The following is a 223658-nucleotide window of genomic DNA, read 5'->3' on the forward strand; positions in this document are numbered from 1 at the left end:
ATCGCACACCGTGCAGATCGGTACTCGCGGGGGTGTTCCGAGGAAGTGCGGACATTGGTGCCTCCTTACGCGCCGGCCGCTGTCGCGGCGATGTAGTCCAACGAGTCCTCGGGCGAAAGGGCATGGTGCAGGAGAGCGTTGAAGGCCTCGGTGTAGGCCTCTAGGTCTTCTTTCCGTTCGAGGTGGAGGCTACTCGTCAAGTGGTCGAGAACAACCACGTCGAGATCAGAAGTGCTCGGAAATGAGAAGATTACGAAAGGGCCGGTGACACCGATGTGCGCCCCGGCGGAGAACGGAAGTACCTGGAGTTGGACATGGGGCAGTCGCGCGGCCTCCACCAGCCGGGTCAGCTGCCGGGTCATGACCCCCGGTCCGCCCACCTCCCGGCGCAGCACCGCTTCGTCGAGGACCGCGTTCAGCTCCAGCGGCGGATCGGCCCGCAGCACGTCCTGCCGGGCCAGCCGGACCTCCACCAGCGTGTCCAGCCGCTCCTCCGGCAGCCCGTCCACCGCGGCCCGCGTGACCGCGTGGGCGTACTCCGGTGTCTGGAGCAGCCCGGGCACGACGGTGGTCTCCAGCGTCCGCATCGCGCTCGCCTGCGACTCCAGGCTGATGAAGTCCCGGTACGTCGGCGGCAGTACCCCGCGATACGCGTGCCACCAGTGGTGCCGGCCGCTCGCGTCCTCGGAGCCCGCCAGCACCACCAGCAGCTCCCGCAGTTCCCGGTCGTGGACCCCGTAGGCGTCCAGCAGTAACCGCACGTCGGCCGGTTTCGCCCCGCTCGTCCCGGTCTCGATCCGGCTGACCTTCGACTGGTGCCAGCCCACCAGCCGGGCCGCCTCGCCGCTGGTGATCCCCGCCGACGTGCGCAGGGCGCGCAGCTCCGCGCCCAGCTTGCGGCGGCGCACCACCGGACCGTGCTGCATGGGCACTCCTTTACTCCCCATGAGCCACCCGAATACGGTCTGCCGTCGCAGAGTTCACCGCTTCGAGCGACAGATATATGCATATCTTGGTGGATCGCCGCCCTTCACCGGGCGGTGATGGCAGTCTGGCGGCGAAGCACCAGTCCGGGACCGTACTCGAACCATCCGCTCCGTGTCCGGCTGCGGTCCCGTGGGAAAGGGACGACGTCGCCATGGCAGACCATCTGGAAGCATCCGTCACTCTGCCGAGCGATCCCGCCTCGGTGGCCGCCGCGCGCACCTATGTGGTGGGCACCCTGGCGGAGTGGGGTCTGCCTGCGGACGCGGAGGTGTCCGAGACCATCCGGCTCATCGTCTCCGAGCTGGCCACCAACGCGGTCCAGCACACGTTCGGGCAGTCACCGACCTTCACGGTGGACCTCGCGCTCGACCGCGACGAACGGCTGAGCATCGGCGTCACCGACAGCCACCCGCGCTTCCCCAAGCGGCTGCCCGCCGCCGTGCAGCAGGACAACGGCCGGGGCATGGTGATCATCAGATGGCTGACGGCGGAGTGCGGCGGCAGGCTGAGAGTGCGGCCCACGAGGGAGGGCGGCAAGACCGTCTCCATCGAACTGCCCTGGACGACACCGGGCCCGGTGTCGCCCGCCGAGCCGGTCACGGTCGTGGGCCGTCCCCGGGGCGAGGCCGTGGGGCGGCAGGATCCTCAGCGGTGAGGCGCGGACGGTACCCGGCGCGCGACGGACGGCGCCCGCCGGGCCGTGCGGCCCCGCGCCGCCCTGTCCCGAGTCGGGACGGCCGGGCCGGCAGCCGGGCGCCGTTCGGCGGCGCGGCGTTCACCGGCCACGTGGGTCCGCCGGACCAGGCGGGGGAGCAGCCACCACAGGCCGAGACAGGCCAGCAGGGTCGCCGCACCGGCGGCCGTACCGCCGGCCCGGCCGGTGGTCACGTCGACCACGAGCATCACCGAGCCGGTGAACGCGAACACCAGCACGCCCATGCCGACCGTGGCGAGCCGCGAGGACACCCGCACTATGCGTGCCTTGGCGCCCCGCTGGAAGAGCGAGCGGTGCAGCGCGGCCGGGGCCGTGAACAGCATCGCGGCGAGCACCGCGCACAGCAGCGTGGTGACGTAGACGGTGCGCTGGACCGAGTCGAGCTCCGGGAAGCGCGAGGTGAAGGCCAGGGACAGCAGGAACGCGAAGAGGATCTGCACCCCGGTCTGGGTGACGCGCAGTTCCTGGAGCAGTTCGACGAAGTTGCGGTCGGCGCGCTCCAGCGGTGTCTCGTTGCGCGCGGTGCAGCGGCGGTGGTCGGCCATGCCCTGACGGGTAACCGCCCAGGGCCCTGTCACGCACCGCGGCACGCACCCGGGACGGTGACGGCGCGTCAGGACGCCGCCACCGCCCCGGGCGGCTCACTTCACCCGGCCGTACCAGACGTTGCTGGTCCAGATCTTCTGCAGCCGCACCACGTCCCCGGTCTTCGGTGCGTGCCAGATCTTGCCCTTCCCGGCGTAGATGCCGACGTGGTACACGCTCCGGCCCGAGTGGAAGAACACGAGGTCTCCGGCCCTGCGGCTCTTGGCGGAGATGTGCCGGGTCTTGTTGTACTGCTGCGCGGCGGTCCGCGGCAGCTTCTTGCCGGCCTTCTTGAACGAGTACAGCGTCAGTCCCGAGCAGTCGAACTTGCGGGGTCCGACTGCTCCCCAGGCGTAGGGGGAGCCCTTCTTGGACGCCGCGATGTGGAGGGCCTTCGTCGCGTGGCTGGCCGCGGCGGCCTCGGAGGCGACGCCGGGAACCACGATGGAGCCGCCCACGGCGGCGATGGTCAGGGCCGAGGCCGTACCGGCACGGGCCATCAGCGACGGGACACGATTGAGCGCAGTCATGCGCAACCCTTCGTCAGCCGCCTGTGAAGGATGACCTGTCGGATTCGGGCTGGCGAAGTTGCCCGGCCGCACGGATGCGGCTTCACCCCAAGGGCTGCTCGGCCCGGTGCCTCCCTCTCGGGGGCGACCGTTCCGGCGACCCGTCGTGCTCGGGTCCTCCACTCCTGCCGATCCACTCCTGTCGACCGGTCGTCCGGGCGGCGGCAGGACTCGGCGTCCGCCCGGACCGCCCCGCCGCTGCGGCGGGGGCTTGTCGTCAGTCATGGATCTTGTCTCATCGAAGTCGGAAAATCCCAACGGAACCGGGCTGTTGTGTGGTTACTCACCACTCACCCGTTCGGGTGGACATGTCGGTGTTCGATCCCCTGTCGCATGCCGTGCCGACCCCGGGACCAGCGGCGGAATGACAGATTCCGCCGTTCGGGCGCGCGCCCTGCGCAAGCCCGACGGGCCGGAAATCAGAAGTGTTCCTACGCCGAAAGGTGGTACGCCGTTCGGCGGGTCAGGCCTCCGGGCAGCCCTGTGGGGCCGTGGTGGCGTCCAGTTGTGCGCAGGCATGCGGAAGGCCGCCGGCGGGACCGGTAATCGGCCGGTCAAACCGGTAATCAGTCGGTCAAGACCCTGTGACGTGGCAGAAACACTGTAGCCCTACTCTGCACCCCGATCCACCTGCGGTTTTACGAGTTCCGGCGAGTGCTTTCGGGCCCATTGCTGTGTGTTACATCTAGAGCCGTCGCGGTGGACGCGGCAGTCGGACCGTTCGGTCCCGGCGTGACGTTCTGTGAGGTGGTACGTGCAACTGACACCGCACGAGCAGGAAAGACTGCTCATCCATGTGGCCGCGGACGTGGCCGAGAAGCGCCGCGCACGAGGCGTGAAGCTCAACCACCCCGAGGTCGTCGCGCTGATCACCTCGCACATCCTCGAAGGTGCCCGCGACGGCCGTACGGTCAGTGAGCTCATGGCGTCGGGCCGCAAGCTGATCCAGCGTCACGAGGTCATGGAGGGCATTCCCGAGATGATCCACGACGTGCAGGTCGAGGCGACCTTCCCCGACGGCACCAAACTCGTCACCGTCCACGAACCGATCATCTGACGGGAACCGCAGCCATGATTCCCGGAGAGATCCTCTTCGCCGACGAGCCGGTCGCCTTCAACGAAGGCCGCCCGAGCGTCCGTCTGACCGTGCTCAACACCGCCGACCGGCCCGTCCAGGTCGGCTCCCACTACCACTTCGCCGAGGCCAACCCCGGTCTCGACTTCGACCGCGCCGCGGCGCACGGCAGGCGGCTGAACATCGCCGCCGGCACCGCCGTCCGGTTCGAGCCCGGCATCCCGGTCGACGTGGAACTGATCCCCCTCGCGGGCGCTCGCGTCGTCGTGGGTCTGCGCGGCGCGACCGGAGGTGCCCTCGATGCCTGAACTGTCCCGCGCCGCCTACGCCGACCTGTTCGGCCCGACCACCGGCGACCGCATCCGCCTTGCCGACACCGACCTCTTCGTCGAGATCGAGGAGGACCGCTCCGGCGGACCCGGCCGCTCAGGCGACGAGTCGGTCTTCGGCGGCGGCAAGGTGCTGCGCGAGTCGATGGGCCAGTCGCGCGCCACCCGCGCCGAGGGCGCCCCCGACACCGTGATCACCGGCGCCGTGATCATCGACCACTGGGGCATCGTCAAGGCCGACATCGGCATCCGCGACGGCCGCATCACCGGCATCGGCAAGTCCGGCAACCCGGACACCATGGACGGCGTCCACCCCGAGCTCGTCATCGGGCCCGAGACGGAGGTCATCGCGGGCAACGGCAAGATCGTCACCGCCGGCGGCATCGACACCCACGTCCACTTCATCGCGCCGGGCATCGTCGACGAGGCCCTCGCCTCCGGCATCACCACCCTCATCGGAGGCGGCACCGGCCCGGCCGAGGGCAGCAAGGCGACCACGGTCACCCCCGGTTCGTGGCACCTCGCGCGGATGTACGCGGCCCTGGAGTCGAGCCCCGTCAACATCGGCTTCCTCGGCAAGGGCAGCACCATGTCCAAGGAGTCGATGCGCGACCAACTGCGCGCCGGCATCCTCGGTTTCAAGATCCACGAGGACTGGGGCGCGACCCCCGCCGTGATCTCCGCCTGCCTGGACGTGTGCGAGGAGTCCGGTGTCCAGCTCGCCGTCCACACGGACACCCTGAACGAGGCCGGATTCGTCGGCGACACCTTCGACGCGGTCGCGGGGCGCACCCTGCACGCCTTCCACGTCGAGGGAGCCGGCGGCGGCCACGCACCCGACATGATCACCGCGGTGTCGCTGCCGAACATGCTGCCGGCGTCCACCAACCCGACCCGGCCGCACACCGTCAACACCGTCGAGGAACACCTCGACATGCTGATGGTCTGCCACCACCTCAACCCCGCGGTCCCCGAGGACCTGGCCTTCGCCGAGTCCCGCATCCGGCCGAGCACCATCGCGGCCGAGGACGTCCTGCACGACATGGGAGCCATCTCCATCATGTCGTCGGACTCCCAGGCCATGGGCCGCATCGGCGAGGTGATCCTGCGGACCTGGCAGACCGCGCACGTGATGAAGCGGCGCCGCGGCTTCCTGCCCGGCGACACCCGCGCCGACAACCGGCGCGCCCGTCGCTATGTCGCCAAATACACCATCAACCCGGCCGTCGCCCAGGGCATCGAGCACGAGGTCGGCTCCGTCGAGTCCGGCAAGCTCGCCGACCTGGTCGTCTGGGAGCCCGGCTTCTTCGGCGTGAAGCCGCAGGTCGTGCTCAAGGGCGGACAGATCGCCTACGCGCAGATGGGCGACGCCAACGCCTCCATCCCCACCCCTCAGCCCGTCCTGCCGCGGCCGATGTACGGCGCCCTCGGCCGGGCGCCCGCCATGAACTCGCTGAACTTCGTGGCCGAGGCGGCGATCGCGGACGGACTGCCGGAACGCCTGGGTCTCGGGAAGGAGTTCGTACCCATCCGCTCGACCCGCGGCCGCACCAAGGCCGACATGCGCGAGAACGACGCCCTGCCACGCGTCGAGGTCGCCGCCGACTCCTTCGCGGTGACCATCGACGGCGAACTCGTCGAACCCGCGCCCGCCACGGAACTGCCGCTCGCACAGCGGTACTTCCTGTTCTGAGCGCCGTCGTGAGCCGCGCAGCACTGCTCGTCCTGTCGGACGGCCGCTTCCCCGCCGGAGGGCACGCCCACTCCGGCGGGGCGGAGGCCGCCGTCAAGGCCGGACGCATCACCGACGCCGCGAGCCTGGAGGAGTTCTGCCGGGGGCGGCTGCACACGAGCGGAGCCGTGACGGCGTCGCTCGCGGCAGCCGGGGCACTCGGGGTCGACCCCGAGGAGCTCGACCGGGCCGCGGACGCCCGCACGCCCTCACCCGCGCTCAGGGCGGTGGCACGCAGACTCGGCCGGCAGCTCATGCGGGCCGCCCGCGCGACCTGGCCGGACCCCGGACTCGAGGCGCTGGCCGGGCGCTTCCCCAAGGGCGCCCATCAGCCCGTCGTCCTCGGGCTCGCCGCCCGCGCGGCCGGGCTCGAAGCCCTCGACGCGGCGTACTGCTCCGCCTACGAGGGGGTGAGCGGACCGGCGACCGCGGTCGTGCGGCTGCTCGGCCTGGACCCGTTCGACGCCACCGCCGTCCTCGCGCGGCTGGCGCCCGAGGTGGACCGTGTGGCCCAGGACGCCGTGGAGGCGGCGCGGCGGGCCGTGAGCGAGGGGGTGGACGTGCTGCCGGCGCGGTCCGCGCCGTTGCTCGAGATCGGGGCGGAGGCACATGCCGCTTGGGCTGTGCGGTTGTTCGCCTCGTAGAGGGTTCGCCCCGCCGCCCCTTCCCTTCCCCGACCCCCAGTTCTCAGGAGTCACCCATGCACCTCGACCATCACCACGACGGGCCCGCCGCCGTGTCCGCCGATGCACGACGGCCCGACGGGAGCCGCCGCGCGCTGCGTATCGGGCTGGGCGGGCCCGTCGGGTCCGGGAAGACCGCGACCGTCGCCGCGCTCTGCCGCGCGCTGCGCGAGGAACTGTCCCTCGCCGTCGTCACCAACGACATCTACACGCGCGAGGACGCCGAGTTCCTGCTCCGCGAGGCCGTGCTGCCGCCGGAGCGGATCAGCGCCGTCGAGACCGGCGCCTGCCCGCACACCGCGATCCGGGACGACATCTCCGCCAACCTCGAGGCCGTCGAGGACCTGGAGGACGAGGTGGGACCGCTCGACCTGGTCCTCGTGGAGTCCGGCGGCGACAACCTCACCGCCACTTTCTCCCGGGGCCTCGTCGACGCCCAGATCTTCGTCATCGACGTGGCGGGCGGCGACGACATCCCGCGCAAGGGCGGCCCCGGTGTCTCCACCGCCGACCTGCTCATCGTCAACAAGACCGACCTCGCCCCCTACGTCGGCTCCGACCTCGCGCGGATGGCCGCCGACGCCAAGGCGCAGCGCGGCGAACTGCCGGTCGTCCTCCAGTCGCTCAGGAGTGAGGCAGGCGTGGGGGAGGTCGCCGACTGGGTGCGTGCCCGGCTCGCCGCGTGGACGGCATGACGGCGCCGGGCGGCGTTCGGGCGCGGGCGCGGATCCTGGCCCGCGGCGACGGACGCGGCGGCACCAGCCTGCCCGTACTGGAGGGTGAGGGCCCGCTCGCGGTCCGGCGGACCCGGGGAAGCGGCGCCGAGGCACGGGTGCTGCTGGTCGGCGCGATGAGCGGGCCGCTCGGCGGCGACCACTTCACAGTGACCGCCGAGGCGGCGCGGGGCGCCCGGCTGCGGGTCGGCTCCGCCGCCGCCACCCTCGCACTGCCGGGCCAGGACAAGGCGGGGGCCCGCTACGACGTCCGGCTCGGCGTCGCCGACGACGCCGAACTGCACTGGCTGCCCGAACAGTTGATCTCCGCGAACGGCAGCGACCTGCACGTGACCACCCACGCCGACCTCGCGCCCACGGCCCGGCTCGTGCTGCGCGAGGAACAGGTGCTCGGGCGGTCCGGCGAGGAACCGGGGCGGCTCACCAGCCGTCTTGCCGTACGGATCGCGGGCCGCACCGTCCTCGACCAGGAACTGTCCTGCGGACCCGGCGCCCCGGGAGGCTGGGACGGCCCCGCCGGGCTGGCCGGTCACCGGGCCGTCGGCCAAGCCGTCGTCGTGCGGCCGTCGTTCGCGACCCGGCCGCCGGCCGCCCACATGGTCGGGGAGGGCGCGGCCGTCATGCCGCTCGCCGGGCCGGCCGTGCTGGTGACCGCGGTGGCACCGGACGCGCTGCGGCTGCGGCGGCTGCTGGACGAGACGCTGGCCTCCCTGGACTGAGCCGCTCCGCCGCTCGGACACACCTCTCCGTTTATCGGATTGGCAAAGAAGTAGGGCCACCCCTGTTCCCAGGGAACGCACAGCCGCGAGGATCCCCGTACGTGTCGACATCATGTACGGGGAGGGCCACTTGAGGAAGACCAGGCTGCACCGGAGAGCCGCGGCGATCGGCTCGGCCGGAGCACTCGTCACCGCCACGCTGATAGCCGGCGCCGTCACGGCACCGGTGGCCAACGCCAGTCCGGCCACCGGCCGGGGGCACGGGCAGGGCTGGGACCGCGAAGCGCGCGGCGCCGCCATCGCCGCGGCCCGCGCCGCGCAGGCCGGCATCGACTGGCAGGACTGCCCCGCCGACTGGAACCTGCCGAAGCCGATCCAGTGCGGCTACGTCACCGTCCCGGTCGACTACGCCAAGCCGTACGGCAAGCAGATCAAGCTCGCCGTCGACCGCATCGGCAACACCGGTACGGCGTCCGAGCGCCAGGGCGCGCTCATCTACAACCCGGGCGGCCCCGGCGGTTCCGGCCTGCGCTTCCCGGCCCGCGTCACCAGCAAGAACGCGGTGTGGGCCAACACCGCCAAGGCCTACGACTTCGTGGGCTTCGACCCGCGCGGCGTCGGCAGGTCCGCGGCCATCTCCTGCGTCGACCCGCAGGAGTTCGTCAAGGCACCCAAGATGGACCCGGTGCCGCGCTCCGAGGCCGACAAGCGCGCCCAGCGCAAGCTCGCCGCCGAGTACGCCGAGGGCTGCTTCGAGCGCAGCGGCGCCATGCTGCCGCACATGACCACGCCGAACACCGCGCGCGACCTGGACGTCATCCGCGCCGCCCTCGGCGAGAAGAAGCTCAACTACCTCGGCGTCTCCTACGGCACCTACCTGGGCGCGGTCTACGGCACCCTCTTCCCGGACCACGTGCGCCGGATGGTCGTCGACAGCGTCGTCAACCCGTCCCGCGACAAGATCTGGTACGAGGCCAACCTGGACCAGGACGTCGCCTTCGAAGGCCGCTGGAAGGACTGGCAGGACTGGGTCGCGAAGAACGATGCGACCTACCACCTCGGGGACACCCGCGCAGAGGTCCAGGAGCAGTGGCTCAAGCTGCGCGCCACCGCCGAGAAGGCGCCTCTCGGTGGCGTCGTCGGCCCGGCCGAGCTGATCTCCTTCTTCCAGAGCGCCCCGTACTACGACTCCGCGTGGGCCCCCACGGCGGCGGTCTTCAGCAAGTACGCCGCCGGTGACACCCAGGCACTCGTCGACGCCGCCGCCCCGGACCTGTCCGACACCGTGGGCAACGCGTCCTCGGAGAACGGCAACGCCGTGTACACGGCGGTCGAGTGCGCGGACGCCAAGTGGCCCACCGACTGGCGGACCTGGGACCGGGACAACACCCGGCTGCACCGCGACCACCCGTTCATGACCTGGGCCAACGCGTGGATGAACCTGCCGTGCGCCACCTGGCCGGTCAAGCAGCAGACCCCGCTGAACGTGAAGACCGGCAAGGGGCTCCCGCCCGTGCTGATCGTCCAGTCCGAGCGTGACGCGGCCACCCCGTACGAGGGCGCCGTCGAACTGCACCAGCGGTTCAAGGGCTCCCGCCTGATCACCGAGCGGGACGCCGGCTCCCACGGCGTCACCGGTCTGGTCAACCCGTGCATCAACGACCGGGTGGACGCCTACCTGCTCACCGGCAAGCTGGACGCCCGGGACGTGACCTGCGCCCCGCACGCCACGCCCAAGCCGTAATCACCGCAGGGAAAGCCGAGGGGGCGGCCGGTTACCGGCCGCCCCCTCTTCCCGTCCTCCGGCGGCGTCGTCAGACCGGCCGGGCCGCCAGCCAGGTGTCCTCCGCCGCGTAGTCGAAGAGTTCGCCGTAGTTCTGCGCCATCTTCGGGAAGGCCTCCCGCCAGTCCCGCCCGGCGAGACGCTCCTCGAGCCAGGCCACCGTGTCCGGCAGGGTCTCGGCGTACCGGACCACCGGCCGGTAGTCCAGCTGCCGCTGAGCCGCCGTCATGTCGCACACGACCGGGAAGGGCACGGACCACGGCGTGTCGCCCAGGCCCTCCACCGGCGGCGGCCCGTCCACCAGGACGTCCTCGGCCCGCACACCCATCACCGCGTCGATCTCCGCCGCGATCTCCGCCACCGTCGGCGCGTCCGGATCGACGGCGTTGAGCACGCGCGTTCCCGGCCGCGGGGCGGCCAGCCGGATCAGCTCGGCGATGTTGTGCACGCTCGCCGGATGGAAACGGCTCGCACCGCCGTACGCGAGCACGCGCCGTCGCCTGCCGTCCAGGTTGCGCTTGACGAAGTACAGCTCGCGCGGGGTCCGGCAGTGCGGCCCGTGGATCGCTCCCGCGCGCAGCAGCGTGACCGGCAACCGGTCCCCGGCGGCGAGGAGTTCGTTCTCCAGGGCCGCCTTGCGGGTGCTGTAGGACGTGTCGCCCGGCCGGACCGTGCGCTGCTCCTCGGTGACCGGTACCGGGTACTCGGGGAAGCCGTCGGGCTGGTCCTGCGTGTCGAAGTTCCGGCCCTTCGCGTCCTCGTAGACCGACACGCTGGAGATCACCACCGCCGAGCCGACGCGCCCGGCGAGCGAGACCAGTTGCCGGGCGTGTTCGGCGCCGTAGGCCACCATGTCCACCAGGACGTCACAGCCGTCGCCGACCGCCGCGGACAGCGCCGCGTCGTCCTCCCGGTCCGCGCGCACCACCCGTACGTCCCCGGGCCAGTCCGCGTCGCGGCCGCCGCCGCGCGAGACTGCCGTCACCTCCCAGCCGTCGCGGGCCAGCGACCCCACGGCCGCCCGTCCGATCTGTCCCGTCGCTCCGATCACCACAGCTCGTGTCATACGGAGACCGTAGGCGCACCCCTCCCGCCGGGCCACGCCCTTCTGCCGAGGGCAGACACCGAGGGCCTAGCGATGCGGCAGCCGGGGGAACCTCCGGCCCCTCGCCGCCCTCTCCGCCTCCTCGGCCTTGACGTCGGCCGCGTACCGGTCGACGTACTCCTGCTCGGACAGCGACAGGATCGCGTACATGATCTCGTCGGTCACGGCGCGCAGCACGGCCTTCTCCCGCTCCATGCCCGCATAGCGGGAGAAGTCCAGCGGTTCGCCGAAACGGATCACCACGGGGTGCACCTTCGGGATCTTCCGGCCGGGCGGCTGGGCCTCGAAGGTGCCGATCATCGCGCACGGCACGACCGGCACCCCGGCCCTGAGCGCCATCACCGCGACGCCGACCTTGCCCTTGTACAGCCGGCCGTCGTGCGAGCGCGTGCCCTCCGGGTAGATGCCCAGCAACTCACCCCGGCCCAGCACGCCCAGCCCTTCGCGGATCGCGGCCTGCCCCGCCTCCTTGCCGGAGCGGTCCACCGGGATCTGTCCCGCACTGCGGAAGAAGAACGCGGTCAGCCTGCCCTTGAGGCCCGGGCCGGTGAAGTACTCGGCCTTGGCGAGGAAGGTGATACGGCGCCGCAGTACGGCGGGCATCAGGAAATGGTCGGAGAACGACAGGTGGTTCCCGGCGACGATGGCCGCGCCCGAGTCCGGCACATGGTCCAGCCCCTCGATCCGGGGGCGGAAGACCAGCCTCAGCAGCGGGCCGAGCAGTACGTACTTGAGCACGTAGTAGAACATGGTTCGCCCTCTCACCGGGATTGATGCTGTCCCCATGCTGAGTCACCTGACGGGTCATCACCAGCCGCAACGGGCTTTGTCCTGTGTGTGGAAAAAGTTCGCTCAGTACGTGCGTAAGTTCTTCCGCGCCCGGTAAAACGCTGCTACGTTCCTCCCCGAAAGCCCGGCGAGCCGGCCCCTGGGGGACAGGCGCCCGGCGCCCAGCCGCAGGCGAGGGAGGGGAGGGGTTCGTGAGACGGATGACTGCTCGGCCCGAGAACGCGCAGCAGGCACTGCTTCTCCGTTCACTGCGTGACGGCGGCCCCGCCTCCCGCGCCCGCCTGGGCGACCTGGTGGACCTGTCCCGCTCGAAGCTGGCCGTCGAGGTGGACCGGCTGCTGGAGACGGGCCTCGTCGCCGCGGACGGACTCGCCCCCTCACGAGGGGGGGCGGCGTTCGCACGGCATCCGGCTCGCGCCGGCCCTGCGGTTCCTCGGTGTCGACATCGGTGCCACGTCGATCGACGTCGCCGTGACCAACGCGGAGTTGGAGGTCCTGGGCCATCTGAACCATCCGATGGACGTCCGGAAGGGGCCGGTGGCGGTCTTCGAGCAGGTGCTGTCCATGGCCGGCCGGCTGAAGGCCTCCGGTGTCGTGGACGGCTTCGACGGCGCCGGGATCGGGGTCCCGGGCCCGGTCCGCTTCCCGGAGGGCGTGCCGGTCGCGCCGCCGATCATGCCGGGCTGGGACGGCTTCCCGGTGCGGGAGGCGCTCGGTCAGGAACTCGGCTGTCCGGTCATGGTCGACAACGACGTGAACCTGATGGCGGTGGGGGAGCAGCACGCGGGGGTGGCGCGATCCGTGGGCGACTTCCTGTGCATCAAGATCGGCACCGGCATCGGCTGCGGGATCGTGGCCGGTGGCGGGGTCTACCGGGGGACGACGGGCAGTGCCGGCGACATCGGCCACATCCAGGTGGAACCGGCAGGCCGTGCGTGTTCGTGCGGCAACCGGGGCTGCCTGGAGGCGCACTTCAGCGGCGCCGCCCTGGCCGGTGACGCGGAGGAGGCCGCGCGCACGGGCCGGTCGGCACAGCTCGCCGCCCGGCTCGAGAGCGCCGGGCGTCTGACGGCCGTGGACGTGTCGGCTGCCGCGGCGGCGGGCGACACGGTGGCGCTGGAGCTGATCAGGGAGGGCGGAAGGCGGCTGGGCCAGGTCGTCGCCGGGCTTGTCAGCTTCTTCAATCCGGCGCTGGTGGTGCTCGGCGGTGGTGTGACCGGGCTCGGGCACACCTTGCTGGCCAGTGTCCGGACCCAGGTGTACCGGCAGTCGTTGCCGCTCGCCACGGGCGACCTGCCCATTGTGCTGGGCGAGTTGGGGCCGGTCGCCGGCACCGTCGGCGCCGCCCGGCTCATCAGCGACCACGTCTTCTCACCGGCCTGACCGCCGCCGGGCCCCGGCATCGCGGACCGCGACGCCAGACCCCGCTCCACCCGAACGCCCCGGCACCCAGCACGCCAGGGGCTCTCCGCAGAGCCGCCCACGTACCCGATCCAGCCTGTCCTGCCCTGCCCGCTCACGGCCCACATCCGCCGAGGGGATCCTCATGGCACCACAACCACCGTTGCTCACCATGTCCGGCATCACCAAGTCGTTCCCGGGCGTCCGCGCCCTGGACGGTGTGGACCTCGACGTCCAGGCCGGCGAAGTCCACTGCCTCCTCGGCCAGAACGGCGCCGGCAAGTCCACTCTGATCAAAGTGCTCGCCGGGGCCCACCAGCCCGACGGCGGTGAGATCACCTGGCGCGGCGAGCCCGTGACGCTCGGGTCGCCGATCGCCGCCATGCGTCTGGGCATCGCCACCATCTACCAGGAACTCGACCTGATCGAGGGGCTGTCCGTCGCGGAGAACGTCTTCCTCGGGCACGAACCCACCGCCGCCGGGTTCGTCGTACGCGGCTCCGCCGCCCGTACGGCCACCGCGGACCTGCTGAAACGGCTCGGGCACCCGGAGATCGATCCGGCCCGGCTGGTCGGCGACCTGTCCGCGGCGCAGCAGCAGATCGTCTCGATGGCCCGCGCGCTCTCCCACGAGGTGCGACTGATCGTGATGGACGAGCCGTCGGCGGCACTGGACCCCGACGAGGTCGACAACCTCTTCAGGATCGTGGGCGCTCTGACGGCCGACGGGGTCGCCGTCGTCTACATCTCCCACCGCCTGGAGGAGATCCGGCGCATCGGCGACCGGGTCACGGTCCTCAAGGACGGCCGGGCCGTGGCCGGCGGCCTGCCCGCGGAATCGACACCGACCCATGAGGTCGTGTCCCTGATGACCGGGCGGAACGTCCCGTACGTCTTCCCCGAGCGCGCCCGGGCGGGGTTCGCCGCCGGGAGGCAGCCGGTGCTGACCGTCGAAGGGCTGACCCGGCGGGGCGAGTTCGCACCCGTCGATCTGGAGCTGCGGCCCGGCGAGATCGTCGGCCTGGCCGGGCTCGTCGGGTCCGGACGCAGCGAGATCCTGGAGACGATCTACGGAGCCCGCAAGGCCGACGCGGGCCGCGTCCTCGTCGACGGCACCCCGCTGCGCCCCGGCAGCGTCCGCGCCGCCGTCCGCGCCGGCATCGGCCTCGCGCCCGAGGAGCGCAAGGCGCAGGGCCTGTTGATGCTGGAGTCCGTCAGCAGCAACGTCTCCGTCTCCACCCTCCCCCGGTTCGCCCGCGCCGGCTGGCTCGACCGGCGGGCCGAGCGCGCCGCCACACATCAGGCGGTCCGGGAGCTGTCCCTGCGGCCCGACAATCCCGACGCCGCGATCAGGACGCTGTCCGGCGGCAACCAGCAGAAGGCGGTGCTCGCCCGCTGGCTGCTGCGCGGATGCAAGGTGCTGCTGCTGGACGAGCCGACCCGGGGCGTCGACATCGGCGCCCGGGCGGAGCTCTACGCGGTGATCCGCCGGCTGGCCGACGAGGGCCTGGCCGTCCTTCTCGTCTCCAGCGAGGTGCCCGAAGTCCTGGGCCTCGCCGACCGGGTGCTGGTGCTCCGGGAAGGCAGCGTCGTGCACACCGCGGACGCCCGGGAGCTCGACGAGCACCGTGTACTCGACCTCGTAATGGAAGGGAGCCCGACGCCATGACGCAACCGGCCTCTACGGCACAGCAGGACGCGCCCACGTCCGTCACCGAACCCGCCACCGGCAAGGGCGGTTCCGGCCGGCCGCTCGGTCTGCGGTGGGACGTGCGCAGTCTGTCGTTGCTCGGTGTCCTCGCCGTGCTCGTCGTGGTCGGCGGGATCACCGCGCCGGACGAGTTCCTGGCCACGAGCAATCTGCAACTCGTCCTCACCCAGGCGTCCGTGATCGGTGTCGTCACCGTCGGCATGACGTTCGTCATCACCAGCGGCGGGATCGACCTGTCGGTCGGCGCGATCGTGGCGCTCGCCTCGGTGTGGGCGACGACCGTGGCCACGCAGGAGTTCGGCTTCGCGGGCATCCTCTTCACCGCCGTGATCGTCGGTGTGGGCTGCGGTCTCGTGAACGGCCTGCTGATCGCCTACGGCAGGATGGTGCCGTTCATCGCGACCCTCGCCATGCTCGCCTCCGCCCGTGGCCTGGCCCTGCAGATCACCGACGGCAGCACCCAGGTCGTGACCGTCGAGTCGGTGCTCGACCTCGGTGTCCGGGACGCCTACGTCCTCGGCATCCCGCCGCTGGTCCTGGTCTTCGCCGCGGTCACCGTCATCGGCTGGCTGCTGCTCAACCGCACCACGTTCGGCCGCCGCACCGTCGCGGTGGGCGGCAACGCGGAAGCGGCGCGGCTCGCCGGCATCGACGTCCGCCGCCAGCGCCTCTACCTCTACCTGCTGTCCGGCCTGTGCTGCGGTGTCGCCGCGTTCATGCTGATCGTGCTGGCCGGCTCGGGACAGAACACCAACGGCAACCTCTACGAGCTGGACGCCATCGCCGCGGCGATCATCGGCGGCAGCCTGCTCAGCGGCGGCCGCGGCACCATCGTCGGATCCGTCCTCGGTGTCCTGGTCTTCACCACGATCACCAACATCTTCGCCCTGAACAACCTGGAGACCGCTGTCCAGCAGATCGCGAAGGGCGCCATCATCGTCGCCGCCGTCCTGGTCCAGCGCCGCTCCCTGCGCGGCGGCGACGCCTGACGCCGCGCCGCACACCGCCGGACGGCGGGACCTGACCCCGCCGTCCGGCAACCGCCTGCTCCCCCTTTCGCACATCGCACCATCGAAGGGCCGGTCCGACATGTCGAGAATCCCCGCCACCAGCCGCAGAGGGCTGCTGTTCGGCACCGCTGCCGTCTCGGCCGGCGCGCTGCTGACGGCCTGTACCAGCAACGAGCCCAAGAACCAGCAACAGGACACGAACAACGCCCCGGTCGCGGACGACAAGCCGGGCAAGGCCGTCACCATCGGCTACGCCGGCCCCCAGGCCGACCACGGCTGGCTCAACGCCATCAACCAGAACGCCAAGTCGCGTGCGGAGAAGTACGCGGACGTCACCCTGGAGATCACCGAGGGTTCCAACGACACGGCCGCCCAGATCGGCCAGGTCCAGACCCTGATCAACAAGAAGGTCGACGTTCTGGTGATCCTGCCGGCCGACGGCAAGGCGCTCACCCAGGTCGGCCTGGAGGCCATGAAGGCGGGCATCCCCGTCATCAACCTGGACCGCGTCTTCGCCTCCCAGCAGGCCTACCGCTGCTGGATCGGCGGCGACAACTACGGCATGGGCCTGAACGCCGGCCACTACATCGGCGAACGGCTCAAGGACAAGCCGGACGCCAAGGTCGTCGAACTCGCCGGGCTCGACAACCTGGAGCTGACCCAGCAGCGCACCAAGGGCTTCGACGACGCCCTGAAGACCTACCCCAACATCCGGAAGGTGGCGCGTCAGGCGGCCGACTTCACGGTCGAGTCGGGCCAGGCCAAGACGGCACAACTCCTCCAGGCGCAGTCGCGGTTCGACGCCCTGTGGAACCACGACGACGACCAGGGCGTGGGTGCGCTGCGCGCCATCGAGCAGGCCGGCCGGGATGACTTCCTGATGGTAGGCGGAGCCGGTGCCAAGTCCGCGATGGAGGCCATCAAGGCCGGCGGCTCCGTCCTCGAGGCGACCGTCCTGTACCCGCCGACGATGGCCGCGTCCGCCATCGACCTCGCCCGCGCGCTCGGTCAGGGCAAGGGCGTCGGCGGCATGGCCGAGTTCGAGATCCCGTCGTCGCTGACCCTGTACTCGGCCGTGGTCACCAAGGACAACGTCGACCAGTACCTGCCGACCGGCTTCGTGTGACCGGTCCGGGGCGGCCGTGCCCCACCAGCACACCGATGAGTCAGTGACACTCCGACGAGGAGGAATCCGTATGGAACACAGGGACAGTCGGACCGCACCGCCGGTGCTCGGCGTGGGCATGATCGGCTACGCGTTCATGGGCGCCGCGCACTCACAGGGGTGGCGCACCGCGGGGCGCGCGTTCGACCTGCCGCTGCGGCCGGTCCTCGCCGCGATCGCCGGCCGCGACGCGCACGCCGTGCGGGCGGCGGCCGACAAGCACGGCTGGGCCGCGGCCGAGACCGACTGGCGTGCCCTCCTGGCCCGCGACGACGTGCAACTCGTCGACATCTGCACACCGGGCGACAGCCATGCGGAGATCGCGATCGCGGCACTGGACGCGGGCAAGCACGTGCTGTGCGAGAAGCCGCTGGCCAACTCGGTCGCCGAGGCGGAGGCCATGGTCAGGGCCGCCGAAGCGGCCCGGGCCCGCGGGCAGGTGGCGATGGTGGGCTTCAACTACCGGCGCGTACCGGCCCTCTCCCACGCGCGCCGGCTCATCGCCGACGGCAGGCTCGGCACGCTGCGCCACGTACGGGTCACCTACCTCCAGGACTGGCTGGTCGACCCCGACTTCCCGCTGACGTGGCGGCTGGAGCGCGAGCACGCCGGGTCGGGGGCGCTCGGCGACCTCGGCGCGCACATCGTGGACCTCGCCCAGTACCTGGCGGGGGAGCACCTGGTCGGGGTCTCCGCCCAGACGGAGACCTTCGTCAAGCAACGCCCGCGCCTCGACACGGCGTCCGCCGGCCCGGCGGCTTCCGGCGGCGTCCGGCGCGGGGCGGTCACGGTCGACGACGCGGCCGTCTTCACCGGCCGGCTCTCCTCGGGGGCACTCGCCACGTTCGAGGCGAGCCGGATGGCGTCGGGGCGCAAGAACGCCCTGCGGCTGGAGATCAACGGGGAGTTCGGTTCGCTCGCCTTCGACCTGGAGCGGCTCAACGAGCTGTCCTTCCACGACCACCGGGAGCCGGCCGCCACGGCGGGGTTCCGCCGGATCCTCGTCACGGAGGCCGAGCACCCGTACCTGGAGGGCTGGTGGCCGCCGGGCCACACGCTCGGCTACGAGCACACCTTCACCCACCAGGCCCGCGACCTGGTCGAGGCCATCGCGTCCGGCTCCGCACCGATGCCGTCGTTCGCCGACGGACTCCAGGTGCAGCGGGTGCTGGCCGCGGTGGAGGAGAGCGCGCGGAAGAACGCCGTCTACACCCCTGTCGAGGCGGTCCGGGCCGAAGTCCGGTAGAGCCGGCGGAAACCGGAGCCGAACCGCCCTGGGCCGCGCGAGCGTCCGCCTCTGAGCCGACGGCGGGTGCGTCCCGGCGCCGGGCGGGCCCGGGGCGTGCCCGGAAATCGCCGAAGTGCGGGACGGCCCGCCCGACTTGATCCTGCCGGAACCCAAGCAGCCTTTCCCCGAGAAAGTTCAGTCTTTGTCCTTGACGAGTGGAAAGTAAGCGCTCTAGCGTCCAACCGACTCACTCCGCACGGGTTTTCACCTGTTTCACCTGCAGCGGCCGGCCGGGGCACAAGCCCTCCGGGCTCTCAGCGGCCGCCGACCAGTTCAAAAGGAGTTCTGAGTGCGCAACAGACGGATCGTCACCCTGATGGGGGCAGCGGTACTGGCCGGGACCGCCGGGCTCCTGACCGTCCCCACCGTCCAAGCCGCCCCGTCGGACCCGGCGCCGCCGGCCGCGTCGGCCTTCCAGAAGGTCACCCTCAACGACCGTCCGGGCGAGCCCATGGCCCTCGCCGTCCTGCCCGACCGACGGGTGCTGCACACCGCGCGGACGGGCGAGGTGCGGATCAACGACCCGAAGAGCGGTGTGAACTTCCTCGCCGCGGACATGAAGAAGAGCCCCGCCGGGCTCTACCAGCACGACGAAGAGGGCGTGCAGGGCATCGCGATCGACCCCGACTTCAGCAAGAACAAGTGGGTCTACCTCTACTACTCGCCCCGCCTGAACACCCCCATGGACGACCCGGCCACGCCCGGCGTGAACGAGGGCGACGCGCCGGAGTTCGGCACGGCCGCGGACTTCGCCAAGTACAAGGGCGTCACGCGGCTGTCGCGGTTCAAGCTCGAGGGCAACAAGCTGAACTTCGCCTCCGAGCAGAAGATCCTCGACGTCCCGGCCGACCGCGGCATCTGCTGTCACGTCGGCGGCAAGATCGACTTCGACGGCAAGGGCAACCTGTTCCTGTCGACCGGCGACGACTCCAACCCGTTCGCCTCGGACGGCTACGCCCCGCTCGACGACCGCCCCGACCGCAACCCGGTCTACGACGCGCGGCGCACCGCGGGCAACACCAACGACCTGCGCGGCAAGGTCCTGCGCATCAAGGTCAAGAAGGACGGCGGATACACGATCCCGGGCGGCAACCTCTTCAGGCCCGGCACGCCGAAGACCCGTCCCGAGATCTACGCCATGGGTCTGCGCAACCCGTTCCGGTTCGCGGTGGACGACAAGTCCGGCGAGGTCTACGTCGGCGACTACTCACCCGACGCCAACACGGCGAAGCCCGACCGCGGCCCCGCCGGTCACGGCCGCTGGATGGTCATCGACCGCCCCGCCAACTACGGCTGGCCGTTCTGCGTGACCCAGGACATGCCGTACCAGGACTACGACTTCGCCACCAAGAAGTCGAGCGGCGCGTTCGACTGCGCCAAGCCGGTCAACGACTCCCGCAACAACACCGGCCGCAGTGTGCTGCCGCCGGTCACGGACGCGGAGATCGTCTACGGCTACGGAGCCTCCGAGGAGTTCCCGGAGCTGGGCACGGGCGGCATCGCCCCCATGGGCGGCCCGGCGTACCGCTACGACAAGCGGAACACGGCCGAGAACCGCTGGCCCGCGTACTTCGACGGCAAGCCGCTCTTCTACGAGTGGACGCGTGACCAGATGCTCGCCCTCACCGTCGGCAAGCGGAACGAGGTCACCAAGATCGAGAACGCGCTTCCCTCGATCACGACGGACGGCCCGATCGACGCCGAGTTCGGCCCGGACGGCGCGCTGTACGTCCTCGAGTACGGCACCGGGTACTTCGCGGAGCTGCCCGAGGCCCAGCTGTCCCGCATCGACTTCACGCGGGGCAACCGCACCCCGGAGCCCAAGGCCGCCGCGGACGTGCTCAACGGGACCAGCCCGCTGACGGTCCGGTTCTCCAGCGCCGGCACCAAGGACGCCGACGGTGACGCCCTCAGCTACGCCTGGGACTTCGACGCCGACGGCACCGTGGACTCCAGGGAGGCCAACCCGACGCACACGTTCACCGAGAACGCCGTCTTCGACGTCACGCTGAAGGTCACCGACAGCACCGGCCGCTCGGCCGCCGCCTCGGTCCCGGTCGTCGTCGGCAACAAGGCGCCGGTCGTCTCCCTCACGACCGACCCCGCCCCGCACGGCGGCACGGCGTTCCACTGGGGTGACACGGTCACCTGGAAGGTCACCGTCACCGACGACCAGCCGGTGGACTGCTCGAAGGTGAGCGTCTCGTTCATCCTGGGCCACGACACGCACGGCCACCCGCTCTCCTCGAGCACCGGCTGCTCCGGATCGTTCGAGACGTTCGTGGACGGCGGCCACGCCGGCGCGGACAACCTGAAGGCGGTCTTCAACGCCTCCTACACGGACACTCCCCCCGACGGGCTTCCGGCCCTCTCGGGCAGCGCCGAGGTCGCGCTGACGCCGGCCGACTGACCGGCGGCGGAGACACGGAGAACGGGGCGCCACCCCTGAGGGTGGCGCCCCGTCGAGTTCGCCGGTCGCTCAGAACTTCGGCGTCGGCGCCTGCGCCTCCACCAGCTCCGCCGCCTCCTCCTCGGTCTGCACCGAGGGCGGGGATCCGGCGAGCGGCTGCTGGGCCGTCTCCTTCATGCAGGCCACCGCCACGACACCGACCAGGGCCGCGGCCATCGAGTAGTAGGCGGGCATCATGTCGGAGCCGGTGACGCTGATCAGCGCGGTGATGACCAGCGGCGTGGTGCCGCCGAACAGCGACGTCGACAGGTTGTAGCCGACCGAGAGGGACCCGTACCGGACGTTGGTGGGGAACATCGCCGGGAGCGCCGCGGACATCGTGCCGAGCAGACAGACCAGGGACAGGCCGAGCAGCAGCATGCCGCCCGAGACGGCGAGCAGACTGCCGTTCCGCACCAGTACGAAAGCCGGGGCGGACAGGACGAAGAACCCGACCATGCCGGTCATCAGCACGGGCTTGCGGCCGAAGCGGTCGGAGAGCCGGCCCACCTGGTTGATGATCAGCATCAGCAGCACCATCGTTGCCACCAGGATCAGCAGACCGTGGCTCTCGCTGTAGTCCAGCTCGTCCGACAGGTACGTCGGCATGTACGACAGCAGCATGTAGTCCGTGATGTTGTACGCGCCGACCAGCGCGATGCACAGCACCAGCGCGCGCCAGTGCGTGCGGAAGATCTTGGCGAGGTCGCCCCGGGCGGTGGTCTCCACCGCGTTCGCCGCCTCGGAGACGTGGACCTGGGAGTCCTCCAGCTTGAGGAACGCGGGCGTGTCGTCCAGCTTCAGCCGCAGATAGATACCGACGATGCCGAGGGGAGCGGCCAGCAGGAAGGGGATGCGCCAGCCCCAGGCGTCCATGGTGTCGCTGCCGAGCCACGCGGTGAGCGCGGTGACGAGACCGGCGGCGCCGGTGTACCCGGCGAGGGTGCCCAGCTCCAGGAAGCTGCCGAAGAAGCCGCGCCGCTTGTCGGGCGCGTACTCGGCGATGAAGGTGGACGCGCCGCCGTACTCGCCGCCGGTGGAGAAGCCCTGCAGCAGGCGGAAGAGGATCAGCAGGAGCGGGGACCAGAAGCCGATCGCGTCGTAGCTGGGGATGAGCCCGATGGCGGCGGTGCCGATCGCCATGAGGATCATCGTCAGCGCGAGCACCTTCTTGCGGCCGATCTTGTCACCCATCGGGCCGAAGACCATGCCGCCGAGCGGGCGCACCAGGAACGCCACGGCGAAGGTGGCGAACGAGGACAGCAACTGCGCGGTGTCGCTCCCGGACGGGAAGAACACGCGGCCGATGGTGCCGGCGAGATAGGCGTAGATGCCGAAGTCGAACCACTCCATGGCGTTGCCCAGAGAGGCCGCCTTCACGGCCCGCTTGACCGCGGCCTCGTCCGTGACGGTGATGTCCGACCGCCGGAGCCGGGGGTTCTGCCGACGTCTGATGGCCCGGAACAGCGCCGGATGGCGGCGGATCGCCGCGGCGTCGGGCTCTGGGCCGTTCTCGTTGGGGGACGTGACGGCCTCCCTTTCCACGCGCAGACACTCCGGTGGAGCACTGCTCGGTCGTACGTTTCTCGGGTCGTACCGTTCCCCCGATCATGCTGGTTATGGGCGTGACGTCAGTCATGTGGTTGCGCCGATGAGGTGAGCGGCCGCACTGAGTACCCTGCGCACATGCGGATCTCCGTCTCCTCCGACATGGACGAACCCGTGGCCGGCCTCCTCGTGGAGGAGCTGCGCGGACGCGGTCACGAGGTGCTGACGCACGGTGCGCTGCGCCCCGGGGAGGACCCCCGGTGGGCGGTGTGCTCGGAGCGGGCGGCGCACGACGTCGCCGCCGGCGCGGCCGACCAGGCGGTCGTGTGCTGCTGGACCGGCACGGGCGCCTCGATCGCGGCGAACAAGGTCCCCGGCGTACGGGCGGCCCTGTGCACCGACGCGTACACGGCCGACGGGGCACGCCGCTGGAACGACGCCAACGTGCTCGCCCTCAGCCTGCGGCTCACCTCCCCGCCGCTGCTGCGGGAGATCCTCGACGCCTGGTTCGCGGCCGGACCCAGCGAGGACGCCGAGGACCGCGGCAACGTCACCCACGTCGAGCGGCTCGACCGGGGCCGAGCCGCTCCCTGACGCGGACGCTCAGGAGGTCAGGACCTTCTCCAGCGTCCCGAGCGCACCCCGCAGCTCCTCGCCGGTCACCGTCAGCGGCGGCGCCAGGCGGATCGTGGAGCCGTGGGTGTCCTTGACCAGGATGCCCTCGCGCATCAGCCGCTCACTGACCTCGCGGCCGGTGCCGAGCGCCGGGTCCACGTCGACCCCCGCCCACAGCCCCCGCGCCCGGAAACCGACGACGCCCTTGCCGACCAGCGCCTCCAGGCCCTCGCGGAGCACCGCGCCCAGCTCGGCCGCCCGGCGCTGGAACTCGCCGGTCTCCAGCAGCTCCACCACCGCCGTGCCGACCGCGGCGGCCAGCGGGTTGCCGCCGAAGGTCGAACCGTGCTCACCCGGGTGCAGCACACCGAGGACGTCCCGGCGGCCGACCACCGCCGACACCGGCACGATGCCGCCGCCCAGCGCCTTGCCCAGCAGCACCACGTCCGGGACGACCGACTCGTGCTCGACGGCCAGGGTGTGCCCGGTACGGCCCAGGCCCGACTGGATCTCGTCCGCGACGAACAGGCAGCCCGCCCGCCGGGTCAGCTCCCGCACCCCCGCCAGATAGCCGTCGTCGGGGATGTTGACACCGGCCTCGCCCTGGATCGGCTCGATCAGCACGGCCGCCGTCGTCTCGTCGACCGCCGCCTCCAGGGCCGCCAGGTCGTTGTACGGCACGATCCGGAAGCCGGGGGTGAAGGGGCCGAAGCCCGAGCGGGCCGTCTCGTCCGTCGAGAAGCTCACGATCGTCGTCGTACGGCCGTGGAAGTTGTCCGCGGCGACCACGATCGTCGCCCGGTCCGCCGGGACGCCCTTCACGTCGTACGCCCACTTGCGGGCCACCTTGATGCCGCTCTCCACCGCCTCCGCGCCGGTGTTCATCGGCAGCACCATGTCCGTGCCGGTCAGCGCGGCCAGCCGCTCGGCGAACCCCGCGAGCCGGTCGTTGTGGAAGGCCCGCGAGGTCAGCGTCAGCCGGTCCAGCTGGCGGTGCGCGGCGTCGATCAGGGCCGGGTGGCGGTGACCGAAGTTGAGCGCCGAGTAGCCGGCCAGCATGTCCAGATAGCGGCGGCCCTCCACGTCCTCGACCCAGGCGCCCTCCGCGCGGGCCACGACCACGGGCAGCGGATGGTAGTTGTGGGCGAGGACGGGCTCCTCCGCGCGGATGAGCTCCTCGGAGCCACGGCTGCGGGCGGGTGCGGTCATGAGCGGATCTCCCGGATCTCCTGGGTGCAGCACTTGATGCCGCCACCGGCCTTGTGGAACTCGGACAGGTCGACGGGGACGGGGACGTAACCGAGGCCCGCGAGCCGGTCGGCGAGTTCCCGCGCCGCCGGCGAGATGAACACGTGCCGCCCGTCGGACACGGAGTTGAGCCCGAACGCCATGGCGTCCTCACGGGTGGCGAGCACCGCGTCCGGGTAGAGCCGCTCCAGCACCTCACGGCTGCCGGGGGAGAACGCCCCGGGGTAGTAGACGATGTTGCCGTCACTCCCGTCGTGCCCGTCGTCGAGGACGAACAGGGCCGTGTCCAGATGGTAGAAGTACGGGTCCACCAGCGTCAGCGACACCACCGGCCGCCCGAAGTACTCCTGCACCTCGCGATGCGCCTCGGGCGTGGTGCGGAAACCGGTGCCGGCCAGGATCCAGCGGCCCACCGGCACGAGGTCGCCCTCGCCCTCGCAGATTGCCTCGGGCAGGTGCACGTCGAAGCCCGCGCCCTTGAACCAGGTCTCGTAGGGGACGGACTCGGGGCGGCGTTCCGGCGCGTGGAACAGCGAGCCGAACACCCGGCCCGCCACGACGAGGGCCGCGTTGGCGGCGAACACCATGTCGGGCAGTCCGGGGACCGGCGTGACGGTGTCCACGGTGTGCCCGTGGAGGCGGTAGGTGTCGATCAGCGCGCGCCACTGGGTCAGCGCACGGCCCGTGTGGACGGGCTCCCCGGAACACATCCACGGGTTGATCGCGTACTGCACGGCGAAGTGTCTGGGTTCGCAGACGAGGAAGCGCCGCCGGCGCGGCACACGGGAGTCGGACACAGAGGGGTTCCTCCGCTTCCTAACTGATGGTGACTGCGGGATGACACCACGGTAGGAAGCGACCCGGACGGACGACAAGCGACGAGAGCTGCGTGTCGGCGCACGATCGCTGCGTCCTCGGCCAGGTCAGCGCACGTCTGCTGCGCCCTCCGGCGCCGGATGGTTCGCCCCGGCCTCCGGACTGTCCGGCAGCAGGTGCGACAGCACCATCACACTGATCGTCTTCCGGATGAACGGCTCCGCCCGGATCCGCTCCAGCACCTCCTCGAAGTGCTCCACGTCCCGCGCCCGCACGTGCAGCAGCGCGTCCGCCCCTCCGGTCACCGTCATCGCCGCCGTGATCTCCGGGTAGCCCCGCACGACCTCCGCCAGCCGCCTCGGCGGCGCCGCCCCCTCGCAGTACACCTCCACGTACGCCTCGGTGCGCCAGCCCAGCGCGGACGGCCGCACCGTCGCCGTGAACCCGGTGATCACGCCGGTCTCGCGCAGCCGGTCCACCCGGCGCTTGACCGCCGTCGCGGACAGCCCGATCCCCGTGCCGATCTCCGCGAAGGACGTCCTGGCGTTCGCCATCAGGGCGGTGACGATCTTCCGGTCGAGCTCGTCGAAGGGCGAGGGCCTGCTGTTCATGCCCGCACTGTAGCCAGCCATGTCCAGGCGTCCGGATTCCACCTACACTCCACGTTCATGCTGCGCGCCCTCGCCGTCGACGACGAACGCCCCTCGCTGGAGGAACTGCTCTACCTGCTCGACGCCGATCCGCGGATCGGCAGCGTGGAGGGCGCCGGCGACGCCACCGAGGCGCTGCGCCGCATCAACCGCGCCCTGGAGTCCGGACCGCACGGCCCCGAGGCCATCGACGTCGTCTTCCTCGACATCCAGATGCCCGGCCTCGACGGACTGGACCTCGCCCGGCTGCTCACCGGATTCGCCCGGCCGCCGCTGGTCGTGTTCGTCACCGCGCACGAGGACTTCGCCGTCCAGGCCTTCGACCTCAAGGCCGTCGACTACGTCCTCAAACCCGTCCGCACGGAACGGCTGGCCGAGGCGGTCCGCCGCGTCGTCGAACAGCGCGGCACCGCCGGAGCCGCCCCCCGCATCCCCGTGCACGAACCGGACCCCGGCCACATCCCCGTCGAACTCGGCGGCGTCACCCGTTTCGTGGCCGTCGACGACATCACCCACGTCGAGGCCCAGGGCGACTACGCCCGCCTGCACACCGACAAGGGCAGCCACCTCGTCCGCATCCCCCTGTCCACCCTGGAGGAGCGCTGGCGCGCCCGCGGCTTCGTCCGCATCCACCGCCGCCACCTGGTCGCCCTGCGCCACATCGGCGAACTCCGCCTGGACGCCGGTACCGTCAGCGTCCTGGTCGGCGCCGAGGAACTCCAGGTCAGCCGGCGCCACGCCCGCGAACTGCGGGACCTGCTCATGCGGAGGCCGTGAGCGTGCCCCAGGACCCCGCCGAACGCCGCGTCACCGTCACCGGCCCGCCCAGACGCACCCCTGGGGCCTCCGGCTACTACCGCCCGCGCACCGAGATCGACGAGCAGACCACCCTCGGCCACACCTACGTCCGCTCCCTGATGCGCAGCCAGCTGCGCGCCGGACTCACCGCCTTCGCCGTGCTCGGGCTGCTCGTCGGCCCGCTGCCGCTGCTGTTCGCGGTGATGCCCGACGCCCGCCGCCTCGAATGGGCCGTCCTCGGCTTCGGCCTGTACGCCCCGCTCGTCCTCCTCGCCCGCTGGTACGTCCGCCGCGCCGAGCGCAACGAACGCGACTTCGTCCGCCTCGTCGAGGACCGATGAACCCGAACTACGCGATACCCGCCGTCGCCCTCGTCGCCGTCGCCACCGTGCTGGTCGGCGCGTTCGGCCTGCGCGTCTCCCGCACCACCTCCGACTTCTACGTCGCCTCCCGCACCGTCGGCCCCCGCCTCAACGCCGCCGCCATCAGCGGCGAGTACCTCTCCGCCGCGTCCTTCCTCGGCATCGCCGGCCTGGTCCTCGTCCAGGGCTCCGACATGCTCTGGTACCCGGTCGGCTACACCGCCGGCTACCTGGTCCTGCTGCTCTTCGTCGCCGCCCCGCTGCGTCGTTCCGGCGCCTACACCCTGCCCGACTTCGCCGAGGCCCGGCTCGCCTCCCAGGCGGTACGGCGGCTGGCGGGCGGCTTCGTCGTCGGCGTCGGCTGGCTGTACCTGCTGCCCCAGCTGCAGGGCGCCGGGCTGACGCTGACCGTGCTGACCGGCGCGCCCGACTGGCTCGGCGGAGTGATCGTCGCGGTCGTCGTCGTCGCCATCGTCGCCGCCGGCGGCATGCGCAGCATCACCTTCGTGCAGGCCTTCCAGTACTGGCTGAAGCTCACCGCCCTGCTCGTCCCGGCGCTCTTCCTGGTCCTGGCCTGGCAGGGCGACGGCGCGCCCGGCCGCGCCTTCGAGGAACCGGCCACCTTCCGCGAGCAGCGGTCCGTCAGGGTCGGCGACGCCCTCACCCTCAAACTCGACCGGCCGCTCACCGTCACCGTCGACGGCACCGTCGACGGCCGCGCCCTCGACGGCACCCGGGTCCGACTTCCCACCGGCACCCATCACATCGGGTCCGGCACCCGCCTCACCTTCACCGAGGGCACCCCGGTCCCCGCCGCCGGACGCGGGGCCGACGACGCCCTGTCGCCCTCGCGGGCCGAGAGCCGCACCGAACGCCCGCTGTACGCCACCTACGGGCTGATCCTCGCCACCTTCCTCGGCACCATGGGCCTGCCGCACGTCGTGGTGCGCTTCTACACCAGCCCGACCGGCGTCGCCGCCCGCCGCACCACCGTCGCCGTCCTCGGCCTGATCGGCGCCTTCTACCTGCTGCCACCCGTCTACGGCGCCCTCGGCCGCCTCTACGCCCCGGAGCTGACCCTCACCGGCGACGCCGACGCCGCCGTCCTGCTGCTGCCGGACCGGGTGATCGGGGGAGTGGGCGGCGACCTGCTCGGCGCCCTGGTCGCGGGCGGCGCCTTCGCCGCGTTCCTGTCCACGGCGTCCGGGCTGACCATGGCCGTCGCGGGCGTCCTCACGCAGGACGTGCTGCCGTCCCGTGCCGTACCGCACTTCCGGCTCGGCACCCTGCTTGCCATGGCCGTGCCGCTGGCGGCGAGCGCCCTGGTCGGCGGGCTGCCCGTGGCCGACGCCGTCGGTCTCGCCTTCGCCGTGTCGGCCTCCTCCTTCTGCCCGCTGCTCGTCCTCGGCATCTGGTGGCGGCGGCTGACCCCGCCCGGCGCGGCGGCGGGGATGCTGGTGGGCGGCGGCTCCGCCCTGCTCGCCGTCGCCGCGACCATGGGCGGCTTCCCGGGCGGCGGCGGCGCGCTGCACGCGCTGCTCGCCTGGCCCGCCCTGTGGTCGGTGCCGCTGGGCTTCCTCACCATGGTCCTGGTCTCCCTGGCCACCCCGGGCCGGGTACCGGCCGGGACCGCGGCGATACTGGCCCGCTTCCACCTGCCGGAGGAGCTCGGCACCGAGGAGCTGCGCACCGAGGAACGGCGCGCGGACGACCTGCGCAAGGAGGTGACGCCGTGAGCGGATTCCTGGCGGGCCTGGTCGTCGCCGTGCTGCCCCTGCTGGCCGCGGGCTTCTGGCTGGGGCGGCGCACGGCCCGGCCGCAGAACCTCGGCGGGCTCGGCACCCCGGTCGAGCACGCCACCTTCCAGACCCTGCACACCGCCTCCCTCGCCACCCCGCCGCTGCGCGCCGGCCTGACCGAGGAGACCGCCCGCAAGTCGGCCCGCAAGCTGCGCTCCCTGCTGGGCACCGACGCGCTGTGCCTGGCGGACCACAAGGAGGTCCTGGTCTGGGACGGCGTGGGCGCCCACCACCGCGCCGAGATCATGGAGCGCCTCGCCGGACCGCTGGAGACCGGCCGCGGCGAGGCCTTCCCCCTCACCTGCGACACCCCCGACTGCGCGGTGCGCTGGGCGGTCGTCGCCCCGCTCACCGTCGACGACCGGGTGCACGGCGCCCTCGTCGCCTGCGCGCCCCGCGAGTCCGCCGTCCTGGTCCGAGCGGCCGGGGAGGTGGCCCGCTGGGTGTCGGTCCAGCTGGAGCTGGCCGACCTCGACCAGTCCCGCACCCGGCTCATCGAGGCCGAGATCAAGGCGCTGCGGGCCCAGATCTCGCCGCACTTCATCTTCAACTCGCTCGCGGTGATCGCGTCCTTCGTGCGCACCGATCCCGAGCGCGCCCGCGAGCTGCTGCTGGAGTTCGCCGACTTCACCCGTTACTCGTTCCGCCGGCACGGCGACTTCACCACGCTCGCCGACGAACTGCACGCCATCGACCACTACCTGGCGCTCGTGCGGGCCCGCTTCGGCGACCGCCTCTCCGTCACCCTCCAGGTCGCCCCCGAGGTGCTGCCGGTCGCCCTGCCCTTCCTCTGCCTGCAGCCGCTCGTCGAGAACGCCGTCAAGCACGGCCTGGAAGGCAAGTCGGACAAGTGCCACATCCAGATCACCGCGCAGGACGCGGGCGCGGAGGCCCTGGTCGTCATCGAGGACGACGGCGCGGGAATGGACCCCGACCTGCTGCGTCGCATCCTCGCGCGCGAGATCAGCCCGTCGGGCGGCATCGGCCTGTCCAACGTCGACGACCGGCTCCGCCAGGTCTACGGCGACGACCACGGCCTCGTCATCGAGACCGCCGTCGGCGCCGGCATGAAGATCACCGCCCGGCTGCCCAAGTACCAGCCGGGCGTCCACTCGGCCGGACGGCTCGGCCGCGAATGAGGCCGGCCGGCGCGGCTCAGGTGCTGCGCGTGGCGACCATGGCGACCGTGATCAGGCCGAGGACGACCCAGCCGAACCACAGCCAGCCGTTGCTGCCGAGCGCCACCGTGTAGGCCGTCACCGCGACCAGGCCTCCGATGGTGAGCGCACCCATGGTCTTCGTGGAACTGTCCGTGGAACCGGGCATCGCGACACCCTCCTCATGGTCCGTTGCCCTCCATGGTGCCCCCGTTCTGCCGTCGCACGGTGCAGACGGCGAGATGTGCACCGTTTTTCGGGGCGCGCGGCGAGATCCGGGAGCCCGCCTCGTACAGGGAGGGGTCGAATCCGTAGTCACGCGACGGCACGTCCCGCGCACACGCCGCATCCGCGGCGGCGGACGCCTCGGCGAGCGGGACGCCGGCGGCCGTCCGGGTGAAACCGAGCACCTGCTCGTCGTACGGACCCGCGCAGGACACCAGCCGTACCTCCCGCACGGAACGCACGTCCAGACAGTCCCGCCGCTGCATGGTCGCGGTGTCGGCGAACACCGACCCCGGCTCGCGGTGCCGGCCCAGCGGCCCGTACACCGGCCCGTCCACGCCCAGCACCAGGCAGGCGGTGCGCCGCCCGGCGGCCTCGAAACCGTCCCCGGTCGGCACCACCGCGACGCCGCGCACGCCGGCCAGCCGCCCCCGGATCTCCTGCGTCCGCTGCTCGCACCGCGCCGGCCCCAGCTCCCGGGCCTCTTCTGGGGACGACGCGGGTACGAACGCCATCACCTGCCCGTCGGGCGCCCCGCCCCGGCAGGCCGCGTCGAGGGTGAGACGGGGCGTGCCGGAGAACCGGACCCCGCCCGGCCAGTCGGCGCGGACGCAGTCCCCGTCCTCCAGCGGCGCCACGAGCCCCACGGCGCCGCCGTACGGCGTCCCCGTCCCGTCGGCCGGGCGGTCCGCCAGGGCGTACCAGACGCCGCCGAGGGCGAGGGCCGCACCGAGGGCCCCGGCCAGGGCGGCACGCAGGGGGCGGGAGAGCGGACGCCGGCGTCTGTGGGTCGCGGGGGCCGGCGCGTCCGGCGCGGGCACGGGCGGGGCCATCGCGGTCCAGGGCGGCTGCGATGCCGGGGCGGTCCCCGGCCGGAGGTCCGCGTCGGTCTGCGGTGTGACGATCCACACCAGTTCCGCCTCCGCCTCGGCGGCGGTGACCCGCAGCGCCGGATCGCGGGCGAGGAGCCCGTCCAGCAGGGGCCGCAGCGCACCGGCCCGCACCGGTGGACGCGGTACCTCGGACTCCGGGTCGAAGGGATCACGGCCCTCGACGCCGTAGTACAGCGTGCGGCCGAGCGAGAACAGGCCGTCGTCGTCCTGCGGGCCGGCGGCGCGGTGCCCCGCCAGCAGGATCCGCCCGTACGGCACACCGGCGCGGTCGGGAGCGAGCAGGACGTCCGCCGGTGACACGCCCCGGTACGGCTCCCCGCGCGCGTGCCCGGCGGCGAGAGCGGCGAGCACGGCCAGCCCGACCCGGGCGCACTCGGCCGGAGCCAGCGGGCCGCGCCGGGCCACCAGCTGCCGCAGGTCGACCGCGCCCGCGACGTGCTCCGTGACGGCCCAGCACCGGCCTTCGTGTTCCACCGCGTCGTGCACGGTCACCGTGTACGGACGGCCCTGTGGCCCCGGCGTGACCCGGCAGCCGGCGCGGACGGCCTCGAGCACGACTTCGCGTGCCTGCTTCTGATCGTGGGCGAGCCATACCCGGCCCGGCCGGCCGTCGCCGAGCGGGCGCAGCAGCAGGTAGCGGCCGGCGATGACGCGGCCGACCTCGGACGGTGGTGGTTCCGACGACGCATGACGCGACATACCGCTCCCCCCGGGCGGTTCCCCCGACGGGCGTCATGCTACTGAACCGGGCCGCCGATCAGCTGCCGCGTGCGTTCAGTGAGGCCAGATAGGCGTTGTACGCCTCGAGTTCCTTGTCGCCGTCGCGATCGGCGGCCCGGTCGGTGCGCCGCGCCTGCCGCTGGTCCGACGCGTACCACTGGGCCACCAGGGCGAGCAGCACCAGCACGGACGGGACCTCACTGAACGCCCAGGCGATGCCGCCCGCGGCGTTCTGGTCGGAGAGCGCGTCGATGCCCAGCGACGCGGGCGGGTTCCGGAACGTGTCGACCATGGGGGTGGACGCCATCATCAGCGCGATGCCGAAGAACGCGTGGAACGGCATGCCCGCGAACAGCTCCAGCATCCGCATCAGGTAGCCCGGCCGGTGCGGCCCCGGGTCCACGCCCATGATCGGCCAGAAGAAGACCAGGCCGACGGCGAGGAAGTGCACCATCATCCCGACGTGCCCGACCTTGGAGCCCATCAGGAAGTCGAAGATCGGGGTGAAGTACAGCGCGTACAGGCTCGCGATGAACAGCGGGATGGTGAACACCGGGTGCGTGATGATCCGCATGTACCGGCTGTGCAGCAGCATCAGCAGCAGCTCGCGCGGCCCCTTGCGGCCCCGGCCCGCCGTGGGCAGCGCCCGCAGCGCCAGGGTGATCGGGGCGCCGAGCAGCAGCAGGATCGGCGAGATCATGCTGATCACCATGTGCTGCACCATGTGCACGCTGAACATGACCATGCCGTAGTCGTTCAGCTTGGTGCACATCATCAGCCCGATGCTCAGCACACCGGCGACGAAACCGACGGTCCGTCCCACCGGCCACTTGTCGCCGCGCCGCGTCAGCCGGACGACACCCCAGCCGTACAGCGCCAGGCCCACCAGGCAGGCGATCAGGAAGAAGGGGTCCGGCGACCAGCCGAGACCTCGCCCCAGCGTGAACGGCGGCAGATCCATCATCATGCCGTGCCCGCTGTGATCCATCCGCCGGCTCCTGTTTCGTGGGGGTTGAGCGCTGCTTGTCCGGACCAAGACTAGAACCGCCCCCGGCGACTTCCGTCACCGGGGGCGCTTGCGAGCCCCCGAAGGGGCGCGGGGAACTGCGCGATCGACCACCCACGACCCGCAGTCCGCGACGAACCGGCGGACCCGAGCTCTCAGCGGCACCGCAGAATCAGAGCACGCACTCCGCCTCGTCGTACCGCGCGTCCGGCACCGTCTTCAGCGTCTCCACGGCCTCGGCCAGCGACACCATCGCGATGTCCGTCCCGCGCAGGGCCGTCATCATCCCGAACTCCCCGCGGTGCACGGCCTCCACCGCGTGCCACCCGAACCGGGTCGCCAGCACCCGGTCGTACGCCGTCGGCGTCCCGCCCCGCTGGACGTGCCCGAGGATCACCGGCCGGGCCTCCTTGCCGAGCCGCTCCTCCAGCTCGACGGAGAGCTGGCGGGCGATCCCGGCGAAGCGCTCGTGGCCGTAGACGTCCTTGCCGCCCTCGTCGAAGTCCATGGTGCCCGCCTTCGGCTTGGCGCCCTCCGCGGCCACCACTATGGCGAACCGCTTGCCCGCCGAGAACCGCTCGCCGACCTTGGCGGTCAGCTCGTCGATGTCGAAGGGCCGCTCCGGGACGACGACGGCGTGGGCGCCGGCCGCCATGCCCGAGTGCAGCGCGATCCAGCCGGTGTGACGGCCCATGACCTCCACGATGAGCACCCGCTGGTGCGACTCGGCGGTGGTCTTCAGCCGGTCCAGGGCCTCGGTGGCGACGGTGACGGCCGTGTCGAAACCGAAGGTGACGTCGGTGACCGCGATGTCGTTGTCGATGGTCTTCGGCACGCCCACGATCGGCAGGCCGTTGTCGGACAGCAGCCGGGCCGCCTTCAGCGTGCCCTCGCCGCCGATCGGGATGATCGCGTCGAGTCCGAGCTCCTCGACATGGCCGCGGGCCCGCTCCACGCCGTCCCGCAGATGCTCGGGACGGACCCGGGAGGAGCCGAGGATGGTGCCGCCGCGGGCCAGGATGCCGCCGACGGCATCGAGGTCGAGCTTGAGGTAGTCGCACTCCAGGAGGCCCTTCCAGCCGTCCCGGAAGCCGATGACCTCGTCGCCGTGGTCGACGACGGCGCGGTGCACGACGGACCGGATGACGGCGTTCAGGCCGGGGCAGTCACCGCCGGACGTGAGGACACCAATGCGCATAGCCCGAGTTACCTTCTCAACGTGGCACGGGTCCGGACCGCGCTGTCCGGTTCGATTCCCCGCCACCCTAGCGGTACAGGGGGGCGGGGCCGAACCGTGCGTCCGCCTACTGGACGTACCCGCTCACCTGTGCGGATGCATCATCAGACGGGCCGTTTCGAGGGCGTCAGGCAGGCTGCTGCGCCGCCGCGATGCGCTCGTTGCGCAGCGCCTCGTACCACCGGTCGTCGGTCGGCGGCAGCGCGTTCACGTCGAGGGCCAGCTTCAGCAGCAGGTCCGCGATCAGCGGGTTGCGGGCCAGCACCGGGCCGTGCATGTACGTGCCGAAGACCGTGTCGTTGTACGCGCCCTCCGTGCCGTCGCCCGTGCCGTTGCCGTTGCCGAAGCGCACCTGGGCGAGCGGGCGGGCGGTGGGGCCGAGGTGGGTGACGCCCTGGTGGTTCTCGAAGCCGGTCAGCGGGGGCAGGCCGAGGCGCGGGTCGATGTCGCCGAGGACGTCGCCGACGCACCGGGCGCCCTCGCCGCGGGTCGAGACCACGTCGAGCAGGCCGAGGCCCGGCTCGCGCTGGCCGAGGTCGTTGATGAACTCGTGGCCGAGGATCTGGTAGCCGGCGCAGACGGAGAAGACGATCGCGCCGTTCTCCACCGCCCGGTGCAGGCCCCCGTCCCGGCGCAGCCGCTCGGCCGCGAGCCGCTGCGGACGGTCCTCGCCGCCGCCGATCAGGTAGATGTCGCCGGAGGTCGGGATCGGCTGGTCGCTGCGCACGTCGAGCCGGGCCACGTCGAGGCCGCGCTGGCGGGCCCGGCGCTCCACGACGAGGGCGTTGCCCTGGTCGCCGTACGTGCTGAGCAGGTCCGGGTAGATCCAGACGATCCGCAGTTGGTTGTCGCTCACGAAAATCCCCTGAAGTCTCGCGGTCAGTTGCCGACGCGGCGGCGCAGGTCCTGGAAGGCGGTGTAGTTCGCGATGACCTCGATCCGGCCGGGCGGGCACAGCTGCACCGCCTGGTCGAGGTTCTCGCACACCTGGAACTGCTGGTTCGCGACCTCCAGGCGCACCGCGAGGTCCAGCTTGCGGTCGCCGATCACGCAGATCGGGTGGCCGGTCAGCCGGGTGTAGTCCACGTCCCACAGCCAGGACGTGTCGGTGCCGTCGGCGCCGCGCGCGTTCACCGAGAGGATCACCGGCGTCGGCGGCGGGTCGATCAGGGAGAAGGTCTCCAGCCAGCCCGCGGGGTTCTTGGCGAGCAGCAGACGCAGGTCGCGGCCCTGGAACTGGACGACGTCGTAGCGTCCGGCGACGGCCTGCACCTGGTACATCCGCTCCAGGGCGACCTGCGGCGGCACCCCGAAGACCGCGCAGACGGCGGCCGAGGAGGCGGCGTTGGCCTTGTTGGCGCGGCCGGGCAGCTGGAGGTGGATCGGCCAGGCGGAGCCGTGCGGGTCGAGCACGTGGTCGCCGGAGAGCGCCCAGCTCGGCGTGGGACGGCGGAAGCCGCACTCGCCGCAGAACCAGTCGTCGCCCGGACGCTGCATCACACCGCCGCAGGACGGGCAGGACCAGGCGTCGTCCTTCCACATCTGCCCGGCGGCGACCCAGATCACGTTGGGGGAGGAGGAGGCGGCCCACACCACCAGCGGGTCGTCGGCGTTGGCGACGATCACGGCCTTCGAACCGGCCAGGCCCTCGCGCCAGTTCTCGGCGAGCATCCGGGTCTCGGCGGCGCGGTCGAGCTGGTCGCGGGAGAGGTTGAGCAGCGCGATGCACTTCGGGTCGGTGGCCTGGGCGACGCCGACGAGGTACTTCTCGTCGACCTCGATGACCCCGTACCGGGCCTCCGCGCCGCCCGCGAGCGCCGAGGTGATGCCGGCCGGCATGTTGGCGCCGAGCGCGTTGGACACGACCGGACCGGCCGCCTTGAGCGCCTCGGCGATGAGCCGGGTGGTGGTGGTCTTGCCGTTGGTCGCCGAGACGAGCGTCACGTCCAGGTGCTGGGCGAGCCGGTGGAGGAGGTCGGGGTCGAGTTTCAGCGCGACCCGGCCGCCGATCACCGAACCGCTGCCGCGCCCGGCGGCACGGGACGCCGCCGCGACCGCCTTGCCCGCGGTCACGGCGATCTTGGCCCGCGGCGTGAGCGGGTCCGAGTTGCCTGCCATCAGTTCTCGATCCTCCTTGCCGTACGCGCCGCGCCTGAAGCCTGGGAAGCCTGACGGCCACGTGGTGTGGACCTCAGCCTATCGAGATCCATTCGCACTCCCGAATCGCGGCACCGGCCACACGGCCCCGACGGTGGGCGCGTGCCGTCGGGGAACACAGGGACCTTACTCTGACCGTCATGCGACACGGCTCCATCCCGGGCGTCCACGGGCGCGTACGGCCCCTCAGTCTCCTCGGCGACCCCGTCCTGCACACCCCCTGCGACGAGGTGACGGACTTCGGTCCGGAACTCGCGGCACTGGTGGAGGACTTGTTCGCGACGATGTACGCCGCCCACGGCGTCGGCCTGGCCGCGAACCAGATCGGCGAGCCGGTACGCGTCTTCGTGTACGACTGCCCGGACGACGAGGACGTGCGCCATCTCGGCCACGTGGTGAACCCGCGGCTCGTCGAGACGGACGGGGTGGTGGTGCGCGGGCCGGAGGGCTGTCTGTCACTGCCCGGCCTGGAGGCGGGCACCGAGCGCCACGACCACGCGGTCGTCGAGGGCTTCACGGTGACCGGGGAGCCCGTCACCGTGCACGGGACGGGATTCTTCGCCCGGTGTCTCCAGCACGAGTGCGACCACCTGGAAGGCCGGGTCTACGCCGACCGGTTGTCGGGCCGACGCCACCGGAAGCTGATGAGACAGGTGGCGCGGGCGTCCTGGAGCCGCTGAGGGCGCGGGCCGGGAGGCCGGGCCCGGCGACCCGGATGTCAGAACCCCGGGCCGCCCACCTTGTCCTCGGCCGCGGACAGCCGGCCCCACAGCAGATCCGCCAGACTCGCCACCAACTCCGCGCGGGAGCAGGGTCGTTCGCCCAGCCACCAGTCGCCGGCGGCGTGCATCATGCCGACGATGCCGTGCCCCCAGACCCGGGCCAGCCGCTCGCTGCCGGGGCCCATGTCGAGGCGCTCCTCGATGACCTTGCCCAGCTCCTCGCCCATGCGGCGCAGCAGCGGCGCCGAGTGCTTGCCCACGTCGAAGCCCTGCTCGGTCTGGTCTCCCGCGGCGGTGCTGCCCTCCGCCGGATGCATCAGGAAGCGGTACACCTGCGGGCGCGCCTCGATGGCCGCGAGATAGGTGTCCAGCGTGGCCTCGACGCGCTTGCGCCGGTCCGCGGGGGCGTCCAGGGCGGCCCGCAGCGAGGCGAGGAGGGCGTCCGTGTGCCGCTGGGCCAGGGCGGCGTACAGGCCGCCCTTGTCCCCGAAGTGCCGGTAGAGGATCGGCTTGGTGATGCCCGCCTCGGCGGCGATGGCGTTCATCGAGGCCTGGGGACCGTCGCGCAGCACCACCCGGTCGGCGGCCTCCAGCAGCTCGCGCCGTCGGCGGTCGGCGGACCGCTGCTGATCGGTCCGCTGCGTGGTGTCCATGTGCTCTCCCCACCCGTGCTGATTCGGTGACGCCTGCGCAAACTAACACCCGGCGGGCACCGCGCATCGAACGGGAGGGCGAGGGGTCCCGGGGAGTTGACTTTTCCTACCCGCCGGTAACAGACTCCCGTTACCGCAAGTAACATGCACGTGCGTCACTGGAGGGGACATGGCCGAGTTCACCATGGAGCTCAACGACGAACAGAAGGAGGTCCGGGACTGGCTGCACGGCTTCGCCGCCGACGTCATCCGCCCCGCGGCCGCCGAATGGGACGAGCGTGAGGAGACTCCCTGGCCGGTCATCCAGGAGGCCGCCAAGGTCGGCATCTACTCCCTCGACTTCTACGCCCAGCAGTATTTCGACCCCACCGGCCTCGGCATTCCCATGGCGATGGAGGAGCTCTTCTGGGGTGACGCAGGCATCGCCCTGTCCATCGTCGGCACCGGCCTCGCCGCCGTCGGCGTCCTCGCCAACGGCACCGAGGAGCAGATCGGCACCTGGATCCCCCAGATGTACGGCGACGCCAACGACGTGAAGGTCGCCGCCTTCTGCTCCTCCGAGCCCGACGCGGGCTCCGACGTCGCCTCCATGCGCACCCGCGCCGTGTACGACGAGGCCAAGGACGAGTGGGTGCTGGACGGCACCAAGACCTGGGCGACCAACGGCGGCATCGCCAACGTCCACGTGGTCGTCGCGGTCGTCGACCCGGAGCTGGGCTCCAAGGGCCACGCCTCGTTCATCGTCCCGCCGAACACGCCGGGGCTGTCCCAGGGGCAGAAGTTCAAGAAGCACGGCATCCGCGCCTCGCACACCGCCGAGGTCGTCCTCGACCACGTGCGCGTCCCCGGCTCCTGCCTGCTCGGCGGCAAGGAGAAGCTGGACGCGCGTCTGGCCAGGGCCCGCGAGAAGGCGAAGGCGGGCGGCGAGCGCGTCAAGAACGCCGCCATGGCCACCTTCGAGGCGTCCCGCCCGGCCGTCGGCGCCATGGCCGTCGGCACCGCCCGCGCCGCGTACGAGGTCGCCCTCGACTACGCGAAGACCCGCGAGCAGTTCGGGCGGCCGATCATCGACAACCAGGGCGTCGCCTTCCAGCTCGCCGACATGCGCACGTCGATCGACGCGGCGCGGCTGCTGGTGTGGCGGGCCTCCTGGATGGCGGTCAACGGCAAGCCGTTCACGGCCGCCGAGGGCTCGATGTCCAAGCTGTTCGCGAGTGAGACGGCGAAGAAGGTGACCGCCCAGGCGGTCCAGATCCTGGGCGGCAACGGCTACACCCGGGAGTACCCGGTGGAGCGGATGCACCGGGACAGCGCGATCTACACGATCTTCGAGGGCACCAGCGAGATCCAGCGGCTGGTGATCGCGCGGACCCTGGCGGGGATGCCGATCCGCTAGCGGTGCGGGCGTCAGGAGGACTGGCCGCTGCTGTGGGCGATGCACGCCACGTCGATGCGGTCGGCCAGCTTGGCGAGTTCGATGGTGAGGGCGGCCACGGTGTCCTCGTCCAGACCCTCCTCGCCGGCCTCCACCAGCCTCAGCCATCGCCCGCCCACCGTGCGCAGCAGCTTGCTCACGTCGGCCGCGGACACCTGCAGGGTGCCGCGGTCGTCGACGATCAGAGGCAGGGTCACTTCGCGGGTCACAAAAAGGGATCGTAGCCCCGCAACCCTCACGCCCCGTGCCATACGGTGGTGATGTTGCAGAACTCGCGGATTCCGTGCCCGGACAGCTCACGCCCGTAGCCCGACCGCTTGACCCCGCCGAACGGGAAGGCCGGGTGGGAGGCCGTCATCCCGTTGACGTACACCCCGCCCGCCTCCAGGTCCCGGACGAAGCGGTCCACGTCGGCGTCGTCGCGGGTCCACACGTTGGAACTGAGCCCGAAGTCCGTGTCGTTGGCGATCAGCACGGCCTCGTCCAGGTCGGCCGCCCGGTACACCGTGGCGACCGGTCCGAAGGCCTCCTCGCGGTGGATGCGCATCTCGCGGGTGATGCCGGCCAGCACGGTCGGCGGGTAGTACCAGCCGGGACCGTCGGGGCGTTCGCCGCCACACAGCACGGTCGCGCCGCCGCGCACCGCGTCCTCGACCAGCTCCACCAGATCGGTCACGCCCTGTTCGCTGGAGAGCGGCCCGACCTCGGTCTCCTCGTCCATCGGGTCGCCGACCGTCAGCGCCTTCATGCCCTCGGTGAAGCGCTCGACGAACGCGTCGTACACGTCCGTGTGCACGATGAACCGCTTGGCGGCGATACAGGACTGCCCGGCGTTCTGCGTGCGCGCGGTCACCGCGACCTCGGCGGCCCGGTCGACGTCGGCGGACGGCATCACGACGAACGGATCGCTGCCGCCCAGCTCCAGCACCGTCTTCTTGATCATCTCCCCGGCGGTGGAGGCGACCGCGCGGCCGGCGGGCTCGCTGCCGGTGAGGGTGGCGGCCCGCACGCGCTCGTCGCGCAGGATGTCGTCCACCGCGGCGGAGCCGATCAGCAGCGTCTGGAAGCAGCCCTCGGGGAAGCCCGCGCGGTGGAACAGGTCCTCCAGGTACAGGGCGGTCTGCGGGACGTTCGAGGAGTGCTTGAGCAGGCCGACGTTGCCCGCCATCAGCGCGGGCGCCGCGAAGCGGATCACCTGCCACAGCGGGAAGTTCCACGGCATCACCGCGAGCACCGGGCCGAGCGGCCGGTAGCGCACCAGGGCGCGGGAGGCGCCGGAGTCCTTCACGTCCGCCTCGGCGGGCTCCTCGTCGGCGAGCAGCTCCGCGGCGTGATCGGCGTACCAGCGCATCGCCTTGGCGCACTTGGCCGCCTCGGCGCGGGCCTGCTTGACCGGCTTGCCCATCTCGGTGGTGATGACCTTGCCGATCTCGTCCTGGTCCGCCTCCAGAAGACCGGCCGCCCGGTGCATGAGCCGGGCCCGCTCCTCGAACGCCGTCGTCCGGTACGTGCGGAACGTGGCCTCCGCGAGCTGGAGCCGGCGCTCGATCTCCTCCTCGCCCATGGCCTCGTACGTCCTGAGCGTCTCGCCGTTCGCCGGGTTCACCGTCGCGATGGGCATGGCCGACCTCCCTGGGTGCAGACTCGTGCTTCGACCTTGGCGCGCGGCGGGGGGTGCCGCAACGCGGAGGGTCTCGTCAGTGCGAGTGCTCAGCCAGCCGGTCGAGAAACGCGGCCTGCGCCTTCACGATCACCTCGCGCGCCCGGTCCACGGTGAACCACGCCACCCGGTCCAGCTCGGGGAACTCCTCGATCCGGCCCGACCTCGGCGGCCACTCCATCCGGAAGGTGCCGGGGGCGATCGTCGCCGGGTCGAGGTCGGCCTCGACGGCCCAGGCCGTGACGACCTTCCCGCCGGACTGGCGGACCTCGCCGAGCGGTACGGCCTCGCCGTCGGGCGGCGGCAGGCCGAGCTCCTCCTCGAACTCGCGCCGGGCCGCCTCCCAGGCGGGCTCCGCCGGGTCGTACTCGCCCTTGGGGATCGTCCACGCCCCGGCGTCGCGGCGGGCGTAGAACGGGCCGCCCATGTGGCCCAGCAGCACCTCGGTGCCCCCGTCGCCGGGGCGGTGCAGCAGCAGGCCCGCGCTGCGCCTCACGGGGTCACCCCGGGGTGGGCGGCGAGGAGCGTCTCGACGGTGTCCGCGTCCTCGGGACGCTTGTCGTCGCGGTAGCGCACGACACGGGCGAAGCGGAGGGTGACGCCGGCCGGGTAGCGGGTGGAGCGCTGGAGGCCGTCGTAGGCGATCTCGACGACGAGTTCCGGGCGTACGGTCACGCCCCAGCCGTGCTCCTCGACGGCCAGTTCCCGCAGGCGCCCGGTCTGCCAGGCCAGCAGCGCGTCCGTCATGCCCTTGAAGGTCTTGCCGAGCATGGCGAACGAGCCGTCCGCGGTGCGCGCGCCCAGGTGGAGGTTGGACAGCTTGCCGGTGCGGCGGCCGTGTCCCCACTCGGCGGCCAGGACGACCAGGTCGAGGGTGTGCACGGGCTTGACCTTCAGCCAGGAAGCGCCGCGCCGGCCGGCGCTGTAGGCGGCGTCGAGTCCCTTGACCACGACACCCTCGTGGCCGCGCTCGAGCGTCCCGGCGAGGAACTCCTCGGCCGCGGGCGTGTCGTCCGGGCCCGCCACCAGGGTGCGGCGCACCCGCATCGGCTCCGGGACCAGCCGGGCCAGTGCCGCGTGCCGTTCGGTCAGCGGCAGGTCGAGCAGGTCGCGGCCGTCGACGGACAGCACGTCGAAGAACACGGCGGAGACGGGTACGGCCCGCGCGGCCGTGGTCACGTCGGTACGGGAGCCGATGCGTCCGGCGGTCTCCTGGAACGAGCGGGGGCGCCCGTCCGCGTCGAGGGAGATCGCCTCGCCGTCCAGGATGAACCGCTCCCCGGGCAGCGCGAGGGCGGCAGCGGTGACCTCCGGGAGCCGGCCGGTGATGTCGTCCAGGGTGCGGGTGTAGACCCGTACGGTGCCGCCGTCGCGGTGCACCTGCACGCGGATGCCGTCCAGCTTCTCCTCGACGGCACAGCCGCCCAGCTTGGCGACCGCCTCGGCGACCGAGGACGCGCTGTGCGCCAGCATCGGCAGCACCGGGCGGCCGACGGTGAGCCGGAACCGGGCCAGGGCGTCGGGACCGTCGGCGAGCAGGGCCTCGGCCACGGCCTGCAGCGAGCCCGCCAGCATCACCGCCCGCCGTACGTCCGCCGCCGGCGCGCCGGTCGCCAGGGCCAGCCCCTCCACGGCGACGGCGTCCAGGGCGCCCTGCCGCACCTCGCCGGTGAGCAGTCCCAGCAGGAAGCGCTGCTCGTCCTCGGTGGCCGCGCCCATCAGCTCGCCGACCAGCCGCGAACGCTCGGCCTGCGAGCCGGCCCCGGAGACCGCGGCGAGTTCGGTGAGCCGGGTGTCCACCTCGCGCACGGTGAGGCTCGGCTCGGCGGCCGGCGCGACACGCTCGCCGAGCACCTTCCAGCCGACGCCGATCCGGCCCTGGGGGAGGCGTCCCGCGAGATACGGGATGACGATCGGTACGTCCTCCGCCTCCGCCTCCCGGAACAGCTCCGCGAGCAGGGCGGTCTTCCGGGACCGCGCCGACGTGGCCGCGACCTCCCGTGACACCTGGGCCAGCCGGGCAAGCAGCATGCAGCCATGGTGCACCGGGAGGGCCGGGCCTACACCCGCACGGGCGCCGGCCTTCCCGGCCGCCACCCCGCCCGACCGCTCCGGACGGCAGGGCTGCCGCCGGAGCGCGGAGGCCGTGGCCGGGATCCGCTCCGCCCCGGGCCCCGGATTCCGGGACCGGCAGCCCGGGCTTGGCGTGCGGTGCGCCGGCTGTTCAAGGCGCCGGGCGACGGGGTTCCACGGAGCCGGCCTCGGGGCACCGCAGCCCCGTCCGCCCGGCCCGGCCCGACCGCGCGCCGGGCGCCCCTACCTGCCCGTCGGCGAGGGCGACGAGGTCCCTACCCGCCGACGCGGGCGTCGAGGTCCGACATGATCAGGTCGCCGACGATCGCGGCGGCGGCGCGGTAGCCGCCGCTCGCCGCGTGGACGACCTGCTCGGCGAAGCCCAGCGCGTTGCCCGCGGTCCACACGCCCGGCACCGTGGTCCGGCCCGTCGGGTCGACCACGGGGTAGGCGCCGAACGGGGTCTCCTGGAGCTCCGCGCCCAGCCGCTCCATCAGCCCGGTCTGCGGCACGGCGCGCGGGGCGACGAAGAGCACCGAGCGGTCGTGGACGGAGCCTTCCCCGGAGGGGGCGCCGCCGGCCAGCCGGACGCCGGTGAGCCGGTCGTCCTCGACGCGCAGTCCCGCGACCTCGCCGGGCACCACCTTCACCCCGGCCGCGGAGAGCCTGCGCAGGTCGTCGTCGGACAGCTCCTCCTCGGCGACCGTGTGCAGGAACAGCGTCACGTCGTCCGACCACCCGGACACCATCAGCGCCTGATGCACGCTGAGCGGGCTGGTGGCGAGGACGCCGAAGCGTTCGTCGCGGACCTCCCAGCCGTGGCAGAACGGGCAGTGCAGCACGTCCCGCCCGAAGCGCTCGGCGACCCCGGGGACGTCCGGCAGCTCGTCCCTCAGCCCGGTGGTGACGATCAGCCGGCGGGCGCGCACCGTCCGCCCGCCCGCCAGCTCCACGGCGAAGTCCTCGCCCCGGGTCACGTCCACCGCGCGGTCCCGGACGAGCTCGACGCCGTAGCGCGCGATCTCCTCCCGGCCGAGCGCCAGGAACTCGGCGGGCGACATGCCGTCCCGGGTCAGATACCCCTGCATGTGGTCCGAGGGCGCGTTGCGCGGCTCACCGGCGTCGACGACCAGGGTGCGCCGCCGCGCCCGGCCGAGGACGAGCGCGGCGGACAGCCCGGCCGCGCCGCCGCCGACGACGATCACGTCGTACTTCCCGGACAGGTCCTGCTTCTCGGTCATGGTGACCACCTCCTGGTGAGAAGGTCGCCCGGAGACCACCGGATCGACAAACGTATTTGCCGTTCCTGCAAGAATGGGCTCATGACTGCAGACGACGTACTCGCGGGAGTCGGACCGCGGCTGAGGCAGATCCGCAAGGAGCGCGAGGTCACCCTCGCCGCCCTGTCCGAGTCGACCGGCATCTCGGTCAGCACCCTGTCGCGGCTGGAGTCGGGCCTGCGCAAGCCGAGCCTCGAACTGCTGCTGCCGATCGCCCAGGCCCATCAGGTGGCGCTGGACGAGCTGGTCGGCGCCCCGCCCGTCGGCGACCCCCGGGTGCGCGCCCGGCCCATCGTGCGCCACGGCCGCACCCACTGGCCCCTCACCCGCCAGCCGGGCGGCCTCCAGGCGTTCAAGGTGCTGGAGCCGCAGCGGAAGGAGGAGCCGGACCCGCGCACCCACGAGGGGTACGAGTGGCTCTACGTCCTCTCCGGCCGGCTCCGCCTGGTGCTCGGCGAGCACGACGTGGTGCTCGGCGCGGGGGAGGCGGCCGAGTTCGACACCCGGGTGCCGCACTGGTTCGGCTCGACGGGGGAGGGGCCGGTCGAGTTCCTCAGCCTGTTCGGCCCGCAGGGGGAGCGGATGCACGTACGCGCCCGGCCCGCCCGGCCGTGACGGACGACCTGCCGCCACCTGTTCCCTGATCGGCAAGCGACCGCTTAGTATGCGGGGGGAACCCGGACCGACTGTCGCGTGGAGGCCCCGCATGCAGGCATGGCAGGTGCACGAGAACGGCGAGCCGAGCGAGGTGATGCGCCTCGGCGAGGTGCCGCCCCCGACGCCCGGCGACGGCCAGGTCCTGCTGAAGGTCCGGGCCGCGAACATCAACTTCCCGGACGCGCTGCTGTGCCGGGGCCAGTACCAGGTCAGGCCGCCCCTGCCGTTCACCCCCGGCGTGGAGGTCTGCGGCGAGACCGAGGACGGGCGCCGCGTGATCGCCAACCCGGCGCTGCCCCACGGGGGCTTCGCCGAGTACGCCGTCGCCGACGCCCGCGCCCTGCTGCCCGCGCCGGACGCCCTCGACGACGCCGAGGCCGCCGCCCTGCACATCGGCTACCAGACGGGCTGGTTCGGCCTGCACCGCCGGGCCCGGCTGGAGGCCGGCGAGACCCTGCTCGTCCACGCCGCCGCCGGAGGGGTCGGCAGCGCGGCCGTCCAGCTCGGCAAGGCCGCCGGCGCCAGGGTCATCGGTGTCGTCGGCGGCGCCGAGAAGGCCGCCGTCGCCCGCGAGCTGGGCTGCGACGTGGTGATCGACCGGCGGAGCGAGGACGTCGTCGCCGCCGTGAAGGAGGCCACCGGCGGCCGGGGCGCCGACGTGATCTACGACCCGGTCGGCGGCGAGGCCTACACCCAGTCCGCCAAGACCGTCGCCTTCGAGGGCCGGATCGTCGTCGTCGGCTTCGCGAGCGGCACCATCCCCAGCCCCGCGCTGAACCACGCCCTGGTGAAGAACTACGCCGTCCTCGGCCTGCACTGGGGCCTGTACAACACCAAGAACCCCGAGCTGGTCCGGCACTGCCACGAGCAGCTCACCGAACTGGCCGCGCGGGGCACCGTCAAGCCGCTGGTGAGCGAGCGGGTGCCGCTCGACGGCGCGGCGGACGCCGTGCAGCGGGTGGCCGATGGGAAGACGACCGGCCGGGTGGCCGTCGTCCTGGAGAAGGGAGCCACCGCATGACCGACGCCGACGAACTGCGCCGACGCACACAGGAGTTGCTGGCCGCCCATCCGCCGGCCGGCACCGACCGCCTCGACTTCCTCCGGGCCCGCTTCGACGCCGGGCTCGCCTGGGTGCACTACCCCGAGGGCCTCGGCGGGCTCGGCGCCCCCCGTTCCCTCCAGGCCGTGGTCGACGCCGAGCTGGCGGCCGCGGGCGCCCCCGACAACGACCCGCGGCGCATCGGCATCGGCCTCGGCATGGCCGCGCCGACGATCCTCCACTACGGCACCGAGGAGCAGAAGCGCCGACTGCTGCGCCCGCTGTGGACGGGCGAGGAGGTCTGGTGCCAGCTCTTCAGCGAGCCCGGCGCCGGATCCGACCTCGCCGCCCTCGGCACCCGTGCCGTCCGCGAGGGCGACGGGTGGGTCGTCAACGGGCAGAAGGTGTGGACCTCCAGCGCGCACCTCGCCCGCTGGGCCATCCTCATCGCCCGCACCGACCCGGACGTGCCCAAGCACCGGGGCATCACCTACTTCCTCTGCGACATGACCGACCCCGGCGTGGAGGTCCGGCCGCTGCGCCAGATCACCGGCGAGGCCGAGTTCAACGAGGTCTTCCTCACCGACGTCCGCATCCCCGACGCCATGCGCCTCGGCGAGATCGGCGACGGCTGGCGGGTCGCGCAGACCACGCTGAACAACGAACGCGTCGCCATCGGCGGTACCCCGATCCCCCGCGAGGGCGGGATGATCGGCAAGATCGCCGAGACCTGGCGGGAACGCCCCGGCCTGCGCACCCACGACCTGCACCAGCGGCTGCTCGGCCTGTGGGTCGAGGCCGAGGTCGCCCGGCTCACCGGCGTACGGCTGCGCCAGCAGCTTTCGGCCGGCCAGCCCGGCCCCGAGGGCGCCGGCATGAAGCTGAACTTCGCCCGCCTCAACCAGGAGATCAGCGGCCTCGAGGTCGAACTCCTCGGTGAGGAGGGCCTGCTGTACGACGACTGGACCATGCGCCGCCCCGAGCTGGTGGACTTCACCGGCCGCGACGCCGGGTACCGCTACCTGCGCTCCAAGGGCAACAGCATCGAGGGCGGGACCAGCGAGGTCCTGCTGAACATCGTCGCCGAGCGCGTCCTCGGCCTGCCCGCCGAACCGCGCACCGACAAGGACGTCGCCTGGAAGGACCTGGCCCGATGAGCGCACAGCCCGATCTGCTGTACTCGGAGGAGGAAGAGGCGCTGCGCGCCGCCGTCCGGGACCTGCTCACCGACCACTGCGACCCGGCGGGCGTCATCGCGCGCACCGAGTCCGACGCGCCCCACGACCGTGCACTGTGGAAGGCGCTGGCCGAGGGCATGGGTCTCGCCGGGCTCCTGGTGCCCGAGGCACAGGGCGGCCAGGGCGCCACCCACCGGGAGGCCGCCGTCGTCCTGGAGGAGCTGGGCCGGTCCGTCGCGCCCGTGCCCTACCTGACGAGTGCCGTCGTCGCCACCGAGGCCCTGCTGGCCTGCGGCGCCGAGGACCTGCTCGGCGAACTGGCCTCCGGGCGCCGGATCGGCGCCCTCGCCGTCGGCCTGCACACCGCGCCGGGCGCCGCCTTCGCGACCGTACGGGTCGAGGACGGCACGCTGCGCGGGGAGCTGACCGGCATCGCGGACGCCGCCGTGGCCGACGTCCTGCTCGTCCCGGCGGACGACGGCGCCCTGTACGCGGTGGACGCCGACGCGGCGAGCGTCACCCCGCGCGCGTCCCTGGACCTGACCCGGCCGGTGGCGACGGTCACCCTCGACGGGGCGCCGGGACGCCGGCTCGGCGACGCGGAGCCCGCCGTACGGCGCGCCCTGCGGGCCGGGGCCGGACTGCTGGCGTCCGAGCAACTGGGCCTCGCCGACTGGCTGCTGACCGAGACCGTCCGCTACCTCAAGGAACGCAAGCAGTTCAACCGCCAGGTCGGCGGCTTCCAGGCGCTCAAGCACCGGCTCGCCCGGCTGTGGCTGGAGGTCGCGGGCCTGCGCGCCGCCGCCCGCAACGCGGCCGACGCGCTGGCGACCGGCGAGGACGCCGACGTGGCCGTCGCCGTGGCCCAGGCGTACGCGTCCCAGGTCGCGGTCCACGTCGCCGAGGAGGCGCTGCAACTGCACGGCGGCCTCGGGATGACCTGGGAGCACCCGGTCCACCTCTATCTGAAGCGGGCCAAGGCCGACTCGATCGCCCACGGCACGGCGGGCGCCCACCGGGAGGCGCTGGCCGAACTGGCCGACCTGCGCGCCCCCTGACGGCCCGTCCGGCAGGACCGATGCCCGTCCCCTGGGGGGCGGGCATTTCCTGTGCGCGCCTCACCCGCGAAGTGAACGACCGGCGGCCGTCCGGCCAACTCACCGCACGCCCCTGCTCCTTGAGCGCCCCGGGACCCCATACTCACAGGCGTCCCGTACGGCACCTCCAGGGAGGCAGAGCATGGCCCGCACCACCCGACGCAGAGCCCTCACCACCCTCGGCGCCGCCCTCGCGGGCGCGGTCGCCCTGCCCGCCGGCACCGCGCTGGCGGGCGAAGGCAAGCACGGTCCCCGCCCGTTGTGGCGTGCGCACGCCCACAACGACTACGAGCACCCCCGCCCCCTCCTCGACGCCCTCGACCACCGCTTCGGCAGCGTCGAGGCCGACATCTACCTCGTGGGTGACCAGCTCCTCGTCGCGCACGACCCCGAGGACCTCGACCCGGAGCGCACCCTGGAATCCCTCTACCTCGACCCGCTCGCCGCCCGCGTCCGCGCCCACCACGGCCGGGTCTACCGGGGCGAGCGACGCTCCCTGCAACTCCTCGTCGACATCAAGACCGAGGGAGCGGCGACGTACCTGGAACTCGACCGTCATCTGCGCCGCTACAAGCACCTCTTCACCACCTGGGCCCACGGCCGGGTCCGCCCCGGCGCGGTCACCGTGGTGGTCTCCGGCGACCGCGCCGCCCGCGCTCCCATGGCCGCCCAGAGCACGCGCCGCGCCTTCTACGACGGCCGCCTCACCGACCTCGGTACCTCCGCCCCGGCCTCCTTCGTGCCGCTGATCAGCGACAACTGGACGCTCAACTTCACCTGGCGGGGCGTCGGCGTCTTCCCCGAGGCCGAGCGGAGCAAGCTGCGGGACATCGTGGGCGCCGCACACGGACGCGGGCAGCGGGTGCGCTTCTGGGCCACCCCCGACCTGCCGGGCGCCGCCCGGGACGCGGTGTGGGGCGAGCTGCTCGCCGCGGGCGTCGACCACCTCAACACCGATGACCTCCCGGGGCTCGAGGCGTTCCTCGACGCCCGCCGCGGCGCGTAGGCACCGCCGGAACATCACACGTTCGGCGGACAGGTCAACCGCTCGGAGAAACCCTCCGCTACGCCACACTTGCGGCCGAACGCCGCGAAGTGGACGTGGCGGAGGAGGTTGACGATGGCCATTTCCATCTCTGTGGTGTTGCTGCTGACGATCCTGGCGGTGCTCTTCCTGCGCAACGGAGGACTGAAGATCTCGCACGCGCTGGTCTGCCTGCTGCTCGGCTTCTACCTGGCCGGCACGAGCATCGCGCCGACCATCAACAGCGGTCTCATGGCCACGGCGGACATCGTCGGCAGCCTCAGACCGTGACGGAGGGCCGCGGCGGCGCCCGGGGGGACGAGGGCTACGCGTCCAGGACGCGGGAACGGATGAGGAAACGCACCCCCTCGGGCGCCTCCAGCGAGAAGCCGCTGCCCCGTCCCTCGACGACGTCGACGATCAGCCGGGTGTGACTCCACACCGCGAACTGGCTGCGGGACATCCAGAACGCCACCGGCTCCTCGACGCCCTCCACCACCAGCTCCGCGAGCAGGACGTCCGCGGCGCCGGTGCGGAACTCGCCGGCCGGGTAGCACATGGGCGCGCTGCCGTCGCAGCACCCGCCGGACTGGTGGAACATCAGGGGCCCGTGGGCCGCGCGCAGGTGCCGCAGCAGGGCGGCCGCCGAGGCGGTGAGCTCGACGCGTGGGATCTCCTCGTATGTGTCGCGCATGCCGTGCATGTCAGCACGGGCAAGGTTGCGAGTGCGTTGCGGAGACCCGGTGCCCGCGTCCCGGTGCCCGCGCGTAAACCTCTTTTGACATACCTATGTCGTCATACTTACCCTGGTCGGGTGACCGACTCCAGCTCCCCCCGCCGGGACATCGACCGTGTGGCCAGTGGCCTCGCGGCGTGCCTTCCCGCGCTGCACCGGGCGCTGGACCGGCAGGTCAGCGCGGAGTACCCGCACCCCAAGCCCCCCGAGGGGCAGCTCGCCCTGCTGCGCTTCGTCGCGCAGCACGAGGGCGCCACGGTGCGTGAGGCCGCCGAGGCGCTGCTGATGAAGCCGAACAACGTGAGCGCCCTCGTCTCCCAGCTCACCGAGCGGGGCGACCTCGAGCGCAGGCAGGACAGCGCCGACAAGCGGGTCGCCCACCTCTACCTGACGGCCACGGCCCGTGAGCGGGTGGCCGAGGTGCGGAGCCTGGAGACCGCGTTCATCCGCCACGCCCTGACCTCCCTCACCGAGGGCGAACGGGGTGCGCTCGGCTCCGCCGTGAGCGCCCTCGAGGCGCTGACCCGACACCTGCACCCCGCCGCCCGCTGACCGGGCGGGGCCCAGGCGTTCCCGCCGGCCGCCGGCAACCGTCGTGCCCGCGGCCGGCCCGCCGTCGTCCCGCGGACCGCCCCGCCCTTCTCCGCATCACCCCGAACCTGGAAGAGAAGGCCCACCCATGCCGTCCACGTCCGTGGATCACCCCCTCATGCCCGCGGCCGGGACCGCCCCGCCGGCGACCGGCCGCCGGCTGCGGTCCAACCCCTGGCTGACCCTCCTGGCGGTCGCGTTCGGACTGTTCATGGTCCAGCTCGACGGCTCCGTCGTCGCCATCGCCAACCCGGAGATCGGCAGCGACCTGCACGCGTCGACCGCCCAGTTGCAGTGGGTCACCAACTCCTACCTGCTCGCGCTCGCCGCCACCCTCATCCTGGGCGGCAAGCTCGGCGACCGCTTCGGCCGGCGCACCTACTACCTCGCGGGCGTCGCCGGCTTCACCCTCGCCTCGGTCGCCATCGGCCTGTCCGGATCCATCGAGGGCGTGGTCGCCTTCCGCGCCCTGCAGGGCGTCTTCGGCGGACTGCTGATGCCCAACACCCTCGGACTGCTCCGCAGCGTGTTCCCGCCGAAGAAGTTCGGCATGGCCGTGGGCATCTGGGCCATGGTCTCCGCCGTCGCGACGGCCCTCGGACCCATCGTCGGCGGCCTCCTCGTGGAGCACGTCGACTGGGAGTCCGTCTTTTACATCAACGCCCCCATCGGCATCGTCGCCATCGCCTTCGGCCTCCTCGTCCTCCCGCAGAGCCGCAACACCGCCGGACGGGAACGCTTCGACATCCCCGGCCTCGTCCTGCTCGCCCTCGGACTGCTCGCCGTGGTCTTCGGCGTCGTCAAGGGCGAGACCTGGGGCTGGACGTCCGCGGGCACGCTCGGCTCCGTCGCCGCCGGGCTCGTCCTGCTGATCGTGTTCGGCTGGTACGAGACCCGGGTCGAGCACCCGCTGCTGCCGATGCGCCTGTTCCGCAGCCGCGCGCTGACGACCGGCGCGGTCATCACCGCGCTGAACTTCTTCGTCATGCTCGGCGTGATCTTCTTCGTCATGCTGTACCTGCAGAACGTGCGCGGGTTCACGCCGGTCGAGGCGGGCGTGCGGACGCTGCCGCTCAGCCTGGCCTCGCTGGTCGCCTCGCCCCTGGGCGCGGCCCTCACCCAGCGCTTCGGGGCCCGGCTGACCATGCCGCTGGGCATGCTGTTCCAGGCCGCCTCCTGCTTCGGCATGCTCACCTGGCAGACCGACTCCTCCTACGCCACGATGTGGCCGCCGTTCATCGCGCTCGGCCTCGGCGTCGGCATGGTGATGGCCGCCTCCTCCGACGCCATCGTCGGCAACGCTCCCGTCCGGGACGGCGGTGTGGCCGGGGGTCTGCAGGCCACGACCCTGCAGATCGGCGGCGCGCTCGGTACGTCCGTGCTGGTCTCCCTGATCAGCGGCAAGGTCGGCGCCACCCTCACCGGGGAGCTGACCGGCGCGGGCGTGCCCCCGGCCATGGCCCACGGGCTGCTCGAGGCCAAGGACGCGGTGGCGATGGGTGTGGCACCGGTCTCCGGCGACATGCCGGCCGGGCTGCGGGCCGCCGTGGTGGAGGGCAGCGGACAGGCGTTCATGAACGGCGTCCACGCGGCCGTGGTCGTCACCGGCATCCTCTGCGTGCTCGGTGCGGCCGTCGCCGCCGTCGGCATCCGGCGCACCGCGGAGCAGCCCGCGGACCACTGAACCCCGCGCGGCGGTGCCCCCTCCGGCTCGGGGCACCGCCGCCGGCGTCTCACATCTCCCCGGCCGCCGAGCGGGGGAGCACCGTGACGCGGTGAAAGTTGCACCCCGACGGCGGGTCCGCGGCGGGCCGGGACTGGTGGGCCTTCAAGGCGATGCTCACCAGGCTCAGCAGCAGGTCGACGTCCGCGTCGCAGTCCAGGTGCACGGTCACCCAGCGGGAGCCGGGGACGAGGTGTATCGCGCTGGAGCCGCCCAGGTCGTACTGGAAACGCTGGATGGCCCGGTGGGTCAGGTGGAGGTCCACGTCCCGGTCCGAGTGGAAGTGGACGATCTCGTCATGGGCGGAGCGCAGTGCCCGCCCGGTTCCGCAACTGGCCGGGCCCTTGGTGAGGTCGGGCCAGGCGTGCAGCCGCTCAAAGGCGCGCTGTGCCAGAGTCATGTCCCCATCGTCGTCGGATCACCGCGCCGCAACCAGGGGTTGAGCGATTCGTAACCGGCGCGTGAGGTCGGCGGGCGCGCCGGGAGTCCAGGGCGGGCGCCGCGCACGGTCGCGCGGCACCCGCCTCCGCCGTACTACGGCGCCACGCAGCCGATCGTCCCCGCCGGGAAGTTGTTGCCCGTGGAGGTGGCGGTGAAGCCGAAGGACACGCTGCCGTCCGGCGGGACGACGCGGTTGTGGTCCACGTTGCGGACCGTGACCGTGCCGTCGCCACCGCTCGACACCGAGCCGTTCCACACACCGCCCAGCGTGGTCCCCGGTCCGGGCCGCCACTGCACGGCCCAGCCGTTGAGCGGCTCCGTCCCGTGGTTCATCACCTCGACGGAACCCTGGAAGCCGCCGTTCCAGGAGTTCTGCACGGAGTAGACGGCCATGCAGTCACCGGAGTGCGTGGGCGGCGGCGTGGTCGGGGTCGGCGTGGGGGTCGGCGTGCTGCCCGAGCCGCGGATGCCGGTGACCTCGCCGTTGCCGCCGTCGAAGACGACGTCGGAGCAGGAGAAGAAGTTCTCCTGACTGTCCGAACGCACCCACTGGATGAAGATCAGCGCATCGCCCGAGCGGCCGGAGGGCAACGCCAGATCCCAGGAGTAGTGGCCTCCGGAGGTGCCGGGCGAGCCCTGCTGGGGCGGGTTGGTCACCGTCTGGATCAGCTGGAGGTCGTCCCAGCCCAGCTCGGACGTGGGCGACCACCCCGGCTCGGTCAGATAGACCCGGAAGTCACCCGGATGGGCCGCCCAGTTGCTGTACTGCACCTTCATCGTCGCGCCCGACGTCAGGTGCGTGCGGGGCCAGTCCGCGCGGGCGGCGTTGTAGGCGGAGAAGTCGTACGGGGAACGGTCGCCGGCACTGCACAGCGTGCCGTCCGGCACGTAGCCGGCGCCGCGCCCGCCCGCTTTGCTGTCGAGCACGGCGAACCAGTTGTACAGCGCCGTCGCCCCGCTGCGGTCGAGGGCGTCCTGGCACGCCGGGTTGGTCGGGTCCAGGGCGCCGGTGCCGGTCAGGGCGTCCAGTTGGCACAGGTAGGTGCGGGAGCCGGGCATCATCGCCACGCCGTGCGCCTCGGCCCGGCCCTCTCCGAAGAGGACGGTCACGCCGAGGGCGCCGAGCAGGGTGGCCAGGACCGCCGCGAGGGACACGTATCTGCTGCGTCGAGCCATGGGGGGTCTCCTGTTTCGTTTGTTGATGATCCGTGCATGACAACCAGGAGGTGTGTGCCGTGCGGTGGAGCCCCCGCCCGGCCGGGGGAGGAAATCGACCGGACGGGCGGGGGAGCGGGGGGAAGCGGAGGAACGAGGCTGCGCGGCCGGGGTGCGTGCTACGCGGTCGCGCAGGCGGTGCCGTTGAGGCTGAAGGCGTCCGGCGCGGAGAACGAGCCGCCGTAGGTCCCCTGGAAGCCGAACGTCAGTCTGCCGCCGGGCGCGATCCGGGCGTTGTGGTCCAGGCCGGTCGCCGTGACGGCGCCCGTGGACGGGGTCAGGGAGGCGTTCCAGGAGTTCGTGACGCGTTGTCCGGAGGGCAGCGCGAAGGCGAGCTGCCAGCCGTCGACGGGGGAGGCGGCGGTGTTGGTGACGGTGACGTTCGCGGTGAAGCCGCCCGGCCAGACGTTCGTGGCGTACGCGACCTCGCACGCCGCCGGGTCGCCAGGGTCGCCGGGCCCGTCGGGGTCACCCTCCGTGTCGACCGCCGACGAGAAGCTGGTCACCGCCAGGCCCGCGCCGCCCTGCCAGGGCTCGAAGCCCGCCTGGACGCTCGTCAGGTACCAGTCGTTCCCGGCGAGTCCGCGGGAGACCGCCTGCCGGGCGAAGTCCATGACGTCGAAGCTCCAGCTGCCGATCGCCGACGGGGCGACGAAGGACAGGACGTCGTTGGAGCCGTTGTTGCCCGACCAGACCTCCCAGGAGCGGCCCGCCACGGTGGCCGTGCCCACCCGGGAGCCGACCGGCTGGACCGGACCCGTGTGATGGAACCAGACCATGATCTCGGTCCGGTTCACTCCGTCGGTCCGGGGTGTCGGGTCGAGCCAGATGTCGTAGGCGGCGTCGTAGACCGCGTTGTCCACATAGCCGAATGACACGCTGGTGGGCGCCTCGGCGATGTCGCTCAGCCGGGCCGGCAGGCGCGTGCCCGGCGCACAGGCGGTGTAGTGGCAGCCGTCGAAGACGGACGGGTACGACTTCGGGGCGCCGTTGGTGGGTGCGGAGCCGTCGGCCCGGTCGACGCGGAAGCCCGAGTCGGTGACGGTGATGCACTGCGTCGCGCTGGTGCCCCATCGGTTGTTCTGGACGATGTAGCGGCCCTGGATCGTCGTCGTGCCGAACGCCTCGCAGATCGCGGTGTCCGCCTGGGCCGGCGCCGCCGCGGTGACGAGTGATGCCGCGACGGCGAAAGCCGCGAGCAGCGCACCCAACAAGCCCCGTAAGGGGCGGACTCGGTGCCGTGACGGTCGCATGGGGGCCTCTCCGGGGGGTGCGGGGGAAGGGGGGAGCCGGTGCGGGAGCGCTCCCAACTCCCCACTGGTGGGAGCGCTCCCACTTACCGGTGTGGTGAGGACTGTAGAAGTCACCCATGTCCCTGACAAGACTGTGCGCACCGGTGTTGTCGAACGAATCTCGAAAGGCCAGGTCAGGCCGTGCCACGCCGGCCGGGGTCCACCCCCCACGCGGCGGCGCACAGCGCGCGGTCGAGTTCCTCCGTGTAGACCGCGGCGGCGAGCCAGGCGCGGGCGAAGCGGCCGGTGTCCGCCGGGAGGAGCCGGCCGAACGGGTCCCGGGCGCGGTCCGCGGCGGCGGCGTGCAGCTCGTCGAGGAGATCGCCCGCGGTGACCAGGCCGTGCCGGCGCAGGCGCGGGCCGTCGGCGTCCCGGCCGCCGGGGAACGCCAGCACCCGGCGCCCACCGGAGGCGGCCTGGTGGACCCGGCGGCGCAGCAGATGCACCGGGGCCTCGTCTGTGTCGGGCGCGGACGCGGCGGCCGGCGGGGCGTGCGCCGGCACATCCGCGCGGCGGAGCCGGTCCAGGCCCAGGTCGACCCGGGCGTCGGGGTCGGTGGGGTGGCTGACGGCCAGGAGCAGTGCGCGGGGGAACGGGGCCGGCGTGAGACGGGCGACGACCCGCAGGCGGGACCCCCGGGCGGACGCCAGGAGGCGGAGGTTGTCGCGGTGGGGCAGCGCGGGATCGTCATGGGCGGCGGCCAGACGCACCGTCAGTCCGGCGCAGTCGGCGGTCAGGCACTCGCCCGCCGCCTCGCGTACCGTGCCGGTGAGCGTGACGTCGAGGAACAGCAGGTCCTGGTCGGTCGTCAAGGCACGGGAGACCTGCTCGGCCACCGGAACCGCCCACAGGCGGTCGAGCGGCTCGGCGTGCCACCCGGCACCGGACGCGCGGACCGCCCGGACGCCCGCCCCCGCGCCCAGGCGGCCCGTCGGGGAGACGGTCGCGCCGGACACCACGAGGCCGGCGCGCGACAGTTCACGGTGGGTCAGGGTCGTGTCGCCGATGCGTACGCCGCGCTCGGCGGCGCCCGTGGCCCGGCCCGCGCCGCCCGGCGCGACGTCGGAGACGGTGTGGAGTCTGCCCGTGGCGTCGGCGGTCCAGGTGACGGCGCCCGCGTATCCGGTCGCCGTGAGCACGGGCTCGGAGAACAGCCCGTACAGGCGCAGCGAACCGTTCGGGGCGTACGGCTGCCGCACGCTGCCGCGCAGCGCGGAGAGTTCCCGCCGCCCGGCACAGGGGAGGCGGTGGGCGAGCCGCAGGACGTCGCGGAGCGCGGCGGCGAGGTCGGCGAGGCGGTAGGCGGCGTCGGCGCCCCGGGCGGCCCGCAACGCCGTGACGACGGAGACCGCGCGGCCCGCCGCCCGGGGCAGCCCCGCGAGCCGCGCCGTGTGCGCCGCGCGCAGCATCTCCGCCTGGACCACGGCACCGGCGCCGTCCGTACCGGCCTCCAGCACCGCGGCGGCGGCCTCCCACAGGTCCGCCGCGGCGGCGCGCTGCTCGGGGGTGGCCGTGTCCGGGGCCGGGGCGGGTGCCGACGGAGGGTTGGTGTCCGAGGGGGCTGCAGGGTCGCCGTCCGGCCGCTGCGGTGGGCTGGTGACCGTGGGCGGTACCGAGGTTGCTGCCGGTGGCTGCGCCGGGGCGGTGGCCGGTGGGCCTGTCGGGGCGGTGGCTGGTGGTGGGGTCCGGTCCGTGGTCGGTGGGTCGGTCGGGTCTGCGGCCGGTGGACGGGTCGGGTCCGTGGCCGGTGGTTCCGGCGCGTCGGCGGCCGGTGGCTGGGCCGGGTCGGCGATCGGTGCGGCCGAGGCCGCGGCGGCGCGGTGCAGGCAGTCGGGCGCGAGCAGGCAACCGCAGCGGATCGCGTCCGCGCTGCTCACCACGCCGCCGGGGGCGTGCAGTTCGAGGTCGGTGTCGTCGTCCACGGCGATGCGCACCACGTCGCCCTCGCGCACCGCCGGCCGTCCCGCCACCTTGGTGACGCCCGCGTCCAGCCGCTTGCGCAGTCGCGGGGTCAGCGCCGCTACGAGCTGGGCGGTCACCGCCGGGTCGACCGGCGGGAGGTGCGGGTTCATGCGATCTTCTCCCCTACCCAGCGGGCGAGTTCGAGCGGACTGAGGGCGGCGACCGGCATGCCCGCCGCGACGAGTTGGCCCGCGACGCCGGTGGAGTACCGGGGCCGCCCCGCGTCGTCGAGGCTCGCGCAGCCCAGGACGTGGCAACCGGCCCCGACCAGGGCACGGACTTCGGCGAGCAGGCCGCCCACCGGATAGCCCTCCTCGAAGTCGCTGACGACCACGACGAGGGTGCGGGACGGCACGGTGACGAGCTCGCGGGCGTGCCGCAGGCCCGCCGCGATGTGGGTGCCGCCGCCCACGCTGACCTCGAGCAGCAGGGACAGCGGGTCGTCGACGTGGTCCGTGAGATCGATGACCTTCGTGGAGAACGCCAGGAAGTGTGTGGACAGGGTGGGCACCCCCGCCAGCACCGAAGCCGTCAGAGCGGACCAGACCGTGGACGCCTCCATGGACCCCGACACGTCGGTCACCAGGATCAGCCGCCAGTCGGCGGCGCGCCGGGCACGGGTGCGGAACACGGGGCGCTCGGGGACGACCCGGACGGTGCCGTCCGGACCGCGGCGCGCGGAGGCCAGGTTGGCCCGCAGCGTGCGGGCCAGGTCCAGGCCGCCGCCCGGCCGGCGGCTCGGGCGGGGCAGGACCGCACCGTGCAGCGCGGGACGCAGCCGGGTGGCCAGCTGCCGGGTCAGCGCGTCGACCAGACTCCGGACGAGTGGCCGGAGCGCGGCCAGGCGGGACTCGGGCAGGCCGCCCGCGTGCCGGAGCACGGTCCGCAGCAGGTCGACGGAGGGCCGCGCGCTGTCCGGGTGGAGCTCGGCGAGTACGTCCGGCCGGCCCGAGGCGGCGGCCGCCAGGACCTCCTCGCGGATGCCCGGGCCGAACAGCGCCGCCAGGTCCTGCGACCACTCCCGCGCACCGGGGTAGGGAGCCTCCCGGCCGCCGCCCCGGCCGGGACCGCTCAGGTCGCCCCGGCTGCCCTCGCCCCGTCCGCTGCCGTACAGCTCGTCCAGCGCCGTGGCCAGTGCGGCCGCCGACGGGGGCAGCCGGTCGGTCCGGCGGCCCAGCACGAGCCGCCAGCGGTCGGCGGGGGCCGGCCGGCGCTCCTCGGCGGCGACGGGCGGCGCCTCCCCGTGCGGGGCGGCGGGCCCGGGTGTGCCGGCCTCGCCGGCCGGAGGCGGAGGCAGCAGACCGAGGGCGCCGAGGGTGGCCCGGGTCGCGAGGTCCGCGCCGGTCCACCGGGCGAGGGCGACGGGATCCACGGTGCCCGTGTCGCCCAGGTGACCGACCGCCAACTGCTCCTCGACGGTCGAGAGAAGCCGGTCGCGGGCCGCCGGGCTGAGGGCGTCGAAGCCGCCGCGCAGAGCGGGCAGGCGGTCGAGGAAGTCCCGGTCGGGCAGTTCGGACACCCGGTTCAGGAGCGGCTCCAGCGCCGGGGCCGCCGACTCCAGCAACGGGCCGGCGGCGGTCAGCAGCCCGGTCAGCCGTGCGGTGAGCGCGGCCCGGGACGCGGGGTCGTTCGCCGTGTCGACCCACGCGGCGACGCGCTCGCCGAGCACCCACGGGTCCTCGTGCCCGAGAAGCACCCGGACGGCTCCGGCGGCACCGCGCATCAGGGGCGAGCCGTCCTCGGCCAGCCGGGCCAGGGCGTCGGTCAGCCGGACGCCGCCGAGGAGGTCCGCCCGGTGGGCGAGCTCCAGCAGGGCGTGGGCGTCCGCCGGGTCCTCCGCGCCGGCCAGGCCGTCCACCTGACGCACCGCCGCCGCGGTGAGCAGCTCGGCGACGGCGGCGGCCCGGGCGGTACGGTCCTCGTCGGTGCCGAGCCCGGCGAAGTGCCCCGCCCGCAGCCGGTCCAGCAGGCTCAGCCCGGTCAGGAGTTCGGACAGTGCCGCGGCACCGGACAGCACCTCGGCGGCCTCCGTGAGCCGTGCGTCCGTCAGCTGGGGCAGACCGCACTCAGCCGCCTGTCGCAGTCCCTCCAGCGTCTGCGCGGGCGTGGGCCCGCCCTCGTCCCGCTCCGCCCGCCACCGTTCCCGCAGCACCCCTTCGGCGGCCTGGGCGGGTGTGACACCGCGGACGCCGGCCGCGGACAGCATCGCCTCGGTCGCCGGTGTCCAGCGCACCTCCCACCGGGTGGTCAGCGCCTCGGCGCCTCCCGCGCCGACGACCTCCCGCGGCTCCGCGTACGGCACCCCGCACACCGTCAGCCGGCGCAGCAGCAGGTCGCGCCGGCGGTCGAGGTCGGAGCGCTGAGGATCGAGGCGCAGATTCCGGGCCTTCGCGCCGCCGGGCCCGTCGGTCGCGGGACCCGGCAGCCCGAGGGCCGACAGCTCCGCCTCCACCGCCGGGGCGAGACCGCTGCGCGGTGCGCCCGGGGCGGGACGGCCGGCGCGCGTCCCGACGAGCACCTGTTCCATCGCCCGCGCGACGGCCCGCCCCCTGCCGTACGGCTCACCCTGCGCGAGCACCGTCTGCACGGCCTCGACCAGCTCTCCCCGGCCCGCCGCCGGCAGCCCCCGCAGCCGTGCGAGGTCCGAGGCGAACCGGGTGATCTCACGTGCGTCGGCGGGCCCCGACGGATGCCCCAGCGCGCGCAGTCGCGCACACACCCGTACGGCCGTCCCGGTCAGCGCCTCCTCCAGAGCGGCCGGATCGCCCGCCGCACCCAGGACCAGGTGCTGCCACTCCGGGTCCCGGATGCCGGCGGGATAGCCCGACCGCTCGTCCAGGAGCGCGTAGGTGTACGGGATGAGCGAGGTCGTCCACACCGGGCGCCCGGTCCCGGTCCCGGCGGCGTCCGCGTCGGCCTCCCCTTCCCCCTCCCCGGCGGGGAACGCCAGCGCCGGGGCGTGGAAGGCGCCGACGACCACAGCGGCCCGCTCGCCGTGCGCGGTGGCGGCGGCCAGCCGGTCCCGCATCCACCGTTCGCGGCGCAGGTCCAGCTCGGGCACGCCGCCCGAGGCCGCCGCCTCCTCGCGCAGCGCCCATCCGGTCAGCAGCGCGGCGCGCCGCAGTGCCTCGGGTTCCGAGCCGGGAGCCGTCGCCTCCACGAGACGGTCCCAGAGGTCCTCGCCGGGGCGGCCGGTCAGCCGGGCCCGCAGGGCGCGGGTGAGACCGCGCCGGCCGGACTCCGGCGAGGGGCCCCTGTCACCGCTCCACGCCCGGTCGGCCAGCGGCAGGTCGCAGGCGACGACCGGGACCCCGTGCCGGGCCGCCCAGCGCACGGCGGCGAGTTCGGGGGAGAAGTCGGCGAAGGGATAGAACGCCGGGCCCCCGCCCCCCTCGGTGGGCGCCGCGGCCAGCGCGACCGGCGCCCGGGTCTCCTCGTGGCCGAGCCAGGGCAGCCACTCCTGCATCTCCGCGGGGAGCTCGACCAGCAGGACGTCCGGAGCGGCCGCGTCCAGCAGCGCGGGCACGGCCGCGGCCAGGGACGGCGCGTGATGCCGTACGCCGATGAGATACGGCGCCGCAGGATCCGTGAGCGCGTCGGCCGCCTCGCCGGGCGACAGGGACGGTGCGGGGCAGGAGAGCGGGGAGAGGGACACGGCTGTCAGGCCTCCAGGACCGTGCGCAGGTCCCACAGGGTGCGCCAGGTGGCCGAACCCTGCTCCGCGCGGCGCCGCACCGGACCGTCCCAGTAGCCCCGCAGCCGGGCCGCGTCGGCGGGATCGTCCTTGCGCACGACGCCGAGGAGGTGCCCGGGCAGCAGCCCCAGCACGTCGCGGTCGCCGGGGAAGTAGGCCGCGGCCAGTCCGAGCGCACCCGCGACGGACACGGCTTCCGCGGTGCTCATCACGGTGGACGGCCGCTCGACCTCCCAGCCCTCCGCCGACCGTCCCTCGCGCAGGTCACGGAACGCGGTGACCAGCGCCTCCAGTACGGCGTCGTCGACCCGGAAGGGTGCCCCCGCCCGTTCCACCGAGGCCCGTGCCTGGCTGCGGACCAGCGCCGTCTCCGCGTCGAGGTCGGGGATGGGGCCGACCGTCTCGAAGTTGAAGCGGCGCTTGAGCGCGGCGGACATCTCGGAGACGCCCTTGTCGCGCAGATTGGCGGTGGCGATGAGGTTGAACCCCGGTGCCGCGTGTGCCAGGGCGTCGTCGGTGCCCGCCAGCTCGGGCACGGCGATGCGCCGCTCGGACAGCAGGGAGACCAGGGAGTCCTGCACCTCCGGCAGACAGCGGGTGACCTCCTCCACCCGGGCGATGCCGCCGCGGCGCATCGCGGTCAGGACGGGTGAGGGCACGAGCGCCTGCCGGCTGGGTCCCTGGGCCAGCAGCAGCGAGTAGTTCCAGCCGTACTTCAGCTGGTCCTCGGTCGTGCCCGCCGTGCCCTGCACGACCAGGCCGCTGGTGCCGCACACGGCGGCGGACAGCAGCTCGGACAGCATGGACTTGGCGGTGCCCGGCTCGCCCACCAGCAGCAGGCCGCGCTCCCCGGCGAGGGTCACGACACACCGCTCGACCAGCGCCCGGTCGCCGACGAACTTGCCCTCCACCTCCAGCCGGCGCGGCACGCCCTCGGGCGCCTCGGCGTCGTCGGGCAGACGCAGCGCCCGGCCGTCGCTGCCCATGACGAAGGTGACGACGGCCCGGGGCGTGAGCCGCCAGGCGGGCGGGCGCGGGTCCGCGTCGTACGCGGCGAGGAAGGCCAGTTCGGTGGCGTACCGGTCCTCGGGCGGCACGATCTGGCGGACGGTGTCGGGGGACAGGGTGGTGGTCATCGAGGGGTCTTCCGTTGAGCTGGGGACGGTGGTCATCGGCGGCGGCCCTTGCGCGCGGGCCGGGTGACGAGTTCCTCGTAGGCGGGCGCGTCGCCGGCGCGGACCCGGGCCCACGCCCGGGCGAACAGCTCGGGCACCGGCAGCAGCGGCACGGCCCGCATCCCTCCGCGCACCGGGTAGAGACCCTCCTTCCACGTCTCCACCGGCAGTGCGGGGGCCTTGAGGTCGAGCCAGCCGCAGGGCAGGAACAGCGAGCGCCCGGCACGGGACCGCTTGGCCTCCACCACCAGGTCCGTGGCGGCGAGTTCGGCGCGGGCCTTCTTCAGACGAGCGGGCTTCCAGCCGGTCCAGCGGGCCACGTTGCGGTCCGTCGGATCGGGCAGGGCGAGCAGCTGAAGGTAGAGCGCCGCCGCGTCCTCGCCCAGGCCGTGGGTCGCGGCGACCTCGGCGACGAGGTCCGGCGCGCCGACCGCGGGGTCCTGGGCGTAGCCGACGGGGCCCTCGGGGTCCCGGCCGGCGGCGACGGCCCGGGCCGGCTCGTCGCCGAGGAGGGTCCGCAGCGCCCGCAGGCCCGTTCCGCGCGTGGGGCCCACGAGTCCTTCGAGCAGTCCGAAGACGGCGTCGTCCGGACCGGTGAGACCGGCCGGGCGGATCAGGACCATCTCCGCGTCGCCGTGCCAGGGGCGCAGCGCGAGCGCCTCCCCGACCCAGGTCGTGCCGTCCTCGTCGGCGCCGCCGGAGGCGGACAGTCCGTACGCCTTGCGCAGCTCGCCGGCGGTGTACCCGCCCTTCTCGGTCCACCCGACGTTGACGTCGAGCAGCAGCGCGGGGTCGGCGAGGCGGCGCCGCAGCGCGGCCAGGCCGTCCGGCAGTACCGCACGCAGGTGATGGCCGTGGGGCAGGGCGTAGGCCAGGGAGGTGAGGGCGGCGACCGCGCCGGTCAGGTCGTGGTTTCCGGGCAGCGCGGCGGGATCCTCCGCGACCAGCCGGCCGTCCTTGTCCGGCCGCTGCACGGTCGTACGGCAGAGCCACGCGGTGCGGGCCGGGTTGAGAACGGCCTCGGCGTACGCGGTCGGCAGCCCGTCGAGGCAGGCGGCCACGTCCTCGGGCACGCGGACCAGGGAGCCGAGGCGCTCGGCCCACACCCGGCCCGCCGCCCGGGTGTCGGGCCCGGACGTCCACAGGTCGGCCGGGTTCTCGGGCAGCAGGGCGCCGATGAGCGCCGCCCGGTCCTCATGGGTGAGCGAGTGCAGCATGCCTTTGCCCGCGTCGAACCGACGCGGCTTCAGGCCGGTCACGGCCAGCGCGTCGGCGCTGACGTCCGCCGGATGTCCCGCGAGCAGCACCGCGGCCTGGAGGGGGCCGAGGGCCCCGTGTGTCGCCTCGGCGAGCGCGGCAGGCGCCTCGGCCTGCCAGGGCGCGGCGTCCTTCTCCCGGACCAGCCGGGCGACGGCGGTGAGCTCGTCGGCCGTCAGCGCCGGGATGTACCGGGTCTCCCGCTCCAGAACGAAGTGGGCGACGGCCCCGAACCGGCCCGTCGGGTCGTGGTCGAGGGCGAGCCAGTGGACACGGTCGCGGGCGTAGTCGGTGCTCTGGCAGCCGAGCACGACGACGGTACGGCCGTCGCGGCGCATCACCTGACCGATGCGCTGCAGGTTGTCGCGCGGCTCGCTCAGCACGACCTCGCGCAGGGCGTTCCCGGGTGCGGTGAGGAGCCCTTCGGCGAGTGCCTCGAGCAGCAGCAGCAGGGCTTCGCGTTCGGCGGCGGGCAGGGCCGGAGTGGCGGCGCGGTAGGCGAGCGGACGCAGCACGGCCAGCAGCGGCGGCCAGACCAGGCCGATACCGGGGACCGTGTGCTCCTCGCCGTGCCACCCGTCGCCGAGGGCGGCGAGGCGGGCGTGGTCGGGCAGCTTCCGGCCGTCGGCGGGCTTCCCCGACAGCACGTGGTTCACCGCGCGGATCTGCCGGAGCGTGTGCCACTGGTCCCTGCCGCCGTACCCTCCCCACAGCCGGGTCAGGCCGGAGGTGGCCTCACGCAGGATCTCGTCGGTGCCGTGCTCGGGGCGGTAGTCCGCGAACATGCCCTCGAGCAGCCGGCGGTCCGGCTTCGGCTTCTCCACGATCGGTGTCGCGAACGTGGTGGCCTGGCCGGCGACCTGGAGCGTCGTCCGCACCAGGCCGGCCACGCCGGTCAGCATCGCCTGGTCGGTGAGCTCGGGCAGCGAGCGGGACACGGCCCGGCGCACGACGTCGTCGGCACTCGGCACGACGGGCCTGCCGTCGGCGTCCACCGCCGTACCGGTGCCTCCCGGGCCACCGGGGCCCTGGGCGCCGGCCGAGCCACCGGCCGTCCCGGCGGGGCCGTTCGGCGCTCCGCCGGAGCGAGCGGCCGCGGCCACCTGGGCGTCGCGTTCGGCCAGTGCCCGTGCCGCCTCCCGCAGCACCTCGGCCGCCCGCTCGTCGGTGAGGGACCGCAGTACGGCCGACGCGGCCTCGTCCCGGGGACGCAGCGCGTGCCAGAACGCGACCGGCGGCACGAACGGCGTGCCCGCGGCGAACGTCCCGCCCCGCTCGTTCGGCGTGACATGGCCGAGCTCACCGCTCGCGGTGGGGTCGTCCTGGGCGAACAGGGAGATCCGTCGGTGCGCCCGGGCCACGACCGGCTCGGCGCCGCCGGGCAGCCGCAGCGCGCCGAGCGGAACGGCGCGCGTGGCGCGCCGTGACGTGTGCAGCGTGACGGTGCGCCCGTCGGGCGTACCGGTGGTCGTGCGCAGCTCCTCGGCGTCGTCCTCGGACCGCACCCACCGGCCGACGACGGTTCCGTCGGTGCCGAACGGGCTTGTCTCCAGGCCTGGTTGCAGAGGCAGCGTCTCGCACTGGTCCTGCAGCAGCGTCGCGTCGTCCCGGATGCCGGAGCGCAGGAAGGCCGGCAGGGAGGCGCGTCCGTGGGTGCCGGTCTCCGGGTCGTACTCCAGCCACACCCGCTGCCGTCCCTGCCTGCCCTGACGCCAGAACAGCGTGCCGTCCCCGAGGACGGGCCGGCCGGCGGGCAGGACGGTGTCACCGGCGTGCAGGGTGCGACCGCCGGTGACCCGGCCGCCGGCGGGCAGCGGGACCGACGGAGCGCCGGTGCTGTCGCCGTGCCACCCGTGGACCACCTGCTCACCGGTGAGCGTGAGCACCTCGGCAGGCCGTGCCGACCAGTAGCCGTGCTGCTTGCCCTCGTGCCACCACACCACCAGCAGCTCGCCGTCGGTGTAGCGGAACTGCGGGCGCTCCCAGCGGCCCAGAGCGACCGGCAGGCGCAGCTCGTGTTCGAGCACGATGCCCTCCGGACCCACGACGAGCACCTTGCTCCCGCGGCTCAGGATCAGGCAGGGCCAGGCCTCGTTCACGATCAGCGTGTTGTCGCGGTCCTTGCGCGTCTCGGCGTCGAGCAGCCGCAGCGCCTCGTCGAGCGCGGGCCAGCCCAGCTCGTCCAGGACGCCGGCCCGCAGGGTGCGCCCGAGCAGGGGAGCCGTCGCGTACCCGGCGACCCGGGCGACGGCCTCGGGATTGACGCGCGGGGCCACGGAACGGAAGGGGCTCAGCCGGTTCAGCGCCGCACGGGCTCCGGGCAGACCCGTCGCGCCGGTGAGTTCACCGACCGCGCCGTCCAGCCACTCGCGCAGCACGTCGCCGAGCACGGGGTGTCCGGCGAGGTGTTCCAGCGCCCGGGACCCGTTGCGGTCGCCGCCCACCGAGCCGACGGCGCGCAGCAGCAGCGGACGCAGCCGCGGGTCCGCCGCGACCGCGGCCAGGTCGCGCCGTCCGGGCCGGTCGGACAGCACCCACTCGTTCAGCCGCAGATGGACCTCGGTGCCGGGGTCCGGGAGGGCCAGGGGGATGTCCTCGGCGGCGCACAGGTCGAGCAGGTCGACGTCGGCGCCCGCGTGCCGGCGGCCGGTGATCAGGTCGACCGGCCGCCCGTCGGCGCGCAGCCGTGGCGCCATCCGGGCGACGAGGTCCAGGGTGGCCGGCGAGCGGTCGCCGACCGTGCCGCCGTGCTTGCGGTGGGCGGCCCACCGGCTCAGCCAGTCGGCCGCGTCCACGCCCTCGGCGACGCCGTCCGCCTCGTCACCGCCGCCCTCCCCGGTGAGCAGCCGGTCGGCGCCGCACTCGGTCAGCAGGTCCAGCCAGAACTCGTCGGCCTTGGTCGTGCGGTCCAGCCCGGCCGGCATGATCTCCAGCAGCCGCGCCCTTACGCCCGGCCGCTGTTCGGCGAGGACGGTCAGAGTCGCCCGGTAGGCGGTCCAGAAGGAGGCGGGCGCCCGCACGGCGGCGGGCGAGGCGATCAGGTCGGCGACGAGGGCGCACTCGGCCTCGACCCGGGGCAGGCCGGCGGCCTTGATGAGGGTGCGCGCGTCCTGCGGCAGCGACGCGTACGGCGGCATGCCCGCCGCGCAGCGCTCCACGGTCAACTGCCGGAACTGGTCCCACGCGTGAGCGCCGTCGAGCCGCGCGGCGAGGTCCTTCACGTGCTGCTTGAGCGCCTTGACCGTCAGGGCCCCGGCGAAGGCGAACTCCAGGAAGACGGCCCGCTGCCGCTCCTCGTCGACGGCGAGCGCGTGCACCCGCTCGGCGTCGCGGGCCTTGCCGAAGAAGGCGGCGGCGTAAGTGGTGTTGTCGTGCTGGAGGAAGATGCGGGCGGCCTGCTCGTAGAAGGTGGGCAGGAAGTGCGGCACGGCCCGGCCGAGCCGTTCGCCGAGCTCCTCGAAGCCCTCCTTGGCGGTGCCCGGACGGGACTTGGCCTGCCGGGCGAGCCGCTCGACGTCCTTGACGAGGGCCAGGGCGTGATGCCCGTTCGCCGGGTCGTTGACCAGGGCCCACGCGGGGAAACCGAGGGTCTCCCGCCGCACCTGGCCGACCTCGGGCGTCTCCGCCTCCCGGGCCAGTCCCAGGAAGTCCAGCGCGAGGTCCTCGGCGTCGCCGAGGGTGCCCGGCACGAGGCGGACGACGCTGCGGTCGTCGAGGGCGGGGTGCGCGTAGGTGCGGACGGTGAGGGTGTCGGCGTCCTCGCGGCCGGTGCTCCCCGACGGCAGGATCGCGCCCGCTTCCAGCAGGGCGGCGGCCGTCGCGTCGTCGTACGCGCTCGCGCCGGAGCCCGGGGCGGCGGACCGGGGCCCGCCTGCGGTGTTGGTCCCGTGGGTGCCGTTCATGCCGCCCGCTCCTCGTCCTCGATGTCGCGCCCGGCGTACAGCGCCGCGGCCATGCGCATGCCTTCCGACCAGGCCACGGGACCGATCCGGCCGAGCTTCAGCACCTGCCCGCCGGCGTCGGTCCACATCAGGGGACCGGTCTCCGTCTCCTCGTAGCCCTCGTAGTCGCCGACCCAGACCCGGGCCTCGACACCGTGGCCCTCCTCGCGCACGGAGCAGACGGCGTATCCGCCGCGCACGCGGTAGCCGAGCTGGGTGACCCGGCCGTGCAGGAAACGCAGTTCCCTGAACGTGCCGCCCGCGTACTCCTCGACGGAGGTGGCCTCCGCGTCGAGGCCGGCGGGCCGGTGCCAGACCTCGCGGAAGAGCTGCTGGGCCCGCTGCTCGACGCCGAGTTCGACGGCGAACTCCCGCAGCTCCTCCAGGTCGTCGAGGAGAACCGGGTGCGGAAGGCGGACGAGTGCGGGGGCGATGCGCACGGTGTCTCCGTCGAGGTCGACGAGGCCGAGCCCGCGCTCGGGGTCGGCGTCCCGCAGGAACCCGGCGACCTCGCCGTCCGCCCCGGTGACCACGAGGTCGCGCAGGGCGGACCGCCAGGCGGGGTCGGGCCACACCCGGGTGAGGACGTCGAGGGGCACGGGCAGCGACCGCACCATCCACCGCTCCACGTCGGTCAGGCACTGGCGTTCGTGCCGCTCCAGCCACTCGGCGAGCTGCCGGAGCCCGACCACGGCCGGATCGTCCGCGAGCTTGGCGGGCACCGACTTCAGCCGTCGTCCGGCCGCGTTGCGGCACACCACCTTCCCGTCGTCCAGGGCGACCTCGTAGTCCCCGGCCGTCACCCACCCCATACGTGCCTCCCCGCACCGCTGTGATCAAGTGCTGGGAACTCTAGGACAGGCCACTGACAACGCCGTTCGCAGGTCAGTTCTCCAGGCGGACCGGCATCAGCAGCGAGAACGTGTCCGCGTCGTCGGTACGGCGGATCGCGAGGGGCGCGGTGGGAGCGCCGAACTCCAGGATCAGCCGGTCCCGGGCGCCGGCGTCGAGCGCGTGCAGCAGGAACGCGCGGTTCACGGCCACGCGGTCCGGGGCGTCGTCGCCGTCCTCGCAGACGGCCACCGTGCCGTCGTCCGCGACGCGCAGCACGCTGAGGCCGGCCGGAGCGCGGTCCTGCCCGCCGGCCTCGTCCGGGCGGACGGGACCGGTCTCCAACGCCCGCCGGAACGCCGGCACGTCGACGACGGTCCGGCGCCCGGACGGCAGTCGGACGAGGCGGCGGTAGTCGGGGAAGTCGTGCGCGAGGCACTGACCGGCCGTCTGCCGGTCCCCGCTGTCGAGCGTCACGCGGTCACCGTCCACCGTGAGCCCGACGGGTCCCCCGCAGGTCAGCAGTGCCCGCATCGCGTCGGCGAGCGGGGCGGGCACGACGGTCCGCACGCGCGGCCCGTCGTGCCCGGCGGCACCGACGCGCGCCACGGCGAGCCGGTACCGGTCGGTGGCCACGACGCGCAGCGCGCCGTCCTCCAGGTCGAACAGCACGCCGCCGAGCACCGGCAGTTCGGGGTCGGTGCCGGCCGCGAAACGGACCGCGTCCAGCGCGGCGGCCAGCTCGGGCGCGGGGACGGAAAGCCGGACGGTGCCGGCGCGGAGCGACGTCATGGGGTTCTCCCTGTGGTCGAGCAGGACGCGGAGCGTGGAGAACTCGTCGCGGGCGTCGGACAGCCCCTGTTCGAGGCGGCGCAGATGCGCCCGGAGGAGGGTCCGCACCAGGTCGGGGTCCGGGCCGGACCAGCCGGCCAGCACCAGCCGGATGTCGGCTAGCGGCATCCCGGTGCGCCGCAGCCGGGCCAGCACCCGGGCCTCCTCCACCTGTTCCGGCGCGTACCAGCGGTAGCCGGACACCGGGTCCACCCGGGCGGGGACCAGCACACCGGCACGGTCGTAGAACCGCAGGGCGCTCACGCCCAGGCCGCTGTCGCGGGCCGTCTCCCCGATACTGCGCATCTCGCTCTCCACGCCCGTGACCCTGGGCCCTCGACCAGGTCGAGGGTCAACTCCGTCCCGTCGCCCCGGGCCCCGTCGGCGTCAGCCGAGCACGAACGGCAGTCGCGCGGCGAGCCCGCCGAGCGCGGCCTCCTCCGTGCCGGTCGCCGCCCGGCGGCCGGTGCCCACCAGCAGCGCGTCCGTGTCGGTGAACGACGCCGGGAACTCGGCGCCGGCGATCTTCTCCAGTGCCGCGCGGGAGTGGGCCAGGGCCTCCGCCGGCGGCCCCGCCACGTCCGGGAGGTGCGTGACCAGGTCGAGGTGGTGCAGGGTCCACTCCAGGACGTACGCGGTGAGATAGTCACCGGCGGTGAGGACCTCGCCCTGGGTGCTCACCCGGGCGCCGCGGTCGGCGAGTTCGGCGGCCCGGCCCGCGGCGGAACCGACGTCGTCGAGGTGGAACGCGAGCAGTCGCGGGTCCTCGTACGCGGCGGCCAGCCGGACGATCAGCGCGTCGAGGGGGTCCTCACCGGTCGGCGGCCGGTCACCGAGCTTCCAGTAGGACACCGCGTCGACGGTCGGTTCGGTCCCGGCCGGGGTGACGAGCGTGATCAGGACGTCCTGCGCGTCGATGACCAGATGGCACACGAGGTCCCGCACGAGCCAGCCGGCACATCCGGACGGCTTCGCGAAGTCCTCGTCCGGGAGTCCGGCGACGGCGGCGCGCAGCGCCGTCCAGGAGCGTGAGAAGAGATCCACGCCGGCAACGTAGTGCGGTGGCCCGGGCACGGACAAGCCGCGCCCGGGCGTCTACAGGAACCGCCGGACGGGCAGGACCGCGGCTTCCCGCACCCGCTGCAGACCGGCGCGGCGCTTCCAGCGAGCCCGGTCGATGGCGACGCTGCGCTCGAGGTCGGCGTCGAAGTCCCGGTCCAGGCCGGCGGTGAACTCCTCGTCGAGCACGGCGAGCATGACCTCCTCGTCGTGGTCCATGGAGCGCCGGTTGAAGTTGGTGGAACCGATCAGCGAGGCCACCCCGTCCACCGTGATGATCTTGGCGTGCATCATGGTCGGCTGGTACTGGCGGATCGACACGCCCGCGTCGAGAAGCCGTGCGTAGTGGTACTGGCCGGCCAGTTGGCAGGCCCGCTGGTCGGTGTGCGGGCCGGGCAGGAGGATCTCCACCGTCACCCCGCGCCGTGCGGTGGCGCACAGCAGGTCGATGAAGTAGGTGTCGGGGGCGAAGTAGGCGGTGGCCAGGCGGAAACGGTGCTCGGCGGAGGTGAGCATGACCCGGATCAGGGTCTGCATGTCCTGCCAGCCGAAACTGGCCGAGCCGCGTACCACCTGGACCACGGACGTGCCGGGCTGCGTGTGCTCGGTGAACCGGTCTCGGTCGTCGTAGAGGTCGTCGTGGCATTCGGCCCAGTTCTGGGCGAACGCCGCGGCTATGCCGTCCACGGCCGGGCCCCGCACCTTGACGTGGGTGTCGCGCCACTCGTCGGGGGTGCGGGCGTCGCCGCACCACTCCTGGGCGATGCCGACCCCGCCGGTGAACGCCGTGTGCTCGTCGACCACCAGCGCCTTGCGGTGGCAGCGGTGGTTCTGCTTGAACGGCGACAGCCACAGCGGTCTGCGGAACCAGGCCACCTGCACACCGGCCGCGTCCATGCTGTCGAGCAGTTCCCGCTCGATCTCCTTGGCGCCGAACCCGTCCAGCAGCAGCCGCACCCGCACCCCGGCGCGGGCCCGCTCCGCGAGGGCGGCGGCGAAGTCGTGGGCGATGCTGCCCCGCCAGTACACGAACGTCATCATGTCAACCGTGTGCTGCGCCGACCGGATCGTCTCCAGCATGGCCGGGAAGATCTCGTCGCCGTTGCGCAGCGCGGTCAGTTCGTTCCCCTCGGTGGCAGCCACGCCGATGAGTCGCTCCAGACGGCGCCGCAGACGCTGGACGGCGGCCGGACCGGCGCCCTCCGGCCGTTCGGTCGTGGGCATGCGCCCGGGTGCTGAAGCCTGCTCCGGCATCGGTCCTCCACCTGCATCTTCCGCGGCCGTTCCTGTGCTGCCGGGGGCGCCGGAAGCTTAATCCGCACCCCCTACCTCTGGCCACCGGTCCCACGGAGAGCGGCCTCGGCTAGCCTGCGAGCGCGGGCTGCCGCGGGCGCCGGCTCGCGGGGCGGTGCCCGGCGGAGACGGAGGGGACGACATGGACTTCGCGGAGCTTCCAGAGGTGCGGTGCGACGTGCGGATCGGGGCGAGCGTGCCGCGCGTGTGGAACCTGGTGACCGACATCCACCTGCCGGCCCGGCTCAGCCCGGAGCTCCAGCGGGTGGCCTGGCTCGACGGCGCGCTGCGTCCCGCGGTCGGCGCGCGCTTCGAGGGACACAACAGTCACCGTCTGCTGGGTGAGTGGCGCACCGTCTCCCAGGTCGTGACGCTGGACGAGCACCGCGTGTTCGCCTGGGCCGTCCTGGACGAGGACGGCCGCTTCGGGAAGCCGGCCCGTGACCCCGCGCAGGCGCTGGCCTCCTGGTGCTACGAACTCGACGCCGACGGCGACGGCACCCGGCTGTGCCAGACGGCGGTCCTCGGACCGGGGCGCAGCGGCGTCACGCTCGCCGTCGAACACCGCCCGGACCGGAAGGAAGAGATCATCGCCCTCCGCCTGGAAGAGCTCCGTGCCGGGATCGAGGAGACGCTGCACGGCATCAAGGCGCTGGCGGAGCGGACCGGCTGAACAGAGTCCCGAGCAGCCGGCCCCGGCATCGCCGAGCGCTCAGTTCCGTGTCCCGCCGCCCTGCGCCACCTGGCCCGTCACATCGGTCACCTGGCTTGCCGGCGGGGCCTCGGCGTCGACCTCCGTGCCGAAGTCGGAGAACTCCATCAGCGTGCTGACCTTGACCTGTTGGGGCGATGCACTGTTCTCCGGCCGGGCGGAAGCCGGGGCCTCGAGTGCCATGTCGATCTGCTGGCGGCGGATGCGGCCCTCGTCGTCGAGCCAGATCTGCATGGGCAGCGTCGGGCCGATCTGCTTGCCGAGCCGGTCGCCGCCGGGAAGCTTCGCGACGTCGATCGAGACCTTGTAGTGAGTGGTGTCGACGCCGTCGATCTTCTCGGTGCCGACCTCGGAGACGTCCTTGTCGGTGATCGCCTTGGCATAGGCGGCGGACTGGGCGGGGTCACCGATCTGTTGCGGGTTCGCGCCCTGCTGACCTGCCACCCGCTTCAGGTCGATCTTCATCCATGGCTTGCCGCCTGCGGCCTTCTGGCCGGGTGCCTTCTGGTAGAGGACCTGGTCGATCACGCGCTGCTCGATGCTCTGGCCCTCGGCGGTGATGGTCATGGTGCTGTCGCCCTCGGCCAGGTCGAGCGCGCCCTGCCCGTCGGCGGTGACCGACTTGCCGTTCGCGTCGGCCTTCACCTTGATGGTCAATTTCGCCGTCTCGGCCTCGGCCGTCCTGTCGTAGGCGTTGCGCACGGCCGTGGTGTCCTGCTGCCGGGCTCCGGCGGAGCTGTTCGCGCTCGTCGAGGCGGTGGACCCGCCGGCCGCCGGTTCGCCCTCGTCGCCGCAACCCGTCAGGGCGACGCTCCCCATGACGACGGCTGTCGCGATCGCGCCCGCCTTCATCCCCCTGCTCCGCATGCGTGTTCCTCTCTCTGCTCACGATGGCCGACCGTCCCAGTGGTGCCGTCGGCTTTCGCCGCTAGTGCCCGGCGCGGTCGCGAACACGCCCGGGGGTGAAGGGTTGGCTCATTTTCGAGATCTCCGCACAACCGGTGCAGAAGATGCGCTTCAGGGGGTAACCGAGCCACGGAAAGGGCTGCCGAGCAGCATTGTTGCCGTTTGACAACAATGGCCGTGAGGCAACAAAGTAGCCGTGTCGGACTGCGGGGAAGGACCAGGAATGCTCCGGTGGACGGAGAGCGCTCCGTGTGCTGGTCACGATTGCCCGAGGGCGGCAGTGACTCCGGTGCCGCGAACGGTGGTTCAGGCGGTCCGGCTGCCGGAGTCCGGGACGTCGTCGTGCGTCTGTGCCGCCGCTGCGGCGCAGAACGCCTCCAGCCCCTCCAGCAGGGCGACCCGCTTGCCGGCGGGCATGTCCGCCAGCACCCTCCGCAACTCCCTCTCCCTGCGCGCGCGCAGGTCGGCGAGGAACGCGCGGCCCCGGCTGCTGAGGTGCAGCCGCACCTCGCGCCTGTCCTCGGGACTCGTCACCCGCTCGACGAATCCGGCGGCGTGCAGCCGGTCGCACAGTCGGCTGGTGGACGGTGGCGTGGAGGCCAGGGACTCGGCCAGGGTGCGCAGGTTGATGCCGTCGTGGTGCTCGAGGATATGCAGCACGCGCAGCTGGGACGCGGAGGTGGGCGCCGTGGAAGCCCGGCCCCACACGACCTCCAGCAGCTCAACGGCCGTGGTGGTCACACGAGCGACCTCGTCGGGCTCAGGGCGGCGGCGGAAGGCAGTCACGGTCACACTCTCGCAGGCACTGGGGTGCCTGCCAGCGTACTAGGCGCACGCGCTGGTCACCTATGACTCGGGGCGCCCGACGTGGCTCCGCGAGCGGAGCGCGTCCGCTATTCGGCGAAAGACAGGTGTATCTCCCATCATGAACAGATTTGTGGTCGCTGAACGCGCTCTGCGCAGAGCGGCTCCCCACGAGTTGCTCGACGCCATCCGTGCCGTACTGATCGACCAGTACGGCGCGGAGGACGTCGAGCTCTTCATGGCCGATTACGGACTGACCGTGCTTCAGCCGGTCTCCGTGCTGCCGCACACCATGGAGCCGGTGTCGGTGCACAACAGCCCGGCAGGCCGGGCCTTCGGCTCGCAGAGGCCGTACTGCGAGGAGACCCGGGACGGGCGGGCACGCCTGCATCTGCCGGTCAGCGTGCGCGGCGACCGGCTCGGCGTGCTGTCCGTCACCCTGGCCGAGGCCGACGCCGCGCGGCGGTGCGAGTCCGAACTCGCCGAGATCGCCGATGTGCTGGGGCACGAGCTGATGGTGGCGGAGCGCGACACGGACCTGTACGTGCAGGCGCGCCGCAAGGACCGGCTGACCCTGGCCGCGGAGATGCAGTGGCAGCTGCTGCCCGGCCGCTCGTGCTCCCGCCCCGAGTACGAACTGGCGGCTCAGCTGGAGCCGGCCTACGCCATCTTCGGCGACAACTTCGACTGGTCCGCCACGGCCGACCACCTGATGCTGTACGTGACCAACGGCATGGGTGAGGGCATGGAGGCGTCCATGCTGACGAACCTGGCCATCAACGCCCTGCGCAACGCCCGGCGCGCCGGCATCTCCATCGCCGATCAGGCCGCCCTGGCCGACCAGGCCGTCTACGCCCACTACCAGGGGCGCTGCTACCTGTCCGTCCTCATGTTCGACTTCGATCTGGCCGCCGGCCGGGCGAGCGTCGTGGACGCGGGCTCGCCGGAGCTGTGGCGGCTGCGGGGCGGCACCGTGGAGCGCGTCTCCTTCGACGCCCAGCTGCCGCTGGGCATGTTCGAGGAGACCGACTACGTGGTGCAGGACTTCGACGTCGAGCCCGGTGACCGGCTCGTCTTCGTCAGTGACGGCGTTCACGCCGTGGCGTCCCCCAAGGGAGAGGCGTACGGGGAAGCGGCCCTCGCCCGGGCCGTCCACTCGACCAGGTTGCTGCCCGCCGCCGAGGTGCCCCGCGCGATCCTGCGGGAGCTGACCGGTCACCGCGGCGAGGCCGTACCGGAGGACGACGCCCTGGTCGTGTGCCTGGACTGGCACGGGAGGTCGTCGGGCGACTGACGGCCGGGTGCGCCGGGTTGTGACGATCGCGTGTTGTTCGCCTCAGTCCGTCGCGCTCACGTTTGTCATCTGGCAATAATTGCCTCATGGTCCACCGTCCGGTCGGCCACGAGGCACACAGGGAGACGATGCATGTGGCGGAGCACGACACGGCCCCCCGAGTTGCGCAGGATCTGACCCGCTTTCTCGAAACGCGCCGTGAGCAGATCGCCCAGCGGTGGGCGGACGCCCCCCTGTTCCGGGCGGTCTTCACCATCTCGAGGGACGAGGCGGTCGAAGCGTGCAAGGCCGTGGTGGACGCCCTGGCAGACGTGGCCCGCACCGGGCGGCTGGAGGACGTCGGGGCTCCCGGGTTCGGTGCCGTGCGAGACCAGCTCGGCCGGATGTCCGCCTCCCGGAGCCGGGCCGGAATCGCCCCGTCGCACATCGCCGACGAGGTCGCGGGTCTGCGCGAACCGGTCGCGGCGCTGCTGCGGGCCGAGCACGAGGAGCCGGCCGGCGAGCGGGCGCACGCGTGCCTGCTTGCGCTGACGGTCCTGATGGGCACGCTCCGCCTGGTGGTCATGCAGACGACGGTGAGCGCGGGCGAGGAACTGATCGCGCGGCAGCGCGAGCAGCTGCTGGAGGTGGCCACCCCGGTCATCAAGCTGTGGGAGGGCATCGTCGCCGTGCCGCTGATCGGCACGCTGGACAGCGCCCGCAGCCAAGTCGTCATGGAGAACCTGCTGGAAGCGATCGTGGCCGAGCGGTCCCGGTACGCCATCCTCGACATCACCGGCGTACCGACCGTCGACTCGCTCGTCGCCCAGCACCTGATGAAGACGGTCGCCGCGGCCCGTCTGATGGGCGCGGAGTGCATCGTCTCCGGAATCCGGCCCGCCATCGCGCAGACCATCGTCCACCTCGGCATCGACCTCGGCTCCATCGTCACGCGAGCCGGCCTGGCCGACGCCCTGGCCTACGCGCTCGGCCGGCAGGGCATCGTCGTCTCGCCGCGCCCGGTCGCGGGAGCGAGTCCGCGGTGACCGACCTGTTCGCCGCCCACCCCGTGCCCGTGCCGGTGCTCGCACTGGGAGACGTCCTGCTGGTCACCCTCCAGGGAGAACTGCACGACGGGGCGGCCGAACAACTCCAGCACGACGTCGCCCGTCGTATCGCCTCCGGCCCGGCACCGGTGGGCGGCGTCGTGATCGACATCTCCGGCGTGGACTTCGTCGACTCCTTCCTCGGCCGCGTCCTGGCCGAGATCGCGGCGAGCGCGAGCCTGCTGGCCACCCGTACCGTGCTGGCCGGCATGCGTCCCGCCGTGGCCATCACCCTCGTCGAGCTGGGCCTCACCCTGCCCGGACTGGTGACGGCCCTGGACGTGGACGCGGCACTGACCCTGCTGGACCGAGCCCCGTCGTCGGCCCTGCCCGCTCACCCGGAAGAGGGTGCGTGATGCACGCCCCACTCGTTCCGACCACCCGTCTGCCCATCGGCTCGGACGTGGATCTGGGCTGGGTACGACAGCAGGTGCGCCAGACCGCGGCGGGCCTCGGCTTCGGCCTGGTGCAGCAGACGAAGCTGGTGACCGCGGCCAGCGAACTGGCCCGGAACACCCTGGTGCACGGCGGCGGAGGGCACGTGGAGATGACACAGCTCGAGGACGGCGCCGCTCGCGGGCTGCGGCTGTCCTTCATCGACACCGGCCCCGGCATCCGTGACGTCGAGCTGGCCATGACCGACGGCTACACCTCCGGCGGCGGCCTGGGGCTGGGCCTGAGCGGCGCCAAGCGACTCGTCCAGGAGTTCACGCTCGAAAGCCGTCCCGGCCAGGGCACCACCGTCACCCTCACCGACTGGGTCGCCGGCTTCCCCTCGGCCCGCACGGGGGCGCCATGAGCCGGGTCTGGGACATCCCGGTCCACGACAGCACACGGGTGCGGGACGTCCGCGTCGCGGCGGAAGCCGCCTGCGCCCGCATCGGGATGGACATCCGTGCCACGGCGGTCGCGGCGCTGGTGGCCACCGAGCTGGCGACCAACCTCGTCAAGCACGCCGGCGGCGGCCGCATCGTCATCCACCCGGCAGGCCCCGCCGACACCCTCGCGGCGGCCGTGCCCCGCGTACAGATCACCTCGCTCGACCACGGGCCGGGCATCGGCGACGTCCGCGTGGCCCTGCGGGACGGCTCCACGACCGTCGCGTCCTCCCTCGGTGCGGGCCTGGGCACCTGTCTGCGCATATCCGGCGACTTCGACCTCCACAGCCGGCCGGGCCGGGGCACCGTGGCGGTGGCCCGCATCGGCCCCTCGGCGACGCCCGCCGCAGCCGGTCCGCCGCCGGGCGGCTCGCGTCCGGGCGCTCGGGCCGGGGGAATCACCACCTCACTCGCCCATGCCGAGCACTCCGGAGACGCCTTCGCCTGGGCGCGTTCCGGCCCCCGGATCACGCTGATGCTCGCGAACGGGCGCGGCCACGGCGTGGACGCGGCCGAGGCGTCCACCGCCGCCGTCGAGACGCTGCACCGGACCGCGGACCTGCCGCCTGCCGAGATCCTGCGGCTCCTGCACACCGCGCTGCGGGACACCCGGGGCGCGGCCGTAGGAGTGGCGCAACTCGACGAGGACACGGCCCGCTTCTCCTTCGCCGGCGTCGGCGACCTCGGCGCCAGGATCCGCACCGACGGTGAATGGCGGCCCCTCGGTTCCCACCAGGGCGTCGTCGGAGCCCACTTCCCCGCCGAGGTGCCCCTGCGCGAGGCCGCGTGGCAGCCGGACAGCCTGCTCGTCCTGCACAGCGACGGGCTCCCGAACCGTTGGGTGCCCCCGCACGACCCCCGGCTCCTCGACCAGGACCCGGCCGTGGTGGCCGCGGTCGTCCTGCGGGACGCCGGCAGCGCCGCACGTCCCCAGCGCGACGACGCCAGTGTTGCCGTCCTCGCCCCCGGCCGCCGGCACGACTGACACGCTCCGGTCAGTGCTCGGGGGTGTCCGCGTCCGGAACGCCGCGGTTCCGTGCGGCCAGGAAGCCGGGCATGCCGCGGTGCAGGGCCTCCCGGACGGGCGCGTCCATGGCCGCGAGCACGGCGGCCAGCGCGTGTGCTCGGCGCGACGCCACCTCGTCCAGCATCTGCCGGCCGTTCCCGGTGAGGCGCAGTTGCACCTCGCGCCGTTTGCGCGGATGCAGCACACGCTCCAGCAGACCGGCCGCCTCGAGCCTGTCGCACAGCCGGCTGGCGGTCGGCAGCCCCATCTCCATGCGGTTCGCCAGAGCGGTGAGGTTGAGCCCCGGCTCCGACTCCAAAACGCGCAGGGCCCGCAACTGGTGCGGAGACAGGCGCAGGCTCGCCCCCTGAGCGGCCACGGTCCACAGGTTCGTCAAAGACTCCACGGCATCGGCGATCTCCAGCGCGAGGGCGAGGGAGGCATCGCCCGATCCGTCTGCCGAGTCGTCCCCGGAGCCACTGAGGCGAGTCACGAACGCATCACTTTCAACAATCACCTGCCGGAACCACACCGTCCTCACCCCCACGCGGTACCCGAAGAGTCACCGGGCAAGCACCGCAGGCCCCGCCGAGTGAGGGTCGGGGGCGCGCGACGGCGCCCGTCGGCTCAGCCCAGCACGCGGTAGGTCACGTGGGTGACCAGGCTCGCCGGACGCGACGTCACCTGCTCCAGGTGCAGCGGCGGGACGCCCTCGAACAGCCGCGTGCCGGCGCCGAGCGTGAGCGGCACGATGTGCAGCCGCAGCTCGTCGATGAGGCCGGCGGCGAGGTACTGGTTGACGGTGGTCGCCCCGCCGTGGACCAGCACATCTCCGTCACCGGCCGCCGCACGTGCCCGGGCCAGCGCCGACGCGATGCCGTCGGTGACGAAGTGGTACGTCGTCCCGCCGGCCATCGGCTGCGGCTCGCGCGGGTGGTGGGTGAGCACGAACACCGGCGCGTGGAACGGCGGATCGTCGCCCCACCAGCCGTTCCACCGCCGATCCCACGCACCGCGCACCGGGCCGAACATGTTGCGCCCCATGATGAACGCCCCGGCGGCGGACAACCGGTCGAGCTCGGCCCGGTTCTCGTCGGGAGTGTCGAACATCCAGGCGTGCAGCGCGGCCCCCGATCCGTCGCCGCCGTCCTCACCGAACGGCCGTTCCTCGGTCTGGTGGAGCCCGGCCGCATACCCGTCGACCGAGACCGTGATGTCGCAGATCACCCTGCCCGTGCGTGTGGTCATTGCCGTGCCCTCCGCGCTCACCGGACGAACAGATCGGTTCCCCTCCCGCATCCTCACCCCTGGCCGGGGGCCTGGGCCTCAGCGGGCCTCACCCGGCTCCTTCGTGTCGAACGCCCGGGCGACGGCGAGGCTGTCCTCGTAGACATGGTGCCGGGTGACAAGGCCGTCCTCGACCGTGAGGTGCAGCGCGAACCGGGCCCGATAGGCGTGTCCGGTGGAGCGGGCGGTCTGACGGATCTCGCCGAGGACGACCGCGTCCCGGCCGTCGACGAGAATGCGCTCGATCTCGGTCGCCGCGCGCCCGGGCACATGGTGCTCGGCGAGCTCGCGATAGTGGGCGGCGACATCGGCGCGGGTCGAACGGTGCCGGATCCACGGGGTGGCGGTCCGGCCGTGCTCGGCCTCCGGCCAGTCCAGTTTCCAGTCGCACGGTTCGGCGTACAGGGCGGCGATGCTCTCCGGATCGCCCCCGCCGATCCGGAGCAGCAACTCCTCCACGACGGTGCGGGTGGGCGCGGGCGTGGCTGTGGGCACGACTCATCACTCCGATCCGGTGTCCGCGTCCGGTCGACGCGGTCAGGTCGGCATTCTTGTCGGCGCCGACGGGAGACAGCCATTACCTCCCGGGTAAGGGTGCGGAGGGGGCGCCCGGGTCCGGGTGTGACGCGGATCGCACGGAAGACTCCGAGCGTCGCAAATCGGACAGTGATGCGGTAACCGAATATCGGACAGTCGTCGCTCACGCTTTGGAACGAGCGACCGGTATGAGCGATCGACCTTTGAAAGTGAGGGCATTTCATTGATCGACTGCGCGAACTCCAGGTTGCTCGGGCGTCTCTTAGCTCACCTCAAGCGGCCGCACCACGGAAAACGCAGGATTTAACGTCTTGTTCATGACTCAGCTGGACACGCGCTCCCCGGGCCCCGCGAAAGAAGGCGGCGCCCCTGCCGACGGCATGCGCAGCAAGGGCCTGGGCGGCAATTCCGTGGGCCTGCTGGGCAGCGCGGTCATCGGCGTCTCCACCGTGGCCCCGGTGTACTGCCTCACCTCGACGCTCGGCTCCACCGCCGGCGAGGTCGGCGTGCAGATGCCCGCCGTGTTCCTCGCCGGCTTTCTGCCGATGCTGCTGGTCGCCTTCGCCTACCGCGAGCTGAACAAGGCCATGCCCGACTGCGGCACCTCGTTCACCTGGACGGTCAAGGCATTCGGCCCGCGCGTGGGGTGGATGTGCGGCTGGGGCCTGGTCATCGCCACGATCATCGTGCTGTCGAACCTGGCCGGCGTGGCCACCTCCTACTTCTGGCTGCTCGCCGGCGAGATCACCGGCAGCGACTCGGTGGCGGCGCTCGACGGGAACAAGGCCGTCCACATCGTGACCTGTCTGGCGCTCATCGCCCTCGCCACCGTCATCAGCTATCGCGGCATGACGGCGACCAAGGGCCTGCAGTACACCCTGGTGGCGCTGCAACTGGTGGTCCTGGCGGTCTTCGTGGTCATGGCTTTCACCAAGGCCGGAGGCGCCGACTTCCCGACCTCGACCCACTTCTCCTGGTCGTGGCTGAACCCCTTCGCCGTCCAGTCGTTCGCGGCGTTCACGGCCGGCCTGTCCCTGTCGATCTTCATGTACTGGGGCTGGGACGCGTGCCTCACCGCCAATGAGGAGACCAGCGGCAGCAGCCGCACGCCGGGCCGTGCGGCGCTCGTCGCCATGGTCGTGCTCGTCGGCTCGTACCTGGCGACGGGCGTCGCGGCACAGATGATCGTGGGCTCCGGCGACCAGGGCCTCGGACTCGCGAACCCCGAGACCTCCGACAACGTCTTCGCCGCCCTCGCCGGCCCCGTCATGGGCCCCGTGCTGGGTGTCGCGCTGTTCGTCGCGGTCCTCGCGTCGGCCGCGGCCAGCCTCCAGACGACGTTCATCCCGGTGGCCCGCACGGTCCTCGCCATGGCGACGTACGAGGCGCTGCCCGCCTCATACGCCCAGGTCCACCCGCGCTACCGCACCCCGGGCCGCGCCACCGTCACCGCGGGCGTCGCGACCGGCGTCTTCTACACGGTGATGACACTGGTCAGCGAGCACGTGCTGGTCGACACGATCTACGCGCTGGGCCTGATGATCTGCTTCTACTACGCGCTGACGGCCTTCGCCTGCGCCTGGTACTTCCGTGCCGATCTCCTGAAGTCCGGACGCGATCTCGTGTTCAAGGGGGTCTTCCCCCTCCTCGGCGGAGTGCTGCTCACGGCGGTCTTCGCCAAGACGCTCGCCGACATGTGGGACCCCGCCTACGGGAGCGGATCGTCCGTGCTCGGCGTCGGCTCGGTGTTCGTGATCGGCGTGGGCCTGCTCGCCCTCGGTGTGGTGATCATGAGTGTGATGCGCCGGCGGAGCCCCGCCTTCTTCCGGGGCGAGGTGCTCACCAAGTCGACGCCCGCCCTGGTCGCCGAGGACTGAGCCGGGCCCCGCGGCTCTCGCCGTCGCTGGGGGCGAAGCCGTCCGCCACGTGGGCGTGTCGGCACGCAGGGCCTCCAGGTCCCGCACAGCCGTGGTCACGGGCACGGACTCGTCCGGCGGAGAGGTGACGCCCATCGGACGCGAGATCGAGTTGATGCACGCCGCCGGGCTGTCGCCGCTCGACGCGATCCGCACCACCACCGTCGACGCGGCACGGCTGCTGGGAGTCTCCGGCTCCGTCGGCCGGCTGGCCCCCGGCTGCGCGGGCGACGTCCTCGTCGTCGACTCCGATCCGTTGAGCGATGTCTCGGCGCTGTCCCGGCCCGTCGGCGTCGTGCGCGCCGGCCGGATCTGCTGAACCAGTCCCGCGGCACACTCCCCGCCCTTCCCGTCGCTCCCCGCTGTCAACGAGTCCACATGACGCCTCCTTCCTCCTCGCCGTCCCGGCGTGCCGTGCTCGCGACCGCGGCCACCGCGGCGGCCGGCGGTACGGTGCCCTCCGCGGACGCGGCAGCGGCCTCCGCCGATGAACGCAAGCGCCCCCGCAAGACGGTGGTCTTCCGGAACGTGCGGCCCTTCGGAGCCCTGCGACCCGTGGACCTCACGGTCGTCGACGGCCGTATCAGCGACCGACCCGCGCCCGGGGGAGCGCACGTGATCGACGGCGGCGGCCGTATCGCCCTGCCGTCCCTGGTCGACGCGCACATCCACCCGGACAAGACGTCGTGGGGCGGCTCCTGGGGGTCGCGCAGGCCCGCGGACACCATCGCGGACTACGTCGTCGCGCAGGACGTGGAGCTGTTCGCGAGCCAGAGCCGGAGCGTCGGCGAACGGGCGTACCGGCTCATGGCGCACGCCGTGACCCGGGGCACCCGCGCGATGCGCGCACACGCCGACGTCGCTCCCGCCTACGGACTGGCCGGCCTCGGACGCCTCGTCCGCCACGACGCCTGAGACGCTGCCGCGCCGGCGAGGCCGCGCAGGGCTATGTCGCGCGGAATCTTCCCGGCTCGACCTCCGTGACCCGTCCCGTGCCGATCAGCCGGTCCAGGTGCTGCACCGCGGTCCGGCGCTCGACCGGCTCCACGTGCGGGCCCTCGACATGGGGACGGTAGACCAGGCGGTGCCCGGTGATCTCCTCGACGGTCCGCGGTTCGTCGAGGAAGGCCAGGAGGGCCGCGTCACGCCTCGCCGTCACCCCGGCGAAGTCGTCGAGCCGCCTGGAGAACTCCGTGGCCCCCTCGATCACGCCCTTCTGATGAGCCGTGCCGTACCAGCGGACACCGATCTCGCGGCATCGGCGCATGGAGGACTCGAAGTCGGTGAGACTGCTGCCGACGTCTCCGTAGTACGGACCGAACGATGTCAGGTCGATGTCCGCCACGAAGAGGAAGCCGTCCGGCTCGATCAGGAAGCCGCTGTGTCCCGCCGTGTGGCCCGGGAGGTGCACGACGGTCACGGTGCGGCCGCCGAGGTCGAACACCGTGCCGTCCTCGAACCCCGTGGCATCGGGGCGATCGAGCACGTGGAAGTGGTCGCGCAGCATCGTGCGGGTGCGCTCTGCCGCGTCCGCGGGGAGGCCGTAGCCCTCGACCATGACCTCGCGTGACCGCAGCGCGGCCAGGTCCTCCTCGTGGACGTGCACGGGCACGTCGTAGTCGGCGAGACCCGCGACGTGGTCCTCGTGCGCGTGGCTCACGAGGACCACGTCCGCGGGCGGGGCCGTTCCGACGAGCGACAGCGACGGGTCGATGACCAGTGTCTCGGCGGTGCCGCGCACGAGTACGGAGTTGGCGTAGGGGTAGGCGCCCAGGTCGGCGCCCACCAGCACGGTCACCCCGCCGTAGTTCGTCTCCGTGTATCCGGTGGTGAGCAAGGTCGGCACTCCTTCGTCCGTGGGGTGGGCCCGGGGGACAGTGTGCCCCGGGAAGGCGCCCCAGGAGGCGACGGTGGTGAGACAGCCGACTCCGGTCCAGGCGTTCAACGCGACCGTCCCGTAGCGGAGTTCGGGGCGGGGCAGGCGTCATGCCTTTCTGGGATCCCTGGGAGGCGCGCATCGCCGCCGACGCTGCGGAACCCCCTCGGGCCGATCCACCTGGCCGGCGATCACCCACTCGACATGCCTTCGCTCGCCGACGCAGCGACCTCGGGCGAGAACACGGCGAAGGCGGTCCTCGCGAGCCTGAAGCCCTGTCCTCGATTCCACGCTAGCGATCTTCACCGCCTCGACCCCGGCCTGCGGCTGACCTGGCGGCCTGCTCGATCTTCGCACGGTAGGCGGCACGGGCTTCCTCGTCGACCTGCTGCTCGTTCTCGGCGCGCACTCCGGTCCGGCCGTCGAGGCCCTCGCGCAGGATGTCGGCGTGCCCGGCATGCCGGATGGACTCGCCGAGGACGTGGACCATGACGGCGAACAGGTTCGTGTTGGGACAAGTCCCCGGCCACCACGGCACGTGGCCGGGGGCGTCGAGGGGCAGCTCGTTGATCGTCGCGTCCGAATGTTCCCACGTGCGCCGGTAGAACCCGGTGATCCGATCGCGGGTCTCGTCCTCGGTCGCCCACTGATCGCTGCCGTCGGAGTCCTGCCACCGGGACAGCGATTCCGGGGAAGGGCGGTCGAAGACCTCGCCGAAGTATCTGGCCTCGACGGTGGCCACGTGTTTGACGAGGCCGAGGAGGTTGGTCCCGGTCGCCGTCAAAGGTCTGCGGGCGTCGTACTCGGACAGGCCGTCGAGTTTCCAGAGCAGCGCCTCGCGGTCCCGCCGCAGTCTCCCGTGCAGGATGTCCTTCGCGAATTCATCGACCATGCTGCATGAACCTTCCATGGGCTGTTCGTGGTCTCAAGTCCGCTGCCCGGTACACGTCGAAGACCTGGCCGCTGCCTTGTGGGAGATCGCGCTGTCCGCCGCGGCTGGAGTGTTCCACCTCGCCGGGCCGGACGCCCTGAGCCGTCACGAACTCGGTGTGCTCATCGCCCGACGCCAAGGATTCGACGGCGCGCGGCTGCCCGCCGGGCGACGAGCCGACACCTCCCTGCCCGGGGGCCTCGACATACGCCTCGACAGCCGCGCAACGCAGGAGCGGTTGCGGACCAGGCTCCGCGGGGCCCGCGAGTTCCTTCGTTGAGTGCGCGGTGCCAACCCTCGGCCGGTCGCGGGCCGCGCCGATGCGCGCAGGCTGGTGAGTTGCGATACCCGCGCAGGTCGGTCAAGCCAGTAGCGGAAGGCATAGCTCATCCCCCTGTTGGACCAGGGCGGCAAGGAAACCCCCTCCGGCATCCGCACCGGAGACCGTCCATGAGCCATGGTGGCCTGAGCACGAGGACTACCGGCAGGCCGAGATCGCGCACCGACGAGTTACCCGCGCCGCGCTGGTCTCCATGCCGGACACCCACGGACGGAAGGCCGGCCCATGCGGAAACTGATCTACGGCATGAACCTGACCCTGGACGGCTACATCGCCGCGGCCGGCGACGACATCGGCTGGAGCGGGCCGCCGAGCCACGAGCTGTTCCAGTGGTGGCTGGAGCACGAGCAGGCGAGTGGCCTGTCGCTGTACGGGCGCAAGCTGTGGGAGACGATGAGCTCCTACTGGCCGACCGGCGACCAGCAGCCCGACGCCACCCCGGCGCAGATCGAGTTCGCGCGGAACTGGCGGGACACGCCGAAGGTGGTGTTCTCCTCGACGATCGACGAGGTCGACTGGAACACCCGCCTGGTCACCGGCGACGCGATCGCCGAGATCACCCGGCTCAAGGCCGAGGACGGCGGCCCCATGAACATCGGCGGCGCAACGCTCGCCGGGGCGGCGATGCGCGCCGGGCTGATCGACGAGTACGCGATCGTCACCCATCCGGTCCTGGCGGGCGGCGGCACGCCGTTCTTCACCGCGCTGGACGGCTGGGTGAACCTGAACCTGATGGAGACGCGGACGTTTCCCGACGGCGTGGTCCTGACCCGGTACGAGACGAGGCGCTGAGCGGCAGCAGCCCACGCGCCGGGGACTGTCTCCCGGTGATGTGCCCACCGAGCCCCGGGGGAGCCATCCGGCGAAGCGCCGGATGGCTCCCGCCGTCACTCACGGGACAACCCTCAGAAGAAGCCCAGCTTCTTCGGCGAGTACGACACCAGCAGGTTCTTCGTCTGCTGGTAGTGCTCCAGCATCATCCGGTGGTTCTCCCGGCCGATCCCCGACTGCTTGTAGCCGCCGAACGCGGCGTGCGCCGGGTAGGCGTGGTAGCAGTTCGTCCAGACGCGTCCCGCCTGGATCGCCCGGCCCGCGCGGTACGCGGTGTTCATGTCGCGGGTCCACACCCCGGCGCCGAGGCCGTACAGCGTGTCGTTGGCGGTCTTGATCGCGTCGTCGAAGTCGTCGAAGGACGTGACCGACACGACCGGGCCGAAGATCTCCTCCTGGAAGATCCGCATGCGGTTGTGGCCTTCGAAGATCGTGGGCTGGACGTAGTAGCCGCCCTTCAGTTGGCCCTCGTGCTCGAAGCGTTCGCCGCCGGTGAGGACCTTGGCGCCCTCCTGCCGGCCGATGTCCAGGTAGGAGAGGATCTTCTCCAGCTGGTCGTTGGACGCCTGGGCGCCGATCATCGTGTCGGTGTCCAGCGGGTGGCCCGGTGTGATCAGCTCGGTGCGGGCGACCGCGGCCTCCATGAACTCGGCGTAGGTGCCGCGCTGGATCAGCGCCCGGGACGGGCAGGTGCACACCTCGCCCTGGTTGAGCGCGAACATCGTGAAGCCCTCGAGCGCCTTGTCGCGGAAGTCGTCGTCCCGCGCCCAGACGTCGTCGAAGAAGATGTTCGGCGACTTGCCGCCGAGTTCCAGCGTGACCGGTTTGATGTTCTCCGAGGCGTACTGCATGATCAGCCGCCCGGTGGTGGTCTCTCCGGTGAACGCCACCTTCGCCACCCGCGGGCTCGACGCGAGCGGCTTGCCCGCCTCCACCCCGAAGCCGTTGACGACGTTCACGACACCCGGCGGCAGCAGGTCCGCGACCAGGCTCAGCCAGTAGTGGATCGAGGCCGGGGTCTGCTCGGCGGGCTTCAGGACCACCGCGTTGCCGGCGGCGAGAGCGGGAGCGAGCTTCCAGGTCGCCATCAGGATCGGGAAGTTCCACGGAATGATCTGCGCGACCACGCCCAGCGGCTCGTGGAAGTGGTACGCGACGGTGTCGTCGTCGACCTCGCCGATCGAGCCCTCCTGCGCGCGGATCGCGCCCGCGAAGTAGCGGAAGTGGTCGATGGCGAGCGGGATGTCGGCCGCCAGCGTCTCGCGCACCGGCTTGCCGTTCTCCCAGCTCTCGGCGACCGCCAGGCGTTCCAGGTTCGCCTCCATGCGGTCCGCGATCTTCAGCAGAATGCCGGAACGCTCGGTCACCGACGTGCGGCCCCAGCCCGGGGCGGCCCCGTGCGCCGCGTCGAGCGCCCGCTCCACGTCCTCCTCCGTACCGCGCGCGATCTCCGTGAACGGCTGCCCGTTCACCGGGGACGGGTTCTCAAAGTACTGCCCGCGCACCGGCGGCACGTACTCGCCGCCGATGAAGTGGTCGTAGCGCGACTCGTAGGAGACGATCGCGCCCTCGGTGCCGGGCGCCGCGTAACGGGTCATCCTGGTCTGCCTCCCTCATCGTGCGCTGCCCGCCGTTGGACAGCTCTTTGGGAGGCTAGGGAGAGCGACGTTGCGGGGACGTTGCGTGAGCGGCCGCGGCCCAGGGCCGGCGCCCGGCCGCGCGCCGACATGCCGTCACCACGCGCGCGGCGCCGCCAGCTCGGACTCCAGCGCGGCGAGCCGGGACAGCACCGCGGCGGTGGGCCGGACCGCGGCCAGCGCACGCCAGACGTCCAGGTCGTCCTCACCCCACGGCGCATGCGCCCAGTCGGCCAGGAGGTCGGGGTCACGGCAGGCGATCAGCGCGGTGCGCAGGCCGTCGGCCAGCCGGCGCCGGTGCCGTGCCACCGCCGGGGCCTGGGAACCGGGCAGCAGCGGACCGGCGTACGCCGCCGCGGCCGCCGTCACGCCACCGGCCCGCAGCCGGCGCTCGACCACGGCGACGTCGGACTCGACGGGCATCGTGAGCCGGTACGGGCGGGACGCCAGCACCCCCGGACCCAGCACCCCCCGCAACCGCGCCAGTTCGGCTCGCAGGGTCACCGGAGGCACCGTCTCGTCCTCGTACAGCGCGCACAGCAGCTCGTCGCCGGTCAGACCCTCCGGATGCTGCGCCAGCAGCACCACGATCTCGCTGTGCCGGCGGCTGAGCCGGACCCTGCTGCCGCCGCGGCTCAGCAGCGCCTCGTCACGGCCCAGCGCGGTCAGTTCGGCGGTGCCGGCGGCGGGCCGCTCCGGTGTCAGCAGGGCCAGCTGGGACTCCGCGGCGCGCGCCACGGCTTGGACGAAGCCCAGGCTGTGCGGATGCGCCAGCCCGTTCCCGCCCGTGATGTCCACGGCGCCCAGTACCCGCCCGGTGCGCGGATCGTGCACCGGAGCCGCCGCGCACGTCCACGGCTGTACCCGCCGGATGAAGTGCTCGGCCGCGAATACCTGTACCGGGCGGCCCACGGCCACCGCCGTGCCCGGCGCGTTCGTCCCCACCGCGGACTCCGCCCACCGGGCACCCGGCACGAAGTTCATCCGCCCCGCCCGCCGCCGGGTGGCCGGATGGCCCTCGACCCACAGCAGCCTGCCGTGCGCGTCGCACACCGCCAGCAGATGCTCGCCGTCGGCCGCGAACGCGCCGAGCAGTTCACGGAACAGCGGCATCACCCGTGCCAGCGGGTGCTCGGCGCGGTAGGCGCCCAGGTCACCGTCCATGAGTTCCACGCTCGCGGTGCCGTCCGGGCCGACACCCGCCCGGACGGACCTCCGCCACGACTCCGCCACCACGGCGCGCACGGGCCGCGACACCGTGCCCGCCTCGGTGAACGTCTCGTGCGCGCGGCGCAGCGTCCGGGCGCGCTCGACGGGATCGGCCCCAGGTTCCAGAGCCAGCCACGAATCGGTCAACTCGGCCTCCCCGGAGAGCGATACGACGGTGACATCGTCACTCCGCGGGTGGGCGCGGACAACCACTTCGACCGGCCCGATCACCCGAACGTGGCCGTCCGCCGCCCGTCAGGCGAAGTTGACCAGTCTGATGTACCGGGTCCAGTCCCACAGCGGTCCCGGGTCCGTGTGGTCGCTGCCCGGTACCTCGTGGTGTCCGATGATGTGGGCGCGGTCCTTGGGGATGCCGTACGTGGTACAGATCGCCGCGGTGAGCCGAGCCGACTGCTGGTACAGGGCATCGGTGAAGTACTCCGGCCGGTCCACCCAGGCCTCGTGCTCGATGCCGATGCTGCGGGTGTTGTAGTCCCAGTTCCCTGCGTGCCAGGCGATGTCGGACTCGAGGACGCACTGTGCGACGTGCCCGTCGGCGGACCGGACGACGTAGTGGGCGGACACCTGTTTGTCAGGGTTGCGGAAGATGGAGAGCGTGTCGGCGTACGTCTCCTGCGTGACGTGGACGACCACGTAGTCGAGAGGATAGGTGAGGGGGCGACTCGACCGGCTGTAGTTGGCCGTGTTCGCCGGCTGCCACTCGGCTGACGGGTAGTCGACGTCGGCCAGGGGCCTCGCGGCGGCTCGCGTGCCGGACAGCAGTGCGGAGGAGACGGTGGCGAGCGCGGCGCCCTGGAGGAGCCGCCGCCTGGTCGGGGAAGGTGTTGCCCTTTCCGTTTCCACGGGGAGGACCGCCTTTCGTGGGTGGGGGGTGGTGCGCGGGTGGGGGTGCGCGGTTCCACGGCGCGGCGCCGTGTCGCACACGGTTGCCAACGGTGAGGCGACGGCTTGGTTGCGAGGAGCGGGGCCGAACGCCGAGGAGCGGGCCGAGCGTCGCGGTGCCCCTGTGTCGCGGTCACGAAGGGCTTCGCGTGAACCACCGTACGAGGCAGGCGGGTTGGGCATAAGAGTGCGTCGCGGTCCGGTGGACGACCGCGGTTTTGTGGATACGGCGCTCACTCGTTCGAGTGAGCGCCGTGGAACTCCGGGCGTAGCCGCCCGGCTCCTGGCGCACGCCGCCCCGCCCGGTCTCGGACCCGCCCCGGTCTCGGACCCGGTCGGCCTGGTCTCAGACCCGGCCGGCCACCGCGGCCGCCGGATCGTCCAGGACTCCCCGGATCACCGAGTGCGCCGCGCCGAGCAGCGGTCCCTGCGGGCCGAGCTCCGACACGGACACGGGGCAGGCCGGGCCGGCCGTCCGCCGGGCCAGCTCGTCCCGCAGGGACGGCAGCAGCCAGGGCGCGAGCCCGGCCAGGGCGCCGCCCAGCACCACGCTCTCGGGGTCCAGCAGGTTGACCGCGCCGGTCAGCGCGATACCGAGCGCGGTCCCCGCCTCGCGCAGCGCGCGTCGTACGCCCTCGTCACCCTCGGCGGCGCGCCCCGCGAGCAGCCCGACACGGTCCTCGCCCGGTTCCACACCCGCCGCGCGCAGCACCGCCTTCTCACCGGCGTACTGCTCCAGGCAGCCACGCCCCCCGCAGGCGCACTCCGGCCCGTCGGGATGCACCGGCATGTGTCCCAGCTCGCCCGCGAAGCCCCGGGTTCCGCGCAGCAGGCGCCCGTCGACGACCACGGCCGCACCGATGCCGATCTCGGCGGAGACGTGCAGGAAGTCCCGCGGGGTGCCGTCACCGAGCCACAGCTCGGCGAGCGCGCCGAAGTTGGCCTCGTTGTCCACGGTCAGCGGCACGTCGGAGGGCAGCAGCGCGCCGAGGTCGGCGTCGTGCCAGTCGAGGTTCGGGGCGTGGACGACGGTCCGCCCGTCCCGTGCCACCAGACCCGGCACGGCCACGGCCAGTCCGGCCGGCCACAGGCCGTCCGCCTCCGCCTCCGCGGTGACCGTCCGCACCAGGCCGGTGAGCTGCTCGACGACCGGCTCGAGCGAGCGGCCGCGATTGCTGCCGTACCGCACGGCCCGCGCCCGTACCCGGCCGCGCAGGTCGACCGCGCAGACCGCGAGGTGGTCGACGCCGACCTCCGCGCCGATCCCGGCCGGACCCCGCGCGCTGACGGCGAGCGCGGATCCGGGCCGGCCCACCCGCCCCGGACGTTCGGGACCCAGCTCCTCCAGCAGGCCCGACCGGATCAGCTCGTCCACGAGCGTCGACACGGCCGCGCGCGTCAGCCCGATCCGCGAGGCGACGGCCGCCCGGGACAGCGGGCCCTCGGCGCTGACGGTGTGCATCACCCGGGAGAGGTTGCGGCGGCGCATGCCCTGCTGGGTGTCCGGCAACGCACGCCCTGGGCGGGTCGGACGCGCTTCGTGCGGGGGTGCGGTCATGCCTCCGTCAGTCCTCGGTCGTCATGTGCGCTGCTCGGTCTGTGCTCGTCGGTCGTTCGGACGGTCTCGGCCGCCCCGGCCCACCGCTCGTCCGGGGACGAGCGGTGGACGCCTCGGCCGGGGACCGGCGGAGCGCCCGCGGCGGAACGGCCCCGCCTGGTGTGCGCCCGAAGGCGTCCCGCGGGGACGGCCCCTGACCGTGCCCGTCCGTGACGCCACCGCCCGCGCGAGCACGTCGTCAGCGGGTGCTCCCGTCCCGCTCCAGGAGCGGCGCCGCGTCGGAGACTACCCCGGCGATCCTGGCCAGCGTCGCCTCGTCCCGTTCCACGGCATCGAGCACCGGCCCGGCGGCCGTGTTCCAGCGCCGGGCGACCGCCGCGGGATCCTCCCCGGTGAGCAGGCCGGCCGCCTGTGCCGCGGCGCCGAGCGCCACCAGCTCCCTGGCCTCGGGGATCTGGACGGGACGCCCCGAGAGGCGACGCACGGTCTGCTGCCACGCCGTCCCGCGTGCGCCGCCGCCGATCAGCAGCAGCGGCGCGGAAGGGTCCGCGTCCGCGTCGAGGACCAGGTCGAGGGCGCCGAGCAGCGAGTGGACGGCGCCGTCGTACGCGGCCTGGAGCAGCTGTCCGGCGGTCGTGTCGTGGCGCAGCCCGTACAGCAGGCCGGAGGAGTGCGGCAGGTTGGGAGTGCGTTCGCCGTCCAGATAGGGCAGGAGCGTGACGTCCGTGCCGGGTTCGACGGCCTCCCGGTCCAGGCCCAGCAGGGCCGCCACGCGGTCGACGGCGAGCGTGCAGTTCAGGGTGCAGGCCAGTGGGAGCCAGTCGCCACGCGCGTCGGCGAAGCCCGCCACGGTGCCGGTCGGGTCGGCGGGCCTGCGCCGCGACACGGCGTACACCGTGCCGGAGGTGCCGAGGCTCATCACCGGCACGCCGGGGCGCACCCCGAGGCCGAGCGCGGCAGCCGCGTTGTCGCCGGTGCCGCCCGCGACCAGGGTGCCCTTGCTGAACGGCAGGTCGTGGCTGTCACGCACGGTGCCGGCCACCTCGCCGGGCCGGACCATGCGGGGCAGCAGCGCCGGATCGAGTCCCACGCGCGCGAGGGTCTCCTCGTCGTACGCCTCCGTCCCGGACGCCCACCAGCCGGTGCCGGACGCGTCACCGCGGTCGGTGGTCCCCTCGCCGGTGAGCCGCTCGGTGAGGTAGTCGTGGGGGAGCCGTACGGCCTTGACGGCGCGGACCGCCTCCGGCTCGTTCTCGGCCAGCCAGGCCCACTTGGTGACGGTGAAGGAGGCGCTGGGCACGCTGCCGGTGCGCTCCGCCCAGGCCTTGGCCCCGCCCAGCTCCTCGATCAGACGGCGGGCCTGCGGTGCCGAGCGCACGTCGTTCCAGAGCAGGGCCGGGCGTACCGGGTCGCCCGCGGCGTCCAGTGTGACGAGGCCGTGCTGCTGCCCGCCGATCGACACGGCGGCGGCCTCACGGGCCGCGTCGCCGCACTGGTCCAGGGCCGTGCGCAGGGCGTCCCACCACTGTCGCGGGTCGCTCTCGCGGCCGGCGCCGGAGGACACCGTGTGGGGTGCCTGGCCGCTCGCGATGACCCGGCCGGTGGCCGCGTCGACGACCAGCGCCTTGGTGGACTGGGTGGACGTGTCCACGCCGACGACAAGCGGACCCTCGGCTGCTGACATCGGGCTACTCCCTCTTCCGGGGCTCTGCGGCTCTGTGGCTCAGACCGGTCTGAGCTGGGGTTCTGCGGCGGTCCCGGGTCGCTGAGACCCGACACGATCCGTCGGGGACACCGTGTTCCCTTCCCGGGACCGCGTGTGCATACTAATTTGTAAACCGCCATGACGAAATAGCCGTCAGCGAGCAAGGAGCCGTGGAATGAACTACCAGCCCACTCCCGAGGACAAGTTCACGTTCGGTCTGTGGACGGTCGGCTGGCAGGGCCGGGACCCGTTCGGTGACGCCACCCGTCCGGCCCTGGACCCCGTCGAGTCCGTGCAGCGGCTGGCCGAGCTGGGCGCGTACGGAGTCACGTTCCACGACGACGACCTGATCCCGTTCGGCTCGAGCGACACCGAGCGGCAGGCCACGGTCAAGCGGTTCCGGCAGGCCCTGGACGCGACGGGCATGAAGGTGCCGATGGCGACGACGAACCTGTTCACGCACCCGGTGTTCAAGGACGGCGCCTTCACCGCCAACGACCGGGACGTGCGCCGTTACGCGCTGCGCAAGACGATCCGCAACATCGACCTCGCGGTGGAGCTGGGCGCGTCGGTGTACGTGGCCTGGGGCGGCCGCGAGGGTGCGGAATCCGGGGCCGCCAAGGACGTGCGCGACGCGCTCGACCGCATGAAGGAGGCCTTCGACCTGCTGGGTGAGTACGTCACCGGGCAGGGCTACGACATCAAGTTCGCGATCGAGCCGAAGCCGAACGAGCCGCGCGGTGACATCCTGCTGCCCACCGTCGGACACGCGCTGGCGTTCATCGAGCGGCTGGAGCGTCCGGAGCTGTACGGCGTGAACCCCGAGGTCGGCCACGAGCAGATGGCCGGGCTGAACTTCCCGCACGGCATCGCGCAGGCCCTGTGGGCGGGCAAGCTGTTCCACATCGACCTCAACGGCCAGTCCGGCATCAAGTACGACCAGGACCTCCGCTTCGGCGCCGGCGATCTGCGTGCCGCGTTCTGGCTCGTCGACCTGCTGGAGCGGGCCGGGTACGCGGGACCGCGGCACTTCGACTTCAAGCCGCCGCGGACCGAGGACTTCGACGGGGTGTGGGCGTCGGCCGCCGGCTGCATGCGCAACTACCTCATCCTCAAGGACCGGGCCGCCGCCTTCCGTGCCGACCCGGCCGTGCAGGAGGCCCTGGCCGCGGCCCGCCTGGACGAGCTCGCCCAGCCCACCGCCCCCGACGGGCTCAAGGGCCTCCTCGAGGACGCCACGGCCTTCGACACGTTCGACGTCGACGCCGCCGCGGCCCGGGGCATGGCCTTCGAGCAGCTCGACCAGCTCGCCATGGACCACCTCCTCGGCGCCCGCTGAGCGCTCCCGGCTCCGAGAGACCGCTCCGGCCCTGTCCCACCGCACGGGGCGAGTGCCGGAGCGGTCGCCGCCACGTCTGTGTCGTGGCCTCCCGGACGCCTCGCTCCCGGGCGCCTTCGCTCCCGGCCGTCTGCGAGGATGACGGACATGGCACAAGAGCGTGGAGTGATGGTTGCCCCGGGCTCCGGTGAGGGAGAGCCGCTTGCCGTCGTGGCGGCGGCGATCGTGCGACAGGGGCGGCTGCTGGTCGTGAGCAGGCGGGCCGCCCCCGACGTCTTCTACCTGCCCGGAGGCAAACCCGACGCGGACGAGACGCCGTTGGAGGCCCTGGTCCGCGAGCTGGACGAGGAGCTCGGCGTCGAGCCACGGCAGCCCCGCCTGCTGGCCCGGGTCGACTCTGTCGCGGTCCTGGAGCGGGTGCCGATGCGGCTGACTCTGTTCGAGGCGCACATCGACCGGCCGCCCCGGCCCGCGGCCGAGTTGGCGGACATGAGGTGGATCTCCGGACACGAGGACGACATCCGGCTCGCACCCGCGGTCACCGACCACGTCCTGCCACTGCTCCGGGAGGCCGGTTCCCTGGCTCCGTAGCGGCCGGGACAGCCCCCGGACCCGGCTCGCGGCCCGGCGGACCAGTCCCGCCGAGCCGCGCGGCGACCGTACGGACGCCGGCGCCCGACGTCCGTACGGCGGGGCGCGGTTACGGCATCACGGTTCGTCCCCGGCCGCGAGTGCCGCCGAGGCCAGGGCCGTCGCCGGGTCCTGGGCCGGACCGCTCACGGGAACCCAACGGCCCCCTTCTTCCCGGAACGGCCACCAGCGGCCGTCGCGGTCCAGGCGGAGCTGATGCGGCGAACCGACGACCGTCCAGCGGTTGTCACGCGCCAGCAGGGACGGTTTCTCGTCCGCCTCCCATGCCGAGTCCAGCGCCGCACACGCGCGTGCCAGCGCGTCGCCCCGCACCGTCCACTCCTCCTCCAGCACCGACAGCGCCGCCGCGCCCCCCAGCCGCCACGCGCGCACGGCGGCGGTCAGCGCCTCGTGGTCGCGCCCCGAGCCGTCGCCGAGACGCCCCCGAACGACCGGTCCGGGGTCGCCCGCGGCCAGGCGTACGGCGTCCTGCGCGGCCGTCGGCTCCACGCCGACCGCCTGTCGGTCGTGCCCGCCGCGCAGGGCCTCGGCGAGCAGGCGATGCGCCTGCGCCGCGGTACGGGAGGCCAGGAAGGCCAGCGCCGCCCGGTCGACGCCGGACGGGGGAGGCGTCTCCGTGTCCAGGGCGGGCGGTTCACCCGGCCCGTCCGGAAGGAGGGGCGGCGCGGGCAGCGGCGGCAGGAAGTACCCCGACGCGTATGCCTCGGCGGCGTCCACCCCTTCCGGCCGGGAAGCCGTCACCTCACCGGGCGTACGGCCGCGTGTCTGCAGGGCGGACAGCACGGCGCTCTCGCCCCGCCCGCGCATCAGCAGCAGGACCAGAGGGTCCTGGTCCAGCAGCCGCGCCACCTGGTAGCAGAGCGCCGCGGTGTGCCCGCAGTGGTCCCAGGCGCCGCAGTCGCACTCCGGTTCCAGATCGCCCAGGCCGGGCAGCAGGTCGATGCCCGCCGACGCCGCGTCCTCGACGAGATGCGGGGGCATCTCCCCGTCCAGCAGCGCCGCGACATGACCGGACCGCTCGACCGTCATGTCGACAAAGCGGTCCCACTGCTCGTCGGACAGTTCCGCCAGCAGGACGTCGGCGCGGTGCGCCGTGCGGTCCCGGTCCTTGACCACCGCCGTGATGCGACCCGGCCGCACCGAGACCGCCCCCACCGCTCCCGCGCGCGCGAGGCGCCGACCGGCCTTCACCTGCGCCCCGTCCACGGCCGCGTCCTCCAGGGCCTTCAGCCAGGCATGCCCCCACCAGGTCTGCGCGAACCCCTTGCCGTGCACGGGCGGCAGCGGGATGAACGTCCGCTCCTCGCCGCCGCTGTCGCCACCGTCGAATCCGTCGTCGCCGTCGTACCGCGTCATCGCGCACCTCCGCGCAGGTCGACCAGATCGGCCAGTTCCGCGTCCGTCAGTTCCGTGAGCGCCGCCTCGCCCGCTCCCAGCACCGAGTCGGCCAGCGCGCTCTTGCGGCTCAGCAGGGCCGCGATGCGGTCCTCGACGGTCCCCTCGGCGATCAGCCGGTGCACCTGCACCGGCCGGGTCTGGCCGATGCGGTGGGCGCGGTCGGTGGCCTGGGCCTCGACGGCCGGATTCCACCAGCGGTCGTAGTGCACGACGTGCTCCGCGCGCGTGAGGTTCAGTCCGGTGCCCGCCGCCTTCAAGGACAGCAGGAAGACGGGGACCTCACCGTCCTGGAACCGCCGTACCAGCGACTCCCGTTCGGTGACGGACGTCCCGCCGTGCAGGAACAGCGACGGCACGCCGCGGGCGGCCAGATGCTGTTCGAGGAGCCGTGCCATCTGCACGTACTGGGTGAACACCAGCACGCTCGCCTCTTCAGCGAGGATCGTGTCGAGCAGCTCGTCCAGCAGCTCCAGCTTCCCGGAGCGGCCCGCGATCCCCGGACCGCCGGAACGGTCCTCCTTGAGGTACTGCGCCGGGTGGTTGCAGATCTGCTTCAGACTCGTCAGCAGTTTCACGATCAGACCCCGCCGCGCCATGCTGTCGGCCCCGGAGATCTCCGCGAGCGCCTCGCGCACCACCGCCTCGTACAGGCCCGCCTGCTCCGCGGTCAGCGACACGGGATGGTCGGTCTCGGACTTCGGCGGCAGTTCGGGAGCGATTCCCGGGTCCGACTTGCGGCGCCGGAGCAGGAACGGACGGACGAGCCGGGCCAGCCGCTCCGCCGCGGCCGGGTCCTGGCCGCCCTCGACCACCTGCGCGTAACGCCTGCGGAAGGTGCCGAGCCGGCCCAGCAGTCCCGGAGTGGCCCAGTCCAGGATGGCCCACAGCTCCGAGAGATTGTTCTCCACGGGGGTGCCGGTGAGCGCCACGCGCGCGCGTGCGCCGATGGAACGCAGCTGCCGCGCGGTCTCCGAGTAGGGGTTCTTCACGTGCTGGGCCTCGTCCGCCACGACCATGCCCCACTCCGAGGCGGCCAGCCGTTCCGCGTCCAGACGCATGGTGCCGTAGGTGGTGAGCACGAACTCGCCGTCGGCCAGGTCCGCCAGGTCGCGCCGGGGGCCGTGGAAGCGCCGCACGGGTGTGCCGGGGGCGAACCGCTCGATCTCGCGCTGCCAGTTGCCCATCAGGGACGTCGGACAGACGACCAGCGTGGGTCCGGCGGCCGACGCGTCGGTCTGCCGGTGCAGGTGCAGGGCGATCAGCGTGATCGTCTTGCCGAGGCCCATGTCGTCGGCGAGACAGCAGCCGAGGCCCAGCGACGTCATGCGGGCCAGCCAGTTCAGGCCCCGCCGCTGGTAGTCGCGCAGCGTCGCGGCGAGGGCGGCCGGCTGGGGGACGGTGTCCTGCCCCTCGGGATCGGCGATCCGCTCCCGCAGGGCCGCCAGCCATCCGGTGGGCCGCACCTCGACGCGGCGGCCGTCGACCTCCGTCGAGCCCGTCAGGGCCGCGGCGAGTGCGTCGACGGGCGTGACCTTGTGGTCCTGCCGAGCGCGGGCCCGGCGCACCTCCTCGGGGTCGACGAGGACCCACCGGTCGCGCAGCCGGACCACGGGCCGGTTGGCCTCGGCGAGCCGGTCCAGCTCGTCGCGCGTGAGCCGCTCGTCGCCCAGGGCGAACCACCAGTCGAAGGCGAGCAGCGCGTCGGCGGACAGGAACGACGGCCCGCCGTCCCCGGCGGCGGCGCCCGGCCCCGGTTCGCCGTCGGACGGTCCGACCTCCGCGCGGGTGGTCAGGTCACGGGACAGCTCCCGCGGCCAGTGCACGTCGACGCCGGCGCCGGCGAGCGCGCGGGTGCCCGCTCCGAGGAGCTCGGTGACCTCCTCGTCGGCGAGTTCGACGGCTTCCGGTACGGCGGCCGACAGCAGCGGGGACAGCGGCGGCCAGGCCCGTGCCGCGCGGCGCAGCGCGAGCAGGGTGTCCATCCGCGCGCGCGTGCCGAACGCGTCGCCCACGGCGCCGGACCACACCTCGGCGATGTCCGCGACGCGCGCGGGGTCGCTCACGCTGTGCACCTGCGGCACGGCCCGGAACGCCGGCGACGCGTCCCCGGAGGCGGCCGGCAGGTCTCGTACCTCGACGCGCAGCGACAGTCGTACGCCCGTGTCGTGTCCCGCGGCGACGTCGGCGGCCCAGGCGCGCAGCTCGGGCAGCTTCCGCGGCTCCGCCGCCGCGTAGGCGGGGCCGCCCGTCACCAGTGTGGCGGCGGGGGAGCGGGGGAGTGTGTCGGCGACCGCGTCCAGGAAGGCGCGCACCAGCCGTTCCGGGTCCGGCAGCCGCGGCGGCTCGGCGTCGTCCACCGGCACCGCGTGCGCCTCGGGAGGCATGGCGGCGGCGAGGTGGCGGATCCGTTCGGTCTCCCGCGCGTCCAGCGGCCCCACGCGCCAGGCGTCGTGGTCGGTCTCGGACAGACCCGGCAGTAGCCGCCCCAGTGCCACCAGATGCAGGGCTTCCACGGCGGCGGCGCCCCAGAACACGGCCGCCCGGTGGCCGGACGCACGGGCACGCGCGCGCGTGAGGACCGGCAGTGCCTCCCGGACCGGCAGCAGGACGGCGGGCACGTGCGCCCGCTCCACGCCGTCGCCGTCCGGTACCACGACCGTCAGGTCCGCGACGGATGCCGACGGGACGTGCGGCGGGTCCTCACCGTCGGGTCGCCAGAAGGCGACCCTGCCGGTACGGGCCGGATCGCCGGGCACGAACACGGCGCAGCACTGGGCTAGTTCTGACGTGGGGAAGGTGGTTGCCGGGAGAGCCGTCTGCGCAGCGATGGCGTATTCCTCAAATTTGACTAGTGGGAGTTGCGGTCGCCGATTGTACATGAGTGGCGATGTCGCGGGTGTCGCTTCGCTGTGTTGTGGGTCACCATTCGAGGGGAGGCGCAGCGGGCGCCGTCTCCGCCGGCTTCTCGGGGTCGTGTCGGGGTCCGGTCTCAGGGGTCTCTCAGGGGCGAGGTACGGAACCGCGGGAGGCGCGGGCCCGTTTCCAGGACAGAGAGCGGCAGTGGCCGCGAAGGAGGCGCACCATGTCGAAGAACGCCAAGATCGCCGCGGGGGGTGTGGCGGCCGGACTCATCCTGCTCATCTGGCTGCCCTGGTGGGCCGCCCTGCTGATAGTCCTCGGAGTCCCGGCCGCCGCGTACCTGACGCTGGACCCCTCGCAGCGCCGCAGGCTGCGCCGCGTCACGCGCAAGGAGCTCGGTCGCTGAGGCGCTAACGCCGCGCCGAGGCGTCGTCGGTCAAGCCGCAGGAGTTGACCACGTCGCCGTCCGCCGGCCTGCCGACCGTGTGGTCGGCGGGCGGCGCGGTGCCCCGCTCCACCCATCCGGTCAGGGCGTCGAACGCCGACCGGAAGCAGGGCAGGATCGGACGCAGCTCCGCGGGACGGGTGTCGTGGAGCCCGTCCACGTGGGTGCCGCCCCGGACCGTGTAGTAACGGTGCAGTCGGCCTCGCCCGCTCGCGTCGATCATGCGCGCGTACACGTCGGAATCGGCGCTCTTGGGCAGCAGGGCGTCGAGGTCGCCGTGCAGCGTGATCAGCGGCTTCCCGATGCGCCCCGTCAGGGCCACCCGGGCCACGGCGCGGTGGACGGACGCGGGACGCGCGGCGTAGTCGTACGTCGCGTCGGCCGGACACGGCGCCAGGATCTCCTCCAGTGAGGACCCGGCCGACGGACCGGGGCAGGCGGGATCGTAGGCCGGGTCGAACTCCGCGCGGTAGATCTTCTGGGTCAGGCCCCAGTAGGCCTTCTCGTGGTACGGCCACAGGAACTCGGAGCCGCGTGCGAACCCCGCCGCGTACATGTCCTCGTCCCGTGCCCCACCGAGGGAGTGGGCCACCGCCGTGGGCAGGGAGGTGAGCAGGTTGGGGCCGTCCGCCGTCCACAGCGCGCCCTCCCAGTCCACGCCGCCGTCGTACAGCTCCGGATGGTTCTCCAGCTGCCAGCGGGTGAGGTAGCCGCCGTTGGAGATGCCGGTCATGTACGTGCGGCGCGGCGCGTGTCCGTAGCGCTGCGCCACCGCTCGCCTGGCGGCGCGGGTGAGCTGGGTGGTCCGCGCGTTCCACTCGGCGACCGCGTCCCCCGGCCGCGCACCGTCCCGGTAGAAGTCCACCCCGCTGTTGCCCTTGTCGGTCGCGGCGTAGGCGTACCCCTGTGCCAGGGCCCGGTCGGAGATCGCCTTGTCCGTCGCGTACTGCTTGCGCGTGCCCGGCGCGCCCGTCACGACGAGGCCGCCGTTCCAGTGGTCCGGCAGCCGGATGACGAACTGGGCGTCGTGCTGCCAGCCGTGCGTGGTGTTGAAGCGGGAGGAGTCCGGAAAGTAGCCGTCGACCTGGATCCCCGGGACCCCGGAGGGCGTGTGGGTGCCCGCGGCCGTCAGGCCGGCCTGGTCGGCCATGTCCGTGTACGCGGTGCCTGCCAGCCCGGTGGTCGTCAGGTCGGCGAGACAGGCGCTTCGCTGCAGGGCGGCGCCGGGCACCCGCACGCGCTCCTGGCGGGCGCAGTGCTCCCCGCCCTCCGTCGCACCGGCGGGGGACGGCCCGGTGAGCGCCGCCGCCGTCATCGCGGCGGCGAGCAACGGGACAGCACGGGACAGACGCATGGGAGAACCTCCAGAGGCGCGACGGGGGAGTGGAGCCCGATGGCCGCCCCATCGTGCGGGTCCACCCCGCCCTCATCCATGGGCCGGCGCCACATGGCAGGAGGGCTGCGTATGGAGGTCGAAGACAGCGGGGACGTGCCCCTCCGCGCTCAGCTGGGCCGGACGGCCATCTTGTCGAGGGCGTCCAGAAGGCCGGGCAGCTCCGGCCCCCGGCCCACCGGCAGCACCTCACCGGGTTCGTCGTCGAGCAGGACGAAGGCGATGTCGTCGGTCCTGGCCACGAGGGACCAGCCGGGGCCGTCGGCGCGCAGGGTCCGCGCGTCACCCGGCGCGAACGACGACCGGACCCGGCCGAGCGGCGGCGGCGTGTCGACGTAGGCGCGGGCTTCCGCCAGCACCCGCCGGACGCCGTCGTGTCCCGGGGCGCCGGCCGCGGCGGCGGCCCGCGTGACGGTGTCCGCAGCGTCCGCGGCGTCCACGTCCTCCGTATCCGCCCCACCCTCCTGTTCCGCACCGTCTCCCGGACCGGAGACCCCGGTGCCGTCCGCGGGCGGCACCGGGAAGTCGGCGTCGTCGATCTGCTCCCGCCACTGCGCCCACTGGAGCGCGATCTCGTCGGCCCCCAGGCGCCGCTGGGCGGGCCCCCACACCGTGGTGTCCGGCGGCGCCAGCGGGGGCCCGTCGGCCAGCTCGGGGCCCGGATCGTGCGGCGCGGGCACGCCCGGGGCCGCCACGGCGACCGCCAGGGGCCAGCCGGGCAGGGCGGTGACGACCGTACGCTCGTCCGGCGACAGGTCGTACTCCATCCCGCAGTCCCAGGAGGCCACGGCGACGGCGACCAGCGAGACGTCGTCGATGACGACGGTCCACCGGGCGCCGTCCCCGTCCTGGCCGAGCACCAGACCGTAGCCGTCGGCCAGCGGCGGGAGACCGAGCGCGGCGCACGCCTCCGGATAGTCGTCGCCCAGCACACTCGGGAACTTCGCCGGTGTCAGCAGCACCGCCGTGAGCACGTAGAGCGCATCGTCCGCGGCGGCGACGGTGTCCTCTTCCGTCCCTGCCATCCCAGCCTCCCCATCGGTTCGTCCAACGGCGCGCACCCTAGTGCGACCAGGAGGCCCTTGTCACGAGCCTCGCACCCGGCCGAGCTGCAGTTTTCCGGCTGGACGGGGGCGAATCGACCACGTTCGAGGGTCCGCGCGCGTCACACCGCCGGGAGCCCGAGCAGCGCACGGGCCACGTCCCGCGGCGACTCGCCGCGTTCCCGCGCGAGCGCGACGACCGCCCGGCACGCCAGCTCGTTCACCCCGAAGGACAGGGCCTCCGGTGACACCCAGCCCGCCGCCTCGTCGATGCCCTCCTGGTCGTCGTCCGCACACGCCGAGACGTACGCGGCGGCGGCCTCGAAGAGATTGTGCGAGCGTGTGTCCCTCTGCGCCTTCTCCTCGGTGCGCCGGGCGTCGACCCATCTGCCCCAGGCCCTGCGGGTCCTGCCGAACATGCTGACCACCCTCCCCTGTCATTGCGCTGGCCGATCGTGCATCTCCTGCTGCTCAACGTAGAGTTGAAGCCTCGACGGCAGAAGGGGACGGCCACCGTGAAGCGCTTCGAACGGCTCGAGGAGATCCGGCGGATGGACCCGTACCGGGAGGCTTCGGAGATCTATCGGCTCTCCTCCGCCTACGAGTTCCCCTGGGACTTCACCCGCGCGCTCGAACTCGCCCTCTACCGCACCTACGCCGTGCCGAGCATCGGCCGACTGCTGGCCGAGACGGCGGAGCTCACGGACCGCCCCCAGAAGCGCTACGACGACACCGTGCTGCTCCTCGACGCCGTCGTCGAGCACGGCTTCGGGAGCCAAGAGGGGCGCACGGCGATCCGCCGCATCAACCAGATGCACCGCAGCTACGACATCAGCGACGACGACATGCGGTACGTCCTGTGCACCTTCGTCGTGATGCCCAAACGCTGGATCGACGCCTACGGGTGGCGCAGGATGTCCGGCCACGAGACCGTCGCCTGCGCCGTCCACTACCGCACCCTGGGGCGGCACATGGGCATCAAGGACATCCCGGAGACCTACGAGGAGTTCGAGGCCTGCCTCGACGCCTACGAGCGGGAGCACTTCGCATGGGACGAGGGCGCTCGCCGGGTCTCCGACGCCACGCTCGATCTCATGACCTCCTGGTACCCGCGTCCTCTCGCGCCCCTCCTGCGCACCGGCACGCTCGCCCTGCTCGACGAGCCCCTCCTGCGGGCCTTCCGCTACACCCCGCCGACTCCCGCCACCCGCGCGATCGTGCGCCGCGCGGTACGGCTGCGGGGGCGCGCGGTCCGCCTCATGCCGCCGCGCCGTGTCCCGCACCACGCCCGGCAGAACTGGGAGATCAAGGGCTATCCGAACGGCTACCGGCTGGCGGACCTGGGCACCCGCCCGGTCCCCGGCGTGGCGGGCTGCCCCGTGCGCCACATCGACACGTCAGCCGTCGAGTGAGCCGATCGTCTCCCGCAGCCAGCTGAGTTCGGCACGCGAGGTGGCCCGCGCGATGGTCAGCACACCGCGACGGAAGGGATCGTCCAGCTCCTCCGCGCGCAGCGGCCGGTCGCCGTCGTAGAAGAAGCTCGCGGGTTCCTCCAGGAAGGACAGCCGGCGGCGCAGTACGGCCGCCTGGGCGGCGGTGTCGTCCAGGTGCCGGAGGAAGGCGAGCACCGTGAACCAGCGGTTCTCGTCGGTGATGTCGCGCGGCGCGGGCTCGGCGAGCCGACGGCGCAGTTCACGCCGGCCCTCCTCGGTGAGCGTCAGGACGTGACGTGGGGCGGCGACCGAGCCGGGCTGCGTGGTGCGCGCGAGCAGCCCCGCCTTCTCCAGACGTTTGATCGCGGGATAGAGCGTGCTCTCGGCGACGGGGCGCACGTGACCGGTCAGCGCGCTGATGCGCTTGCGCAGTTCGTAGCCGTGCAGTGGGGCGTCGTAGAGGAAACCGAGGATGGCGAGCTCGAGCATGCCCGCATTCTCGCGCATGTCCGCTGTACATCGGCCACTCATTACTTCGATCCATGGGTACCCCTCTCTTCATATACATCGGTCACGATGTATTGTCCTGGGTGTGCGTGGGCCGCCGTGGTCCGCCCGGCGAAGGGGAGACGGGATGAGGGAGACCGAGTTCGACGACAGGGGAAGCCGCGTCCGCTGGACGGAGACACCGGGGGCGGAACCGGCGCGGGTGTACGTGCACGGGCTCGGGGCGATGTCGGCCGTCTACCACGCGCACATCGCGTCCCGTCCCGAACTCGCGGGCCGGCGCAGCCTCTTCGTCGACCTGCCCGGCCACGGCATCAGCGACCGGCCCCAGGACTTCGGCTACACCCTCGACGACCACGCCGGCGCACTCGCCGCGGTGCTGGACGCGGCGGGTGTGAACGGCGCCGAACTGATCGCGCACAGCATGGGCGGCTCCGTAGCCATAGTCCTGGCCCACCGGCGGCCCGACCTGGTCTCCCGCCTCGTCCTCACCGAGGCCAACCTCGACGCCTCCCCGCCACCGACCGCCGGCAGCAGCGGCATCGCCGCCCACGAGGAGGACGACTTCGTGAACGGCGCCCACGCGCGCGTGCTCGAAGGCGTCGGCCCCCAGTGGGCGGCGACGATGCGACTGGCCGACCCGCGCGCCCTGCACCGCTCCGCCGTCGGTCTGCGGCGCGGCTCGGAACCCGTGATGCGCACCCTGCTCGAAGGGCTGGACGTCGACCGCGTGTACCTGCAGGGCGAACTCAGCGGTGAACTGGCGGGCTACCAGGACCTGGAGGCGGCGGGCGTGCGTGTGGTGACCGTGCCGGGCGCCGGGCACAACGTCATGTTCGACAACCCGGAGGCGTTCGCGGCGGCCGTCGCGGGACGGGCCTGAGCGGTCAGTCCTCGCGGACGGCCAGGGCGAGGAACCGGGCGTCCTCGTCGGCGTACGACGTCATGCGCCACCCGGAACCCCCCAGCAGCGGCCGGAGGTTGGGCTCGGCGCGCAGGTCGTCCGGGGTGATCCGCCGCCCCTGCCGTGCCGCGAGCGCCGCCCTGCCGATCGGGTGGAACAGCGCCAGCACACCGCCGGGGCGCACGACCCGCGCCAGCTCCGCCAGGTTGCCCGCCGGATCGGGCAGGTGGGCGATCAGCCCCGCCGCGAACACGGCGTCGAGGGAGCGCGGACGCAGCGGCAGGGCGGCCACGTCGGCCAGCAGCAACCGTCCGTCCCGGTCCCGACCGGCCCGTACGGCCGCCTCGAGCATGGCCGGGGTCAGGTCGGCGCCGACGACCACTCCCGACGGGCCCACGGCCGCCCGGAGCGCCGGCAGGGCCCGTCCGGTGCCGCAGCCCGCGTCGAGGACCCGGTCCCCCTCGCGCAGACCCAGCTCGGCTACGGCGGCCGCGTAGGCGGGGCCGTCGTCGGGGAACCGGCTGTCCCAGCCGGCGGCGCGGGCCGCGAAGAACTCCTGGACGTGTGTGTGGTCGTCGCTCATGTCGGCATGATCCCCCAACCGGCACCGAGGGTGCCGCGGCGCACACGTTCGAGCGTGACGCGATCGTTCCCCAACCTCTCTGTGTCATATCCCAACAGGTTTCGAACGCGCCCCCGTTGTGCGCCCCCGGCAGGACTAGCGTCCCGGGGCCATGGGACACCTGGACCACGCCGCCCTGGGCTGGCTGACACCCGCGCTGTCGTACGCGATGGCCTGCACCGGCGCCGCCCTCGGACTGCGCTGCACCGTGCGCGCCCTCGGCGCCACCGGGCGCTCGCGCCGCAACTGGCTCCTCACCGCGGCCACGGCGATCGGCACCGGCATCTGGACGATGCACTTCGTCGCCATGCTCGGCTTCCAGGTCGGCGGCACCGACATCCGCTACGACGTGCCGCTCACCCTCACGAGCCTGCTCGTCGCCATGCTCGTCGTCTGCGCCGGCGTCTTCGCGGTGGGGTACAGCCGCGACCGCGGACGAGCTCTCCTGCTCGGCGGCCTCACCACGGGGCTCGGCGTCGCGAGCATGCACTACCTCGGCATGGCGGCCGTACGCCTGCACGGCGACGTGAGCTACGACCCGACGCGGGTCGCCCTCTCCGTCGTGATCGCCGTCGTCGCGGCCACGGCGGCGCTGTGGGCCGCGCTCAACATCAGGTCGCCCCTCGCGGTCACCCTCGCCTCCCTGCTCATGGGAGCGGCGGTGAGCAGCATGCACTACACCGGGATGTTCGCTGTGAGCGTGCGTGTCACACCGTCCGGCGAGGCCCTGCCCGGGGCCACGGCGATGCAGTTCATCTTCCCCCTCGCCGTCGGCCTCGGGTCCTACCTGTTCCTGACCTCGGCCTTCGTCGCGCTGTCACCGACCGCGGGGGAGCGCGAGGCGTCCGCTTCGGCTCAGCAGCCCCTCCACAGCCCCGCACGGTAGCGGGGTCCCGCTCACCGGCGGCCCGGAGACGGGGCCCGCACCGAACCAGTCAGAAGCGAGGAGGCCATGCGCACACCCCGTACGACCCCCGCGACCGGCGCCGAGGCGCCACCGTCGCCGCCCGTGCGCGGCCGTCGCGCGCACGCCGGGCCACCGGCCGACGAGAGCCCGGCGGAGCCCGCGGGTCAGGCACCGGACCCGGCCCCCACGCGCCCGTGGCGCAGGCGCATACGCCCGCGCACCGTGCGCGCCAAGATCGTCTGTCTGCTGATGGTGCCCGTGGTCTCCCTCCTGGCCCTGTGGGCGTACGCCACCGTCACCACCGCCCAGGACGTCTCCCGGCTGCGCCAGGTCCAGCGGGTGGACGCCCAGGTCCGGGCCCCGGTGAGCGCCGCCGTCGCCGCGTTGCAGGCGGAGCGGACGGCGGCCGTACGCCGCGCCACCGACCCGTCGGCGGTGCCGGCCGGCGACTACGAGGAGCTGTCCGCACGCACCGACCGGGCCGTCGCGAAGCTGCGACTCGGCGAACACAGCACCGTCGCCGACAGCGGGGAACTGCCCGCCGGAGTGGCCCGGCGGCTCGAGGCGTTCGTCACCGGTGCCGAGGAACTGGGCCCGCTGCGCAGTGCCGTGCTCGAGCGCCGCGCGGACTGGGCGGAGACCTACCAGCGGTACACGACGGCCATCTCGGCGGCCTTCGGGGTGGGCGGTGCGCTGAGCGGTGTCCAGGACGCGGATCTCGGCTCCGACGCGCGCGTGCTGGTCGAGTTCGCCCGCGCGGGCGAGGCGCTCGCCCAGGAGGACGCCGTACTCGCCGGTGCCCGGCTCGCCGGCGGCCTCGACGGCGAGCGACTGCGGCTGTTCACCGGTGCCGTCGGCGCCCGCCGTGCCCTCACCGAGTCCGCCGTCGCCGATCTGCGCGGCCCGGACCGCGCCGCCTGGCTGGAACTCGCCGGCGGCACCGCCTACACGACGATGGGCGCCGCCGAGGACAGGCTGCTGGACGGCGGCGCGGACGACCGGCCGGTCGAGGCCGCGGCACCCCGCAGTGCCTGGGACACGGCCCACGCGCGGGTGCGGGACGGCATGCGGACCATCGAAGGGGACGCCGGGCGAAGAGTCGCCGACCGGGCCGACCCGTTCACCCGCGGTGTGCTCACTCCGGCAGGGGCCGCCGTCCTCTTCGGTCTTCTCGCCGTCGCCGCGTCCCTGGTCATCTCCGTCCGCATCGGCCGCGGCCTCGTGGTCGAGCTGGTGAGCCTGCGCAACAGCGCCCTGGAGATCGCCCGGCACAAACTTCCCGAGGCCATGCGCCGGCTGCGCACGGGCGAGGAGATCGACATCCGCGCCGAGGCCCCGCCGGGGGCACCCGCCGAGGACGAGGCCGGGCAGGTCGCCGAGGCCCTGGGCACCGTGCACCGCGCCGCACTGCGGGCCGCCGTCGAGCGCGCCGAACTCGCCAGCGGCATCTCCGGGGTCTTCGTCAACCTCGCCCGCCGCAGCCAGATCCTCGTCCACCGCCAGCTGAGCCTCCTCGACAGCATGGAACGCCGCTCCGACGACCCGAACGAACTGAGCGACCTGTTCCGCCTCGACCACCTCACCACCCGGATGCGCCGCCACGCCGAAAGCCTGATCATCCTCTCCGGAGCGGCCCCCGGACGCGCCTGGCGCATGCCGGTCCCGCTGACCGACGTCGTCCGTGCGGCGGTCTCCGAGGTCGAGGACTACGCGCGCGTGGAGGTACGGCGACTGCCCGAGGCGTCCGTCGTCGGCGCCGCCGTCGCCGACCTCACGCACCTCGTCGCCGAGCTCATCGAGAACGCCGCGCAGTTCTCGCCGCCCCACACGCGCGTGAGCGTCACCGGCGAGCCCGTCGGCAACGGCTACGCGCTCGAGGTGGAGGACCGCGGGCTCGGCATGGGCCAGGAGGCCCTCGCGGAGGCCAACCGCCGCATCGCCCAGTCCGAGGCACTCGACCTGTTCGACAGCGACCGGCTCGGCCTGTTCGTGGTCAGCCGGCTCGCGTCCCGGCACGGCATCAAGGTCCATCTGAGGACGTCGCCCTACGGCGGCACCACCGCTGTCGTCCTCCTGCCCACCGCCCTGCTGCACAGCGGAGCGGCGGAACGTTCCCCCGAGGACGCCCGTCCGCTCCAGGCGCAGCCACGGCTGTCTCCCGAAGCCGCACCCAAGGAAGCGGCACACGCGGAAGCCGAGACAGCGGGGAAGCCGGAGGAGCGCAGGTACGCGCGTGTGCCCGCCGACATCCCGCGCCAGGAGCCCGTGGCCGCACCGGCCGACCGGCCCCCGCTGGTGGCGCCCGTACCCGCCGCGGCGCAGACCACGACCACAAGCCGGCCCCCAGGAGCGCCTGCCTTGCGTCTGCACCCGTCCACCGGCCGCTCCTCCGACCGATCCCCCGGCCGAGCCGCGGAGTCCGACGGCCTCCCCCGCCGCGTACGCCAGGCCAGCCTCGCACCCCAACTGCGCAACGGGCGGCCGGAAGAACCCGCCCAGCCCGTCCCACCGCACGACCCCGACGAGCGTACCCCCGAGCGCGTACGCGACCGCATGGCGGCATACCGCGACGGCTGGACGCGCGGCGGTGGCAGGCAACCCGGTCGCGGAGCCCCGCCCGGCGCGACGGCCGTCCGCGACACCAGCGAAGGAGACCCCGCATGATCCAGGACCCCCGCACGACACCCGACCGGCGGACGGGCGAACTCGACTGGCTGCTGGACGACATGGTCGTGCGCGTGAGCGAAGTGCGGCACGCCGTCGTGCTGTCGAACGACGGGCTCGCCGTGGGTGCGTCGACCGGCCTCGGCCGCGAGGACGCCGAGCACCTGGCCGCCGTCTCCTCCGGTTTCCACAGCCTCGCCAAGGGCGCGGGCCGGCACTTCGGCGCCGGGGGCGTGCGCCAGACCATGGTGGAGATGGACGACGCCTTCCTGTTCGTCGCCGCCGCGGGGGACGGCTCCTGCCTGGCCGTCCTCACCGCCGTGACCGCGGACATCGGCCTGGTCGCGTACGAGATGGCACGGCTGGTCAGACGTGTCGGCGAGCACCTTTACACGCCCCCACGCGCAGCGGCCCGGCCGCCCGCCGCGGGATGACGCGGGAGGGCGGTCCGCGCAGATGACCGACGACATCACGGGCGGCGCCCCCGACCGGCCGGGCGGCCAGTGGTACGACAACGAGGCCGGACCTCTGGTCCGCCCCTACGCGATGACGGGCGGCCGCACCCACCCGGGCCCCACCGGAGTGCGGTTCGACCTGATTGCCCTCGTCACCCTGGACCCGAGCGCACCCGAAGCCGACCACACCGCGCTCGGACCCGAACACCGCGCCCTGATCGAGCTGTGCCGCACGGAGACGCAGTCGGTCGCCGAGCTCGCGGCCGACGCGGATCTGCCCGTGGGCGTCGTCCGGGTGCTCCTCGGCGACCTGGTCGAACTGGGCTCCGTGACCGTCAGCCGTCCCGTGCCGCCCGCGCAGCTTCCCGACGAACGCATCCTGCGCGAGGTGATCAACGGGTTGCGCGCCCTGTAGAGACCGCTCCGACAGAGAAGAAGAGGCCGCAGGCCATGCCGGCGAAGAACCACGACGACTCGCCCATCCGTAACGGCCGCTCGCGCACGCCGAGGCCGCCGCACACGCCCCCGGCCGTCGGCCGTCGTCCGCACACACGAGAGAAGTGATCGATGGTCTCCGAACACCCCGACGCCGCCGGCGGCGACACGACCGCGCTGGCGCTGAAGATCCTCGTCGCCGGAGGATTCGGCGTGGGCAAGACCACCCTGGTGGGCGCGGTCAGCGAGATCAGACCGCTGCGCACGGAGGAACTGCTCTCGCAGGCCGGCCAAGGAGTGGACGACACCGGCGGCATCGACCAGAAGGTCACCACGACCGTCGCCATGGACTTCGGACGCATCACCATCCGGTCCGGGCTCTCCCTCTACCTCTTCGGCACCCCGGGCCAGGACCGCTTCTGGTTCCTGTGGGACGAACTCGCCCAGGGCGCCCTCGGCGCGGTCGTCCTCGCGGACACCCGGCGCCTGGAGGACTGTTTTCCGGCGGTGGACTACTTCGAGCACCGGCACATCCCGTTCGTGGTGGCCGTCAACTGCTTCTCGGGTGCTCGCCGCCACGGCGCCGAGGACGTCCTGCGCGCTCTCGACCTCGACGCCGGGACGCCCGTGGTGCTGTGCGACGCGCGGGAACGCGACTCGGGAAAGGAGGTGCTGATCCGGCTGGTCGAGTACGCCGGGCGGGTGCACACCGCCCGGCTGCTCGACTCGGTGCGGTGACCGGCTCACCGCCCCCGGCGGCAACCGCGCTCCGGGCGCCGGCGCACCGCCCGCGGAGCGGGCTCAGCCCGCCACGGCCTTCTGCGCCACGACCTTGTCGACGGTGACGCGGACCAGAAGCTCGCCCGGGACGCCGTTGCGGGCCCCGAACTCCTCGGCGCGGTCCTCGCCCATGTACCGGGCTCCGATCCGCGCGGCCCAGTGCCTCAGTTCGCCGAGGTCGTCCACGATCCTCGCGCGGCCCTGCAGCACCACGTAGTCGAAGGGCGGCCGGTCGTCGTCCACACACAGGGCCACCCGGCCGTCCCGGACCAGATTGCGTCCCTTCACGGTGTTCTCGCCGGTGTTGAACACCACCTCGTCCCCGTCCAGCAGGAACCAGATCGGCGCCACGTGCGGACTGCCGTCCGCGCGAACGGTGGAGAGCTTCGCCGTGCGGGTGCCGTGGGAGACGAACGCCCGCCACTCGTCATCGGTCATCTTCTGTGCCATGCACCAATCCTCCTTGCCCGCGGCACGGGTGTGGGGAAGGCTGGCGGGCAGATCCCCCGCGCAGGGGGAGACGACGCATACGGGGACAACACGGGGAGACCGGATCATGGCGCAGAAGCAGGGACTCGGCTGGCTGCTGGACGACCTGACCGAGCGAGTGGAACACGTACGGCACGCGCTGGTCCTGTCCAACGACGGGCTGGTGACCGGCGCGAGCACGGGACTGCGGCGGGAGGACGCCGAGCACCTCGCCGCCGTCTCGTCCGGACTCCACAGCCTGGCCAAGGGCTCGGGCCGGCACTTCGGCGCCGGGGGAGTACGGCAGACGATGGTCGAGTTCGACGACGCGGTGCTGTTCGTCACTGCGGCGGGCTCCGGCAGCTGTCTGTGCGTGCTCAGCGGCGCGGAGTCCGACATCGGGCAGATCGCGTACGAGATGACGCTGCTCGTCAACCGGGTCGGCGAACACCTCGACGTCGACGCGCGGCAGCCGGACCGCTTTCCGTCCATAGACCTCTGACCAGGTCTTTCGGGGCTCGCATCGGAGTTGTCCACAGGCTCGTCACGGGTGGCGCGGCAGCGGCTACGGTTCTGTGTCAGGCGGCCGGGGACGGCGTCGGCCGGCACACTCCACGGGGGAGACGAGCATGTCCGGAAAGACCATCACGCACCACAGCACGGCCACCGTCGAACGGATCACCACCGCCCGGGAGGGCACGGTCGCACCGAGCCGGGCGGCACGGGAACTCGGCCTGAGAAAAGACGAGTTCGACATCGCCGTGGACCTCGGCCGCATCCGCACCGTCCCCGACGACGGGGGAGGCGGACGGCGGGTGCCCCGTGCCGAGCTCCAGCGGGTCCGCACGGACGTGGGCTTTCCCGATGCCTTGCGGGAGCGCGTCCGGACAGTGGGAACGACGGACGGCGCGGCCCTTCTGGAGGTGACGAAGGCACGGTTCACCCGCCTCGCCCGGCTGGGGCTTCTGGTGCCGACGACGTTCTCCCTCAACCGCTACCGGGCCGTGGTCTGGAGGTATCTCGCCGACGACCTGCGGGAGTTCGCGGCGGACGAGCAGAACGCGGCGCTGCTGACGGGGCGCACACCGGAAGGCCTGCGGGACCAGCTGGCGGAGGGTCTCGACCTGCGCCCCCGCAACTGGCGGGGCCGGCACCTCGCATGGCTGCTCCGGCGGACGGAGGACCCGTGGGCCCGAGCGGCCGCCGTGGCCTCGCTGCTCGACCCGGTCGACGTCTCGGAGGTCGTCACGGACCCCTACGAACGCTCGCACCTGAGCCGGTTCCGCCCGGCCCGCCCGGTCCACGGCTCACCGGGCTCCCCGGCCGCGCAGATCGCCGAAGAAATCGTGACGGCGGCCGATCCTGACGAGATCGACCTGCTCAGGGCCGACCTGGCGCGCGCGGTGCGCCACGCGCGGGTACTCCGCGCGGCACCACGCCCTGCTGCACGGGCGCAGCACCAGGGTCCGGCACCGGCGCCGGCACCGCACGAGCATCGCCGGACACCGGCGGCGCACGGACACCGGCCCGCGCGCCCCGCCCTTCGGCCGGTACCCGACCCACCCGCTCCGGCACCGGCGCGGCACCGGGCCGAGGAGCCCGGACGGATCCGCGGCCTGCTCGGCCGGCTCCGGCGCAGAGGTTCGTGACCTACAGGGACCGGAACAGGCCCTCCTGGACGACGGACACCAGCAGGCGCCCCTCCACGTCGTAGATCCGCCCACGGGCCAGTCCCCGTCCGCCGGTCGCGATAGGGGATTCCTGGTCGTACAGGAACCACTCGTCGGCGCGGAACGGCCGGTGGAACCACATGGCGTGGTCCAGCGACGCCATGTCGAAGCCCCGCGGCCCCCACAGGGGTTCCACCGGGATGCGCACGGCGTCCAGGAGGGTCATGTCGCTGGCGTACGTCAGGGCGCAGGTGTGCACGAGCGGGTCGTCGCCGAGCGGCCCGACCGCGCGCATCCACACGGCGCTGCGCGGCTCGGCGTCCGCGACCTCGTCGGCGCTCCAGCGCAGCCGGTCGACATAGCGGATGTCGAAGGGCTGACGGCGGGCCATCCGCTCCAGCTGCTCCGGCAGCGTGCCCAGGTGGGACCGGATCTCGTCGGTGAGCGTCGGCAGGGACTCCGGGTCCGGGACCTTGCGGGCCGGCGGCAACTGGTGCTCGAAACTCCCCTGTTCAGGCTTGTGGAAGGAGGCGGTGAGCGTGAAGATCGTGCGGCCCTGCTGCACGGCGGTGACCCGGCGGGTCGTGAACGACCTTCCGTCCCGGTCCCGTTCGACCTGGTACACGATCGGCACGCCCGGGCGCCCGGGACGCAGGAAGTACGCGTGCAGCGAGTGCACCGGGCGGTCGCCCTCCGTGGTGCGCCCGGCGGCGACCAGCGCCTGGCCGGCGACCTGGCCGCCGAAGACCCGCTGCAGCGACTCGTCGGGGCTGCGGCCACGGAAGATGTTGACCTCGATCTGTTCCAGGTCGAGCAGGGCGACAAGGCTCTCTGCCGGGTTCGTCATCGGTGGGTCTCTCCTGTGCTCAGAGCTGGCCGACATCGGTGACACGGACGACCGCCCGGCCCTCGGCGTCCGAGGCCGCGAGATCGACCTCGGCGCTGATGCCCCAGTCGTGGTCGTCGTTCGGGTCGTCGAAGATCTGCCGCACGCGCCACAGGCCGTTCTTCGGTTCCTCCTCGATCACCAGCAGTTTGGGGCCGCGGGCGTCGGGGCCGGTGCCGAGGTCGTCGTACTCGTCCCAGTACTTGTCCATGGCCTCGCCCCACGCGTCGGCGTCCCAGCCGGCGTCGGCGTCCATCTCGCCCAGCTCCGCCACCTGGTCCAGAGCGGCGAGCTCGACCCGGCGGAACATGGCGTTGCGGACGAGGACGCGGAAGGCGCGCGCGTTGGCGGTGACCGGCCGTACCTGGTCGGCCTTCTCCTGGGCCTCCTCGGCGGTCATCACCTCGGGGTTGGCGAGCTGCTCCCACTCGTCCAGCAGGCTGGAGTCGACCTGGCGCACCATCTCGCCGAGCCACTCGATCAGGTCCTGGAGGTCGTCGGACTTCAGGTCGTCGGGGACGGTGTGGTCGAGGGCCTTGTAGGCGCTGGCGAGGTAGCGCAGCACGATGCCCTCGGTGCGGGCCAGCTCGTAGTGGGAGACCAGCTCCGTGAAGGTCAGCGCCCGCTCGTACATGTCACGGATGACCGACTTCGGCGACAGCGGATGGTCACCGACCCACGGGTGGCTCCTGCGGTACGTGTCGTACGCGTGGAAGAGCAGCTCCTCCAGCGGCTTCGGGTACGTGATGTCCTGGAGGCGCTCCATGCGCTCCTCGTACTCGACGCCGTCCGCCTTCATCGCGGCCACGGCCTCACCGCGCGCCTTGTTCTGCTGGGCGGCGAGAATCTGCCGCGGATCGTCCAGCGTGGACTCCACGACGGACACCATGTCCAGCGCGTACGACGGCGACTCGGGGTCCAGCAGCTCGAACGCGGCCAGCGCGAACGTGGACAGCGGCTGGTTCAGCGCGAAGTCCTGCTGGAGGTCGACCGTCAGGCGGACGATGCGGCCCTCGGCGTCGGGCTGGTCGAGTTTCTCGACGATGCCGCCGTCCAGCAGCGAGCGGTAGATGGCGATCGCCCGCCGGATGTGCCGCAGTTGCTGCTTGCGCGGCTCGTGGTTGTCCTCCAGCAGGTGCCGCATCGCGGCGAAGGCGTTGCCGGGGCGGGCGATCACCGACAGCAGCATCGTGTGCGTGACCCGGAAGCGGGAGTTCAGCGGCTCCGGCTCGGAGGCGATGAGCTTCTCGAACGTGCTCTCCGACCAGGCCACGAAGCCCTCGGGGGCCTTCTTGCGGACGACCTTGCGCCGCTTCTTCGGATCGTCACCGGCCTTGGCGAGCGCCTTCTCGTTCTCGATGACGTGCTCGGGCGCCTGGGCGACGACGAAGCCCTCGGTGTCGAACCCCGCGCGTCCGGCCCGGCCGGCGATCTGGTGGAACTCGCGGGCCCGCAGCGTGCGCACCCGGGTGCCGTCGTACTTGGTCAGCGCCGTGAACAACACGGTGCGGATGGGGACGTTGACGCCCACGCCGAGCGTGTCCGTCCCGCAGATCACCTTCAGCAGTCCGGCCTGCGCGAGCTTCTCCACCAGGCGCCGGTACTTGGGCAGCATGCCGGCGTGGTGCACGCCGATGCCGTGCCGGACGTAACGGGAGAGATTGCGGCCGAACTTCGTGGTGAAGCGGAAGGCGCCGATCAGCTCGGCGATCTTTTCCTTCTCCTCACGCGTGCACATGTTGATGCTCATCAGCGCCTGCGCGCGCTCCACGGCCTGCGCCTGCGTGAAGTGCACGATGTAGACGGGCGCCTGCCGGGCCTCCAGCAGGTCGGTGAGCGTCTCGGTGAGCGGCGTGTAGCGGTACTCGTAGGACAGCGGCACCGGGCGGGTGGCCGAGCGGACCACCGCCGTGGGGCGACCGGTGCGGCGCGCGAGGTCCTTCTCGAAGAACGAGACGTCACCGAGAGTGGCCGACATCAGGACGAACTGCGCCTGCGGCAGCTCCAGCAGCGGGATCTGCCAGGCCCAGCCGCGGTCCGGCTCCGCGTAGAAGTGGAACTCGTCCATCACGACCTGGCCGATGTCCGCGTGCTTGCCGTCGCGCAGCGCGATCGAGGCCAGCACCTCGGCGGTGCAGCAGATCACGGGGGCGTCGGCGTTCACCGAGGCGTCGCCGGTGAGCATGCCGACGTTCTCGGTGCCGAACAGCTTGCACAGCTCGAAGAACTTCTCCGACACCAGCGCCTTGATCGGAGCCGTGTAGAAGGTGACCTCGTCCCGGGCCAGGGCGGCGAAGTGAGCACCCGCCGCGATCATGCTCTTGCCGGAGCCGGTGGGCGTCGACACGATCACGTTGGCGCCGGAGACCACCTCGATCAGCGCCTCCTCCTGATGGGGGTAGAGCGTGAGACCGCGCTCCTGCGCCCACGACTCGAAGGCTTCGTACAGGGCATCGGGATCGGCGGTCGGCGGGAGCTGGTCGATGAGGGTCACGCCCCCATCTTGCCTGGCCTGGGCCGCGATGGGGGAATCGGATGCCGGAACGAAGATCACGACCGCTACGCTGGGTCGCCGACGGCGCATCAGCAGGGCCGGCAACGGACCCGGACAACTGGACAGCGGCAGACGAGGAATGGGGCGGGCAACGGCGATGATGGGACCAGCACACTCACTGTCGGGCGCCGCGGCCTGGCTCGGCGTCGGGGCGGCGACCGCCGCGGCCGGACACCCGATGCCCTGGCCGGTGCTGCTCGTCGGGGCCCTGATCTGCGCCGGCGCCGCCCTCGCCCCGGACCTCGACCACAAGGCGGCCACGATCTCCCGGGCCTTCGGACCGGTCTCCCGGTGGCTGTGCGAGATCGTCGACAAGCTGTCCTACGCCGTCTACAAGGCCACGAAGAAGCGGGGCGACCCGCGCCGCTCGGGCGGACACCGCACGCTCACGCACACCTGGCTGTGGGCCGTCCTGATCGGCGGCGGCGCCTCGGCGCTGGCCGTCACGGGTGGCCGTTGGGCGGTGCTCGCGCTCCTCTTCGTGCACATGGTGCTGGCCATCGAGGGCCTGCTGTGGCGGGCGACCCGCGGCTCCAGCGCCGACGTGCTGGTCTGGCTGCTCGCCGCGACGAGCGCGTGGATCCTCGCCGGGACACTGGACAAGCCGCAGGGCGGCTCGGACTGGCTGTTCACCGCGCCCGGCCAGGAGTACCTGTGGCTGGGTCTGCCCATCGTGCTGGGTGCGCTGGTGCACGACATCGGGGACGCGCTGACCGTCTCGGGCTGCCCGATCCTGTGGCCCATACCCGTCGGCCGCAAGCGCTGGTACCCCATCGGACCGCCGAAGGCCATGCGGTTCCGGGCGGGCAGCTGGGTGGAGCTGAGGGTGCTGATGCCCGCCTTCATGGTGCTCGGCGGAGTGGGCTGCGCGGCGGCGCTCAACTTCATCTGAGGCACCCGGCCGACGCCGGCCGTACCCGGCCCGGACGGGGCACGGGCTCCTCCCCGGGCGTGCGCTCCTCGGACCTGCGCCCCCTGGTCCGGCGCCCCCGGAGCGTGCGTCTCGGCCGCTCAGCCGGCCCCGCGGGTGCCGCCCTCCGCCTCGCCGCTCCCGTAGCGCCGCTCGAAGCGGGCGACGCGCCCCTCCGAGTCCACCGTCCGGGCCTTGCCCGTGTAGAAGGGGTGGCTCTCCGAGGAGATCTCCACGTCCACCACCGGGTAGGTCTCCCCGTCGTCCCACGCGATGGTCTCCTCGCTGGTCGCGGTGGACCGGGTGAGGAAGGCGTATCCGGCGGCGCGGTCGCGGAAGACGACGGGCCGGTAGTCGGGGTGCTTGTCCTGCTGCATGGCTGCTCCTCGTACGGCGCGGATCGTCGGGGCGGCGGCGCGGGAACGCCGCGGCGGGTGGTGTCAGCCGGGCAGGGAGTCCTCGTCGACGACGTGCATCGCGGCCTCCTCGGCGGATGCCGCCGCGCCGTCGATGCCCACGTCCCTGGCGACCAGCGCCGGCTCCTCGTCCTCGTGCGCTCCCTCGTCGGGTGCCACGAGCCGGCCGGAGCGGCCCGCACCGACCTCCTCGTCCAGCAGTTCGCCGTCGGTGCCCTCGGAGTCGCCCAGGCCGTCGCCGTCGGGGGCGGCAGGGTCCGGCTGCTCCTCGGCGAGCCGCTGCTCCAGCGTCTCGCCCCGGTGGCGTTCGGCGGCCGTCACACCGGTGTGCTCGACCGCCCAGGGGCGCTCGGGCGGGGACCAGCCCCGGTCGAGGGGATCGTCGACACCGTCGTGCTCGAGGGTGTCCTCACCGTCGAGCAGCCCGGTGTCCTCCCTCTGCTCGGAACCGTCGGGCTGGTAGACGTCATCTCCCCATCCGTCGGCGCTGTTCACGGGTACCTCCAGGGGGTGAGGGCCGTCCCCTTCTCACCGTGGACCGCGGCGGGCCGCCGCTGCACGGGGCACAGGCGTCACCCGTCGCCGAACCACGCGGTTCCCGGGTTTTCCCCGAGCCGGTGCCTCCTCCCAGCCTTCCACCCCCGTTCGGGACCGCGCAACGGCACGGAGCCCGGCCGGGGCGGCTCCTTCGGTGCCTACCCGGTGCCGGGCAGTGCAGCGACGCCAGGGGCGCGGGGAACTGCGCGACGCGCCAGGGACCACCCGCAGCCGCCGCCGACCGAGCCCCGCGGCCTTCCGCACCGCCCGCCCCGCACCGCCCGCCCCGCGGGGACCGGCATGCCCCCGTCCACATGGCCGAGCGGCGAGCGGCCGTCACCCGTGCCACGACCGCCAGAGCGCCGCGTAGGCACCGTCCGCCGCGACCAGCTCGTCGTGGCTGCCCAGCTCGCTGATCCTTCCGTTCTCCACGACGGCGATGACGTCCGCGTCGTGGGCGGTGTGCAGGCGGTGCGCGATCGCGACCACCGTGCGGCCTTCCAGGACACGGGCCAGGGACCGTTCGAGGTGGCGCGCGGCCCGCGGGTCCAAGAGGGACGTCGCCTCGTCCAGCACCAGGGTGTGCGGGTCGGCCAGCACCAGCCGGGCGAGCGCGATCTGCTGGGCCTGCGCCGGCGTGAGCGCGTACCCGCCAGAGCCGACCTCGGTGTCCAGGCCCTCGTCCAGCGCACGGGCCCAGTCGTCCGCGTCGACGGCGCCCAGCGCCGCCCACAGCTCGGCGTCGGTGGCACCGGTGCGGGCGAGACGGAGGTTGTCGCGCAGGGAGCCCACGAAGACGTGATGCTCCTGGTTGACCAGCGCGACGTGCGAGCGGACCCGCTCGGCGGACATCCTGGACAGTTCCGCGCCGCCCAGGGTGATGCTGCCGTCGCGGGGTCCGTAGATGCCGGCGAGCAGCCTGCCCAGCGTCGACTTGCCCGCACCCGAGGGGCCCACCAGGGCCAGCCGCGTACCCGGGGCGACCTCCAGCGACACCTTGCGCAGGACGTCCACGCCCTCCAGATAGCCGAAGTGCACCCGGTCGGCGTGCACGTGCCGTCCCTTCGGCGCCAGCGAGGCGTCACCGGCGTCCGGCTCGATGTCCCGCACACCCACCAGCCGGGCCAGCGACACCTGGGCCACCTGGAGCTCGTCGTACCAGCGCAGGATCAGCCCGACGGGGTCGACGAGCATCTGCGCGATCAGCGCGGCCGTGGTCAGCTGGCCGACGCCGATCCACCCCTGGAGGACGAACACACCGCCGATCAGCAGGACGGAGGCGAGCACGGTCACATGGGTGACGTTGATGACCGGGAAGAGCACCGAGCGCAGCCAGAGCGTGTAGCGCTCCCAGGCCGTCCACTCCGTGATCCGGCGCTCCGACAGCTCGATGCGGCGGGCTCCGAGGCGGTGGGCCTCGACGGTGCGCCCGGCGTCCACGGTCTCCGCGAGCGCGGCGGCCACGGCGGCGTACCCGGCGGCCTCCGAGCGGTAGGCGGAGGGAGCCCGGCGGAAGTACCAGCGGCAGCCGATCACGAGCAGCGGCACCGCGAGCAGTACCACCGGGGCGAGCGGCGGCGCGGTGACCACGAGTCCGCCGAGCAGCAGCACCACCCACACCAGGCCGATGGACAGCTGGGGCACGGCCTCGCGCATGGCGTTGGCGAGGCGGTCGATGTCCGTCGTGATCCGGGAGAGCAGATCGCCGGTGCCTGCCCGCTCCAGTACGCCCGGCGGCAGTCCGACCGACCGCACGAGGAAGTCCTCGCGCAGGTCGGCCAGCATCCGCTCGCCGAGCACGGCACCGCGCAGCCGCACCTCGCGTACGAACACGGCCTGGACGACGAGCGCCAGCAGGAACAGCGTGGCGGTGAGCCCCAGGTGCAGCTCGCGTGTGTCGTCCGAGACGCGTTCCACGAGCCCGCCCAGCAGGGTGGGGCCGGCCATGGAGGCGATCACGGCGAGCGTGTTGACGGCGACGAGCAGGAGGAACGCGCGACGGTGCCGGCGCAGGAGCTCGCCCGCGTAGGCGCGTACGGTCGCGGGTGCTCCGACGGGCAGGGTGCTCGCCGTCGTGGGGGCCGCCGGGTCGTACGACGGGGGCGCCACGCCGATCATGCCGTCTCCTCGATCTCTTCCAGTCGGTGCAGTACGTCGTCTCGGTGCAGTACGTCGTCGTCCAGCGGCTCGCCGAGGGAGCCGCCGTCGAGGTCCGGCGCGTTCTCGGCCTCGTGCCCGGTGCGCCGAGCGGTGGTCTCCTCGTCGGTCTCGCGGGTGACGACGGCCCGGTACCGGGGCTCGGTGTGGAGCAGGTTCCGGTGGACGCCGACCGCCGCCACCCGGTCGTCGTGCAGGAACACGATGCGTTCCGCGCGGTCCAGCAGCAGCGGTGACGAGGTGAACACCACCGTGGTGCGCCCCGCGCGCAGGGTCCGTACGCCCTCCGCGATCCGCGCCTCGGTGTGCGAGTCCACCGCGGAGGTCGGTTCGTCCAGGACGAGCACCTCCGGGTCAGTGATCAGGGACCGGGCCAGGGCGAGCCGCTGGCGCTGGCCGCCCGAGAGGGAGCGGCCCCGCTCGGTGATGCGGGCGTCCATCGGGTCGTCGGCGCCCAGCGACCCCTGTGCGAGCGCCGCCAGCACGTCCCCGCACTGGGCCGCGGCCAGCGCGTCCTCGGCGGCGACGGCGCCGGAGGCGGGCACGTCGAGCAGTTCCCGCAGCGTCCCGGAGAGCAGCACCGGGTCCTTGTCCTGGACCAGGACGGCCGTGCGCGCGGAGTCCAGCGGCAGCTCGTCGAGCGGCACCCCGCCCAGCAGGGCCGAGGCACCCTCCTCCGAGGGGTGACCGCCGAGACGTTCCGCGAGACGGCCGGCCGCGTCGGGGTCGCCGCACACCACGGCGGTGAGCAGGCCCTTCGGGGCGAGCAGACCGGTGGACGGGTCGTACAGGTCCCCGGCCGGCACCTCGGCGGCGCGCGACCCCGCGGTGTCCGTGGCCCGCTCCAGCGCCAGTACGCGTGCGGCCCGCTTGGCCGAGGGCCGGGAGAAGGAGTACGCCATGGCGATCTCCTCGAAGTGCCGCAGCGGATAGGTGAGGATCATGACGGAGCTGTAGACGGTGACGAGTTCGCCGACGCCGATGCGGCCCTCGCGGGCCAGGTGCACGCCGTGCCAGATCACCGCGATCAGCAGCAGTCCCGGCAGCAGCACCTGGATCGCGGAGATCAGGGACCACATCCGGGCGCTGCGGACGGCCGCGTGCCGCACCTCCTGGGAGGCGCCGCGGTAGCGGTCGAGGAAGAGCTCCTCGCCACCGATGCCGCGCAGCACCCGCAGTCCCGCGACGGTGTCCGAGGCCAGTTCGGTGGCGCGTCCGGCCTTTTCGCGCTGGACGTCGGCCCGCCGGGTGGCGCGGGGGAGCAGGGGCAGCACCGCGAGGGCCAGCACGGGCAGACCCGCCGCGACGACGACCCCGAGCGACGGTTCGTAGACGACCAGGCCGACGCAGACCAGCACGATGGTCACCGCCGCCGCGGTGAACCGGGACACGGCCTCCACGAACCAGCCGATCTTCTCGACGTCGCCCGTGGAGACGGCGACGACCTCGCCGGCCGCGACGCGGCGGGTCAGTGCCGAGCCCAGCATCGCGGTCTTGCGGGCCAGCAGTTGCTGGACGCGGGCCGCGGCGGTGATCCAGTTGGTGACCGCGGAGCGGTGCAGGAAGGTGTCGCCGAGGGCGTTGCCCACGCAGCACAGCGCCATGAGACCACCGGCGGCGGCGAGTCGGGCGCCGGAGCGGTCGACGACGGCCTGGACGGCGAGGCCGACGCAGAAGGGGAGGGCGGAGACGGAGGCGAAGTGCAGCAGGCCCCAGGCCAGCGACTTGAGTTGGCCACCCAGCTGGTTCCGGAACAGCCACCACAGAAAACGGGGGCCCGAACGCGCGTCGGGCACGCCCGGGTCGGGATACGGAAGGTCTTGGATCTGCATGACGTCCCAGAGGCTCGGGTCAGGGGGTGCCGCGCGACACGGCATCAAGAGGCTGCAAACCGTGAAAGGTTCGCGTCGCGGCATGCCCAAAATCAAGCGGTTTTCCGCGATGGGGTACGAATCCGGCTGCCGGGCGCCGGCGGTCCGGCGACCGGGCCGGTGCAACGACCCGGGCGGCCGGGAACGTTCCGCGCGGCGAGTGCGACGATGGACTGATGCGAAGCGGTGGAGCACGGCGTACGACGGTCACGATGGTGGCACTCGGTTCTCTTCTGGCGGCGCTGTCAGCCTGCGGCGGCGGACCGTCCGGGCACGGTGCGCAGGACGGTGCGACCCGGCCCGCCGGCGGCGCGGCCGACACGAGCGGCGCCCCGGCCGACACCGCGCGGATCCCGGATGTCGGCGACCGGTTGCAGCAGCGCATTCCCGCCGAGTCCCGTCAGGTCGTCGCGGTGTACGGCGAGGGCAGGGACTCCGCCGTGTCCACGGTCGTGCTGTACACGAAGCAGGGGTCCGTCTGGCACCGGACGCGCAGTTGGGCGGCGCACAACGGCCGGAAGGGGTGGACGACCGACCACCGCGAGGACGACAAGCGCAGTCCCGTGGGTGTCTTCACGCTCAGCGACGCGGGCGGCGTGCTCCCCGACCCGGACCCGGCCGCCGGCGCGGGACTGCCCTACACCCGGTCCTCCGCCTTCGCGGCGCCGCGCTCGTGGGGCGAGTCGTACTGGCACGACTTCGACTACGTCATCGCCATCGACTACAACCGGGTCAAGGGCACGTCGCCGAACGACCCGACCCGTCCCGAGGGCGCGTCCAAGGGCGGTTCGATCTGGCTGCACATGGACCACGGCAGCGGCACGTCAGCCTGCGTCAGCCTCCCCAAGGCGGGGATGGAGTACCTGCTGCGGACGCTGGACCCGGACCGGCATCCGGTGGTGGTGATGGGGGACCGGGCGGAGCTGAAGGCCTGACCGGTCCGGGCGCGGCGCAGCGCCTACGCCGCACCGGACCCGTGTCCGTTCCCGGGCTCCGTGTCGGGTCCGTCGACCAGCGTGTCCAGGAGTCCGCCCAGCACGGCGCGCTGCTCGTCCGTGAGCGGGGCGAGGATCTCCTCGGCGGCCAGCCGCCGTGCGCCGTGCACCTCCCGCAGGGTCGCGCGCCCGTCGTCCGTGAGCTCGATCCGGATGACCCGGCGATTGGCCGGATCAGGGGCGCGCCGCACCTTCCCGGCCGCCTCCAGCCCGTCGACCAGTGTCGTGACCGCCCGTGGTACGACCTCCAGCCGCTCGGCCAGATCGGCCATGCGCGGCGGCGAGCCGTAGTGCGCCAGCGTGCGCAGCAGCCGGGACTGGGCCGGTGTGATGCCGAGGTCGCGCCGTTCGAGATGGCGCTTCTGGATGCGGTGCACCCTGCGGGTGAGCCGCAGCAACTGCTCGGCGAGCGGGCCGTCGGGGTCGGGGGCGGTCATGCGGGAACAATAACAGGACGACGTTCATTGTGAGTATAGGTAACAATGAGCTATGGACCGTCGTCCGTCAGGCCTCCGACCCGCGCGGTCTCTCCGGCCTTCCCTCGCGCCTCCCGTAGGAGCCCATGCATCCCGACCGTGAAACCACCTGGACGCCACCCGCCGACGCCGAGGAACAGCCCCGGCAGGTGCGCCGCATCCTGAAGCTGTTCCGTCCCTACCGGGGCCGTCTCGCGATCGTCGGACTGCTCGTCGGCGCCGCGTCGCTGGTCTCGGTCGCCACGCCCTTCCTGCTCAGGGAGATCCTCGACGTCGCGATCCCCGAAGGGCGCACCGGCCTGCTGAGCCTGCTCGCCCTCGGCATGATCCTCGGCGCCGTCCTCACCAGCGTCTTCGGCGTGCTGCAGACGCTGATCTCCACGACGGTCGGCCAGCGCGTCATGCACGACCTGCGCACCGCCGTGTACGGCCGGCTCCAGCGCATGTCCCTCGCCTTCTTCACCCGCACCCGCACCGGCGAGGTCCAGTCCCGCATCGCCAACGACATCGGCGGCATGCAGGCCACCGTCACCTCCACGGCGACCTCCCTGGTCTCCAACCTCACCAGCGTGGTCGCCACGATCGTGGCGATGGTCGTCCTGGACTGGCGCCTGACCGTCGTATCGCTGCTGCTCCTGCCGGTCTTCGTGTGGATCAGCCGCCGGGTCGGCAGGGAGCGCAGGAAGATCACCACCAGACGCCAGAAGCAGATGGCGGCGATGGCCGCCACCGTCACCGAGTCGCTCTCCGTCAGCGGCATCCTGCTGGGCCGCACCATGGGCCGCTCCGACTCGCTCACCCGCGCCTTCTCCGACGAGTCCGAGCGCCTGGTCGACCTGGAGGTGCGGTCGAACATGGCGGGCCGCTGGCGCATGGCGGTCATCACGATCGTCATGGCCGCCATGCCGGCCGTCATCTACTGGACCGCCGGCATCGCCCTCCAGCTCGGCGGTCCGGACGTCTCCCTCGGCACCATCGTCGCCTTCGTCTCGCTCCAGCAGGGACTGTTCCGCCCGGCGGTGAGCCTGCTGTCGACGGGCGTCCAGATCCAGACCTCCCTCGCCCTCTTCCAGCGCATCTTCGAGTACCTCGACCTGCCGATCGACATCACCGAACGGGACGAGCCCGTCCGCCTCGAACGGGTCAAGGGCGAGGTCCGCTTCGAGAACGTCGAGTTCCGCTACGACGGCAAGGGCGGCCCGGTCCTCGACGGCATCGACGTCACCGTCCCCGCGGGCGGCAGCCTCGCCGTCGTCGGCCCGACGGGTGCGGGCAAGTCCACGCTGGGCTACCTGGTGCCGCGGCTGTACGACGTGACGGGCGGCCGGGTCACCCTCGACGGGGTCGACGTACGGGACCTGGACTTCGACACCCTCGCCCGCTCGGTCGGCGTCGTCTCGCAGGAGACGTACCTCTTCCACGCCTCGGTCGCCGAGAACCTGCGCTTCGCCAAGCCGGACGCCACCGACGAGGAGCTGGAGGCGGCGGCGCGGGCGGCCCAGATCCACGACCACATCGCCGCCCTGCCCGACGGCTACGACACGGTCGTCGGCGAACGCGGCCACCGCTTCTCCGGCGGGGAGAAGCAGCGCCTGGCCATCGCCCGCACCATCCTGCGCGACCCGCCCGTCCTCGTCCTCGACGAGGCGACCAGCGCCCTGGACACCCGCACCGAGGCGGCCGTGCAGGACGCCATCGACGCCCTGTCGGCCAACCGCACCACCATCACCATCGCGCACCGCCTGTCCACCGTCCGGGGTGCCGACCGGATCGTGGTCCTCGACGCGGGCCGCCTGGCCGAGCAGGGCACGCACGAGGAGCTGCTGGCGCTGGACGGGCGGTACGCGGCCCTGGTGCGGCGGGACGCCCGACTGGAGCCGACAGGATGACGATATGCCGGAATTGAGGTGATAAGGAGGTTACCGTGCCCGCATGCACATGAACACTCCGCGACGGAGCACGAGGAGTCCGAGGAGCCCGAGAACCCCGAGATTCCTGAGAACGCCGAGCACACCGAGACACCCGAGGTCCCCGAGGCCCCCCCGGGGAACGGTCCGGCTGACGCGCCGGGGCCGCATCGCCCTGATCGCGGCCGGAGCCCTCGTGGCCGGAGCCGCCGTGGCGGTGCCGCTGCTGATGACGGACGACGAGGGTGAGTCCCGGCCCACGTCCCTGGTGATCCCGGAGGGCTGGCGCGCGACCCAGGTCTACGAGGCCGTCGACAAGACCCTCGACCTGCCCGTCGGCACCACCAAGAAGTCCCTGGCCAGAGCAGACCTGAAGCTGCCGAACGACGCCGAGGGCAACCCGGAGGGCTACCTCTTCCCGGCGACCTATCCGCTCGGTGAGCAGCCGACCCCGGAGAAGCTGCTGGCGGCCATGGTCGACACGGCGAAGAAGAGGTTCCACGGCGCCCCGATCGCCGCGGGCGCGCAGCGCAACGCGCTGAACGTCTACCAGGCGGTCACCATCGCGAGCATCGTCCAGGCGGAGGCCGCGACCAAGGACGACATGGGCAAGGTCGCCCGGGTGATCTTCAACCGCCTGGAGCGGGGCATGCCGCTGCAGATGGACTCCACCATCAACTACGCCCTGGGCCGCTCCACGCTCGCGACGAGCACGGGCGACACCCGGATCAACAGCCCCTACAACTCGTACCAGCGGATGGGCCTGCCGCCCACGCCCATCGACAACCCGGGCGAGGAGGCGATGCGCGCGGCGATCGACCCGACGCCTGGGGACTGGCTGTACTTCGTCACGGTCAAGCCGGGCGACACCCGTTTCACCGCCGACTACGCCGAGCACCGGCACAACGTCGACGAGTTCAACGCCAACCGGCGGAGCGCCTCGCCTCCGGCCGGTGCCGGTGCCCGGTGAGCCGGCGGGGCGTCACGCGGCGACCGGTTCCTCCTCGGCCAGCAGCCGCCTGATGTCGCGTACGGCCGCGCGTCCCGCCCGGTTGGCGCCGATGGTGCTGGCCGACGGCCCGTAACCGACGAGGTGGACCCGCGGATCGGCGACCGCGCGCGTCCCCTCGACCCGGATGCCGCCGCCCGCCTCGCGCAGCCGCAGCGGCCTCAGGTGCTCGATGGCGGCCCGGAACCCCGTGGCCCACAGGATGACGTCGGCGGCCACCTGCCGGCCGTCGCTCCACTCGGCCCCGTCGGGCGTGATCCGCTCGAACATGGGCTGCCGGTCCAGCACGCCGGACTCCAGTCCCGCCCGGATCGCGTCGTTGAGCGGCAGCCCGGTCACCGAGACCACGCTCTTCGGCGGCAGCCCCTGCCGCACCCGCTCCTCCACGAGCGCCACCGCCGCCCGGCCCGCGTCCTCGTCGAAGGGCCCCTCACGGAAGACGGGGGGCCGCCTGGTGACCCACGTGGTGGCCGCGGCGTACGGGGCGATCTCCAGCAGGTGCTGCGTGCCCGACGCGCCCCCGCCCACCACGATCACGCGCTGCCCGGCGAACTCCTCGGGCCCCGCGTACTGAGCGGTGTGCACCTGGCGGCCACGGAAGGTCTCCTGGCCCGGGTAACGCGGCCAGAAGGGGCGGTCCCAGGTGCCGGTCGCGTTGATCAGCGCCCGCGTCGACCAGGTGCCGTCCGAGGTCTCCACGAGCAGCCTCCCGCCGTTCCCCTCGCGCACCGCGCGGACGTCGACGGGGCGCCTCACCCGCAGGTCGAAGGCGCGCTCGTACGCCGCGAAGTACTCGGCGACGACCGCCGAGGACGGCCGCGCCGGATCGGCGCCGGTGAGCTCCATGCCGGGCAGGGCGTGCATGCCGTGCACCTTGCCGTACGTCAGCGACGGCCAGCGGAACTGCCAGGCGCCGCCCGGCCCGGGGGAGTGGTCGAGCACCACGAAGTCGCGCTCGGGCTCGAACCCGGTGCGCCGCAGGTGATAGGCCCCGGCCAGCCCCGCCTGACCGGCTCCGACGACGACGACCTCGACCTCGCGTGTGTTGTTCACGTTTCTACCAACGGTGTGTCCGCTCCCGATCTTCCCGGTGGCCGTGTCCACGGCCCGACGCTCCCGCCCGGCACGTGCCGCGTGCGTCAGGATGGGGGCATGCCAGATGCCTTCACCACCCGAGTCATCAACCTCGCCACCGGCTCCGCGGAGCGGGTCGCCGACATCACCGGAGACTGCGAGTCCTTCCTCCGCGAGGTGGCGGCGGGCCGCGACGGCCTCCTCAGCGTCTTCGTCCCGCACGCCACCGCGGGGATCGCGATCATCGAGACGGGCGCGGGCAGCGACGACGACCTGCTGGCCGCCCTGCACACCCTGCTCCCGGCCGACGACCGCTGGCAGCACCGCCACGGCAGCCCCGGCCACGGCCGCGACCACGTCCTGCCCGCCTTCGTCCCCCCGCACGCCACCCTGCCGGTGATCGACGGCCGCCTGGAACTCGGCACCTGGCAGTCGGTGTGCCTGGTGGACACGAACCGGGACAACCCCGAACGCCGGGTGCGTCTCAGCTTCCTGGGGTAGCCGGGAGCCGCGGGGCGGCTGGACCCGCGGAAGGGTTCGCGCGGGAGCCGGGGGTGTCTGGGGCGGTCAGCCGGTGCCCTCGATGTGCAGGGTCAGCTGCTTGAGCAGTGCGGCGAGGCGGGTGCGGTCGCGGGCCGTGAGGGCGCCGAACAACTCGTCCTCGGCCTTGCCGCGGAGCGACATCGCCCGTTTCCAGACCTCCAGGCCGGCCTCGGTCACCTCGATGTCGACGCGACGCCGGTCGTCCGTGGCCGGTGCCCGGCGGACCCAGCCGGACCGCTCCAGCGCGTCGAGCCGACCGGTCGTCCCGGCGGCGCTCACGCCGAGATCGGCGGCGAGTGCGGAGGGGGTCGTCCGGCCCGGGGTGTCCCGGATCATCAGGTGATGCAGAGTCTCGTACTCGTGGATCTGCAGCCCGGCCCCCTCGACGGCGTGGCGCGTGCTCTGCTTGAGGTGGCGTCTGATCCGGTCCAGCCGGACCGTGATCGCCTCCACTTCGTCGTCGAACTCGATGCCGATCCAATGGTCACGCCAGCGGTCGACATGGCGGTCCGCCCAGTCGTGCGGCTGGTCGGGGTGGGGTTCCTCCATACGCCCGATCCTAGCCCTGTGTTTCGGCACCTGATAATTAGTTGACGAACATTTCGGTGCCGAAATACCTTCTCCGCCGTGAAGCGACGAAGTCATCGAGTCCTGCGCCACCACGGCTTCCGGTACCTGGTGGCCGGAACCGCGGTCAACGCGCTCGGCAACGCCATCACACCGGTGGCCCTGGCGTTCGCCGTTCTCGATCTGGGGGGATCGGTCGTCCAGCTCGGCCTGGTGGAGGCCGCGTTCGCCGCGTGCCAGGTCGTCACCACGCTCGCCGGCGGCGTGCTGGGCGACCGGGTCTCGCGGCGGCTGATGATGACGGGGGCGTCGGTCGTCAGCGCCCTGGTCATGGGAGGGCTGGCCGGCGCGCTGCTTCTGGACGTCGCCACCATCCCGCTGATCGCGGTCCTGGGCGGGCTCGGCGGCGTGGTCTCGGCGCTGGGCCGCCCCTCCGCCATGGCGATGACCCGGCTGGTCGTCCCGCAGGACGAACTGGGCGACGCGGTCGCGCTGCGCACCCTGCTCCAGACCGGTGCCTCGACGGTCGGCTACGCCGTGGCGGGAGCCATGGTCGCCGCCGTGGGCTCGGGGTGGGCGATCGTGGCCGACGCCTGCACCTTCGCCTTCGCCGCGGTGGCCTTCGCCCGTCTCCGCGTCCCGCACGTGCGCACGCCCCGGGCGGCGTCGGCCGTCGCGGACCTCAAGGACGGCTTGCGGGAGGTGATGCGGCACAGCTGGCTCTGGCTGCTGATCCTCCAGGCCCTCCTTTACCACCTCTTCTACGGCGGAGCGCAGGCGGTGCTCGGTCCTGTCGTCGTGGGTCAGGGGATCGGCAGGTCGGCCTGGGGACTCGCCCTGGCCGTCCTGATGGCCGGCTTCGTGACCGGCGGCCTGCTCTGCCTCCGGATCCGGCCGCGACGGCCGCTGGCGGCCGGTGTGGTCCTGCTCGCGTTCACCGGCTTCTTCCCGCTCGCCATGGCGCTCTCCGACACGCTGTGGCCCGTCCTGCTCGGCGCCTTCCTGCACGGCCTCGGCCTGCAGATGTTCGACGTCTACTGGGAGCAGTCCATCCAGAGCCATGTGCCGGAGGACAAACTCGCCCGGGTCTACGCCTTCGACACGGTCGGCTCCTTCGTGGCCCGTCCCGTCGGCCTCGCCCTCACCGGTCCGGTCGCCACCGCCGTCGGCTTCGAGACGTGGCTGCTCGTCGTCGCCGCGGTGATCTCCGGTGTGTCGCTCATCGCGTTGGCCGCCCGAGGGGTGCGCGACCTGGAGCGGGTGAGCTGAGACCCGGTACGACGGGTCCCGGACGCGGCCGTAACGCACCGCCCCCGGGGCCTCGTCGGGACTCCGGGGGCGGTGCGGCCGGGCCGTGCCTCACGCGCGGGCGCGCCGCACCACCCCCGTCAGCAACGGCCACGCCAGCAGCAGCACGATCACCCCGTACACCGTCACCGCGAACGGCGTGTTCACCAGGCCCGTGACGCTGCCGTCGCTGATCTGCAGGGCGCGGCGCAGTTGCTGCTCGGCGTTGGGGCCGAGGATGACGCCGATCACGGCCGGCAGGATCGGCAGGCCGTAGCGCCGCATGCCGAAGCCGACCAGGCCGATGATCAGCAGGATCACCAGGTCGACGACCTCACCGCCGACGGCGTACGCGCCGACCGCCGCGAAGAACATGATCCCCGCGTACAGGTAGGGCCGCGGGATGCGCAGCAGCTTGGCCCACACCGGCGCCAGCGGCAGGTTGAGGGCGAGCAGCAGCACCATGCCGACGAAGAGGGAGGCGATCAGACCCCACACCAGCTCGGGCTCGCGCTCGAAGAGGAGCGGGCCGGGCTGGATGCCGTACTGCTGGAAGGCGGCCAGCATGACGGCGGCGACCGCCGTGGTCGGCAGGCCCAGGGTCAGCATGGACACCAGCGTGCCCGCCGCCGAGGCCGACGCCGCCGACTCCGGGCCGGCCACGCCCTCGATGGCGCCCTTGCCCCACTCGTCCTTGTGCTTGGACAGCCGCTTCTCGGTCACGTAGGAGAGGAAGGTGGGGATCTCCGCGCCGCCCGCCGGGATCGCGCCGAACGGGAAGCCGATGAACGGGCCGCGCAGCCACGACTTCCACGTCCGGCGAACGTCCCCGCGACCGAGCCAGGGCCGGCCCACCGGGATCGGCTCGGCCGCTCCGCGACGCAGATGCGCCGCCACCCACAGCGCCTCGCCGATCGCGAAGAGACCGACGGCGACGATCACCACGTCGATGCCGTCGGCGAGTTGCAGCGAGCCGAAGGTCAGCCGCTGCTGGCCCGTCATCTGGTCCAGGCCCACCAGCCCGATCGTCAGGCCGATCAGCAGCGAGGCCAGGCCTCTGATGCGCGAGGAGCCCAGCACCGAGGTCACCGCGATGAACGCCAGCACCATGATGGCGAAGTAGTCGGGCGCGCCGATGTCCACCGCCAGCTCGGCCACCGTCGGCGCCAGCACCACCAGCAGGATCGTGCCGATCATGCCGCCCGCGAAGTGGCCGATGGCGGCGGCCGCCAGCGCCTGGGCGCCGCGTCCCGCCTTGGCCATGGGGTTGCCCTCCATGGCCGCGACCACCGCGGCGCTCTCGCCGGGGGTGTTGAGGAGGATGGAGGTGGTCGAACCGCCGAACATGGCGCCGTAGTAGATGCCCGCGAACATGATGAACGCGGCCACCGGGTCCAGCCCGTACGTCACGGGCAGCAGCAGGGCCACCGCCATCGCGGGGCCGATCCCGGGCAGCACGCCGATGGCCGTGCCGAGCAGGACGCCGAGGGCGGCCCACAGGAGATTGAGCGGGGTGAGGGCCGTACCGAAGCCGTCCAGGAGGGAGTCGAGGGCGTTCATGTCACAGCACTCCCATCAGCGGACCACCGGGCAGCGGCACTCCGAGCAGCTTGTCGAAGACGACGTACGTGATCAGGGACAGCACCGCGGCGATCAGCGGATCGCGGTCGACGCGCCGGCTGCCGAGGGCGAAGGCGGCACCCCAGAACAACAGCGCGCCCGCGACGGGGAAGCCGGCCGGCTCGATCAGCACGGCCGCGCCCAGGAAGATCCCGGCCAGCAGCAGCACCGTGCGCCAGTCGGCCGGTTCGGACAGGTCGATGTCCTCGCCGCCCTCGGCCTCGCCCCGGCCGCCGCGCAGGACGTCCACGGCGAGCAGCGCGGCGATCACCAGCAGGCCCGCGCCGACGACGACGGGGACCGTCTTCGGGCCGACCGGACCCCGCTGGGTGATGTCGACGTCCATGGTCAGCGCGTCGGTCAGCACCAGCACGCCGAGTGCCAGCAGCAGTACGCACACGCCCAGTTCGGAGTGGTCGCGCAGCCACGAACGCCGCGCGGCGGCCGGTTCGGTGGGCGTCTCGGTCCGCGTCGTCACAGTCCCAGCTCCTTCAGCACCGACACCACGCGCTTGTCCTGGGCGTCCAGGAACGCGCCGAACTCCTCACCGCTCAGGAAGGCGTCGTCCCAGCCGTTCTGCTCCAGGGACTTCTTCCATTCGGGGGAGTCGTGCAGCTCCTCGACCAGGCGGGTCAGCTTGCTCCGCTCCGCGTCGGTCAGGCCGGGCGGGGCCACGATGCCGCGCCAGTTGGTGAAGTCCACCTCGTAGCCGGACTCCTTCAGCGTCGGGGCGTCCTCGAGTTCGTCCACGCGCTCGGGGCCCGTCACCGCGAGCACCCTCAGCTCGCCCGCCTTGATCTGGTCCAGGTACTCGCCGACGCCGGAGACCCCGAAACCGACCTTGTTGCCGAGGATCGAGGCGAGCAGCTCGCCACCCCCGTCGAAGGGGATGTAGTTCACCGACTTGGGGGAGATCCCGGCGGCCTGCGCCATCAGCATCGGCGCGAGGTGGTCGGGCCCGCCCGGGGACGAGCCACCACCGACGGGGATCTTGCCCGGGTCCTTCTTCCAGGCGGTGATCAGCTCGTCGATCGTCCGGTACGGGGAGTCCTTGCCGACCACGACGACGTCCTGCTCCTCGGTGAGCCGCGCGATCGGCGTGGTGTCGGCGAGCGTCTTGGGCGCGTGGTTGGAACGGGCGGCGCCCACGACGCCGAGGCCCATGGACATGGCGAGCTTGCCGTTGCCGTGCTCGCTCACCAGCCGGCTCAGACCCACGGTGCCGCCCGCGCCGGGCAGGTTGAACACCTCGATGTTGTGCGTGAGTCCGGCGTCCTCGGCGTTCTTCGCGGCCGTGCGGGCGGTGATGTCGTAGCCGCCGCCCGGCGTGTTGGGGACCATGAGGCGCAGGCCGGGAATCTGCGTGCCGGTCTCGGACTCGCTGCCCGTCGAGAGCAGCGGGGGACCGGCGAGGACGAGCACGGCGGCCCCGAGCAGAGCAAGGGGGGTGCGCAGGCGCACGAATGCCACCACCTGTCGGTTGGGTAGGTCGGTACGGGGAGCCCTGTGGGGGAGGGTGATGTGGGCCACATGGTGCCCGCGGCCCGGCGGTGTGTCTTCCTTCCGGAACCAAGGGAGGTTGTGGTCTTTGCGGTCGTGCGCGCCCCGTCAGGTTTCGCGGCACGCTCCCGAATCTCGCCGGGCGCCGGTGAGGTCCCGCGTCACCGGCGCATCGCCGGTTCATTGCGAAGACAGCACATCCCTTTCCTTCGCCGCAGGTGGGCGCCATGATGGCGACCCGGCACCCCGCCCCGACACCCCCACTCCGACACCCCCGCCCCGTCAGCCGAGATCGAGTACGCCGTGGCCCCCACCTTCCGCCGTCACACCCTCGCGGGCGAGATGCTGGTCCTCCAGCTCGCCATCGTCGTGGTCGTGCTGCTCGCGGTGGCCGCCGTCTCGCTCGCCCAGTCGAAGGCCACGTTCAACCGGGTCGAGGGCCGCCGCGTCGCCGCCCTGGCCGAACAGCTCGCCGCCACCCCACTCGTCCGCAGCCGGCTGCTGCGCCCCGTACCGCAGGAGGCCCTCGCCCCGCTGGTGAACTCCACGCGGACCCAGTCCGGGGTCACGTCGGTCACGGTGGCCGACGCCGACGGCCGCATCGTCAGCTCCACCGACCCGACCGTGGTCGGCGCCCGGCTCCCGCTCGCCGACGACGCCGTCGAGGGCCGCGGCTGGTCCGGGGCGCTGACGCTGGGCGGCAGCCGGGAACTCGTCGCACAGGTCCCGGTGCTCGGGGACACCCCGGAGACCCTCGGCCGGCACCTCGGCACGGTGATGGTCGGCGAGGCCGACCCCACGGTGTGGCAGCGGCTCGGCGGCGCCTCCTCCTACCTCCTCGCCTACCTCGGCATCGCCAGCGGCCTCGGTGTGGCCGGTTCCTGGCTGCTCGCCCGGCGCGTCAAACGGCAGACCCTCGGCCTGGAACCCCGCGAGATCGCCGGGCTCGCCGAACACCGGGAGGCGATGCTCTACGGCATCGCCGAGGGCGTGGTCGCCCTCGATCCGCAGCACCGGCTCACGCTCGTCAACGAGATGGGCCGGCGCCTGCTCGACCTGCCCGAGGACTGCGTGGGCCACAGCCTGGACGGCCTGGGCATCGACGGGCGCCTCCTGGACGTCCTGACCGGTGCCACGCCGGACGCGGTCGAACGGCACGACACGGACGGGCGTCGGGACGAGGTCGTCGTCCGCCACGGCCGGGTCCTGGTGATGAACCGCATGACCGTCACCAAGGACGGCCGCCCGCTCGGCTCGGTCACCACCCTGCGCGACCGCACCGAACTGGCCCGCCTGGAACGGGAGATCGGTGCCTTCCGCAGCACCTCCGAGCTGCTGCGCGCCCAGGCCCACGAGTTCGCCAACCAGCTGCACACCATCTCCGGGCTGATCCAGATCGGCGAGCAGGACGAGGTGGTGCGCTACATCCGGGCGCTCAACCGGCGCCGCCAGTCCCTCGACATCACCCTCAGCCGCCGGGTCCGCGACACCGCCGTCGCCGCACTGCTGACGGCGAAGTCCTCCCTGGCGGCCGAGCGCAAGGTCGCCCTGCGCGTCTCCGAGCGCACCGCCCTCGGCCGGCTCGCCCCCGAGGACGCCGCCGATGTGGCGACCGTGGTCGGCAACCTCGTCGACAACGCGGTGGACGCCGCCGCGACGCACAGCGACGAAGCCGCCTGGGTCGAGGTGGAGCTGAGGCAGGACGCCACCGGCGTGGAGATCGTGGTCCGCGACTCGGGGCCCGGCGTGGCGCCCGCACTGGCCCGCGAGGTCTTCTCCCACGGCTTCACCACCAAGGCCGCCCGGCAGGGCGAACGCGGCATCGGCCTGGCGCTGACCCGGCTGGTCTGCGAACGTCACGGCGGCGAGATCTCGGTGACCAACACCTGTGAAGGGGCCGTGTTCACGGCACGCATGACGGTCAGCCACCTCACCGACGCGGTGGCGGAAGGAGCAGCACCATGAAGGGGACGAGCGGCACCGGCGGCGCGAGGGCCACGACCGGCGCGAGGGCCGCCACCGACGCGATCGGCGTGCTCGTCGTCGACGACGACTTCATGGTGGCCCGGGTCCACCGCGCCTACGTCGAACGCGTCGAGCCCTTCCAGGTTGTCGGAGTCGCCGGTACCGGCGAACAGGCCCTCGCCGCCGCCGGCGAACTCCGCCCCGATCTGGTCCTGCTCGATCTGTACCTGCCCGACCTCTTCGGCCTGGACGTCATCCCCCGGCTGCGCGCCGCCGGCCACGACTGCGACGTCATGGTCATCAGCGCCGCCCGGGAGGCGGACGCCGTGCGCGGCGCCGTACGCCACGGAGTCGTCGACTACCTGCTCAAGCCGTTCGACTTCGAGGACCTGCGGGTCCGGCTGGAGCGTTACGCCGTGCAGCGCGGCCGGCTGCTCGGCACTGTCGTGCGCAGCCAGGCCGACGTCGACCGCGTACTGGCCGGGGCGGCGGCGCCGGTCGCCGCGGTCCCGGCGCTGCCCAAGGGGATGAGCGTGGAGACGGCCGAGCTGGTCGAACGGACCCTCCGCGACGCCGAGGGCACGCTGTCCGCCAGCGAGTGCGCGGCGCTGACCGGCGTCTCCCGGGTGAGCGCCCGCCGCTATTTGGAGTACTTCCACACCGTGGGCACCGCGGAGGTCTCCCTGCGCTACGGCGTGGCGGGCCGTCCCGAACGCCGCTACCGCTTCCGGGGCGCGGTCACCGGCCTGGCGCTCCCGCCCGCAGGCCGTCCATGACGAAGTCCAGGAACCGGGTGGCCCGCGGCTGCCAGTCCTCGCCGGGGGCGATCAGCCACAGACCGCCGATGACGAGGAAGAAGTCGTCCGCGGTGATCCCTGGCCGGATGGTGCCGGCCTCCTCGTTGGCGCGCAGGAGGAGCCCGGCCGCGTCCATGACCGGGGTGGGGTGCGGTTTCTCCGGGCTGCCGGGCGCGCTGGTGACCAGCCGGATCGCGTCCGCGAGGCCGGCCTTCGTCATGGCGAACCCGGCGAGGCGGTCCATCCACTCGCGCAGGGCCCGATCGGGCGCGCGGGTGGCCAGCAGCTGGGGCGCGGCATCGGCCACCTGCTGCATCTCGTAGCGGTAGACCTCCAGGACGAGGGCCTCGCGGCTCGGGAAGTTGCGGTAGAAGGTGCCCTGCCCGACGCCCGCCTTCTTGGCGATGACGCTCAACGGCGCGTCCGCGCAGCGCGTCAGTTCCTCCGTGGCCACGTGCAGGATCCGCTCGCGGTTGCGCTGGGCGTCCGAGCGCAGGGGGGCGTCCGGATTGTCCCTCTTCGCCTGCGACACCCGTGCTCCTTCCGGGTCCGTGGCCGAATCCCGTTCTTGCTAAGCGGACAGCTGTCCGTTACGTTTTCGGTGAGCGGACAGTTGTCCGGTTCTCCGCCCACTGTAGCGGCGGATGCCGGCCGGCGGGACCGGCCGGTGACCTCCGCCCCTCGGTGAACCCACGCCTACAGCCCGTTTTCCCTGTCACCAGACACCAAAGAAGGCTGACCATGGCCCCAGCGCCCTCGTCGACGTCCAGTGCCATCACCCTGAACATCAACGGCGAGAAGCACCAGCTGACCGTCGACCACCGCACCACCCTGCTCGACGCCCTGCGCGAGCGCCTCGACCTGACCGGTACCAAGAAGGGCTGCGACCAGGGGCAGTGCGGCGCCTGCACCGTCCTGGTCGACGGACGTCGCGCCGTCTCCTGCCTCAACCTCGCCGTCGCGGCCGAGGGGCGCGAGATCACCACCATCGAAGGCATGGCCGAGGGCGACCGGCTGCATCCGGTGCAGCAGGCCTTCCTCGACCTCGACGGCTACCAGTGCGGCTACTGCACGCCGGGCCAGATCTGCTCGGCCGTCGCCGTCATCGAGGAGCACGCCGCCGGGTGGCCGAGCGCCGTCACCGACGACGTGCGGCCCGAGGCCGGACCGCCACCTCTGACGCCCGACGAGATCCGTGAGCGGATGAGCGGCAACCTGTGCCGCTGCGGCGCCTACGTCTCGATCGTCCAGGCCGTCGCCCGCGCCGCCGAGGTCCACGGGACGACCGGGGCGGACAACGCCGAGGAGGCCGCCGTATGAGGGAGTTCGGCTACCAGCGCGCCGACAACGTCTCCGGAGCCGTGGCGCTGCTCGCCGCCGACCCGGACGCCCGTTTCCTCGGCGGCGGCACCAACCTCGTCGACCTGATGAAGACCGGCGTCGAACGGCCCGCCCTGCTCGTCGACGTCCGCGAACTCCCCCTGGACGGCATCGAACCGACCGCTGACGGCGGCCTGCGCATCGGCGCGACCGTCACCAACAGCGACCTCGCCGCGCACCCCGAAGTCCGCCGCCGCTACCCGGCGTTGACCCAGGCCGTCCTGGCCGGTGCCTCCGGGCAGCTGCGCAACATGGCCACCGTCGGCGGGAACCTGCTCCAGCGCACCCGCTGCGGCTACTTCACCGACGTCAGCAAGCCGTGCAACAAGCGCGTCCCCGGCAGCGGTTGCCCCGCGATCACCGGCGAGCACCACAACCACGCCGTGCTGGGCGCCTCCGACCACTGCGTGGCCGTGCACCCCTCCGACATGGGCGTCGCCCTCACCGCCTTCGACGCCGTCGTCACGTACGAAACGGCCGACGGACCGGGAGAGCTGCCGCTCGCCGACTTCTACCTCCCCGTCGGCGACACCCCGCACCGGGAGACCGCCCTGCCGCCCGGCGCGCTGATCACCGGCGTCACCCTGCCGCCCGCCCCCGGCGCCCGCTCCCGCTACCGCAAGGTCCGCGAACGCGCCTCGTACGCCTTCGCGATCGGGTCCGTCGCCGCCGCGCTCGACATCGAGGACGGCGTCGTCCGCGAGGCACGGCTGGCCCTCGGCGCCGTCGCCTCCCGCCCCTGGCGGGCCCGCGCGGCCGAGGCCGTGCTGACCGGAGCACCCGCCGACGGCGACACCTTCGCCGCCGCCGCGGACGCCGAACTGGCAGCGGCGAGGCCCCTGCCCGACAACGCGTACAAGGTGACCCTCATGCGCAACCTCGTGATCGCCGTGCTCACCGAACTCGCCGAGGAGGCCACCCGATGACCACCGCCACGACCGGCCGTACGCCGGTGCAGGGCGCCGTCGGCACCGCGCACACCCGCGTGGAGGGCCGCGACAAGGTCACCGGAGCGGCCCGCTACGCCGGTGAGATCCCCTTCGCCGACCTCGCCCACGGCTGGCTGGTGCTGTCCACCGTCACGCGTGGCCGCATCCGCTCCCTCGACACGGACGCCGTCCTCGCGATGCCGGGCGTGCTGGCCGTCCTGCACCACGGCAACGCCCCGCGCCTCGACACCGAGTACGTCGGCATGCTGGGCGTCCCGGACCCGACCGCCGCCGTCTTCCAGCACGACCGGGTGCCGCACGCCGGATGGCCCGTCGCCCTCGTCGTCGCCGAGACGCCCGAGCAGGCCCGGGAGGCCGCCGAGGCCCTCGCCGTGACGTACGACGAGGAGCCGCACGACACCGTCCTGCGCGCCGACCACCCCGACGCCCACCCCGTGGGCGGGCACATGCCCGCGGAGACGGAGAAGGGCGACCTGGACGCCGCCCTCGCCGCGTCCGCCGTCGTCGTGGACGCCGAGTACACCACCCCCGAAGAGCACCACAGCATGATGGAGCCGCACGCGGCGACCGCGCTCTGGGACGGCGGACGGCTCGAGGTCGTCGACTCCAACCAGGGCACCACCTGGGTGCAGAGCGAACTCGCGAAGATGTTCTCCCTGGACGAGTCCGCGGTGCGGGTGCGTTCGGAGCACATCGGCGGCGGCTTCGGCAGCAAGGGCCTGCGCGCCCACCAGGTGTCCGCCGTGATGGCCGCGACCGTCCTCCAGCGGCCGGTGCGCGTCGTCATGACCCGGCGTCAGATGTTCTCGCTGGCCGGGTACCGCAGCCCCACCGCCCAGCGCGTCAGGCTCGGCGCCGACGCCGACGGCCGGCTCCGCGCGCTGGAGCACCGCTCGCTGAACCAGACGTCCACGGTGTACGAGTTCGTCGAGCCCGGCGCCGGCGTGGCCCGGGTGATGTACGACGCCGAGGCCCACCGCACCGTCAACCACGTCGCACGCCTCGACGTGCCGTCCCCGACCTACATGCGGGCGCCGGGCGAGGCACCGGGGTCGTTCGCGATCGAGTCGGCGCTCGACGAACTCGCCGAGCGCTGCGGCGTCGACCCGATCGAGCTGCGCCTGCGCAACGAGCCCGAGGTGGGCCCGGTCTCCGGGCACCCGTTCAGCAGCCGCAACCTCGCCGCCTGCTTCCGCGAGGGCGCCCGCAGGTTCGGCTGGGCCGACCGCGACCCGCGCCCCGGCGTACGCCGTGACGGACGCTGGCTGCTGGGCACCGGCACGGCCGCCGCCTCCTTCCCCGCCGGCGCCGGGCCCTCCACGGCCCTGGTGACCGCGGAGGCCGACGGCACCTTCACGGTGCGGATCGCCGCCGCCGACATCGGCACCGGCGCCCGTACCGCCCTCACCCTGATCGCCGCCGACGCGCTGGACGTCACGCCGGACAGGGTCCGCGTCCGCATCGGGGACAGCGACTTCGGACCGGCGATGATCGCCGGCGGCTCCATGGGCACCCGCTCCTGGGCCTGGGCGATCACGGCCGCCGCCGCGGAGCTGCGCGAGCGGCTCGCCCTCGGCACCGACGTCCCGCCCGAGGGCATCACCGTGCGCTCCGACACCACCGCCGCCCTCGGTGCCCTCGCGCAGAAGGAACGGCACTCCTTCGGGGCGCAGTTCGCCGAGGTCGCCGTGGACACCACCACCGGCGAGGTGCGGGTGCGCCGCATGCTCGGCATCTTCGCCGCGGGCCGGATCGTCAACCCGCTCACCGCCCGCAACCAGCTCGTCGGCGGCATGGTCTGGGGCATCTCCATGGCCCTGCACGAGGAAGCGGTCCGGGACCGGATAACCGGCGGCCTCTACGGCCCCGACCTCGCCGGCTATCACGTCGCCACGCACGCCGACGTCCCGGACATCGAGGCGGACTGGGTGGACGACCCCGACCCCGACGACCCGGTCGGCATCAAGGGCGTCGGCGAGATCGGTATCGTGGGCGCCGCCGCGGCCGTCGCCAACGCCGTCCGGCACGCGACGGGCGTCCGCCACCGCCACCTGCCGATCCGGCCCGACCGCGTGCTGGCGGGAGCGGCGCCCGCGGACGGGGGAGCGGCGGATGCTTGACATCGCCGGTGAGCTGCACCGCTGGATCGAGGAGGGCCGGGAGTTCGCCGTCGCCACCGTCGTCTCCGTCGGCGGCAGCGCACCGCGCGGACCCGGCGCCGCCCTCGCCGTCGACAGCGAGGGCACGGCGCTCGGCTCGGTCTCCGGCGGCTGCGTGGAAGGCGCGGTGTACGACCTGTGCACCGCTGCCCTGCGCGACGGCGAGACGGTGCGCGAACGCTTCGGCTACAGCGACGAGGACGCCTTCGCGGTCGGGCTGACCTGCGGCGGGGTCATCGACGTGCTGATCACCCCGGTCGGTGCCGACTCACCCTCGCGGGCGGTGTTCCGGGCGGCGCTGTCGGCCGCCGTCCGGGACGAGCCGGCCGCCCTCGCCCGGGTCGTCCGGGGCCCGGCCGGGCTCCTCGGGCGGGCGCTGCTCGTCCGCGCCGACGGCTCCTACGAGGGCGGACTCGGCGGCCACCCCGAGCTGGACCGCACCGCGGTGACCGAGACCCGGGCGCTGCTGGACGCGGGGCGCACCGGCACCGTCGGCCTGTCGGAGGACGGTTCGCACTGCCCCGGCGGGCTCACGCTGCTCGTCGAGTCACGGGTGCCGCCGCCCCGCATGATCGTCTTCGGCGCGGTCGACTTCGCCGCGGCACTGGTGCGCGCCGGCAAGTTCCTCGGCCACCACGTGACCGTGTGCGACGCCCGGCCCGTCTTCGCGACGCGGGCCCGCTTCCCCGAGGCCGACGAGGTCGTCGTCGACTGGCCGCACCGCTATCTGCGGGGCACGCCGACCGACGGGCGCACGGTGCTGTGCGTCCTCACCCACGACGCCAAGTTCGACGTACCGCTGCTGACCGAGGCCCTGCGGATGCCGGTCGCGTACGTCGGCGCGATGGGCTCGCGGCGCACCCACGAGGACCGGGAGCGGCGCCTGCGCGAAGCCGGTCTGGGCGAGCACGAGCTGGCCCGGCTGCGGTCGCCCATCGGCCTGGACCTCGGCGCCCGCACCCCCGAGGAGACGGCCCTGTCCATCGCGGCGGAGATCGTCGCCGCCCGGCGCGGCGGCACCGGCCTGCCGCTGACCGGCGGGGCGGCGCCGATCCACCGGGACCTGTCCGGGGCCGCCGCCTGACGGCTCGGGGCGGGAACGCGAAGGGCTCGGGGCAGGGTCGGCACGCCGGCCGGGCGGACCAGGACTCCAGCATCGTCGCGTGCCGACGAGCGCGGAGGACACCGCGCCGTCGTGCCGGCGCGGTGCCCACGGCCACCCGATCCGGGCCCAGGGGAACCGGCGCCGCGCCGCGCTCACCGTCGGCGATCACGGCGTACTCGCGCGGCACCCACGGGGGAGAGGACGCATCGGGCTCCTGCGCGGACGGGGCCGACACCGTGCTCCATGGCGCTACGACCATCCCGGCGACGATGGCCGGAACGATGCCGCCCCCGACCCGTCGCGCCGAGCCCAGCCCACCCCGTGCGCGGCCAGCGGACCCACCGTGAGGCCCGCCGTGCGGCAGTCGGCGACGAGGTCCGGGAGGGCCCCGAGGGCAGCCCGCCAGCTGCCCGGGGCGGACGCGTGGTCGGTGTCATGCAGGAGGATCGTGCCGCCCGGGCGCAGGTCCGCCGCCACGGTGGCCCGCACGGAGGCGGGCGTGGCGTCGTGCCGCCAGTCCTTGCCCCACGCCGTCCACAGCACCGGGCGCAGTCCGGCCCGCCGGGCGGCGGCCCAGCGGCCGGAGGTGAGGATGCCGTAGGGCGGCCGGTACCAGCGCGGTGCGCGGCCGGTGACCTCGGCCACCGAGGTGACGGCCCGCAGCAGCTCGCGCGCGTCCCGCGCCGGCGACGGCAGCCAGGGCCGGTCGTGCGACCAGCCGTGGACGGCGAGTTCGTGACCTCGCCGGACCAGCTCACGGGCCGTCGCGGGATGCCGTACGACGTTCTCGCCCAGCACGAAGAACGTCGCCCGCACGCCGAGCACGTCCAGCGCCTCGAGGAAGCGGGGCGTGGACGCCGGGTCGGGGCCGTCGTCGAAGGTGAGGGCGACGTGGTCGGGACGGCCCTGTCCGGCCAGCGCGGGGAACCAGCGGCGGCGCAGATCCGGCAGCCAGGTCGCGGCCGGGCCGATGTGGGCCAGCGCGGCCGTCACCGGCACGACGACCGCCGGCGCGACGGCGTACGCCACCCGCCCGGCCCCGGTCCTGTGCCGCATCCGCCTCACTCCTGTCGCCGGACGTCACGTTCATGGTGTGCCGGAAGTACCGGCGGTCACGATTTCTGCTGCTCCTGTCGCCGCCGCCCTCCCCCCGGCCCGTCGCGCGCCGCCGGTGCGGTGTCCCAGGCGCCGTGCACCGACGGCGCCCGGGCCAGTCCCACACTGCCGAGACCGATCAGCGCCACCCCGATCAGCTCGGGCAGCACCCGCACCCCGAGGGCGATCTCCTCCGCGAACAGGCCCCAGCCGAGGCCGACGCTGGTCAGCGCGTCCCCGAGGGTGAGCGCGGGCTGCGACGCGGCGAGGGTCCCCGCCCGCAGCGCGCTCTGCAGAAGCAGGAAACTGACGACGCCGACGACTCCCGTGGCGTACAAGGGCCACTGCGTCAGCACGGCGCCCGCCCCCTGCGGGAACCGCCCGGTGACCTCCTTCAGCAGGGCCGCCGTACCGCCGAACGCCACCGCGGACGCCGACCCGAACAGGGCGGCACGGGGCGCTCCGTGCACCAGCCGGCCGGCGGCGGCGAAACCCGTCACCACGCAGAACAGCGCCAGGAGCGCCCAGGGCCAGCGGCCCGGGGTCGCGGTGTCGTGCCCGGCCGACGGGGACGCGGCACCGAGGAACAGGGCCAGCCCGGCGGCCAGCGCCACGAACGCCAGCCAGGTCCGCAGGTCGGGACGCCGGTGGAAGATCATGCTGCCGACGACCAGCGTGAACAGCAGCTCGGTCGCCATCAGCGGCTGGACGACGGCCAGGCTGCCCACCGCCAGCGCGGCCGCCTGCAGCACCGTCGTCAGGGCGAGCAGCGCCGCGCCGCCCACCCAGTACGGGTCGCGGATCAGCCGCAGCAGCGAGCGCACCACCGTGTGGACGGCACCGGCCCGGTCCTCGTCCTGTGCCGCGGCCCGGCGCTGCAGCACCGACGCCGCAGCGTTGGACAGCGCCGCGAACAGGGCGAGGACGACGGTGAGGACACTCACCGCGGCGAGCTCCCGCTCATCCGAACCGGGAGGCCATCCGTCGGTACAGTCCGGGCGCCGCGCCCCGGACCCGGCACGGCAACCGCAGCCAGCCGGGCACGTACACCTCGTCCCGGCCCCGGACCACGGCCCTGTGCACCGCGTCGGCGACCCGCTCCGGTGGCACCGGCCGCGGCCTGGACCGCCGGTAGGGCGCACCGCGGCGTTCGAAGAAGGGGGTGTCGACGACACCGGGCACCACATGGGTCACCCCGACCCCCGTGCCCCGTACCTCGTACCGCAGGGCGTCGGCGAAGGCGCCCAGCGCGGCCTTCGCGGCGGAGTACACGGCCTCGTCGCGCACCCCCACGCAGCCGGCCAGCGATCCGATGAGCACCACCCGCCCCGAGCCCGCCTCGATCATGCCCGGCAGCAGCAGCCGCACCAGCCGCAGTGTGGCCAGGACGTCGATGTCGAAGACCTCGTCGATGGCGTGCGGCGGCATGTCGCGGAACTCGCCGGCCCAGCCGATTCCGGCCCCCGCCACCAGGAGGTCCACGCGACCCACCGTGGCCAGCGCGAAGTCGGCGAGCTGCCGGTCGGCGCCGGGCAGGGTGAGGTCCGCCGCGAAGGCGGTGGCCGACGCGGACTCCGCCACCTCGCGCAGCCGCGACGGGTCGCGCCCGCTGAGCACCAGTCGCCAGTCGCCCCCGTCGGCCAGCCGCCGGGCGACGGCCGCGCCGATGCCGGAGGAGGCCCCGGTCACGAGCGCCGTGCGCGTCCGCACATCCCGCTCGCCCACGGGCGGCCGGGGCTTCGCGCAGTCCGCGCCGGGTGCGGCGATCCGCGGTCCGGGGGCGGACCGGGTGCGGGAGAACGCATCGACCATGGGGACCACCTTGGCTCGGGGCGGGCTCCGGAGACGACCCGACCGGCTGGTCGGGGGCCCCGGTGTCCGGCCGGACGGGCGGTCATGGAGTATCCCTGGCGGGAGGTCCGAAACGCTCGCTTGTGTCATGGTTTGGAACCCATTGGGCGGGCAACTTGAACCGCCGTGCATCCTCCCAGCTCATCCGCGTCCCGCCGGACCGCGCCCCCGCGTGCCCCGCAGGACACCAGACGTCTGCTGCTGATCAGCGCGAGCATGGGCGCCGGGCACGACACGGTCGCCGCCGAACTGGCCCGCCGGATCCGCGAACGCGGTGGCGAGGCCGTGGTCGTCGACGTCCTCGCCCTTCTGCCGTACGGTCTCGGCCCCGCCCTGCGGCTCTTCTACCGCGGGTCGGTACGGCACTTCCCCTGGGCGTACGCCGCCCTGTACCGCCTGTTCCTGCGCCCCGGTGGCGGGCGCCGGCCCAGTGGAACGCCGCTGGCCCGGCTCGCCGGCGCCCGGCTGCGGGAGCTGGCCGACCGCACGGGCGCGGACGTGGTGGTCCCCGTCTTCCACCTCGGTGCCCAGCTGACCGGCCATCTGCGCGCCCGCGGCCGGCTGCCCGTGCCCAGCGTCGTGCTGGTGATCGACTTCGTCGTCCACCGGCAGTGGCTCCATCCCGGCAACGACCACTGTCTGTGCCTCACGCAGGACGCGGCGCGCGAGGTGCGGCGGAGCACCGGCACGCCCGCCGGGGCCTGCGGCCCGGTGGTGGCCCCCGAGTTCTTCGCCGACCCGCCCGGAGCGGACGAGTGGCGCCGGCTGTTCGGCCGGCACGGCCCCGGGCGGCCCTCCGTCGTGGTGTCGTCCGGTGCCTGGGGGGTCGGATCGCGTCTGGGAGCCACCGTCCGGCTGCTGGCGGAACACGGCTTCCTTCCGGTCGTGCTCTGCGGAGACAACGCGCGGCTGCGCCGTGAGCTGTCCGCCGTCCCGGGCGTGGTCGTCCTCGGCTGGGTGACGGACATGCCCGGTCTGCTGCACGCCGCGCGCGCCCTGGTGGACAACGCGGCCGGCCAGACCGCCGTCCAGGCACTGGCCGCCGGACTGCCGGTCGTGGGGCACCGGCCGATCCCCGGCCACGGCGCGGACGGCGTCCGCCGGATGGCAGCGCTCGGCGTGTCGGAGGTGGCCGAGGACGACGCCGCGCTGCTCGGGGCGCTGCGGCGGCTGACCGCCCCGGGCCCGGCCCGCCGGGAGCGGATCGCCGCCGGACGCGCGCTGTTCCGGGACGACGCCGACGCCGTGACCCGGGTGACCGACGTCGCCGACGCGTTGCGCGCACGCCGGTGAGCCGGGCTGCGCCGCGGGAGGCCGTCCGATGGGCCGGCGTCCGTTTCCCCCGCCCCGGCCGGGGGCACCCGGGCCCGGGCGAGAACCGGCGGAAGGAGGCGGCGTCGTGCGGCTCGACGAATTCCTGACCCTGGTCCGTGACCGCGGGGAGTACCACAGCGCGGAAGAGGCCGAACAGGTCACCACGGCCGTGCTGTGGGTGATCGCGTCCCGGATCGCGCCGGAGGAGGCCGCGGCCCTGGCCGCGCACCTGCCGGCGCCCCTGGACGACGCGCTGCGGCCGGAACGGGGACGCCCCGAGTCCTTCGGCCGTGAGGAGTTCCTGCGGCGCGTGGCACAGCAGACCGGAGCCCGGCCGCGCACCGCGGAGTGGGACGCGGGCGCGGTGCTCTCCACCCTCGCCGAAGCGGTGCCCGGCGACCGCGCCGACGGCCTCCGGGAGGCGCTCCCGGCCGACTGCGCGGACCTCTTCGGCGGCCCAGCGACGAGCTGACGAGCGGCCCCCCGACAGGCCGACGGCGGCGCCCGCGACGGGCTCACGGCGGCGCCCGCGTCCGCGTCCGACGCGGCGCCACCCCTCACGCGTTGCAGGCGGCCGGAACAGGGCACTCGGTCCCGGTCGACGAGGCGGCCCCCGGCGGCGTCGCCCGAAAGGAAGGCATTCATGACGGACGGTGAGCAGCGCTACGGCGCCGACGACGACACCCCCCTCGCGGGATACGCGACGCTCGCGACGACCTTCGCGGCCGCTGTCGGAACGCTCGCCGCGGTGGCGTGGCGTCGTGGGGTCCGACTGCCCGACACCGTCCCGCCCTGGGACGTGGCCCTGCTGGGGACGGCGACGTTCAAGGCGTCCCGGCTGCTGACCAAGGACAAGGTCACCAGCTTCGTACGGGCGCCGTTCACCCGCCGGGAACGCGACAGCGAGGCCAACGAGGTGATGGACGCCCCGCGCGGCGGCGGATTGCGCCGCGCCGTCGGCGACCTGGTGTCCTGCCCGTTCTGCACCTCGGCCTGGGTGGCCGGCGGGCTGGTCGGGACCTACGCGGTCGCGCCCAGGACCGGCCGCATGCTGAGCGCGGGGCTGAGCGCCGTCGCGCTGTCGGACTGGCTGCAGTACGCGTGGAGCCTGACGGAGCAGAAGGCCGAGGGCTGAGCCGGGGGACCGTGCCCCCGGGCGGTCAGCCGCGTTCGGCGCGCGCGGCGCGCTCCGCGTGGAGTTCCTTCACGCGGGCGGCCTCCTTGCGGACGTCGGCCTGCACGGCCTGCTCCCGCTCCAGCCACTCGGGACGCTCCTGCTTCAGCGCGTCGATCTGCGCCGTGGTCAGCGGCTCGTCGACCCCGCCACGGCGCAGGCCCGCGATGGACACGCCCAGCTTGGCCGCCACCACCGGCCGCGGGTGCGGCCCCTCGCGCCGCAGCTCGCGCAGCCACTCCGGCGGATCGGCCTGCAGCGCGTTCAGCTCGGCGCGCGTGACGACGCCCTCCCGGAACTCGGCGGGTGTGGCCTCGAGGTACACACCCAGCTTCTTCGCCGCGGTCGCGGGCTTCATGGTCTGGGTGTTCTGGTGCGACGTCATGATGTCAAGGGTATCGAGCGTGTGAGCGGCTCCTGACCACGCCCGGTAACCTGGCCGGGTGACAGGCTCGGAAGAACCCCCCTCGTTCCGGCTCGCGTACGTCCCGGGGGTGACGCCCGACAAATGGGTGCGCATCTGGAACGAGCGGCTGCCGGACGTTCCGCTCTCCCTGACCCAGGTCTCCCCCGCCGAGGCGGGCGGGGCGCTGCTGGGCGGCGACGCGGACGCCGGACTGGTGCGCTTGCCCGTCGACCGGGCCGTGCTCAGCGCGATCCCCCTCTACACCGAGACCACGGTCGTGGTGATCCCCAAGGACCACCTGGTGACCGCGGCCGACGAGGTGACCGTCGAGGACCTGGCCGACGAGATCGTGCTGCACCCCCTCGACGACGTGCTCGGCTGGGAGCGGCCGCCCGGCCGGCCCGCGCTGGAGCGCCCGGCCACCACCGCGGACGCCGTCGAGCTGGTGGCGGCCGGCATCGGCGTCCTCGTCGTCCCCCTGTCGCTGGCCCGCCTGCACCACCGCAAGGACCTCACGTACCGGCCGGTCACCGACGCCCCCGGATCGGGCGTGGCACTGTCGTGGCCCGAGGACGCGCACACCGACCTGGTGGAGGAGTTCATCGGGATCGTCCGCGGCAGGACCGTCAACAGCACCCGGGGCCGGCGTTCCGCCCCGGCACAGACGAAGGACGAGCGCACCGCCACGGCGCCGGCGCGGCGCAAACCGGCGGCGAGGAAGCCGGGCGCCGGGAAGCAGGCCGGCGGCGCACGGCGCGGCTCCGGCGGCAGTGCCAAGGGCGGCGGCCGGCGAGGCAAACCCCGCGGCAGGTGAGCCGCCGGTGACGAGGGCGACGCCCGCCGGCCTCAGCGGACCGTCGGAGCGGGCGTCGGAGCGGTCGTGTCGACGTCCAGTCCGGGCGGCTCGGTGAGGGACAGCACCGGCTCGCCCGGCTGCGGAGCCGGTGGCGTGAGCTGCGCCTTGGGCAGGTCCGGCGGGGCCGACTGCTGGAAGTTGACCTGGTCGAAGTTGACCAGGCCGGTCTTCTCCAGCACCGTGATGTGATCCAGGACGGTGTCGTTGGCCTGGTCGGCCAGCTGCCGCACCAGGGAGTTCTTGGTGTTGGCGCGGATCTTGGCGATCGCCGGGAAGATCTGGCCGTGCGTGATGCGCATGATGTTGACCGCGGTGGTGTCGAACTGCTTGCCCGTGGTCCCGTTCACGGTCGTCACGAACTGCTGCTGCTGCGGGGACGCCAGGTTGGGCAGGGTGATGCCCAGCTCGGGAGCGATCCGGCGGCACGTCGCGTCGAGCCGCGAGTGACCGGCCACCAGGTGCTCACCGGCCTCCTTCATCTCCGGTGTCGTCCCCCGCTCCATGGCCAGCAACCCGAGGGGGTGCTCCCACAGCCCGGCGGCACGGACCTTCACCACGAAGTCCCGGTCGGCCTCGGTGAGCGGCCCGTACCGCGTCTCGGTGACGACGCGGGCCTGGTCGCTGCCCGCGTTCTGCACCCCGAGCATGGTCGGGTAGGCGAGCGCGGTGAGGGTGAGGACCAGGGAACCGGCCACGAAGGCCGTCCCTGCCGTGGTGCGCGTGATGCGCATCGTGCCTCCTGGGGCGACGACAGGCTCGGACACCAGGAGGTACGGATGCGGACGGGGGTCTGATCACCGCTGCGGGCAAAAACCCCGCACGCGGCGATGTGTTCTGTCTCTCGCCGGCCTCGGTCACCTCACGTACGACGCCTTCCGCGCGGTCCCCACCACCCGCTCGCCCTCGTCGCGCCCGAGCAGCCCGGCGCCCACCCAGGCGTCCACCGTCGACCGTACGTGCGCCACCAGGGCGCCCTTGCCGCGGAACGGGGCCGCGGCCCAGATCTCGTCGAGCAGCGTGGTGCCGTCCTCCTTCGCCGGGTTGGCGACGCCCGCGTCGGTGCCGCCCAGGACGACCCGGGGTTCCGAGCGGCGCACGTACGCGTGCGTCGGGTCCTCGGTCCCCTCGGCGAACGGGGCCCACTCGATGCCGTCCAGCGTGTAGTGGAGCGGCTTGCCGGGCACGGGGGTCAGGGTGGGCAGCAGGTCGCCGGAGAGCGCCGCGTTGCGGTACAGCCCGACGTCCGGACGGCCGGTGGCGGCGCTGCGGGCGACCAGGTTGACGGGGCCGTGGAACAGGGCCTGCAGCGACGGGTCGTCGAGGGCCCTCTCCACCCGCAGCCGGAAGGGGATGCCGACGCGCACGGTGTCGCCCCGGCGCCAGGTCCGGGACACGGTGAAGTAGCTGCCCGGCGTGGCGTTCCCCGGTACCGGCACGGCCGTTGACGGTGACCCGGAAGCCCGAGGTGGCCCAGGACGGCACGCGCAGCCGCAGCGCGAAGGAGGCGCTGCCCCCGCCGAGCGTCAGGGTGCTGCCCTGCTCGCGGGGGTAGTCCGTGGTCTGTGTGACGGTGACGCCCTTCTCCGCCCAGGTCAGCGTGGAAGGGCTGTAGAGGTTGACGTACAGGGCGCTGCCGTCGGCCGCGGCGAAGTACACCGAGTCCTGGTACTTGGTGGCGCTCTCCATCCCCGTGCCCTCGCAGCACGTCGTGCCCTGCTTGGGCGTGTAGTCCCGCACATGCCCGGGCGTCAGCCCGATGAAGTAGGTGACGAGGGGCTTCTCGGCGTCCGGCTCGTCCTGCTTCGAGCCGAGCACCTGGTTGTACAGCGCCCGCTCGTAGTAGTCCATGTACGCCGGATCCTGGTCGTGGAAGAACAGGGCCCGGCTCAGCTTGAGCATGTTGTAGGCGCAGCAGCTCTCCGCCGTGGTGGCGCCGATCGTGCCCGCGATCACGTCCCGGGCCTTCCAGAACTCGCCGGTGCTGGTGCCGCCGATGGCGTACATGCGGTGCGGTACGACCATGCGCCAGAAGTTCCTCGCCGCGGTGAGGTAGCGCTCCTCGCCGGTCTCGTCGTACAGCCGCACCAGACCGGTGAAGATCGGGATGTGCTGGTTGGCGTGCAGTCCGTCGAGGACGTCGGTGTTCGCGGCGCAGGCGTCGATCAGCCGGTCGAGGTCGAACAGCCGGGCCAGCGCGAGGTGTTCGGCCCTTGCGGTGAGGGCGTGCAGATCGCAGACCGCCTCGACGATGCCGCCGAACTCCCCGCTGGAGAAGATGCCCCACATGCGTTGCAGCGTGGCGGCGGGCAGCTTCGACAGTCTGGAGTGCATCCAGTCGCCCATGCCGGACGCGAGGTCCAGGGCCCGGTCGTCGCCGGTGGCGAGGTGGGCGTCCAGCAGGCCGCGGAGGATCTTGTGCGCGGTGTAGTACGGCGCCCAGACCTTGGTGTAGTCGCTGTCGGTCATCGACTCCAGCTGGATGAACTGGGTCTCCGGGTACGCCGCGAGGAACCCCGGGTGGCTGGGCCCGCCCCAGGTGCGGCGCAGCGTGGCGGTCAGGCCCCGTCCCGACGCGTCCGCGAAGGTGCCGCCGCCGGTCTCGTCGAAGGCGAACGACGCGAGGTCGCCCCGGCCGGCCGGGGTGTCGGCCGCGCGGCTGCCCTGCAGGGCGGCGATCTCGGCGGCGCTCAGGGCACGCGACCAGAGGTTGAACTCCTCGAAGGCGCCCGCGAACACCGGGTCGGTGGCGTAGTGCGAACGGCCGAGCCAGTGATGGGCGAGCGGGCCGAGGGCCGCCGGCGTCAGGGTCATGCCCGTGTTGCGGGCCACGGCGGTGCCGTCGACGTAGAGGGTGCCGGTGCCGTCCGCGAGGGTCACGGCCAGGTGGCTCCACTCGTTCAGCGGCAGCGCGGCCGTGCCGTCGAGGCTCTGCTCTCCCGCGGCGCCGCTGCCGGTGATGGCGAAGCGCGGCACCCCGGCGGCGTTGCGGGCGGCGAGGTAGAGGTAGCGGTGGGTGTCGTCGCCGAAGTCGAGGACCCGGGCCCAGTCGCCGGCGTGGGCGGGCCGCACCCAGGCGGCGAGGGTGATCGCGGGGGTGTCGGCGAGGACGCCGGCGGGCAGGTCGACGTACTGGTAGGAGCCGCGCACGTGCTCCGCGGCGGTGCCGAAACGTCCGTCCGTGCTCAGCACGGCGGGGTCGTGCCGCAGGGCTTCGCGCACCTCGGTCAGCGCACCGACCATGGTGCCGATCCGCTCGGCGAACAGCCGCTCCCCGGTGCCGCGGTACGCCTGGGACAGCATGGTCAGGAAGTGGCCGGTGTAGTGGCCGCGCAGATTGCCGTTGGCCTCGCCGTCCAGCCCCTCCCAGCCGCCGGGGGCGACCGCGCCGAGGGTGGAGAGGCCGGCGTTGGCGCGGAACACCTGGAGCAGCCGGTTCACGTCGTAACCGCGGGCGTGCTCCAGCATCAGCCGCCGCTTGTCGTCGAAGATCCCCTTGCCGAGCGTCACGTCCTCCAGCCCGAACGGCCGTACGGACCAGGTCGCCGGTGCCGTGGGGCCCGCGAGCGCGGCCGGGGCCGGGGGAGCGCCGCCGGACCGGCCGCTCGCCGCGTGCGCCGCACCGGGCGTCGCCGCGGCGATCGCGGTGGCCAGCAGAAGGGTCCGCCGGGAGAGGGGCGCTGCCATGTGCTCCTCGTTTCTTCGGTTGTCACCTGGGGGCGTGCCGCCCGCGATCGTTCGAAATACCGACCGACGTTCGAAACGTCGCCCAGAAGATAGGCAAGGGGAAAAGGAGCGTCAACGGTACTGACGAGTACGGTCAGCAGGCCCGCGCCTCGTGCGTGAGCCAGTCGTACGCCGCCCGCGCGGTGAACTCCGCCTGCCCGCCACGCAGCAGCAGCCCGGCGGTGGCGAACTCCGGGGCGTCGGCCTGTGCGGCGACGTACGGGACGGCGATGCAGCGCATGCCGGCGGCGTGCGCCGCGGCGGCCCCCGGGGCGGCGTCCTCCAGGACCACGCAGCCGGCCGGGGACGCACCGAGCCGGCGGGCTGCCTCCAGGAAGACGTCGGGGGCCGGCTTGCCGTGCGCGACCTCGTCGGCCGAGACCACGGTGCGCAGATATGCGTCCAGGCCGGTGCAGGAGAGGATCGCCTCGATGGCCTGCGGTGAGGAGCCCGACGCCACGGCCAGCGGCACCCCCTCGCCCGCGAGCAGCTCGACGAACTTCCGCATCTCGGGGTACGCACGCGTGGAGGTGCGGGCCAGTTCCAGGTAGCGGCGGTTCTTGGCGGCGAGCAGTTCCTCGACGGGGGCCCGCAGGCCGTACCGCCGCTTCCAGTCGGCGACCGTCTCCTGGGTGCTGATGCCCACGTACTCCTCGTGGTCGGCCCAGGTGAAGTCCGGCACGCCGTACTCGGCCAGGGTCCACCGGCCCGCCTCGTAGTAGTTCGGCTCGCTGTCCACGAGCGTTCCGTCGAGGTCGAAGACGACCGAGATGTCACCGAGAGTGCTCATGGGTCCAGGATGCCAAGACTCATTTCCGCGCCGTGCGCCCGATCGACTCCACCAGTGGCAGCAGCCGGTGCGGGACGCGCTCGCGCAGGGCGACCTCGCTGCGGGTGCGGACCACGCCGGGCAGGCTGATCAGCTTCTGGACGACGTCCTCCAGGTGCGCGTTGTCCCGGGCCACCACCCGGGTCAGGAGGTCGCCGCCGCCCGTGATGGAGAAGGCCTCGACGATCTCCGGCACGGCGGCCAGCGCCTCGCCCACGTCGTCCAGGTGGCCCTGGGTGACCTCGATGTGCACGAACGCGAGTACGGGATGGCCCAGCGCGGCGGGGGAGAGGGACGGCGCGGTACCGGTGATCACGCCGTCGCGCTCCAGGCGGTCCAGCCGGGCCTGGAGCGTCCCGCGGGCGACCCCGAGAAGGCGGGCGTACTCGCGCACGCTGGTGCGCGGCTGCTCCAGCAGCAGCCGCAGGATGCGGGTGTCGAGTTCGTCGACGGCCATGGCGTCCTGGTTCCTCTCGTCGGCCAATGGCTCTTCGGTGGCCGTGGAAGTGCCGTGATCACTGTACCAATGGCCCAGTCACGCGAGCGGCAGTTGAGCCACTGGTGGAAAGGATGCTGATATGGAGGCGTCGATGGCGCTGCGGATCCCGCGGCGCCTTTTTCATGCCAGTGATGTGCGGGCCAGTGTGCGAGGGGGCGGTAGTCAGTGCTGAAGAGGGTGTTCGTGAGCCCGGATCCGGGGCGGGCGCGGCTGCGCTTCGCCGCGCGGGCCGTCGTCGGCATCGGCCTGGCCGTCGTGGTCTGCGGCCTGGCAGGCATCTCCCTCGTGGGCGCCGTCATCGGCGGGCTCGCCGCGCTGCTCGCCCTGTTCACCGTCACCGACGCCACCGTGCGCGGCCAGGCGGTCACCACCGCGCTGCTGCCGGTGGTGGGGCTGCCCGTGCTGACCGCCGCGGCCGGACTGCACGGCCACCCCGTGGCCCGCGACCTCGCCTTCCTCGCCGTGGTCGGCGCGGGCGTGTACGCCCGGCGCTGGGGCCCGCGCGGTCACAGCCTCGGCGTGTTCGCGTTCATGACCTTCTTCATCGCCCAGTTCCTGCACGCGACCGTGGACCGGCTGCCCGAGATGTACGCCGCCGTCCTGCTGTCCGTGGTCACCGCCGCCGCCGTCCGCTTCGGCCTGTGGTGCTACGAGCGCCGCCTGCCCCCGGCCGCCGTGCCCGCCCCGCCCGCTGGCACCGGCCTCGCCCGCATCACCACCCGCCAGGCCGTCCAGGCCACGGTCGGCGCGGGCTTCGCGCTGGTCGTGGGCCAGCTGGTGTCCGGCGACCGCTGGTACTGGGCCGTCGGCGCCACCTGGTGGGTCTTCGTCAACACCACCTCGCGCGGCGAGACCCTGGTCCGCGGCTTCCGGCGGGTGCTCGGCACGGTCGTCGGCATCGGCCTCGGCTTCCTGATCGCCGTCCCCGTCGCCGGGTCCGCGGTGCCCACGGCCGTCCTCGCCGCCGCCTGCGTGTTCGGCATCTTCTACACCGCCGCGGTCTCCTACACCTGGATGATGCTCTGCGTGACGCTGCTCGCCGAGCTGCTCTACGGCCTCCTCGGCGTCCTCAGCCCCGGGCTGCTCGCCCTGCGGATCGCCGAGACCGGCGTCGGCGCGCTCGGTGCCGTGCTCGCGGTGCTCTTCGTCCTGCCCGTCACCACGCACGCCGTCACCGACGCCTGGATCCAGCGCGCCCTGCGCTGCGTCCACGCCTGCACCGCCGAGGCCGCCGCCCGCCTCGCCGGCGCGGAGGGCGCCGACCCGGCGCCACGCGTGGCCGAACTGGAGCAGCTGCTCGGCCGGGTCCGGCTCTCGGTCGCCCCGCTCGTGCACCCGCTCAACCCCATGCACGGCCGCAAGCGCCGCGCCCGGCGCGTGCTCGCCCTCCTCGACGACTGCGCCCGGGAGATCCGCGGCCTGGTCGCCGTCGCCGCCGACCCGGAGGCCTCGCACGACGCCCGCCTGGCCGCCGCCTGCTGGCGCGTGGAGACCGCGGTCGAGGCGCTCACCGGCGGCGGAGCCGTCCCCGCGCAGCAGGAACGGCCGCTCGCCGCCGAACCGGCGCTGGCCCACCTGCACGGCCTGGAACGCGCCCTGGCCGAACTCGCGGCGCCGCTGCGCAGCCCGTCCGGCTCTCCGCTGGTCGGTGCCTGACCCCGCGGAGGCACCGCCCCACCCGTTTGGTCTAGACCGCACGTGATCGACTGCTACCGTCGCCCCAGGGCGGACGATCAGTCGGCACTCGATGCGGTGTCCGACGGGGCACGGGACGAGAGGGGTCAGCGGTGGCGGACGGCGGCAGGCGGCAGCGACGGGCGTTCATCGGGTCGTTCACGGCGGCCGGCGGCCCCGGGATCGTGACGGCGGCCGTCACCCCCGGCGAGGGCGCACTGACGGTCCTGAGCAGCGTGAACGGCGTTCGCGACCCCTCCTACCTGGCCCTCGCACCCGACGGCGGCACGCTCTACGCCGTCAGCGAGACCGCCGAGGGGGCCGTGGCCGCGTACCGCGTCGCCGGGGACAAGCCCGAGCCGGCCGGGCGGCCGGTGCCGGTCGGGGGCGACGGACCGACCCACCTCAGCCTGTTCGCCGGGCACGTCCTGACCGCCAACTACGGCTCCGGAAGCGTCAGCGCCGTGCCCGTCCGCTCCGACGGCACCCTCGCCCGGTCGGCGTCCGGCGTGCTCCGGCACACCGGCTCCGGCCCGCACGCCCAGCGCCAGCAGGGGCCGCACGCCCACCAGGTGCAGCCCGACCCCAGCGGGCGGTGGGCCGTCAGCGTGGACCTCGGCACCGACTCGGTGCGGGTCTGCACCCTGACGGACGGAGCCCTCGCCGTGCACCGGGAGATCGCGCTGCGCCCCGGCTCGGGCCCCCGGCACCTGGCCTTCCACCCGGACGGCACCCACGCCTACGTGGCCAACGAACTCGCCCCGACCGTCACCGTCTGCCGGTGGGACGCCGCCGAGGGCACGCTGCGGCCGCTCACCGAGGTTCCGGCGCTGTCCGGCGCCCCGGCCGGGGACGCCTATCCGTCGGGCATCGTCGTCTCGTCCGACGGCCGCTTCGTGTGGACCGCGACCCGCGGGGAGGACGTGCTGTCCGTCTTCGCCGTCGAACCCGACGCGCTCCGGCTCACCGGCACCGTTCCCTGCGGCGGCCACTGGCCACGGGCGATCGCCGTGTCGGACGGCTTCCTCTACGCGGCCAACGAGCGCTCCGGAGACATCACCTGGTTCGCGCTCGACCCGGCGACGGGAGTGCCCCGCCGCGCAGGCTCGCTCGCGGTGCCCGCGGCGTCCTGCGTGGTCTTCGGCTGACGTTCCGCCGCCGTACGGCACGGCGAAGGGCCCGCTCCCGTACCGGAGCGGGCCCTTCGTCCGTACCTGCCGTGGTCCCGCGGGTGCCGCGCGCCCCAGGGTCTGCCGGCATCGGCCGGCGCACGACAGGCCCTAGCGGACCGGCGTGCCCTGCGGCTGCTGCGGCGAGATGCCCAGCGCCGTCGTGTACTTGGCCAGCGCCAGCTTGCCGATCGCCGGGTACGGGCCGAGTGGCTCGGCGGTGGAGCAGCCCGCCTCCCCGGCCGCCTCCTCCAGCAGGGCCGCGTCGATCTCCGGGCCGATCAGGTACGGCGCCAGCGCGAGCTGCTGCGAACCCGAGGAACGCAGCTGCTCGGCCACGGACGCGATCGAGCCCTCCTGGTCCAGCGCCGCCGCCATGACGGGCACGGCGAGGCGCGCGGCCAGCAGCATGCCCGTGATGCCGGCCGCCTGCACGGCCTCGTCGCCGCCGACGGAGGCGAGGATGATGCCGTCCGCGGCGGTCGCCACGGTGAACAGGCGGGCCCGGTCGGCGCGGGCCAGACCGGCCTCGGAGAGCCGCACGTGCAGCGCCTCGGCCAGCAGCGGGTGCGGGCCGAGCACGTCGGTCAGCTCGGCCGCGATCCGGCTGTCCATGACCGCCTGCCGGATCCGGCGCAGCAGCGCACCGTCCGGACCGGCCAGCAGCGGCACGACGACGGCGACGGGGCCCTCGGGCTCCTTCACCTCCAGGCCGGCGGCACGCGCCTGCTCGTAGCGGGCCGTGCGCTCCTCCCCGGCCCGCACCAGCACGGTCGACAGCGACAGGAACTCCTCGTCGTCACCGTCGAGGTATCCGATGCGGGCGTCGATGCCGGGCAGCTCGGAGCGGGCGATGCTCACGATCTCGTCGGCGAGGCCCCGGGTGGCGCTACTGGGCGTGCCCGGCACCGCGAGGACGAGCGCGGGCGCGCCCTCGGGAGCGACCAGGGGCTCGGGTCGGCGGTGCCGCCCGGGCTGGCGGGGGCGCGGCATTCGTACTGGCAGGCCGGACGCGGGCCCAGTGGGGGAGCTCATGGCGCCGCATGTTACTGGTTTCCTGGGCTTCCCTGTTCGGGGAGGGTGCAGGTGAGCGGTATCCGTCCGGTTTTGTCTGATGAGTGATGTACGGATCGGACGACATCGGTACGATTCCCCTCTCCGGGGGACGGCTATCAGCCGTCCGGCACCGTCGTCACGAACAGCATCCGTTCCTCACCCGGAAGGGTGAGAGAACCGGTCGCCAGATCGGTCGCGATGCGCACGGAACCGTCCAGCGGATCACCCTCGGCCGCCACCCGCCGCGCATGCGGCAGCCGCTTCTCCAGCTCCTCCCGAAGCGGTACGACGAGGGGATCGCCCATCTTCAGCAGGCCGCCGGTGACCGCGATCCGGGGCTCGCCCCGCGGCGGGCACACCGCGGCGGCCGAGTCGGCCATGTGCCGGGCGGCGCCGCGCAGGATGCCCCGGGCGACGGGGTCGCCGTCCGCGCAGGCGGCCACCTCGGGCGCGAAGGAGGCGAGGACCGCCGGACGGTCGGTGCGCGGGTACAGCGCCGCGGGCAACCCCGCGACGGGCCCGAACCGCTCCTCGGCGCGGGCCAGCAGCGCGGCGGAACCATCCCCTCGCCCGTCGTGGGCGCGCAGCGCCGCCTCCAAGCCGGCCCGCCCGATCCAGGCGCCGCCGCCGCAGTCGCCGAGCAGGTGTCCCCAGCCGTCCGCCCGGCGCCACCGGGTCAGGTCGGTGCCGACCGCGATCAGACCCGTGCCGGCGGCCACCACGGCTCCGGCGCGGGGGCCGAGGGCGCCCACGTAGGCGGTGACGGCGTCGGCGACGAGCGCGACCGTCCGCACACCCAGCTCCCGGCCCAGGGCGTCCGGCAGTTCCGCGCGCAGGGCGTCGCCCAGGGTGGCGAGCCCGGCGGCCCCGACGACGACGGTGCCGATCCGGTCCACGCCGGTCTCCGCGGTCAGCGCCCGCGCCATGGGCACCAGCTGTTGCAGCAGATGTCCGGGCTCGATGCCGCGCGTCCCGGTGCGCACGGGCTCCCGCGACGCCCGCCGCCCCAGCGGGCCGCGCCCGCCCTCGCCGACAGTGCCGACGACGGCACGGAGCCCGGAACCACCGGAGTCCACGGCCAGGAAACCGGCACCGGCGGCCGCGGCGGGCACAGGACGCACCGCGTTCCTCCCTCCCCGACGACCGGCCGGGCAGGCTCTCCGACCGCCGGCCGACACTGATGAGGAGGAAGAGTAGCGCTCGGTGACGCGGTGGACCCCCGGGGGCCGGTCCGCCGGTTCGGGCTGTCGGTGTCGGCCAGTAGAGTGACGCAGCGTGGCACCACGACCGTTGCATGAACTTGTTGAAGCCGGCTGGGCGAAGGCCCTGGACCCGGTCGCCGGGCGTATCGCGGGCATGGGCGACTTCCTGCGCGCCGAGGTGGCGGCGGGCCGGACGTATCTCCCGTCGGGGGCGAACGTCCTGCGGGCGTTCCAGCAACCCTTCGACGACGTACGGGTCCTGATCGTCGGTCAGGACCCCTACCCCACACCGGGAATGGCGATCGGCCTGAGCTTCGCGGTCTCGCCGGAGGTGCGGTCACTGCCGGGCAGCCTGGAGAACATCTACCGGGAGATGCACACGGACCTGGGCCTTCCCCGGCCCTCCAACGGTGATCTGACCCCGTGGACCCGTCAGGGAGTGCTGCTGCTGAACCGGGCGCTGACCACGGCCCCGCGCAAGCCGGGAGCGCATCGCGGCAAGGGCTGGGAGGAGGTCACGGAGCAGGCCATCCGTGCCCTCGCCGCCCGCGGCAAGCCGCTGGTGTCCATCCTGTGGGGACGCGACGCGCGCAATCTGCGCCCCCTGCTCGACGGCTACCCGGCGATCGAGTCGGCGCACCCCTCGCCGATGTCCGCGGACCGGGGGTTCTTCGGCTCCCGTCCGTTCAGCCGGGCCAACGACCTGCTGGCGCAGCAGGGAGCCGAGCCGGTGGACTGGCGCCTGCCGTAGGGCGCGCCTCCGCGACGGCCCGGCCGGCGCGGGCGTGGTGTGCCGGCGTCACCCCGTTGCCCGGGTGACGCCGTTCGGCCGGTGGCGGCGGGTCACCCGACCACCGCAGCCCGGACGCACAGGACGTCCGGCAGGTGGGAGGCCAGTTGCCGCCAGCTGTCGCCGTCGTCGGCCGAGGCGAACACCTCGCCGTTGCGGTTGCCGAAGTACACGCCGGCCTGCTCCGCGTCGTCGGTGGTCATCGCGTCGCGCAGCACCGTGCCGTAGTGGTCCTCCTGCGGCAGCCCCGCCGTCAGCGGCTCCCAGCTCTTGCCCGCGTCGGCTGTGCGGAACACCCGGCAGCGGCGGTCGGCCGGGACCCGGTCCGAGTCGGCGTTGATCGGGAACACGTACGCCGTGTCACCGCGGTGCGGGTGGGCGGCCACCGCGAAACCGAACGTGGACGGCAGCCCCTCGCCGATGTCCGTCCAGTGGGCGCCCGCGTCGTCGCTGCGGTACACCCCCCAGTGGTTCTGCAGATACAGCCGGTCCGGGGTGGCCGCGTCCCGCGCGACCTTGTGCACGCACTGGCCGAACTCCGGGTCCGGGTCCGGCAGGAACACCGCGGAGACACCCGAGTTGGACGGCACCCAGCTCGCGCCGCCGTCGGTGGTGCGGAAGACGCCCGCGGTCGAGACGGCGACCGTCACCGCCCGGGGGTCCCGCCGGTCGGTGAGCACGGTGTGCAGCCCCTCACCGCCGCCGCCCGGCACCCACCGCGACCGCGTGGGGTGCTCCCACAGCGGGCGGACCAGCTCGAAACTCTCCCCGCGGTCCTCCGAGCGGTACAGCGCGGCCGGTTCCGTGCCCGCGTACACCACGTCCGGCTCCGCGGCGGCCGGGTGCAGCTGCCACACCCGCTCCAGCGAGGCGCCCGTGTCCTGCGGGAACTTGACGGCAGGCCGCGCCGGTTCCGTCCAGGTCCGGCCCAGGTCGTCGGAGTGGAAGACCGACGGGCCCCAGTGCGAGCTGTCGCCGCCGGCCAGCAGCCGCGGGGTGTCGCGGCGGGTGTCGACGGCGACCGAGTAGACGGCCTGTGCGTTGAAGTAGGGACTCTCGTCGAACTCCCAGGTGCCACCGCGCCGGCGCCCGATGAACAGGCCCTTGCGGGTGCCCACGGCGAGCAGTACCTCGGTCATGCCGATCACCTCCGCGGCGTCGTCATTGACGCCTTCGTCTCGGACACCGGCCAGTCTGCACCCCACCACTGACAGTCACCTCCCCAAAGGGCTTCGCCGCAGGTCACAGCGGTGGTGTCGGGTCCGGCGAGGCCTCCGGGAGCCCGTCGCTCACCCCTCGCCCGGCAGTGCCCGCCCCAGGATGCCGCCGAGGTCGGCCCCCTCCGGCAGCGTGCCGAAGGCATGTCCCCAGTCGCCGCCCAGCCGGCTCGCGCAGAAGGCGTCGGCGACGGCGGGCGGGGCGTGCCGCACCAGGAGGGACGCCTGGAGGGTGAGGGTCATCAGCTCCACCAGGCGGCGGGCACCGGTCTCGGTCGCCGTGGTCAGCCCCGTCTCCAGCCGGGCCACGGCCGCGTCCAGCCGGGCGTCCGCCCCGCGCGCGAGGGCCAGTTCCCCGAAGAGGGCGTGCGCGGTCTCCGGCGAACGGCCGAGCGCCCGCAGGACGTCGAGGGCGTTCACGTTCCCCGAGCCCTCCCAGATCGACAGCAGCGGCGCCTCCCGGTAGTGCCGGGGCATGCCCGACTCCTCCACGTAGCCGTTGCCGCCCAGGCACTCCAGGGCCTCCGCGGTGAACGCCGGGCCCCGCTTGGTCACCCAGTACTTGCCGACGGCGGTGGCGATCCGCCGGAAGGCGGCCTCCCCGGCGTCCCCGCGCACCGCCCGGTCGGCGGCGCCGGCCAGCCGCAGGGTGAGCGTCGTCGCCGCCTCCGACTCCAGCGCCAGGTCGGCCAGGACGTTGCGCATCAGCGGCTGGTCGATCAGCCGGGCGCCGAACGCGCTGCGGTGCCGTACGTGGTGACCGGCCTCGACGAGCGTCTTGCGCATCAGCGTCGCCGACGCCATCACACAGTCGAGCCGGGTGCAGTTGACCATCTCGATGATCGTCTTGACGCCCTGCCCCTCGGGCCCCACCAGCCAGGCGACCGTCCCGTCGAACTCCGGCTCCGAGGAGGCGTTGGACCGGTTGCCGAGCTTGTCCTTCAGCCGCTGGATGCGGAAGGTGTTGCGGGTGCCGTCGGGCAGGACCCGCGGCACCAGGAAGCAGGAGAGCCCGCCGGGCGCCTGGGCCAGCACCAGGAACACGTCGCACATCGGCGCCGACGTGAACCACTTGTGCCCGCGCAGTGTGTAGACGCCGGGTTCGGCGGTCGGGGCGGCCGCGGTGGTGTTGGTCCGGACGTCCGAACCGCCCTGCTTCTCGGTCATCCCCATGCCGGCCAGCAGCCCCCGCTTCTCCGTGGGCGTGCGCAGTCCCGGCTCGTACTCCCGGCTGGTCAGCAGCGGCTCGTAGACCTTCGCGAGTTCCGGCTGCCGGCGCAGCGCCGGGACGGCCGCGTACGTCATCGACGTCGGACAGCCGTGCCCCGCCTCGGTGTGCCCCCAGACGAGGCCGCCCGCGGTCCGCGCGACATGGGCGCCCGGCCGGTCGTCCGCCCAGGGCGAGGCGGCCAGACCCTCGCCGACCGCCACGCGCATCAGGTGGTGCCAGCTCGGGTGGTACTCGACCTCGTCGATCCGGTTCCCGTACCGGTCGTGGGTGCGCAGCACGGGCTCGTGGCGGTTGGCCAGCTCGCCCCACTCCTGCGCCTGGGCGCTGCCGGCCCGCAGGCCGAGCCGCCGCAGCCCCTCCTCGGCCCACCCCGCGTCCTCCCGCCGCAGCCCCTCCAGCAGGGCCGCGTCCTCGGACGCGTCGTACGGGGCCGTGGGAGGGGGCTGGTTGGTGACGTCGTGCGTGGCGTACCCCTCGGGCCGGTCCGCGGTTCCCTCGTACCCGTACCGCTCCTGCGCGCGTGTCGTCATACGGCGAGTGTTGCACTATTCCTACAACCGCAGCAATAGTGCAACACGGAACGCGCACGTACAGTACGTGCCGTGTCCCTGCGGATGAACGACCCAGCGCCCCCGGGCGGGCCCGCGCTGCGCCCGCTGTCCGCGCGGTCCGTCGTGCTGAGCCTGCTGCTCGGTACCCACCCGGCCGAACTGCCGGCGAGGGACCTGGTGCGGCTCGTGGAGCGTTTCGACGTCGGCGGGTCCACCGTGCGGGCGGCGCTCAGCCGGATGGTGAACGCCGGCGACCTGCGGCGCACGGACACCGGTTACCGCCTCAGCGAGCGGCTGCTGGAACGGCAGCGCCGCCAGGACGAGGCCGTACGTCCGCACACGCGTGCGTGGGACGGCGACTGGGAGATGGTCGTGATCACCGCGACCGGGCGCGGCCCCGCCAAACGGGCCGAACTGCGCACCCGGCTGGCCGGTCTGCGCCTCGCCGAACTCCGCGAGGGCGTGTGGCTGCGCCCCGCCAACCTGAGCCGCCCGCTGCCCGGCGACCTCGACGCGGTGGGCGAGCGCTGCACCGCCCGACCCGAGCGGGCGGCCGGCGAGCTGGCCGCGGACCTGTGGCCGCTGGGCGCCTGGTCCGCGACGGCCCGGTGGCTGCTCGCCCGCGTCGACGGGGCGCGGCGGCCGGCGGACCGGCTCACCGCCTTCGCGGCCGTCGTGCGCCACCTGCTCGCCGATCCGGTCCTGCCCCCGGAGCTCCTCCCGTCCGACTGGCCGGGCGCGGCCCTGCGCGACGCGTACACGGACTACCAGCGGGAGCAGGCCGGCCGGGTCCGGACGGACGACGCCCGGACCCGGCCGGCCGGATCGCCGGGTCACTCGTAGTACCGGGAAGGCCGCCGTGCCCTCAGATGCTGCGCGACCGGCTCACACCGCCCAGCCGTACTGGTCCGGCACCCGGGCCTCGCCGTCCAGTTCCCGCGCCGCCCGCTGCGCCCACGACGGGTCGCGCAGCAGTTCGCGGCCCAGCAGCACCGCGTCGGCCTCACCGTTGGCCAGGATCTTCTCCGCCTGCTCGACGTCGGTGATCAGACCGACGGCGGCGACCGGCAGCGACGTCTGGGCCTTCACGCGCGCGGCGAACGGAACCTGGTAGCCGGGCCCGGTCGGGATGCGCACGCCGGCGACGTTGCCGCCGGTCGACACGTCGAGGAGGTCGATGCCGTGGGCCTGGAGGTCACGGGCGAAGCGGACGGTCTCGTCCGGCGTCCAGCCCCCCTCGTCCAGCCAGTCGGTCGCGGAGACACGGAAGAACAGCGGCTTGTCCTCGGGCCATACCTCGCGGACGGCGTCGACGACCTCGAGGGCGAACCGGGTGCGGTTCTCGTAGGAGCCGCCGTAGCCGTCGGTGCGGTGGTTGGAGTGCGGGGAGAGGAACTCGTGGATCAGGTATCCGTGGGCGCCGTGGATCTCGACGATCTCGAACCCGGCCGCGAGGGCGCGGCGGGCGGCGTCCGCGAACTGGCCCACGATCTCCTGGATCTGCCGGGCCGTCAGCTCGGTCGGAACCGGGTGCCGCTCGTCGAAGGCCTCCGCGCTGGGCGCCAGCGGCTGCCAGCCGTGCGCGTCCGGTCCCACCGGGGCCCCGCCCTTCCAAGGCCGGTCGGTCGACGCCTTGCGGCCGGCGTGCGCCAGCTGGACGGCGGGGACCGTGCCGTGCGCGCGGAGGAAGCCCGTGATCCGGCGGAACGCCTCGACCTGGGTGTCGTTCCACAGCCCGAGGTCCTGCGGGGAGATGCGTCCCTCCGGCGACACGGCGGTGGCCTCGACGACGATCAGGGCGGTGCCGCCCGTCGCGCGTGCGCCGTAGTGCGCGAAGTGCCAGTCGCCGGGAACGCCCGCCGACGGACCCACCGGCTCGGCCGAGTACTGGCACATCGGAGGCATCCACACCCGGTGGGGAATGGTGACGTCGCGCAGCTTCAGGGGCTGGAAGAGGGCGCTCATGGGGGCTGCTCCATCTGTCGCGGGGCGGGGAACGCCTCGTACGGTAACCCTCGTAGTACGGCGGATGTCAAACTACGGCAGTCCTCGTACAATGGGGAACCCCCCTCCCGCATCGCTCCCGAGCGGTGGGACCTCCCGGACGAACTGGAGCCGCCGTGACCCCCGCCACCGCCGTCAGCAGCCGTGATCTGCCGCATCCGGCGCGCGCGGAGATCCGGCTGGAGGGCGTGCTGCACGCCCTGTCCGATCCGATGCGGCTGCGGATCGTGCGGGAACTCGCCGCCGGCAGCGACGAACTCTTCTCCTGTTCGTACTTCGACCTGCCCGTCACCAAGTCGACCACCACCCACCACTTCCGGGTGCTGCGCGAGAGCGGGGTGATCCGGCAGATCTACCGGGGCACGGCCAAGATGAACGGGCTGCGCAGGGACGACCTGGACACCCTCTTCCCGGGGCTCCTCGACGCCCTGCTGGCCGCGGCCGACCGTCAGGCCGCCCGCCTCGGCACCGGCTGACCGCACGCGGATGCGCTGACGGGGTGCCCCGCGAGGGGGCGGGCGAGTGTGTCGTTCGTATGGAATCTGATCGTGCGGTTACGTTGCGGACGTGCTCGAAGCATCCTTTGTTGATCGTTCTTTTCAGCTTTCCGATCGCTGCCCGGACGACAGTGAGGTGTCCGTACGGCACACATGGGCGGTGCGGGAGGGGGACACGACCGCGTCGTGGTTCGACGTCCGGTGGACGTTCCCCGACGGCGCGCGCATCGACGCGCTCGCCGTCCTCTGCGGCGACGGCGTCCGGGTCGAGGACGTGCGGGCCGAGCCGGCCCTGTCCCTCGACGACCTGTCCGTGCTCGCCGAGTGGCTGGAGAACCCGCTTTTCGAGGCCTGTGTGCGGCCCTCGGCGGAGCGTGCCGCGGCCTCGCGGCGGGCCCGTCCCGCCGGTCCGCACGGCAGTGAGGAGCGCCGGCTCGCCGCACAGGAGTACCGGACGGCCCGGGAGGAGGGCGCCGACCCGGTCCTCGCGGTGATGCGCGCGACCGGGTACGGCCGGCGCAGATCGCTCAGGCTGATCGGCCAGGCGCGCGACGACGGCCTCCTGGCCCCTCGCCGCGCACGGCGCTGAGCCGCCCGCCGAGACGCTGCCGAAGACCCGTCAGAGCATCCCGCGCATCCGCGAGATCTCGCTCGTCTGCTGGGCGACCACGTCGTCGGCCATCTCCTCGATCTGCAGGTTGTTGCCCTGCGCCTTCACGTCCGTGGCCATGCTGATCGCACCCTCGTGATGGGTGATCATCAGCGTCAGGAAGAGCTGGTCGAAGGCCTTGCCGTCCGCCGCGCGCAACGTCCCGAGCTGTGCCTCGGTCGCCATTCCCGGCATCGTGGCGTGGTCGTGCCCGCCGCCCGTCTCCGGCCGGCCGTGGGACGTCAGCCAGCCCTTCATCGCCGTGATCTCCGGGCCCTGTGCGGCGGAGATCCGTTCGGCGAGCTTCTTCACCTGCTTCGACTCCGCGTGGTCCGGCGCGAGTTCGGTCATCTCCAGCGCCTGGGCGTGGTGCTGGATCATCATCCGCGCGTAGGCGACGTCCGCCGAGTTGGGGGAGTCGTCGTCGGTGCGCTGCCGCTCCGCCTCCTCGGCCGAGACCGTCCGGTTGGCCTCGCCGGGCCCGCCCGGAACGATCACCGAAGGCCCGTTCGCCGCCGCCGACTTGCCGTCAGCGCCGGAGTCGCAGGCCCCGAGCCCGAGGACGGCCAGTGCGGTCAGCGACGCCGTGACGAGCGACGCGCGGATCGACGCGGGACGGAAGGGCACGGCAACCTCCTGGGGTCGGGGATGCCCCCTCTGCGGCAGGGGCACGTCGTGAGTGCGATGACCGTCCTAGCACGCTTCCGCGCCCCACCGATCAGGAAACTTCATTACGTGTTTGTTGCCCCCTGTTGGTATGTGCATGGCGAAGACGATACTGCGGGGATGCGTGAACCGTTCCAACGGGAACGGACGTAGGGAGGAAACAGTGACCCTGTTGAGCGACCCGCGAACACGGCACAGACGACTGGGAGTTGCGGCAGCGGCCGCCGGACTCATGGCCGCGCTGCTCACGGCCGTCCCGGCCGCGGCGACCCCCGACCCGGGGGACGGTCCGGCCACGTCGAAGGAGGTCTCCTCGAGCGCCCGCGCCGAGGCGCGCGACGCCATCGCGAGCGGCGAGATACCCGGCCAGGACGAGATCGTCCACTCGGACAACATCCAGCACCTGGCCAACATTCCGAAGGACGCGCTGCCCGGCACCAACTCCGACCTGGCCTTCCAGGGCAAGTACGCCTTCGCCGGCAACTACGACGGCTTCCGCATCTTCGACATCACCAACCCGAAGAAGCCGAAGACCGTCGCCCAGGTCCTCTGCCCGGGCTCGCAGAACGACATCTCGGTCTCCGGCGATCTGCTGTTCCTGTCGACCGACTCCTCGCGCAGCGACAGCAGTTGCAACAGCACCACCCAGCCCGCGACGGAGAAGTCCTCGTGGGAGGGCATGAAGGTCTTCGACATCAGCGACAAGCGCAACCCGCAGTACGTCGCCGCCGTCGAGACCGCCTGCGGGTCGCACACCCACACGCTGGTGCCCGAGCGCAGGAACGTCTACGTCTACGTCTCCTCGTACTCTCCCAACGCCGCCTACCCCGACTGCCGGCCGCCGCACGACGGCATCTCGGTCATCAAGGTGCCGCGCAACGCCCCCGAGCGGGCGGCGGTCGTGAACTTCCCGGTGCTGTTCCCGGGTGAGGGCCCCGACGGCGGCGGCAACCCGGGCGGACCCACCAACCCGGGCGTCTCCAAGACCACCGGCTGCCACGACCTGACGGTCCTGCCCTCGCAGGACCTGGCCGCGGGCGCCTGCATGGGCGACGGCATCCTGTTCTCCATCGAGGACCCCGAGCACCCGAAGGTCATCGACCGGGTCCAGGACAACGTCAACTTCGCGTTCTGGCACTCGGCGACCTTCAACCAGCGGGCGAACAAGGTCGTCTTCACCGACGAGCTGGGCGGCGGCGGCGCGCCCACCTGCAACGCGGAGATCGGCCCGAACCGCGGCGCCGACGGCATCTACGACATCGTCGGCAAGGGTGACCACCGCAAGCTGGTCTTCCGCAGCTACTACAAGATTCCCCGCCACCAGGCGGACACCGAGAACTGCGTGGCCCACAACGGCTCGCTCATCCCGGTGAAGGGCAAGGACCTCATGGTCCAGGCCTGGTACCAGGGCGGCATCTCCGTGTGGGACTTCACCGACTCCTCGCGCCCGAAGGAGATCGCCTACTTCGAGCGGGGCCCGCTGAGCACCGAATCGCTCGTCACGGGCGGTTCCTGGTCGGCGTACTACTACAACGGCTACATCTACTCGAACGACATCGCCAAGGGCTTCGACGTCCTGAAGCTCAGCGACCGGCGCACCGACCCGGCCAAGCGGGTCCACCTGCGTGAGCTCAACGTGCAGACGCAGCCGGACTACTTCGACTGATCCGTCTGTTCCGCCGGACCGGCCGGCGGCGGGCACCCGGGTGCCGCGCCGGTCGCGAAGAACCGCGACAGATCCGTGTCGCACGTCCCGCCGGGCGCCTCCGTGTCCGGCGGGACACCCAGTTCCCAGTCCAGCCGGTAGCGCTTGAACAGTTCGGCGCGCAGCACCGGCACGGGCATCGGCACCCCGGGCACCAGAGCCGCGAAGACGGCGCCCATCAGCAGCGCCCGCAGCATCGGGTAGTCGTTGTCGACGTCCCGGGAGCCGTGCCGGGCCACGGTGTCCCGCAGCAGTTCGGCCAGCCGCCGCTGCTCGGGGCAGGGCACGAAGCCCACCTCTGCCTGGAGCAGGCCGGCCATGTGCTGGCGCATGAGCACCGGCCGGTCCCGGGCCAGGCCCAGGATCGCGTCGATGGCCCGGGCCATCCGCTCCGGGCCCTCGTCGGTGCGCGGCTCGCGCTCCAGGGCCTCCTCCAGCGTGCGGTGCATCAGCCGGTGCACCGCGGACTGCACCAACTGGCGCTTGCCGGGGAAGTAGTACGAGACCAGACCGCGTGCCGACCCCGCCCGGTCGGCGATGTCGCCGAGCGTGGTCGCGTCGTACCCGTGCTCACCGACCAGCTCCACCGCGGCCTGCAGGAGCCGCTCCTGCGAACGCCTCCGCAACTCTTCATTGACCGAGGCGCTGCGCGGGGACATGCTGTACTCCTGCGTTGACTGGCTGACAGCCAACTATACTCAGCGCAGGCGGACCGGCCCCCGGTGGGGTCCGTCCGGCTACCGTCTGTCCCGGGCGACACGGGGGATCGCCCGGGACGGGCGACGCGCCGATGGTTGCTTCGGGCTACGGACCTCGGGGTCCGCCTGACCGGCGCTTCAGCGCCGCCTCAGCTCTGCGGGACGTCCTTGACGAACACGATGCCGTCGCTGCCCGCCAGGTGGGCCGGGTCGAGCGGGGCGTAGCCGAACCAGGGCGACACGCGGGGCTCGGGCGGGGTGTCGCCGAGGGCGCCGGCCAGCCGCGGGGCGTCCACGACGCAGCGGTCCTCCGGGAGCGCGTACAGCAGTCCTTCGACGGTGTCCGACGGCGGCGTGTCCACTCCCCGGTGCCGGATCGTGCCGAGGGCCGTGGCCACGAAGGCGTATTCGGCACCGAGCCGGGCGCTCACCAGCGCACCGGCGCTCCACCACTGGGCCGGCCCCTCCCACAGCCGCATCGTGCTCTTCTCCCGCTGGAGATGGGAGTTGTGGGCGTGGACGAGTACCGGGCCCCGTTCGGCGAGGGCGAGGAGGTTGTGGGCCATCATCTGGGCCCGCACGGCCAGCAGCCGGGTCATGCGGGCCGGTGAGGTGTCGGCCATCCAGTGGTGGTAGCGCAGCAGGCCGGTCGCCGTGCGGGCGTAGAGGCACGCCCGGTCCCAGTCGTCCCGTGAGTCCGCCCGGCCCAGCTGCGGCGCCTGCGTGTCGAGCAGCGCCACCAGGTCGTCGGCCAGCAGCCGCAGCCGGGCGGCCTCGGCCGACCGCCCCACGGACCGGGCCGGGTCCGTCATCGCGGCGGGACTGGTCCACGGCTCGTCGGCGCCGAGCAGGCGGTCGAGGGTCTCCCCGGTGCAGGGGAGCAGGCCGGCGTCCACCCGGGCCGCGAGGTAGCCGTGGAGTGCGGTGAGGGCCTGCCGCGGGCTCGCGGCGGCCGTGATCTCCAGGGGGCCGTCGAAACCGGCGAAGCGGAGCCGCTCGGACGCGGGCCGGCGCTCGTTGTGGGCGCGCATCCAGCGCACGAGCTCACGGTTGGCCGCGGACGCGCCCCAGCCGTGGCTGATCCCGTGCTCCATGACGTCGTCGAGGGAGCCGGTGCCCGAGGCGACGTAGTCGTCCACGGCCAGACCCGCCATGCAGTCGCTCTCGATCGCGATCGTCCGGTAGCCCTCCTCCTCGACCAGTTGCCGGACGAGCTCGTTGCGCAGGTCGAGCAGCGCGTCCTCACCGTGGGTGGGCTCGCCCAGGGCGAGCAGCCGCGGCCGGGCCGGGAGCAGCCTCATGAGGGCGGCGGCCTCGACGGCATGGACGGTGTCCTTGATGTCAGTAGCCATGGATTCAACCGTATCGTTGAACCTTCGGTGGAGACTTGCGCGCGATATCGTCGGTCTCATGGGGCGAAACCTTAAAACCGGGGAACGGCTCAGGCCGGTCGATCTCGCGCGGGGGCACGGTCTGTCCACTCAGGCGATCCGGAACTACGAGGAGGCCGGCATCCTTCCGGCCGCCGGACGCACGCCCCACGGCTACCGCACCTATACCTCGCTGCACGCGGGGGCCCTGCGCGCGTTCCTGGCCCTGGTGCCCGGCCACGGCCACCGGACGGCGACGTCGATCATGCGGGCCGTGAACCGGGGCGCGGACGACGAGGCGTACCGCCTCGTCGACGAGAGCCATGCCCAGCTCCTCGACGACCGGCGGACCCTCCAGGCCGTGGAGAGCGCCCTGCGCGACCTGGAGCCCACCCCTGCGCCCGAGCCCGGCGCCGTGTTCATCGGGCCGCTGGCGGCCGGGCTCGGAATCCGGCCCGCGACGCTGCGCAAGTGGGAGCGCGCCGGGCTGGTACGCCCGCGCCGCGACCCGCACACCGGATACCGCGTCTACGACGAGGCCGACGTCCGCGACGCCCGGCTGGCCCACCAGCTCCGGCGGGGCGGCTGCCTGCTGGAGCAGATCGCCCCGCTGATCGCCCAGGTGCGGGCGGCAGGCGGTCTGGAACCGCTGGAGGGCGCGCTGGGCGACTGGCACGCCCGGCTGTCCGCCCGCGGGCGGGCGATGCTGACCGGGGCCGCCGAGCTGGACGCGTACCTGCGGGAGCGCGGATGAGACCCCGGGCGGATCAGCGCACCAGGTCCAGTACCGCCCGCAGCGCGTCCGGCCGCTCGGCCACCGGCAGATGGTCCACGAAGTGCACGCCGCACCCGAGGGCCGCCGCGCCTCCGTCCGCCCGCCGGTCGTCGCCGACCATCAGCGTCCGCCCCGGCTCGACGCCGAGTGCCTCGCAGGCCGTTGCGAACAGCCGGGGATCGGGTTTGCGGATGCCGTGCTCGTACGACAGGACGTACGTGTCGACGTACGGGTCGAGGCCGTGCTCGCGGAAGACCGGGCGCAGGTCCCAGCCGATGTTGCTGACCACCCCCACGGCGATCCCCCGCGCGCGCAGCGCGCTCAGCACCTCGACGGCGTCGGGATAGGGACTCCACGCGCACGGCATCATGTGCCGGTCGTACAGCGCGTCGTGCAGTCCGGGGTCGGGCAGCGGCACCTGGCGGGACAGCCCGGTGTACGCGGCCCGGTGCAGCTCGGCGCTCTCGTCCCGGACCTCCCACACGCCGGCGAGGTCCGCGGGCACCCGCAGCGGAGGCGCACCGCCCGGTAGCGCGCCGGCCGCCTGGAGCGCCCGGGCGGCCTCCGCCGACTCCGGGCCGGACAGCGCCACTCCCCGGTCGTCCAGCACCGCACGCAGCCAGGCGTCGGTGGACTCGATACGGAAGAGGGTCCCGGAGAAGTCGAACAGGACGGCAGCCATGGGCGGATCCTACGGGGACGTGCGGCGCGAACGTGCCGACATGGTGCTCATCGCACCCACCGCCCGTGGGCGAGCACCGCGAGGGCCACCACCAGCGCGCCCAGGAGCCAGCCGGCGACGACGTCCGTCGGCCAGTGGACGCCCAGCCACACCCGGGTCACGCCGACGCCGGCCACGGAGATCACCGCCGCTGCCATTGCGGTCAGGCGCGGACCGCGGGGGGCGCCGTACCGGTGGAGCAGCCACACCAGGAGGCCGCACACGAAGGTGGCGGTCATAGCGTGCCCCGACGGAAAGGCCGCGTAGTGCGCGGAGTCCACGGGGTCGGGCCAGACGGGGCGGGGACGGTCCACCGCGGCCTTGAGGAGCTGTTGCAGCAGGCTGCCCAGCAGACAGGCCGCCGCCAGCCACACGGCCGTCCGCCGGTCCTCGCGCCGCCACCACAGCCACACCACCACCACTGCGCACAACAGGCGCATCGTCCATGGGTCCCACACCCAGTCGGTGAGGATGCGCATGGTGTGCGTGACGCCCGTCTCGTCGACCGCCCAGCGGTGCGTGGTCCGCGAGATGTCGTCGTCCAGACCGGTCAACGGGCGCCACTCGGCGACGACCAGGGCGAGCAGCACCAGGGAGCACAGGGCCAGGGCCCAGGCCGTGCGGACGACGGTGCGGGGCTGCGGCGGACGGGGCGGGGAGTCGACGGGCGGCGAGTGCATGCTGCGATACTCGCCGACCCGAGGGGCGGGGGGCCACTCTCCCCGCAAGTGATCCGTGCCCCAGGGGTGTCGGGGACGAACAGAGGGGACGGCCCCGCAACGGCGGCCCCCGGTACGCATGCCGCCGTGCACGGTCGGTCGGAGGCGTGAACGCGCCGGGGCCCTCGACGAGTTGGGAGCAGCCGGTGCGTCTCGCTGCGGAACGCACCGAACAACATGGACCGGGGGGAGCCCGTCGGCCGACGTGGTCCAGGTGCAACGCGGCGGCCGTGACGGGCGGTTGCGGGGGAGTGCCGGGCGGCGGCAGAAGGGCGCGCGGCACGCCGGGACGGGCCGGACCGCCGGTCCGACGTCACATCGTCAGCAGCATCCCCAGCATCGCGATCCCCATCGAGAGCCGGCAGGCCCGTGCCAGCTCCGGCCGGTCGCCCCACCCGGCCGCCGGGCCGCCGCCCGCCACGGCCGCGACGGGTATCAGGCGCACGCCGGTCAGCAGCACGTACCCGGTGAAGTAGAGCAGCAGCGCCCCGGTCAGCAGCGGGATCCCGGAACCGCCGTGCCCGTGGCCGTGCCCCTGCGCGCCCGCGGGGGAGCCCGCCATCACCACCGCCATGTAGACCATGGCCGCGGCCCCGACGAGATGGTGCAGATGATGCCGGGACGAGCGGGCCGCCCACAGGGCGCGCAACCCGGCGCCGCCGAACACCACCGCGTAGGCGGGCCACGCCCACACCGGCGGGGTGAACACCGCCGCGGGCACGGCCATGGCGGCCATGCCGAATCCCATGAGGGCCTCGCCGCCCGCCGCGCGGCGCTGCTCCTCGACGTCGCTGCGCATCCGCAGCAGGCAGTAGGCCCCGGTCGCCGCGCACAGCGCGACCAGCAGCCAGCCGGACGATGCCGGTCCGTGCACACGCACCTCCCCACTCGACGCACGACGGTCGGTCAAGGCCTGCCCGGGCGATGCGGTGCGCACGCGAGCGCAAGGGAGTGCACGGGGGGCATTCGGTGGAGCACGGCGGGTCGGAGCAGGTCGGAGACGGGCGCGCGCGCCCTAGCGAGCATCTTTCACGAGTAAAATACCTGCTAAACTCAATCTCATGAGCAGTGCGACCCCCACCCCCGGCACCTCGCTCGGCCGCCGCTTGTCCCTGACCGGCGTGCTGCGGCTGCGCCGTCCCTCCGAGATCTGGTTCAAACCCGCCCTCAGCTCGGTCGCCGCCATCGCCCCGCCCAACCTGATCCTGCTGGCGCTCGGCCGGCTCGACCTGGCGATGTACACGATGGCCGGGTCCCTGTGCGCGCTCTACGCCCACAACCGCCCGTACGCCGCCCGGGCCCGCACCCTGGCGTGGGTGGTGCTCGGCATGCTCGGCGGCGTCGCCGTCGCCCTGGTCACCGCCTCGCTCACCCGCAACGCCGTCGTCCTCGTCACCGTCGGCGCCCTCCTGGCCGCCGTGCAGAAGGCGCTGTGCGACGCCACCCGCGTCGGCCCGCCGGGCAATGTGGTCCTCACCTTCATCAGCTCCGCCTCCCTCTTCGTCCCGCAGACCCTCGGCCAGATCCCCGGCCACCTGTCACTGGGCGCCGCGGCCGGCATGTGGGCCTGGCTCGTCGGCATGGCCCCCGCCCTGGTCCGCCCGCACGGACCCGAACGCCGCGCCACCGCGCAGGCCCTGAACGCCGCTGCCGCGTACGCCGACACCCGCGGCACCGGTGACGGCCACGCCCCGGCCCGGGCGGCCGGGTACGCCGCCGTCCAGGCCGCCTGGCAGACCCTGCTGTCCGTGCCCGCCACCGGCACCCGCGCCACCACCCGGCACGCCCTGGAACGCCTCGTCGTCCGCGCCGAGGTCGCGCTCGCCGCCCCCGCCGACACGGACCCCGAGCGGCTGCGCGGCTGGGCACTCGCCCTGCGCGGTACCGGGCGCATACCCCGCATCGCCGGCCTCGGCGACGCCTCGGCCACCGAGGAACTGCTGGGCGTGGACGCCGAACTCGCCGCCCGTCCCGCACCCCTGTGGCAGCGGCTCGGCCCGCTCGCCCCCATCGCCCTGCGTACCGCCCTCGGCTGCGCACTGGCCGGTTACGCCTCTTTGGCACTCGGCATCGGCCGCCCGTACTGGGCGCTCGTCACCGCCGCCGCGCTCTACCAGGCCAACATGGCCCTGACCTGGAGCCGGGCCGTCCAGCGCGTCGTCGGCAACATCGCCGGGGTGCTGCTGTTCGCCGCCCTCGCTCCGCTCGCCCACCTGGGGCAGATCCTCCTCGTCCTGTTCTGCCTCGCCCTCAACTTCGGCGCCGAGGCCCTCATCACCCGCAACTACTGGCTCGGCAGCGTGTGCGTGACGCCGATGGCCCTGCTCATCACCGAGTTCGCCGGCTACCAGGAGCCCGGCGACCTGATCACCGAACGGGTGGTGGACACCCTCGTCGGCGCCCTGGTGGGCTTCCTCGCCGCCGTCGTCGTCACCAACCGGCGCGCCGGCGACCGCGTCGAGCGGGCGGTGACCGCCGCCGACCGGGCCCGGGAGCACGCCGCCCGCCTCCTCGCGGAGCCCGCGCCCGCGCCCGCCGCGCTGGAGGCGGCCCGCCGTGGTCTGGCCGCGGCCCTGACCGAGCTGCGCACCACGACCGACGCCGCGGCCGGCGAATGGTGGCAGCGCGCCCTGCCCCAGGAGAGGGTCGTGCTCGCCGAGCAGGCCGGACACCGTACGCTCGCCGCAACGGTGCGACGCCAGGCAGTGCGCGCGGACCGGGACACGGGCACGAGAACGGAGGACGTACGGCCATGACCGCAACCGACGGGGGCTCGGCGACCGGGGGCAGCGCGACCGGCGGACCGGGGGGACCGGGCGGGGACACCGTCGCCGCCGTCGTCCGGCAGTGGCGGGCCGTCCACCCCGACCTCGACACCGGTCCGATGGAGATCATCGGCCGCATCAACCGCTGCGCCGCCCTCCTCCAGCAGGCCGAGGACGCCCCGCTGCGCCGGGCCGGTCTCAGCCGCGCCGAGTTCGACCTGCTCGGCGCGCTGCGCCGCACCGGGCACGAACTGACCCCCGGCGAGCTGGCCCGCGAGACCTTCTCCTCCGGCGCCGCCGTCACCAAGCGGCTCAAGCAGCTCACCGAGCGCGCTCTGGTGGAGCGGCGCGGCGACACCCGCGACCGCCGGGTCGCCCACGTCCGCCTCACCGACGCCGGACGCGACCTGGTCGACGGCATCCTGCCCGACCAGCTCGCCTACGAGTCGGCCGTCCTGTCCGGCGTGGACGGGGCCGAACTGGACGAGCTGGCCGCGCTGCTCGGGGCGCTGCTGGGACGGCTGGAGGGCCGCCTGGACGCGCTGCGGATCTGACGCCTTCCGGCGGTGCCGTGACCGGCTCAGTACCCGTCGCCCGCCCGGTACACGCCGAACATCGCGCCCTGCGGGTCCCGCAGCACCGCGATGCGCGGCCCGTCGGGCAGGGAGGTGGGCTCCATGAGGACGGTGCCGTCGCTGTCGGTCGTGTCGACCGCGGCGGTGTCCACGTCCGCCACGGCGAAGTACGGCAGCCAGTGCGCCGGCACCTCGTGCGGGAACTTCTCGTCCATCGTCACCATCCCGCCGAAGTCCGCGCCGTCGATCGCCCACTGGGGATAGCGCGCGGAGGCGGTGACGCTCCAGCCGAACACCGTGGTGTAGAAGTCCGCCGCCCGGCCGGGCTCCCGGGTCAGCAGCTCGACCCAGCCCAGCGAGCCGGGTGCGTTGAACAGCCCGGCGCCGCGGAAGGTCCCGGCCTGCCACAGCTGGAACACCGCGCCGGCCGGATCCACGGCCACCGCGAAACGGCCCGCGTCGAACACGTCCACCGGGCCCTGCGGGACCGTCCCGCCCGCCGCGGTCACCCACCGCACGGCGGCGTCCGCGTCGGCCACGGCGAACGAGACGTTCCACGCGACGGGCTGCGCCTGCTGGTACAAGGGCGTCAGCGCGGCGACGGCGGCGCCGTCGAGACGGGCGATCGTGTAACCGCCCGCCTGCTGCCGGGGGTCCGTCTCGGGGCGCCAGCCGAACAGCTTCGTGTAGAACCGCTTGGCCGCTTCCAGATCACTGGTCCCCAGCTCGGCCCAGCAGGGCCCGCCGGTCACCGGTTCGTGGAGCTTCATCGCGTCGGGGTCCTTCCGCCGGGGCGCAGACCGTTCCTCCCCCTCCAGCACGCTAAGGCCGGGCGGGGACCGCGGCCATCCGGCACCCACCGCCCCGGTGGTTCAGATCCCGGGCCGGTAGCGCAGCGGATGGTCCGCCGGCACCTCCACCAGCACGATCCGCGTGCCGTCCGGGTCCGCGATCCACATCTCCACCAGCCCCCAGGGCTCCTTGACCGGCGGCCGGACGATCCCGACGCCCTTCGCCCGCAGCTCCGCCTCCGCCGCCGCGGCGTCCTCGACCTGGAGCCACAGCGCGAGCGCGGGGGACGGGGGAGCCTCGGCACGGCCGGAGACCTCCAGGAAACCGCCGCCCAGGAAGTACACGGTGCCCCGCTCGGGCCCGGTGCCGAACTCGCGGTGGACGGCGAGGCCGAGCTGCTCGCCGTAGAAGGCGCGGGACCGGTCGGGGTCGGTGGGGCGGAGCAGGATCCGGCTGCTGAGTACATGCACCATGCGTCCGGAGCCTAACGGGAGCGTTACGCTCATCGGTGCCCGCGCCGCGCCCGAGACGAACCGGAGAGACGCCCCCCATGGACACCGCCGCCAGCCGACTGATCTACCGCGACGCCACCGACGCCGACGTGGACGCGCTCGTCGCGCTCATAGAGTCCGCGTACCGGGGCGAGTCCAGCCGGGCCGGGTGGACCACCGAGGCGGACATCCTCCAGGGACAGCGCACCGACCCGGAGGGTGTGCTGGAGGTCGTCAAGTCGCCGGACAGCCGCCTGCTGACGGTCGAGCGGGACGGCGTGATCGTGGCCTGCTGCCAGCTCGAGCACCGCGGCCGGCACGCCTACTTCGGGATGTTCGCCGTCAGCCCGGCGCTCCAGGGCGAAGGGCTCGGCAAGAAGGTCATCGCGGAGGCCGAACGGCAGGCCCGCGAGGTGTGGGGCGTGACGGAGATGCACATGACCGTGATCTCGGTGCGCGAGGACCTCATCGCCTGGTACGAGCGCCGCGGCTACCGCCGTACGGGAGAGACGACCCCCTTCCCGTACGGCGACGAGCGCTTCGGCATCCCGCAGCGGGACGACCTGCGCTTCGAGCTGCTGGTCAAGCCGCTGACCTGAGACTCACACCGTGACGTTCACGCCGTGAAGCGGCCGGTGCGTTTGATCTCCGGGTAGTCGGTCGTCGCGCCGTCCAGTCCCAGGGCGCGCACCAGCCGCAGATGGTCCTGGGTGTTCACCGTCCAGGAGAAGACCCGCAGCCCCGCCTTGCGGGCGCGCTCCACGATCTCCAGCGTGATCCGGTTGATGTCCAGACACAGGGCCCCGGCACCGGCCGCGACGGCCCGGTCCACCACCTCGGGCCCGTAGTGCTCCGCGACCAGGGCGGTCCGCACCCCGGGTACGAGCCGGGCGATCTCGACGATGGCCTCGTCGTGGAACGAGATCACCTCCACCCGGTCCACCAGGTCGCGCCGGCGCATCACCTCGGCCAGTGTCCGTGCCGCCGCCGCGTCCTTGATCTCGGCCTGCAACGGCACCGAGACCGCGTCCAGCACCTCCTCGAAGACCGGAATCCGCTCCCCGCGGCCCGCGTCCAGCGCGCGCAGCTCCTCGAGCGTCTTGTCGGCGATCGCGCCGGTGCCGTCCGTGGTGCGGTCCACGTCCGCGTCGTGCATGACGACGAGCGCGCCGTCCTTGCTCAGATGCAGGTCCAGTTCGACGACGTCGAGGCCGGCCTGCTCGGCGGCGACGAAGGAACGCAGGGTGTTCTCGGGTTCGACACCCATGATTCCGCGGTGACCGATGGTGAGGAAGTTCAAGGCTCGACTCGCTTCCGTCGACGTCGGCGATGGCAGGGCGGCAGCCTAACGGCCCTGCGGGACCGTTTCCCCTCTGCCGCGCCTGGTATACGGACTGTGGCACCCCGCAGGAAAAAATGCGGTCATGGGCAGGGTGGGGCAGGATAATTTACGGGGGTGCCCCTTGCTGGGAGAAACCTCGTATGCATACGGTGTCCTGACGCAAGCTTCTCCTGTGGAGGATGGGACATGACGGAAATTCTTGTGCAGGTGGGTACGGAGGAGAAGGTTCCTCCGGTGAGCAGGGTGGTGGAACACCCGGCGTGGCCCGTGCTCAAGGATGCCGTGGAGCGGATCCGGCCATGGCAGTCCAAGGACGGGTCGATCGACTTCGACGCCGAGGGCGCCCCGGACCGTACCGCCGCCGAAGAGGCCGTGAGCCGTGTCGCCGAGGCCGTGCGCGAGCTGTCCCCGCTGCTGCCGCACGACAGCGCCTACCACGAGGCGCTCGTGAAGGACCTCGGCCGCTGGGCCGACGGCGGCTTCCAGGTGCCCGACTTCCTCGACTCGCTGCTGGCCTTCCAGCCCGCCGCGAACCGCGCGGACGGCCTCCAGCACCTGGTCGTCTTCCCGATGTACACGCAGAACGGCAACCCGGACCGCAACCTCGAGGCGGTCGTGCTGCGCATGGTCTGGCCCGACTGGCTGGCCGAACTGGAACGCACTCGCTACGACAACCCGCTGTTCTGCGGCATCACCTTCGAGGACTTCACGGCCGGCTACGACACCAACTCGGCCGTCCTCTTCCCGGAGACCATCGCCGTGCGCGAGGCGCCGGAACGCTTCTCCTGGGGTGGCATCTTCTGCGACCGCGAGGCCGCCCGCTTCCGTCGCGTCACCGACGCCGCCGTCGACATCCTGGGCCTCGAACTGCCCGAGGACATCGCCGCCATGGTCCACGACCAGAAGCGCTGCGAGGAGGCCTTCGTCCTGTGGGACATGGTCCACGACCGCACCCACAGCCACGGCGACCTGCCCTTCGACCCCTTCATGATCAAGCAGCGCCAGCCGTTCTGGATGTACGGCCTGGAGGAGCTGCGCTGCGACCTCACCGCCTTCAAGGAGGCCGTGAAGCTGGAGGCCGACGGCGTCCCGCAGGCCCGTGACGTGCAGTACGCGGTGCTCTTCGACCGCATGTTCCGCTTCCCGGTCACCGGCGAGCGCGTGCGCAACTACGACGGTCTCGGCGGCCAGCTCCTCTTCGCGTACCTGCACAAGCACGACGTCGTCCGCTGGACGGACAACAAGCTCTTCATCGACTGGCAGCGCGCCCCGCAGGTCACCAACCAGCTGTGCGCCGAGATCGAGACGCTCTACCGCGACGGCATCGACCGCCCGAAGATCGTGCACTGGTTCGCCGGGTACGAGCTGGTCTCCACCTACCTCGCCCCGCACCCGGGCTCGAAGTGGGCCAAGGGCCCCGACGCCCTGGACCTGACCCTGCCGCCGCGCAAACTCGTCGATGACGTGCTTCCGGACGAGTTTCCGCTGAGCATGTTCTACGAGGCACTGTCCAAGAAGCTCAAGGGCGTGATCGCCTCGACCCGGGGCATCACCAGGGACGGCGCCGAGCGGGCCGCCGCGTGAACGACGGCACGCACGTGCGGGAACAGACTCAGCAGGTACAGGCGCGGGAGGCGAGGACCATGGGGAACGGGGCGCTCGAGGGCGCGGTGATCGCGGTGGCCGGAGCGGGCGGACCCGCCGGGCGGGCCACACTGCTGCGGCTCGCCGAGGCGGGCGCGACCGTGGTCGGCTCGGACAACGACCCGGAGCGGCTGGCGGAGGCGGTGGACGCGGCGCGCTACGCGCACGGCGGCGCCACGGTCACCGGGGAGACCGTCGACCTGCTCGACCTGGACTCCGCCCGGGCCTGGGCCGACCGCACCGAGAAGGAGTTCGGCCACGTCGACGGGCTGGTCCACCTCGTCGGCGGCTGGCGCGGCAGCCAGACCTTCACCAAGACCGACCTCGGCGACTGGGACCTCCTGGAGAAGCTGCTGGTGCGCACCGTGCAGCACACCTCCCTGGCCTTCCACGAGGCGCTCCAGCGCAGCGACCGCGGCCGCTACGTCCTGATCAGCGCCGCGGGCGCGTCGCAACCGACCGCGGGCAACGCCGCGTACTCGGCCGCCAAGGCCGCCGCCGAGGCGTGGACGCTGGCCATGGCGGACTACTTCCGCAAGGCGGGGGGCGAGCAGGGGCCGACCTCCGCGGCTGCGATCCTGGTGGTCAAGGCGTTGGTGCACGACGCGATGCGCGCCGAGCGTCCCAACGCGAAGTTCGCGGGCTTCACGGACGTCAAGGACCTGGCCGAGGCGGTCGCCGGAGTCTGGGAGAAGCCCGCCGCGGAAGTGAACGGAAACCGTCTGTGGCTGACCGAGAAGCCGTGAACCCACCGAAGACCGACGCGCGTCGCCATCACGACCCCGGGGTCCGCGGATTCGCCAGCGACAACTACGCCGGCGCCCACCCGGAGGTGCTCGCCGCCCTGGCCCTGGCCAACGGCGGGCACCAGGTCGCGTACGGCGAGGACGACTACACGGCGAACCTCCAGCAGGTGATCCGCAGCCACTTCGGGCCGACGGCCGAGGCCTTCCCCGTCTTCAACGGCACCGGCGCGAACGTCGTCGCGCTCCAGGCGGTCACCGACCGCTGGGGCGCGGTGATCTGCGCCGAGAGCGCGCACATCAACGTCGACGAGGGCGGCGCCCCCGAACGCATGGGCGGCCTCAAGCTGCTCACCGTCCCCACCCCCGACGGCAAGCTCACGCCCGACCTGATCGACCGGCAGGCGTACGGCTGGGACGACGAGCACCGGGCGATGCCGCAGGTCGTCTCGATCACCCAGAGCACCGAACTCGGCACGCTCTACACGCCCGACGAGATCCGGGCCATCTGCGAGCACGCCCACGCGCACGGCATGAAGGTGCACCTGGACGGCTCCCGGATAGCCAACGCCGCCGCCTCTCTGGACGTCCCGATGCGGACGTTCACCAACGCGGTCGGCGTGGACCTCCTCTCGCTCGGCGGCACCAAGAACGGCGCGCTGTTCGGCGAGGCGGTCGTGGTCCTCAACCAGGACGCCGTGCGCCACATGAAGCACCTGCGCAAGCTGTCCATGCAGCTCGCCTCGAAGATGCGCTTCGTGTCGGTGCAGCTGGAGGCCCTGCTCGCCAAGGACCTGTGGCTGCGCAACGCCCGGCACGGCAACGAGATGGCCCAGCGCCTGGCCGAGGGCGTACGCGCCGTGCACGGCGTGGAGATCCTCTACCCCGTGCAGGCCAACGCCGTCTTCGCCCGGCTGCCGCACGAGGTGAGCGAGCGCTTGCAGAAGCGGTTCCGCTTCTACTTCTGGGACGAGGCCGCCGGCGACGTGCGCTGGATGTGCGCCTTCGACACCACGGAGGACGACGTGGACGCGTTCGTCGCCGCGCTCAAGGAGGAGATGGCGCGCTAGAAGACGCCACTCGGTTGATGCATAGGTATGCGGTCACCTGAAAAGTCATTGACTGACGGGTGATCGCGTTCCTATGCTCTGGCGTCATGGAGCTCATCCAGCAAACCCCTGACCTGTCCGCCTACTTGGCTGCCGACGAGGCCATCGACCATGACCACCCGTATGTACGGGAAGTGGCCGGACGCCTCGCGAAGGAGGCGGAGGACTCGTATGCCTATGCGCGACTGGCATTCGAGTTCGTGCGCGACACCATCCCGCACTCACAGGACGCCGGGGACCCGCGCGTCACCTGGCGCGCCTCCGACGTCCTGGAGCAGCGCACCGGCATCTGCTACGCCAAGGCGCACGCGCTGACGGCACTGCTGCGCGCCGAGGACATCCCGACCGCCCTGTGCTACCAGCGCTTCGACGTGGTGCACGGGCTGGTCGCCGTACGGTTCAACGGGGCCTGGCACCGCCAGGACCCGCGCGGCAACAAGCCCGGTGTGAACGCTCAGTTCTCCCTGGGGCGCGAGCAACTGGCCTTCGTGCCGGACCGCGAGGCGGGCGAGGCGGACTGTCCGGAGCTGTACGCGGCCCCGCATCCGACCGTGCTGGCCGTGCTGCGGGCGGCCACCGACCGTGCGCACCTCTGGGAGACGCTGCCCGCCGCCCTCTGACGCGCCCGGCTCAGTGGGCCTCGGCCGTGCGCAGCTGCTCGGGCGTCGGTGCCGTGCCGCCCAGGTGGGCCGGCATCCACCACGTGTCGTCGGCGCCCTTGGGGCGTACCGGGTAGGCGCGCTGGGCGGCCTCCAGGAGCTCCTGGACGCGCTCGCGCAGGCGGCGGGTGATGGCGCCCGCGTACTGGTCGCGGGGGGCCTCCAGCGCCTCGCCGACCCGGATGGTGATCGGGGTGTGGCTGCGCTTGAAGTTGCGCGGGTGTCCCTTGGTCCACAACCGCTGCGTGCCCCAGACCGCCATGGGTACCAGCGGGACGCCTGCCTCCTGGGCCAGGCGCGCGGCGCCGGACTTGAAGCTCTTGAGCGTGAACGACTCGGAGATCGTCGCCTCCGGGAAGACCCCGATGATCTCGCCGGACCGCAGGGAGTCCAGGGCGTGCGCGTAGGCGGCCTCGCCCTGCTTGCGGTCCACCGGGATGTGCTTCATCCCGCGCATCAGGGGACCGGAGATCCGGTGCCGGAAGACCGACTCCTTCGCCATGAACCGGACCAGCCGCTTCTGCGGCAGCGCCGCCAGGCCGTCGAAGATGAAGTCCAGGTAGCTGATGTGGTTGCTCACCAGCACGGCGCCGCCCGAGCGCGGGATGTTCTCCGATCCCTGGCAGTCGATCTTGAGATCCCACACCTTGAACAGGGTGCGGGCGAGACCGATCACCGGGCGGTAGACGAGTTCTGCCATGGGCGGGTCGAACCCTTCCTTGTCTGCCTGGGAAGGGAGCTCCCAGTCGAAAGTTACGCAGCCGTAGGTTTACGGCTTGTCGAGATCGTGCCCCAAGAACGGCCGGGGTACCAGCCCTGGTGCCCGGCCGTGGCGTAATCCTCATCACGTCATCGGCCGCCGGTCGGCCGAAACGCTGGGGCGGAGCGGGAATCTTCGCCCGCCCCCGGGCGCTGGACCTGGGGACGACCGGACCGGGGCGCCCGCGTGGCGTGCCCATGAAAGGCCGCGAAAGCGGCGGAGCGGGAGACGTGCGAGTGGGCGGGCGGAACGACGGAGAGCGGCGCGGAGGCCCGCGCCTGGACGCGGCCGACCTGGGGGCGGAACTGGGTGCGCGCGCCACGCTCGTGCAGTTCTCCAGCGCCTTCTGCGCCCCCTGCCGGGCCACCCGGAGGGTCCTCGGCGAGGTGGCGGGCATGGTTCCCGGCGTCGCCCACGTCGAGCTGGACGCCGAGGCGCGGCTGGAACTCGTCCGCGCGCTGGGCGTGCTCAAGACCCCGACCGTGCTGGTCCTCGACGCCGACGGCCGTGTCGTACGGCGGGCCGCCGGCCTGCCGCGCAAGGCGGACGTGATCGCCGCCCTGGGGGAGGCGGTGTGATCATCATTACGCCCCCGGTGAGGCGTTCTCCACAGCTTCCAGATCCCGGGACGTATTTGACTGTGTGTGCCAACCGTCGTCAGCCTGCCCGTATGCCTTCGCTCCCCTCTCCCCGGACCGAGGCGCACGGCGGAAGGACAGCCCGCATGCCGGCCACACCCGATCTCGCCGCGCCCCGGACCGCCGCGGGCGGTGACCTCCTGCGGTCGGTCTTCCGGCGGCACGCGGCGGGGGTGGCGGTGATCACCGCGCGCGGCGACGCGGGCCCGGTCGGCTTCACGGCCACCTCCCTCACCTCGGTCTCCGCCGAGCCGCCACTGCTCTCCTTCGGGATCGGCACCGGTTCCTCCAGCTGGCCCACGGTCTCCCGGGCCGAGTACGTCGGCGTCCACCTGCTCGGCGAGCACCAGCAGGAGCTGGCCGCCACCTTCGCCCGCAGCGGCGCCGACCGCTTCGGCGCGCCCACCGTCTGGCGCGAGGGCCCCGAGGGCGTCCCCGTGCTGGACGACGTCCTCGCCTGGCTCGTGTGCCGGGTCGTCGGCCGCGTCCCCGCCGGGGACCACCGCATCGTGCTGGCCGAGGTGCTGCTCGGCGACCCGTCGGGCACCGGCAGCCCGCTGCTGTACCACCAGGGACGCTTCAGCGGCCTGCGCGACTGAGCCCTCTCCGGCCCCCTTCCGCGTCCGTCCGTCTCCTCCTGCGGAACGGTCGAGTTCCGGTTACGCTGCGTTGCGAAGGTCACAGTTCAAAGCGCTTGCTTAGCGGGAAGGAACTGGGTGTACTGACGAGTAATGTTCCGGGTGGAAGCGCGGGTCGCCCCGACCGGAATCGGCCGCTTGAGGCGCCTATGCTGCCTGCAAGCAGGCAGCACTGAAATGACGATGCAGTAGGAGAGCCGGCGTGAGCTTGAGGATCGTTGTCACTGTGAAGTACGTGCCCGACGCCACTGGCGACCGGCACTTCGCCGATGACCTGACCGTCGACCGTGACGATGTGGACGGTCTGCTCTCCGAGCTGGACGAGTACGCGGTCGAGCAGGCGCTGCAGATCTCGGAGAACTCGGACGACGACGTGGAGATCACCGTCGTGACGGTGGGCCCGGAGGACGCGAAGGACGCGCTGCGCAAGGCGCTGTCCATGGGCGCGGACAAGGCGATCCACGTCGAGGACGACGACCTGCACGGCACCGACGCCATCGGCACCTCCCTGGTCCTGGCCAAGGCGATCGAGAAGGCCGGCTACGACCTGGTCGTCTCCGGCATGGCCTCCACCGACGGCACCATGGGCATCGTCCCCGCGCTGGTCGCCGAGCGTCTGGGTGTGCCGCAGGTGACGCTGCTGTCCGAGGTGTCCGTCGAGGACGGCGTCGTCACGGGCCGCCGTGACGGCGACTCCGCCACCGAGCAGCTTCAGGCGTCGCTGCCGGCGGTCGTGTCGGTGACCGACCAGTCCGGCGAGGCCCGTTACCCGTCCTTCAAGGGCATCATGGCGGCCAAGAAGAAGCCGGTTCAGTCCTGGGACCTGTCCGACCTCGACATCGACGAGGACGAGGTCGGTCTCGAGAACGCCTACACGGTCGTGGAGTCGGCGGCTCAGCGTCCGGCGCGCACCGCGGGCACCATCGTCAAGGACGAGGGCGAGGGCGGCAAGCAGCTCGCCGAGTTCCTCGCGGGCCAGAAGTTCATCTGAGCCCCGGATTCGCGACCGCCCCTCACATCTCGCAAGCAGGAGAGAAGAAGTCCCATGGCTGAAGTTCTCGTCTACGTCGACCACGTGGACGGCGCCGTCCGCAAGCCCACCCTGGAGCTGCTGACCCTCGCCCGCCGTATCGGCGAGCCCGTCGCCGTCGCCCTGGGCAACGGTGCCGGTGACACCGCCGCCGCCCTCGCCGAGCACGGCGCGGTCAAGGTCCTCACCCACGAGGCCGCCGAGTACGCCGACTACCTGGTCGTACCGAAGGTCGACGCCCTCCAGGCCGCCGTCGCCGCCGTCTCCCCGGCCGCCGTGCTGGTGCCGTCCTCCGCCGAGGGCAAGGAGATCGCCGCCCGTCTGGCGTTGCGCATCGGCTCCGGCATCATCACCGACGCCGTCGACCTGGAGGCCGGCGACGAGGGTCCGGTGGCGACCCAGTCGGTGTTCGCCGCCGCGTTCACCACCAAGTCCCGCGTCTCCAAGGGCACCCCGGTCATCACGGTCAAGCCGAACAGCGCGGCCGTGGAGGCGGCCCCGGCCGCCGGTGCCCTCGAGGCCCTGTCGGTCACCTTCTCCGACGCCGCGACCGGCACCAAGGTCACCTCGCGCACGCCGCGCGAGTCGACGGGCCGTCCGGAGCTTACCGAGGCCGCGATCGTGGTCTCCGGTGGCCGTGGCGTCAACGGCGCGGAGAACTTCGCGATCATCGAGGCGCTCGCCGACTCGCTCGGTGCGGCCGTCGGTGCCTCGCGCGCCGCGGTGGACGCGGGCTGGTACCCGCACACCAACCAGGTCGGCCAGACCGGCAAGTCCGTCTCGCCGCAGCTGTACATCGCCAACGGCATCTCCGGCGCGATCCAGCACCGGGCCGGCATGCAGACCTCGAAGACGATCGTGGCGGTCAACAAGGACGCCGAGGCCCCGATCTTCGACCTGGTCGACTACGGCGTCGTCGGCGACCTCTTCGACGTCGTCCCGCAGCTCACCGAGGAAGTGAAGTCCCGCAAGGGCTGAGCATCCCGCCTCACCCGAGGCCGAGGCCCCCGCGACCCTCCCTGGTCGCGGGGGCCTCGTCGTGTGCGCAGGATGGTGGGGCCGCCCGGCGGGCCCTGGGGACGGTTGACCGGGGCAGAGGCGGCAGATAACTTCGCTCTACGGATTATTGATTCCGTTCAGCGGAAAATAGGAGAGTGTGGGATGGGTCAGCAGGAGAAGGTGGCAACGAGTCTCGCGGGCGCCGTCGGCGAGGAGATCAGTGCCTCCCTCGCACCGGTCGACGCGGAGCTGGAGCGCCGCTACCCCGGGGACCCGGGCACCCGGCAGCCCGTCCACACCGTCTACGTACCGGGTGACGCCTTCGCCGCCGACACGATCCGCTCCTGGGGCGACCGGGCGCTCGCCGCGCTCGACGAGCACGCCCCCGACGCCGCGTCCTTCGCCGCCGTCCTCGGCCTGTCCGACGAACTCGCCGAGCCGGTGTACTCCCGGGTGCGCGCCAAGCTGGAGCGGGAGCCGATCGAGGACCTGCGCATCGACTTCGAGGACGGCTACGGCAACCGGTCCGACGCCGAGGAGGACGAGGCCGCGGCCCGCGCGGCCCGGCTCGTCGCCGAGGCCTACGACCAGGGCACGGCGGCCCCGTACATGGGCATCCGCATGAAGTGCATGGAGGCCCCCGTGCGCGCCCGGGGCATCCGTACGCTCGACGTCTTCCTCAGCGGCCTGATGGAGGCCGGCGGCCTGCCCGACGGGCTGGTCCTCACCCTGCCGAAGGTGACGTACCCCGAGCAGGTCACCGCCATGGTGAGGCTGCTGGAGGCCTTCGAGAAGGCCCGTGGCCTGGAGCCCGGCCGGATCGGCTTCGAGATCCAGATCGAGACCAGCCAGTCCATCCTTGCCGCCGACGGCACCGCCGCCGTCGCCCGCATGATCCAGGCCGCCGAGGGCCGCGCCACCGGACTGCACTACGGCACCTTCGACTACAGCGCCTGCCTCGGCGTCTCCGCCGCCTACCAGGCCAGCGACCACCCGGCCGCCGATCACGCCAAGGCGGTCATGCAGGTCGCCGCCGCCGGCACCGGCGTACGGGTCTCGGACGGCTCCACCAACGTCCTGCCGGTCGGTTCCACGGAGAAGGTCCACGACGCGTGGCGCCTGCACTTCGGGCTGACCCGCCGCGCGCTGGCCCGCGCCTACTACCAGGGCTGGGACATGCACCCGGGCCACATCCCCACCCGGTACGCGGCGGTCTTCGCCTTCTACCGCGAGGGCTTCGAGCAGGCCGCCGCCCGCCTCGCCCGCTACGCCAACCACGCCGGCGGAGACGTCATGGACGAGCCCGCCACCGCCAAGGCCCTCAGCGGCTACCTGCTGCGCGGCCTGGACTGCGGCGCCCTCGACACGGGCGAGGTCGCCCGGCTGACCGGCCTGACCCGCGCCGACCTGGAGGGCTTCTCGGCGCCCCGGCGCGGCGACCTCACGGCGTCGGCGCAGTAGGCGGCGGCGGAGTCCCGGGAAGCGGTCCGTCCGGCCGGCCGGAGTCCACATAGCGCTCCAGGCCGGACGGCGTCACCCGCCGCTCCTCGGCGAACAGCCGCGTCCCCCGTTCACACAGCCGCCGGTCGGCCCGCGCCCGCGCGCAGAACTCCTCGGGCGTCGACCCGAACAGCTCCCGCAGCCGGGCCGACCCGCGCAGCAGCTCCGCGAGGAGGGGGCGCTGCTCGCCGGGGTGCCGGCGCGGCGCCCCGGCGCCGTCGTGCAGGACCCCGTGCCGGTTCACGTACGCGTACACGCCCCGCAGCACCGTGCCGTCGGCCGGCTCCACCCGGACGTCGGGCGCCGGCAGCCAGGCGCGGTCGAAGTTCCCGGCCGCCATCGGCACGCCCTCGCTCGCGTCGATCACGGCGAGCTGCTCGGCGTCGAGCCAGAGCACGAACAGCTCCCGTACGACGTCCGGGGCGCGGACCGGCGACGCGGACACGTAGCCCATGCGGCTCACATGGGCGGAGACGCCGATGTCTACGCCGGTGATCCGGGCCTTGACCATCGGGATCGGTGACGCGATCCCGAACTCGGTCATCTTGTGCCGCAGCTGGCCCGGGCTGGCGTTCGAGCCGATCGCCAGCACCGGGGCGCGGTCCTCGTGCACCAGCAGGTCCAGCGGCAGCAGCCGGTCGCCGTCGAGCAGACCGGACTCCCGCGGCCACGCTCCCGGATACAGCAGCGGATGCTCCCGCGGCGCCTCGGCCAGCCCCAGCGCCGTGAGCGTCCGGTCCGCACCGCCTCCGTCGGCCCGCGCACGGCCGTCCCCGGTCGTCGCGGAGGCCCCCGCCTGCTCCCGGGCCTCGGGCGACCCGGTTTCCTTCCCCGCCCGTTCCCCGGCGTCCTCCACGTCGTCCACGGGCCGCTCAGTCCGCCGGTGGCAGTTCGCCCGAGCCGCGGGTGACCAGCCGGGTCGGCAGTTCGATGCGCTCGGGGGTGAGGAGGGTACCGTCCAGTTGCCTGAAGAGCCGCTCGGCCGCCGTGCGGCCGAGGGTCGCCGCGTCCTGGGCGACCACGGTGACGCCCGGCCGCAGCAGGTCGGCGAGCTCGATGTCGTCGAAGCCGACGAGGGCGACGCGCCGGGCGTGCTCGGCGAGGACGCGGATCACGGTGACCGTCACCCGGTTGTTGCCCGTGAAGATCGCGGTCACCGGGTGCGGGCCGGTGAGCATCTCCTCGGCGGCCCGGCGCACCCGCTCGGGGTCGGTGACGCCCAGGGACATCCAGGAGTCCTTCACCGGTATGCCCGCGTCCTCCATGGCGGCCCGGTAACCGCGCAGCCGCTCGGCGGCGGTGTGGATGCGGGGCATGTCGCCGATGAAGCCGATCCTGCGGTGCCCGTGCGCGATCAGGTGGGCCACGCCGTCACGGGCGCCGCCGAAGTTGTCGGACACCACCACGTCCGCGTCGATCCGCCCCGCCGGACGGTCGACGAACACCGTGGCGACACCGGCCTTGAGCTCGGGCTCCAGATACCGGTGGTCGTCCCCGGCCGGAATCACCAGCAGCCCGTCCACGCGCCGCGCGCACAGCGCCAGCACCAGTTCCTGCTCGCGGTCCGGGTCCTCCGCGCTGGAGCCGTTGATCAGCAGGGCTCCGTGGGCGCGGGCCACCTCCTCCACCGCACGGCTCAGCGGGCCGTAGAACGGGTCCGCGAGGTCCTCCAGTACCAGCCCGATGCTCGCCGTACGGCCCTTGCGGAGCACCCGTGCGCTGTCGTTGCGCCGGAAGCCGAGCGCGTCGATGGCCTCCTGGACGCGCCGTTCCGTCTCCGGGGTGACGCCCGGTTCCCCGTTGACCACCCGGGAGACGGTCTTCAGCCCGACGCCCGCGCGGGCGGCGACGTCCTTCATGGTGGGGCGGTTGCCGTAGCGGCTCCCGGGAAGCCGGTCTGCGCGGCGGGGCGTTTCGGGCACGGTGCGGTGTCCTGTCCTGTCGTCCACGGGCTTGCGTCGGCTCCTGTCGTCCACGGGGATGCGGCGCTCATCCGCTTGTATGAGGATGTGGCGTCGAGCATAGAGCCTGGACAACGTTGTCAGATGCGGGAGACACTGTCCATCGCACTCTTCGGCCCGCGCCCGCACCGCGTGGCCGGCCTGCGGCTCACGCTCGTGTTCCGCCCTTTCTTTCGGTCGACGGGGAGATCCGACTCTGATGCACACCGACCTCGTGGCAGCGCTGGACATCGGCGGCACCAAGATCGCCGGGGCGCTGGTGGACGGCCACGGCCGGATCCAGGCCCGTGCGCAGCGTGCGACGCCCGCCCAAAAGGACGGCGAGACCGTGATGCGGGCCGTGGACGCGGTCCTCGCGGAGCTCATCGCGTCGCCGCTGTGGGGACGGGCCACGGCCGTCGGCATCGGCAGCGCCGGCCCCGTGGACGCCTCCGCGGGCACGGTCAGCCCGGTCAACGTGCCCGGCTGGCGCGACTTCCCTCTCGTCCGGCGGGTCCGCGCCGCCGCCGGTGATCTGCCGGTCGAGCTGATCGGCGACGGAGTGGCGATCACGGCGGCCGAACACTGGCAGGGCGCGGCCCGGGGGCACGACAACGCGCTGTGCATGGTCGTCTCGACGGGCGTCGGCGGCGGTCTGGTCCTGAACGGGGCGCTGCACTCCGGCCCGACCGGCAACGCCGGACACATCGGGCACATCAGCGTGGACCTGGACGGCGACCCGTGCCCGTGCGGCTCGCGCGGCTGTGTGGAGCGCGTGGCGAGCGGTCCCAACATCGCGCGGCGCGCCCTCGCCGACGGCTGGCGTCCGGGTCCGGACGGCGACACGTCCGCCGCCGCGGTGGCCGCCGCCGCCCGCCTGGGCGACCCCGTCGCCGTGGCCTCCTTCGAACGGGCGGCACAGGCGCTGGCCGCCGGTATCGCCGCCACCGCCACCCTCGTCGAGATCGACATCGCCGTGGTCGGCGGGGGAGTGGGCAAGGCGGGCGAGGTGCTCTTCGGGCCGCTGCGCAAGGCCCTGACCGACTACGCGACGCTGTCCTTCGTGCAACGCCTGGCGGTCGTGCCCGCCCGGATGGGCACGGACGCGGGGCTGGTCGGGGCCGCCGCGGCCGCGCTCACCAGGACGGCGGGCGTGACCGCGGCGGGGGTCTGACACGTCGACCGAGGTCAGCAGGTCAGCCGGGCCTGCGCCCAGTCGGCGTGGTCCGAGTCGGTGTTGTCGCCGCCGTCGGTGACGACGAGCCGGACCACCTCGGCACCGGTCACGTCCGCGGTGATCGGCCGGGCCGGCATCGCGTTGGTGAGGACCCCGGTCGAGGCCACCTCGGTGCCGTCCGCCCAGATCTGGAAGGCGACGGTTCCCTTGGCGCCCTTCTCGTCGTCCACGCCGACCTCGGCGGTGACCTTCTCGCAGTCACGGCCCGTGTAGTACGCGACGCTGCTCGCCGCATGCACGCCGAGCCCGGTGTCGTACACCGCGCCGCCGATGGTGATCGGGTTGCCGTCGCCCGCGGCGCTCTCGCCGTTGCTGGTGTTGCGCTCGACCGGGCCCCAGCCGTTGGTGGCCGACAGCCACGGCAGGTCGCCGAGGCCGGACGTCCCGGCGGGCGGCGGCACCACCACGGACGCCGTCACCGGCAGCACCGTCCCGACGCGCGCGCCGGCCGGGGAACGGTGACTCACCTCGACGGTGAGGTCGTACGCCCCCGGGGGTGTGCCCGCGGGGGCGGTGAGGGACCACGTGGTGCGCAGTGAGCGGCCCGCGGGGAGGACGTCGGCGCCCGTCGGTGAGGTGGCCCGCACCCGCCAGCCCTCGGGGCCGCGCACGGCCACGGACACCCGGTGTGCCGGGGTGCGTCCGAGGTCGGTGACCGTCGTGGTCAGCGGGGCCGGGGTGCCCGCCTCCACCAGCGTGCCGCCCTCCAGACCGAGTTCGACGGCGGGCGGATGCCCGGCCCAGCCGCGGTCGGCCCGGACCCGCAGCAGGACCGTGCCGTGGGCGGGGACGGTGGCCGACAGGGTGCCCGCGGTGTGGTAGCTCTGGTGCTGCCACAGGTCGCGCAGGGTGTAGGCGGGGGCGTCCGGGAGGCCGACGGCCCCGGCGCTGGTGGTGATCCGCTGCGGGCTGTCGGACTCGTTGAACAGCGCCACCGCACGGCTGCCGTCCCGCATCTCCTTGGCCACGACCCAGCGGCCGCCCTCGGAGGAGATCACGGTGCCCTGCTTGCCCAGCGGGTCCTGGTCGACCGCGATGACCTCCCGGTTGCCGAGGATCTCGAGGGTCTCGTCGGACGCGTGGCGCAGGTCGGTGCCGATGAGGAGCGGGGCCGCCATGACGGACCACATCGAGAAGTGGGTGCGGTACTCGGTGCCGGTCATGCCGCCGTTGCCGACCTCCAGCATGTCCGGGTCGTTCCAGTTGCCGGGGCCGGCGTACGGGGCGAGCGGGAGGTTCTTCTTCAGGATCGACAGCATCGAGCCCCAGTTGTCGCTGATGTCGCCGGTGGTCCGCCAAAGGTGGCCGAGGTCGCCCGCCCATTCCCAGGGCTTGTTCTCGCCCCACTCGCAGATGCTGTAGACGATGGGCCGGCCGGTGGCCTTCAGGGCGTCCCGCATGGTGGTGTACCGCTGCACGGCGTCCAGGCCCTGGTTGTTGCAGTTGTCGTACTTGAGGTAGTCCACGCCCCAGTCGGCGAACTGCCGTGCGTCGCTGTACTCGTGGCCCAGCGCGCCGGGCATGCCGGTGCTGTCGCACGTCCTGGTGCCCGCGCTGGTGTAGATGCCGAGCTTGAGGCCCCTGGCGTGCACGTAGTCGGCGACCGCGTCGATGCCGTTCGGGAAGCGCACCGGGTCCGGCACGAGCTCGCCGTCGGGGCCCCGCTGGGGGAGCGCCCAGCAGTCGTCGAGGTTGACGTACTCGTACCCGGCGTCCTTGAGGCCCTTCTCGACGAAGATGTCCGCGATGCCCTTGACCATCGCCTCGTCGAACTCGGCACGGCAGTGCGTGGAGTTCCAGTTGTTGAAGCCCATGGGCGGGGTGAGGGCGAGTCCGTCGTCCGGAGCGGGCGCCGGCTGTTCCCGGGCGGTCGGCTCCGCGGCGGACGCGGGGGCGGCGAGTCCCGCCGCGCACAGCAACCCGGTGACGAGCGCCCCGGCCAGGGGTCTGCGGGTGGGGCGGGGGGAAAGGTGACGTCTCATTACGTTCCTCCGAATCCGCGGCGGGTGGAACGACGGGTGAACGCGGCACCGGCGCGAGGGGACACGCTCCCGCGCGACATGTGCACGTCATTACTGAGCGTTTACGTTAGGACGTGTCGGGCTTTGTTGGAAGAGGGTGGGTGATGGTGATTCGGCACCGCTCGTGAGCCGTACGGGCCCCGGCCGTGACCCTCGACCGGTCACGCAGTTGAAGCAGGCATGAAGAAGCGCAGCATGCTTGCCATCGCCTCCCTCGCCACCGGTTTCGTCGTCGCGGCCGTCAGTCCGTCCCACGCCGCCCCGGACGCCCTCCCGCTCCACCACCTCGACGTGGACGACACGCTCGGCACCGTCCAGCAGGCCGTCGACACCGAGGGTCTGCCCCTGGACCGGGGCGGCCTGGTCCAGGGCGCCTGAGGCGCCGCACGCGGACCGCGCGGCGTCGGTGCCCCTCGTCCGGTGGGCACCGGCGCCGCTGTCGTGTGCCCTCAACTGGGCCTGGTTTCCGTGGCAGGGTGGAGCGGGCAAGCCACAGGGGGCCAAGACAAGAGGGGGACCTGTGACCGTCGTCTGGATCAACGGCGCGTTCGGTGCGGGGAAGACCACCACCGCACGGGAACTGATCGAACTGATCCCGAACAGCACGCTCTTCGACCCCGAGGTCATCGGCGCGGCACTCGCACACCTGCTGCCGCCCAAACGCCTTGCCGAAGCGGGCGACTTCCAGGACCTGCCGATCTGGCGCCGCCTCGTGATCGACACGGCAGCCGCGTTGCTCGCCGAACTCGGCGGGACCCTCGTGGTCCCCATGACCCTGTTGCGCCAGGAGTACCGCGACGAGATCTTCGGTGGGCTCGCCGCCCGGCGGATAGCGGTCCGGCACGTCCTGCTGGCTCCGGCGGAAACGATCCTGCGGGAGCGGATGGCAACCCGCGAGGTGCCCGACGCCGCGGACGGGGAGATACGGGTACGGCAGTGGTCGTACGACCGCATCGAGCCGTACCGGACCGCCCTCGCCTCCTGGCTGACGGCCGACGCCCATCCGGTCGACACCAGCGCCCTCACCCCGTACGAGACCGCCGTCCGCATCGCCGAGGCCGTCGGTACCGGGGCGGCGCCCGCCTGCGACATCGTGCAGACCCCCGAGCCGACCGCCGAGACCCTGGCCGCCGGCGTCCTCCTCTTCGACGAGCAGGACCGGGTGCTGCTCGTCGACCCCACCTACAAGCCCGGCTGGGAGTTCCCCGGCGGCGTCGTCGAACCCGGCGAGGCGCCCGCCCGCGCCGGGATGCGCGAGGTCGCCGAGGAGACGGGCATCCGCCTCGACGAGGTGCCCGCCCTGCTGGTCGTCGACTGGGAAGCACCCGCGCCCCCCGGCTACGGCGGCCTGCGCCTGCTCTTCGACGGCGGCCGGCTGGACGCGGCGGAGGCGGACCGGGTCCTGCTGCCCGGACCCGAACTGCGCGACTGGCGCTTCGTCACCGAGGACGAGGCCGCCGCCCTGCTGCCCCCGGTCCGCTACGAGCGGCTGCGCTGGGCCCTGCGGGCCCGGGAACGCGGGGCGGCGCTGTACCTGGAGGCGGGCACACCGGTCGGCTGACACGACCGGCTGGAGCATACGTCCGCGGCGCCTGTCCGGGACGGCCGCGGAAGCGGCCCGCGTCCCGTGACATGGGCCGTCCGGCGTCCCGCGGAGCGAACGGGCGGCGCGCTCAGCTCGCCGCGTAGTTCCGCAGGAACAGCGCCTCCGCCACCGACAGCCGCTCCAGTTCCTGAGGGGACACGCTCTCGTTCACGGCGTGGATCTGCGCCTCCGGCTCGCTCAGGCCGATCAGCAGGATCTCCGCCTCCGGGTAGAGCGCCGCGAGGGTGTTGCACAGCGGGATGGAGCCGCCCTGGCCGGCGTACTGCATCTCCTGGCCGGGGTACGCCACCGCCATCGCGTCCGCCATCGCCCGGTACGCCGGGCTGGTGGTGTCGGCGCGGAACGCCTGACCCTGGCCGATCTGTTCGACCTGCACCCGCGCGCCCCACGGCGTGCGCGTCTCCAGGTGGGCCTGGAGCAGCTTGGTGGCCTCGACGGCGTCCACGCCCGGCGGCACCCGCAGGCTCACCAGCGCCCGGGCGCTCGCCTGCACCGACGGGGTCGCGCCGACCACCGGCGGGCAGTCGATGCCGAGCACCGTCACGGCGGGGCGCGCCCAGATGCGGTCGGCGACCGAGCCGGAGCCGATCAGTCCCACACCGTCCAGCACCCGGGCATCCCGGCGGAACTGCTCCTCGTCGTACGCCAGCCCCTCCCACTCGCTGTCCGCCGCCAGACCGTCGACGGTCGTCGAACCGTCCTCGGCGCGCAGCGAGTCCAGTACACGGATCAGCGCGGCCAGCGCGTCGGGGGCCGCGCCGCCGAACTGGCCGGAGTGCAGGTTGCCCTCGAGCGTGTCGACCTTCACGCGGACCAGCGTCATGCCGCGCAGCGTCGAGGTGACCGTCGGCAGACCGACCCGGAAGTTGCCCGCGTCGCCGATGACGATGGTGTCCGCCGCCAGCAGCTCCGGGTGCGCCTCGGCGTACCGCTCCAGACCGCCCGTGCCCTGCTCCTCGGAGCCCTCGGCGATCACTTTGACGTGCACCGGCACGCCGCCGTTCGCCTTCAGCGCGCGCAGTGCGAGCAGGTGCATCAGCACACCGCCCTTGCAGTCGGCGGCACCGCGCCCGTACCAGCGGCCGTCGCGCTCGGTCAGCTCGAACGGCGGAGTGTCCCAGCCCGCCTCGTCCAGCGGCGGCTGCACGTCGTAGTGGGCGTAGAGCAGCACCGTCCGGGCGCCCTCGGGGCCGGGCAGGTAGCCGTACACCGACTGGGTGCCGTCCGGCGTGTCGAGCAGGGCCACGTCCTCGAAGCCCTCGGCGCGCAGCGCGGACGCTATCCAGTTCGCGGCGCCCACGCTCTCGCTGCGCGGGAACTGGTCGAAGTCCGCCACCGACTTGAAGGCCACCAGCGCGGTGAGCTCCTCCTTCGCCCTGGGCATCAGCGAGGACACGGTCTCGGCGACCGGATTCGACGACATGGGCACGCTCCTTGTAGGTGCGACGTTGTACCGATGAGTACGTGAGCGGGCGCTGCCGGCAGTGCCCGCGCGCGTACCGCTGTGTACGGGTGATCGTGCGGGTGCGGACACCTCCCGGTGTGCGGGCGGCGTCCGCCGCCGATCCTCCCACAGTGGCCTGCGGCGATGCCCGCCGTAGGATGCGGGGGTCAGGTGCGGCATGCGGTTTGATCGGAGCAGTAGACCATCGTGAGCAGCGAGAACTCTTCGGCGGACGACACGCGTCAGGTCTGGGACGTCGTCGTGGTGGGCGCGGGACCGGCGGGGGCCTCGGCCGCCTACGCGGCGGCGGTCGCGGGGCGCCGCGTGCTGCTGCTGGAGAAGGCGGAGCTGCCCCGCTACAAGACGTGCGGCGGCGGCATCATCGGCCCCTCGCGCGACACCCTGCCCCCCGGTTTCGACCTGCCCTTCCGGGACCGCGTGCACGCGGTGACGTTCTCCCACAACGGCCGCTTCACCCGGACCCGGCGCTCCAAGCAGATGCTGTTCGGTCTGATCAACCGGCCGGAGTTCGACCAGCAACTCGTCGAGCACGCCCAGAAGGCGGGCGCCGAGCTGCGCACCGGGGCGACGGTGACGCGCGTCGAGCAGCACGGGTCGGCGGTGCCCGACCGGCGCACGGTCGCCGTCGTCCTCCAGGGCGGCGAGACGGTGCTCGCGCGGGCCGTCGTCGGCGCGGACGGCAGCGCCAGCCGGATAGGCGCGCACGTCGGGGTGAAGCTCGACCAGGTCGATCTCGGCCTGGAGGTGGAGATCCCGGTGCCCGAGACGGTCGCCGACGACTGGAAGGGCCGGGTCCTCATCGACTGGGGGCCGCTGCGGGGCAGTTACGGCTGGGTCTTCCCCAAGGGGGACACGCTCACCGTCGGGGTGATCTCGGCGCGCGGTGAGGGTGCGGCGACCAAGCGGTACCTGGAGGACTTCGTCGGGCGGCTCGGTCTCGCCGGCTTCGAACCGAGCATCTCCTCCGGCCACTTGACCCGCTGCCGCGCCGACGACTCGCCGCTGTCCCGGGGCCGGGTGCTGGTGTGCGGGGACGCGGCGGGGCTCCTGGAGCCGTGGACGCGGGAGGGCATCTCGTTCGCGCTGCGCTCGGGGCGGCTCGCGGGGGAGTGGGCCGTGCGCATCGCGGAGGCGCACGACGCCGTGGACGCGCGCAAGCAGGCCCTGAACTACGCGTTCGCCGTCAAGGCCGGGCTGGGCGTCGAGATGAGCGTCGGCAAGCGGATGCTGGCGATCTTCGAGCGTCGGCCCGGTCTCTTCCACGCGGCGCTGACCGGCTTCCGGCCCGCCTGGAGGGCGTTCCGGGACATCACCCAGGGCTCGACGTCGCTGGGCGAGCTGGTCCGCAGCCATCCGCTGGCGCAGCGGGCCCTGTCCGCCGTGGACCGGCGGACCGCGGAGCCGGCGTCCGGCGAGGCCGAAGCCTGACCCCGCCCCGGGGCGCCGGGTGGTCGGCGGCGCGCGGGGAGAGGGTGACACCTGTCGTCACAGGGCGCGTGCACCGGTGGGTGTGCGGGCCGGCCGCGCGCACGGGCCGGGGGCGGGCTCGGACCGCCGACGGCCGTCCCGGGATGCCGGATCCTGACCTCGACCGTTGATGCCGGGTGGTTGGCCGGGCGCCGGCAGAGGGGGCGTGTGCTGTCACAGGGTGCGTGCACCGAAGGTGTGCGGGCCGGCCGGGACACGCCGGCCGCTCGCACGGGCCGAAGGACGGGCCTCCGGGGGCCCGCGGAGCCGCACCCCCGCCCCCTGAGTCGCCGACGGCCGCCGCCGCGGACGCGTACCTCTGTGCCTGCCGGGCCCGCGGCCTCGCCCGCCTCGCCGACGGCCGTGCGGGCGCGGACGTGCCTCCGGGCATGCCGAACCCGCGCCCCACGCCGCCTCCCCGCCCGTCGCCGTACTTCCCCGGGAGTACGTGCGATCACCTCGCGCGGGTGACGCCGCTCGGTGTGTGCGGCGTCTAGCGTGGCGGGCATGGACGGACAGCACGAGCACGGGGGCGGACCACCGCTGTGGTGGCGTCACGGTCCCCCGTGGCGCCACCACCGGGGCGACGAGGCGCGCGGCCCCCGCCTGCCCTGGCTCTCCACAACGCTGATCACGGCGTTCGTGCTGGCCGGCTCGAACTTCGCCGCCCACGCCCAGGAGGGGGAACGAACCCCGCTCGACCCCTTCGGCCGCGTCCTGCTGCTCGTGACCGGCCTCGCCCTGCTGGCCCGGCAGCGCCACCCCGTGGCCGTCGTGTCCGGCACGGCCGCCACCACCCTGGTCTACCTGGGCGCCGGCTACCCGTACGGACCGGTGTTCCTCGTCGTGGCCGTGGCCTGCTTCAGCGCCGTCGTCGCCGGGCACCGCAGAGCCGCCTGGGCGGCGATGGCCGCGCTGTGGGCCGGGCACGCCCTGCTGGCCCACTGGCTCTACCGGTGGCTGCCGCCGTCCGGCGACTCCGCAGCGTCCTGGGGACAGGAACTCGTGATCGCCACCTGGGTGGTGGCGATCGTCGCACTGTCCGAGCTGGCCCGGACCCGGCGCGAGCAGTGGGCGCGGGAGCGGGCCGAACGGGCCCAGGCCGCCAAGCGGCGCGCGGACCAGGAGCGGCTGCGGATCGCCCGCGAACTGCACGACGTCCTGGCCCACAGCATCTCCGTCATCAACGTGCAGGCGGGCGTCGGTCTCGCCCTGCTGGACAGCGACCCCGAGCAGGCCCGCACCGCGCTCACCACCATCAAGGACCAGAGCAAGGAGGCGCTCGGCGAGGTCCGTCAGGTCCTCGACACCCTCCGCGCCCCCGGGGACGCGCCGCGCGCGCCGGCCCCCGGCCTGGACCGGCTGCCCGAGCTGGTGGACCAGGCGGCGAGCGCCGGCCTCACCGTGGAGGTCGAGGGGGAGCCGCCGCGCCTGCCGCCCGGCACCGACCTCGCCGCGTTCCGGATCGTCCAGGAAGCCCTCACCAACGTCGTGCGGCACTCGGGTTCGCGCCGCGCCCGCGTCCACCTCGCCCGGGACGGCGGCACCCTGCGGCTGTGCGTCGACGACGACGGACCCGCGACCGGCACCGACGCCGGCGGCAGCGGCAACGGGCTGGCCGGAATGCGGGAGCGGGCGGCGGCACTCGGTGGCACCATCGAGGCGGGCCCGCGCCCCGACGGGGGCTTCCGGGTGCTCGCGTCCCTGCCGCTCACCGTGCGGCACGCCGAGGAGGAGGACCGGTGATCCGCGTACTGCTCGCCGACGACCAGTCACTGGTCCGGGCAGGCTTCCGGGCCCTGCTGGACGCCCAGCCGGACATCGAGGTGGCCGGTGAGGCCGCCGACGGCGAGGAGGCGGTGCGCGCGACCCGCGAACTGCGGCCCGACGTCGTCCTGATGGACATCCGCATGCCCGCCCTGGACGGTCTGGCCGCCACCCGCCGGGTCACCGGAGACGAGGGGCTGAGGGACGTGAAGGTGGTCATGCTCACCACCTTCGAGCTCGACGAGTACGTCTTCGAGGCCATCCGCTCGGGCGCCTCCGGATTCCTGGTCAAGGACACCGAGCCCGACGAACTCCTGCGCGCCGTACGGGCGGTGGTCGCCGGGGACGCGTTGCTCTCACCCGGGGTGACCCGCCGCCTGATCGCCGAGTTCGCGGCGCGGTCCAAGGAACCCGCCGCCGCCGACGCGCTGTCCCACCTCACCGAGCGGGAACGGGAGGTGATGGCGCTGGTCGGCATCGGCCTGTCCAACGAGGAGATCGCCCGCCGCCTGGTCGTCAGCCCCCTCACCGCCAAGACCCACGTCAGCCGGACCATGGTCAAGCTGGGCGCCCGCGATCGAGCCCAACTCGTCGTCCTCGCCTACGAGTCGGGGCTGGTGCGGCCGGGCTGGCTGGGCTGATCCCCGCGCCCGAACCGCACCAGCACGCCCACCACCCGGACGACGAACACCACGACGGCCAGCACCGTCCCCGTGCCGACCAGTCCGCCGCGCACACCGGACGACAGGCCGAAGACGTAGGCCGGCCCCACCAGGGCCCCGAACAGCACCGCCGCCGCGAACGCCGCGCTGCACAGCGCGTATCCGATCTCGACGGTCATCGCGTCCCGCTCGCCCTGCGTGCGGCGCCCCCCGTTACTGGTCATACCGGCAGTCTGCTTTGCCGGGTCCGGCACGGCAAGCGCGGCGCCGGGCCGGGGCGGCAGCGCGCCCGGACACGGTGCCGGACAGCGACCCGGTGCCGCTCAGCTCCAGGTGATGGCCGACTTCCCGCGCCACAGTGCGGCGAGGGACCCGTCGCCGGTCACGACCGGGAACGGCCGGCGGTTCCACAGCGCCGCGTACAACTCCGCAGCAGGGCCGGACAGTTCGCAGTCGGCGGGGCCGGCGTCGGTGCGGTGCGCGACGGGCGGCTCCGCCGACAGGGCTACGGTCCACACGGCACCCGGGACGTCCGTCGCCCGTACCCGCAGGGTGCGGGGTTCCTCGGTGCGTACGGCGCTCTTGGGACGGGCGTGCATGCCGCAGAGCAACTCGTCGATGCCGTCCACGGCGAAGTCCGTGTCGATGCCGGCCGGGACACCGGCGGCCGGGGCGCCGTCCCGGGCCGACTCGGCGTCGATCCGGTGCACGGCCGTCTCGTGCGCCTGCCGCCGGGCCCAGAACGCCAGCGGTGAGGGCGCGGGCAGGAAGTGCCAGCAGCGCACGTCGGGCGGTGCGGCGGCGAGTGTGGCGACGAGGCTTTCGTGGCCCTTGCGGAACCAGGCCACGAGTTCGTCGCCGTCCAGGTCGGGCAGGCCGCCGTCGGGGTGGTACGAGGTGTGGCCCTCGGCGACGAACGCGGTCGCCCAGCGGTGCACCATCCCGGTGTGCCGCAGCAGGTCCCGCACCTGCCAGCCGGGGCAGGTCGGCACGTCGGCGCCGGTCCCCGCCTTCTCCGCGGCGGCGGCCAGCAGTCCGCCTTCCCGGTCAAGTGTGTCGACGAACGCGGTGATCTCCATGGCGGAGAGTGTGCACGATGGAGTGCGCTCTGCGGGAGGATTATCCGCACCGTACGCGTGCGGGTGCCGGCGGCCGGTCAGCGGGAGGCCGCCGCGCGCCGGGTCACGATCGTGATGAGCACCGCCACGGCCGCCAGCACCGCGACGCTGGTGAGCGCGGCCGGCAGCGAGAACCAGTCGGCCATGAAGCCGATCGCGGGCGGCCCGAGCAGCATGCCGCCGTAGCCGAGCGTGGACGCGGCAGCCACGCCACCGGGGCCGCCCAGCGCGCCGGCCCGTTCCACCGCGACCGGGAAGAGGTTGGCGAGCCCGAGGCCGGTGATCGCGAAGCCGAACAGCGCCGCCCACACGGAGGGCGCGAGCGAGCCGAGCAGCATCCCGGCCACGGCGACGGTGCCGCCGGCCACCACCGTCGGCGTCCGGCCCAGGCGCTCCAGCAGTGTGGTGCCGGTCAGCCGGCCCACGGTCATGGCGAGCGCGAAGCACGAGTACCCGGCCGCCGCCAGGCCCGGCGAGGCGTCGAGGTCCTGCTCCAGATGCAGGGCGCCCCAGTCGGCCATGGCACCCTCGCCGTACGCCGTGCACATCGCGATCAGGCCGAAGGTGACGACCAGGCGGCGCGTACGGCCGTCCAGCCGTCGGGGGGCGCTGTCGTCCCGGTGGGGCGCGCGGTCCGGCGGCACGGCGGGTTCGCAGCGCAGCAGGGAGCGGCCCGCGACCAGGGTGACCAGCAGGCCGGTCACGGTGAGGCCGAGCAGGTGCTCGGTCGGCGACAGCGACCCGGCGACGAGCCCGCCGAGCCCGGCGCCGATCATGCCACCGAGGCTGAACGCGGCGTGGAAGCTCGGCATGATCGGGCGCCGCAGCACGGCCACCAGATCGACGGCGGCGCTGTTGAAGGCGACGTTGATCCCGCCGTACGCGCTGCCGAACACCAGCAGCACGGCACCGAGGGCGAGCGCGGAGTGGGTCAGCGGGGGCAGCGCGATGCTGAGGCAGAGCAGGACCGCGCAGGCGACGGTGACGGGATGGCTGCCGTAGCGGCGGCACAGCCGTCCGGTGAGGGTCATGGTGACCACGGCGCCCGCCGAGACACCGAGCAGGGCCAGCCCGAGCGCGCTGGCGGAGGCGCCGGTCTGCTCCTTGATGGCGGGGATCCGCACGACCCAGCCCGCGAAGACGAAGCCGTCGAGGGCGAAGAACGCGGTCAGGGCGATACGGAGGCGGGAGAGGTCGTCGCGGGGGCCCGGCACAGCACTGTGCGAGCGGGCTTTGTTTATTTGCGGCACAAAAAAGCAGGCTAGGCGCGAGCCCCGGGGAGCGGCAAGGCCGTGTCCTCGCCCGCCACCCGCTCTCTCCCCGCTCCGTCCCTGGTGAGGGACGGGATCCCGGTCGCATACGCTCGACGCACGATGATGAACAACCTGACCCCTCTGGAGCCGAAGGCCGACAAGGCCACGGTCAGACGGCACAACCTCAGCCTGGTCCTGAGGGCCGTCCACGACGCGGGGGAGGCGACCCGGGCCGGGATCGCCGCGCACGTCGGGCTGACCCGCGCCGCGGTGTCGTCCCTGGTGGAGCAGTTGCTGGAATACGGCTTCGTCACCGAGTGGGGCAAGACCAGCAGCGGCCAGGCGGGACGGCCCGGCACCGTCCTGAAGGTGTCCCGGTCGGGCCCGGCGGGCCTGGGCGTCGAGATCAACATCGACTACGTCACCGTGTGCGTGGTCGACCTCGCCGGCACCGACCGGGTACGCCTCGTGGAGCACTACGACAACCGCGGGGCCCAGCCCTCCGAGGTGCTGGCGCGTGCGGCCCGGCTGGCGGCCCGTGCCATCGGCTCGGCGGCCGAACAGGATCTCGCCCCGGCCGGCGTCCACGTCGCACTGCCCGGCCTGGTGACCGGCGGCACCGTCCGCCAGGCACCCAACCTCGGCTGGCAGCGGGTCGCGGTCGAGGGGCTGTTCGCGCAGGCACTCCTCGCCCTGCGCCCCGCCCACCGTCCCCTGCCCGTCAGCTCCGACAACGAGGCCAACGCCGCCGCGCTCGCCGAGCTGTGGTTCGGGGCGGGCACCGCCGGCGTACGCAGCTTCCTCTACCTGACGGGCGAGATCGGCATCGGCGGCGCGCTGGTCCTCAAGGGGGAGCTGCTGCGCGGCGCGCACGGTTTCGCCGGGGAGATCGGGCACATGGTGGTCGACCCGGACGGCCCGCTGTGCCGGTGCGGGGCCCGCGGCTGCCTGGAGCAGTACGCCGGACAGGCCGCCCTGCTGAAGGCCGCCGGCATCGACGCGGGCACGGGCGTGCGGGGCGTCGCCGAACTCGAACGCCGGGCCCGCCGGGGCGAGCCGTCCGCGCTGTCGGCCGTCGAACGGGCCGGGCGGCAGCTGGGCGTCGTGGTGTCGGGCGCGGTCAACCTCTTCGATCCCGACGCGGTGATGCTCGGCGGTGTCTACCGCGAGCTGATGGGCTGGCTGGCGCCCGCCGTCGAGCGTGAACTGGCGCTGCGGGTGGTGTCCGGGCTGTGGACCGAGGACGGCAAGCGGCTGCGGGCCGCGTCCTCCCTCGGCGACGCGGCCCGGGGCGCGGCCGGCGTGATCGTCCGCGAGGTGCTCGCGGACCCGGCCGGGCACGCGGAACGCGGCGGGAACTGAAAGGGAGCGGGGCCGCCCGACCGCTCGGCGGCCCCCTCCTCGTGTCACCTCATCCGCGGTGCGCGGCGATCAGGTCCCGGTACCAGCGGTAGCTGTCCTTCGGCGTGCGCTGCTGCGTGTCGTAGTCGACCCGCACGATGCCGAAGCGCTTGTCGTAGCCGAACGCCCACTCGAAGTTGTCCAGCAGCGACCACACGTAGTAGCCCCGCACGTCCACTCCCGCGTCCATCGCCGCCCGGAGCGCCGTCAGGTGGTCGCGCAGGTAGGCCACCCGGTCGGTGTCGTGCACCGCCCCGTCGGCGGCGACCGTGTCGTCCTCCGCCGAGCCGTTCTCCGTGATGTGGACCGGCGGCAGCGCGTCACCGTACTGCTTCTTCAGCCGGACGAGCAGGTCGGTGAAGCTGCCGGGCACGACCGGCCAGCCCATGGCGGTGTGCCGGACGCCGGTCAGCCGCACCTCCTCGTAGCGGTTGTCCGTCGCCACCCTGCGCGCCGGGTCGGCCTCGCGGTGCGGAGCGTCGGCGACCACGATCGGCCGGTAGTAGTTGATGCCGAGGAAGTCCAGCGGCTGGGAGATCAGCTCCAGGTCGCCGTCCCGCCGGAAGTCCTCGCCGGTGATCAGCTCGCCGAAGGTCTCCTCCTCGGTCGCCGGGTACCGGCCCGCCAGGATCGGCTCGGTCCACACCAGGTTGTGCTGGGTGTCCGCGCGGACCACGGCCGCCAGGTCGGCGGGGGAGTCGGTGGCCGGCAGGTTGCGGTCGAGGTTGAGCGTGATGCCGGCCTCGCGCACCCCGGCCGCCCGCAGCGCCTGCACCGCCAGACCGTGGCCGACCAGCAGGTGGTGGACGGCGGCCAGGGCGCCGCGGCCCTCCTTGGCGCCGGGGGCGTGCCGGCCGATGGAGTAGCCGAGGAAGGCGCTGCACCACGGCTCGTTCAGCGTGATCCAGCGCGGCACCCGGTCGCCCAGGTGCTCGGCGACCACGGCCGTGTACTCGGCGAACCGCTCCGCCGTCTCCCGCACCCGCCAGCCGCCCCCCGCGGCGGAGCCGCTGGCGGCCGGAGTCTCCAGGGCCTGCGGCAGATCCCAGTGGTAGAGGGTGGCGGCCGGCTCGATGCCCGCCTCCAGGAGCTCGTCGACGAGGCGGGAGTAGAAGTCCAGCCCCTTGGTGTTCACCGCGCCCGAGCCCTCGGGCACGATGCGCGGCCAGGCGATCGAGAAGCGGTACGAGTCCACGCCCAGGTCGCGCAGCAGCGCCACGTCCTCCCGGTAGCGGTGGTAGTGGTCGCAGGCCACGTCGCCGGTGTCGCCGTTCGCCGTCAGGCCGGGGGTGTGGCTGTAGGTGTCCCAGATCGACGGACCGCGGCCGTCCTCCCGCGCCGCGCCCTCGATCTGGTACGAGGCGGTCGCGGCGCCGAAGACGAAGCCGGGCGGGAAGCCGGGAAGGTCACTCATGGGAGGAAGCCCATCTCCTGGTGCGGTGGTCACTTGACGGAACCGCCGGCGATTCCGGCGGCGATGTACTTCTGGGCGAGGACGAGCAGGATCGCCGCCGGGACGGCGGACAGCACGGAGGCGGCCATCACCGAGCCCCAGTCGCCCACGTGCGCGCCGATGTACTGGTAGATGCCCAGCGTGACCGGCTTGACCTCGTCGGTGGTGTTCAAGGTGAGCGCGAACATGAAGTCGCTCCACGAGAACAGGAAGGCGAACAGGCCCGAGGTGATCAGGGAGTTGCGGCTCATCGGCAGCACCACCCGCAGGAACGTCCGCACCGGCCCCGCACCGTCCATCTGCGCGGCCTCGATCACCTCACCGGGGATCGACACCATGAAGGACCGCATCAGGACGATGGAGAACGGGATGCCGAGCGAGGCGTCCGCCAGCATCAGGCCGAAGTAGGAGTTGACCAGGCCCAGGTCGACGTAGGAGTTGTAGAGCGCGTTGGCGATGACGATGCCCGGCACCATCTGGGTGATCAGCGTGCCGAACACGATGGTGCGCGAGCCGCGCAGCCCGAACCGCGCGAGCCCGTAGGCCGCGGGCGCCGAGATCGCCAGGCAGATGACGACCGCGCCGAGCGACACGGCCAGCGAGGTCAGCAGGTGGCCGCCCTGGTCACTGATCGCCTTGGAGAAGCCGGACAGATCCAGGCTGCCCGGCACCGGGTCGACCTGGAGCAGTCCCGACTCGGGCTGGAGCGCGGTGTTGAGCATCCAGTACAGCGGGAACAGCATCACGCACAGGATGAGCACACCGGCGACGGTGGAGCCCCAGCGGCGCCGGGACCCGGTGGGAGTGGGGTTGGCCATCGTCGGTCACTTCCCTTCGGAGCGGTTGGCCCGCAGGTAGAACACCGCGAACACGGCGGAGACCAGGATCAGGACGTTGCCGACGACCGCGCCCGCGCCGAAGTCCAGCTGGACGAACGAGTTCTGGTATGTGAGCGTGCCCAGGGTCTGGGTGGAGTCGGCGGGGCCGCCGTCGGTCAGGGCCAGGATCAGGTCGAGGATCTTGACCGTCGACATGAAGCCGAGCACGAGCACGACCGTGATGACCGGCTTGAGCATCGGCAGGGTCACGGAGCGGAAGGTCCGCCATGCGGAGGCACCGTCCAGGGAGGCCGCCTCGTGCAGTTCCTTCGGGATCTCCTGGAGACCGCCGTACAGGATGACCATGTTGAACGGGATGCCGATCCAGATGTTGACCAGGATGACGGACAGCAGCGCCATGTGCGGACTGGTCAGCCAGGGGGTGTGACCGCCGAGGCCGAGGGTGTCCAGGAACGAGTTGAGCACGCCCGTGTCCTGGTCGAGGATGCGGCGCCAGACGATGCCGGACACCACCATCGGCACCAGCCAGGGCAGCAGGATGAGCGAGCGCAGCACACCGTTCAGCGGGAAGCGCCGGCTGAAGAAGACCGCGAGCGCCAGACCGATGCAGAACTGGCCGAGCAGCGAACCCGCGGTGAACACGAGCGTGTGCCACAGCGCCTTGCCGAACAGGGCGTCGTGGAAGACGGTGGACCAGTTGTCGGTGCCGTTGAAGGGCGCCTCACCGGTGAAGAAGGTCTTCGGCGTGTAGTGCTGGAAGCTCATCACGACGTTGCGGACGAGCGGGTAGCCGAAGAACAGCAGCATGAAGACGACGGCGGGGGCGACGAACCCCCACTGGGAGAGCTTGCGCCGGCGCCTGGTTCCGGCCGGGTCCGGTGCGGGCGTTTCGGACGCCTTGGCGGGTGCCTGGGCGGTGACGGTGGACGTGGTCATGGTTGCGCTCCCTCAGTTCCCGCTCGTGGCCCGCTGCTGGGCGCGCTTCAGGGCGGCCTCGCTGGACTGGCCGGTCAGGGCGGACTGGAAGGCGCTCTGCAGGGCGAGCGACACGCCCGACCAGCCGGCGCCGAGCTTGGCGGTCCGGGACCGGGCGGTGGCGACCTGGTCGGCGAGGGCGTCCAGCTCGGGCACCCGCTCGCGCCACACGGCCGCGGCCTTGGCGTTCGCCGGGACCATCCAGCTGTTGAGCGCGTAGGTCAGCTGCTCCTTCTCGCCGGCCAGACAGGCGACGATCCTACCGGCGGTCTTCTCGCGCGCGTCATCGCCCGTCCTCGGCACGGTGAGCACCGCGCCGCCCAGCGGACCCACCGAGTCGTCCCCGGCCTTCGGCACCGGGATCTGCGCGATGCCCCAGTGCAGCGACTTGTCGGTGTTGAGGGTCTCCACCTGCCACGGACCGTTGATCATCATCGCCGCGTTGCCGGCCATGAACTGGTCGTTGACATCGGCCTGCGTCCAGTTGACCGTCGATTTCGACAGCGAACCGTCCTTCAGCAGGCTCTTCCAGTAGTCGAGCGCCCCGGCGACCTGTGGGCTGTCCAGCTTCGTCTCGTCGCCGCCGTTGGACCACATGAACGGCGTGAACTGGAAGACGCCGTCCTCGGCGCCGCCCGCGCTGAGCGCCAGGCCGTACTGCTTGCCCCGCGTGAGCGTTCTGGCGGCCTCGCGCAGCTCGGCCCAGGTGCTGGGCACCCGGACACCCGCCTTGTCGAGCACGTCCTTGTTGTAGAAGAGGGCGAGCGTGTTCACGGACCGGGCCGCGCCGTAGTACGTCCCCTCGTACGAGCCGAAGTCGACGATGCCCTCGGGGATGTCGTCGGTGCTCAGCCCGAGCGTCCGCAGGTCGACCAGGCCGCCGGCGTCGGCGAACGTGGGCATCTCGGAGGCGTCGAACTGGACGATGTCCGGCAGCGACTTGGACGACGCCATGCGCAGTGCCTTCGTCATCACCTGCGCCGCGGGGACGCTCTGCTGCTCGATGGTGACGCCCAGCTGCTCGCCGCAGCGGGCCATCGCCTCCGCGTCCCAGCGGTGGTACGACTCGTCGGTCGAGGAGTTCATCACGGTGTACACATCGGCGTCGCGCTGCTGCCCGCAGCCGGTCAGTGCCGTTCCGGCGACCAGGACGGAGACGGCGGCGAGCGGGACGACGGCTCTGCGTGAGCGTTCGCGCCCGCGGTGCGCGGCGTTGAAGCGCTTCGACATCATGCGGCCCTTGCTGTCGTACGGTCCGGCTTCCTCGCCGGACTGTTTTGTTTGATGTGATGACTAATACGTCAGGGGCGGGTCGCAGCGCTAGAGGCAAGTGGCCTCCATCTCCCCTTCCGTCACGTGAGAGGACCGTTCTTTTCGGTAATCGTGCCTGCTCAGAACGCCAAGAGTCAGGAGGAGGTCTCGGCTTCCCGATGTGTTCTGTGTACGATCAAACCGCTGTGGGACGGCCTCCGCGCACCCACTCGACCGCTCCCGCCCCACCCAAGGAAGATCATGAAGTTCACCGACGGCTTCTGGCTCATCCGCGAGGGCGTGCATCTGTCGTACGCCACCGAGGTACGCGCTGTACGCACCGAATCGAAGCGCTTCACCGCTCATGCCGCCGTGAAGAAGGTGACGCGGCGGGGTGACACGCTCAACGCCCCGCTCCTCACGGTCGAGTGCTTCTCACCCGCCGAGGGCGTCATCGGCGTCCGGGTCACCCACCACGCCGGCAAGCGCCGCCCGGGCCCCGACTTCGCCCTGACGGGCACGCCCGACGGCGCCGGTGCGGTGCGCCACGACGGCTCGGTCACCGAGCTGACCAGCGGCCCGCTGACCCTGCGCCTGGACAGCGAGGGACCCTGGGGCCTCAGCTTCCACGACGCCGACGGACGCGAGCTGACCCACGCGAACGCCAAGAGCACCGCGTTCGCCACCACCGGCGACGGCGCGCACCACATGCTGAGCCGGCTCGCGCTCGGCGTCGGCGAGCAGATCTACGGTCTCGGCGAGCGCTTCACACCGTTCGTGAAGAACGGCCAGGTCGTCGACGTCTGGCAGGCCGACGGCGGCACCAGCAGCGAGCAGGCCTACAAGAACATCCCGTTCTACCTCTCCTCACGGGGCTACGGCGTCTTCGTCAACCACCCCGGCGCCGTCTCGTTCGAGGTCGGCTCGGAGTCGGTCGGACAGGTGCAGTTCAGCGTCGAGGACCAGACGCTGGAGTACTACGTCGTCGCCGGCCCCACCCCCAAGGACGTCCTCACCCGCTACACCGCCCTCACCGGCCGCCCGGCCTTGCCGCCCGCCTGGTCCTTCGGCCTGTGGCTCACCACGTCGTTCACCACCTCCTACGACGAGCGGACGGTCACCTCGTTCGTCGACGGCATGGCCGAGCGCGGCATCCCGCTGACCGTGTTCCACTTCGACTGCTTCTGGATGCGCGAGTACCAGTGGTGCGACTTCCAGTGGGACCCGGACGTCTTCCCCGACCCGGAGGGCATGCTCGCCCGGCTCAAGGCCAAGGGCCTGAAGGTCAGCGTCTGGATCAACCCGTACATCGCCCAGAAGTCCCCGCTCTTCGACGAGGCCGCCGCGCTCGGGCACCTGGTGCGCCGGCCGAACGGCGACATCTGGCAGTGGGACCTGTGGCAGGCCGGGATGGGCCTGGTCGACTTCACCAGCCCGGCCGCCCGCGACTGGTTCGCCGGCAAGCTCAAGCCGCTGCTCGACCAGGGCGTGGACTGCTTCAAGACCGACTTCGGCGAACGCATCCCGACCGACGTCGTCTGGCACGACGGTTCCGACCCGGAGCGGATGCACAACTACTACACCCACCTGTTCAACCGGACCGTCTTCGAACTCCTCGAGAAGGAACGCGGACAGGGCGAGGCCGTCCTCTTCGCCCGCTCCGCCACCGCGGGCGGCCAGCAGTACCCCGTCCACTGGGGCGGCGACTGCTGGTCCTCCTTCGAGGCCATGGCCGAGTCGCTCAGGGGCGGCCTGTCCCTGTCGCTGAGCGGCTTCGGCTTCTGGAGCCACGACATCGGCGGCTTCGAGGGCACGCCCGACCCGGCGGTCTTCAAGCGCTGGCTGGCCTTCGGCCTGCTCTCCTCGCACAGCCGCCTGCACGGCTCCTCGTCGTACCGGGTGCCGTGGGAGTTCGGCGACGAGGCCGTCGACGTGGCCCGCCGCTTCACCCTGCTCAAGCACCGCCTGATGCCCTACCTGTACGGCGCCGCCGCCGAGGCCCACCGCACCGGCGTGCCGATGATGCGGCCCATGGTCCTGGAGTTCCCGCACGATCCCGGGTGCCGTCCGCTGGACCGCCAGTACATGCTCGGCCCCGACCTCCTGGTCGCCCCGGTCTTCGCCGAGGACGGCGAGGTCGAGGTCTACCTCCCCGAGGGCACCTGGACGCACCTGCTGTCCGGCGAGCGGGTCACCGGTCCGGCGTGGCGCACCGAACGGCACGGCTACGACAGCCTCCCGCTGTACGTCCGCGAGGGCGCCGTCCTGCCGCTGGCCTCCGACGACCGGCGCCCCGACGGCGACTGGCTGGACGCCCCGGTGCTCCTGGTGCACCCCACCGCCGCGCCCGACTACACCGCCGAGGTCACCGTGCCCGACCAGCTGGGCGCACCGGCCGCGACCTTCCGCGTCCGGCGCGAGGGTGACGTCCTGCGCGTCACCGCGAGCGGCAGCGACCGTCCGTTCACCGTACGCGTCGCGGGCGGGGCGAGCGCCGAGGGCAGCGGCGAGGTGAGCGTGCCCCTGGCGTGAGCGAGGTCAGCGGGGCAGACCGCCCAGCGCCGTCAGCAGCCGGTCCACGTCCTCCGCGCTGCTGTACGGCGCGAGCCCGACCCGGACGCCGCCCTCGTCGCCCAGCCCCAGGTGGCGGGAGGCCTCCACCGCGTAGAAGGACCCGGCGGGGGCGTCGATCCCCCGCTCGGCCAGCAGGCGGTACACCTCGGCCGGGCGCAGGCCCGCCACGGTGAACAGCAGGGTGGGCGTGCGCCGCGCGGCCCGCGAGTACACCGTGATCCCGCCGAGTTCGGCCAGCCCGCGCTCGATGCGGCCGCGCAGGGCGTCCTCGTGGGCCTCCAGCGCGGAGAAGGACGCGATCAGCCGCTCCCGCCGTCCGCCGTGGACCTCCGGCACCAGATCCGCGAGGAAGTCCACCGCGGCGGTGGCACCGGCCAGCAGCTCGTACGGCAGCGTGCCCAGCTCGAACCGCTCGGGGACGGCGTCGCTGGAGGGCAGCAGCTTGTCCGGGCGCAGCGTCTCCAGGAACTCGGGCCGGGCCGCCAGCACGCCGAGGTGCGGGCCGAGGAACTTGTACGGGGAGCACACCAGCGTGTCCGCGCCGAGCGCGGCCAGGTCGACGGCGGCGTGCGAGGCGTAGTGCACCGCGTCGACGTGGAGCAGTGCCCCCACGCCGTGCGCGAGGCGGGCGACGGCCGGCAGGTCGGGCATGGTGCCGATCAGGTTGGACGCGGCCGTGACCGCGACCAGCCGGGTGCGCGGGGACAGCACGGCCTCGATGTGCTCGGGGAGCAGCTCCCCGGTGGCCGGGTCGAAGTCGGCCCACCGCACGGTGACGCCCGCCGCTTCCGCCGCCTGCGTCCAGGGCCGGATGTTGGAGTCGTGGTCGAGGCGGGTGACGACCACCTCGTCGCCCGGCGCCCACGTCCTGGCGAGCGTCCGGGACAGGTCGTACGCGAGCTGCGTGGCGCTGCGGCCGAAGACGACGCCCCGCGGATCGGTGCCGAGCAGGTCGCCCAGCGCGGCGCGGGCCCCCGTGACGATGCGGTCCGCGTTGCGCTCGCCCTCGGTGGTCCGTCCCCGGTTGGCCAGCGGAGCGGCCAGGGCCTCGGCGACGGCGTCGATGACGGGCTGCGGGGTCTGGGTGCCGCCGGGCGCGTCGAAGCGGGCGGTGCCGGACTTCAGGGCGGGTATCTGCGCGCGGATCGCGTCGATGTCGAGGGCCATGTGCACTCCAACCGGGGGCGGGGGATTCCCGCCCCATGATCGCAGCCGTGCGGCGACCGGAACAGATCGCGAAGCGGGGACGGGGACGCGGACCGGGTCAGGACTCGGCGTGGGCGGGGTGCTTCTCGCGGCCGCCGGGGTGGCGGTGCCGCCAGGTCCAGAACACCGCGCAGGACAGCAGTGCCCACCCGCCCAGCACGAGGTACGGGAACAGGTGCTGGTGACCCTGGAAGTACACGGCCGTGTGCTGGGCGTTGACCGACCCGCCCGGCGGCAGCCACCGGCCGATCTCGCCCAGCGGGGAGGGCAGCAGCGGCCAGGACACCGCGCCGCCGGACGAGGGATTGCCGAGCAGCACCATGAGCCCCCAGGTCGGCAGCATCGCCCAGCGCCCGAACAGGGTGTTGAACATGGTGAACACCATGCCGCTGGTGAACAGGGTGAGCGCGAGGATCATCCACGACTGCGCGAACGGCAGGTCCAGCGCGCCCAGCAGCCAGTCGACGGTCGCGGCGATGGCGAACCCGCCGAGCAGCGCGTAGGCGATCGTGAAGAGGATGCGTTCGAACGGGGTCAGCGACCGCGCGTGCACGCTGAGCTGGATCGCCCCGACGAAGCCGATGATCACGGCGGCCAGGGAGATGTAGAAGATCGCCAGTCCCCGCGGGTCGCCCTCCTGAAGCGGATTGATGTCCCGGACGCCGACCGCGACCCCGGTCTTCTTCCCCACCGCCGGAGCCGCCTGCTCCAGCACCTCGGCGACCGAGGCACCCGACGCACTGGACAGGTCCAGCACGGCGGTCCGCCCGCTGTCGTGCAGCTCGAAGATCGCGAACACCTCCTGCTCCTCGACCGCCTCGCGCGCCTCGGCGGTGCTGCCGTAGGGATGCACCTTCACCGAGGCGTTCAGCGCCTCCTCCAGGCCGTCCAGGAAGGCCTTGCCGCGCCCCTGCTCGTACGAGCCGACCACGGCCGTGGGGAGCGAGTGCGGCGTCGGGTCCGCCATGGAGTAGGTGTACGAGCCCGCGAAGAGTCCGGCCGCCGCCGCGAGGATGAGCACCAGCACGGTGGCCGGCCAGAACGGCGACTGCCGGAACGCGGACCACTTCTGGCCGCGCGTCGGGGGCTGGGCATGGGCGCCGTGGGAACCGGAGGGCATCTGGGCCATAACGGGACACTTTCACAACAGGGGTGAAAGGGCATCAAGGGCGCTTCGTCCGTGCGCGCGAGGACGTGGGGCGAGCGCGGGCGCGGAACGGCACGGTCCCGGACGGAAGGCGTCCGGGGCCGCCGCGCCGCGTCCGGTCAGACGTGCACGAGAGGCGTGTCGACGAGGTGCTCCGCCAGGAACCAGGCCTGGAGCTCGTCGGTCCGCACGACCTCGGAGACCAGGAGGTCGTTCGTGCCGTCGTCCCCGAGCTCCTGGGTGCGGGCGGCGGCGTCGTGGCAGTCCGTGAGGATCAGCTCGTGGGCCTCCAGCAGCCGCGAGAGCATCGCCGGGACCTCCTCCACGCCGTCCGGCGGGCGCGGCACCGTGGTGATCTCCGCGACGTGCCGGGGGTCGCCGATCGCGACGCCGCCCAGCGTCTGGACGCGTTCCGCGATGGTGTCGATCAGCTCCAGCTGCTCCCCGGCGTGCTTGTCCAGCAGCAGGTGCAGTTGGTAGAACGTCGCCCCGCGCATGAGCCAGTGATACTTCTTGTACAGATCGTGCAGGATGCGGGTGTCGGCCAGGACCTTGTTGAGCCGCTGGCACGAGTAGAGGCGGGTCTCCATGGACAGGGCCACGGGGAACTGCTTGACGGTGCCGAACTCCTGGATGGTCCGGCCCCTCTGGTGCAGCCAGGGCTGGCTGCCGTCGGAGCTGTGCTCCTGTGCCGACGGCTTCGGGGTGTTCACGCCTGAACTCCTTCCGGAGAAAAGCTGAAGAGTCCGCACCGGCGCGGTGCGACCGGCCCGCCCCCTGCGACAGTCGACCAGCCGCACGCCGGTCCCGCAAACGCTGGGACCCGGGCCGGCACCCGTCCACGGCTGGTGCGGGGGCTTGTCCGGTCCTTCCTCCGCGATCTAGGGTCTGCCGGAGTGCAAGCGCTTTCTAACCGTTCCGGGGTGTCCACAGCCGCGGCGCGGAGCGCGGGCCGTCCGTCACCGTCCGAGGAGGACCGCATGTCCCCACGCCCCGCCCGCCGCCGCGTCGCCGTGGTCGGTACCGGTGCCGTCGTCACCGGCGGCCACCTGCCCGCGCTCGCGGCCCACGCCGACCGCGTGGAACTGGTCGCCGCCGTCGACGTGGACCGGTCCCGGCTCGACGCCTTCCGGCAGAGCGCGGGCGGTGACGTCGCCGGCTACACCTCGACGGGCGCCATGCTCGACGCCGAACGTCCCGACCTGGTGCTCATCGGCACGCCGCCGTCCCTGCACCGGGAACAGACGGTGGCCGCGCTCAAGGCCGGTGCCTGGGTGCTGTGCGAGAAGCCGCTGTGCCTCTCCCTCGCCGAGTACGACGACATCGCGGCGGCGGAGGAGGCGTCCGGGGCGTACGCCTCCGTGGTCTTCCAGCACCGGTACGGATCGGGCGCCGCGCACGCCCGGGAGCTGATCGCGAGCGGCGAGCTGGGCGCACCGCTGGTCGGGCACTGCCAGACCACCTGGCACCGCGACGCCGCCTACTACGCGGCGCCCTGGCGCGGGCGCTGGGCCACCGAGGGCGGCGGCCCGACCATGGGTCACGGCATCCACCAGTACGACCTGCTGCTGCACCTGCTCGGGCCCTGGCAGGAGATCCGGGCGATGGCCTCGCGCCTGGTCCACGACACCGAGAGCGAGGACGTCTCCACGGCCCTGGTGCGGTTCGCGAACGGCGCCCTCGCCACCGTCGTCAACAGCGTGCTCTCCCCGGACGAGGTGAGCCGCGTCCGCGTCGACTGCGCCGACGCCACCGTGGAGCTCACCCACCTGTACGGGCACCGCAACGACGACTGGACCTACACCCCGGCCCGGCACGTCGACCCCGCGCGTGCCGCTGCCTGGCGCACGCCGGCGGCGGACGTCCCGAGCTCCCACACGGCGCAGCTCGGCGCCGTGCTGGACGCCTGGGACGCGGGCACGCGACCGCCCGGCAGCGGTCCCGAGGCCCGGGGCACGCTGGAGTTCGCCGCCGCCCTGTACAAGGCGGCGTTCACCGGACGGCCGGTGCTCCAGGGCGAGATCGGCCCAGGCGACCCCTTCCACGCGGCCATGCACGGCGACCACCCCGACTGGGCCCCCGAGGGGCGCGCATGAGCACCCTGAGCGTCAGTCACGCCCACGGCGACCACATCGCCGTCACGGCGGCGAACGGCACCGAGATCCTGCGCTACGTCTACCGCCCCGACCCCGAGGCCTTCGAGTCCCGCAAGCCGTACGCCCACCCCGTGCGCACCCTGGCCGGGCACACGGTCACCGGATACCGGCCGAACGACCACCGCTGGCACAAAGGCGTACAGATGACGGCGAGTCACCTCTCCGGCCAGAACTTCTGGGGCGGCAACTCCTACGTCCACGGCGAGGGCTATCTGCCCCTGCCCGAGCGCGTCGGCTCCATGCGGCACGACGGCTTCCCGGACCTCACGGCCGGCGACGACCGGCTCGACGTCACCGAACACCTCACCTGGGTCGAGAACGGCGGTACCGAGTGGGCCCGCGAGGAGCGCGGGCTCGCCGTCCACTCGGTCGACGAGGACGCCGGTGCCTGGGTCCTGGACTGGTCGATCCGCCTCACCAACATCCGGGCCGAGCCGTTGGTCTTCGGCTCGCCGACCACCGCGGGCCGGGAGATGGCCGGCTACACCGGCCTCCAGTGGCGCGGCCCCCGCGACTTCACCGGCGGCACCGTCTTCGCCCCGGACTCCGGTGCCGGTGCCGAGGAGCTGATGGGTACGCAGGGCCCGTGGCTGGCCTTCACCGCCGAGCGCGACGGGAGCGACGGCCACTCCACCCTCGTCTTCGCGCACGCGCCGGAGAACCTGGACGGGAGGAGCGCGATCCACCCCTCGCACTGGTTCGTGCGGGCCACCCCGGTGCCGACGGTCGCGTTCTCCTGGGCGTTCTTCCAGGAGTTCGCACTGCCGCCGGGTGAGTCCTTCGCCTACCGCTACCGTCTGGTGATCGCCGACGGGGCCTGGGACGGCGACCGGGTCGGCGCCTGCCTGGAGGACCTGCCGTGGTGAACGCCGCCGCTCAGGGCTGCGACGGCCCGTCATCGTCCAAGAGTTAATGACCCGTTAGGGCGACGGAGGTGTGAAGGGGTGGTCGGGGTGCGCATCATCTTGTCATGAACCTGCGGTCCGAGTGGCGGACCGCAGCCTCATGGAGGTGTGGGATGCACCGCAGACTCGCCACCGGACTCGCCGCCTCGGCCCTGGCCGTGACCACCGTCGTCGCCACCGCCGCGACCGCCGACGCCGCTCCCGCCGACAAACCGCAGGTGCTCGCGAGCTGGACCCAGACCAGCGCGTCGAGCTACAACGCCTGGACCGCCGCACGGGCGAACCAGTCCGCCTGGGCCGCGTACGGATTCGACTGGACCACCGACTACTGCTCGACCTCTCCCGACAACCCGTTCGGCTTCCCCTTCAGCACCTCCTGCGCACGGCACGACTTCGGCTACCGCAACTACAAGGCCGCGGGTTCCTTCAGCGCGAACAAGTCCCGCCTCGACAGCGCCTTCTACGAGGACCTCAAGCGCGTCTGCGCCCGGTACGGCGGGGCCACGAAGTCCGCCTGCGACAGCACGGCGTGGACGTACTACCAGGCGGTGAAGGCGTTCGGCTGACGGGCGCGTCCCGAACACGGGCAGACCATCAGCTGGTGCCCGCGCGGGCACCAGCTGACAGTCTGTGCGCATGCGTGCCTCCGATGCGCGCGCAGCCCCCGTGCGCCGCCGGTGCCTCGAGTCCGTTCAGGAGGAGTTCACCCGTGATCGATGTGACGCACCAGATCGACTCCGTGCGCCGGCAGGTCGGCAAGCGTGCCTACAAGGCGGGCGAGGCCCGCGTCCTCACGGTGGGCCGGACCTACGACACCCCGCTCGACGACCTGTGGGACGCCTGCACCGACCCCCGCCGCATCCCGCAGTGGTTCCTCCCCGTCTCCGGCGACCTGCGGCTGGGCGGGCACTACCAGCTGGAGGGGAACGCGGGCGGCACGATCGAGAGCTGCGAGCCGCCCAGGAGCTTCGGCGCCACCTGGGAGTACGGCGAGGAGGTGAGCTGGATCGAGCTGCGCCTGACGCCCGGGGAGGGCGGCACCCGCTTCGAGCTGGAGTACCTCGCCCATGCCGACGACGAGCGCTGGGCCGAGTTCGGCCCCGGCGCCGTCGGTATCGGCTGGGACCTGATGCTCGTCGGTCTCACCATGTACCTGTCGAGCGGCGGCACGCCGGTGGACCCCCAGGAGGTCGCGGCCTGGTCGGCCTCGGAGGACGGGCGGCGGTTCGTGCTCTCCAGCGGCGAGGCCTGGTACGGCGCCGACGTGGCGAGCGGCACCGATCCCGCTTCGGCGCGCGCGAGGGCGGACCGGACCGCCGCCTTCTACACCGGCGACACCGGGGCGGGCGGCGCCACCGAGTAGACCGTCCGCAGACCGGGCACCGGAGCGGCCGCGGCCACCGCCAGCGCGGTGGCCGCCCCGGCGATGCCGAGGACGGCGCCGGCCACCACGTCGCCCGGATAGCAGCGCACCGTCCACGGCACGCAGATCGCCGAGCACCCCGGCGAGGGAGTGGCGGAGCGAACGCGCCGGCCCCGCGTCCGGTGCGAGCGGACCGCTGGTGTCCCCGTCGGCGTCGGTCGGTTCGGTCATGGGCTCCTGCTCCGTGAGGCGGTGGCGTCGGCGGAGGGCGGCCCGTGCCGCCCCGCAGGGGCGGTCGGCGCGGCCGTCCGCGAGACCCGTGTGCGAGACCCCTCTGCCGGACCAGCCTCGTCCGTGTCCCGCCGTCCGGCGCCCCGACGGCGCCCGTCCGGGCGAGTGCGCACGGCCCGCGGGTGAGCGCCCGGCGCGCCGCGGTGCGGAGTGGTCCGGGACGCGGGAACGGGGTGAGGACGGGCCCTGTGGCCCGCCCTCACCCCGCTGGTGGGCGTGTCAGTTCGCGGCCTTGAAACCGCGCAGTCGCAGGCTGTTGCCGACGACGAAGACGGAGGAGAAGGCCATGGCCGCTCCGGCGAGCATCGGGTTGAGGAGCCCGGCGGCGGCGAGCGGGAGCGCGGCGATGTTGTAGGCGAAGGCCCAGAAGAGGTTGGACCTGATGGTGCCCAGCGTCTTGCGGGCCAGCCGGACGGCGTCGGCGGCGGCACGCAGGTCGCCCCGGACGAGGGTCAGGTCACCGGCCTCGATGGCGGCGTCCGTTCCGGTGCCCATGGCCAGACCCAGGTCGGCCTGGGCGAGCGCGGCGGCGTCGTTGACCCCGTCGCCGACCATCGCGACCGAACGGCCCTCGCCCTGGAGGCGCTTGACGACGTCGACCTTGTCCTGCGGCATGACCTCAGCGATGACGTGCTCCGCGTCGATGCCGACCTCGCGGGCGACGGAGGCGGCCACGGCCTGGTTGTCGCCGGTCAGCAGCACCGGGGTGAGGCCCAGGGCCCGCAGGCGGGTGACGGCCTCGGCGCTGGTGTCCTTGACCGCGTCGGCGACCTCGAGGACCGCCCTGACCTCACCGTCCCAGGCCACGGCGATCGCGGTACGGCCGGCCGTCTCCGCGTCGGCCTTGGCACGGGCCAGGTCCGCCGGAAGGCTCATGGCCCACTCGGCGAGCAGTCGCTCGCGGCCGACGAGGACGGCGTGGCCGTCGACGACGCCCTGCACACCCAGTCCGGCGACGCCCGCGAAGTCCTCGGGCGTCGGCAGGGCGCCCAGCTTCTCCAGGGCGCCGTCGGCGACGGCGCGGGCGATCGGGTGCTCGGAGGAGTGCTCCAGCGCGCCCGCCAGCCGCAGTACCTCGGACTCCTCGGTGCCGGCGGCGGTGTGCACGGCGAGCAGGGTCATGCGGCCGGTGGTGACGGTGCCGGTCTTGTCCAGGACGATGGTGTCGACCTCGCGGGTGGACTCCAGGACCTCCGGGCCCTTGATGAGGATGCCGAGCTGGGCGCCGCGCCCCGTGCCGACCATCAGCGCGGTCGGCGTGGCCAGGCCCAGGGCGCAGGGGCAGGCGATGATCAGGACGGCGACGGCTGCGGTGAACGCGGCGGTCAGCCCCGCGCCGTTGCCGATCCAGAAGCCGAGCGTCGCCAGCGCGAGGGCGATGACGACCGGGACGAAGACCCCGGAGATACGGTCGGCGAGCCGCTGGGCGGCGGCCTTGCCGTTCTGCGCGTCCTCGACCAGCTTCGCCATCCGCGCCAGCTGCGTGTCGGCGCCGACCCGCGTGGCCTCGACGACCAGCCGGCCCCCCGCGTTGAGGGTGGCCCCGGTGACGCTGTCGCCCACGCCGACCTCGACCGGCACCGACTCGCCGGTGAGCATCGACGCGTCCACGGCCGAGGCGCCCTCCACGACCGTGCCGTCGGTGGCGATCTTCTCGCCGGGACGCACCAGGAAGCGGTCGCCGGCCTTCAGGTCCCCGACCGGGATCCGCTCCTCGCGGCCCTCCCTGAGCACGGTGACGTCCTTCGCCCCCAGCTCCAGCAGGGCCTTCAGCGCGGCGCCGGCCTTGCGCTTGGAGCGGGCCTCGAAGTAGCGGCCGGCCAGGATGAACGCCGTCACTCCGGCGGCGGCCTCCAGGTAGATGTTCCCGGTACCGTCACTGCGGGCGATGGTCAGCTCGAAGGGGTGCGTCATGCCCGGGGTGCCCGCGGTGCCGAGGAACAGCGCCCACAGCGACCACAGGAACGCCGCCGAGGTGCCGACCGAGATCAACGTGTCCATGGTCGCCGCGCCGTGCCGGGCGTTGGTGAACGCGGCCCGGTGGAACGGCCAGGCGGCGTAGGTGACCACGGGCGCCGCCAGGGTCAGCGACAGCCACTGCCAGTACTCGAACTGCAACGCCGGCACCATCGCCATCGCGATGACCGGAACGGCCAGCAGCACCGCGGTCACCAGACGCTGCCGCAGCGGCCGCAGGGCGTCCGCCTCCTCGGCCCCCGCCGTGCCCGGCACGGGCTCGGCCCGCACCGGCTCGGGTTCGCGGGCCGTGTAGCCGGTCGCCTCGACCGTGGCGATCAGCTCCGGGACGGACACGTCACCGCTGTAGTGGACCTTCGCCTTCTCCGTCGCGTAGTTGACGGTCGCGGTGACCCCCTCCATCCGGTTCAGCTTCTTCTCGATCCGGGCGGCGCACGAGGCACAGGTCATCCCGCCGATGGCGAGTTCTACCTCGGTCGGTGCACTGGTCGTACTGGTGGTCATGACTGCTCCTGATGCGGGGTCCTCGGCCGGGACCCGGTGATCCGGGTCCCGGCGGTGCGGCGTGCGGCGTGGGCGCGGGGGAGTGCGGACCGGTCAGACGCGGCCGGTGAGCCCGTAGCCGGCCTCGTCGACGACCTCCGCGATCACGGCGTCGTCCGGCTCGGCGGTACCGGTGACGGTGACCCGGCCTGCGGCGACCTGTACGTCCACGGCGGTGACGCCGTCCAGCTCGCCGATCACCCGGGTCAGCGTCGCCTTGCAGTGGCCGCAGCTCATGCCGGAGACGGCGTAAGTGGTGCTGACGGCGCGTGCGGTGGAAGCCATGGGTCCTCCGGATAGGTGACGCCCCGAATACGGGGCTGGGGTATGCCTGCCGAGAACATGTATACCCCTGGGGGGTACCGAACGCAACCCTCGACGGCGACTTGACTGCGTACCCCCTGGGGGTATGGTGAAGTGCATGAAGAGGCGCCCGCAGGAGCCGGGCGCCCGGCAATCGAGGAGACGACCGCCATGAGTACGGGACTGAACACCGGACTGAGGATCACCGCGTTCACCGCCGCCCTGGCCGCCACGTTCGGCACGGCGTACGGCGTGGGCAAGGTCGTCGAGCCGGTCGTCGCGGACGCCCCGCCGGCCGCCCACGAGGAACACGCGGGCGAGCGGTCGGACCCGGGTGGGGACGGCGGCCACGCGGGTCACGAGAGTGAGCCTGCCGGCGGCCTGCAGATCTCCGAGAACGGCTACACGCTCGACCTCGCCACCCCGCGCGTCACCGCCGGTCAGCGCACCGAGCTGCGCTTCACCGTCCGCGACGACGACGGCAGGGCCGTCGCCGCGTACCAGCGCGAGCACGACAAGGAGCTCCACCTCATCGTCGCCTCACGCGATCTGGTCACCTACCGCCACCTGCACCCCACCCGCGCCGCCGACGGCACCTGGAGCACCCCCGTCGACCTGCCCCGCGCGGGCGGCTACCGCGTCTTCGCCGACTTCACCCCGGCCGAGAAGGGCGCGGAGAACCTCACCCTGGGCGCGGACCTCGCGGCCGGCGGCGCCTACGAGCCCGCGGACCTGCCGGCTCCCGGCAGCACCGCGCGGACCGGCGGCTACCGGGTCGAACTCGCCGGGTCCCTGAGCCCCGGCAAGGCGGGCGAGCTGAAGCTGAAGGTCTCGCGAAACGGCGCACCCGTCACCGACCTCCAGCCCTACCTCGGCGCCTACGGCCACCTCGTCGCCCTGCGCTCCGGCGACCTCGCCTACCTGCACGTCCACCCGAACGGCGAACCCGGCGACGGCACCACCAAGCCCGGCCCGGAGATCTCCTTCACGGCCACCGCGCCCAGCACCGGCACCTACCGTCTCTTCCTCGACTTCCAGCACCAGGGCAAGGTCCACACCGCCGCGTTCACCGTGCGGGCCGGATCGGCCCCCGCCGGACAGGAGACGGCACCGAGCGCCACGCCCGAGCACACCGACGGCCACGCCCACTGACGGGCCGGGCTACGCCATGACGACCCGGATCCCCGCCTCCTCGAACCGCTGGACGGTCTCCGGGTCGGCCGCGCCGTCCGTGACCAGCGTGTCCACCGTCTCGGCGGCGCAGATCCGGGCGAACGCCCGCCGGCCCAGCTTGCTGGAGTCGGCGGCCACCACCACGCGCTCGGCGCGCTCGCACAGCAGCCGGTTGATCGCGGCCTCCGCCTCGTCGTGGGCCGCGGCGCCGTGCGTGACGTCGAGGGCCACGACCCCCAGTACCGCCACGTCGAGCGTGACCTGGCCGAGCACCCCGTCCGCCAGCGGCCCGATCAGCTCGTAGGACTGCGCCCGGGCCACCCCACCGGTCACCACGATCTTGAACTGCGGCCGGACCGCCAGCTCGTTGGCGATGTTCAGCGCGTTCGTGACCACCGTCAGCGCCGGCGTGCCGGAGGTCAGATCGGCGCGCACCGCCAGAGCGCGCGCCACCTCGGTGGTGGTCGTGCCCCCGGTCAGGCCCACCGCCTCGCCCGGCGCCACCAGCGCGGCGACGGCCTGCGCGATGCGCTGCTTCTCCGAGGCCCGGCGGGCGGTCTTGTAGCGCAGCGGCAGCTCGTACGACACCCCGTGGACGACCGCGCCCCCGCGCGTGCGCACGAGCATCTGCTGCTCCGCCAGCCGGTCGAAGTCACGGCGGATCGTCGCGGCCGACACCTCGAGTTCGGTCGCCGCCTCCTCGACGTCCAGGCGGCCTCGCTCGACGAGCAGCTCCAGCAGCGCCTTCCAGCGGGCGTCGCGCGACATCCGCGCCTCCGTTCCTCGATCTCCCGCCGACCCTAGCGCACGGTCCTCCTCTGCCTGATTGCTTGATAGTGCTCGAAAGTTCGCTGTATCTTGCAGAAACAATCAAGGGAGCCAGGTCCACTCAGGGACTGATCGGGAGTGTGCGGCATGACGTACGTCGAGGACGAGCTCAACAGCCAGCCCGAGTGCTGGACACGCGCCGCCGCCGAGGCGGCCGGGCACGCGAAGGTGCTGCCGGCGGCGGGGGAGCGGGTGGCGATTGTCGGCTGCGGCACCTCGTACTTCATGGCGCAGTCGGTGGCGGCGCTGCGCGAGGAGGCGGGCCTGGGCGAGACGGACGCCTTCGCCGCGTCCGAGTTCCCGCGGGGCCGCGCCTACGACCGTGTCGTGGCCCTCACCCGTTCCGGCACCACCACCGAAGTGCTGGGCCTGCTCGACGCGTTGAAGGGCCGTACCCGCACCGTCGCGCTCACCGCCGACCCGGACACGCCCGTCATGGCCGCCGCCGACGACGTCGTCGTCCTCGCGTACGCGGACGAGCGGTCGGTCGTGCAGACCCGGTTCGCGACCACGGCCCTGACCCTGCTCCGCGCCCACCTGGGCCTGCACACCGAGGCCGCCGTCGCCGACGCCCGCACCGCACTCACCAGCGAGCTGCCCCAAGGGCTCGTCGACCGCACCCAGTTCACCTTCCTCGGCCGCGGCTGGACGGTGGGACTGGCCAACGAGGCCGGGCTGAAGATGCGCGAGGCCTCCCTGTCCTGGACCGAGGCGTACCCGGCGATGGAGTACCGGCACGGCCCCATCAGCATCAGCACCTCGGGCACGGCGACCTGGATGTTCGGCGAGGCCCCCGACGGACTGGCCGAGCAGGTCCGGGACACCGGTGCGCTGTGGGTGGCCGGGGACCTCGACCCGCTCGCCGAACTGGTCCGCGCCCAGCGGCTCGCCGTCGCCGTCGCCGCCTCCCGCGGCCTCGACCCGGACCACCCCCGCCACCTCACCCGCTCGGTGATCCTCGCCCCCTGACGCCCGTCCGACGCCCGAGAAGCACCGAGAAGAACCGGGAAAGTCCGGGAACAGGAGACTCCGTGCCCCTCGCCACCACCGGCGACCTGATCACCCGCGCCGCCGGCGTGCGCTCCGCCGTCGCCGCGTTCAACGTCATCACCCTGGAGCACATCGAGGCCGTCGTCGCCGGCGCCGAGTCCGTGGGAGCACCCGTCGTGCTCCAGGTCAGCGAGAACGCGGTGAAGTTCCGTTACGGCCGCCTGCTGCCGCTCGCCCGCGCCGCGGTCGCCGCCGCCGAGGCCGCTGCCGTGCCCGTCGCCCTCCACCTCGACCACGTCCAGAGCGACGCCTTGCTGCGCCAGGCCCCGGACGCCGGATTCAGCTCCGTGATGTACGACGCCTCACGGCTGCCGTACACGGAGAACCTCGCCGCGACCCGGGCCGCCGCCGACTGGGCCCATGCCCAGGGGCTGTGGATCGAGGCCGAGTTGGGAGAAGTGGGCGGCAAGAACGGCGAGGCGCCGCTCGACGCGCACGCGCCCGGCGCCCGCACCGACCCCGCCGAGGCCCGTGCCTTCGTCGCCGACTCCGCGGTGGACGCCCTGGCCGTCGCCGTCGGCAGCAGCCACGCCATGACCACACGTACCGCCGCACTCGACCACGACCTGCTCAAGGAGCTGTCCGG

The 223658-nt window shown here is 73.0% G+C and carries 207 protein-coding genes, 4 pseudogenes and 1 riboswitch (2 of these 212 running past the window's edge); of the genes and pseudogenes, 103 read left to right on the plus strand and 108 right to left on the minus strand.

Translation table 11 applies throughout. The features are described from left to right. On the minus strand, positions 1 to 55 hold the start of the coding sequence (locus IEZ05_RS18220; protein WP_189231194.1) for a DUF397 domain-containing protein. Its footprint begins 185 nt before the window's first position; only the first 55 of its 240 coding nucleotides appear in the window; the start codon lies at positions 53 to 55; its stop codon lies off the left edge, out of view. A gap of 10 nt (positions 56 to 65) precedes the next feature. After that, positions 66 to 926 carry a helix-turn-helix domain-containing protein gene (locus IEZ05_RS18225; RefSeq protein ID WP_189231195.1) on the minus strand — a complete coding sequence of 287 codons (861 nt, stop codon included), beginning with the start codon at positions 924 to 926 and terminating at the stop codon, positions 66 to 68. Positions 927 to 1138: 212 nt separating this feature from the next. Here IEZ05_RS18225 and IEZ05_RS18230 point away from each other — a divergent pair, with 212 nt between their 5' ends. Beyond that, positions 1139 to 1642, plus strand: a complete 504-nt coding sequence (locus tag IEZ05_RS18230; RefSeq protein WP_189231196.1) for an ATP-binding protein — start codon at positions 1139 to 1141, stop codon at positions 1640 to 1642. Here the strand turns inward: IEZ05_RS18230 and IEZ05_RS18235 are convergent. Beyond that, positions 1633 to 2247 carry a DUF6328 family protein gene (locus IEZ05_RS18235; RefSeq protein ID WP_189231197.1) on the minus strand — a complete coding sequence of 205 codons (615 nt, stop codon included), beginning with the start codon at positions 2245 to 2247 and terminating at the stop codon, positions 1633 to 1635. The two genes, IEZ05_RS18230 and IEZ05_RS18235, sit on opposite strands and share 10 nt — an antisense overlap. Before the next feature lie 96 nt (positions 2248 to 2343). Continuing rightward, positions 2344 to 2817: a C40 family peptidase gene (locus IEZ05_RS18240; protein WP_189231198.1), complete on the minus strand. Its 474-nt coding sequence runs from the start codon at positions 2815 to 2817 to the stop codon at positions 2344 to 2346. 3 nt (positions 2818 to 2820) lie between these two features. After that, positions 2821 to 2965, minus strand: a riboswitch (cyclic di-AMP (ydaO/yuaA leader). Positions 2966 to 3610: 645 nt separating this feature from the next. Here IEZ05_RS18240 and IEZ05_RS18245 point away from each other — a divergent pair. The 7 genes from IEZ05_RS18245 (at position 3611) to IEZ05_RS18275 (ending at position 9872) form a co-directional block, all read left to right on the plus strand. After that, on the plus strand, positions 3611 to 3913 hold the full coding sequence (locus tag IEZ05_RS18245) for an urease subunit gamma (RefSeq protein WP_189231199.1): 303 nt from the start codon (positions 3611 to 3613) through the stop codon (positions 3911 to 3913). Positions 3914 to 3927: 14 nt separating this feature from the next. Further along, on the plus strand, positions 3928 to 4239 hold the full coding sequence (locus IEZ05_RS18250; protein ID WP_189231200.1) for an urease subunit beta: 312 nt from the start codon (positions 3928 to 3930) through the stop codon (positions 4237 to 4239). Continuing rightward, complete coding sequence (locus tag IEZ05_RS18255) at positions 4232 to 5953, plus strand: urease subunit alpha (protein ID WP_189231201.1); 1722 nt, start codon at positions 4232 to 4234, stop codon at positions 5951 to 5953. Before IEZ05_RS18250 ends, IEZ05_RS18255 begins: the two co-directional genes overlap by 8 nt. A gap of 8 nt (positions 5954 to 5961) precedes the next feature. Beyond that, entirely contained in the window at positions 5962 to 6636 is a 675-nt protein-coding gene (locus IEZ05_RS18260) for an urease accessory protein UreF (protein WP_189231202.1), read from the plus strand. A gap of 56 nt (positions 6637 to 6692) precedes the next feature. After that, entirely contained in the window at positions 6693 to 7370 is a 678-nt protein-coding gene (gene ureG, locus IEZ05_RS18265) for an urease accessory protein UreG (protein ID WP_189231203.1), read from the plus strand. Continuing rightward, positions 7367 to 8128: an urease accessory protein UreD gene (locus IEZ05_RS18270; RefSeq protein WP_189231441.1), complete on the plus strand. Its 762-nt coding sequence runs from the start codon at positions 7367 to 7369 to the stop codon at positions 8126 to 8128. Before ureG ends, IEZ05_RS18270 begins: the two co-directional genes overlap by 4 nt. Positions 8129 to 8240: 112 nt before the next feature. Next, positions 8241 to 9872 carry an alpha/beta hydrolase gene (locus IEZ05_RS18275; RefSeq protein ID WP_373298804.1) on the plus strand — a complete coding sequence of 544 codons (1632 nt, stop codon included), beginning with the start codon at positions 8241 to 8243 and terminating at the stop codon, positions 9870 to 9872. Between the two features lie 70 nt (positions 9873 to 9942). On the opposite strand, the gene IEZ05_RS18280 is transcribed toward IEZ05_RS18275, so the two are convergent. Together IEZ05_RS18280 and IEZ05_RS18285 are read right to left on the minus strand one after the other, a co-directional pair. Then, positions 9943 to 10977: an NAD-dependent epimerase/dehydratase family protein gene (locus tag IEZ05_RS18280; protein WP_189231205.1), complete on the minus strand. Its 1035-nt coding sequence runs from the start codon at positions 10975 to 10977 to the stop codon at positions 9943 to 9945. Positions 10978 to 11043: 66 nt separating this feature from the next. Continuing rightward, entirely contained in the window at positions 11044 to 11766 is a 723-nt protein-coding gene (locus IEZ05_RS18285; protein WP_189231442.1) for a lysophospholipid acyltransferase family protein, read from the minus strand. 239 nt (positions 11767 to 12005) lie between these two features. Here IEZ05_RS18285 and IEZ05_RS18290 point away from each other — a divergent pair. The 6 genes and pseudogenes from IEZ05_RS18290 (at position 12006) to IEZ05_RS18315 (ending at position 20790) form a co-directional block, all read left to right on the plus strand. Further along, positions 12006 to 13188: pseudogene (locus tag IEZ05_RS18290) on the plus strand (ROK family protein). Positions 13189 to 13351: 163 nt separating this feature from the next. After that, positions 13352 to 14875, plus strand: coding sequence for a sugar ABC transporter ATP-binding protein (locus IEZ05_RS18295; protein ID WP_189231206.1), 1524 nt, complete (start codon positions 13352 to 13354; stop codon positions 14873 to 14875). Then, complete coding sequence (locus IEZ05_RS18300; RefSeq protein WP_189231207.1) at positions 14872 to 15906, plus strand: ABC transporter permease; 1035 nt, start codon at positions 14872 to 14874, stop codon at positions 15904 to 15906. Before IEZ05_RS18295 ends, IEZ05_RS18300 begins: the two co-directional genes overlap by 4 nt. Before the next feature lie 100 nt (positions 15907 to 16006). Continuing rightward, the gene (locus IEZ05_RS18305; protein ID WP_189231208.1) at positions 16007 to 17053 is read left to right on the plus strand and encodes a substrate-binding domain-containing protein; all 1047 of its coding nucleotides are present in this window, start codon (positions 16007 to 16009) and stop codon (positions 17051 to 17053) included. A 70-nt stretch (positions 17054 to 17123) separates the two neighbouring features. Beyond that, a complete protein-coding gene (locus IEZ05_RS18310; protein ID WP_189231209.1) occupies positions 17124 to 18338 on the plus strand; it encodes a Gfo/Idh/MocA family protein in 1215 nt (404 codons plus the stop codon). A 331-nt stretch (positions 18339 to 18669) separates the two neighbouring features. After that, entirely contained in the window at positions 18670 to 20790 is a 2121-nt protein-coding gene (locus tag IEZ05_RS18315) for a PQQ-dependent sugar dehydrogenase (protein ID WP_189231210.1), read from the plus strand. Positions 20791 to 20859: 69 nt separating this feature from the next. Here the strand turns inward: IEZ05_RS18315 and proP are convergent, their stop codons facing one another. Further along, on the minus strand, positions 20860 to 22374 hold the full coding sequence (gene proP / locus IEZ05_RS18320; protein WP_189231211.1) for a glycine betaine/L-proline transporter ProP: 1515 nt from the start codon (positions 22372 to 22374) through the stop codon (positions 20860 to 20862). A 141-nt stretch (positions 22375 to 22515) separates the two neighbouring features. Here proP and IEZ05_RS18325 point away from each other — a divergent pair, with 141 nt between their 5' ends. Then, positions 22516 to 22971, plus strand: coding sequence for an RpiB/LacA/LacB family sugar-phosphate isomerase (locus IEZ05_RS18325; protein ID WP_189231212.1), 456 nt, complete (start codon positions 22516 to 22518; stop codon positions 22969 to 22971). A gap of 9 nt (positions 22972 to 22980) precedes the next feature. On the opposite strand, the gene rocD is transcribed toward IEZ05_RS18325, so the two are convergent. The 3 genes from rocD to IEZ05_RS18340 all read right to left on the minus strand — a co-directional run bounded on the left by rocD (position 22981) and on the right by IEZ05_RS18340 (position 25667). Continuing rightward, on the minus strand, positions 22981 to 24201 hold the full coding sequence (gene rocD, locus IEZ05_RS18330) for an ornithine--oxo-acid transaminase (RefSeq protein ID WP_189231213.1): 1221 nt from the start codon (positions 24199 to 24201) through the stop codon (positions 22981 to 22983). Then, entirely contained in the window at positions 24198 to 25037 is an 840-nt protein-coding gene (gene ddaH / locus IEZ05_RS18335) for a dimethylargininase (RefSeq protein ID WP_189231214.1), read from the minus strand. Before ddaH ends, rocD begins: the two co-directional genes overlap by 4 nt. Positions 25038 to 25163: 126 nt before the next feature. After that, positions 25164 to 25667 carry an Lrp/AsnC family transcriptional regulator gene (locus IEZ05_RS18340; RefSeq protein ID WP_189231215.1) on the minus strand — a complete coding sequence of 168 codons (504 nt, stop codon included), beginning with the start codon at positions 25665 to 25667 and terminating at the stop codon, positions 25164 to 25166. 57 nt (positions 25668 to 25724) lie between these two features. Here IEZ05_RS18340 and IEZ05_RS18345 point away from each other — a divergent pair, with 57 nt between their 5' ends. The 4 genes from IEZ05_RS18345 to IEZ05_RS18360 are packed head-to-tail and all read left to right on the plus strand — an operon-like array spanning position 25725 to position 29804. Then, positions 25725 to 26483, plus strand: a complete 759-nt coding sequence (locus tag IEZ05_RS18345) for a LytR/AlgR family response regulator transcription factor (RefSeq protein WP_189231216.1) — start codon at positions 25725 to 25727, stop codon at positions 26481 to 26483. 2 nt (positions 26484 to 26485) lie between these two features. Continuing rightward, on the plus strand, positions 26486 to 26845 hold the full coding sequence (locus IEZ05_RS18350) for a hypothetical protein (RefSeq protein WP_189231443.1): 360 nt from the start codon (positions 26486 to 26488) through the stop codon (positions 26843 to 26845). Beyond that, positions 26842 to 28602 carry a sodium/solute symporter gene (locus IEZ05_RS18355; protein WP_189231217.1) on the plus strand — a complete coding sequence of 587 codons (1761 nt, stop codon included), beginning with the start codon at positions 26842 to 26844 and terminating at the stop codon, positions 28600 to 28602. Before IEZ05_RS18350 ends, IEZ05_RS18355 begins: the two co-directional genes overlap by 4 nt. Beyond that, positions 28599 to 29804, plus strand: coding sequence for a sensor histidine kinase (locus tag IEZ05_RS18360; protein ID WP_189231218.1), 1206 nt, complete (start codon positions 28599 to 28601; stop codon positions 29802 to 29804). The genes IEZ05_RS18355 and IEZ05_RS18360 overlap by 4 nt, the downstream gene beginning before the upstream one ends. 16 nt (positions 29805 to 29820) lie before the next feature. Here the strand turns inward: IEZ05_RS18360 and IEZ05_RS18365 are convergent, their stop codons facing one another. From IEZ05_RS18365 to IEZ05_RS18390, 6 genes are all read right to left on the minus strand, one after another. Next, positions 29821 to 29991, minus strand: a complete 171-nt coding sequence (locus tag IEZ05_RS18365; RefSeq protein ID WP_171990989.1) for a hypothetical protein — start codon at positions 29989 to 29991, stop codon at positions 29821 to 29823. Between the two features lie 13 nt (positions 29992 to 30004). After that, on the minus strand, positions 30005 to 31639 hold the full coding sequence (locus tag IEZ05_RS18370) for a septum formation family protein (RefSeq protein WP_189231219.1): 1635 nt from the start codon (positions 31637 to 31639) through the stop codon (positions 30005 to 30007). A 58-nt stretch (positions 31640 to 31697) separates the two neighbouring features. Next, complete coding sequence (locus IEZ05_RS18375; RefSeq protein ID WP_189231220.1) at positions 31698 to 32648, minus strand: cytochrome c oxidase assembly protein; 951 nt, start codon at positions 32646 to 32648, stop codon at positions 31698 to 31700. Between the two features lie 190 nt (positions 32649 to 32838). Continuing rightward, positions 32839 to 33864, minus strand: a complete 1026-nt coding sequence (locus IEZ05_RS18380; protein ID WP_189231221.1) for a 6-phosphofructokinase — start codon at positions 33862 to 33864, stop codon at positions 32839 to 32841. Positions 33865 to 34030: 166 nt separating this feature from the next. Further along, on the minus strand, positions 34031 to 34759 hold the full coding sequence (locus IEZ05_RS18385) for a type 1 glutamine amidotransferase (RefSeq protein ID WP_189231222.1): 729 nt from the start codon (positions 34757 to 34759) through the stop codon (positions 34031 to 34033). Positions 34760 to 34782: 23 nt separating this feature from the next. After that, the gene (locus IEZ05_RS18390) at positions 34783 to 36021 is read right to left on the minus strand and encodes a MurT ligase domain-containing protein (RefSeq protein ID WP_189231223.1); all 1239 of its coding nucleotides are present in this window, start codon (positions 36019 to 36021) and stop codon (positions 34783 to 34785) included. Between the two features lie 179 nt (positions 36022 to 36200). On the opposite strand from IEZ05_RS18390, the gene def reads away from it, so the two are divergent. Next, on the plus strand, positions 36201 to 36740 hold the full coding sequence (gene def / locus IEZ05_RS18395) for a peptide deformylase (RefSeq protein ID WP_189231224.1): 540 nt from the start codon (positions 36201 to 36203) through the stop codon (positions 36738 to 36740). A gap of 38 nt (positions 36741 to 36778) precedes the next feature. Here def and IEZ05_RS18400 read toward each other — a convergent pair whose 3' ends face one another. Continuing rightward, positions 36779 to 37435, minus strand: a complete 657-nt coding sequence (locus IEZ05_RS18400; RefSeq protein ID WP_189231225.1) for a TetR family transcriptional regulator — start codon at positions 37433 to 37435, stop codon at positions 36779 to 36781. A gap of 169 nt (positions 37436 to 37604) precedes the next feature. Between IEZ05_RS18400 and IEZ05_RS18405 the strand changes: the two genes are divergently transcribed. Beyond that, positions 37605 to 38831, plus strand: coding sequence for an acyl-CoA dehydrogenase family protein (locus IEZ05_RS18405; protein ID WP_189231226.1), 1227 nt, complete (start codon positions 37605 to 37607; stop codon positions 38829 to 38831). A gap of 11 nt (positions 38832 to 38842) precedes the next feature. Here IEZ05_RS18405 and IEZ05_RS18410 read toward each other — a convergent pair whose 3' ends face one another. The 5 genes from IEZ05_RS18410 to IEZ05_RS18430 all read right to left on the minus strand — a co-directional run bounded on the left by IEZ05_RS18410 (position 38843) and on the right by IEZ05_RS18430 (position 43844). After that, on the minus strand, positions 38843 to 39079 hold the full coding sequence (locus tag IEZ05_RS18410; protein ID WP_161163792.1) for a DUF6213 family protein: 237 nt from the start codon (positions 39077 to 39079) through the stop codon (positions 38843 to 38845). Between the two features lie 26 nt (positions 39080 to 39105). Then, positions 39106 to 40491 carry an NADP-dependent succinic semialdehyde dehydrogenase gene (locus tag IEZ05_RS18415; RefSeq protein WP_189231227.1) on the minus strand — a complete coding sequence of 462 codons (1386 nt, stop codon included), beginning with the start codon at positions 40489 to 40491 and terminating at the stop codon, positions 39106 to 39108. A gap of 76 nt (positions 40492 to 40567) precedes the next feature. Beyond that, a complete protein-coding gene (locus tag IEZ05_RS18420; protein ID WP_189231228.1) occupies positions 40568 to 41026 on the minus strand; it encodes an NUDIX domain-containing protein in 459 nt (152 codons plus the stop codon). Beyond that, positions 41023 to 42561 (minus strand): ATP-dependent DNA ligase, encoded by a 1539-nt coding sequence (locus IEZ05_RS18425; protein WP_189231229.1) that lies wholly within the window; start codon positions 42559 to 42561, stop codon positions 41023 to 41025. Before IEZ05_RS18425 ends, IEZ05_RS18420 begins: the two co-directional genes overlap by 4 nt. A 317-nt stretch (positions 42562 to 42878) precedes the next feature. Then, a complete protein-coding gene (locus IEZ05_RS18430) occupies positions 42879 to 43844 on the minus strand; it encodes an NAD(P)/FAD-dependent oxidoreductase (RefSeq protein WP_189231230.1) in 966 nt (321 codons plus the stop codon). Positions 43845 to 43925: 81 nt separating this feature from the next. On the opposite strand from IEZ05_RS18430, the gene IEZ05_RS18435 reads away from it, so the two are divergent. From IEZ05_RS18435 to IEZ05_RS18460, 6 genes are all read left to right on the plus strand, one after another. After that, complete coding sequence (locus IEZ05_RS18435) at positions 43926 to 44498, plus strand: helix-turn-helix domain-containing protein (protein ID WP_189231231.1); 573 nt, start codon at positions 43926 to 43928, stop codon at positions 44496 to 44498. Positions 44499 to 44589: 91 nt separating this feature from the next. Beyond that, the gene (locus IEZ05_RS18440) at positions 44590 to 45561 is read left to right on the plus strand and encodes an NADPH:quinone oxidoreductase family protein (protein WP_189231232.1); all 972 of its coding nucleotides are present in this window, start codon (positions 44590 to 44592) and stop codon (positions 45559 to 45561) included. Continuing rightward, positions 45558 to 46739 (plus strand): acyl-CoA dehydrogenase, encoded by a 1182-nt coding sequence (locus IEZ05_RS18445; RefSeq protein ID WP_189231233.1) that lies wholly within the window; start codon positions 45558 to 45560, stop codon positions 46737 to 46739. The genes IEZ05_RS18440 and IEZ05_RS18445 overlap by 4 nt, the downstream gene beginning before the upstream one ends. Beyond that, complete coding sequence (locus tag IEZ05_RS18450) at positions 46736 to 47818, plus strand: acyl-CoA dehydrogenase family protein (RefSeq protein ID WP_189231234.1); 1083 nt, start codon at positions 46736 to 46738, stop codon at positions 47816 to 47818. Before IEZ05_RS18445 ends, IEZ05_RS18450 begins: the two co-directional genes overlap by 4 nt. 181 nt (positions 47819 to 47999) lie before the next feature. After that, a complete protein-coding gene (locus tag IEZ05_RS18455; RefSeq protein ID WP_189231235.1) occupies positions 48000 to 48863 on the plus strand; it encodes a phosphatidylinositol-specific phospholipase C/glycerophosphodiester phosphodiesterase family protein in 864 nt (287 codons plus the stop codon). Between the two features lie 114 nt (positions 48864 to 48977). Further along, the gene (locus IEZ05_RS18460; protein ID WP_077799818.1) at positions 48978 to 49172 is read left to right on the plus strand and encodes a hypothetical protein; all 195 of its coding nucleotides are present in this window, start codon (positions 48978 to 48980) and stop codon (positions 49170 to 49172) included. A gap of 34 nt (positions 49173 to 49206) precedes the next feature. Here IEZ05_RS18460 and IEZ05_RS18465 read toward each other — a convergent pair whose 3' ends face one another. Then, positions 49207 to 49575 carry a DUF779 domain-containing protein gene (locus IEZ05_RS18465; protein WP_189231236.1) on the minus strand — a complete coding sequence of 123 codons (369 nt, stop codon included), beginning with the start codon at positions 49573 to 49575 and terminating at the stop codon, positions 49207 to 49209. A 120-nt stretch (positions 49576 to 49695) separates the two neighbouring features. On the opposite strand from IEZ05_RS18465, the gene IEZ05_RS18470 reads away from it, so the two are divergent. Further along, positions 49696 to 50169 carry a MarR family winged helix-turn-helix transcriptional regulator gene (locus IEZ05_RS18470; protein WP_189231237.1) on the plus strand — a complete coding sequence of 158 codons (474 nt, stop codon included), beginning with the start codon at positions 49696 to 49698 and terminating at the stop codon, positions 50167 to 50169. 127 nt (positions 50170 to 50296) lie between these two features. Continuing rightward, the gene (locus IEZ05_RS18475) at positions 50297 to 51892 is read left to right on the plus strand and encodes an MFS transporter (protein WP_189231238.1); all 1596 of its coding nucleotides are present in this window, start codon (positions 50297 to 50299) and stop codon (positions 51890 to 51892) included. 49 nt (positions 51893 to 51941) lie between these two features. On the opposite strand, the gene IEZ05_RS18480 is transcribed toward IEZ05_RS18475, so the two are convergent. From IEZ05_RS18480 to IEZ05_RS18530, 11 genes are all read right to left on the minus strand, one after another. Further along, entirely contained in the window at positions 51942 to 52331 is a 390-nt protein-coding gene (locus IEZ05_RS18480) for a luciferase domain-containing protein (RefSeq protein ID WP_189231239.1), read from the minus strand. Between the two features lie 134 nt (positions 52332 to 52465). Beyond that, positions 52466 to 53548 carry a lytic polysaccharide monooxygenase gene (locus IEZ05_RS18485; protein WP_189231240.1) on the minus strand — a complete coding sequence of 361 codons (1083 nt, stop codon included), beginning with the start codon at positions 53546 to 53548 and terminating at the stop codon, positions 52466 to 52468. Positions 53549 to 53706: 158 nt separating this feature from the next. Further along, positions 53707 to 54840 carry a GH12 family glycosyl hydrolase domain-containing protein gene (locus tag IEZ05_RS18490; RefSeq protein WP_189231241.1) on the minus strand — a complete coding sequence of 378 codons (1134 nt, stop codon included), beginning with the start codon at positions 54838 to 54840 and terminating at the stop codon, positions 53707 to 53709. 173 nt (positions 54841 to 55013) lie between these two features. Further along, complete coding sequence (locus tag IEZ05_RS18495; RefSeq protein ID WP_189231242.1) at positions 55014 to 56951, minus strand: hypothetical protein; 1938 nt, start codon at positions 56949 to 56951, stop codon at positions 55014 to 55016. Then, positions 56948 to 60496 carry a vWA domain-containing protein gene (locus IEZ05_RS18500; RefSeq protein ID WP_189231243.1) on the minus strand — a complete coding sequence of 1183 codons (3549 nt, stop codon included), beginning with the start codon at positions 60494 to 60496 and terminating at the stop codon, positions 56948 to 56950. Before IEZ05_RS18500 ends, IEZ05_RS18495 begins: the two co-directional genes overlap by 4 nt. A 5-nt stretch (positions 60497 to 60501) precedes the next feature. Beyond that, complete coding sequence (locus IEZ05_RS18505; RefSeq protein WP_189231244.1) at positions 60502 to 61671, minus strand: ATP-binding protein; 1170 nt, start codon at positions 61669 to 61671, stop codon at positions 60502 to 60504. A gap of 32 nt (positions 61672 to 61703) precedes the next feature. Continuing rightward, complete coding sequence (locus IEZ05_RS18510; RefSeq protein WP_229869750.1) at positions 61704 to 66869, minus strand: hypothetical protein; 5166 nt, start codon at positions 66867 to 66869, stop codon at positions 61704 to 61706. After that, positions 66866 to 67720 (minus strand): DUF4132 domain-containing protein, encoded by an 855-nt coding sequence (locus tag IEZ05_RS18515; protein ID WP_189231245.1) that lies wholly within the window; start codon positions 67718 to 67720, stop codon positions 66866 to 66868. Before IEZ05_RS18515 ends, IEZ05_RS18510 begins: the two co-directional genes overlap by 4 nt. A 73-nt stretch (positions 67721 to 67793) precedes the next feature. Further along, positions 67794 to 68876 carry a DNA polymerase III subunit beta family protein gene (locus tag IEZ05_RS18520; RefSeq protein WP_189231246.1) on the minus strand — a complete coding sequence of 361 codons (1083 nt, stop codon included), beginning with the start codon at positions 68874 to 68876 and terminating at the stop codon, positions 67794 to 67796. A gap of 81 nt (positions 68877 to 68957) precedes the next feature. After that, on the minus strand, positions 68958 to 69614 hold the full coding sequence (locus IEZ05_RS18525; RefSeq protein ID WP_189231247.1) for a maleylpyruvate isomerase N-terminal domain-containing protein: 657 nt from the start codon (positions 69612 to 69614) through the stop codon (positions 68958 to 68960). Positions 69615 to 69665: 51 nt separating this feature from the next. Beyond that, positions 69666 to 70853 (minus strand): phospholipase D-like domain-containing protein, encoded by a 1188-nt coding sequence (locus tag IEZ05_RS18530; RefSeq protein ID WP_189231248.1) that lies wholly within the window; start codon positions 70851 to 70853, stop codon positions 69666 to 69668. Positions 70854 to 71064: 211 nt separating this feature from the next. Between IEZ05_RS18530 and IEZ05_RS18535 the strand changes: the two genes are divergently transcribed. Next, positions 71065 to 71595, plus strand: coding sequence for an SRPBCC family protein (locus IEZ05_RS18535; protein ID WP_189231249.1), 531 nt, complete (start codon positions 71065 to 71067; stop codon positions 71593 to 71595). Positions 71596 to 71634: 39 nt separating this feature from the next. Here the strand turns inward: IEZ05_RS18535 and IEZ05_RS18540 are convergent, their stop codons facing one another. Together IEZ05_RS18540 and IEZ05_RS18545 are read right to left on the minus strand one after the other, a co-directional pair. Continuing rightward, positions 71635 to 72501 carry a LolA-like protein gene (locus tag IEZ05_RS18540; protein ID WP_189231250.1) on the minus strand — a complete coding sequence of 289 codons (867 nt, stop codon included), beginning with the start codon at positions 72499 to 72501 and terminating at the stop codon, positions 71635 to 71637. A 345-nt stretch (positions 72502 to 72846) separates the two neighbouring features. Next, positions 72847 to 73281, minus strand: a complete 435-nt coding sequence (locus IEZ05_RS18545; RefSeq protein ID WP_189231251.1) for a MarR family transcriptional regulator — start codon at positions 73279 to 73281, stop codon at positions 72847 to 72849. Between the two features lie 184 nt (positions 73282 to 73465). Between IEZ05_RS18545 and IEZ05_RS18550 the strand changes: the two genes are divergently transcribed. From IEZ05_RS18550 to IEZ05_RS18570, 5 genes are all read left to right on the plus strand, one after another. After that, on the plus strand, positions 73466 to 74638 hold the full coding sequence (locus IEZ05_RS18550) for a PP2C family protein-serine/threonine phosphatase (RefSeq protein WP_189231252.1): 1173 nt from the start codon (positions 73466 to 73468) through the stop codon (positions 74636 to 74638). Positions 74639 to 74766: 128 nt separating this feature from the next. Beyond that, entirely contained in the window at positions 74767 to 75663 is an 897-nt protein-coding gene (locus IEZ05_RS18555; protein ID WP_189231445.1) for an STAS domain-containing protein, read from the plus strand. After that, positions 75660 to 76079, plus strand: a complete 420-nt coding sequence (locus IEZ05_RS18560; protein WP_189231253.1) for an STAS domain-containing protein — start codon at positions 75660 to 75662, stop codon at positions 76077 to 76079. Before IEZ05_RS18555 ends, IEZ05_RS18560 begins: the two co-directional genes overlap by 4 nt. After that, positions 76079 to 76522, plus strand: a complete 444-nt coding sequence (locus IEZ05_RS18565) for an anti-sigma regulatory factor (protein WP_189231254.1) — start codon at positions 76079 to 76081, stop codon at positions 76520 to 76522. Before IEZ05_RS18560 ends, IEZ05_RS18565 begins: the two co-directional genes overlap by 1 nt. Then, positions 76519 to 77586, plus strand: a complete 1068-nt coding sequence (locus tag IEZ05_RS18570) for a SpoIIE family protein phosphatase (RefSeq protein WP_189231255.1) — start codon at positions 76519 to 76521, stop codon at positions 77584 to 77586. The genes IEZ05_RS18565 and IEZ05_RS18570 overlap by 4 nt, the downstream gene beginning before the upstream one ends. Before the next feature lie 10 nt (positions 77587 to 77596). Here IEZ05_RS18570 and IEZ05_RS18575 read toward each other — a convergent pair whose 3' ends face one another. The 3 genes from IEZ05_RS18575 to IEZ05_RS18585 form a co-directional block, all read right to left on the minus strand. Further along, positions 77597 to 78100, minus strand: a complete 504-nt coding sequence (locus IEZ05_RS18575) for a MarR family transcriptional regulator (RefSeq protein ID WP_189231256.1) — start codon at positions 78098 to 78100, stop codon at positions 77597 to 77599. A 134-nt stretch (positions 78101 to 78234) separates the two neighbouring features. Beyond that, complete coding sequence (locus IEZ05_RS18580; protein ID WP_189231257.1) at positions 78235 to 78855, minus strand: dihydrofolate reductase family protein; 621 nt, start codon at positions 78853 to 78855, stop codon at positions 78235 to 78237. Between the two features lie 78 nt (positions 78856 to 78933). Further along, positions 78934 to 79389, minus strand: coding sequence for a nuclear transport factor 2 family protein (locus tag IEZ05_RS18585; protein WP_189231258.1), 456 nt, complete (start codon positions 79387 to 79389; stop codon positions 78934 to 78936). Positions 79390 to 79748: 359 nt separating this feature from the next. Here IEZ05_RS18585 and IEZ05_RS18590 point away from each other — a divergent pair, with 359 nt between their 5' ends. The 3 genes and pseudogenes from IEZ05_RS18590 to IEZ05_RS18600 all read left to right on the plus strand — a co-directional run. Continuing rightward, on the plus strand, positions 79749 to 81308 hold the full coding sequence (locus tag IEZ05_RS18590) for an APC family permease (RefSeq protein ID WP_189231259.1): 1560 nt from the start codon (positions 79749 to 79751) through the stop codon (positions 81306 to 81308). 49 nt (positions 81309 to 81357) lie between these two features. Then, positions 81358 to 81666: an amidohydrolase family protein gene (locus IEZ05_RS18595; protein WP_189231260.1), complete on the plus strand. Its 309-nt coding sequence runs from the start codon at positions 81358 to 81360 to the stop codon at positions 81664 to 81666. A gap of 59 nt (positions 81667 to 81725) precedes the next feature. Continuing rightward, positions 81726 to 82235 (plus strand): annotated as a pseudogene (locus IEZ05_RS18600) (cytosine deaminase); the annotation flags it as partial. Positions 82236 to 82293: 58 nt separating this feature from the next. On the opposite strand, the gene IEZ05_RS18605 reads toward IEZ05_RS18600, so the two are convergent. Both IEZ05_RS18605 and IEZ05_RS18610 read right to left on the minus strand, forming a co-directional pair. Next, positions 82294 to 83184: an MBL fold metallo-hydrolase gene (locus IEZ05_RS18605; protein ID WP_189231261.1), complete on the minus strand. Its 891-nt coding sequence runs from the start codon at positions 83182 to 83184 to the stop codon at positions 82294 to 82296. 331 nt (positions 83185 to 83515) lie between these two features. Next, positions 83516 to 84115: a DinB family protein gene (locus IEZ05_RS18610; protein ID WP_189231262.1), complete on the minus strand. Its 600-nt coding sequence runs from the start codon at positions 84113 to 84115 to the stop codon at positions 83516 to 83518. Positions 84116 to 84152: 37 nt separating this feature from the next. Here IEZ05_RS18610 and IEZ05_RS18615 point away from each other — a divergent pair. Continuing rightward, a pseudogene (locus tag IEZ05_RS18615) lies at positions 84153 to 84434 on the plus strand (dTDP-4-dehydrorhamnose reductase); the annotation flags it as partial. A 285-nt stretch (positions 84435 to 84719) separates the two neighbouring features. Continuing rightward, entirely contained in the window at positions 84720 to 85286 is a 567-nt protein-coding gene (locus tag IEZ05_RS18620) for a dihydrofolate reductase family protein (protein ID WP_189231263.1), read from the plus strand. A gap of 113 nt (positions 85287 to 85399) precedes the next feature. On the opposite strand, the gene exaC is transcribed toward IEZ05_RS18620, so the two are convergent. The 5 genes from exaC to xylB form a co-directional block, all read right to left on the minus strand. Continuing rightward, positions 85400 to 86923, minus strand: a complete 1524-nt coding sequence (gene exaC, locus IEZ05_RS18625) for an acetaldehyde dehydrogenase ExaC (RefSeq protein ID WP_189231264.1) — start codon at positions 86921 to 86923, stop codon at positions 85400 to 85402. Positions 86924 to 87058: 135 nt separating this feature from the next. Continuing rightward, a complete protein-coding gene (locus tag IEZ05_RS18630) occupies positions 87059 to 88318 on the minus strand; it encodes a GAF domain-containing protein (RefSeq protein WP_189231265.1) in 1260 nt (419 codons plus the stop codon). Positions 88319 to 88426: 108 nt separating this feature from the next. After that, positions 88427 to 89035 carry an N-acetylmuramoyl-L-alanine amidase gene (locus IEZ05_RS18635; protein ID WP_189231266.1) on the minus strand — a complete coding sequence of 203 codons (609 nt, stop codon included), beginning with the start codon at positions 89033 to 89035 and terminating at the stop codon, positions 88427 to 88429. A gap of 385 nt (positions 89036 to 89420) precedes the next feature. Further along, positions 89421 to 90632, minus strand: a complete 1212-nt coding sequence (locus IEZ05_RS18640; protein WP_189231267.1) for an ROK family transcriptional regulator — start codon at positions 90630 to 90632, stop codon at positions 89421 to 89423. A gap of 238 nt (positions 90633 to 90870) precedes the next feature. Next, complete coding sequence (xylB, locus tag IEZ05_RS18645) at positions 90871 to 92316, minus strand: xylulokinase (RefSeq protein ID WP_189231268.1); 1446 nt, start codon at positions 92314 to 92316, stop codon at positions 90871 to 90873. Between the two features lie 196 nt (positions 92317 to 92512). On the opposite strand from xylB, the gene xylA reads away from it, so the two are divergent. Then, positions 92513 to 93676: a xylose isomerase gene (gene xylA / locus IEZ05_RS18650; RefSeq protein ID WP_189231269.1), complete on the plus strand. Its 1164-nt coding sequence runs from the start codon at positions 92513 to 92515 to the stop codon at positions 93674 to 93676. A gap of 147 nt (positions 93677 to 93823) precedes the next feature. After that, entirely contained in the window at positions 93824 to 94267 is a 444-nt protein-coding gene (locus IEZ05_RS18655) for an NUDIX hydrolase (RefSeq protein WP_229869751.1), read from the plus strand. Between the two features lie 117 nt (positions 94268 to 94384). Here IEZ05_RS18655 and IEZ05_RS18660 read toward each other — a convergent pair whose 3' ends face one another. Next, on the minus strand, positions 94385 to 95683 hold the full coding sequence (locus IEZ05_RS18660) for an SWIM zinc finger family protein (RefSeq protein ID WP_189231270.1): 1299 nt from the start codon (positions 95681 to 95683) through the stop codon (positions 94385 to 94387). Then, positions 95680 to 98604 (minus strand): DEAD/DEAH box helicase, encoded by a 2925-nt coding sequence (locus tag IEZ05_RS18665; RefSeq protein WP_189231271.1) that lies wholly within the window; start codon positions 98602 to 98604, stop codon positions 95680 to 95682. Before IEZ05_RS18665 ends, IEZ05_RS18660 begins: the two co-directional genes overlap by 4 nt. A 203-nt stretch (positions 98605 to 98807) precedes the next feature. Between IEZ05_RS18665 and IEZ05_RS18670 the strand changes: the two genes are divergently transcribed. Further along, the gene (locus IEZ05_RS18670; protein WP_086731275.1) at positions 98808 to 98990 is read left to right on the plus strand and encodes a hypothetical protein; all 183 of its coding nucleotides are present in this window, start codon (positions 98808 to 98810) and stop codon (positions 98988 to 98990) included. A gap of 4 nt (positions 98991 to 98994) precedes the next feature. On the opposite strand, the gene IEZ05_RS18675 is transcribed toward IEZ05_RS18670, so the two are convergent. The 3 genes from IEZ05_RS18675 to IEZ05_RS18685 form a co-directional block, all read right to left on the minus strand. After that, positions 98995 to 100383, minus strand: coding sequence for a tannase/feruloyl esterase family alpha/beta hydrolase (locus tag IEZ05_RS18675; protein WP_189231272.1), 1389 nt, complete (start codon positions 100381 to 100383; stop codon positions 98995 to 98997). Between the two features lie 149 nt (positions 100384 to 100532). Further along, on the minus strand, positions 100533 to 101447 hold the full coding sequence (locus IEZ05_RS18680) for a hypothetical protein (RefSeq protein WP_189231273.1): 915 nt from the start codon (positions 101445 to 101447) through the stop codon (positions 100533 to 100535). 140 nt (positions 101448 to 101587) lie between these two features. After that, complete coding sequence (locus IEZ05_RS18685; protein ID WP_189231274.1) at positions 101588 to 101884, minus strand: hypothetical protein; 297 nt, start codon at positions 101882 to 101884, stop codon at positions 101588 to 101590. 96 nt (positions 101885 to 101980) lie between these two features. Here IEZ05_RS18685 and IEZ05_RS18690 point away from each other — a divergent pair, with 96 nt between their 5' ends. Further along, positions 101981 to 102877 (plus strand): oxygenase MpaB family protein, encoded by an 897-nt coding sequence (locus IEZ05_RS18690; protein ID WP_189231275.1) that lies wholly within the window; start codon positions 101981 to 101983, stop codon positions 102875 to 102877. Here IEZ05_RS18690 and IEZ05_RS18695 read toward each other — a convergent pair. Then, positions 102863 to 103387, minus strand: a complete 525-nt coding sequence (locus IEZ05_RS18695) for a PadR family transcriptional regulator (protein WP_189231276.1) — start codon at positions 103385 to 103387, stop codon at positions 102863 to 102865. The genes IEZ05_RS18690 and IEZ05_RS18695 overlap by 15 nt on opposite strands. A gap of 145 nt (positions 103388 to 103532) precedes the next feature. Between IEZ05_RS18695 and IEZ05_RS18700 the strand changes: the two genes are divergently transcribed. After that, positions 103533 to 104288, plus strand: a complete 756-nt coding sequence (locus tag IEZ05_RS18700; protein WP_189231277.1) for an alpha/beta fold hydrolase — start codon at positions 103533 to 103535, stop codon at positions 104286 to 104288. 4 nt (positions 104289 to 104292) lie between these two features. Here IEZ05_RS18700 and IEZ05_RS18705 read toward each other — a convergent pair whose 3' ends face one another. Then, a complete protein-coding gene (locus IEZ05_RS18705; protein ID WP_189231278.1) occupies positions 104293 to 104892 on the minus strand; it encodes a class I SAM-dependent methyltransferase in 600 nt (199 codons plus the stop codon). 151 nt (positions 104893 to 105043) lie between these two features. On the opposite strand from IEZ05_RS18705, the gene IEZ05_RS18710 reads away from it, so the two are divergent. The 5 genes from IEZ05_RS18710 (at position 105044) to IEZ05_RS18730 (ending at position 110130) form a co-directional block, all read left to right on the plus strand. Further along, positions 105044 to 105817 carry an MHYT domain-containing protein gene (locus IEZ05_RS18710; protein ID WP_189231279.1) on the plus strand — a complete coding sequence of 258 codons (774 nt, stop codon included), beginning with the start codon at positions 105044 to 105046 and terminating at the stop codon, positions 105815 to 105817. 66 nt (positions 105818 to 105883) lie between these two features. Continuing rightward, positions 105884 to 108502 carry a sensor histidine kinase gene (locus tag IEZ05_RS18715; protein ID WP_189231280.1) on the plus strand — a complete coding sequence of 873 codons (2619 nt, stop codon included), beginning with the start codon at positions 105884 to 105886 and terminating at the stop codon, positions 108500 to 108502. Further along, positions 108499 to 108936, plus strand: a complete 438-nt coding sequence (locus IEZ05_RS18720; RefSeq protein ID WP_189231281.1) for a roadblock/LC7 domain-containing protein — start codon at positions 108499 to 108501, stop codon at positions 108934 to 108936. The genes IEZ05_RS18715 and IEZ05_RS18720 overlap by 4 nt, the downstream gene beginning before the upstream one ends. A 22-nt stretch (positions 108937 to 108958) precedes the next feature. Then, positions 108959 to 109372 carry a DUF742 domain-containing protein gene (locus IEZ05_RS18725; RefSeq protein WP_189231282.1) on the plus strand — a complete coding sequence of 138 codons (414 nt, stop codon included), beginning with the start codon at positions 108959 to 108961 and terminating at the stop codon, positions 109370 to 109372. Positions 109373 to 109524: 152 nt separating this feature from the next. After that, entirely contained in the window at positions 109525 to 110130 is a 606-nt protein-coding gene (locus IEZ05_RS18730; protein ID WP_189231283.1) for a GTP-binding protein, read from the plus strand. 63 nt (positions 110131 to 110193) lie between these two features. Here IEZ05_RS18730 and IEZ05_RS18735 read toward each other — a convergent pair whose 3' ends face one another. Further along, positions 110194 to 110622, minus strand: coding sequence for a PPOX class F420-dependent oxidoreductase (locus IEZ05_RS18735; protein ID WP_189231284.1), 429 nt, complete (start codon positions 110620 to 110622; stop codon positions 110194 to 110196). Positions 110623 to 110728: 106 nt separating this feature from the next. Here IEZ05_RS18735 and IEZ05_RS18740 point away from each other — a divergent pair, with 106 nt between their 5' ends. Together IEZ05_RS18740 and IEZ05_RS18745 are read left to right on the plus strand one after the other, a co-directional pair. Then, positions 110729 to 111142, plus strand: coding sequence for a roadblock/LC7 domain-containing protein (locus IEZ05_RS18740; RefSeq protein ID WP_189231285.1), 414 nt, complete (start codon positions 110729 to 110731; stop codon positions 111140 to 111142). 127 nt (positions 111143 to 111269) lie between these two features. Next, a complete protein-coding gene (locus tag IEZ05_RS18745) occupies positions 111270 to 112289 on the plus strand; it encodes a DUF6397 family protein (RefSeq protein WP_189231286.1) in 1020 nt (339 codons plus the stop codon). A gap of 1 nt (position 112290) precedes the next feature. Here the strand turns inward: IEZ05_RS18745 and IEZ05_RS18750 are convergent, their stop codons facing one another. Both IEZ05_RS18750 and IEZ05_RS18755 read right to left on the minus strand, forming a co-directional pair. Then, complete coding sequence (locus IEZ05_RS18750) at positions 112291 to 113157, minus strand: acyl-CoA thioesterase (RefSeq protein ID WP_189231287.1); 867 nt, start codon at positions 113155 to 113157, stop codon at positions 112291 to 112293. 19 nt (positions 113158 to 113176) lie between these two features. Further along, on the minus strand, positions 113177 to 115690 hold the full coding sequence (locus IEZ05_RS18755; RefSeq protein WP_189231288.1) for a DEAD/DEAH box helicase: 2514 nt from the start codon (positions 115688 to 115690) through the stop codon (positions 113177 to 113179). 157 nt (positions 115691 to 115847) lie between these two features. Between IEZ05_RS18755 and IEZ05_RS18760 the strand changes: the two genes are divergently transcribed. Then, entirely contained in the window at positions 115848 to 116642 is a 795-nt protein-coding gene (locus IEZ05_RS18760) for a metal-dependent hydrolase (protein WP_189231289.1), read from the plus strand. A gap of 119 nt (positions 116643 to 116761) precedes the next feature. Here IEZ05_RS18760 and IEZ05_RS18765 read toward each other — a convergent pair whose 3' ends face one another. The 4 genes from IEZ05_RS18765 to IEZ05_RS18780 all read right to left on the minus strand — a co-directional run bounded on the left by IEZ05_RS18765 (position 116762) and on the right by IEZ05_RS18780 (position 121602). Then, on the minus strand, positions 116762 to 117037 hold the full coding sequence (locus tag IEZ05_RS18765; protein WP_189231290.1) for a type B 50S ribosomal protein L31: 276 nt from the start codon (positions 117035 to 117037) through the stop codon (positions 116762 to 116764). Positions 117038 to 117100: 63 nt separating this feature from the next. Continuing rightward, entirely contained in the window at positions 117101 to 117571 is a 471-nt protein-coding gene (locus tag IEZ05_RS18770; protein WP_189231291.1) for a DUF5709 domain-containing protein, read from the minus strand. A gap of 378 nt (positions 117572 to 117949) precedes the next feature. After that, positions 117950 to 119731: an ABC transporter ATP-binding protein gene (locus tag IEZ05_RS18775; protein WP_189231292.1), complete on the minus strand. Its 1782-nt coding sequence runs from the start codon at positions 119729 to 119731 to the stop codon at positions 117950 to 117952. Next, positions 119728 to 121602, minus strand: a complete 1875-nt coding sequence (locus tag IEZ05_RS18780) for an ABC transporter transmembrane domain-containing protein (RefSeq protein WP_189231293.1) — start codon at positions 121600 to 121602, stop codon at positions 119728 to 119730. Before IEZ05_RS18780 ends, IEZ05_RS18775 begins: the two co-directional genes overlap by 4 nt. Before the next feature lie 215 nt (positions 121603 to 121817). On the opposite strand from IEZ05_RS18780, the gene IEZ05_RS18785 reads away from it, so the two are divergent. Further along, positions 121818 to 122576, plus strand: coding sequence for a hypothetical protein (locus IEZ05_RS18785; RefSeq protein ID WP_189231294.1), 759 nt, complete (start codon positions 121818 to 121820; stop codon positions 122574 to 122576). A 23-nt stretch (positions 122577 to 122599) separates the two neighbouring features. On the opposite strand, the gene IEZ05_RS18790 is transcribed toward IEZ05_RS18785, so the two are convergent. Further along, positions 122600 to 123073 (minus strand): MarR family winged helix-turn-helix transcriptional regulator, encoded by a 474-nt coding sequence (locus IEZ05_RS18790; protein ID WP_189231295.1) that lies wholly within the window; start codon positions 123071 to 123073, stop codon positions 122600 to 122602. Between the two features lie 125 nt (positions 123074 to 123198). On the opposite strand from IEZ05_RS18790, the gene IEZ05_RS18795 reads away from it, so the two are divergent. Further along, the gene (locus IEZ05_RS18795) at positions 123199 to 125001 is read left to right on the plus strand and encodes an ABC transporter ATP-binding protein (RefSeq protein WP_189231296.1); all 1803 of its coding nucleotides are present in this window, start codon (positions 123199 to 123201) and stop codon (positions 124999 to 125001) included. A 229-nt stretch (positions 125002 to 125230) separates the two neighbouring features. After that, a complete protein-coding gene (gene mltG, locus IEZ05_RS18800; RefSeq protein ID WP_229869761.1) occupies positions 125231 to 125989 on the plus strand; it encodes an endolytic transglycosylase MltG in 759 nt (252 codons plus the stop codon). A gap of 12 nt (positions 125990 to 126001) precedes the next feature. Here mltG and IEZ05_RS18805 read toward each other — a convergent pair whose 3' ends face one another. After that, positions 126002 to 127081: an NAD(P)-binding domain-containing protein gene (locus tag IEZ05_RS18805; protein ID WP_189231297.1), complete on the minus strand. Its 1080-nt coding sequence runs from the start codon at positions 127079 to 127081 to the stop codon at positions 126002 to 126004. A 99-nt stretch (positions 127082 to 127180) separates the two neighbouring features. On the opposite strand from IEZ05_RS18805, the gene IEZ05_RS18810 reads away from it, so the two are divergent. Beyond that, positions 127181 to 127603, plus strand: coding sequence for a secondary thiamine-phosphate synthase enzyme YjbQ (locus tag IEZ05_RS18810; RefSeq protein WP_189231298.1), 423 nt, complete (start codon positions 127181 to 127183; stop codon positions 127601 to 127603). A 66-nt stretch (positions 127604 to 127669) separates the two neighbouring features. Here IEZ05_RS18810 and IEZ05_RS18815 read toward each other — a convergent pair whose 3' ends face one another. After that, positions 127670 to 128194, minus strand: a complete 525-nt coding sequence (locus tag IEZ05_RS18815) for a MarR family winged helix-turn-helix transcriptional regulator (protein ID WP_189231299.1) — start codon at positions 128192 to 128194, stop codon at positions 127670 to 127672. Between the two features lie 78 nt (positions 128195 to 128272). Between IEZ05_RS18815 and IEZ05_RS18820 the strand changes: the two genes are divergently transcribed. Then, entirely contained in the window at positions 128273 to 129481 is a 1209-nt protein-coding gene (locus IEZ05_RS18820) for an MFS transporter (protein WP_189231300.1), read from the plus strand. Between the two features lie 90 nt (positions 129482 to 129571). On the opposite strand, the gene IEZ05_RS18825 is transcribed toward IEZ05_RS18820, so the two are convergent. The 3 genes from IEZ05_RS18825 to IEZ05_RS18835 are packed head-to-tail and all read right to left on the minus strand — an operon-like array spanning position 129572 to position 132580. Beyond that, on the minus strand, positions 129572 to 131059 hold the full coding sequence (locus IEZ05_RS18825; protein ID WP_189231301.1) for a tripartite tricarboxylate transporter permease: 1488 nt from the start codon (positions 131057 to 131059) through the stop codon (positions 129572 to 129574). 1 nt (position 131060) lies between these two features. Beyond that, positions 131061 to 131597, minus strand: a complete 537-nt coding sequence (locus tag IEZ05_RS18830) for a tripartite tricarboxylate transporter TctB family protein (protein ID WP_189231302.1) — start codon at positions 131595 to 131597, stop codon at positions 131061 to 131063. After that, complete coding sequence (locus IEZ05_RS18835; protein ID WP_189231448.1) at positions 131594 to 132580, minus strand: Bug family tripartite tricarboxylate transporter substrate binding protein; 987 nt, start codon at positions 132578 to 132580, stop codon at positions 131594 to 131596. Before IEZ05_RS18835 ends, IEZ05_RS18830 begins: the two co-directional genes overlap by 4 nt. Before the next feature lie 342 nt (positions 132581 to 132922). Between IEZ05_RS18835 and IEZ05_RS18840 the strand changes: the two genes are divergently transcribed. Together IEZ05_RS18840 and IEZ05_RS18845 are read left to right on the plus strand one after the other, a co-directional pair. After that, a complete protein-coding gene (locus IEZ05_RS18840) occupies positions 132923 to 134584 on the plus strand; it encodes a sensor histidine kinase (protein ID WP_189231303.1) in 1662 nt (553 codons plus the stop codon). Further along, entirely contained in the window at positions 134581 to 135360 is a 780-nt protein-coding gene (locus IEZ05_RS18845; RefSeq protein ID WP_189231304.1) for a response regulator, read from the plus strand. The genes IEZ05_RS18840 and IEZ05_RS18845 overlap by 4 nt, the downstream gene beginning before the upstream one ends. Here the strand turns inward: IEZ05_RS18845 and IEZ05_RS18850 are convergent. Continuing rightward, positions 135323 to 135913 carry a TetR/AcrR family transcriptional regulator gene (locus IEZ05_RS18850; RefSeq protein WP_189231305.1) on the minus strand — a complete coding sequence of 197 codons (591 nt, stop codon included), beginning with the start codon at positions 135911 to 135913 and terminating at the stop codon, positions 135323 to 135325. The two genes, IEZ05_RS18845 and IEZ05_RS18850, sit on opposite strands and share 38 nt — an antisense overlap. A 209-nt stretch (positions 135914 to 136122) precedes the next feature. Here IEZ05_RS18850 and IEZ05_RS18855 point away from each other — a divergent pair, with 209 nt between their 5' ends. From IEZ05_RS18855 to IEZ05_RS18870, 4 genes are read left to right on the plus strand one after another with little or no spacing between them, the layout of a single operon-like run. Further along, the gene (locus tag IEZ05_RS18855) at positions 136123 to 136701 is read left to right on the plus strand and encodes a 2Fe-2S iron-sulfur cluster-binding protein (protein WP_189231306.1); all 579 of its coding nucleotides are present in this window, start codon (positions 136123 to 136125) and stop codon (positions 136699 to 136701) included. Then, entirely contained in the window at positions 136698 to 137687 is a 990-nt protein-coding gene (locus IEZ05_RS18860) for an FAD binding domain-containing protein (protein ID WP_189231307.1), read from the plus strand. Before IEZ05_RS18855 ends, IEZ05_RS18860 begins: the two co-directional genes overlap by 4 nt. Beyond that, the gene (locus IEZ05_RS18865) at positions 137684 to 139831 is read left to right on the plus strand and encodes a xanthine dehydrogenase family protein molybdopterin-binding subunit (protein WP_189231308.1); all 2148 of its coding nucleotides are present in this window, start codon (positions 137684 to 137686) and stop codon (positions 139829 to 139831) included. Before IEZ05_RS18860 ends, IEZ05_RS18865 begins: the two co-directional genes overlap by 4 nt. Next, positions 139824 to 140954: an XdhC family protein gene (locus IEZ05_RS18870; protein WP_189231309.1), complete on the plus strand. Its 1131-nt coding sequence runs from the start codon at positions 139824 to 139826 to the stop codon at positions 140952 to 140954. The genes IEZ05_RS18865 and IEZ05_RS18870 overlap by 8 nt, the downstream gene beginning before the upstream one ends. A 270-nt stretch (positions 140955 to 141224) precedes the next feature. Here IEZ05_RS18870 and IEZ05_RS18875 read toward each other — a convergent pair whose 3' ends face one another. Genes IEZ05_RS18875 through IEZ05_RS18885 form a run of 3 tightly spaced genes read right to left on the minus strand, consistent with a single transcriptional unit; the run spans position 141225 to position 143882 of the window. Then, positions 141225 to 142031 (minus strand): polysaccharide deacetylase family protein, encoded by an 807-nt coding sequence (locus IEZ05_RS18875; protein ID WP_189231310.1) that lies wholly within the window; start codon positions 142029 to 142031, stop codon positions 141225 to 141227. A gap of 56 nt (positions 142032 to 142087) precedes the next feature. Beyond that, the gene (locus tag IEZ05_RS18880) at positions 142088 to 143014 is read right to left on the minus strand and encodes a DMT family transporter (RefSeq protein WP_189231311.1); all 927 of its coding nucleotides are present in this window, start codon (positions 143012 to 143014) and stop codon (positions 142088 to 142090) included. A gap of 16 nt (positions 143015 to 143030) precedes the next feature. Beyond that, positions 143031 to 143882, minus strand: a complete 852-nt coding sequence (locus IEZ05_RS18885) for an SDR family NAD(P)-dependent oxidoreductase (protein ID WP_189231312.1) — start codon at positions 143880 to 143882, stop codon at positions 143031 to 143033. A 255-nt stretch (positions 143883 to 144137) separates the two neighbouring features. Here IEZ05_RS18885 and IEZ05_RS18890 point away from each other — a divergent pair, with 255 nt between their 5' ends. From IEZ05_RS18890 to IEZ05_RS18900, 3 genes are all read left to right on the plus strand, one after another. Further along, a complete protein-coding gene (locus IEZ05_RS18890) occupies positions 144138 to 145214 on the plus strand; it encodes an MGDG synthase family glycosyltransferase (RefSeq protein ID WP_189231449.1) in 1077 nt (358 codons plus the stop codon). Positions 145215 to 145320: 106 nt separating this feature from the next. Beyond that, on the plus strand, positions 145321 to 145707 hold the full coding sequence (locus IEZ05_RS18895; protein ID WP_189231313.1) for a DUF2267 domain-containing protein: 387 nt from the start codon (positions 145321 to 145323) through the stop codon (positions 145705 to 145707). Between the two features lie 171 nt (positions 145708 to 145878). Further along, the gene (locus IEZ05_RS18900; RefSeq protein ID WP_189231314.1) at positions 145879 to 146370 is read left to right on the plus strand and encodes a DUF1360 domain-containing protein; all 492 of its coding nucleotides are present in this window, start codon (positions 145879 to 145881) and stop codon (positions 146368 to 146370) included. 25 nt (positions 146371 to 146395) lie between these two features. Here the strand turns inward: IEZ05_RS18900 and IEZ05_RS18905 are convergent, their stop codons facing one another. Further along, complete coding sequence (locus IEZ05_RS18905) at positions 146396 to 146794, minus strand: DUF5997 family protein (protein ID WP_189231315.1); 399 nt, start codon at positions 146792 to 146794, stop codon at positions 146396 to 146398. 58 nt (positions 146795 to 146852) lie between these two features. On the opposite strand from IEZ05_RS18905, the gene IEZ05_RS18910 reads away from it, so the two are divergent. Further along, positions 146853 to 147629, plus strand: a complete 777-nt coding sequence (locus IEZ05_RS18910; RefSeq protein ID WP_189231316.1) for a LysR family substrate-binding domain-containing protein — start codon at positions 146853 to 146855, stop codon at positions 147627 to 147629. Between the two features lie 32 nt (positions 147630 to 147661). On the opposite strand, the gene IEZ05_RS18915 is transcribed toward IEZ05_RS18910, so the two are convergent. The 4 genes and pseudogenes from IEZ05_RS18915 to IEZ05_RS18930 all read right to left on the minus strand — a co-directional run bounded on the left by IEZ05_RS18915 (position 147662) and on the right by IEZ05_RS18930 (position 152680). Further along, entirely contained in the window at positions 147662 to 148402 is a 741-nt protein-coding gene (locus IEZ05_RS18915; protein WP_189231317.1) for a DUF4142 domain-containing protein, read from the minus strand. A gap of 123 nt (positions 148403 to 148525) precedes the next feature. Continuing rightward, positions 148526 to 151355, minus strand: a pseudogene (locus tag IEZ05_RS18920) (beta-L-arabinofuranosidase domain-containing protein). A 133-nt stretch (positions 151356 to 151488) separates the two neighbouring features. Beyond that, positions 151489 to 152184, minus strand: coding sequence for an HAD family hydrolase (locus IEZ05_RS18925; protein WP_189231318.1), 696 nt, complete (start codon positions 152182 to 152184; stop codon positions 151489 to 151491). A gap of 19 nt (positions 152185 to 152203) precedes the next feature. Then, positions 152204 to 152680 (minus strand): Lrp/AsnC family transcriptional regulator, encoded by a 477-nt coding sequence (locus IEZ05_RS18930; RefSeq protein ID WP_189231450.1) that lies wholly within the window; start codon positions 152678 to 152680, stop codon positions 152204 to 152206. Between the two features lie 207 nt (positions 152681 to 152887). Here IEZ05_RS18930 and IEZ05_RS18935 point away from each other — a divergent pair, with 207 nt between their 5' ends. Together IEZ05_RS18935 and IEZ05_RS18940 are read left to right on the plus strand one after the other, a co-directional pair. Then, the gene (locus IEZ05_RS18935; RefSeq protein WP_189231319.1) at positions 152888 to 154378 is read left to right on the plus strand and encodes an FUSC family protein; all 1491 of its coding nucleotides are present in this window, start codon (positions 152888 to 152890) and stop codon (positions 154376 to 154378) included. A gap of 131 nt (positions 154379 to 154509) precedes the next feature. Further along, on the plus strand, positions 154510 to 155544 hold the full coding sequence (locus IEZ05_RS18940; protein WP_189231320.1) for a lactonase family protein: 1035 nt from the start codon (positions 154510 to 154512) through the stop codon (positions 155542 to 155544). Positions 155545 to 155676: 132 nt separating this feature from the next. On the opposite strand, the gene IEZ05_RS18945 is transcribed toward IEZ05_RS18940, so the two are convergent. Together IEZ05_RS18945 and IEZ05_RS18950 are read right to left on the minus strand one after the other, a co-directional pair. Further along, positions 155677 to 156600, minus strand: a complete 924-nt coding sequence (locus tag IEZ05_RS18945; RefSeq protein WP_189231321.1) for a sirohydrochlorin chelatase — start codon at positions 156598 to 156600, stop codon at positions 155677 to 155679. 137 nt (positions 156601 to 156737) lie between these two features. Beyond that, positions 156738 to 157742: an N-acetylglucosamine kinase gene (locus tag IEZ05_RS18950; RefSeq protein WP_229869752.1), complete on the minus strand. Its 1005-nt coding sequence runs from the start codon at positions 157740 to 157742 to the stop codon at positions 156738 to 156740. A gap of 154 nt (positions 157743 to 157896) precedes the next feature. On the opposite strand from IEZ05_RS18950, the gene IEZ05_RS18955 reads away from it, so the two are divergent. Beyond that, complete coding sequence (locus IEZ05_RS18955; protein WP_189231322.1) at positions 157897 to 158574, plus strand: uracil-DNA glycosylase; 678 nt, start codon at positions 157897 to 157899, stop codon at positions 158572 to 158574. Positions 158575 to 158666: 92 nt separating this feature from the next. Here IEZ05_RS18955 and IEZ05_RS18960 read toward each other — a convergent pair whose 3' ends face one another. Together IEZ05_RS18960 and IEZ05_RS18965 are read right to left on the minus strand one after the other, a co-directional pair. Continuing rightward, entirely contained in the window at positions 158667 to 159821 is a 1155-nt protein-coding gene (locus IEZ05_RS18960; RefSeq protein WP_189231323.1) for a WD40/YVTN/BNR-like repeat-containing protein, read from the minus strand. Between the two features lie 81 nt (positions 159822 to 159902). Beyond that, entirely contained in the window at positions 159903 to 161591 is a 1689-nt protein-coding gene (locus tag IEZ05_RS18965; protein WP_189231324.1) for a DNA alkylation response protein, read from the minus strand. A gap of 84 nt (positions 161592 to 161675) precedes the next feature. Here IEZ05_RS18965 and IEZ05_RS18970 point away from each other — a divergent pair, with 84 nt between their 5' ends. Next, on the plus strand, positions 161676 to 162455 hold the full coding sequence (locus tag IEZ05_RS18970) for a PaaX family transcriptional regulator C-terminal domain-containing protein (protein ID WP_189231452.1): 780 nt from the start codon (positions 161676 to 161678) through the stop codon (positions 162453 to 162455). Positions 162456 to 162497: 42 nt separating this feature from the next. On the opposite strand, the gene IEZ05_RS18975 is transcribed toward IEZ05_RS18970, so the two are convergent. Continuing rightward, on the minus strand, positions 162498 to 163577 hold the full coding sequence (locus IEZ05_RS18975) for an NADH:flavin oxidoreductase/NADH oxidase (RefSeq protein ID WP_189231325.1): 1080 nt from the start codon (positions 163575 to 163577) through the stop codon (positions 162498 to 162500). A gap of 155 nt (positions 163578 to 163732) precedes the next feature. On the opposite strand from IEZ05_RS18975, the gene IEZ05_RS18980 reads away from it, so the two are divergent. Together IEZ05_RS18980 and IEZ05_RS18985 are read left to right on the plus strand one after the other, a co-directional pair. Continuing rightward, the gene (locus tag IEZ05_RS18980) at positions 163733 to 164092 is read left to right on the plus strand and encodes an ArsR/SmtB family transcription factor (protein ID WP_189231326.1); all 360 of its coding nucleotides are present in this window, start codon (positions 163733 to 163735) and stop codon (positions 164090 to 164092) included. A 157-nt stretch (positions 164093 to 164249) separates the two neighbouring features. Next, positions 164250 to 164702 (plus strand): DUF6214 family protein, encoded by a 453-nt coding sequence (locus tag IEZ05_RS18985; protein ID WP_189231327.1) that lies wholly within the window; start codon positions 164250 to 164252, stop codon positions 164700 to 164702. A gap of 30 nt (positions 164703 to 164732) precedes the next feature. Here the strand turns inward: IEZ05_RS18985 and IEZ05_RS18990 are convergent, their stop codons facing one another. Then, the gene (locus IEZ05_RS18990; RefSeq protein ID WP_189231328.1) at positions 164733 to 165389 is read right to left on the minus strand and encodes a DUF305 domain-containing protein; all 657 of its coding nucleotides are present in this window, start codon (positions 165387 to 165389) and stop codon (positions 164733 to 164735) included. A gap of 202 nt (positions 165390 to 165591) precedes the next feature. Between IEZ05_RS18990 and IEZ05_RS18995 the strand changes: the two genes are divergently transcribed. Then, positions 165592 to 167094: an LVIVD repeat-containing protein gene (locus tag IEZ05_RS18995; protein WP_189231329.1), complete on the plus strand. Its 1503-nt coding sequence runs from the start codon at positions 165592 to 165594 to the stop codon at positions 167092 to 167094. Here IEZ05_RS18995 and IEZ05_RS19000 read toward each other — a convergent pair. Further along, the gene (locus tag IEZ05_RS19000; RefSeq protein ID WP_189231330.1) at positions 167082 to 167792 is read right to left on the minus strand and encodes a TetR/AcrR family transcriptional regulator; all 711 of its coding nucleotides are present in this window, start codon (positions 167790 to 167792) and stop codon (positions 167082 to 167084) included. The genes IEZ05_RS18995 and IEZ05_RS19000 overlap by 13 nt on opposite strands. Positions 167793 to 167980: 188 nt before the next feature. Further along, entirely contained in the window at positions 167981 to 169183 is a 1203-nt protein-coding gene (locus tag IEZ05_RS19005; RefSeq protein WP_189231331.1) for an erythromycin esterase family protein, read from the minus strand. Positions 169184 to 169241: 58 nt separating this feature from the next. On the opposite strand from IEZ05_RS19005, the gene IEZ05_RS19010 reads away from it, so the two are divergent. After that, positions 169242 to 169955, plus strand: a complete 714-nt coding sequence (locus tag IEZ05_RS19010; RefSeq protein ID WP_189231332.1) for a TioE family transcriptional regulator — start codon at positions 169242 to 169244, stop codon at positions 169953 to 169955. A 13-nt stretch (positions 169956 to 169968) separates the two neighbouring features. Here the strand turns inward: IEZ05_RS19010 and IEZ05_RS19015 are convergent, their stop codons facing one another. From IEZ05_RS19015 to IEZ05_RS19025, 3 genes are all read right to left on the minus strand, one after another. Continuing rightward, on the minus strand, positions 169969 to 170658 hold the full coding sequence (locus IEZ05_RS19015) for an HAD family hydrolase (protein ID WP_189231333.1): 690 nt from the start codon (positions 170656 to 170658) through the stop codon (positions 169969 to 169971). A 47-nt stretch (positions 170659 to 170705) separates the two neighbouring features. Beyond that, positions 170706 to 171377 (minus strand): phosphatase PAP2 family protein, encoded by a 672-nt coding sequence (locus IEZ05_RS19020; RefSeq protein ID WP_189231334.1) that lies wholly within the window; start codon positions 171375 to 171377, stop codon positions 170706 to 170708. A 352-nt stretch (positions 171378 to 171729) separates the two neighbouring features. Next, positions 171730 to 172290, minus strand: a complete 561-nt coding sequence (locus IEZ05_RS19025; protein ID WP_189231335.1) for a DUF5134 domain-containing protein — start codon at positions 172288 to 172290, stop codon at positions 171730 to 171732. 187 nt (positions 172291 to 172477) lie between these two features. Between IEZ05_RS19025 and IEZ05_RS19030 the strand changes: the two genes are divergently transcribed. Both IEZ05_RS19030 and IEZ05_RS19035 read left to right on the plus strand, forming a co-directional pair. Next, entirely contained in the window at positions 172478 to 174172 is a 1695-nt protein-coding gene (locus IEZ05_RS19030) for an FUSC family protein (protein WP_189231336.1), read from the plus strand. Further along, a complete protein-coding gene (locus IEZ05_RS19035) occupies positions 174169 to 174735 on the plus strand; it encodes a MarR family winged helix-turn-helix transcriptional regulator (RefSeq protein ID WP_189231337.1) in 567 nt (188 codons plus the stop codon). The genes IEZ05_RS19030 and IEZ05_RS19035 overlap by 4 nt, the downstream gene beginning before the upstream one ends. 26 nt (positions 174736 to 174761) lie before the next feature. On the opposite strand, the gene IEZ05_RS19040 is transcribed toward IEZ05_RS19035, so the two are convergent. Both IEZ05_RS19040 and IEZ05_RS19045 read right to left on the minus strand, forming a co-directional pair. Next, the gene (locus IEZ05_RS19040; RefSeq protein WP_189231338.1) at positions 174762 to 175526 is read right to left on the minus strand and encodes a VOC family protein; all 765 of its coding nucleotides are present in this window, start codon (positions 175524 to 175526) and stop codon (positions 174762 to 174764) included. 102 nt (positions 175527 to 175628) lie between these two features. Continuing rightward, positions 175629 to 176021 carry a VOC family protein gene (locus IEZ05_RS19045; protein WP_189231339.1) on the minus strand — a complete coding sequence of 131 codons (393 nt, stop codon included), beginning with the start codon at positions 176019 to 176021 and terminating at the stop codon, positions 175629 to 175631. A 77-nt stretch (positions 176022 to 176098) separates the two neighbouring features. Between IEZ05_RS19045 and IEZ05_RS19050 the strand changes: the two genes are divergently transcribed. Beyond that, positions 176099 to 176638 carry a GNAT family N-acetyltransferase gene (locus IEZ05_RS19050; RefSeq protein ID WP_189231340.1) on the plus strand — a complete coding sequence of 180 codons (540 nt, stop codon included), beginning with the start codon at positions 176099 to 176101 and terminating at the stop codon, positions 176636 to 176638. Positions 176639 to 176655: 17 nt separating this feature from the next. Here IEZ05_RS19050 and IEZ05_RS19055 read toward each other — a convergent pair whose 3' ends face one another. Beyond that, positions 176656 to 177339: a glycerophosphodiester phosphodiesterase gene (locus IEZ05_RS19055; RefSeq protein WP_189231341.1), complete on the minus strand. Its 684-nt coding sequence runs from the start codon at positions 177337 to 177339 to the stop codon at positions 176656 to 176658. Between the two features lie 228 nt (positions 177340 to 177567). On the opposite strand from IEZ05_RS19055, the gene IEZ05_RS19060 reads away from it, so the two are divergent. The 4 genes from IEZ05_RS19060 to IEZ05_RS19075 all read left to right on the plus strand — a co-directional run bounded on the left by IEZ05_RS19060 (position 177568) and on the right by IEZ05_RS19075 (position 181497). Next, positions 177568 to 178965, plus strand: a complete 1398-nt coding sequence (locus IEZ05_RS19060) for a DUF6421 family protein (protein ID WP_189231342.1) — start codon at positions 177568 to 177570, stop codon at positions 178963 to 178965. A 59-nt stretch (positions 178966 to 179024) separates the two neighbouring features. Beyond that, the gene (locus IEZ05_RS19065) at positions 179025 to 179771 is read left to right on the plus strand and encodes an SDR family NAD(P)-dependent oxidoreductase (RefSeq protein WP_189231343.1); all 747 of its coding nucleotides are present in this window, start codon (positions 179025 to 179027) and stop codon (positions 179769 to 179771) included. Then, on the plus strand, positions 179768 to 180838 hold the full coding sequence (locus IEZ05_RS19070) for a threonine aldolase family protein (protein WP_189231344.1): 1071 nt from the start codon (positions 179768 to 179770) through the stop codon (positions 180836 to 180838). Before IEZ05_RS19065 ends, IEZ05_RS19070 begins: the two co-directional genes overlap by 4 nt. A gap of 86 nt (positions 180839 to 180924) precedes the next feature. Beyond that, entirely contained in the window at positions 180925 to 181497 is a 573-nt protein-coding gene (locus IEZ05_RS19075; RefSeq protein ID WP_189231345.1) for a transglutaminase-like domain-containing protein, read from the plus strand. Between the two features lie 10 nt (positions 181498 to 181507). Here IEZ05_RS19075 and IEZ05_RS19080 read toward each other — a convergent pair whose 3' ends face one another. Next, on the minus strand, positions 181508 to 182236 hold the full coding sequence (locus IEZ05_RS19080) for a lysophospholipid acyltransferase family protein (RefSeq protein ID WP_189231346.1): 729 nt from the start codon (positions 182234 to 182236) through the stop codon (positions 181508 to 181510). Between the two features lie 257 nt (positions 182237 to 182493). Here IEZ05_RS19080 and IEZ05_RS19085 point away from each other — a divergent pair, with 257 nt between their 5' ends. The 5 genes from IEZ05_RS19085 to IEZ05_RS19105 all read left to right on the plus strand — a co-directional run bounded on the left by IEZ05_RS19085 (position 182494) and on the right by IEZ05_RS19105 (position 187062). Further along, complete coding sequence (locus IEZ05_RS19085; protein ID WP_189231347.1) at positions 182494 to 182874, plus strand: TlpA family protein disulfide reductase; 381 nt, start codon at positions 182494 to 182496, stop codon at positions 182872 to 182874. A gap of 146 nt (positions 182875 to 183020) precedes the next feature. Then, complete coding sequence (locus tag IEZ05_RS19090; RefSeq protein WP_189231348.1) at positions 183021 to 183533, plus strand: flavin reductase family protein; 513 nt, start codon at positions 183021 to 183023, stop codon at positions 183531 to 183533. 241 nt (positions 183534 to 183774) lie between these two features. Further along, on the plus strand, positions 183775 to 184563 hold the full coding sequence (locus IEZ05_RS19095; RefSeq protein WP_189231349.1) for an electron transfer flavoprotein subunit beta/FixA family protein: 789 nt from the start codon (positions 183775 to 183777) through the stop codon (positions 184561 to 184563). A gap of 54 nt (positions 184564 to 184617) precedes the next feature. After that, the gene (locus tag IEZ05_RS19100) at positions 184618 to 185580 is read left to right on the plus strand and encodes an electron transfer flavoprotein subunit alpha/FixB family protein (protein ID WP_189231350.1); all 963 of its coding nucleotides are present in this window, start codon (positions 184618 to 184620) and stop codon (positions 185578 to 185580) included. Positions 185581 to 185763: 183 nt separating this feature from the next. Then, positions 185764 to 187062, plus strand: a complete 1299-nt coding sequence (locus IEZ05_RS19105; protein WP_189231351.1) for a DUF6986 family protein — start codon at positions 185764 to 185766, stop codon at positions 187060 to 187062. On the opposite strand, the gene IEZ05_RS19110 is transcribed toward IEZ05_RS19105, so the two are convergent. Next, complete coding sequence (locus tag IEZ05_RS19110; RefSeq protein WP_189231453.1) at positions 187043 to 187822, minus strand: hypothetical protein; 780 nt, start codon at positions 187820 to 187822, stop codon at positions 187043 to 187045. The two genes, IEZ05_RS19105 and IEZ05_RS19110, sit on opposite strands and share 20 nt — an antisense overlap. 151 nt (positions 187823 to 187973) lie before the next feature. Continuing rightward, positions 187974 to 189050: a LacI family DNA-binding transcriptional regulator gene (locus tag IEZ05_RS19115; RefSeq protein ID WP_189231352.1), complete on the minus strand. Its 1077-nt coding sequence runs from the start codon at positions 189048 to 189050 to the stop codon at positions 187974 to 187976. A gap of 211 nt (positions 189051 to 189261) precedes the next feature. On the opposite strand from IEZ05_RS19115, the gene IEZ05_RS19120 reads away from it, so the two are divergent. Next, on the plus strand, positions 189262 to 190215 hold the full coding sequence (locus tag IEZ05_RS19120) for an ROK family protein (protein ID WP_189231353.1): 954 nt from the start codon (positions 189262 to 189264) through the stop codon (positions 190213 to 190215). 14 nt (positions 190216 to 190229) lie between these two features. Here the strand turns inward: IEZ05_RS19120 and IEZ05_RS19125 are convergent, their stop codons facing one another. Continuing rightward, positions 190230 to 192260 carry an NPCBM/NEW2 domain-containing protein gene (locus IEZ05_RS19125; RefSeq protein WP_189231354.1) on the minus strand — a complete coding sequence of 677 codons (2031 nt, stop codon included), beginning with the start codon at positions 192258 to 192260 and terminating at the stop codon, positions 190230 to 190232. Positions 192261 to 192479: 219 nt separating this feature from the next. Here IEZ05_RS19125 and IEZ05_RS19130 point away from each other — a divergent pair, with 219 nt between their 5' ends. Both IEZ05_RS19130 and IEZ05_RS19135 read left to right on the plus strand, forming a co-directional pair. Further along, the gene (locus IEZ05_RS19130; RefSeq protein ID WP_189231355.1) at positions 192480 to 192677 is read left to right on the plus strand and encodes a hypothetical protein; all 198 of its coding nucleotides are present in this window, start codon (positions 192480 to 192482) and stop codon (positions 192675 to 192677) included. A gap of 142 nt (positions 192678 to 192819) precedes the next feature. Continuing rightward, complete coding sequence (locus tag IEZ05_RS19135; RefSeq protein ID WP_189231356.1) at positions 192820 to 193860, plus strand: NUDIX hydrolase; 1041 nt, start codon at positions 192820 to 192822, stop codon at positions 193858 to 193860. Positions 193861 to 193972: 112 nt separating this feature from the next. On the opposite strand, the gene IEZ05_RS19140 is transcribed toward IEZ05_RS19135, so the two are convergent. Continuing rightward, positions 193973 to 195328 carry a dipeptidase gene (locus IEZ05_RS19140; protein WP_189231357.1) on the minus strand — a complete coding sequence of 452 codons (1356 nt, stop codon included), beginning with the start codon at positions 195326 to 195328 and terminating at the stop codon, positions 193973 to 193975. Positions 195329 to 195556: 228 nt separating this feature from the next. On the opposite strand from IEZ05_RS19140, the gene IEZ05_RS19145 reads away from it, so the two are divergent. The 3 genes from IEZ05_RS19145 (at position 195557) to IEZ05_RS19155 (ending at position 199245) form a co-directional block, all read left to right on the plus strand. Beyond that, positions 195557 to 196798 carry a geranylgeranyl reductase family protein gene (locus tag IEZ05_RS19145; protein ID WP_189231358.1) on the plus strand — a complete coding sequence of 414 codons (1242 nt, stop codon included), beginning with the start codon at positions 195557 to 195559 and terminating at the stop codon, positions 196796 to 196798. A gap of 546 nt (positions 196799 to 197344) precedes the next feature. Continuing rightward, positions 197345 to 198583: a sensor histidine kinase gene (locus IEZ05_RS19150; protein WP_189231359.1), complete on the plus strand. Its 1239-nt coding sequence runs from the start codon at positions 197345 to 197347 to the stop codon at positions 198581 to 198583. Beyond that, on the plus strand, positions 198580 to 199245 hold the full coding sequence (locus tag IEZ05_RS19155; protein ID WP_189231360.1) for a response regulator: 666 nt from the start codon (positions 198580 to 198582) through the stop codon (positions 199243 to 199245). The genes IEZ05_RS19150 and IEZ05_RS19155 overlap by 4 nt, the downstream gene beginning before the upstream one ends. On the opposite strand, the gene IEZ05_RS19160 is transcribed toward IEZ05_RS19155, so the two are convergent. The 3 genes from IEZ05_RS19160 to IEZ05_RS19170 form a co-directional block, all read right to left on the minus strand. Continuing rightward, on the minus strand, positions 199206 to 199490 hold the full coding sequence (locus tag IEZ05_RS19160; RefSeq protein ID WP_189231361.1) for a DUF6332 family protein: 285 nt from the start codon (positions 199488 to 199490) through the stop codon (positions 199206 to 199208). The genes IEZ05_RS19155 and IEZ05_RS19160 overlap by 40 nt on opposite strands. Before the next feature lie 99 nt (positions 199491 to 199589). Next, entirely contained in the window at positions 199590 to 200345 is a 756-nt protein-coding gene (locus tag IEZ05_RS19165) for a maleylpyruvate isomerase family mycothiol-dependent enzyme (RefSeq protein WP_189231362.1), read from the minus strand. 77 nt (positions 200346 to 200422) lie between these two features. Continuing rightward, positions 200423 to 201598: an MFS transporter gene (locus IEZ05_RS19170; RefSeq protein ID WP_189231363.1), complete on the minus strand. Its 1176-nt coding sequence runs from the start codon at positions 201596 to 201598 to the stop codon at positions 200423 to 200425. A 159-nt stretch (positions 201599 to 201757) separates the two neighbouring features. Here IEZ05_RS19170 and IEZ05_RS19175 point away from each other — a divergent pair, with 159 nt between their 5' ends. Continuing rightward, positions 201758 to 202999, plus strand: coding sequence for an ROK family transcriptional regulator (locus IEZ05_RS19175; RefSeq protein WP_189231364.1), 1242 nt, complete (start codon positions 201758 to 201760; stop codon positions 202997 to 202999). A 49-nt stretch (positions 203000 to 203048) separates the two neighbouring features. Here the strand turns inward: IEZ05_RS19175 and IEZ05_RS19180 are convergent, their stop codons facing one another. The 4 genes from IEZ05_RS19180 to IEZ05_RS19195 are packed head-to-tail and all read right to left on the minus strand — an operon-like array spanning position 203049 to position 207535. Continuing rightward, a complete protein-coding gene (locus tag IEZ05_RS19180) occupies positions 203049 to 204452 on the minus strand; it encodes a GH1 family beta-glucosidase (protein ID WP_189231365.1) in 1404 nt (467 codons plus the stop codon). Positions 204453 to 204481: 29 nt separating this feature from the next. Beyond that, positions 204482 to 205309, minus strand: a complete 828-nt coding sequence (locus IEZ05_RS19185) for a carbohydrate ABC transporter permease (RefSeq protein WP_189231366.1) — start codon at positions 205307 to 205309, stop codon at positions 204482 to 204484. A 6-nt stretch (positions 205310 to 205315) separates the two neighbouring features. After that, entirely contained in the window at positions 205316 to 206266 is a 951-nt protein-coding gene (locus IEZ05_RS19190) for a carbohydrate ABC transporter permease (RefSeq protein ID WP_189231367.1), read from the minus strand. Between the two features lie 12 nt (positions 206267 to 206278). Further along, positions 206279 to 207535 carry an ABC transporter substrate-binding protein gene (locus IEZ05_RS19195; protein ID WP_189231454.1) on the minus strand — a complete coding sequence of 419 codons (1257 nt, stop codon included), beginning with the start codon at positions 207533 to 207535 and terminating at the stop codon, positions 206279 to 206281. Positions 207536 to 207817: 282 nt separating this feature from the next. On the opposite strand from IEZ05_RS19195, the gene yicI reads away from it, so the two are divergent. Beyond that, complete coding sequence (gene yicI, locus IEZ05_RS19200) at positions 207818 to 210088, plus strand: alpha-xylosidase (RefSeq protein ID WP_189231368.1); 2271 nt, start codon at positions 207818 to 207820, stop codon at positions 210086 to 210088. 6 nt (positions 210089 to 210094) lie between these two features. Here the strand turns inward: yicI and IEZ05_RS19205 are convergent, their stop codons facing one another. From IEZ05_RS19205 to IEZ05_RS19215, 3 genes are all read right to left on the minus strand, one after another. Further along, positions 210095 to 211297, minus strand: a complete 1203-nt coding sequence (locus tag IEZ05_RS19205) for a cysteine desulfurase-like protein (RefSeq protein ID WP_189231369.1) — start codon at positions 211295 to 211297, stop codon at positions 210095 to 210097. A gap of 97 nt (positions 211298 to 211394) precedes the next feature. Continuing rightward, entirely contained in the window at positions 211395 to 212456 is a 1062-nt protein-coding gene (locus IEZ05_RS19210) for an ABC transporter permease (RefSeq protein WP_189231455.1), read from the minus strand. 146 nt (positions 212457 to 212602) lie between these two features. Then, positions 212603 to 213196: a Dps family protein gene (locus IEZ05_RS19215; protein WP_189231370.1), complete on the minus strand. Its 594-nt coding sequence runs from the start codon at positions 213194 to 213196 to the stop codon at positions 212603 to 212605. Between the two features lie 267 nt (positions 213197 to 213463). Between IEZ05_RS19215 and IEZ05_RS19220 the strand changes: the two genes are divergently transcribed. The 4 genes from IEZ05_RS19220 to IEZ05_RS19235 all read left to right on the plus strand — a co-directional run bounded on the left by IEZ05_RS19220 (position 213464) and on the right by IEZ05_RS19235 (position 216907). Then, a complete protein-coding gene (locus IEZ05_RS19220; RefSeq protein WP_189231371.1) occupies positions 213464 to 214579 on the plus strand; it encodes a Gfo/Idh/MocA family protein in 1116 nt (371 codons plus the stop codon). Beyond that, on the plus strand, positions 214576 to 215505 hold the full coding sequence (locus IEZ05_RS19225) for a DUF6807 domain-containing protein (protein ID WP_189231372.1): 930 nt from the start codon (positions 214576 to 214578) through the stop codon (positions 215503 to 215505). Before IEZ05_RS19220 ends, IEZ05_RS19225 begins: the two co-directional genes overlap by 4 nt. A gap of 152 nt (positions 215506 to 215657) precedes the next feature. Beyond that, positions 215658 to 216110, plus strand: coding sequence for a phospholipase (locus IEZ05_RS19230; RefSeq protein ID WP_189231373.1), 453 nt, complete (start codon positions 215658 to 215660; stop codon positions 216108 to 216110). A gap of 143 nt (positions 216111 to 216253) precedes the next feature. Beyond that, on the plus strand, positions 216254 to 216907 hold the full coding sequence (locus tag IEZ05_RS19235) for an SRPBCC family protein (protein ID WP_189231374.1): 654 nt from the start codon (positions 216254 to 216256) through the stop codon (positions 216905 to 216907). On the opposite strand, the gene IEZ05_RS19240 is transcribed toward IEZ05_RS19235, so the two are convergent. From IEZ05_RS19240 to IEZ05_RS19250, 3 genes are all read right to left on the minus strand, one after another. Next, the gene (locus IEZ05_RS19240; protein ID WP_229869753.1) at positions 216868 to 217029 is read right to left on the minus strand and encodes a hypothetical protein; all 162 of its coding nucleotides are present in this window, start codon (positions 217027 to 217029) and stop codon (positions 216868 to 216870) included. The genes IEZ05_RS19235 and IEZ05_RS19240 overlap by 40 nt on opposite strands. A gap of 388 nt (positions 217030 to 217417) precedes the next feature. Beyond that, positions 217418 to 219679, minus strand: a complete 2262-nt coding sequence (locus tag IEZ05_RS19245; RefSeq protein WP_189231375.1) for a heavy metal translocating P-type ATPase — start codon at positions 219677 to 219679, stop codon at positions 217418 to 217420. A gap of 93 nt (positions 219680 to 219772) precedes the next feature. Next, entirely contained in the window at positions 219773 to 220003 is a 231-nt protein-coding gene (locus IEZ05_RS19250) for a heavy-metal-associated domain-containing protein (protein WP_189231376.1), read from the minus strand. 201 nt (positions 220004 to 220204) lie between these two features. Between IEZ05_RS19250 and IEZ05_RS19255 the strand changes: the two genes are divergently transcribed. Further along, complete coding sequence (locus IEZ05_RS19255; protein WP_189231456.1) at positions 220205 to 221173, plus strand: hypothetical protein; 969 nt, start codon at positions 220205 to 220207, stop codon at positions 221171 to 221173. A 9-nt stretch (positions 221174 to 221182) separates the two neighbouring features. On the opposite strand, the gene IEZ05_RS19260 is transcribed toward IEZ05_RS19255, so the two are convergent. Further along, the gene (locus IEZ05_RS19260) at positions 221183 to 221962 is read right to left on the minus strand and encodes a DeoR/GlpR family DNA-binding transcription regulator (protein WP_189231377.1); all 780 of its coding nucleotides are present in this window, start codon (positions 221960 to 221962) and stop codon (positions 221183 to 221185) included. A gap of 147 nt (positions 221963 to 222109) precedes the next feature. Here IEZ05_RS19260 and IEZ05_RS19265 point away from each other — a divergent pair, with 147 nt between their 5' ends. Together IEZ05_RS19265 and IEZ05_RS19270 are read left to right on the plus strand one after the other, a co-directional pair. Continuing rightward, complete coding sequence (locus IEZ05_RS19265) at positions 222110 to 222991, plus strand: SIS domain-containing protein (protein WP_189231378.1); 882 nt, start codon at positions 222110 to 222112, stop codon at positions 222989 to 222991. A gap of 62 nt (positions 222992 to 223053) precedes the next feature. Next, positions 223054 to 223658: the 5' portion of a class II fructose-bisphosphate aldolase gene (locus IEZ05_RS19270; protein WP_189231379.1), read on the plus strand. It continues 256 nt past the right edge of the window; the window shows 605 of its 861 coding nt (coding positions 1–605); the start codon lies at positions 223054 to 223056; its stop codon lies beyond the right edge, outside the window.

It is taken from the genome of Streptomyces flaveolus (assembly GCF_014648815.1).
Lineage (GTDB): Bacteria > Actinomycetota > Actinomycetes > Streptomycetales > Streptomycetaceae > Streptomyces > Streptomyces flaveolus.

Excerpts from the sequence above, each read along its gene's own strand:
- IEZ05_RS18225 (WP_189231195.1), bottom strand. The coding sequence starts at position 926 with ATGCAGCACGGTCCGGTGGTGCGCCGCCGCAAGCTGGGCGCGGAGCTG.
- IEZ05_RS18230 (WP_189231196.1), top strand. The coding sequence starts at position 1,139 with ATGGCAGACCATCTGGAAGCATCCGTCACTCTGCCGAGCGATCCCGCC.
- IEZ05_RS18235 (WP_189231197.1), bottom strand. The coding sequence starts at position 2,247 with ATGGCCGACCACCGCCGCTGCACCGCGCGCAACGAGACACCGCTGGAG.
- IEZ05_RS18240 (WP_189231198.1), bottom strand. The coding sequence starts at position 2,817 with ATGACTGCGCTCAATCGTGTCCCGTCGCTGATGGCCCGTGCCGGTACG.
- IEZ05_RS18250 (WP_189231200.1), top strand. The coding sequence starts at position 3,928 with ATGATTCCCGGAGAGATCCTCTTCGCCGACGAGCCGGTCGCCTTCAAC.
- IEZ05_RS18255 (WP_189231201.1), top strand. The coding sequence starts at position 4,232 with ATGCCTGAACTGTCCCGCGCCGCCTACGCCGACCTGTTCGGCCCGACC.
- ureG (WP_189231203.1), top strand. The coding sequence starts at position 6,693 with ATGCACCTCGACCATCACCACGACGGGCCCGCCGCCGTGTCCGCCGAT.
- IEZ05_RS18270 (WP_189231441.1), top strand. The coding sequence starts at position 7,367 with ATGACGGCGCCGGGCGGCGTTCGGGCGCGGGCGCGGATCCTGGCCCGC.
- IEZ05_RS18275 (WP_373298804.1), top strand. The coding sequence starts at position 8,241 with ATGTACGGGGAGGGCCACTTGAGGAAGACCAGGCTGCACCGGAGAGCC.
- IEZ05_RS18280 (WP_189231205.1), bottom strand. The coding sequence starts at position 10,977 with ATGACACGAGCTGTGGTGATCGGAGCGACGGGACAGATCGGACGGGCG.
- IEZ05_RS18285 (WP_189231442.1), bottom strand. The coding sequence starts at position 11,766 with ATGTTCTACTACGTGCTCAAGTACGTACTGCTCGGCCCGCTGCTGAGG.
- IEZ05_RS18295 (WP_189231206.1), top strand. The coding sequence starts at position 13,352 with ATGGCACCACAACCACCGTTGCTCACCATGTCCGGCATCACCAAGTCG.
- IEZ05_RS18300 (WP_189231207.1), top strand. The coding sequence starts at position 14,872 with ATGACGCAACCGGCCTCTACGGCACAGCAGGACGCGCCCACGTCCGTC.
- IEZ05_RS18305 (WP_189231208.1), top strand. The coding sequence starts at position 16,007 with ATGTCGAGAATCCCCGCCACCAGCCGCAGAGGGCTGCTGTTCGGCACC.
- IEZ05_RS18310 (WP_189231209.1), top strand. The coding sequence starts at position 17,124 with ATGGAACACAGGGACAGTCGGACCGCACCGCCGGTGCTCGGCGTGGGC.
- IEZ05_RS18325 (WP_189231212.1), top strand. The coding sequence starts at position 22,516 with ATGCGGATCTCCGTCTCCTCCGACATGGACGAACCCGTGGCCGGCCTC.
- rocD (WP_189231213.1), bottom strand. The coding sequence starts at position 24,201 with ATGACCGCACCCGCCCGCAGCCGTGGCTCCGAGGAGCTCATCCGCGCG.
- IEZ05_RS18340 (WP_189231215.1), bottom strand. The coding sequence starts at position 25,667 with ATGAACAGCAGGCCCTCGCCCTTCGACGAGCTCGACCGGAAGATCGTC.
- IEZ05_RS18345 (WP_189231216.1), top strand. The coding sequence starts at position 25,725 with ATGCTGCGCGCCCTCGCCGTCGACGACGAACGCCCCTCGCTGGAGGAA.
- IEZ05_RS18355 (WP_189231217.1), top strand. The coding sequence starts at position 26,842 with ATGAACCCGAACTACGCGATACCCGCCGTCGCCCTCGTCGCCGTCGCC.
- IEZ05_RS18365 (WP_171990989.1), bottom strand. The coding sequence starts at position 29,991 with ATGCCCGGTTCCACGGACAGTTCCACGAAGACCATGGGTGCGCTCACC.
- IEZ05_RS18370 (WP_189231219.1), bottom strand. The coding sequence starts at position 31,639 with ATGTCGCGTCATGCGTCGTCGGAACCACCACCGTCCGAGGTCGGCCGC.
- IEZ05_RS18375 (WP_189231220.1), bottom strand. The coding sequence starts at position 32,648 with ATGGATCACAGCGGGCACGGCATGATGATGGATCTGCCGCCGTTCACG.
- IEZ05_RS18380 (WP_189231221.1), bottom strand. The coding sequence starts at position 33,864 with ATGCGCATTGGTGTCCTCACGTCCGGCGGTGACTGCCCCGGCCTGAAC.
- IEZ05_RS18390 (WP_189231223.1), bottom strand. The coding sequence starts at position 36,021 with ATGGCAGGCAACTCGGACCCGCTCACGCCGCGGGCCAAGATCGCCGTG.
- def (WP_189231224.1), top strand. The coding sequence starts at position 36,201 with ATGCGACACGGCTCCATCCCGGGCGTCCACGGGCGCGTACGGCCCCTC.
- IEZ05_RS18400 (WP_189231225.1), bottom strand. The coding sequence starts at position 37,435 with ATGGACACCACGCAGCGGACCGATCAGCAGCGGTCCGCCGACCGCCGA.
- IEZ05_RS18405 (WP_189231226.1), top strand. The coding sequence starts at position 37,605 with ATGGCCGAGTTCACCATGGAGCTCAACGACGAACAGAAGGAGGTCCGG.
- IEZ05_RS18415 (WP_189231227.1), bottom strand. The coding sequence starts at position 40,491 with ATGCCCATCGCGACGGTGAACCCGGCGAACGGCGAGACGCTCAGGACG.
- IEZ05_RS18425 (WP_189231229.1), bottom strand. The coding sequence starts at position 42,561 with ATGCTGCTTGCCCGGCTGGCCCAGGTGTCACGGGAGGTCGCGGCCACG.
- IEZ05_RS18430 (WP_189231230.1), bottom strand. The coding sequence starts at position 43,844 with ATGACCGAGAAGCAGGACCTGTCCGGGAAGTACGACGTGATCGTCGTC.
- IEZ05_RS18435 (WP_189231231.1), top strand. The coding sequence starts at position 43,926 with ATGACTGCAGACGACGTACTCGCGGGAGTCGGACCGCGGCTGAGGCAG.
- IEZ05_RS18440 (WP_189231232.1), top strand. The coding sequence starts at position 44,590 with ATGCAGGCATGGCAGGTGCACGAGAACGGCGAGCCGAGCGAGGTGATG.
- IEZ05_RS18445 (WP_189231233.1), top strand. The coding sequence starts at position 45,558 with ATGACCGACGCCGACGAACTGCGCCGACGCACACAGGAGTTGCTGGCC.
- IEZ05_RS18450 (WP_189231234.1), top strand. The coding sequence starts at position 46,736 with ATGAGCGCACAGCCCGATCTGCTGTACTCGGAGGAGGAAGAGGCGCTG.
- IEZ05_RS18455 (WP_189231235.1), top strand. The coding sequence starts at position 48,000 with ATGGCCCGCACCACCCGACGCAGAGCCCTCACCACCCTCGGCGCCGCC.
- IEZ05_RS18460 (WP_077799818.1), top strand. The coding sequence starts at position 48,978 with ATGGCCATTTCCATCTCTGTGGTGTTGCTGCTGACGATCCTGGCGGTG.
- IEZ05_RS18465 (WP_189231236.1), bottom strand. The coding sequence starts at position 49,575 with ATGCGCGACACATACGAGGAGATCCCACGCGTCGAGCTCACCGCCTCG.
- IEZ05_RS18475 (WP_189231238.1), top strand. The coding sequence starts at position 50,297 with ATGCCGTCCACGTCCGTGGATCACCCCCTCATGCCCGCGGCCGGGACC.
- IEZ05_RS18480 (WP_189231239.1), bottom strand. The coding sequence starts at position 52,331 with ATGACTCTGGCACAGCGCGCCTTTGAGCGGCTGCACGCCTGGCCCGAC.
- IEZ05_RS18485 (WP_189231240.1), bottom strand. The coding sequence starts at position 53,548 with ATGGCTCGACGCAGCAGATACGTGTCCCTCGCGGCGGTCCTGGCCACC.
- IEZ05_RS18490 (WP_189231241.1), bottom strand. The coding sequence starts at position 54,840 with ATGCGACCGTCACGGCACCGAGTCCGCCCCTTACGGGGCTTGTTGGGT.
- IEZ05_RS18495 (WP_189231242.1), bottom strand. The coding sequence starts at position 56,951 with ATGAACCCGCACCTCCCGCCGGTCGACCCGGCGGTGACCGCCCAGCTC.
- IEZ05_RS18505 (WP_189231244.1), bottom strand. The coding sequence starts at position 61,671 with ATGACCACCACCCTGTCCCCCGACACCGTCCGCCAGATCGTGCCGCCC.
- IEZ05_RS18510 (WP_229869750.1), bottom strand. The coding sequence starts at position 66,869 with ATGAACGGCACCCACGGGACCAACACCGCAGGCGGGCCCCGGTCCGCC.
- IEZ05_RS18515 (WP_189231245.1), bottom strand. The coding sequence starts at position 67,720 with ATGGGGTGGGTGACGGCCGGGGACTACGAGGTCGCCCTGGACGACGGG.
- IEZ05_RS18520 (WP_189231246.1), bottom strand. The coding sequence starts at position 68,876 with ATGCGCAGTATCGGGGAGACGGCCCGCGACAGCGGCCTGGGCGTGAGC.
- IEZ05_RS18530 (WP_189231248.1), bottom strand. The coding sequence starts at position 70,853 with ATGCCCACGACCGAACGGCCGGAGGGCGCCGGTCCGGCCGCCGTCCAG.
- IEZ05_RS18535 (WP_189231249.1), top strand. The coding sequence starts at position 71,065 with ATGGACTTCGCGGAGCTTCCAGAGGTGCGGTGCGACGTGCGGATCGGG.
- IEZ05_RS18540 (WP_189231250.1), bottom strand. The coding sequence starts at position 72,501 with ATGCGGAGCAGGGGGATGAAGGCGGGCGCGATCGCGACAGCCGTCGTC.
- IEZ05_RS18550 (WP_189231252.1), top strand. The coding sequence starts at position 73,466 with ATGAACAGATTTGTGGTCGCTGAACGCGCTCTGCGCAGAGCGGCTCCC.
- IEZ05_RS18555 (WP_189231445.1), top strand. The coding sequence starts at position 74,767 with ATGCATGTGGCGGAGCACGACACGGCCCCCCGAGTTGCGCAGGATCTG.
- IEZ05_RS18565 (WP_189231254.1), top strand. The coding sequence starts at position 76,079 with ATGCACGCCCCACTCGTTCCGACCACCCGTCTGCCCATCGGCTCGGAC.
- IEZ05_RS18570 (WP_189231255.1), top strand. The coding sequence starts at position 76,519 with ATGAGCCGGGTCTGGGACATCCCGGTCCACGACAGCACACGGGTGCGG.
- IEZ05_RS18580 (WP_189231257.1), bottom strand. The coding sequence starts at position 78,855 with ATGACCACACGCACGGGCAGGGTGATCTGCGACATCACGGTCTCGGTC.
- IEZ05_RS18590 (WP_189231259.1), top strand. The coding sequence starts at position 79,749 with ATGACTCAGCTGGACACGCGCTCCCCGGGCCCCGCGAAAGAAGGCGGC.
- IEZ05_RS18610 (WP_189231262.1), bottom strand. The coding sequence starts at position 84,115 with ATGGTCGATGAATTCGCGAAGGACATCCTGCACGGGAGACTGCGGCGG.
- IEZ05_RS18620 (WP_189231263.1), top strand. The coding sequence starts at position 84,720 with ATGCGGAAACTGATCTACGGCATGAACCTGACCCTGGACGGCTACATC.
- exaC (WP_189231264.1), bottom strand. The coding sequence starts at position 86,923 with ATGACCCGTTACGCGGCGCCCGGCACCGAGGGCGCGATCGTCTCCTAC.
- IEZ05_RS18640 (WP_189231267.1), bottom strand. The coding sequence starts at position 90,632 with ATGACCGCACCCCCGCACGAAGCGCGTCCGACCCGCCCAGGGCGTGCG.
- xylB (WP_189231268.1), bottom strand. The coding sequence starts at position 92,316 with ATGTCAGCAGCCGAGGGTCCGCTTGTCGTCGGCGTGGACACGTCCACC.
- xylA (WP_189231269.1), top strand. The coding sequence starts at position 92,513 with ATGAACTACCAGCCCACTCCCGAGGACAAGTTCACGTTCGGTCTGTGG.
- IEZ05_RS18655 (WP_229869751.1), top strand. The coding sequence starts at position 93,824 with ATGGCACAAGAGCGTGGAGTGATGGTTGCCCCGGGCTCCGGTGAGGGA.
- IEZ05_RS18660 (WP_189231270.1), bottom strand. The coding sequence starts at position 95,683 with ATGACGCGGTACGACGGCGACGACGGATTCGACGGTGGCGACAGCGGC.
- IEZ05_RS18665 (WP_189231271.1), bottom strand. The coding sequence starts at position 98,604 with ATGTACAATCGGCGACCGCAACTCCCACTAGTCAAATTTGAGGAATAC.
- IEZ05_RS18670 (WP_086731275.1), top strand. The coding sequence starts at position 98,808 with ATGTCGAAGAACGCCAAGATCGCCGCGGGGGGTGTGGCGGCCGGACTC.
- IEZ05_RS18675 (WP_189231272.1), bottom strand. The coding sequence starts at position 100,383 with ATGCGTCTGTCCCGTGCTGTCCCGTTGCTCGCCGCCGCGATGACGGCG.
- IEZ05_RS18680 (WP_189231273.1), bottom strand. The coding sequence starts at position 101,447 with ATGGCAGGGACGGAAGAGGACACCGTCGCCGCCGCGGACGATGCGCTC.
- IEZ05_RS18685 (WP_189231274.1), bottom strand. The coding sequence starts at position 101,884 with ATGTTCGGCAGGACCCGCAGGGCCTGGGGCAGATGGGTCGACGCCCGG.
- IEZ05_RS18695 (WP_189231276.1), bottom strand. The coding sequence starts at position 103,387 with ATGCTCGAGCTCGCCATCCTCGGTTTCCTCTACGACGCCCCACTGCAC.
- IEZ05_RS18700 (WP_189231277.1), top strand. The coding sequence starts at position 103,533 with ATGAGGGAGACCGAGTTCGACGACAGGGGAAGCCGCGTCCGCTGGACG.
- IEZ05_RS18705 (WP_189231278.1), bottom strand. The coding sequence starts at position 104,892 with ATGAGCGACGACCACACACACGTCCAGGAGTTCTTCGCGGCCCGCGCC.
- IEZ05_RS18710 (WP_189231279.1), top strand. The coding sequence starts at position 105,044 with ATGGGACACCTGGACCACGCCGCCCTGGGCTGGCTGACACCCGCGCTG.
- IEZ05_RS18715 (WP_189231280.1), top strand. The coding sequence starts at position 105,884 with ATGCGCACACCCCGTACGACCCCCGCGACCGGCGCCGAGGCGCCACCG.
- IEZ05_RS18720 (WP_189231281.1), top strand. The coding sequence starts at position 108,499 with ATGATCCAGGACCCCCGCACGACACCCGACCGGCGGACGGGCGAACTC.
- IEZ05_RS18725 (WP_189231282.1), top strand. The coding sequence starts at position 108,959 with ATGACCGACGACATCACGGGCGGCGCCCCCGACCGGCCGGGCGGCCAG.
- IEZ05_RS18730 (WP_189231283.1), top strand. The coding sequence starts at position 109,525 with ATGGTCTCCGAACACCCCGACGCCGCCGGCGGCGACACGACCGCGCTG.
- IEZ05_RS18735 (WP_189231284.1), bottom strand. The coding sequence starts at position 110,622 with ATGGCACAGAAGATGACCGATGACGAGTGGCGGGCGTTCGTCTCCCAC.
- IEZ05_RS18740 (WP_189231285.1), top strand. The coding sequence starts at position 110,729 with ATGGCGCAGAAGCAGGGACTCGGCTGGCTGCTGGACGACCTGACCGAG.
- IEZ05_RS18745 (WP_189231286.1), top strand. The coding sequence starts at position 111,270 with ATGTCCGGAAAGACCATCACGCACCACAGCACGGCCACCGTCGAACGG.
- IEZ05_RS18750 (WP_189231287.1), bottom strand. The coding sequence starts at position 113,157 with ATGACGAACCCGGCAGAGAGCCTTGTCGCCCTGCTCGACCTGGAACAG.
- IEZ05_RS18760 (WP_189231289.1), top strand. The coding sequence starts at position 115,848 with ATGATGGGACCAGCACACTCACTGTCGGGCGCCGCGGCCTGGCTCGGC.
- IEZ05_RS18765 (WP_189231290.1), bottom strand. The coding sequence starts at position 117,037 with ATGCAGCAGGACAAGCACCCCGACTACCGGCCCGTCGTCTTCCGCGAC.
- IEZ05_RS18775 (WP_189231292.1), bottom strand. The coding sequence starts at position 119,731 with ATGATCGGCGTGGCGCCCCCGTCGTACGACCCGGCGGCCCCCACGACG.
- IEZ05_RS18780 (WP_189231293.1), bottom strand. The coding sequence starts at position 121,602 with ATGCAGATCCAAGACCTTCCGTATCCCGACCCGGGCGTGCCCGACGCG.
- IEZ05_RS18785 (WP_189231294.1), top strand. The coding sequence starts at position 121,818 with ATGCGAAGCGGTGGAGCACGGCGTACGACGGTCACGATGGTGGCACTC.
- IEZ05_RS18790 (WP_189231295.1), bottom strand. The coding sequence starts at position 123,073 with ATGACCGCCCCCGACCCCGACGGCCCGCTCGCCGAGCAGTTGCTGCGG.
- IEZ05_RS18795 (WP_189231296.1), top strand. The coding sequence starts at position 123,199 with ATGCATCCCGACCGTGAAACCACCTGGACGCCACCCGCCGACGCCGAG.
- IEZ05_RS18810 (WP_189231298.1), top strand. The coding sequence starts at position 127,181 with ATGCCAGATGCCTTCACCACCCGAGTCATCAACCTCGCCACCGGCTCC.
- IEZ05_RS18815 (WP_189231299.1), bottom strand. The coding sequence starts at position 128,194 with ATGGAGGAACCCCACCCCGACCAGCCGCACGACTGGGCGGACCGCCAT.
- IEZ05_RS18825 (WP_189231301.1), bottom strand. The coding sequence starts at position 131,059 with ATGAACGCCCTCGACTCCCTCCTGGACGGCTTCGGTACGGCCCTCACC.
- IEZ05_RS18845 (WP_189231304.1), top strand. The coding sequence starts at position 134,581 with ATGAAGGGGACGAGCGGCACCGGCGGCGCGAGGGCCACGACCGGCGCG.
- IEZ05_RS18855 (WP_189231306.1), top strand. The coding sequence starts at position 136,123 with ATGGCCCCAGCGCCCTCGTCGACGTCCAGTGCCATCACCCTGAACATC.
- IEZ05_RS18860 (WP_189231307.1), top strand. The coding sequence starts at position 136,698 with ATGAGGGAGTTCGGCTACCAGCGCGCCGACAACGTCTCCGGAGCCGTG.
- IEZ05_RS18865 (WP_189231308.1), top strand. The coding sequence starts at position 137,684 with ATGACCACCGCCACGACCGGCCGTACGCCGGTGCAGGGCGCCGTCGGC.
- IEZ05_RS18870 (WP_189231309.1), top strand. The coding sequence starts at position 139,824 with ATGCTTGACATCGCCGGTGAGCTGCACCGCTGGATCGAGGAGGGCCGG.
- IEZ05_RS18875 (WP_189231310.1), bottom strand. The coding sequence starts at position 142,031 with ATGCGGCACAGGACCGGGGCCGGGCGGGTGGCGTACGCCGTCGCGCCG.
- IEZ05_RS18885 (WP_189231312.1), bottom strand. The coding sequence starts at position 143,882 with ATGGTCGATGCGTTCTCCCGCACCCGGTCCGCCCCCGGACCGCGGATC.
- IEZ05_RS18890 (WP_189231449.1), top strand. The coding sequence starts at position 144,138 with ATGGGCGCCGGGCACGACACGGTCGCCGCCGAACTGGCCCGCCGGATC.
- IEZ05_RS18900 (WP_189231314.1), top strand. The coding sequence starts at position 145,879 with ATGACGGACGGTGAGCAGCGCTACGGCGCCGACGACGACACCCCCCTC.
- IEZ05_RS18905 (WP_189231315.1), bottom strand. The coding sequence starts at position 146,794 with ATGACGTCGCACCAGAACACCCAGACCATGAAGCCCGCGACCGCGGCG.
- IEZ05_RS18915 (WP_189231317.1), bottom strand. The coding sequence starts at position 148,402 with ATGCGCATCACGCGCACCACGGCAGGGACGGCCTTCGTGGCCGGTTCC.
- IEZ05_RS18925 (WP_189231318.1), bottom strand. The coding sequence starts at position 152,184 with ATGAGCACTCTCGGTGACATCTCGGTCGTCTTCGACCTCGACGGAACG.
- IEZ05_RS18930 (WP_189231450.1), bottom strand. The coding sequence starts at position 152,680 with ATGGCCGTCGACGAACTCGACACCCGCATCCTGCGGCTGCTGCTGGAG.
- IEZ05_RS18945 (WP_189231321.1), bottom strand. The coding sequence starts at position 156,600 with ATGAGCTCCCCCACTGGGCCCGCGTCCGGCCTGCCAGTACGAATGCCG.
- IEZ05_RS18965 (WP_189231324.1), bottom strand. The coding sequence starts at position 161,591 with ATGACGACACGCGCGCAGGAGCGGTACGGGTACGAGGGAACCGCGGAC.
- IEZ05_RS18970 (WP_189231452.1), top strand. The coding sequence starts at position 161,676 with ATGAACGACCCAGCGCCCCCGGGCGGGCCCGCGCTGCGCCCGCTGTCC.
- IEZ05_RS18975 (WP_189231325.1), bottom strand. The coding sequence starts at position 163,577 with ATGAGCGCCCTCTTCCAGCCCCTGAAGCTGCGCGACGTCACCATTCCC.
- IEZ05_RS19000 (WP_189231330.1), bottom strand. The coding sequence starts at position 167,792 with ATGTCCCCGCGCAGCGCCTCGGTCAATGAAGAGTTGCGGAGGCGTTCG.
- IEZ05_RS19005 (WP_189231331.1), bottom strand. The coding sequence starts at position 169,183 with ATGGCTACTGACATCAAGGACACCGTCCATGCCGTCGAGGCCGCCGCC.
- IEZ05_RS19010 (WP_189231332.1), top strand. The coding sequence starts at position 169,242 with ATGGGGCGAAACCTTAAAACCGGGGAACGGCTCAGGCCGGTCGATCTC.
- IEZ05_RS19015 (WP_189231333.1), bottom strand. The coding sequence starts at position 170,658 with ATGGCTGCCGTCCTGTTCGACTTCTCCGGGACCCTCTTCCGTATCGAG.
- IEZ05_RS19020 (WP_189231334.1), bottom strand. The coding sequence starts at position 171,377 with ATGCACTCGCCGCCCGTCGACTCCCCGCCCCGTCCGCCGCAGCCCCGC.
- IEZ05_RS19030 (WP_189231336.1), top strand. The coding sequence starts at position 172,478 with ATGAGCAGTGCGACCCCCACCCCCGGCACCTCGCTCGGCCGCCGCTTG.
- IEZ05_RS19035 (WP_189231337.1), top strand. The coding sequence starts at position 174,169 with ATGACCGCAACCGACGGGGGCTCGGCGACCGGGGGCAGCGCGACCGGC.
- IEZ05_RS19040 (WP_189231338.1), bottom strand. The coding sequence starts at position 175,526 with ATGAAGCTCCACGAACCGGTGACCGGCGGGCCCTGCTGGGCCGAGCTG.
- IEZ05_RS19045 (WP_189231339.1), bottom strand. The coding sequence starts at position 176,021 with ATGGTGCATGTACTCAGCAGCCGGATCCTGCTCCGCCCCACCGACCCC.
- IEZ05_RS19050 (WP_189231340.1), top strand. The coding sequence starts at position 176,099 with ATGGACACCGCCGCCAGCCGACTGATCTACCGCGACGCCACCGACGCC.
- IEZ05_RS19060 (WP_189231342.1), top strand. The coding sequence starts at position 177,568 with ATGACGGAAATTCTTGTGCAGGTGGGTACGGAGGAGAAGGTTCCTCCG.
- IEZ05_RS19065 (WP_189231343.1), top strand. The coding sequence starts at position 179,025 with ATGGGGAACGGGGCGCTCGAGGGCGCGGTGATCGCGGTGGCCGGAGCG.
- IEZ05_RS19075 (WP_189231345.1), top strand. The coding sequence starts at position 180,925 with ATGGAGCTCATCCAGCAAACCCCTGACCTGTCCGCCTACTTGGCTGCC.
- IEZ05_RS19080 (WP_189231346.1), bottom strand. The coding sequence starts at position 182,236 with ATGGCAGAACTCGTCTACCGCCCGGTGATCGGTCTCGCCCGCACCCTG.
- IEZ05_RS19085 (WP_189231347.1), top strand. The coding sequence starts at position 182,494 with ATGAAAGGCCGCGAAAGCGGCGGAGCGGGAGACGTGCGAGTGGGCGGG.
- IEZ05_RS19090 (WP_189231348.1), top strand. The coding sequence starts at position 183,021 with ATGCCGGCCACACCCGATCTCGCCGCGCCCCGGACCGCCGCGGGCGGT.
- IEZ05_RS19100 (WP_189231350.1), top strand. The coding sequence starts at position 184,618 with ATGGCTGAAGTTCTCGTCTACGTCGACCACGTGGACGGCGCCGTCCGC.
- IEZ05_RS19105 (WP_189231351.1), top strand. The coding sequence starts at position 185,764 with ATGGGTCAGCAGGAGAAGGTGGCAACGAGTCTCGCGGGCGCCGTCGGC.
- IEZ05_RS19120 (WP_189231353.1), top strand. The coding sequence starts at position 189,262 with ATGCACACCGACCTCGTGGCAGCGCTGGACATCGGCGGCACCAAGATC.
- IEZ05_RS19125 (WP_189231354.1), bottom strand. The coding sequence starts at position 192,260 with ATGAGACGTCACCTTTCCCCCCGCCCCACCCGCAGACCCCTGGCCGGG.
- IEZ05_RS19130 (WP_189231355.1), top strand. The coding sequence starts at position 192,480 with ATGAAGAAGCGCAGCATGCTTGCCATCGCCTCCCTCGCCACCGGTTTC.
- IEZ05_RS19140 (WP_189231357.1), bottom strand. The coding sequence starts at position 195,328 with ATGTCGTCGAATCCGGTCGCCGAGACCGTGTCCTCGCTGATGCCCAGG.
- IEZ05_RS19150 (WP_189231359.1), top strand. The coding sequence starts at position 197,345 with ATGGACGGACAGCACGAGCACGGGGGCGGACCACCGCTGTGGTGGCGT.
- IEZ05_RS19160 (WP_189231361.1), bottom strand. The coding sequence starts at position 199,490 with ATGACCAGTAACGGGGGGCGCCGCACGCAGGGCGAGCGGGACGCGATG.
- IEZ05_RS19165 (WP_189231362.1), bottom strand. The coding sequence starts at position 200,345 with ATGGAGATCACCGCGTTCGTCGACACACTTGACCGGGAAGGCGGACTG.
- IEZ05_RS19175 (WP_189231364.1), top strand. The coding sequence starts at position 201,758 with ATGATGAACAACCTGACCCCTCTGGAGCCGAAGGCCGACAAGGCCACG.
- IEZ05_RS19180 (WP_189231365.1), bottom strand. The coding sequence starts at position 204,452 with ATGAGTGACCTTCCCGGCTTCCCGCCCGGCTTCGTCTTCGGCGCCGCG.
- IEZ05_RS19185 (WP_189231366.1), bottom strand. The coding sequence starts at position 205,309 with ATGGCCAACCCCACTCCCACCGGGTCCCGGCGCCGCTGGGGCTCCACC.
- IEZ05_RS19190 (WP_189231367.1), bottom strand. The coding sequence starts at position 206,266 with ATGACCACGTCCACCGTCACCGCCCAGGCACCCGCCAAGGCGTCCGAA.
- IEZ05_RS19195 (WP_189231454.1), bottom strand. The coding sequence starts at position 207,535 with ATGTCGAAGCGCTTCAACGCCGCGCACCGCGGGCGCGAACGCTCACGC.
- yicI (WP_189231368.1), top strand. The coding sequence starts at position 207,818 with ATGAAGTTCACCGACGGCTTCTGGCTCATCCGCGAGGGCGTGCATCTG.
- IEZ05_RS19205 (WP_189231369.1), bottom strand. The coding sequence starts at position 211,297 with ATGGCCCTCGACATCGACGCGATCCGCGCGCAGATACCCGCCCTGAAG.
- IEZ05_RS19210 (WP_189231455.1), bottom strand. The coding sequence starts at position 212,456 with ATGCCCTCCGGTTCCCACGGCGCCCATGCCCAGCCCCCGACGCGCGGC.
- IEZ05_RS19220 (WP_189231371.1), top strand. The coding sequence starts at position 213,464 with ATGTCCCCACGCCCCGCCCGCCGCCGCGTCGCCGTGGTCGGTACCGGT.
- IEZ05_RS19225 (WP_189231372.1), top strand. The coding sequence starts at position 214,576 with ATGAGCACCCTGAGCGTCAGTCACGCCCACGGCGACCACATCGCCGTC.
- IEZ05_RS19230 (WP_189231373.1), top strand. The coding sequence starts at position 215,658 with ATGCACCGCAGACTCGCCACCGGACTCGCCGCCTCGGCCCTGGCCGTG.
- IEZ05_RS19245 (WP_189231375.1), bottom strand. The coding sequence starts at position 219,679 with ATGACCACCAGTACGACCAGTGCACCGACCGAGGTAGAACTCGCCATC.
- IEZ05_RS19250 (WP_189231376.1), bottom strand. The coding sequence starts at position 220,003 with ATGGCTTCCACCGCACGCGCCGTCAGCACCACTTACGCCGTCTCCGGC.
- IEZ05_RS19260 (WP_189231377.1), bottom strand. The coding sequence starts at position 221,962 with ATGTCGCGCGACGCCCGCTGGAAGGCGCTGCTGGAGCTGCTCGTCGAG.
- IEZ05_RS19265 (WP_189231378.1), top strand. The coding sequence starts at position 222,110 with ATGACGTACGTCGAGGACGAGCTCAACAGCCAGCCCGAGTGCTGGACA.